Source organism: Caulobacter sp. GW821-FHT10E02, from assembly GCF_059415225.1.
Map to the genome: position 1 here is coordinate 669,744 of NZ_JBWKMV010000001.1, position 229,441 is coordinate 899,184.

The following is a 229,441-nucleotide window of genomic DNA, read 5'->3' on the forward strand; positions in this document are numbered from 1 at the left end:
GGCGCTCGGCGCTGATCCCCTCGATCGTCGCGCCGATCTGCATCCTGTCGACCTTCATCGTCCTGGCCCCGCTCGGCTTCTCGCTGAACCTGCTGACCCTGCTGGCCCTGGTGCTGGCCGTCGGCCTGGTCGTCGACGACGCCATCGTCGTGGTCGAGAACATCCAGCGCCGGGTGGACGAGGGCGAGCCGGCCCTGGTCGCCGCCGAGCGCGGCACCCGCCAGGTGTTCTTCGCCGTCGTCGCCACCACCATCGTGCTGATCTCGGTGTTCGCGCCGCTGATGTTCCTGCCCGGCTATATCGGCCGCCTGTTTGTCGAGCTGGCCGTGGCCATCGCCGCCGCCGTCGGCTTCTCGGCCCTGCTGGCCCTGTCGCTGTCGCCGATGATGGCGTCCAAGCTGCTGCGGCCGGCGCACGGCGAAGGCTGGCTGGCCAAGCGCGTCGATCGCGCCATGGACGCCCTGAAGAACTCGTACCGCGCGTCGCTGGAGAGCATCCTGGGCGGCTGGTCGGCGGCGATCGCCGGCGTCATGGTCGTGGTGCTGGCTGGCTTCGCGGCGCTGCTGTTCGTCAGTCTGCCCAAGGAACTGGTGCCGCCGGAAGATCGCGGCCGGGTCGACGTGGCGATCAACGGGCCGGAAGGCGCGGGCTACGACTACATCGAGGGCATCGGCCTGAAGGTCGAGAAGATCGTCGACAAGTACCGCAAGGACGGCGTCGCCGAGCGCATCCTGCTGACCATCCCGCGCTTTGGCGGCAACTCGTTCAACAGCGGCAGCAGTGTCGTGGTCATGAAGCCTTGGGGCGAACGGAAGAAGACCGCCGACCAGGTGGCCGCCGAGCTGAACAAGGAACTTTCCAAGATCACCAGCGTGCGGGCCATCGCCAGCGTGCGCGGTCCGTTCCAGCGGGGCGGCGGTGGCGGTGGGGGCGGCGGCACCAATGTCGACCTGATCGCCGTCGGCAACGACTATGTCCAGCTGGCCAACTGGCTGAAGCCGATCCTGGCCGACGCGCAAGGCAATCCGGGCTTCTCGCGTCCGCGCCTCGACTATGAGCCGACCTCGCCGCGCCTGTCGGTGCAGATCGACCAGGACAAGGCCGCCACCCTGGGCGTCTCGGCCCAGGCCATCGGCCGGGCCCTGGAAACCATGTTCGGTTCGCGCCAGGTCACGACCTACATCAAGAACGGCCAGGAATACGACGTCATCCTGCAGACCAACCTCGACCAGCGTCGCAGCGTCGCGGACCTGAACCGGCTGAACGTCCGCACCAGCTCCGGCGCCCTGGTGCCGCTGTCGACCGTGGTGACCACGCAGCTGCGCGGCGACACCCCGGACCGTCCGCGCGTCGACCGCCTGCGCTCGGTGACCCTGACCACCCAGCTGAACCCCGGCTACACCGTCGAGGACGCCGTGCGCTTCCTCCGCGAGGAAGCCGACCAGCGTCCGACGCCCGGGATCAGCATCAAGTGGGGCGGCCAGGCCAAGGACTACCTCGAAGGCTCGGGCGGCATCGCCATCGCCTTCGGCCTGGCCCTTCTGCTGGTGTTCCTGGTGCTGGCCGCGCAGTTCGAGAGCTGGATCCACCCGGCCGTCATCATGCTGACCGTGCCGCTGGCGGCGCTGGGCGGTCTGTTCGGCCTGCTGGTGATGGGCTCGACCATCAACACCTACAGCCAGATCGGCCTGATCATCCTCGTCGGCATCGCCACCAAGAACGGCATCCTGATCGTCGAGTTCGCCAACCAACTGCGCGACGAGGGGCTGACGGTGCGGGAAGCGGTGATCGAGGCCTCGGCCCTGCGCCTGCGTCCGATCATCATGACCTCGATCTCGGCCGCCATGGGCGCTCTGCCGCTTATGCTTTGGGCAGGGGCGGGCGCTGGCAGCCGTCAGACGATCGGCGCGGTGATCTTCACCGGCTCGATCTTCGCGACCCTGCTGACGCTCTTCATCGTTCCGGTGTTCTATGACCTCCTGGCGCGCTTCACGAAGTCGCCGGAGTGGACGGCCCGGCAGATCGAAGAGTATGAAGCCCGGGAAAAGAGCGGTGAGGGGCAAACCTCACCGGCATAAACCGGTGAGGAAGCATGGCTGACGGCTCTCTGACGGCCAAGCGGCAGGAAATCGCTCTGCTGCGCCGTCTCGAGGAACGGATTCTCTGGTTGGCGGCGTGGACCATCCACAACGCCAACCATCTCCGCGAAAGCCGCGACGGCCTGAAGGTCGGCGGGCACCAGGCGTCCAGCGCCTCGTGCGCCACGATCATGACCGCCCTCTACATGAAGGCGCTGCGGCCGCAGGACCGGGTGGCGGTCAAGCCGCACGCCAGCCCGATCTTCCACGCCATCCAGCACCTGTTCGGCCGTCAGACCCTGGAGAACCTGCAGCGCTTCCGGGCGATGGGCGGGGCCCAGTCCTATCCCTCGCGCACCAAGGACGTGGACGACGTCGACTTCTCGACCGGCTCGGTGGGCCTGGGCGTGGCCATGACCGCCTTCGCCTCGCTGGCCCAGGACTACCTGGCCGCGCGCGGCTCGGTGAAGCCGGAGAAGATGGGCCGGATGATCTCGCTGCTGGGCGACGCCGAGCTGGACGAGGGCAACATCTACGAGGCCCTGATCGAGGCCTGCAAGCACGACATCCGCAACACCTGGTGGATCGTCGACTACAACCGCCAGAGCCTGGACGCGACCACCCAGGACCGGATGTTCACCCGCTATGGCGAGATCTTCGAGGCCGCCGGCTGGCAGGTCGAGACGCTGAAGTGGTCCAAGCGCCAGCGCGAGGCCTTCGCCAAGCCGGGTGGCGAGGCGCTGCACGACTGGATCGAGACCGCGCCCAATGACCTGTTCGCGGCGCTGAGCTACCAGGGCGGCGCCGCTTGGCGTGAGCGGCTGACGACCGACCTGGCCGACAGTCCCAAGACGCTGGAACTGATCGCGTCCTACAAGGACGTCGACCTGGCCGAGCTGATGACCGAACTGGGCGGCCACTGCCTGGAGACCCTGCTGGAGGCCTTCGAGAAGGCCGGGCAGGACGACCGGCCGCGCTTCTTCATCGCCTATACGGTCAAGGGCCTGCGCCTGCCGTTCCAGGGCCACAAGGACAACCACGCCGGCCTGATGACGCCTTCGCAGATCGCCGAGCTGCGCGAGCGCCTGGGCGTGATCGAGGGCGAGGAGTGGGACCCGCTGTCGGGCCTGTCGGCCGCCGAGCGCACGGCGCTGAAGGGTCTCGTCGCCCGCGCCCCGTTCGCCGCCGAGGTCGAGCGTAACCACGACGCTCCGATGATCCAGACGCCCACGGCCGACGAACTGCTGGCGGCCGTGACCGGCGGCAAGAACGATGGCGAGCAGTCGACCCAGGCCGCCTTCGGCAAGGTGATGTTCGAGATCGCCGCCCGGAAGGACGACTTCGCCGGCCACGTGGTCACCACCTCGCCGGACGTGACGGTGTCGACCAACCTGGGCGGCTTCGTGAACCGGCGGGGCGTGTTCCAGCGACGGGCCCACGAGGACGTCTTCAAGCGCCGCCGCATCCCCTCGGCCCAGGTGTGGTCCAAGGCCGAGACCGGCCAGCACGTCGAGCTGGGCATCGCCGAGAACAACCTGTTCATCGCCTTGGCGGCGCTGGGCCTCACCGGTCCGCTATTCGGCGAGCGACTGTTCCCGGTCGGGACGCTGTACGACCCCTTCATCGCCCGCGGCCTCGATGCCCTGAACTACGCCTGCTACCAGGACGCCCGCTTCCTGCTGGTCGCCACGCCCTCGGGCCTGACCCTGGCCCCCGAAGGCGGCGCGCACCAGTCGATCAACGCGCCCGTCATCGGCATGGCCCAGCCGGGCCTGGATACCTATGAGCCGGCCTTCGCCGACGAGACGGCGGTGCTGATGGCCCACGCCTTCGACCGCATCCAGGCCAAGGACGGCTGCTCGACCTATCTGCGCCTCTCCACCCGCGCCATCGCTCAGCCCGAGCGGGCGGACGACGCCTGGCGTCACGGCGTGATCGACGGGGCCTATTGGCTCAAAGCCCCCGCGCCGGGCGCGCGCCTAGCCCTGGTCTACAGCGGCGCGCTGGCGCCCGAGGCCCTGGCGGCGTTCGAGGCCCTGGCCGAGGATATGCCGGAAGCAGGCCTGCTGGCCGTCACCTCGGCCGACGTGCTGCACCGCGACTGGACCGCCTCGGGCCGCGCCCGCTGGACCGGGGAGGGTGCTCGCGCCTCGACCATCGAGACCCTGCTGGCCCCGCTGGACCGCGACGCCGGCTTGGTGACCCTGACCGACGGCGCGCCGCTGGCGTTGTCGTGGCTAGGCTCGGTGCGCGGGCAGCGGGTGCGAGCGCTGGGCCTGGAGGTGTTCGGCCAGTCGGGCGACCTGCCGGACCTCTACGGCAAGTACCGCCTGGACGCTGAGGCCATCCTGGACGCCTGCGCGGACCTGCTCGCCTAGTATCCGTCCAGGATCGTCTGGCCGCACAGCAGCCCGTCACGGAAGCGGTAGATCAGCCGCACGCGGGTGTCGGTCCAGATATGACCGTCGGGGCTCTCGACAGAATACTGCACCTCGGTGGTCAGGGCGTCGGCGGTTTCGTCGAGGATCTGGATCAGCTGGATGTTGGGGATGATGGTCGCGAAGACGCGGGCGAAATAGGCCAGCACGGCCTCCTTGCCGACCGGGTCTTCGCCATCGTCCAGGGTGTTGGGCCAGGTGCTGGCGTCATGGAACAGCGGCCGCAAGCGCGGCGTGTCGTGCGCGTTGAAGGCTTCGAAAGCCTTGTCCAGCAACGCTTCCATCGCGCTCATGGCGTGTCCCGGCCTCGACCGCTGTCGTCGACGTCCTGCTCGACGATCAGCCCCCGTTCGAGACGATACCAGACGGTGACGAGGTCGTCCTGCCAGAGCCCGCCGCCGGGGCCGCGCGTCTCCACCTGCAGGCGCGCGCGCCACCGTCCGTCCGGCTCGTGGGCGAGGTCGATCGGCGCCAGTTCAACGCGGATGGTCTCGAACAGCTGGACGAAGTGGGCGCGGATGGCCTCATGGCCCTCGACCATGCCGCCCTCCAGGCCGTCGGCGAACCGGGCGCCGGGCGCGTAGCAGGCGAGCGTCGCATCGAGATCGCGGGCGTTGATGGCCGCGTAGAGCTCAGCGATGCGGTCTTCGTCCCGCGTCATGGGCCTGGATCCGTTTCCCCCTTGGAAACGATATCCATGCGCCAGAACAGCCCGTCGCGAAGCGTGTAACAATGCCGCACGCACAGGTCCGACCACTGCTGGCCCTTGCGGTTCCAGATCACCTGGTTGGCGTCGACCACGATGCGGCCGTCGTCGGTGACGTGGACCTCGACGGGCGTGATCTCCACGCGGATGTAGCCGTCATTGTAGGTCCAGTAGTCCCGCACCTGCTCGGGCGTGGTCAGCAAGCCGCCCCGCGTCACGTCCGGCCACTCCAGCTGGGGCGCGACCAGGGCGCGGAACGCCTCGAAGTCGCGCTGGCCGTTGGCGTCGTAGAGACGCTGGATCAGCGCCTCCACCTCTGGCGGGGCCGGGCGCATGGCTATGGGGCCGGCTTGTAGCCCGTCTCGACCTTCAGGTACGCGATCAGGTCGATGCGGTCCTTGGGATCGTGGATGCCGGCGAAGGTCATCTTGGTGCCGGGCAGGAAGCCGCGCGGGTCGGTCAGCCACTTGTCCAGGTGCTCGGCGTCCCAGGTGAAGCCAGCGTTCTGGACCGCCTGCGAATAGGTGTAGCCTGGCTTGGAGCCGGCCTTGCGGCCGAACACGCCGTAGAGGTTGGGGCCAGTCAGGTCCGGACCGCCCTCGGTGGCGGTGTGGCACGAGCGGCAGAAGGCGAACTTGCTCTGGCCGTTCGACAGGTCGCCGGTGTTGTAAGGCGCGGGGAGGGCGGCCAGGGCCGCGGCCTTGTCGGCGTCGGTCGGCGCGGCCGCGGCTGCGGGAGCGTCGGCGGGGGCAGAGGCCGGCGCCTCGCCGGAACTGCCGCCATCCTTCGAACAGGCCGAAAGGGCGATGAAGGCGACCCCGATGGCGGCCAGTTTCACGATGCGCATGATGATCCCCGACTGACGTTTCGCCGCAGGCTCTGCGACGGCGCGACGCATTCCAAACCCTTATAAAATCAGGGCCGTGGCGTTGTCACGGAACAATGTTCCTTAAGGCGAGCTTGAGCAAACCCCTGCGACAATTGCCGGTATCTACGTGATTCTTATTGCAAAAAGTGAAATCGCAAACCGTGGGTCTGCACATAAACGTTTGACGTGCGTTAACCATAAAATCTACCAATTTCCTCACGGAGCGGGCTGGCTCCGGGCTGGGCTGGGAAACAAGATCATGGACTGGAGCGAAGAACGCACCGCGACCCTGAAGAAGCTGTGGCTCGAGGGCCTGAGCGCGAGCCAGGTGGCCCGCCAGCTGGGCGGCGTCAGCCGCAGCGCGGTGATCGGCAAGGTGCATCGTCTGGGCATCACGGTTCGTGAAACCCCCGTCCGTCAGCGGACGACCACCCGGTCCCCGTCGCGGATCGTGGTCCGTCGCCCGACCCGTGAAACGACCGCCGCGCCCCACGTCGCTCCGCGCTACGAGCGCACCGAGGAGGACCTGCTGCCGACCTCGGGCATTCTGGAATTGGGCACGCACTCGTGCCGCTGGCCGATCGGCAATCCGGAAGGCGACGACTTCGGCTTCTGCGGCCGCCCCAAGCTGACCGCCCGCGGTTCCTACTGCGAGCAGCACAACGCCGGCGCCTTCCGCCGCCTGGGCAACGCCCGCGCCGTCGAGACCTGGGCCTTGAAGGGCCTCAAGGAACGCGTCCAGCCTAGCTTGGCCTAGCGCTTCCTCTCTCCGCCGACTTTCCTTTCTTCCTCGAGATCACCGAGCAGAACCCCATGAACATGGTCCTCATCGAGAACACCGCCGGCAGCAGCCAAGTGATCACCATCATCGAGGAGTTCGCCGGCCACTCGGTGTCGCGCGACCTCAACCCCGGCGACCACGCCAGCATCCCGGTGACCCAGTTCAAGTCGATCACGGTGCGCGAGACCTATCCCGACGATTGGTTGACGCGCGGCCTGAACCGGAACCGCGCCGCGGCGGCGTAATTTCCCGTCTAAATTGAAAGAGATGACCCCGCGAAGCCTTTCGCGGGGTTTTTCGTTTCCCCAAGGGGCGCCGCAGATTGCGTGACCGTTAACCGTGTGACACACAGAGCGCCGTTTTGTGGGGGCGGAAAACGACAATGTACGAGGGGGAAGAGCGCGCCGACGTGGTCCAGGACCACGCGCTGCCGCTGCCGAGTTACCTGAGCTATCTTCTCTACCAGACCGAGCAGCATCGCCGCGCGGTGTCGGCCGATCTCCTGGCCCGCCACGGCCTGACCTTCGCCAAGTGGGTGGCGATGATCTCGCTGCGACGGTTTGGCAATTTGTCGATGACCCGCCTGGCCAAGCTGGCGGCCACCGACCGCACGACGCTGACGCGCTCGATCGACAGCCTGATCAATGACGGCCTGGTGGCGCGCGAGACCTCGTCCGCCGACCGCCGTATCGTGGTCATCTGCCTGACGGACACCGGTCGCAGCCTGCTGGAAACCATCCGCGCCGAGATCCGTCCCCTGAACCGCGAGATCTGCGCCAATCTGACCACGGAAGAGCAGGCGGCCATGACGCGCTATCTGCAGAAGATGCTGTCGGGACTGATCGTCGAGCCGGACTGGAAGCAGGACGTGATCGCGTTCTCGACCCCGGCTCCGCCGGAGACGGTTTGAGGAACCGTCTTCAAAAAACAGGCTATCACCATTTAGGCGGGCTAGTTCCCAGGTTGCGACCTATGGCTTAGCTTCTTTCGCATGGCTGATCCTACGCCCCCAGACAAGGCCATCACCGCGTCCCATGCGGTAGTGAAGCTTGCCGCTCCGCCGACCATTCAGGCATCAGCTAAGCCCGTTGAAGTTGTCATTAAGCAAATGCCGCCTGACGACCACGGGTTTGACTACGTAAATATGGGTGTGTCTGGCGGCGTAGGCCTAGTAGGCGCCGTCATTGGCGCTGTGCTGGGTTATCACCTCACGAAGAAAACCCAGGAGGCGGCGAGGGAGCGTGATGAACGCGACAAGAACGCTTTCGCATCCTTCGTAATGGGACAGAAGCTCGGCAAAATTTACTCTTGTCTGACAGTCATCAATCAGATGTTCGTGGACGCGTCCATGAAATCTACTGAGGAGCGTCAGTCATACGTATTCATCAATGCTATGCCCGCTGCGAATAGCTTTGAGAGGGTCCACTTCGGCCCAGAGGAGTTATGGCGAACCGGGAGGATTGCAGACCTCGCCTTTATCAACCGGGTCACGCTGCTGGACGACCACTTCAATGGCTTGATTAGTATGTTGGAGCGCTATGAACGCGAGCGGTCGGTGCACATTGAAAAAGTCACACGCATCGGAACACCGATCGCCGGTGGGTTTCAGATCGACTGGTCGCACGACGAATTCAAACAGGAGCTTCCAAAGTTCGCGGCATTGGATCGTTTGATTATCAGCATCATCGAAGCGTCCGAGAAGGATCGGCCACGAGCTCATCAGGCTATTATCGACCTACATAAAGGTACTGGCCGATATCTGAAGAAACAAAACCGTATTGAGCTGACGAACTTGGATGGGATTCCGGAAACAATCTTTGCGTTGGATCCTTAGTCAATGAAAGTCGAGATTCTCGGGTAGGTATCCCTCAGTCGTCGAACTTCACCCGTCCGCGCCCGGACTTCACCGTCCCGCGCTTGGCCTTGCCGTCCAGGCGCTTGAGCTTGCTGGAATAGGTCGGCTTGGTCGGCCGTCGAGGCTTCGGCTTCTCCGTCGCACGACGGATCAGCTCCACCAGCCGCTCCTGAGCGTCCTGACGGTTCATTTCCTGCGAGCGCGAGCCTTGCGAGAACAGGATCAGCACGCCGTCCTGGGTCAGGCGGCTTCCGGCCAGGGTTTCCAGGCGCGACTTGACGTCCTCGGGCAGGGCGGGGGAGTTCCTGACGTCGAACCGCAGTTCGATCGCCGTGCTCGTCTTGTTGACGTGCTGGCCGCCCGGCCCCGAGGCGCGGGTGGCCTTCCAGACCAGTTCGTCCTCGTCGATCCGCAGCCAGGACGTGATCTCGATCATCGGGGCGGGACCGCGCGTTTGGCCTTCACGACCAGTTGGTCCAGCGCCTGCAGGAATCGCGAGCGGTCGGCGTTGGCGAAGGCGGCGGGGCCCTTGGTGACCTCGCCCATCGAGCGCAGGTGCTCGCCGATCGAGCGCGAGGCCAGGGCCGAGCCGATCATGTCGGGGCTGAACACCCGGCCGTTTGGGGCCAGGGCCGCGCCGCCGGCCTTCAGAACGCGATCGGCCAGCGGGATGTCGTTGGTCACCACCACGTCGCCGGGACCGCAGCGCTCGGCGATCCAGTCGTCGGCGACGTCCGGACCGGCGTCGACGACGATCTGCTCGATCACCGGCGTCAGCGGCACGCGGATCCAGCTGTTGGACACCACGAAGGTCTTGAAGCCGTGGCGGGCGGCGACCTTGTAGGCCTCGTCCTTCACGGGGCAGGCGTCGGCGTCGATGAAGAGGATGGCGGCCATCGAAGCGGGACCTGGAAGACCTGAGGGAAACTGGTGCCGGCGGAGAGGATCGAACTCCCGACCTTCGGTTTACAAAACCGCTGCACTACCGCTGTGCTACGCCGGCATGGGCCTGTGACCCGAGGTCAGGGCTTATGCCGTCTGTCGGGACGGACGGCAAGAGCGCCCGCCTAGAGGTCGAACCGCACCCCCTGGGCCAGGGGCAGGGCGCCGGAATAGTTCACGGTCGCGGTCTGGCGGCGCATGTACTGCTTCCAGCTGTCGGAGCCGCTCTCGCGGCCGCCGCCGGTCTCCTTCTCGCCGCCGAACGCGCCGCCGATCTCCGCGCCCGAGGGGCCGATATTGACGTTGGCGATGCCGCAGTCGCTGCCGGCGGCCGACAGGAAGCCCTCGGCCTCGCGGACGTCGTTGGTCATGACGCAGGATGACAGGCCCTGCGGCACGTCGTTCTGGATCTCCACGGCCTGGTCGAAGTCTGCATAGGGCACGACGTGCAGCAGCGGGGCGAAGGTCTCGCGCTGCATGCCGGCGGTGGCGGACGGCAGGCGGGCGAGGGCGGGGCGGACATAGTAGGCGTCCGGATGCTGGTCGATCAGCAGGCGCTCGCCGCCGCTGACCGTGCCGCCCTCGGCCCGGACCTGGTTCATGGCCTCGACGAAGGCGTCATAGGCGGCCTTGTCGATCAGCGGACCGAGCAGCGTCTTGCTCTCGCGCGGATCGCCGACGGGCAGGCGCTGGAAGGCGGTCTCGACCGCGTCGGCGACCTTGTCGACCAGGCTCTCGTGGACGATCAGGCGGCGCAGGGACGTGCAGCGCTGGCCCGCCGTGCCCGCCGCCGAGAAGACGATGGCGCGCAGGGCCAGGGACAGGTCCGCCGAGGGCGTGACGATCATGGCGTTGTTGCCGCCCAGCTCCAGGATCGAGCGGCCGAAGCGTTCGGCGACCATCGGGGCCACGGCCTTGCCCATGCGGGTCGAGCCGGTGGCGCTGACGAGCGCGATGCGCGGGTCGCGGGCCAGGCGCTCGCCGGCGTCGCGACCGCCCTGGACGACGGCGCATAGGCCGTCCGGCGCATCCTCGAACCGGGCCAAAGCGCGCTGCAGGATGGCGTGGGTGGCGAGCGCGGTGAGCGGCGTCTTCTCCGATGGCTTCCAGATCACCGGATCGCCGCAGACCAAGGCTAGGCAGGCGTTCCAGGCCCAGACGGCGACCGGGAAGTTGAAGGCGCTGATCACAGCGACGGGGCCTAGCGGGTGCCAGGTCTCGCGCATGGCGTGGCCGGGGCGTTCGGAGGCGATGGTCAGGCCGTGGAGCTGGCGGGACAGGCCGACGGCGAAGTCGCAGATGTCGATCATCTCTTGGACCTCGCCGGCCGCCTCGGAGGCGATCTTGCCGGCTTCCAGGGTGACGAGGGCGGCCAGATCAGCCTTGGCGGCGCGCAGTTCCTCGCCAAACAGCCGGACCAGCTCGCCGCGACGTGGGGCGGGGACCACGCGCCAGGCGGCGAAGGCATGACAGGCGGCCGAGACCTTGGCCCCGATCTCGCGGGCGTCGTCGAAGGCCACGTGGGTCAGGACCTGGCCGTCGATCGGGCTGCGGACGGGATGGCCTGCGTCGGCGGGCAGGGCCGGGACGCCGAGCTTGGCCAGCAGCGCGCGGGCATGGGCGGCGGGAGTCGGGTTGGACTGGGTCATGCCCTGAGGACGCCCCGAGAACGGCGATCGGTCAACCCGCCCTAAGCGTCGCTCGCGCTCAGAGCCGAGCGGCCGCTGATCTGCTCCAGCCCCACGGCGATCGGGATGGGCGAGCGGATCAGCAGGATGCGGGTCTTGTCCCTCAGGGTCAGGCGGGCGGCGAGATAGCGCTGGATCAGGCCAGGGGCCAGGCGGTGGAAACGGTCCCAGACCCTGGCGCGGGCTTCCGGCGGGCAGGCGCGCAGCAGCAGGCGGTTCAGCAGCCGGTGATAGCGTCGCCGCCGCCAGTCGGTCTTGGCGTGGGCCTCGGCGCAGGCGCGGACGCTGGCGCTGGTGATGCGCGGCAGGGCGGCGATCTGGTCGGCCAGGCGCGCGGCGTCGGGCAGGGAGTGGCCGGTGCTCGGATGGAAGTTGGCGGCGCGCAGGCCGACCTTGGCGACCTCGGGTCGGGCCTCGCGCCAATAGGCGTCGATGTCGCCGGCCAGGACGATGGGGAGGGCGCCGTCCTCTTCGCGGACCACCTTGTCGACCTGCCAACCGCGCACGGCGGCATGGGCGGCGATGGCGGCGCGGCTCAGGGCCAGGTTGGGCGTTGGGGCGCTGGCGTACTGCGAGACCTCGATGCGCAGGCGGCGCGTGTCCAGCGGCATGACGCTGAAGGCGGGGCAGGTCTCGTCGTCGGTCTCGGGGACGTCGATCAGGATGGGGTAGGAGAGGCCGTGCGGGCTTCGCAGCGTCACCTCCTGGGCCAGGAAGGCGCGCCAGGCCAGGGCCAGGCTGCGGGTGCGGCGCGCGCCTCGGCCGTCGATGACCGTGCCGGCGGCGATACGGCGGCCGTCGGCCAGGGTCACCTGGTGCGGACTGATCTCGGTGACCTGGACGCCCAGCCAGATGTTCGGGCCCAAGGCGGCGGTGACGGCCTGGCGCAAGCGCTCTGCGGTCAGGGCGAAGACGGGCGTGTCCAGATAGAGCTCGAAGCCGGGCAGGCGGATGTCCCAACCGCTCCAGCGATGGACGATCAGCGGCCGCAGCCAGGCGGCGATTCCCGGGCTGACGTCGGTCTGAAACCAGCGCCAGGTCTGCTCGCCGGCCAGGCGGCGCTCGCGTTCCAGCAGGATGACCTTCAGGTTTGGCCGCATCGTGCGCAGGCGCAGGGCGATCAGGCCGTTGGCCAGCCCGCCGCCCACCAGGACGACATCGGCGCGGGCGAAGGCGGAGGAAGGCGACATGTCAGGTGCTCTTGCACGATGACTGTGACGCCTGTGCGGCCTTCCCGCTCACGGAACGTGAGCGGGAAGGCCGCTCTATATTTTGGCGAGCCTGCTTGCTCCGATTGGCTTGCCTGCAAGCCAATCGGGCAGGCTCTGGCGTTGCGTGCGTCCGAACGAACGGTTACGGACGGCCAAACCGGGAGATGCACATGGCGCAGGCGAAACTCATCGACGGCAAGGCCTTCGCGGCCGATCTGCGGGCGAAGATCGCCGTGGACGTGGCGGCGCTGAAGGCCGAGCACGGCGTGACGCCGGGCCTGGCGGTGGTGCTGGTCGGCGAGGACCCGGCCAGCCAGGTCTATGTCCGCAACAAGGGCGAGCAGACCGAAGCCGCCGGCATGTATTCCGAGACCCACCGCCTGCCGGCCGAGACCACCCAGGACGAGCTGCTGGCGGTGGTCGAGAAGCTCAACGCCGATCCGAAGATCCACGGCGTGCTGGTCCAGTTCCCGGTGCCGCCGCACATCAGCCAGATGGACGTCGTGGCGGCCCTGTCGCCCGATAAGGACGTCGACGGCCTGACCGTGATCAACGCCGGCCGCCTGGCCAGCGGCCTGCCGGCCCTGGCGCCCTGCACGCCGACGGGCTGCATGATGCTGCTGAAGGACGTGATCGGCGACCTCTCGGGCAAGACCGCCGTCGTGATCGGCCGCTCGAACCTGATGGGCAAGCCAATGGCGCAGCTGCTGTTGGCCGCCGATTGCACGGTGACCATCGCCCACTCGCGCTCCAAGGACCTGCCGTCGATCGTCCGTCAGGCCGACATCGTCGTCGCCGCCGTCGGCCGGGCCGAGATGGTCAAGGCCGATTGGGTGAAGCCCGGCGCGACGGTCATCGACGTCGGCATCACCCGCTATCCCGCCCGCGATCCGGAAGCCGCCGCGGCCGGCAAGACCCGGCTTGTCGGCGACGTCGCCTTCGACGAAGTTCGTGAGGTCGCCGGCGCGATCACGCCGGTTCCCGGGGGAGTGGGGCCCATGACCATCGCATGCCTGCTGGCCAATACGCTGACGGCCGCCAAGCGCCTGTCGGGAATCGCCTGATGCGGAGGGCGCTGGTCCTCTCCGCCGTCGCCCTTCTTCTCGCCGCCTGCGGAGCCAAGCCCGCGCCGCCGCCTACGCCGGAGCAGGCGCTTGCCCTGCGCCCGGCCGACGCGCGCCTGTCGGCTCTGTACGAGACCTCGTGCCACGCCTGTCACGCCATCCCGGGCACGGGCGCGCCGCTGGTCCATGACCGCGCCGCCTGGGACGTGCGCTGGAAGCAGGGCGAGGCCACGCTGCTGGACCACGCCATCCAGGGCTACAACGCCATGCCGGCCACCGGTCAGTGCGCGACTTGCACGCCGGCCGATTTCCGGGCCCTCATACAGTTCATGGCGAGGCGCGAAGACTCGGCCAAATAACAAGACGGGGGCGGAATGATCTCCAGGCGCGGAGCCCTGATCGCGGGCGGGACGGGAGCGGCGGTGGTCGCCGGCGGCGGTGTAGCCGCCTACAAGGTCGCCACCGGGGACAAGCCCGAACCGCCGTCGCCGCCCTCGGTCGACGCCCAGGGCAAGCTGCTCTGGCGCAACTGGTCCGGCGTGCAACACGCTTATCCCGCCGCGCGGCTGGCTCCCAAGGACGAGGGCGAGCTGGCCACCGCCCTGAAGGTCGCCCAGGCCCCGATCCGGCCGGTCGGCGCGGGTCACTCCTTCACCGCCCTGGCCCCGACCAACGGCACGCTGATCTCGCTGGATTCGATCTCCGGCGTCGTCGGTTGGGAAGGCGACGAGGCCATCGTCCGCACCGGTACGCGGCTGGGGGCTCTGGGCCCCATGCTGGCCGAGAAGGGCCGGGCGCTGCCCAACCTCCCCGACATCAACAAGCAGTCGCTGGGCGGGGCGCTCGGGACGGCGACCCACGGCACGGGCGCCAAGATCCAGGCCATGCACGGCAGCGTCACGGGCCTGCGGCTGGTCACGCCCTCGGGCAAGGTCGTCGACGCCGACGCGAGCAAGAATCCCGAGGTCTTCCAGGCCGCCCGCGTCTCGCTGGGATCGCTGGGCGTCATCACCCAGGTGCGGATCGCCACCACCGCCAACCGCCGCCTGCGCCGCCACGTCTGGCTGGAGCCCTTCGAGGACGCCGTCGCCAAGGCCGAGGAGCGCTGGGCTCAGCACCGCAATTTCGAGTTCTACGCCGTGCCGTTCACGGGGCTCGCGGCCAATATCAGCCACGACGAGACCGACGATCCGGCCCTGCCGCGCGGTCCGGACCAGGACACCGAGTTCCTCCAGGCGCTGCGGGGGCTGCGCAACCTGCTGGGGTTCGCCACGCCGCTGCGCAAGGCCGCCGCCCACGCGCTGTTGTCGACCGCCAAGCCCGAGACCGCCGTCGACGAGGGTTGGAAGCTGCTGTCGACCGAACGGCCGGTGCGCTTCAACGAGATGGAGTTCCATCTCCCGGTGGAGAATCAGCTGAAGGCGTTGCAGGAAGTCGTGCGGACCATCGAGAAGGAGCGTCCCGACGTCTTCTTCCCGATCGAGGTGCGCCGCATCGCGCCCGACGACGCCTGGCTGTCGCCGTTCCAGGGCGGGCCGCGCGGCTCGGTGGCGGTGCACGCCTACTACCGCGACGACTTCACGTTCCTGTACGCGCTGATCGAGCCGATCTTCCGCCGCTACGACGGTCGCCCGCACTGGGGCAAGCTGCACACCCTGAACGGCGGCCAGCTGGAGGCGATCTATCCGCGCTGGAAGGACTTCCTGGCGGTCAGGCAGGAATTGGATCCGGAGGGCCGGATGCTCAATCCCTACCTGAAAGGCCTGTTCGGCCTCAGTTACTAGTTAGGCGGCGTTGCCGAGATATTCGGCGACGCGGGTCTCCAGCTCGGTGACCAGCGCCTTGCCGACCGGGTGCGTGTCGACCTTGATGTCGTCGCGCACGCAGGCCTTGATGGCGTCGATGTGGGCGTCGACCAGGAACATCGGCGCCGACAAGCGGGTCTCCGGCTCGTCGATCAGCTTGCACAGAGACGCGGCCAGGCGGGTGATCAGCGGGAATTCGTAGGTGGCGCCCAGGCCCTTCAGGTCGTGAGCGCGCAGATAGAGGGTCTCGACCGTCTGGGCGTTGAGGCCCTCGACGCGGACCTCCTGACGGGCGGCCTCCAGCTTGACGATCTCGTCGTTCAGCCATTGGGCGAAGTTGCCGGACAGGCTCTTCAGAGCCGCCTCGGCCTTGGCGATGGCGGCCATGTCGATGCCACCGCGCCCACCTACCTTGAGCTTGAGCATGTTCGGCACCTGAATCACTTCAGCGGTCTTATTCGTCACGGGCGCCTCCCCAGCGGCGGATAGTTGGGTAACCGCTAACATAGCAGGCGTTAATATTGGATGAGACGTTAGTTTCTGCGACCCAACGTCTCACGTACCCTAACTAGGCCGAGAACTGCTCGGCGAGAACTCTTTCCTCAAGGCTGCGGCCGGCGTCGAAAAGCATCGATAGCTGGGTGCCGCGGTCCTCGGAGATGTGGACCTCCAGCACGTCGCGGACTTCGAAATTGTCGGCCACGGCGCTGACGGGGCGCTTGTCGGCCTCCAGGATCTCGAAGGTAACCCGCGCCGACTGCGGCAGCAGGGCGCCGCGCCAGCGGCGAGGGCGGAAGGCCGAAATCGGGGTGAGGGCCAGCACTCGGCCGTCGATCGGGATGATCGGGCCATGGGCCGAGAGGTTGTAGGCGGTCGAACCGGCCGGCGTGGCCAGCAGGGCCCCGTCGCAGACCAGCTCGCCCATCCGCACCTTGCCGTCGATCGAGATGCGCAGCTTGGCGGTCTGGCGCGTCTGGCGCAGCAGCGAGACCTCGTTGATCGCCAGAGCCCGGTGCTGCTTGCGATTGGCGTCGATGGCGACCATGGCCAGCGGATGGATGACGGCGCGCTCGGCGGCGTTGATGCGCTCCAGCAGGTCGTCTTCCGAGTACTCGTTCATCAGGAAGCCGACCGAGCCGCGGTTCATGCCGTAGATCGGGGTCTGGCTGGCGATCGCCTCGTGCAGGGTCTCCAGCATGAAACCGTCGCCGCCGAGGGCCACGATGACCTGGGCGTTCTCGTCGCCGACATCGCCATAGCGGGCGGTCAGCCGCTCCTTCGCCTCTATGGCTTCGGGCCGGTCGCTGGACCTGAAGGACAGGCGAGTCACGATCGGTTGCGGCTGGTACATGCGGCCAAGTGGCGGGAAGCCCGCCTGCTTGTCAAACGCCAGATTGGGCCTGGGTTTTAGACCTGGCCGACGGCCTGACGGAAGGCCATGCCGGCGATGTCCGGCGTGAACGGACCAAAGGCGCTGGCGGCGCGGCGCACGCCCTCGTCGCCGCCGCCCGGACGGCCGCCGTTCAGCTGGCGGACGTGCTCCAGGATGGTCGGGAAGACGCTGCGGTCGATGCCCACGGCCGAGCAGGCCAGGGCCAGCAGCTCGGGGCGACCGCTGTCGATGGCGCGGCGGATCTGAGCCGATTCGAACTTGCCCAGGCGCGCCAGGGCCATGACGAACAGTTGCAGCCGACCCTCGCGCAGCACGCGCAGCAGATAGCCGGGTCGCAGCTGACCGGCGGAATCGAGCTTCTCGATCAGCGAGCGCTCCATCTCCTCGCGATCCTCGTCGACCTCGACGGGGCCGACGTCGCCGGTCGTGTCGCCGCGATGGGCCGCGTGCAGGGCGTCATCGACGGCGGCCTGCATCTTGGCCTCGTCGAGATGGAAACGCGCCGACAGGGCGTCGCGCAGGGCGCGGCCGACCAGCAGGTAGAGCTGCTCGGCCAGGTCGGTGGAAAGCTTGGGGTGGCGGGCGAGGGGCGAGCGCAAGGCGACGACCTCACGCGAGCGGTTGACCAGCCGGCCCATGGCGTCGGGCGAGATCTGGGCGGTGTCGTTCGAGGCCAGGGCGGTCAGCACGGCCGGCTCGTCGCGGCTGATGATCGCCTCGACGACGGGCGCGCGCAGGTTGGGGCGGCGGGCGATCTCGATCTGATGTTCCAGCGTCGCCTGGACCAGCAGGCGGATCAGGTCGTGATCCTGCAGCACCGGGCTGCGGGCGATGATCGGGCGGGCGATGTCGATCTCGTCCAACGCCATGATGTTGATCAGGGCGGACGGCGCCCAGTCGGCGTCGGCCAGGCGTTCGGACAGGCGATGGCGGATGTCGCGCTCGGCCTCGACGACCAGCGACATGAAGATGGAGTTCAGCAGGGCCTGGATATCGGGATGGGTCGGCTCTCCGCTGGCCTGACCGGCCTCGCAGAGATCGATGATCCCAGTGAGCAGACGTTCACGATCGCCGGGCTCGCGACTGCGGGCCAGCTTCATGAGCGATGCGATCTCGACGGCTTGGATGGCCCGCCTCCTTCGAATCCGGAAGACCGGATGAGGATGACCTTGCGGCCCCCAAATGAAAACATGCTTAAACAGGGCAAGAGCATCGACGCGCCGTATCGCGTCGAGATGTCGCAAGCTTGAGCGGAGGGTACGTGTCCCAAGATCTGATCCTGGCCCTGGACCAGGGCACGACCAGCACCCGGGCCATCCTGTTCGACCGCGCCGGCCAGCCGCTGGCGGAGGCTTCACGGCCGCTGCGCCAGAGCTATCCGCATGACGGTTGGGTCGAGCACGACGCCGAGGAAATCTACGCCGCCTGCGTGGCGGTGCTGCGCGAAGTGGCCGAGACCTCGGGCAAGGCCGACCGCATCGCCGCCATCGGCATAACCAACCAGCGCGAGACGGTGGTGATCTGGGACCGCAAGACGGGCCGCCCGATCCATCCGGCCATCGTCTGGCAGGACCGCCGCACCGCCGAGGTCTGTGGCCAGTTGAAGGAGGCGGGCCACGAGCCGCGCGTCACCGAGGTGACCGGCCTGCTGCTGGACCCTTATTTCTCGGGCACCAAGATCGCCTGGACGCTGGACAAGGTCCCCGGCGCGCGCGCTCGGGCCGAGGCGGGCGAGCTGCTGTGCGGCACCATGGACTGCTGGGTGATCTGGCGGCTGACCGGCGGGGCGGTCCACGCCACCGACGCCACCAACGCCTCGCGCACTCTGCTGTTCGACATCGGCGCCCAGGACTGGTCGACCGAGATGCTGGACCTGTTCAAGGTCCCGGCGGCCCTGCTGCCGAAGGTGCTGGACTGCGTCGACGACTACGGGGCAACGAAGGCCGACATTCTGGGCCGGGAGGTCCCGATCCGCGGCGTGGCCGGCGACCAGCAGGCGGCGCTGATGGGGCAGGGCTGCGTGGCCCCCGGCCAGATGAAGGCCACCTATGGCACCGGCTGCTTCATGCTGATCAACACTGGCGAAGAGCGGCCGATCTCGCGCTCGCGCCTGCTGACCACGGTGGCGGCGCGGGTGAACGGCAAGACGACCTACGCCCTGGAGGGCTCGATCTTCGTGGCCGGGGCGGCGATCCAGTGGCTGGGCGAGGGGCTGGGCATCACGGGCGGTCCGCGCGCGGCCGAGGCGCTGGCTCGGGCGGCCAAGGCCGATCATGGCGTTGTCGTGGTGCCGGCCTTCACGGGCCTGGGCGCGCCGTGGTGGGACGCCAATGCGCGCGGTGGCATCTTCGGCCTAACCCGCGACGCCGGCCTGCCGGAGATCGCGGCGGCCACCTTCGACAGCTGCGCCCTGCAGAGCCGCGACCTGATCGAGGCCATGCGCGCCGATGCGCCGTCCGCGTTCGGCGAGGCCGCGCAGCTGCGTATCGACGGCGGCATGTCCAAGAGCGCCTGGTTCTCGCAGCGGCTGGCCGATCTGACGGGCATTTCGGTGCGCCGCGCTGGCTATCAGGAGATGACGGCCCTGGGCGCGGCTCTGTTCGCGGGCGTGGGGGCGGGGCTCTACGCCTCGGTCGAGGAGGCCGCCGAGGCCAGTCCGGCCGCCGAGACCTTGACCCCGGCCATCAAGGACCACGAACGCGAGGCGGCCTATGCCCGCTGGCTCGACGCGGTGCCGCGTGTGCGACTTTAGTCGAACACTGGTTGCGGTAACATCACCACCTCAGCATAACTACCATCAACGAGAAGCGGAGATCGCCCATGCCTGTTCCACAGGAGACCACCCGACGCGCCGTACTGGGCGCCGGAGCCGCCCTGATCGCTGGCGGACAGGCCCTGGCCGCTTCTCCCGCCTATCCCAAGATCGGCAAGATCCGCCGCCTTTCGCCGGAGCTGGACGCGATCCTCGACGCCAATGCGCCGATCGAGCAGATCGCCGACGGCGTCACCTGGGCCGAGGGGCCGGCCTGGCACTGGGAAAGCAAGTCGCTGCTGTTCTCGGACGTGCCCGGCAACGTCATGTACCGCTGGACGCCGAAGACCGGGAAGACCGAGTTCCTCAAGCCCTCGGGCTATGACGGTCCGCCGACCAAGATCTTCCGCGAGGCCGGCTCGAACGGCGCGATCGTCACCCTGGCCGGCGAGCTGGTGATCGCCGACTGCGGCAATCGCGGCCTGGCCAAGGTCGATCTGGCGACCAAGAAGAAGACGGTCCTGGCGTCGACCTACAAGGGCAAGAAGTTCAACAGCCCCAACGACATCGTCGAGGTCCGCGACGGGCCGCTGAGGGGGTCGCTGTACTTCACCGATCCGCCCTACGGCCTTGAAGGCGGCGACGCCTCGCCGGCCAAGGAGCTGTCGTTCAACGGCGTCTACCTGCTGCGTCCCAATGGCGAGGTCGCCCTGGTCGACGACACGCTGTCGTTCCCGAACGGCGTGGGCCTGTCGCCGGACGGCAAGCGGCTCTACGTCTCGATCTCCGACCCCAAGCGGCCGGTGATCATGGCCTATGAGCTGGGCGCGGACGGCCTGCCCAAGTCGTCCAAGGTGTTCTTCGACGCTTCGGAGCTGCACAAGGCCGGCGGGCCGGGCCTGCCGGACGGCATGAAGATCGACGCCAAGGGCCGGCTGTTCGCCAGCGGGCCGGGCGGGATCATGATCCTGACGCCGGAGGCCAAGCTGCTGGGCGTCATCGAGACCGGCGGACCCGCAGCCAACTGCGCGTTCGGCGAGGACGGCAAGACGCTGTTCCTGACCTCCAATCACATCGTGGCGCGCGTGCGCACCAAGACTTCCGGCCTGGCCTGGTAGGAGAGAGAAACATGGACGAGATCAGCAAACGGACATTCCTGGCGGCTGGTCTCGCCGCCACTCTGCCTCTCAGCGCCCGGGCCGCTGAGCCGGGGCGCAAGCTGGGCTATGCGATCCTGGGGCTGGGCTACTACGCCACCAAGATCATCATGCCGCGCTTCGCCGAGTGCGAGCACTCCAAGCTGGTGGCCCTGGTCAGTGGCACGCCGGAGAAGCTGAAGACCTTCGGCGAACAGTACGGCATCCCGGAAAGCCACCGTTACAGCTACGAGACCTTCGACAAGATCGCCGACAATCCCGACGTCGACATCGTCTATGTCATCACGCCCAACAGCCTGCACCGCGTCTTCACCGAGCGAGCGGCCAAGGCCGGCAAGCACGTGATGTGCGAGAAGCCGATGGCGACCACCTCGGCCGACGCCGAGGCGATGATCGCCGCCTGCAAGAAGGCCGGCCGCAAGCTGATGATCGGCTATCGCAGCCGTTTCCAGGCCCACAATATCGAGGCCATCAAGCTGATCCGCGAGGGCGCGATCGGCCCGGTCCGGGCGGTTTCCGCCGACGCCGGCTTCACCATCGGCGATCCGACCCAGTGGCGGCTGGACAAGGCCCGGTCCGGGGGCGGCAGCCTGATGGACATCGGCATCTACAGCCTCAACGCCGCCCGCTACCTGACCGGCGAAGAGCCCGTCGCGGTCAACGCCTTCGAGTCCACCGACCGTTCCGACATCCGCTTCAAGACGGTGGAGGACATCGTCAGCTTCCAGCTGCTGTTCCCGTCGGGGGCGACGGCCAACTGCTATTCCGCCTACAGCGCCAACTTCAACCGCTACCGGGTCACGGGTCCGAAGGGGTTCGTCGATCTCGACCCGGCCACCAACTACGAGGGCCAGGCCATGCGGGTCCGGCTGAATGGCCAGACGAGCGCGCGCGAGCCGGCGCCGCAGCCGAAGAACCAGTTCTCGGCCCAGCTGGACCACCTGTCCGAGTGCATCCTGACCGGCCGCGAGCCGATCGTGCCGGGCGAGGAGGGCCTCAAGGACATGCGCCTGATTGAGGCCATCTACCGCGCGGCGCGGGAAGGGCGCACGGTGAAGGTCTAGGGCGTCTCGTCCAGATAGGCCTTCACCCGCGCGAACAGCTCCTCGAACATTGGCGTCGTCAGGCGGCCGGTGTTCGTGTTGAGGCGCGAGCAATGGTAGCTGTTGAAGATCCGATACGGCCCGGCCTGGAACTCCGAGCCGTGGCCGGGGATGCCGGCCGAGGCCTTTAGGCCCAGGGCCTTCAGCACATTGCGCCGTGAGACGTCACCCAGGGTGACGATGGCCTTCAGGTTCGGGAACATCTCCAGCCGCGCGGTCAGGAACGGGCGGCAGTTGTTCTCTTCGGAGGTCTCGGGCTTGTTGCCGGGCGGGGCGCAGCGGACGGCGTTGGTCACGGCCGCGCCGACCAGCTGCAGGCTGTCATCGGGCCGCGCCTCGAACTTGCCGGTGGCGAAGCCGTACTTGATCAGGGTGTCGTAGAGCAGGGTCCCGGCATAGTCGCCGGTGAACGGACGGCCGGTGCGGTTGGCGCCCTTGCGGCCGGGGGCCAGGCCCGCGACCAGCAGGCGCGCGTCCTTGTCGCCGAACGAGGGGGCGGGGCCGTTGAACCAGTCCGGATAGAGCTCCTGGTTCTCGCGGCGATAGGCCACCAGGCGTGGGCACAGCGGGCAGTCGCGCGGCGGCTCGGCGGAGTTGGGGACCACTTCGCCGACGATGTTGGAGTGCTGGCTCATCTCAATACTCGTCGTCGGCTTCGCGTTCGGCCGGGGTGCGGTTGTCGCTCGTCGGGCGCGGCGCGAGACGCTGCGGGCGGCCGATGATGTTGCCCAGGTCGTTGAGGTCGACGAAGTTGTCGGCCTGGCGGCGCAGGTCGTCGCTGGTCATCGGCGGCTGGCTCTTCATCGTGGAGACCACGGTGACGCGGCGGCCCTTGCGCTGGACGGCCTCGACCAGGGCGCGGAAGTCGCCGTCGCCCGAGAACAGCACCAGGTGATCGGCGGTTTCGGCCATCTGCAGCATGTCGACGGCGATCTCGATGTCCATGTCGCCACGCCAGCGCTTGCGGCCCTGGCTGTCGGTGAACTCGCGGGCCGGCTTGGTCACCAGGGTGAAGCCGTTGTAGTCCAGCCAGTCCACCAGCGGGCGGATCGGCGAATAGTCGTCGTTTTCCGCGATCGCCGTATAGTAGTAGGCTCGGATCAGGACGCCGCGCTTCTTGAACTCGTCGAGCAGCTTCCGGTAGTCGATGTCGAAGCCCAGAGCCTTGGCGGCTGAATAGAGGTTGGCCCCGTCGATGAACAACGCCAGACGGTCGGTCGGATAAAAGGTCACTGTAATCCCTTGAAAAATCAGGTCGCTCGAAATGACTTGGACGAGGCCGTGATCGTGGCGCTCGGCAGCAATCTGCCCGGACCCTATACGAGTCGCGAGGCGCTGTTGGAAGCCGCGCTGGCGGCCCTGCCGGAGGTGGGGCTGACGCTGGTGACCCGCTCGACCTGGTGGGCCTCGGCGGCGTGGCCGGACCCGGCCGGCCCCGAATACCTGAACGGCGTGGCCATCGTCGCCACCGACCTGTCGCCGGCCGACACCCTGGCGGCGCTGCACACGGTCGAAGAGCGCTTCGGACGAGCGAGGGGAGAGGTCAACGCGCCGCGCACCCTGGACCTGGACCTCATCGCCCACGGCCGCACGGTGCTGGACGGCGAGCTTACGGTGCCACATCCCCGCGCCCATGAGCGCCTGTTCGTGATGGGGCCGCTGGTCGAGCTGGCCTCGGCCTGGGTGCATCCGGTCAATGGCGAGCCGGCCTTCCGCCTGGCGGCCAACGCCAACATCGGGCGTGACGCGCGCTCCATTGCCAAAGTTTAATCCCCGAGCGGATCAAGCGGCGCCCATAGTCCGGCCAAATTTCCGCGCCAAGCGTGCCCGCACGCTCATCCTGGACTTCGCTCACATGACCCTGACCCGCTCGCTGCTCGCCTGCGCCGCCGCCTGCGCGCTGCTGACCGCCGCGCCCGCCGCCCTCGCTCAAGCCAAAAGCGGCGTCGACCTGACCTCGATCGAAAAGTCGATCAAGCCGGGCGACGACTTCTGGACCTATGCCAACGACAAGTGGGTCAAGGCCCACCCGATCCCGGCCGACCGCAGCAGCTACGGCATCGGCCCGGTGATGGCCGAGGAGGCCAACAAGCGCACGGTCGACCTGATCCAGGGCGCCGCCAAGGGCGGCAAGGGCGACGGCCAGAAGGTCGGCGACTACTACGCCAGCTACATGGATGAGGCCGGCATCGAGGCCAAGGGCCTGACGCCGCTGAAGGCCGACCTGGCCCGTATCGCCGCGATCAAGGACAAGAAGCAGCTGGCCACGGTGCTGGGCGGCAACATCCGCGCCGACGTCGACGCCCTGAACTCGACCGACTTCTACACCGACAACGTGCTGGGCCTGTGGGTCTCGCCGTCGTTCGACGACACCAGCAAGTACGCGCCGTTCCTGCTGCAGGGCGGCCTGGGCATGCCCGACCGCGAATACTACGTCTCCGACAAGGCCTCGATGGTCGAGGCGCGGACCAAGTACCTAGCCCACGTCGAGAAGATCCTGACCCTGGGCGGCGTGGCCAACGCCGCCGCCAAGGCCAAGGCGATCGTGGCACTGGAAACCCAGCTGGCCCAGGCCTCGGGCACCCGCGCCGACAGCGCCGACGTCCAGAAGGCCAACAACAGCTGGACCCCAGCGGACTTCGCGTCGAAGGCCCCGGGGCTGGACTGGACCGCCTTCTTCACGGCCGCCAAGCTGAACAAGCAGCCGCGCTTCATCGTCTGGCACCCGACCATGGTCACCGGCCTGGGCAAGGCTGTCGCCGGCGTCTCGCTGGACACCTGGAAGGACTACCTGACCTTCCACCTGATGGACCACTACAGCAACGTCCTGCCCAAGGCCTTCGTCGAGGAGCGCTTCGCCTTCTACGGCCAGGGCCTGCAAGGCACGCCGCAGCTGTCGCCGCGCTGGCGGCGGGCCGTGGGCTCGACCAACGCCACTTTGGGCGAGGCGGTCGGCAAGCTCTACGCTGACAAGTACTTCTCGGCGGATTCCAAGGCCGCTGTGACCGCCATGGTCGACAACATGAAGGTCGCTTTCGAGAAGCGGATCGACGGCCTGGACTGGATGGACCCGGCTACCAAGGCCGAGGCCCGCAAGAAGGTCGCGGTGCTGAAGGTCGGCGTCGGCTATCCCGACACCTGGCGCGACTACTCGGCCTATGCGGTGGTGCGCGGCGACGCCTATGGCAACCTGAAGCGCTCGGAAGAGTTCGACTACGCCACGGATCTCGCCAAGCTGGGCCAGGCGGTCGATCGCGGCGAGTGGGTGATGACCCCGCAGACGGTCAACGCCGTGAACCTGCCGATGCTGAACGCCCTGAACTTCCCGGCCGCCATCCTGGCCCCGCCGAACTTCGACCTGGCCAATGACGCCGCCGCCAACTACGGCGCGACCGGGGCCACGATCGGCCACGAGATCAGCCACAGCTTCGACGACCAGGGCGCGCAATTCGACAGCCAGGGGCGTCTGCGCAACTGGTGGACGCCGGCCGACTTCGACCACTTCCAGAAGGCGGGCGCCGCGCTCGCGGACCAGTTTGATGCCTACAAGCCCTTCCCGGACCTGGCGGTGAACGGCAAGCAGACGCTGAGCGAGAACATCGCCGACGTCGCGGGCCTGGGCGCGGCGCTGGACGCCTATCACGCCTCGCTGGGCGGCAAGCCCGCGCCGGTGATCGACGGCATGACCGGCGACCAGCGCTTCTTCCTGGCCTTCGCCCAGAGCTGGCTCGGCTACGACCGTCCAGCGGCCCTGCGCCAGCAACTGATCACCGACGGCCACGCGCCGGACCAGTACCGGGCCTTCACGGTCCGCAACCTGGACGACTGGTACGCGGCCTTCGACGTGAAGCCGGGCGACGCGATGTATCTGCCGCCGGAAAAGCGCGTGAAGGTCTGGTGATCCAGACAGTATGGACATTGACTCGCGGAGGGGGCATAAGCGCCCCCTCGCGAAAGCAGGATAATCGTGCGCGGCGTTGCGTGTCGCCGCACACAAGCCTATTTTGCGATTGCTAATCGGCAGCCCGAGGAACTCATGGCCCGCGTCACCGTCGAAGATTGCGTCGAGAAGGTTCCGAACCGCTTCTCGCTGGTTCTGCTGTCCGCGCACCGCGCTCGCGCCATCTCGGCCGGCGCCGCGCTGATGGTCGACCGCGACAACGACAAGAACCCCGTCGTCGCCCTGCGCGAGATCGCCGACGACGTCATCGACCACGAAGGCCTGAAGGAACACCTCATCAGCACGCTGCAACGCGTCGATGAGCACACCGAAGCCGAGGAAGAGGCCGAGACCCTGGCCCTGCTGGCCGATCCGAGCCACATGCAGATGAGCGAACTGGAACTGGTTCGCGCTCTGCAGAGCGACCGCGACGGCGGTCAGGAGGAGCGGTACTGAGCCCCGAAGGCGCAGACCCTCTGACCCTGCAAGCGGCCACTCCGACCGCTCTGTCCGAACGCGCGCCCGATGTGGAATCGGGCGCGTCTTCGTCTGTGGCTCCGGCCGTTGCCGCCGTTGAGCCCGCGCCCAAGCCGCGCCCCAAGTTCCTTCGCCAGTATGAGCTGATCGAGCGGGTCCACGCCTACGACCCGACGGCCGACGAGGCCCTGCTCAATCGCGCCTATGTCTACGCCATGCGCATGCACGGCTCGCAGACCCGGGCCAGCGGCGACCCCTACTACGCCCACCCGATCGAGGTGGCCGGCATCCTCACCGAGTACCGCCTGGACACCGCGACCATCGTCACGGCCCTGCTGCACGACGTGATCGAGGACACCCCGGTCACCAAGGAAGAGATCGCCAAGCTGTTCGGCGAGGAGATCGGCGAACTGGTCGAGGGCGTCACCAAGCTCTCCAAGCTCGAGCTCCAGGCCGAGCACATGCGCCAGGCCGAGAACCTGCGCAAATTCATCCTGGCCATCTCCAAGGACGTCCGCGTCCTGCTGGTCAAACTGGCCGATCGTCTGCACAACATGCGGACGCTGCACTTCATCAAGAACCAGGCCAAGCGCGAGCGCATCGCTCGCGAGACGCGCGACATCTACGCGCCGCTGGCCCGCAACATCGGCTGCCACAAGATCTGCGTGGAGCTGGAGGAACTGTCCTTCCAGCACACCAACCCGGTCGCCCGCGACGCCATCATCCGCCGCCTGGACACCCTGCGCGAAGAGCAGGGCGGGGCGGTGGCCCTGGTCAGCCAGGAAATCGCCGCGCGCCTGGAGTCGTCGAACCTGCCGGCCCGCGTGTTCGGCCGCGAGAAGTCGCCTTATTCGATCTGGCGCAAGCTGCAGCGCAAATCGATCGGCTTCTCGCAGATGGCCGACATCTATGCGTTCCGCGTGATCGTCGATAGCGAGGAAGACTGCTACCGCGCTCTCGGCGTCGTGCACCGGGCCTGGTCCAGCGTGCCGGACCGCTTCAAGGACTACATCTCGACGCCGAAGCGGAACAACTACCGCTCGCTGCACACCACGGTCGTGGGTCCGCGCGGCATGCGCATCGAGATGCAGATCCGCACCGAGAGCATGGACCGCGTCAACGAAGAGGGTGTCGCCGCTCACTTCCGCTACAAGGACGCCTCGTACGGCCTCGACTTGGAAGGCATGGAAGCCGCCGGCGGCCGCGATCCGCTGGCCAACCTGCGCCAGTTGGTCCAGGTGCTGGAGCACGGCGGCGACAGCGAAGAACTGGTCGAGCACGCCAAGCTCGAGATGTTCCTCGACCAGGTGTTTGTCTTCACCCCCAAGGGCAAGCTGGTCAGCCTGCCGCGGGGCGCGATGCCGCTGGACTTCGCCTATGCGGTCCACACCAGCGTCGGCGACACCTGCATCGGCGTGAAGATCAACGGCGAGCTGAAGCCGCTGCGTACGCCGCTCGTAAACGGCGACGTGGTTGAGGTGGTGCGCGGCTCCAAGCCCGTGGTGCCGCCGGACTGGCGCTCGCTGACCGTGACCGGCCGGGCCCGCTCGGCCATCCGCCGGCACATCCGCCAGACCGAGAAGGAAGAGTTCCTGCGCCTGGGCAAGGCCTCGCTGGAACAGGTCTTCGAGCGGGCCGGCAAGAAGCTGAAGGACGTGTCGCTGCGGCCGATCCTGGAGCGTTTCGCCCTGGAGAGCGACGAGGCGCTGTTCGACGCCGTCGGCCGTGGCCGGGTCTCGCCCAGCCAGGTGCTGGAGACGGCCTATCCGGGCATGAAGGACTCCGATCGCGAGGCCGCCACGGCGCGCCGCAAGATCGAGGGCGGCCAGGACGCGACGCTGTACGTGCGCGGCGGCGGCCTGACGCCGGGCGTGTCGCTTCACTTCGCCCATTGCTGCAGTCCGGTGCCGGGCGACCGTATTGTCGGCATCCTGCGCGAAGACGGTGAGGGCCTGGACGTCCACACCATCGACTGTCCGCGACTGGCCGAATACGAGGACCAGGAAGAGCTCTGGCGCGACCTGAACTGGACGCCCGAGGCCGAGCGTTCGACTATCTCGCTGACCCGCCTGCACGCCACGATCCAGAACGCCCCGGGCGTCCTTGGTTTGGTCTGCACGATCATCGGCGAGGCCGGCGGCAATATCGTCAACCTGCGCATGCACCATCGCCAGAGCGACTTCTTCGACGTCGACATCGACGTCGAGGTCCGCGACGCCAAGCACCTGACCAACATCCAGGCCGCACTGCGCGCGTGCCCGTCGGTCGAGACCGTGGACCGGACCCGGGGCTAGATGAGCGCGCTGAGCAAAGACGATCTTGAGCTGGTCGAGGCGTGCCTGGAGATCGAGCCCGAGAACGACTTCGAGCTCGACGAAGACCCCTGGCAGCACCTGTCCGAGCTGGTCGAGGAAGACGCGACGCGCGGCTTCTCGGTGATCGCCGAGATCGCCCGCCGCACCAACGACCTGACCACCATGTCGGGCCTGGGCGAAGGGCCGCTGGAGATCCTGCTGGAGGTCAATCCGGCCGTCGTCGACGCGGTGATCGAGGAGGCGCGGCGCACGCCGGGCCTGCGGATCGCGCTGGGCTTCGCCTGGACCGGCGGTCTGGGACGGTCCGAGCAGCTGAAGCTGAACCAGCTGCTGAAGAACTAGCGCCGGAGCGCCGCCACGGCGTCGATGCTGCCCGCCGTCATCGGCGAGGGCAGGGCGTCCAGCGCGAACCAGCCCCATTCGTGGATGGCGTGGGCTTCCTGGATCGCCGGCTCGCCCTCGAAGCTTTCCACCGCGTAGGTGATGGCCACCCAGTGGTAGTCGGGCGCGACCATGTCGGTGACGGCCAGGACGCGGCCGGCCTTGATGGTGATGCCCAGTTCCTCGTGGATCTCGCGCTCGGCGCAGGCGCTGGCGGCCTCGCCCCAGTCCAGCTTGCCGCCGGGCACGCCCCAGTGGTCGGCCTCGGGGTTCTTGACCCGCTTGACCAGCAGCAGCCGGCCTTGGGCGTCGAGGATGGCCGCGCCGCAGCCGACGCGAGGACGTTGAGGTTCTTCGGTCATGACGAGGCGTAAAACCTGAAACGGCCCCGCGAGGCAAGCCGGCGCTTGAAGACTCGGCGGGCTGGGCTATACGCAGCGCTCATGACCAACGATGACGTCCTCGACGAATTCCGCGCCGCAGGGGCCCTGCGCGAAGGCCACTTCGTGCTGTCCTCCGGCCTGCACAGCCCGGTCTTCCTGCAGAAGAACCTGGTGTTCATGCGACCCGAGCGCTGCGAGCGGCTCTGCAAGGCCCTGGCCGAGAAGATCCTCGCCACGGTCGGCGCGGTCGACGTCGCCGTCTCGCCCGCCGTCGGCGGCATCATCCCCGGCTACGAGACCGCCCGTCACCTGAACGTGCCGTCGATCTATGTCGAGCGCGAGGGCGGCAGCTTCAAGTTCCGCCGCGGCTTCCACCTGGAGCCCGGCCAGAAGGTCGTGATGGTCGAGGACATCGTCACCACCGGCCTGTCGTCGCGCGAGTGCATCCAGTCGATCGTGGACGCCGGCGGCGACGTCGTGGCCGCCGCCTGCATCGTTGATCGCTCGGGCGGCAAGGTCGATGTCGGCGTGCCGCTCATCTCGCTGTGCAGCCTGGAAGTCCCGGCCTATCCGGCCGACGCCCTGCCGCCGGAACTGGCGGCTATCCCGATCGAAGACCCGGGCAGCCGCCGTCTCCGCTAGGCGTTAGTCAGCGGCCTTGGCCGGCGGCGGCGTCAGCTGCTTGACCGGCCAGGCGATGCCCAGCTGCTCCAGATAGGTCCCGTACTTGTCGGGGTCGTAGTAGTACTTCTTCATCTCGGGCCGGAAGGTCGCCATGATGTTGGCGTTGATGCTCGTCTGCGGCTTGTCCGTGGCCGCCAGCATCGGCACGTACTTCTGCGTCTTGGTCTGGACGTCGGTGAAGTAGGTCTTGGCCTCGGCCAGCAGCTTCGGCTGGGTCAGCAGATCCAGCGCCGTCATAGCCACCACCTTCGAGCCGGCCACCACGCCCTTGTGGGCGATCGGCGTGGCCATCGAGATGGCGTTGGCCCAGTGGTGCCCCGGTAGGTCGGGGATGTTCGACGGATAGTTCACGGTGATCGTGGGCATGATCCACGAGATGTCGCCGATGTCGTCCGAGCCGCCGCTTTCCGGCTTCTCTTCCGGCGGCTTGAGGCCCTTCAGCTTGACGTCGAGGCCTTCCTGCTTGGTCGAGCCGACGTTCTTCTGCACCGCCTTGGCGAAGGCCTGCTCGTCGTCGGTCCACTTGGGCAGGCCCACGAGGTCGATGTTCTTCTGCGCCGCCTCGGCCATCGGCTTGTTGAAGTGACGCGGGGCGGCGGTGCCGACGATGGCGTAGTCCATCTTGGTGTCGGTCATGTCGGCCGCCGCCTTGGCGATCTTGTTGCCGATGTCCCAGTTCTTCTTGATGGCGTCGAAGGTCTGTTCGCGGAAATAGTACCAGACGGTGGCTTCCGACGGCACGACGTTGGGCTGGTCGCCGCCGTCGGTGATCACCGAGTGCGAGCGCTGCTCGGGCCGCAGGTGCTCGCGGCGCATGTTCCAGCCCATGTCCATCAGCTCGACGGCGTCCAGGGCGCTGCGGCCACGCCAGGGCGCGCCGGCCGAGTGGGCGGACTCGCCATGGAAATTGTACTTGATGGACACGAGGCCCGTGCCCGACGGCTGGCCCCAGGCGGTCTGCAGGTTCGAGCCGACGTGGGTGAAGATGGTGGCGTCGATGCCTTTGAACACGCCGTCGCGGACCATGTAGGCTTTGCCGGCCACCAGTTCCTCGGCGACGCCGGGCCACAGGACCAGCGTGCCGGCGATGTTCTGCTTGGTCATCACGTCCTTGACCGCCAGGGCGGCGACGACGTTCAGGGCCTGGCCGGAGTTGTGACCCTCGCCGTGACCCGGGGCGCCGGGGACGATCGGATCGTGCCAGGGCACGCCCGGCTTCTGCGAGGCCTTGGGGATGCAGTCGATGTCGCTGCCCAGGGCGATGGTCGGGCCGCCGGTTCCGTGGATCCAGGTCGCCGTCCAGGCGGTGGGAATCCCTGAGACGCCGCGCTGGATGGTGAAGCCGTTCTGCTCCAGCACCTTGGTGATGTAGGCCGAGGTCTCGACCTCCTGGAAGCCCAGCTCGCCGAACGAGAAGATCTCGTCGTTCATCACCTGGGCCAGCTTGGTCCGGCTCTCCACGCCGGCCACGGCTTCTGCCTTCAGGGCCTTGAGCTTGCTCGCCGAGACGTCGGCGGCGTCCGCACCGCTGGCCAAGGTCATCACCAACACGCCCGCGGTCGCCGCGAGCCAGGTCTTGTTCGAAATCATCACGCCCCTCCCAAGGTCAATGCGTATACGATTAGCCGTCCGCGAAGCTTTGTCCATGCGTCCGCACTGGCGCCGGCCCGCGAAATTCCCACCTGCACAGGCAGCGGCTGGGCCTATAGATTCCAGCCGAGTCTTTATGGGTTTCGACGGGAAGAGCGGATGAGCTTGCGACTGGGCGTCAATATCGACCACGTGGCCACGATCCGGAACGCGCGTGGGTCGTCCTATCCCGAGCCCGTGCGGGCGGCGGAGCTGGCCCTGGCCGCCGGCGCCGACGGCATCACCGCCCACCTGCGCGAGGATCGCCGCCACATCAGCGACGCCGACATCGCCGTGTTGACCGACCTCTGCCACAAGCGCGGCAAGCCGCTGAACTTCGAGATGGCCGTCACCGACGAGATGGTCGGCATCGCCCTGGGCGCCAAGCCGCACGCCGCCTGCCTGGTCCCCGAGCGTCGGGAGGAGGTGACCACCGAAGGCGGCCTCGACGTGGTCAAGGGTCAGAACCGCATCGCCGACGCCACCGGCCGTCTTCGCACGGTCGGCGCGCGGGTGTCGCTGTTCATCGAGGCCGATCCCGACCAGATCCGCGCCTCGGCCGCCGTCGGCGCCCAGGTGGTCGAGCTGCACACCGGCGCCTATTGCGACGCCTATCGCGAGGGCCACCTCGAGCGCGCCGAGGCCATCCTCGAACGCCTCAAGAAGGGCGCGGCCCTGGCCGCCAGCCTTGGCCTGGAAGTCCACGCCGGCCACGGCATCGACTACGCCACCGTCAAGCCGATCGCCGCCATCCCCGAGATCGCCGAGCTGAACATCGGCCACTTCCTCATTGGCGAGGCGATCTTCGTCGGACTTCCCCAAGCGATTCAACGCATGCGCCTGCTGATGGACGCCGCCCGCCTGGAGCAAGCGGCGTGATCATCGGCATCGGCTCGGACCTCTGCGACATCCGCCGTATCGAGAAGTCGCTGGAGCGCTTCGGCGACCGCTTCACCAACAAGGTCTTCACCGAGATTGAGCGCAAGCGGTCCGAGCGCAAACCCGACCGCGCCTCCAGCTACGCCAAGCGCTTCGCCGCCAAGGAGGCCTGCTCGAAGGCCTTGGGCACGGGTCTGAAGCGCGGCGTGCATCTGGCCGGCATGGGCGTGGTCAATCTGCCGTCGGGCAAGCCGACCATGGCCCTGACCGGCGGGGCGCTGGAGCAGCTGAAGTCCATGACCCCCGAGGGCATGGAGGCGGTGATCCACCTGTCCCTGACCGACGATCACCCCTACGCCCAGGCCTTCGTGATCATCGAAGCGCTGCCGAAGGCCTGAGGGCGCCCAAACCTCGCCTCAAAGCCAAGCTAACGCGCCGCACTTGCTCGCCGGGCCAAGCCCGTCTAGCAAGGCCGAACCATCTTCGAAGAGCTCAGCGCCCGCATGACCGACGCCGCCGACGACATCACGCCGCCCGAAGAGAAGGGCGCCGTCGCCGAGTTCATCGAGATCATCAAGACCGTCGCCTACGCCCTGGGCATCGCCCTGGTGCTGCGGGTCCTGCTGTTCCAGCCCTTCACGATCCCGTCGGCCTCGATGGAGCCCAACCTCTATCAGGGCGACTACATCATCGTGTCGAAGTTCAGCTACGGCTGGAGCAAGCACTCGATCCCGTTCAGCCCGCCGATCATCAAGGGCCGGATCCTGGGCCATGCGCCGACGCGCGGCGACATCATCGTGTTCAAGCTACCGCGCGACAACCGCACTGACTACATCAAGCGCCTGATCGGCATGCCGGGCGACAAGGTCCAGATCCGTGGCGGTCAGGTGTTCATCAATGGCAAGGCCCTGCCGCGCAAGGAGCAGGCCCCGGCCCTGGTCGACACCGGCTACGGCTTCACCCAGCAGGTCCAGCGCTTCCAGGAAACCAACCCGGAAGGCCGCCAGTACAACACCCAGGACTTCGGTCCCGACAGCCGTGGCGACAACACCGGCGTCTACACCGTGCCGGCCGGCTGCTACTTCTTCATGGGCGACAACCGCGACAACTCGGCCGACAGCCGCTTCGATCCGGGCGTCTCGCCGTACAAGGAAGCGACCTGCAAGTGGGACTACGAGCTGGATCAATATATCGGTGACGAGGTCGGCGTCGGCTTCGTGCCCGCCGAGAACCTGGTCGGCCGCGCCCAGATCATCCTGTTGTCGTGGAACGCCGAGGCCAGCCTGTTCAAGCCGTGGACGTGGTTCCTGAACGCCCGTCCCAGCCGCTTCTTCCACGTGCTGAAGTGATCGCCGCAAATGGATAGACGGGTCGCCGCCGTCGGCGACCTTGAGCGCCGGATCGGCCATAGCTTCAAGGACCGCGAACTGCTCGAACGCGCCCTGACGCACGCCAGCGTCGGGGACGGGGCCAAGAAGGTCCGCGACAACGAGGTCCTGGAGTTCATCGGCGACCGCGTGCTGGGCCTGCTGGCCGCCGAGGCTTTGGCCGATCGGTATCCGAAGGCCAAGGAAGGCGAACTGGCCCCGCGCCTGAACGCCATCGTCAGCCGCGAAACCTGCGCCCGCGTCGCCCGCCTGGCCGAGCTCGGCCCGGCCCTGCGCCTGTCGGCCTCGTCCAGCAAGATCGGCGGCCGCGAGACCGACTCGATCCTGGCCGGCGCGACCGAAGCGCTGATGGCGGCGCTGTACCAGGACGGTGGTCTGGATGCGGCGCGCAAGGTCTTCCTGCTGCTGTGGGCCGACGAGTTCGACCGCGCAGGCGAGGGCCGTCCGCGCGACCCCAAGACCGCGCTGCAGGAATGGGCTCAAGGCAAGGGCAGGCCGCTGCCGACCTACCGCGTGCTCGACCGCACCGGCCCCGACCACGCGCCGGTGTTCACCGTGGAAGTGGCCGTGAAGGGCGTCGACCCGGCCATCGCCAAGGGCAAGTCCCGCCAGGAAGCCGAAAAGGCCGCCGCGAAAGCCCTGCTGGAACGCGAAGGCGCGGAGTAGGGCGCACGCTGGTCAGGCGTTTAATCCTCAGGGGGAGGAATTCCGCCCCTGCTGTGCTACACGCACGCGCAATGACTGAAACCACCTCCCAAACTAAGGCCGGCTTCGCCGCCATCATCGGCGCTCCGAACGCCGGCAAGTCCACCCTGGTCAACCGCATGGTCGGGGCCAAGGTCTCGATCGTGACCCAGAAGGTCCAGACCACCCGCTTCCCCGTGCGCGGCGTCGCCATCGAGGGCGATACGCAGATCGTGCTCGTCGACACCCCCGGGATCTTCAGCCCGCGCCGTCGCCTGGACCGCGCCATGGTCCGCTCGGCCTGGGCCGGTTCGGAAGACGCCGAGGCCACCGTCCACCTGGTCGACGTGCAGGCCGAGCTGTCCAGCCGCGCCGACAAGGCCACGCCGGGCGAGTTCCGCTCGGCTCAGGACGTCCAGACCATCATCGAGGGCCTGAAGGCCGCCGATCGCAAGGTCATCCTGGCCCTGAACAAGATCGACGGCGTCAAGCGCGACACCCTGCTGGCCATCGCCAAGGACTTCTTCGACCAGGGCGTCTACACCGACGTCTTCATGATCAGCGCCGCGACCGGCGCGGGCGTCGAGGACCTGACCGCCAAGCTGGTGACCCTGATGCCGGAGAGCCCCTGGCTCTATCCGGAAGACCAGACCGCCGACCTGCCGGCCCGCCTGCTGGCCGCCGAGATCACCCGCGAGAAGGTCTATCTGCGCGTCCACGAAGAGCTGCCCTACGCGGCCAGCGTGGAGACGACCGCCTTCGAGGAGCGCAAGGACGGCAGCGTTCGCATCGAACAGACCATCTTCGTCGAGCGCGAAGGCCAGCGGATCATCGTGATCGGCAAGGGCGGCCAGACCTTGAAATGGATCGGCCAGGCCTCACGTGAAGAGCTGTGCGACATCCTCGACCGCAAGGTTCACCTGTTCCTTCACGTGAAGGTCAAGGAGAACTGGGCCGAGGAGCGCGGTCTGTTCAGCGATATCGGACTGGATTTCGATGTTTGATGCGCCCGCGGCGGCCGTGGACCTGGACGCCTATTTCGCGCGGATCGGTTACGACGGCCCCCGCGAGCCGACCTTGGCGGTGCTGCGCGCCATCACGCTGAAGCACCCCGACGCCATCCCGTTCGAGAACTTCGACGTCCTGCTGGGGCGGGGCATCAGCATCGTCCCGGCCGATGTCGACGCCAAGCTGATCGGCGCCGGACGGGGCGGCTACTGCTACGAGCAGAACGGCCTCTTGAAGCGTGTGCTGACCGCCCTGGGCTTCCAGGTCGAGGGCCTGATGGCCCGCGTGCTGTGGATGGCCCCGGAAGGCGCGCCGCCGCGTCCACGTTCGCACCAGGTGTTGGGCGTTTCGATTGATGGCGAGACCTGGCTGGCCGACAGCGGCTTCGGCGGCTGCGTGCTGACCGGTCCGCTGCGGCTGTTCTCCGACGAGGTCCAGGACACACCGCACGGCAAGTTCCGCATCCTCGACACCCAGACGGACGGCGTGGCCGAGCGTCAGGTGCAGGCCGACCTCTCGGGCAAGTGGGCGACGCTCTACCAAGTGTCGAAGGGCGGTTGGGCCGCTGTGGACTACGAGCAGGCCAATTTCTTCACCTACACGCACCCCAGCTCGCACTTCACCTGGAGCATGACGGTCGGCCGCACAACGCCGACCGCCCGCTACGCCCTGAAGAACAACCGCTTCACCCATCGCGACGTCACCGGCGCGGTGGTCGAGCAGCGCGACCTCTCGGCCGACGAGCTGGAAGCGACCTTGCGCGACGTCATCGGCCTGCCGGTCGAAGCGGACTGGAAGCCGGTGCTGGACAAGGTCGTGGCCTGGGGTACGCCTTCATGAGCATGGAATGGGAGGACGAAGCCTACGTCCTCTCGGCCCGCTCGCACGGCGAGACGGGGGCCATCGTCGAGCTGCTGACCCAGGATCGCGGCAAGTTCGCCGCCCACGTGGCCGGCGCGGCCTCGCGGCGGATGAAGCCGTTCCTGCAACCGGGCGCGCGGGTCATCGCCCGCTACCGCGCCAAGGTCGAGGGCCAGCTGGGCTCGGCGACCCTGGAGCCGATGGGCGAGGGGCCTTCGGCGCTGTTCGACGATCGCCTGGCCCTGGCCGGGCTATCGTCCGCCGCCGCGGTCGCCGCCTTGGCCTTGCCGGAACGCGAGGCCCATCCCGGCGCCTTCCATGCGCTGGAAGCCCTGATCCGCGTTCTGGAAATCCCCGACATCTGGCCGGCCGTCTATGTCCGCTACGAGGCCGGCCTCTTGCAGGAACTGGGCTTTGGCCTGGACCTCTCCAAGTGCGCCGCCACCGGCAGTTTCGACGACCTCGTCTATGTCAGCCCGCGCACCGGCCGCGCCGTCAGCCGGGGGGCGGGCAAGCCGTATCACGACAAGCTCTTGCCGCTGCCGCCGTTCCTGCTGTCGGCCCAAGGCGGTCTGGCCGAGGGCGACGTGAAGGCCGGCTTGGACATCACCGGCCACTTTCTCGAACAGTTCGTGTTCGGCCCGCTGAACCGACCGCTGCCCGCGCCGCGCATGTGGCTGCTGGATCGGTTGACCGAGGCGGGGCGGCTTTAAGAACCGTCACAAACCCGAGCTATCGGCGGAGCTTCAGTTTCCCGGAGTTCCGCGCATGTCCGTCCTCGACCGCTACGCCCTCAGCCGCCGCCGCCTGCTGACCGCCTTCGGCGCCACGGCCGCCACCGCGCTGTCGATCCCGCTGGTCGGCGGCCAGGCCCTGGCCCAGGCCGTATTCCGGACCTATCCGTTCCAGCTGGGCGTGGCCTCGGGCGATCCGGCTCCGGATGGCTTCGTGATCTGGACCCGCCTGGCCCCCGAGCCGTTCGAGATCGGCTACGGCATGCCGATGGCCCCGGTCGCCGTCGACTGGGAAGTCTCCGACCAGCCGGGCATGCGCAACATCGTCGCCAAGGGCACGACCGTGGCCCCGCCGGAACTGGGCCACGCCGTCCACGTCGAGGTCGGCGGCCTGCTGCCGAACCGCGACTACTGGTACCGCTTCACCGCCGGCAAGGAGCGCAGCATCACCGGCCGCGCCCGCACCACCCCAGCCCTGGGCGCGGCCCTGGACCGCGTCCGCTTCGCCGTCGCCGGCTGCCAGCACTACGAGGCCGGCTACTACACGGCCTATCGCCGCCTGGCCGAGGACAATCCCGACTTCGTCTTCTGCTACGGCGACTACATCTATGAAGGCCGCGGCAATCGCACCGGCAATGGTCCGAATGGCCCGGTCGAGAACGTCCGCCAGCACTTCGGCAGCGAGATCTACGCGCTGGACGACTACCGTCGCCGCTACGCCCAGTACAAGATGGACACCGACCTGCAGGCCGCCCACGCCGCCGCGCCGTGGTTCGCGGTCTGGGACGACCACGAGACCGACAACAACTGGGTGTCGGACATGGACCAGGACGGCACTGATCCGAAGCTGTTCAACCTGCGCCGCCAGGCCGCCGCTCAGGCCTATTACGAGAACATGCCGCTGCGGGCCTCGAGCTTCCCGGTCGGCACGTCGATCCAGATCTATCGCCGCGCCGCCTACGGCCAGCTGCTGAACCTCAACCTGCTGGACACCCGCCAGTTCCGCACCGACCAGCCCTGCAACGACAAGCAGACCTGGTGCGACGCCATCAACGCGCCGCAGGCCGAGGTCATCGGGGCCAAGCAGGAGAAGTGGCTGATGGAGGGCCTGACCGGCGGCAAGTCGACGTGGAACATCATCGCCCAGCAGGTGATGATGATGGACCTGGATCGCGATCCGGGCCCGGGCGTGGTGGTCAATCCCGACAGCTGGGCCGGCTATCGCATCCCGCGCGGCCGTCTCCTCCAGAAGATCAAGGACGCCAAGGTCGGCAACGTTGTCGTCCTGACCGGCGACGAGCACCAGAACTACGCCGGCGAGCTCTATGTCGACGGCGCCAAGGCCGAGGGCGCGCCGATCGCCTCGGAATTCGTCGTGACCTCGATCAGCTCGGGCGGCGACGGCAACGACCAGCGCGACGACTTCAAGAAGATCCAGGCCGCCAGCCCGATCCTGAAGTTCAACAACAACCAGCGCGGCTACGCGATCTGCGACGTGACCCCGAAGGCCTTCGTCACCGAGTTCAAGGTGCTGGACGCGGTCACCCGGCGCGACGGGAAGCTGTCGACGCGGGCGAAGTGGGCGCTGGAAGCCGGAAAACCGGGGATCGTTCAGGTCTAAGCCGTCGAATCATCGGGGGGATTTCTGCTAGGGTCGTAGCCCGGAGTACGAATCCCCTCGATGAACAAGCCTGTCCTGCCCCCCGGCGGTCCCGACGACGGTGACCGCATCCTCGACGAGCCGCTGACGGAAGCCCTGTCGCGGCGCTATCTGGCCTATGCGCTGTCGACCATCGGCTCGCGGGCTCTGCCCGACGTTCGCGATGGTCTCAAGCCCGTGCACCGTCGCGTCCTGTACGCGATGAGCAACATGCGCCTGAACCCCGAGGCCGCCGCGCGCAAGTGCGCCAAGGTGGTCGGCGAGGTCATGGGTAACTTCCACCCGCACGGCGACCAGTCGATCTACGACGCCCTGGTGCGCCTGGCCCAGGACTTCTCCCAGCGCGTGCCGCTGGTCGAGGGGCAGGGCAACTTCGGCAATATCGACGGCGATAACGCCGCGGCCATGCGTTACACCGAGTGCAAGATGACGGAAGCGGCGACGCTTCTGCTGGACGGCATCGACGAGGACGCGGTCGACTTCAAGCCGACCTATGACGGCCAGGACGAGGAGCCGCTGGTCCTGCCGTCGGGCTTCCCGAACCTGCTGGCCAACGGCTCGTCGGGCATCGCGGTTGGCATGGCCACCTCGATCCCGCCGCACAACCCGGCCGAGCTGATCGACGCCTGCCAGCTGCTGCTGACCAATCCCGACGCGACGACCGAAGAGCTGATGGAGAAGGTGCCGGGTCCGGACTTCCCGACCGGCGGCGTCATCGTCGAGCCGCGCGCCAGCATTCTCGAGACCTACGAGACCGGTCGCGGCGGCGTGCGCATCCGCGCCAAGTGGGAGAAGGAAGACACCGGTCGGGGCACGTACCAGATCGTCGTCACCGAGATCCCGTACCAGGTGAAGAAGTCCGATCTGGTCGAGCAGCTGGCCGACCTGATCGACAGCAAGAAGGCCGCCCTGCTGGGCGACGTCCGCGACGAGAGCGCCGAGGACATCCGTCTGGTCCTCGAGCCCAAGTCCAAGAACGTCGAGCCCGAAGTGCTGATGGAGAGCCTGTTCAAGCTCTCGGCGTTGGAAAGCCGCTTCCCGGTCAATATCAACGTGCTGGACGCGCGCGGCACGCCGGGCGTCATGGGCATCAAGCAGGCCCTGATGGCCTTCCTGGCCCACCGCCGCGAAGTGCTGACCCGCCGGGCCCGTCACCGCCTGGCCAAGATCGAAGCCCGTCTGCACATCCTGGACGGCCTGCTGATCGCCTATCTGAACCTCGACGAGGTCATCCGGATCGTCCGCTACGAGGACAAGCCGAAGGAAAAGCTGATCGAGACCTTCGGGCTCTCGGACATCCAGGCCGACGCCATCCTCAACACCCGCCTGCGCCAACTGGCCAAGCTGGAAGAGATGGAAATCCGCCGCGAGCACGCCGAGCTGGTCGAAGAACGTGACGGCATCCTGGCCATGCTGGCCAGCGACGCCAAGCAGTGGAAGCTGGTCGGCAAGGGCCTGGCCGAGGTCCGCGCCACGCTCCTGAAGATCAAGCATCCGTGGGACAAGACCCGCCCGACGGGCGTCAACGGCCGCTCGATCTTCGCCGACGCGCCGATCGTCGACGCCGACGCCGCCATCGAGGCGATGATCGTCCGCGAGCCGATCACGATCATCCTGTCGGAGCGCGGCTGGATCCGCGCCGCCAAGGGCAAGATCGAGGATCCGTCCGAGCTGAAGTTCAAGGAAGGCGACAAGCTCGGCTTCCTGGTCCCGGCCGAGACCACCGACAAGCTGCTGATCTTCTCCAGCGACGGCCGTTTCTTCACGCTGGGCTGCGACAAGCTTCCCAGCGCGCGGGGCCATGGCGAGCCAGTGCGGATGATGATCGAGCTGGACGACAAGGTGAAGATCGCCGACGTCTTCCCGTTCAAGGCCGGCCGCAAACGCATTCTGGCCTCGAAACAGGGCTACGGCTTCCTGATGCCCGAGGAAGAAGCGCTGGCCAACCGCAAGGCTGGCAAGCAGGTCCTGAACGTCGACGCCGCTGGCGCGGCCTTCTGCCTGGAAGCCGTGGGCGACCAGTTCGCGGTGATCGGCGACAACGGCAAGATCTTGATCTTCCCGCTGGAAGAGCTGCCGGAAATGCCGCGCGGCAAGGGCGTCAAGCTGCAGGCCTACCGCGAGGGCGGTCTGCGCGATGGCCTGTCGTTCAACGCCGAGACCGGGGCCTACTGGATCGACACCGCCGGCCGCCGCCGCGACTGGGCGGAGTGGAAGGAATGGGTCGGCCGCCGCGCCGGGGCCGGCAAGCTGGCGCCCAAGGGCTTCGCGACCAACAAGCGGTTCCGGCCCAAATGATGACGGGACGGCTGCGACGTCGGGCGCTGGGCCTTCTGGCCGGCGTGTTCGGCTGCGCGGCCGTCGCCACGACTCCGGCTCTCGCCCTGCCCAAGGGCAAGCCGGAAGAGCAGGGCTTCAGCGCCGAGCGGCTCAAGAAGCTCGACGAGCACATGCAGGCCATGGTCGATCGCGGCCAGGTCGCCGGCGGCGTGACGCTGCTGGCCCGCCACGGCCGCGTCATCCACGCCAAGGCCTTCGGGCGCAAGGCCCTGGGCGGCGAGCCGATGCCGCTCAACGCCATCTTCCGCATCCGCTCGGAGACCAAGCCGATCACCGGCGTGGCCATGATGATCCTGTACGAGCAGGGTCTGTGGAAGTTCGACGACCCGATCAGCAAGTTCGTGCCGGAGTTCGCCAACCTGCGGATCGCCACGGGCGTCGACGCGGCCGGCCAACCGATCCTGGCGCCGATCACCCGACCGCCGACCATGCGCGAGCTGATGACCCATACGGCGGGCTTCGCCTACGGCATCGCCGACGACCCCAACAGCCCGGCCGACCAGGCCTATTACCGCGCCGGCGTGCTGCAGTCCGGGTCGCTGAACGAGCTGGTCCAGAAGGTCTCGGGCCTGCCGATGTTCTCCGAGCCCGGGCAGCTGTGGCGCTACAGCGTGGCGGCCGACATCCAAGGCGCGATCGTCGAGCGGCTGTCGGGCGAGCCCCTGCCGATCTTCATGGAAGAGCACATCTTCGCGCCGCTGAAGATGAAGGACACCGCCTTCTACGTGCCCGAGCAGAAGCAGCCGCGCCTGGCCGCGCTGTATGACGGCGACCCGGCGACGGGCAAGCTGGTGCCGGCCATGGAAGGGGCGTGGCGCGACGTCAGCAAGCCGCCGGCCGCGCCGCTGGGCGGGGGAGGGCTGGTCTCGACGGCCGGCGACTTCGCCCGCTTCGCCCAGATGATCCTGAACAAGGGCGCCTTGCACGGCGTGCGGATCCTCAAGCCCGAGACCGTGGCCCTGATGACCCAGAACCATCTGCCGGCCGGTTTCGTGGTCACGACCAACGGCACGACGGGCGTGCTCAATCCCGGACCCAAGCCGTTCCCGTTCGCGGCCGGCATGGGCTACGGCATCGACATGGCCGTGGCCGTCGATCCTGCCGCCTCGGGCGCGCCGGTGGGGCCGGGCACGGTCAGCTGGGGCGGCAGCGCCGGCACCTGGTTCTGGATCGACCCGGCCAACGACCTGTTCTTCGTCGGCATGATCCAGCGTCTGGGCGGGGTCGGGCCGGGCCTGGACGCCCAGTCGCGGGCCCTGGTCTACCAAGCCATCGAGCGGCCGCCGGTCGTGCCCGCGCCGCCGGGCCAGCAGCCGGCCAAACCGCCTGTCAAAACGACCGCGGCCCGCTAGGTCCACAAAAGAAAACTCCCCCCCGCCGTCCGGCGAGGGGAGCTCCGTCACGACCTGGGGGGCTGATTTCCTAGGCCGCGAACAGGATGTCGGCGGCTTCGCTGAACTTGCCGACGGTCAGGCCGGTGACGCCGGCCAGCTTGATCAGGCCATCGCCGCCGTCCAGTCCGGCCACGCCGTTCTGGTGGAAGACATAGGTGTCGCCGTTCCACTCGAAGACCGTGTTGCTGTTGGCGGCGGTCAGGCCGGCATAGGCGGTCAGGGCGTCGTCGAAGGTGGCGGTGGCGACGAAGGCGATCTGACGCTTCTGGCCGGCGCCGATCACGGCCGCGAACTCGATCAGGTCGAAGCCCTTCTGGAAGTCGTCGACGACCGCGATGTCGGTCGCCTTGCCGCCGATCAGATGCAGAGGGCCGAACGAGCCGACGTCGATGTCGTCGTGGCCCGCGCCGGTGGTGATACGGCCGTCGAACTGCTCGACGAAGACGATGTCGTTGCCGGTCCCGGTGTCGATGTGGCCGCGCATCGGGCCGTTGTCGGCGAAGACGGTGTCGTTGCCGCCGCCGGTGCGGATGTAGCGGCCGGCGTCGAGGCCGCCCTGGTCGGCGATCACGGGCCTCAAGACGTCATTGCCGTCGGTGGCCAGGACATGGGTGTCATCGGCCGCGCCCGATTGGCGGACATCGACGTTCCAGTCGTGGGCGTATGAAGCCTTCTCGCCCGGCAGGCCGGGATCGCTGCCGCCGCCCGGCGCGTAGTCGCCGCCAGGGCCATACAGCGACAGGAACGACGGCGCCGCCGAGACCTTGCCGTCCACGCCGACGTCGGCCAGGTAGGCGCGCATGGCCTCGACATACGGGCCCTTGTTCTCTTGGACCGCCACCGCCATCAGCCAGCCGACCATGGCCGCGCGCGTGCCGATGCCGAACGAGCCGTCGCCGCCGATCGCCTCGAAATAGGCGAAGCGACCATAGGTCCCGCCATGGCCGTCCGGCACCGGCTCGGCGAACAGGGCCAGGACCTCGTCCAGGGTCTTCTCGACGCCGAACAGCTTGAAATAGGTCTTCTGGAAGGTGTTGATCGGCGAGCCGTTCTCGCCATAGGCGGCGATGAAGTCGGCGCGGCCTTCGCCGTTCTTGATCAGGTTGACCGCGAAATTGATGTAGCGGTTCGTGGTGTCGAACTGGGCGTAATAGGCGCTGTTCAGGTTGTTCGGGTTAGGGCCGCTGGCCGAGACCAGATAGTCGAGCCCGGCCGTGCCGAGGCTCATATTGGCCAGGAAGCCGTAGGACATCACCGCCACCTGGGTCGTGGCCTTGGCGCTGTCCTGGATCCATTGCACCGCGCTGGCATAGCTCCAGAGGTCGCCGACCATGCCGCCGCGCGCGGCGTCGATGCCTTGCGCCATCAAGGTCAGCTGGGTCGTGGCCGAAGCGGGAAGATCCACGCCCGTCGGCAGGCGGTGGATGTTGCGGTAGATCGTCGTCAGATTGTCGAGTGTGGCCATGTCCAGCGCCGCCTATGTGTATTCGTAATCCCTCGTGCAGTAAAAAATATACATGAACCCGGTTCGGGCAACCCTGTTCTTTGTGAAATAACCTTAACCTTCGCCGCGCCGGGAGACGTCTCGACCGGTCGTTGAAAAAGCGGGTTTCAACGGGGATGCGAGCGCACTAAGGTCCCTTCAAACATCTGTTCGGGAGGGCGCTTTGGCGTTTCGGAAGTTCATCGCGGCCGCGCTGGTCGCGACGCTGCTCACCGGTGGTTCGACCGCTGCCCTGGCCGCCGCGTCCAGCACGCCCGCCATCGCCGCCGCCGCGCCCGAAAGCGTCGGCTTCTCGGCCGAGGGCCTGAAGAAGCTGGACGCCCACATGCAGGGCCTAGTCGACACCGGCCACCTGCCGGGTGTCACCACCATGCTGGTCCGCCACGGCAAGGTCGTGAACTACGAGGTGCACGGCAAGAAGGGCTTCGATGGCCCGCCGATGACCAAGGACACGGTCTTCCGCATCTACTCCCAGACCAAGCCGGTCACGGGCGTGGCCATGATGATCCTCTTCGAGGAGGGCAAGTGGAAGCTGGACGACCCGGTCAGCAAGTACGTGCCGGAGTTCGCGAGCCTGCGGGTCTTCAAGGGCGTCAACGCCGACGGCTCGTTCGACACCGTGCCGGCCGACCGTCCGCCGACCATGCGCGAGATCATGAGCCACTCGGGCGGCTTCGCCTACGGCCTGGTGCAGGACAACCCGATCGACAAAGCCTACGCGGACAAGGTGCTGGGCGCCAAGTCGCGTACGGAGTTCGTGCAGAACATCGCCGCCCTGCCGCTGGTCGCCCAGCCGGGGACGCGCTGGAAGTACAGCGTCTCGGTCGACATCCAGGGCCTGATCATCGAGAAGCTGACGGGCATGTCGCTGGGCGACTTCATGCAGAAGCGGATCTTCACGCCGCTGAAGATGACCGACACCCAGTTCTGGCTGCCGGCCAAGAAGATGGACCGCCTGGCCTCGCTTTATGTCTGGGACGGCAAGGAAAAGAAGCTGGCCCCGGCCGAGGGCTTCATGGTGCTGGATATCACCAAGCCGCCGGTCGCGGCCTCGGGCGGCGGCGGCCTGGTGTCGACCAACGCCGACTACGCCCGGTTCGCCCAGATGCTGCTGAACGGCGGCGAACTGGAAGGCCAGCGGATCATCAAGCCCGAAACCGTCAAGCTGATGCGCACCAACGTGCTCAGCGACGCGATCATGAATTCCAACGACCCGCCGTTCAACACGGCCGCGGGCAGGGGCTTCGGCCTCGACTTCGCGGTGGTGCTGGATAGCGCCAAGGCCGGTCCGTACGGGCAGGGGACCTACAGCTGGGGCGGCGCGGCCGGCACCTGGTTCTGGATCGACCCGACCAACGACCTGTTCTTCTTAGGGATGATCCACATCCTGGCCAAGGGCGGCGATCCGGCCATCAGGAACATCGACGATGACAGCGCCAAGCTGGTCTACGACGCCCTGATCGACCCCAAGAAATAACGCTCCTTCAGGAGCCAAGAACAACAAGGGAGAAACGCCATGAAGGCCGCCGTCTATTACGAGACCGGGGCGCCGGACGTCTTTCGCTACGAGGACGTCGCAGATCCGGCCATCCATCCGCAGGGCGTGATCATCCGCGTTGAGGCGGTCAGCATCGAGGGCGGCGACACGCTCAATCGCGGCGGCGGCCAGATGGCGGGCAGCCCGCACATCGTCGGCTACCAGGCAGCAGGCGAGATCGTCGAGGTCGGGGCGGAAGTCACACACCTGAAGGTCGGCCAGAAGGTCGTCACCGTGAACGCCTTCGGCTCGCACGCCGAACTGCGCGCGGTGCCGGCCCGCAACGCCTGGCCGATCCCGGACGGCTTCGACATCCAAAAGGCTTCCGCCATCCCGGTGCCGTTCGGCACGGCGCACGAGTGCCTGTTCGGCGCGGGCTGCCTGAAGGCAGGCGAAACCGTGCTGGTCCAGGCCGGGGCGGGGGCCGTGGGCCTGGCCGCCATCCAGCTGGCCAAGCAGGCCGGCGCGACGGTGATCGCCTCGGCCTCCAGCGACGAGCGGCTGGAGCGCCTGAAGGTGTTCGGCATGGACCACGGGATCAATTACGGCCGTGACGACCTGGTCGAGCAGGTCATGAAGCTGACCGGCGGCAAGGGCGTCGACCTGGTCGTCGATCCGGTCGGCGGCGCGACCCTGCAGGGCAGCCTCGGCGCCCTGGGCTATCGCGGCCGCATCTCGCTGGTCGGCAATGCCGGGCGCGAGCCGATGAAGGTGGACGTCTCGTCGCTGATGGGCGGCAACCGCTCGCTGACCGGGGTCTTCCTGGGCGCGGAGATCATGACCGACCGCGTCCACGACATGATCCAGGAGATGATCGACCGGGCCGCCAAGGGCGAGCTGGAGGTGGTCATCGACAAGACCTTCCCGCTGTCCGACGCGGCGGGCGCTCACGCCTATATCGAGAGCCGCCAGGCCGTCGGCCGGGTGCTGTTGATCCCATGAACCGGGTCCTGGCTCATACGGGCGCGAAGTACCCGATCGTCCAGGCCCCGATGGGCTGGATCGCCCGTTATCCGCTGGCCTCGGCGGTGTCGCGGGCCGGGGGCCTGGGGATCATCGAGACTTCGTCCGGCGAGACCGATAACTGCAAGGCCGAGATCACCAAGATGGCGGCCAGCGGCCTGCCGTTCGGGGTCAACCTGCCGATCCTGTTCCTGCGCGACGACGCCATGCTGCGCTTCGTCTGCGAGAGCGGGGTCAAGTTCGTCACCACCTCGGCCGGCAGCCCGGCCAAGTTCGTAGGCCCCCTGAAGGACGCCGGTATCGTCGTCTATCACGCCGTGCCGACCGTCGACGCGGCCGTGAAGTGCGTTGACGCCGGCATCGATGGCCTGGTGGTCGAGGGCGCCGAGGGCGGCGGCTTCAAGAACCCCGAGGAGGTCTCGACCCTGGTCCTGTTGCAGGCGATCCGCGCCCGGACCGACGTGCCGCTGATCGCCGCCGGCGGCATCTGCGACGGACGCGGCATGGCGGCGGCCTTCGCTCTGGGCGCCGAGGCGGTCCAGATGGGCACCCGCTTCGTCAGCTCGGCCGAGAGCCCCGTGCACGCCAACTACAAGGCCGCGATCACCGGGGCCAAGGAGACCGGCACCTGGGTGCTGAACAAGAAGGCCAGCCCCTGCATCCGAGCGATCAAGTCGGATCTCACCAAGGAGATCTACGACGCCGGCGTCATGCCGCCCGACGTGCTGAAGAACATCCTCGACGTCTATTTCGGCGGCGACATGGAGGCCGCGCCCGCTTTGGCCGGCCAGACCGTCGGCCTGATCGACGAGGTCAAGACAGCCCAGGCGATCATCGACGAGACCGTCGCCCAGTTCCACGACATCACCGGACGCCTCGGCGCCCTGGCCGCCGCGCGCGGCTTCTAGGAGTTACGACATGCAAGACCTGTTCTCCCTCGAAGGCCGTGTGGCCCTCGTCACCGGCGGTTCGCGCGGCATCGGCGCGATGATCGCCAAGGGCTTCCTCGTCTATGGCGCCAAGCGGGTCTACATCACCGCCCGCAAGGCCGCCGCCTGCGACGCCGCCGCCGAGGAGCTCAGCCAGTACGGCGAGTGCGTCTCGCTGCCGGGCGACATCTCGACCATGGAAGGCATCGAAGGCTTGGCCAAGCGGATCGCCGAGCGCGAAGAGAAGCTCGATATCCTAGTCAACAACGCCGGCGCGGCCTGGGGCGCGGCCTTCGACGAATTCCCCGAGGCCGGCTGGGACAAGACCGTCGACCTCAACATGAAGACGCCGTTCTTCCTGACCCAGGCCCTGATCGGCCAATTGCGCGCGGCGGCCGCCGACCGCGTCGCCAAGGTCATCAACATCTGCTCGATCGACGGCCAGTCGGTGACCAAGGACGAGACCTATCCCTACGGCGCGTCCAAGGCCGGCCTTCTGCACATGACCAAGCGCATGGCCCTGCGCCTGGCGGCCGACAACATCGCCGTCAGCGCCATCGCGCCCGGCGCCTTCGCCTCGGATATGAACAAGGTCGCCCGCGACCACGCCGACGCGGTGTCCAAGGCCATCCCGGCCGGCCGCATCGGTTCGGAAGAGGACATGGCCGGCGCGGCCATCTACCTGGCCTCGCGGGCCGGTGACTACGTGATGGGCGGCGCGGTGACCGTCGACGGCGGCGTCAGCTTCGCGCGCTAGAACGACAAAGCGCGCCATTCCGGCTGGAATGGCGCGCTTCTTCTTGTGAGCGTCGCGGATTAAGCGGCGCGCGAACGGCCCATCGACGAACGCGCTTCGCCTTCGATGTGGAAGCGGCCGACCAGCTGGGACATCTCGTTGGCCTCGCCCCGCAGGCTGGTCGCCGCGGCGGTGGCTTCCTCGACCATGGCGGCGTTCTGCTGGGTTACCTGGTCCATCTGATTGACCGCGTTGTTGACCTGGCTCAGACCAGTGGCCTGTTCGCGCGACGAGCGGGCGATCTCGGTGATCTGGTCGGTGATCTCGCTGACCTTGCCGACGATGCCGGTTAGGGCCTCGCCCGTCTGGCCGACCAGCTTCACGCCGCGCTCGACCTGGGTCGAGGAGTTGGCGATCAGCGTCTTGATTTCCTTGGCCGCGTCGGCGGAACGTTGGGCGAGAGCCCGGACTTCCTGGGCGACGACCGCGAAGCCGCGACCGGCTTCACCGGCGCGAGCCGCTTCCACGCCGGCGTTCAAGGCCAGCAGGTTGGTCTGGAAGGCGATCTCGTCGATCACGCCGATGATCTGGGTGATCTGGCCCGAGCTCTGCTCGATCTCGCCCATGGCGGCGACCGCGTCACGGACGACCGCGCCCGAGCGCTCGGCGTCGACCTTGGCCGAGGCGGCGGCGTTCGAGGCCTGGATGGCGCCTTCCGCGCTGCGATTGACCGTCGAGGTGATCTCGTCGAGGGCGGCGGCGGTTTCTTCCAGGCTGGCGGCCTGCTGCTCGGTGCGGCGCGACAGGTCGTTGGAAGCGCTGGCGATCTCGTCCGAGCCGCCCCGGATCGAGCCGGCGGTCTGGGCGATATTGACCAGCGCGTCGCGCAGGCGGGCCAGCGAGTGGTTGAAGTTGTCCTTCACCGGCTGGGCGCGGGCCGAGAAGGTCGCGTCGATGCGGTGGGTCAGGTCGCCCTCGGCCAGGGCCTTCAAGCCATCGGCCAGGGCGTCCAGTGCCGCCTGGTTCTCGGTGGCCTCATCGCGAGCCTTGTGCTCCATCAGCGTCTGCTCGTGGATGTCGGTCAGCGAGCCGCAGGCGCGGATCGTACCGTCCACCGAGTGACGGCAGCCGCCCGTGGCGCGGAACCAGCGGTAGGCGCCGGCTCGGGTCCTCAGACGATAGGTGACGTTGTAGCGGGCGTTACCCGTCCGGTCGGTCAGGTGAGCGGCGAAGGCGGCGAAGGTGGCCTCGACATCCTCGGGGTGCAGCTTGTCCGACCACGACTGGCAGACATTGGGGAAGTCGGCCTCGCTGGTGTAGCCGATCAGGCGGCGGAATTCCGGCGACCAGGTCCAGACGCTCTTGGGATGCAGGGCGTCGGCGTTATGGAGAACCGACTCCCACAGGCCGATGCCGCAGGCCTGGTCCAGAAGCTCCGAGCGTTCCTTCAGGTCCGCGAGCTCCTTCTTCAGGCGATCGACCTCGCCCGTCTGACGTCCCGAGAAAAGCATGGTCCCCATCCACTCGCTGGCGCCGCGTCCCTCGCATGGCGCGTGACCAGATGTGTGATGAGTTGGTTTCCTGGGTCTTAACCAAGGCGCCCAAGGTGAAGATTTAACCCTAGGTCAGGTCGTCCAGCATGGCCGGCTCGGCGTCGCTGAGCAGCAGGTCGCACGAGTCCTTGGCTAGGATGCGGCCGCTGGGCGGACGGGCGCCGCGTTCGCGGGCCGACATCAGCGACCAGCCGCCGGGCTTGAGGATCTCCAGCGGCGAGAAGCGCGCCTTGTAGGCCATCTTCTCGCTGCCCGGGACCCAGTAGCCCAGATAGACGTAAGGGACGCCGCCCTGCTGGGCCTGGACGATGTGGTCCAGGATCACGAACGAGCCCAGGCTGCGCCGCGTCTCGTCGGGATTGTAGAAGCTGTAGACCAGCGACAAACCGTCGGCGAGCACGTCGACCAGCACGCAGGCGATCAGGTCACCGGGGCCACGGTCCTGCGACTTGAGGCGATATTCGATCAGGTGGGTGCGGACCGCGGTGTCCTCGACCATGGCCACGTAGTCGGGCCAGGTCATCTCGGCCATGCCGCCGTCGGCGTGACGGGTCAGCAGGTAGCGGCGCAGCAGTTCGAACTGCTCCAGCGTGGCCTCGGCCTCGACCAGATGGCGCTCGAGGTCGTCGTTGCGGTTCAGGACCTTCCGCTCCGAGCGCGACAGCACGTAGTCGGCGGCTGGCGCGCGAGCCGACTGGCAGGCGCGGCAGGTCTCGCAGGCGGGGCGGTAGGCGATGTTCTGGGAGCGACGGAAGCCGACCTGGGTCAGGCTGTCATTGACGGTCGGACCATCGGACAGCGGCAGGTGGGCGAACACCTTGCGTTCCTCGCGGCCGGGCAGGTACGGGCAAGGCGTGGGCGCCGTCAGAAAGAACCGAAGCTGTCGCGTCGGAAAATGCTGCGTCACTGTAAAGCCCTGTCCCCTTCAGCGTGTGCTGCCCAGAACGAGATTAGGGGGCATTGCGTTCAGTTGCGCAAGCTTCACGACGCTCGCGCGCGGCGAACGGTCACAGGTTATCGGGAAGGACCGGCTTTTCGCGCAGCAGGATGATCGAGATGCGTCGGTTACCCGCCAGAGTCGGGTCGTCGGCGTACAGCGGCTCGGAATTGGCCTTGCCCGACACCTGGTAGATGCGGTCGTCGTCGACCCCGGCGCCGCGCAGCACCTGGCGCGAGGCGTCGGCGCGCTGGGCGGACAGCGACCAGTCGCCGTCCTGCTTCTTGCCATAGGCGTTGGCGCTGGTGTGGCCCGAGATGGTCACGCGGTTGGGCAGCTGGTTGATCACCTTTGCGACGGCGCGCAGCAGGATGCGGGCGCGGTCATTCGGCTCCTTGGAGTTTTCCTTGAACATCGACCGGCCTTCCTGGTCGATCAGCTGGATGCGCAGGCCCTCCGGGGTCTGGTCGATCATGATCTGCTTCGACAGTTCGGCCAGTTCCGGCATGTCCTGCAGTGACTGGCGCAGCGACTGGGCGGCCGAGGCGAAGGCGTCCTGTTCCTTCTTGGCCAGGGCGTCGCGCAGGGCTTCCTCGCTGGCGGGGGCGAGCGAGGCCTGCTCGGAGCTTTGGCCGTCCTTGCTGACATTGTCGGGAGCTTCGGGGGCCATCTGCTGGATGACCGACATCTTGCCGTCGGCCTTGGCGCCGTCGTCGCCCAGCGAGGTGCCGCCCAGGATGCCGCCCGAGCCGCTGGTGGTGGACGAGATCGAGGCGGGCGCGAAGTAGTCGGCGATGCCCTGTTTCTGCTCGGGGCTGGTCGTGTTCAGCAGCCACATCAGCAGAAAGAAGGCCATCATCGCGGTCACGAAGTCGGCATAGGCGACCTTCCACGCGCCACCGTGGTGACCGTGTCCGCCGCCCTTCTTGATCTTCTTGATGATGATCGGCTGTTCGCTGTTGACCGCCATCGTGCTTAAGCCTGCTTAACCATGAAGCCGGAACCTGCCCGAAGGACGTTAAGATGGGGTTGCCGAAGCCGCTGCCCGGCGCGTAATCCGGGCTCCTCGCAAGGAGCAGCGACATGAAGACGGCGTTTATCGGCCTGGGCGTGATGGGCTTTCCGATGGCGGGACACCTGAAGGCCGCCTGCCACGAGGTCGCCGTCTACAACCGCACCGCCGAAAAGGCCCGCAAATGGGCCGAAAAGCACGGCGGGCAGGCTTTCGACACCATTCCCGAGGCCGTGGCGGGCGCCGAGGTCGTGCTGCTGTGCGTCGGTAATGACGACGACCTCCGCGACGTCGTGGCGCAGGCCTTGCCGGCCCTCGAAAAGGGCGTGACGGTCGTCGATCACACCACGACTTCGGCCAAGGTCGCCCGCGAGATGGCCGAACTGCTCGCGCAGAAGGGCTGCGCCTTCGTCGACGCGCCGGTGTCGGGCGGCCAGGCCGGGGCCGAGAACGGTCAGCTGACCATCATGGTCGGCGCCGATCAGGCCGCTTACGACCGCGTGCTGCCGGTCATCGACGTCTACGCCAAGGCCGTGCGCCGCATGGGCGAGGTCGGCTCGGGCCAACTGACCAAGATGTGCAACCAGATCGCCATCGCCGGCGTCGTCCAGGGCGTGGCCGAGGCGCTGCACTTCGCCAAGCGCTCGGGTTTGCCCACCGAGGACGTGCTGGCCGCCATCTCTAAGGGCGCGGCCCAGTCGTGGCAGATGGAGAACCGCTGGCCGACCATGGACCAGGGCAAGTTCGACTTCGGCTTCGCGGTCGACTGGATGCGCAAGGACCTCGGCATTGCCCTGGACGAAGCTCGCTCGAACGGCGCCAAGCTGCCGGCCACGGCCCTGATCGACCAGTTCTACGCCGAGGTGCAGGCCATGGGCGGCAACCGCTGGGACACGTCCAGCCTGGTGGCGCGACTAGAGAAGTAGGGCGGCGAGCTCGGCCGCGTCCCAGTCGGGATCGCGCGGCGCGACGACGATCGGCGTGCGGGTCTCGAAGGCCCGCAGCATCTCGACGGTTTGGGCCAGGTCGGGAGCGTCGAGGCTTTCGCTGACCACGATCGACGCGACCGTCAGGCTGCGTGCGCGGATGACCTCCAGCGCGGTCAGCAGGTGGCTGGCCGTGCCGAGATAACTGCCGGCGACAAGCAGGACGGGCAGGCCGAGCGCCGTCATCAGGTCGAGATTGGTCGCGTCGTCGGTCATCGGCGACATGACACCGCCGGCGCCTTCGACGAGGGTGAGATCGGTGTCGCGCGTTTCCAGCCAGGCGTGGCAATCGGCGATCAGGTCGGCCATGACCAGCGTCTCGCCTTCCAGTCGCGCCGCGAGGTTCGGGGCCAGGGGGGCGCGGTAGCGTCTCGGCGAAATCTCGGCCCAGGCGTCGGGGCGGCCCAGGGCGGCGGCGAGGCGGGCGGGGTCGCTGGTCTCGGGCGCGTCGGGATCGAAGCCGCTGACCACGGGCTTGAAGGCGTCGACGCGTAGGCCTCGAGCCCGGGCGGCGCGGAGCAGGGCGCAGGCGATGTGGGTCTTGCCGAGGTCTGTGCCGGTCCCGGCGACGAAGAAGCTTTTCATCGCAGGGCCGCCACGGCTTCGGCCAGGCGCAGGACATCGGCGTCGTCGTGCTCGGCGCTGAAGGCAACACGCAGGCGAGCCGTGCCTTCGGGCACGGTCGGCGGGCGGATGGCGACGACCAGGAAACCCTGATCCTCCAGCGCGGCCGAGGCGGCCAGGGCGGCGTCGGCGTCGCCCATGATCACCGGGACGATCGGGCTCTGGGCGTCGGTCAGGCCGAGATGGCGGGTGAACAGGCGAGCCTTGGCGAGAGGCCGTTCGGTCAGACCCGGCTCGGTCTGGATGACGTCCAGCGCCGCCAGGGCCGCGGCGGCCGAGGCTGGCGGCAGGCCGGTGGCGTAGACCAGAGTGCGGGCGCGGGTCTTCAGCAGGTCGATCACCGCTTGCGAGCTGCAGACATAGCCGCCGTAAGAGCCCAGCGCCTTGGACAGGGTGCCCATCTGCAGCGGGATGTCGGCATCTGGGAAAAGGGCGGCCGAGCCTCGGCCTTCCGCCAGCACCCCGACGCCGTGGGCGTCGTCGCTGAGCAGCCAGGCGTCGTGTTCCGTGCACAGCGTTGACAGCCGATCCAGCGGCGCGATGTCGCCGTCCATCGAGAAGACGCCGTCGGTGGCGACCAAGGCGCGGCGGGCCAGGGGGCGCTCGGCCTTCAGCAGCCGTTCGAGGTCCTCAACATCGTTATGAGCGAACTTGACGATCTTGGCGCCGGACAGCTGCGCGCCGCTCCAGATGCAGGCATGCGCCAGGGCGTCGATGAAGATCGCGTCGCCCGGGCCGACCAGGGTCGGGATCGTGCCGGTGTTGGCGAGATAGCCTGAGCCGAACACGCAGGCCGCCTCGGTTCCCTTCAGGCGGGCCAGGCGTTTTTCCAGGTCCGACAGCAGCGGATGGTCGCCGGTGACCAGGCGCGAGGCCGCAGCGCCCGCGCCGTAGTTCAGCGCCGCTTCCGCCGCCGCGGCGCGGACCAGGTGGTGATGCGACAGGCCCAGATAGTCGTTGCACGAGAACGAGATCAGTCGCTTGCCGTCGCGCTCGACCACGGCGCCGTCGTGGCGGCGGGTGGGCTTGAGGCGGCGGCGCAGGCTCTTGGCCTCCAGGGCGGCCAGCTTCTCGCCGGCGAAGGCGTCGAGGCTCTGCATGTCGTTTCCCTTTGCGGCAACGAAAGCGCGGGCATAGGCAAGGCGCCCCGAGTCCGCAAACGGAAACCGTCATGTCCGATCCAGCTTGGCTGACCCAAGGCGCGCCGCATGTCTGGCGTCCGTACTGCCAGATGAAGACCGCGCGGCCGCCGCTGCCGGTGGTGGCGACGAAGCGTTCGCGGCTGGTGTTGGCCGACGGACGCGAGCTGGTCGATGGCCTGGCGTCGTGGTGGACGGCCTGCCACGGCTACAACCATCCGCACATCGCCGACGCGCTGCGGGCGCAGATCGAGACCATGCCGCACGTGATGTTCGGCGGCCTGGCGCATGAGCCGGCCTATCGGCTGGCGGCGCGGCTGGCCAAGCTGCTGCCGGGTGAGCTGGATCACGTGTTCTTCGCCGAAAGCGGCTCGGTCTCGGTGGAGATCGCCATGAAGATGGCGCTGCAGTTCCAAATCAATCGTGGCGTCAAAGGCAGGACCAAGTTCCTGGCCTTCCGGGGCGGCTATCACGGCGACACCCTGGCGACGATGACGATCTGCGACCCGGAGGAGGGCATGCACAGCCTGTTCGCCGGCGTCATGCCCGAGCAGGTGATCGCCGACCTGCCGCGCGACACCGACAGCGAGGCGGCGCTCGATACGCTGCTCGCTGAGCGCAGCCGCGAGATCGCGGCCATCCTGGTCGAGCCGCTGGTCCAGGGCGCGGGCGGCATGCTGCTGCATCCACCGGAAGTGCTGCAGACCCTGCGCCGCCTGGCCGACAAGCATGGCGTGCTGCTGGTGTTCGACGAGATCTTCACGGGCTTTGGCCGCACCGGGACCCTGTTCGCCATGCAGGCGGCGGGGATCGAGCCGGACATCGTCACCCTCTCCAAGGCCCTGACCGGCGGCACCCTGCCGCTGTCGGCGGCGGTCGCCTCGCGCAAGGTGTTCGAGGCCTTCTGGTCCGATGATCCGGGTGCGGCGCTGATGCACGGCCCGACCTACATGGCCAACCCGCTAGCCTGCGCGGCAGCCAACGCCTCGTTGGACCTGTTCGAGGACGGAAGCTGGGCGGCCGATGTGGCGCGGGTCTCGGCGGCGCTGGCCGAAGGCCTGGAGCCGTGCCTGGCAGGGCAGGGCGTTGTCGATGTCCGGGTCCTGGGCGCGATCGGCGTCGTCGAGTTCGACGCGCCCGTGCCGGTCGGCGATTTCTGCGCCCGCTTCGCCGCGTTGGGCGCCTGGATCAGGCCGATGGGCAAGGTAGTTTACCTGACGCCGGCTTTCACGACGCCGGACACGGACCTGGCCCTGCTGACCGCCGCCGTCCGCGCGGTGGTCGGGGTTCATTGACCCGAAGAGCCTGGTCTGATCCAAGCCCTGCCATGTCCTCCAAGTCGTCCCCTCTGACCGGTCTGGAATACCTCGCCATCCTGGGGATCATCCTGACCTGGGGGATCAACAACGCCGCCGCCAAGGTGGCGACGCACTACCTGCCGCCGATGCTGATGGGCGGCCTGCGGTTCGGCGCGGCGCTGGTCTTCCTGTTCCCGTTCATCCGGCCGCCGTTCCCGGAGCCCAAGCGGCTGCTGGCCATCGTGCTGCTGACCGGACCGATCCACTTCGGCGTGATCTATGTCGCCTTCAGCATGGCCGGGGCCCTGAGCCCGCTGGTGGTGGCCAGCCAGCTGTGGATCCCGTTCACGGCCATCTTCGCCTGGCGGATGCTGGGCGAGACCATGCGCGTGCCCGCCGTGGTCGGCTTGGCCGTCGCCTTTGTCGGCGTCGCCTGGATGAGCCTGGACCCGCACGCGGCGGGCGATCTTCCGGCCATCGTGCTGATCGTCTTCGCTAGCGCCTGCTGGGCGGTGGCCACGGTGCTGGTGCGCAAGACGCCGGGCATCAAGCCGCTGAAGCTGCAAGGCATGACGGCCCTGGTCGCCGCGCCGGTGCTGCTGACCCTGTCGGCCCTGTTCGAGACCAACCAGGTCCAGCGGATGCAGACCGCGCCGCCGATCGCCTGGCTGTGCGTGCTGTTCGCCGGCGTGGTCTCGACCATCGGCGCCAGCGCGCTGCTGTTCTGGCTGGTCCAGCGCCGCGAGGCGGGCCGGGTGACGCCGTACTTCCTGCTGACGCCGCTGGTGTCGTGCTCGATCGGCATCCTGTTCCTGGGCGACAAGCTGACGACCCAGCTGCTGATCGGCGGCGGCGCGACCATGGTCGGCGTGGCGCTGGTGGCCCTGACCGAGAAGCGCGCCAAGACCGCCGAAGCGGTCACCGAGACCGCTAACCCTTAGCCGGCGGGCACTGCGCCGCGGGGTCGAGCTTCAGCAGCGCCGGCGTCGCCGCGATCTCGCTTTGGCCGCCGTCATCGGCATAGACGCCCGTCAGCACCTTGCCGGTCACGCCCAGCGGCGCGCCGGCGTGGGTCTTGATCAGGAGGAGGCTATTGAGATCGTCGAGATGTTCGACGCTGATGAAGCCCGCGCCGACCGTGGCGTAGCCCTTGATCGCCGCGCCCGAGCCCTCGACGATCCAACCGGGCGGCTTGTTGCAGACGGCGACCACCTCGGCCCCGGTCAGCTGAAGCTCGAACGACTGAAGGTTCTGGTTTCCGTTCGCCGGATGCCAGGCCAGCGAGACGAGCTGCGTCGAGGACACGCCCGGCTTTTCCGGTAGCTTGGTGTCCTTCGACGTCTTGGAGTCATGGCAGGCGGCCGTCGCGACCAGGGCGAGAACGATGAGCGACAGCCGCCAGTTACGCATGGGAGCCGCCTACTTGATCACGCCGCAAGCGGCGCGCGCGCCGGCGCCGCCGATCGGTTGGCTCTTGTGGTCGTCGGGGCTGGCGTGGACGACGATCGACGAACCGTCGGTGTCCAGCAGAGCCGGACGGCCGCCAGCGCCCTTCAGCGACACCAGGGTCGAATAGGCCTCGGCCGTGGCCACGCCGTCGGCGTTTGCGAAGACGTTCGGCAGGTCGCCGCTGTCATTGGCGTCGGGGTTCAGCAGGCCGTGGATCGTGGTCGCGGCGGTGTGAACGTGAGCGCCGGCCGACTTGAAGTCCGGTGCGCCGCAGTCGCCCTTTTCGTGGAAGTGGACGGCATGCCAGCCCGGCGTCAGGCCCTTCAGTTCGAACTTCAGCAGCACGCCGTGCGGGGCCTCGGTGACCGTCACCACGCCGGCGTCCTTGCCGTCGCCGGTCTTGACCACGGCGGTCGCGGAGGTCTGGGCCAGAGCGGGCGAGGCGGCCAGGAGAGCGGCGAGGACGAGCGTGGTCGCGGCGGGGAGGCGGATCATGCGTTTTTCCTTCGGATTCAAGCGAACAGGGGATCGGGAAGCGCCCGGAAAGGTGGCGCCTTCCTCGTGCCAATGCTAACTGTTTTCGACGGTTCCGTGTCCGATTCTGACGGCGAAAAATCCCCTTGAGCGACGATCAAAACACTCTCCCCCCTGACGCTTCGGGCGGGGACGTAGCGCCCATCAACATTGAGGACGAACTGCGTCGTTCGTATCTCGACTATGCGATGAGCGTGATCGTCAGCCGCGCTCTGCCAGATGCGCGCGATGGTCTGAAGCCGGTGCACCGGCGCGTACTGTTCTCGATGCACGAGCAGGGCCAGACGCCGGAGCGTCCATACGTCAAGTCGGCCCGCGTGGTCGGTGACGTCATGGGTAAGTATCACCCACACGGCGACGCCTCGATCTACTTCACCCTGGTCCGCATGACCCAGTCGTTCTCGATGGGCCTCGTCCTCATCGACGGCCAAGGGAACTTCGGTTCGGTCGACGGCGATATGCCGGCCGCCATGCGTTACACGGAATGCCGCATGGCCCCGCCGGCCATGTCGCTGCTGGCCGATCTGGACAAGGACACGGTCGATTTCGCCGACAACTACGACGGCAAGGAGCAGGAACCGACCGTCCTGCCGGCCCGGATTCCAAACCTGCTGGTCAATGGCGCGGGCGGCATCGCCGTCGGCATGGCCACCAACATCCCGCCGCACAACCTCGGCGAAATCATCGACGCCTGCCTGCTGCTGATCGACGAGCCGGACGCCACCACCGACCAGCTGCTGGACCTGGTGCCCGGCCCCGACTTCCCGACGGGCGGCGAGATCATCGGCCGCGCGGGCCCGCGCCAGGCGCTGCTGACGGGCCGCGGCTCGGTCATCATGCGCGGCGTCGCCAGCGTCGATGAGATCCGCGCCGGCCGCGAAGCCATCATCGTCACCGAGATTCCGTATCAGGTGAACAAGGCCAACCTGGTCGAGCACATCGCCGAGCTGGTCCGCGAGAAGCGCATCGAAGGCATCGCCGACATCCGCGACGAGTCCAACCGCGACGGCATGCGCATCGTCATCGAGCTGAAGCGCGACGCCTCGGGCGAGGTGATCCTGAACCAGCTGTACCGCTTCACGGCGCTGCAGAGCTCGTTCGGCGTCAACATGCTGGCCCTGAACCGCGGCCGTCCCGAGCAGATGGGCCTGCACAAGCTGCTGCAGCTGTTCGTCACCTTCCGCGAGGAAGTGGTCGTCCGCCGGACCAAGTTCGAGCTGGGCAAGGCCCGTGATCGCGGCCACGTGCTGGTCGGTCTGACCATCGCCGTCGCCAATATCGACGAGTTCATCCACATTATCCGCTCGTCCAAGGATCCGACCGAGGCCCGCGAGCGCCTGGTGGCCAAGTCCTGGCCGGCCGGCGACATGCTGCCGCTGGTCGAGCTGATCGCCGATCCGCGCACCCTGCAGGAAGAGGGCGGGCTGATCCGCCTGACCGATGAGCAGGCTCGCGCCATCCTGGCCCTGACCCTGTCGCGTCTGACCGGCCTGGGCCGCGAGGAAATCGGCAACGAAGCCACCGCCCTGGCCGAAGCCATCCGTGGCTATCTGGACCTGCTGTCGGACCGCGCCAACATCATGGCCGTGGTCCGCGAGGAGCTAGTCGAGGTGCGCGAGCGCTTCGCCATCCCGCGCCGCAGCCAGCTGGTCGACGGCGACGCCGACATGGAAGACGAGGACCTGATCGTCCGCGAGGACATGGTCATCACCGTCACCATGAGCGGCTACGTCAAGCGCACGCCGCTGGCCAACTACCGCACCCAGCACCGGGGCGGCAAAGGCAAGTCGGGCATGGCGACCAAGACCGAGGACGCCGTCACCCGCGTGTTCTCGGCCTCGACCCACGCCCCGCTGCTGTTCTTCACCTCGGGCGGCAAGGTCTACAAGCTGAAGGTCTGGCGCCTGCCGCAAGGCGCCGCCAACTCGCGCGGCAAGGCGTTCGTGAACCTGCTGCCGATCGAGCCGGGCGAGACCATCACCTCGATCCTGACCCTGCCGGAGGATGAAGCCACCTGGGGCGGCCTGGACGTGATGTTCGCCACCCGCTCGGGCAGCGTGCGCCGCAACAAGCTCAGCGACTTCGTGGACGTCCGCCGCAACGGCAAGATCGCCATGAAGCTGGACGAAGGCGACGGCATCGTCGGCGTCTCGGTCTGCAACGCCGACCAGGACGTGCTGCTGACCACGGCGGCCGGGCGCTGCATCCGCTTCTCGGTCGACGAGGTGCGCGTGTTCGCCAGCCGTGATTCCACCGGCGTGCGCGGCGTGAAGCTGGCCGGCGAGGACAAGGTCATCTCGATGGCCGTCCTGCGCAGCGTCGACGCCACTCCGGCCGAACGCGCCGCCTACCTCAAGCACCAGCGCGCCATGCTGCGCGCCGCCGGCGAGGAGGGTGACGACGCCCCCGCCGCCGTGGAGGAGGGCGAAGAGGACGGCGACGAAACCACCTTGACGCCGGAACGCATCGCCGAACTGGGCGCGGCCGAGGAAATCCTGCTGACGGTGTCGTCGGAAGGCTTCGGCAAGCGCACCAGCGCCTATGACTTCCGTCGCACGGGTCGTGGCGGCCAGGGCCTAGCGGCCCAGGATCTGAGCAAGCGCGGCGGCCGTCTGGTGGGCTCGTTCCCGATCGACGACAGCGACCAGATCCTGCTGGTCACCGATCAAGGTCAACTCATCCGGGTGCCGGTCTCGCAAATTCGTGTTGCAGCGCGGAATACTCAGGGCGTAACCATCTTCCGCACCGCGCAGGACGAGCATGTCGTCAGCGTCGAGCGCCTCGCCGATTCCGGCGGAGACGACAACCAGGGCGAGGACAGCGGGGCGGAAGAGACCCTGTAATCCCTCGAACCCTTAGACGAAGGGGGCTGCATGCGGGTTGGGCTTTATCCCGGGACCTTCGATCCCGTCACCAACGGTCACCTCGACATCATCGGTCGGGCCGTGAAGCTGGTCGACAAGCTGGTGATCGGGGTGGCGGTGAACATCGGCAAGGGGCCGCTGTTCTCGCTGGAGGAGCGGGTCGCCATCCTGGAGAAGGAAACGGCGCACCTGACCAAGATCGCCACGATCGAGGTCCGACCGTTCGAGAGCCTGCTGATGCACTTCGCCCGCGAGGTGGAGGCCCAGATGATCGTGCGCGGCCTGCGGGCCGTGGCCGACTTCGAATACGAATTCCAGATGACGGCGATGAACCAGCAGTTGGATCGTGAGATCGAGACCGTCTTCCTGATGGCCGATCCGCGCCACCAGGCGATCGCCTCGCGACTGGTCAAGGAGATCGCGGCCCTGGGCGGCGACATCGGCAAGTTCGTGCCCGCCGGCGTGGCCGAGCAGCTGCTGGCCAAGGTCGGCAAGGCCTGATCGACGAAATCTCGGCTGGGTGGTGTCGGAACACCGCCCGGTCGTTCGTCCTCGGGACAGCAGCCCGGAGACAGCCATGACCCCGACCATCACCGCCTTCAAGACATCGCCCGATCGTGGCCGGGGCCTTGCGCGCGACATGGCCGTCCGCTGGGCGCTGGAGGAGGTGGGCCAGCCCTACGACGTGCGCCTGGTCACCTTTCCCGAGATGAAGGCCCCCGCCCACATGGCGGTGCAGCCGTTCGGCCAGATCCCGACCTATGAGGACGGCGACCTCGTGCTGTTTGAGTCGGGCGCCATCGTTCACCACATCGCTCAGAACCATGCGGGCCTGCTGCCGGACGATGCCGATGGCCGGGCCCGGGCGCTGACCTGGATGTTCGCCGCGGTCAGCACCGTGCAGCCGCCGGTCGTCGAGTTCGGCATGGCCACGATCCTGGAGCGCGACAAGCCGTGGTTCGCGGCGCGCCAGCCGATGCTGGAACAGGCTGTCCGCACACGCCTGGATCAGCTGACCGCTCGACTGGGCGAGGCCGACTGGCTGGACGGCGACTTCAGCGCCGGCGACCTGATGATGGTGGTTGTGCTGCGCCGCCTGGGATCGTCCGGGATCCTCAACGACTATCCGACCCTCTCGGCCTATGTCGCCCGCGCCGAGGCGCGGCCGGCCTTCCAGCGCGCCTTCGACGACCAGCTCTCGGTCTTCAAGGCAGCGTCGGAAGCGTAGCCGTCGCCCCGTTCCGGCCGGAATCGTGCGGTTGAACGGTCGCCGCACTTGTCGGGGCGGCCGTGGCGTTCTACGCCGACCCCGACTGTTCTGTTCGGGGATTTCGATGAAGCTCGCCATGACCGCCGCCGCCCTGGCGCTCGTCGCTACGACGGCAACGGCCCAGACTGCCTCCGACTGGCGTACGCCCGACCCGAACAACGTCATCGTCGTCGAGACCAACAAGGGCCGGATCATCGCCGAGCTCGACCCGGTCGCCGCCCCCAAGCACGTCGAGCGCGTGCGTGGCCTGGTGAAGAGCGGCTTCTATGACGGCCTGACCTTCTTCCGTGTCATCAGCGACTTCATGGCCCAGACGGGCGACCCGCAGAACACCGGCGCGGGCGGCTCGGATCAGCCGAACCTGACGGCCGAATTCAGCTTTCGTCGCGGCATGGACCTGCCGCTGGGCGCGGGCTTCAAGGCGGGCAGCACCGAACTGGGCTGGATCGGCGCGCTGCCGGTGTCGAGCCAGAACTCGGCCCTGGCCGTGATGACCGCCGACCGCAAGGTGGCCAGCTGGGGCAACTTCTGTCCGGGCGTGCTGGGCATGGCCCGCGCCGGCGATCCGGACAGCGCCAACAGCCAGTTCTTCTTCATGCGCCAGGCCAACAGCTCACTGGACAAGACCTACACCGCCTTCGGCCGTGTGCTGTCGGGCCTGGACGTCGTGCGCAACATCAAGACCGGCGAGCCGGTGCCGGACCCGCAGGACAAGATGATCAGCGTCAAGATGCTGGCCGACCTGCCGGCCGACAAGCGTCCCTCGGTCCAAGTGATGGACACGCGCGGCGCGGCCTTCAAGGCGTTGGTGACCAAGCGTCAGGGCGAGATGGGTCCCAGCTTCACCAATTGCGACGTCGACGTGCCCGTGCAAGTTAAGTGACATGACCTTCTCGCGCGCGCTCCTGGCCGGGCTTTGCCTGGCGACGATCACCGGTCCGGTCCTGGCGGCGACGCCCTCGGCCCCGACCAAGCCCACCGAGGCTGACTGGCGGACGCCGGCGCCCGAGACGGTGATGGTAATCGACACCAACAAGGGGCGTGTGCTGGTCGAACTGGTCCCGGACGTCGCGCCCAACCACGTGTCGCGGCTGCAGGAGCTGACCCGCGCGGGCGTCTATGACGGCCGCACCTTCTTCCGGGTCATCGACAAGTTCATGGCCCAGACGGGCGATCCGACCAATACGGGCGAGGGCGGTACGGACAAGCCCAACCTCAAGGCCGAGTTCACCTTCCGCCGCGGCGGCGACACCGGCTTCGTGCCGATGGCCGCGCCGGCGGGTCTAGAGGTCGGCTATGTGAAGTCGCTGCCGGTCGTCAGCCAGGGCTGGGCCTGGAGCGACATGACCGCCGACAAGAAGGTCTCGGCCTGGGGCACCTATTGCCCCGGCGTGATCGGCATGGCTCGCGACGAGGACAACAACTCGGCCAACAGCCAGTTCTTCCTGATGCGTCAGCCCTATCCGTCGCTGGACAAGCGCTACACGGCCTTTGGCCGCGTGATCAGCGGCCTGGACGCGGTGCGCGCCATCAAGACCGGCGAGCCCGTTCCGGCGCCGCAGGATCAGATGCAGAAGGTTCGTCTGCTGTCGGACATTCCCCCGGCGGAACGCCCCAAGGTGCGGGTGATCGACCCGAAGGGGCCCTGGTTCGCGGCCGAGACCAAGCGTCTGCGCACCCTGAAGGGCGCCGACTTCTCGGTGTGCGATATCGATCTTCCGACCGAGGTTCGCTGAGGCCTTACCGGTTTCTGGGCTCAAACTTGGTTCACAGGCGGGCGTGAACCGCGCTAGAAGCGCGTTCACAACACTTGTCATCCAAGGGAAGACCATGTCGGCCGATCTCGAAAACACCCTGATCCTGACCCTCGAGAGCGGTCCGGTCACGATCAAGCTTCGTCCCGACCTGGCCCCCGGCCACGTGGCGCGGATCAAGGAACTGGTGCGTGAAGGCTTCTACGACGGCGTCGTCTTTCACCGCGTGATCCCGGGCTTCATGGCCCAGGGCGGCGATCCGTCGGGCACCGGCCGTGGCGGTTCGGACAAGCCGGACCTGAAGGCCGAGTTCAACGACGAGCCGCACGTGCGCGGCGTGGTCTCGATGGCCCGCACCCCGAACCCGGACTCGGCCAACAGCCAGTTCTTCATCGTCTTCGACGACGCCACGTTCCTGGACAAGCAATACACCGTCTGGGGCCAGGTGACCGAAGGCATGGAAAACGTCGACGCCCTGCCGAAGGGCGAGCCGCCGAAGGCTCCGGGCAAGATCGTCAGCGCCAAGATCGCCGCCGACGCCTAAGCGTTCAGCGCCATCGTTCTGGAACGGCCTCGGACCTCGTCCGGGGCCGTTTCTATTTGGGAGCTCGACGCAGCGTCGTCACGATCGGCCGGTGGTCCGAGCCCAGGGCCGGGCCGCGCTCGACGGTCACCGCGTACCACTCATTGCCGGCATAGACGTGGTCGATCGGCAGGAACGGGGCGGGGGCGACCATCACGCGCGAGAACTTGCTGGCCGGCCACGAGGGGATGGCGCGGGTCCAGCGACGCAGGCCGATGGCCTTGTCCTGGCGCTTCAGGGTGAACGACCAGGGCGTGGAGTTGAAGTCGCCGGTGACGATGGCGCTCTTGCGGTCGAAGCCCGAGACCAGCTTGATCAGCTTGCGGCTCTGGCCCTGCTGGATGCTGGCCGGCACGGGCCAGGTGTAGTGGACGCCCACGACGGTGAACGGGCCCTTGGCGTCGGCCAGGGTCGCCCAGGCGCCGGACAGGTACGGCCGCTCCAGCGGCATGCCGCCGCGCGCGATCATCTTCTTGCGTGAGAAGATCCAGGTCTCGCACTTGGAGACCTTGTCGCAGGAGGCAAACGGATAGGCGGTCTTCAGCGCCTGGATGGCCGGCACGGCGTCTCCCGAGCCCTCCTCGACGATCACCACGTCGGCGTCCTGGGCCAGGACCCAGGCGAGGCTCTTCTCGGGCGTCTTGTTGTCGTGCCAGATGTTGAACTGCACGATCTTCAGGTCACTGGCCGCCGGGGTGGCCGGCTTGAAGCGCCAGGCGGACCACAGCTCGGGCAGCATCAGCACCGAGCAGGCCAGCACCGTGGCCGCGCCCAGTCCGACCATCACCCAACGCTCGCCGCCGCGCGCGAAGGCGCCGCCCAGCACGACCGCGCCGACGCCCATCAGCAGCCACAGCGGGGCTGCGTGGGTGAAGGCGTCCAGCTTGTCGCTGAAGGCGCCGCCCAGGCAAACGGCCGCCATGCCAAGACCGACAAGGCCCAACATCAGGGCGGTGCCGCGAACGAGAAGGCTCAGGAGCTGGACGATCAGGCGCATGGGTCGCCCATATCATGGGTCCGTGAAGGATGCCTTGCCGACTCTTGGGCCTACTCGCCCGGATGATAGAAGAAGCTGAGGTTGCGGATCCTTTCGGCGCCGACCTGCAGGGATCCGGTGAACACCCGCTTCGGCGAGCCGCCGTTCGGGCCCGTGGCGCGGGCCGTCTTGTAGGCGGCCAGGTCTGGCGTCAGCTCCAGCACCACCTCGCCCAGGCGGGCGTGCTTGGCGCGGAACAGCAGGCCCTTGCCGTCGACGCGGTAGCTGTCCGGCATCACCCGGATGCTGACCGTGTGATAGGTCTGGCCCAGCTCATTCTCGCCCGTGGGGCTGGTGACGTCGTCGAAGGCCAGGAAGATCGGGCCGTAGTTCTCGGGGCGCTTGCCCTCTTCCCAGGCGGCGAAATCCGAGGGCTGGCCGATATCCAGCGAGGTCAGTTTCCAGTCGCCCGACTGCACGGCCGTTTCAGTGAAGTAGAAGCCGGTCAGCTCGACGGCCGGGTCGTGCTGGAAGTTGGCGGCCGAGGCGTCAGCGGTCGCCGACGTGGCGACCGTGCGGGTTTCGGCTGGCGAGGCGGGGGCAGGGTCCTTCTTGGCCTCGCAGGCGGCGAGCAGCACAAGCGGCGCAAGCATGGGAACCAGCAAGCGTTTCATGGTGATCTTCCCCCGAAGACTGTTGTTCTGCGAAATCATGCGGCCGACCCGCCAAGGTTGTCTATCCGCCTCGCGTGACGGCGTATGTCTTGACGTCCTGAGCCCATCGTGCGCTTGAAGCCCGCCCATGCGCCTTTCCGACTTCGATTTCGACCTTCCCGAGGACCGTATCGCCCTGCGCCCGGCCGAGCCGCGCGACGCCGCGCGCTTCCTGGTCGTCCGTCCGGGCCAAGCGCTCGCCGACCACGTGGTGCGCGAGTTGCCCGACTTCCTGCGCCCCGGCGACGCCCTGGTGTTCAACGACACCCGCGTGATCCCCGCCCGCTTGGCCGGCCTGCGCGAGGGCCGCACGACCGGCGGCGCCGACGGCACGCCGGTGGCCGTCGAGGCCACCCTGCACCGCCGCGTCTCGCCCAGCCGCTGGAGCGCCTTCATGCGCCCGGGCAAGCGGCTGAAGGTCGACGACCGCGTGGCGTTCGGCAGCCGCGACGACCGCGCCTGCGAGGGCGACCGCCTGGACGCCACCATCGCCGAGAAGCACGAGGGCGGCGAGGTCGTGCTAAGCTTTGACATCTCCGGTCCCGACCTCGACATCGGCATCGCCAAGCACGGCGACATGCCGCTGCCGCCCTACATCGCCGCCAAGCGGGGCGAGGACGAGCGCGACCGCGCCGACTACCAGACCGTCTACGCTCGCGAGGACGGCTCGGTGGCCGCCCCGACCGCCGGCCTGCACTTCACGCCGGGCCTGCTGGAGGCGCTGAAGGCCAAGGGCGTCTCGTTGCACTTCGTCACCCTGCACGTGGGGGCGGGGACCTTCCTGCCGGTCAAGACCGACGACCTCTCCGACCACAAGATGCACGCCGAGTTCGGCGAGGTGACCCAGGAGGTCGCCGACGCCCTGAACGCGGTCCACGCCGCCGGCGGCCGCATCGTCTGCGTCGGCACCACGTCCCTGCGCCTGTTGGAAAGCGCCACGGGCGAGGACGGCATCGTTCGTCCTTTCGCCGACGAAACGGCCATCTTCATCACGCCCGGCTACCGCTTCCGCGCCGCCGACGTGCTGATGACCAACTTCCACCTGCCCAAGTCGACTCTGTTCATGCTGGTCAGCGCCTTCGCCGGCCAGGCGACGATGCGCGCGGCCTACGAGCACGCCATATCGACGGGCTACCGCTTCTATTCCTACGGCGACGGCAGCCTGCTGTTCAAAGACGAGGCTTAGCGATGGCGTTCCCCTTCGAGATCAACGCCACCGACGGCAAGGCTCGCACCGGCGTCCTGAAGACCCCGCGCGGCGACATCCGCACGCCGGCCTTCATGCCCGTTGGCACCGCCGCGACGGTCAAGGCCATGACCGTCGACCAGGTCAAGGACACCGGCGCCGACATCATCCTGGGCAACACCTATCACCTGATGCTGCGGCCCTCGGCCGAGCGGGTGGCGCGCCTGGGCGGCCTGCACAAGTTCATGCGCTGGGACAAGCCAATCCTGACCGACAGCGGCGGCTTCCAGGTCATGAGCCTGTCGGGCATCAGCAAGCTGACCGAGGAGGCCGTGACCTTCTCCAGCCACGTCGACGGCTCCAAGCACGTGCTGACCCCCGAGCGCTCGATCGAGATCCAGGCCGACCTGCTGGGCAGTGACATCGTCATGCAGCTGGACGAGTGCGTCGCTTGGCCGGCCGAGGAGGCAAGGGCGCGCAAGGGCATGGAGCTCTCCGCCCGCTGGGCCCAGCGCTCGAAGGACGCCTTCGGCACGCGCGACAGCCAGGTGCTGTTCGGCATCCAGCAGGGCTCGACCTTCGAGAACCTGCGCCGCGAGTCCTCGGACCGCCTGCGCGAGATCGGCTTCGACGGCTACGCCATCGGCGGTCTGGCCGTCGGCGAGGGCCACGAGGCCATGTGCGACGTGCTGGACTATGCGCCCGGCCTGCTGCCCGAGGATCGTCCGCGCTACCTGATGGGCGTCGGTAAGCCGATTGACCTGGTCGAGGCGGTGGCGCGCGGCGTCGACATGTTCGACTGCGTCCTGCCCACCCGCTCAGGCCGCCACGGCCAGGCCTGGACCTGGGACGGGGCGATCAACCTCAAGAACGCCAAGTTCGCCGAGGACGAAAGCCCACTGGACCCGGACAGCGACTGCCCGGCCAGCCGCGACTATTCGAAGGCGTATCTGCGCCACCTGTTCAAGGCCGAGGAGATCCTGGGCCAGGTGCTACTGTCCTGGCACAACATCGCCTTCTTCCAGGCGCTGACGGCGGCCATGCGCGCGGCGATCGCCGAGGGCCGCTTCGAACAGTTCCGCCGCGACTTCCGCGCCCGGCACCTGAACGAAGGCTAGTCGCGGGGCCCTTGAGGCACCGTCGGCGCCTCTTCCTTGAAGATCGGGAAGCGGGGCTTGAGCGGGCCGTAGCGATCGCGCGGCGGCGGCATGCCCGGATCTACGACCACCGGCGCGGTGGGCGGCTTGTGCTGCGGCGTGGCCGGCGGATTGCAGCCGCGCGCCTCGCCCAGGCCCTTCAGATAGGCGCGGCGGACATTGCCCGAGGTGATGGCGCTCTGCACCAGCCGATCGTGGCGCTCGGCCCCGGTCAGCTTCCGCACCCAGCCACGCATTGGGATCATGTCTTGGGCCGTGCTGGCGATCGCCCCCAGCGCCGCCTGGCCGGCCGCCTTGCGGCCCCGGTCCATCAGGTCCTCGCCCTCGACCGGCGGATTTCGGTCGATATCCTCGCCGAGAGCGCTGTCCAGCGGCCCGACCAGCGCGATCAGGGTTCGGCAGTCGGCCTGGGCCGGACGCTGATAGGGATCGTCCATCGCCTCCAGCAGCACGCGCGGGATCTTGGTGCGGACGATGTTCACATCGCGCAGCGGCGCGCTCATGGCCCCGGAGATGCCGTCGCGGTTGGCCTCCGAGGTCGACCTGATTCGTCCGTCGTCGGTGGGTTCGACTGGGGTTTCCTGCTGTTGGGGAGGGGCGCCCAGTAGCGGCGGAGCCTCTTGCCGCTGGCGCGCCTCGGCCGTTCCGACCGCGGCCGCGCCGCAAAAGACCGCCAAAAGCAAGGTTCCACGCATGACTCACCCTAACCCGCCCACAGCTTTGCCGTCATCCATCGGAAAAACGGCGAAACCATGCTTGCGACGCACGAGCCCCCCGCCTATGGTCCGCGCCGCTTCCAACCGGCGCCCGCCGGACGTTAGCGGGCCGGTAGCTCAGTGGTAGAGCATTCGACTTTTAATCGAATGGTCGTGGGTTCGAACCCCACCCGGCCTACCAATTTCCTCGTGAAATTCCGCACCATCGCGCCGACGGCGAGCTTCATGGGCTTACCGTCTGAAGCCTGATGATCCGTGGGCGCTCTTCTTCGCGACGAGGTCGCTGAGATTCCCAACTACTTCAAACATCTATAGCGGCGGCCTTGTGCCCGTTCGTGCGCGATGCGGTGGTGGTTTGGCGTATTAAGTCTCGAATTTAGAGTCTATGGCGACGATCTGGCGGCATGTTGGAGTCGTCATGCGCTTATTTCGGGGATAATTCTCGGAATGGTTGCGACTCATGGAATCTTCTATCCGTCTATGACTCTGACTCATCTGTAAAAAGCCGCGCATATAGCGCGCCGTTGCATCAAATTCGTATTTTTGACTCAATAAGACTCCGGACTCTACGGGAGGTTATGTGTATCCGTGAGTTTCTACAGCTCGGGGCTGTGAACTTCACGGAGGGGGGCATGAAACTAGGAGATGCGTTGGCTCTGGCTGATCAGCGGCCGAGCGGCTTCGATTATATGCGGCTGACCTTGGCCCTGGCGGTCCTGTTCAGTCATAGCGTTCTGTACTGCTATGGGACGGCCGTGGGTGACGCCTTCTGGCAGGGTCCTGCCCGACCGTTTCTTCGCCTGATACTGCCGATGTTCTTCGCGCTCAGTGGATTCCTCGTCGCGGGAAGCTTGGCGCGTTGCAAGACCCTGGTGAGTTTCCTCGGTCTCCGCGTGATCAGAATATATCCTGCCCTGACGGTCGAGGTTTTCCTGTCGGCGGGTCTGATCGGCATCTTCCTGACGACGATGCCGATCGGGCAGTACCTGTCCGATCCTCTGTTCTACAAGTACCTGGTCAACGTCACCGGACACATCAGCTACTTCCTGCCGGGCGTCTTCGAGAACAACCCGTACCCGAGGTCGGTCAACTCGCAGCTCTGGACGGTGCCTTACGAACTGAAGTGCTACATCGCCATTTCACTTCTGTACCTGGTCGGCGTCGTTCGAAGGAATTATGTCGTCTTCATAGGTATAATTCTCGTCGTCGCGCTTGATATATACAAGAAGGGCGGGAATTTCGGTTCTCCGGTCGCGGTCAGCGGCGAAATGCTGGTGGCGTACTTCCTGGCCGGCGTCGCGATGTACCTGTACAAAGACAAGCTGCCATTCGGCAAAGGCGTCTTCGCCGGCAGCCTTGTCTTGTCCGCGGTGTTTCTTTCAGTGGTGGACGGGGGCGAGTACATCTCGCTGTTCCCCGTCGCCTACATGACCAGCTATCTCGGCCTGCTGAACCCCAAGAGGACGCTGTACAGCGGGTGGGCCGACTACTCGTACGGCATCTTCCTGTATGGCGCGGCCATCCAGCAGTCCGTCGTGTATTTGTTCCCGGGATTGAGGGAGTGGTACTGGAACGTCATCATTTCGCTTCCGATCTGCTTCCTAGTCGGCGTCCTGTCGTGGATCTTCGTCGAGAAGCCGGCGATGAAGCTGCGCGGTCTGATCAAGAACATTGAAGGCGTGTGGATGAGTTTCGTCGACCGCTTCAAGCCGAGAGAGAAGGCCACGGCCTAACGGGACGTCTGGACTTCCGTATCCTTTGCGCCGAGCGGGATCTCCCGCTCGGCGTTTTGCTGCAAGCTGGCCAGGCGCAGTTTTTCTCCATCCCCGACCGGGGTTTCTCGTTTGCCCCATTGTCGGGGTAGAGATTTAAGCGGCTCAGTTTCAACGACGCGGCTGGGACCCCGATGGGGCTCCGCGCGTTCAGCCTTTGCCTAGAGCCATGTGGCGAGCCCGGACCCTGGACGACGATCAGACGATGACCGCCGAGACCGCCGCTCGCCGGCCGACCGCGCCACGCGGTAGGCGGCCGTTTTTCCGGCGGCGATCAGCCATTCCGGGCTTTGGCCTGACGATGGGCGTGACGCTGACCGTGCTGTCGCTGATCGTCCTGATCCCCCTGAGCGCCGTGGTCCTGAAGGCCGCGCAGCAGTCGCCGACCGAGTTCTGGGCCGTGGCGACGTCGCAGCGGTCCATGGCCGCCTACGGTTTGAGCTTCGGCACGGCGTTCGTGGCGGCGGTGATCAATGGCGTGTTCGGCGTGCTGACGGCCTGGGCTCTGGTTCGCTACGATTTTCCCGGCAAGACCCTGGTCAACGCCTTGGTCGACCTGCCGTTCGCCCTGCCGACCGCCGTGGCCGGCATCGCCCTGGCGACGCTGTACGCGCCCAACGGCTGGGTCGGGCAATTCCTGACGCCGCTGGGCATCAAGGCCGCCTACAACCCGGTCGGCATCACCATCGCCCTGATCTTCATCGGCCTGCCGTTCGTGGTCCGCACCATCGAGCCGGTGCTGCGTGACGCGGCGCAGGACGTCGAGGAGGCCGCCGCCAGCCTGGGCGCAAACCGGATCGACACCATCCTGCGCATCGTGCTGCCGGCCCTGGCGCCGGCATGGCTGACAGGCTTCGCCATGGCCTTCGCGCGTGGGGTGGGCGAGTACGGCTCGGTGATCTTCATCGCCGGCAACATGCCCTACAAGTCCGAGATCGCGCCGCTGCTGATCATCATCCAGCTGGAGCAATTTGAGTACTCGCGGGCGGCCACCATCGCCGTGGTGATGCTGACGGTCTCGTTCACGATGCTGCTGGTCATCAACGCCATCCAGGCCTGGGCGCGGAGGTTCGACTGATGGCTGCTGCCTCTCACCGCCGCGCCACCGACGATCCCTTGTGGGCCAAGGTCCTGGTGATCGGGACGGTCATGACCTTCCTGGCGCTCGTCCTGATCCTGCCGCTGGCCGCCGTCTTCGCCGAGGCGCTGCGCAAGGGTCTCGACGCCGCGCTGCTGGCCATCAAGAACGCCGACGCCCTGGCGGCCGTGAAGCTGACCCTGATCACCGCCGCCATCGCGGTGCCGTTCAACGCCGCCTTCGGCCTGTGCGCCAGCTGGGCGATCGCCAAGCACGACTTCAAGGGCAAGGCGCTGCTGATCACCCTGATCGACCTGCCGTTCTCGGTGTCGCCGGTGGTGGCGGGCCTGATCTACGTGCTGATCTTCGGCTTGCAGGGTTGGTTCGGCGACTACCTGGTCGACAACGACATCAAGATCATCTTCGCCGTGCCCGGCATCGTGCTGGCGACCGTCTTCGTGACCTTCCCGTTCGTGGCCCGCGAGCTGATCCCGCTGATGCAGGAGCAGGGGACCAGCGAGGAGGAGGCGGCCGTGTCGATGGGGGCGGGCGGCCTGACGACCTTCTGGCGGGTGACCGCGCCCAATGTGCGCTGGGGCCTGATGTACGGCGTGCTGCTGTGCAACGCCCGCGCCATGGGCGAGTTCGGCGCGGTGTCGGTGGTCAGCGGCCACATCCGCGGCCTGACCAACACCATGCCGCTGCACGTCGAGATCCTCTACAACGAGTACGACTTCGTCGGCGCCTTCGCCGTCGCGGCCTTGCTTTGCCTGCTGGCCGTGGTGACCCTGGTGCTGAAGACGGCGCTGGAAGTCGTCCAGCCCGCACATGGCGGATCTGGGCGCGGGCGCGGCGGACACTGAATGGACTTCACGAGCCTATGACCATCTCCATCCGCTCCGTCGACAAGCAGTTCGGTCGCTATCCGGCCCTGAACAAGGTCGATCTCGAGATCGCCGACGGCGAACTGCTGGCGCTGCTGGGGCCTTCGGGCTCGGGCAAGACGACGCTGCTGCGCACGATCGCGGGCCTGGAATTCCCCGACGCCGGCCAGGTGCTGTTCGACGGGCAGGACGTGACCTTCGCCTCGGCCGCCGACCGCCGGGTGGGTTTCGTGTTCCAGCAGTACGCGCTGTTCAAGCACATGACCGTGGCCAAGAACATCGCGTTCGGCCTGGATGTGCGGAAGGGCAAGGACAAGCCCGACAAGGCCGAGATCGCCCGTCGCGTCGAAGAGCTGCTGAAGCTGGTCGAGCTGGACGGTCTGGGCAAGCGCTACCCTTCGCAGCTGTCGGGCGGTCAGCGCCAGCGCGTCGCCCTGTCGCGGGCGCTCGCCGTGCAGCCCAGCGTGCTGCTGCTGGACGAGCCGTTCGGGGCCCTGGACGCCACGGTCCGCAAGTCGCTGCGCAAGGAGCTGCGCCGCGTGCACGACGCCACCGGCGTGACCACCATCTTCGTGACCCACGACCAGGAAGAAGCCCTGGAGCTGGCCGATCGCGTGGCCATCCTCAACAAGGGCCAGATCGAGCAGATCGGCACGCCCGACCAGGTCCACGACCAGCCCGAGACCGCCTTCGTCTGCGGTTTCGTGGGCGAGGCCAACTGCTTCGAGGGCCAGGTCGGCGGCGGCCAGTTCAACGCCGGCGTGCTGCGTCTGCCGGCCGGCGGCGTGCGCGAGGGCGCGGCCACGGCCTATGTCCGGCCGCACGACTTCGTGCTGGACGACGGCGGCTTCGAGGTGCGGGTCGAGCGCGCTCACGTGCAGGGCGCCCTGACCACGGTCAACGCCACCGCCGCCGACGGCCGTCCGATCGAGATCAGCGCCTCGCGGGCCGAGGCCGCCCGTTTCCGGGGCACGGTGAAGATCGCCGCCCGTAAGGCCCACGTTTACGCTGCCTAAGCTTCTGGCGCTTATACCGGTACCGGATGAACGGCGTTCAACGTTGGCGCGTAGCGTCGTCGTTTGCGCTAAAATCGTCGTCGACTCGACGGGAGTTCTAAGGTCGCATGGTCATGGTCGAGCCCACCGGCGCTGAACGCCGCGCGCATGCCCGGATGCCGGCGGCGCGCAAGATCTACATCGTCGACGATCCGCGCTCGTGGAAGTGCTCGCTGCTGGACATCGCCGAGAAGGGCGCGCGTCTGTCGATCGCCGGCATCGCCGAGCCGCCGGACAAATTCGTCTTCGTCGACGCCGGCGGCCGCCGCGTGCACTTGGCGCATGTCGTCTGGCGCTCGGGCGGCGAGATCGGCGTGCAGTTCCTGCAGACCGAACGCATTGGCCCTCGGGCCGGCGGCGCGGCCGGCGCGCTGGACATCGCCCGCCGGTTCGCGGCCAACCTGCCGCCCGAAATCCTTCAGTAGCGCTACTGCTGCTGTTGTTGCTGCTGCTGGTGCAGCTCCTGCTTCAGCGCGGCGTCCGGACGACGACGACCGCCGGCGAAGCTGGGGCGGGCCATGCGCAGGAATTCCGGCTCGGCCAGGGCGGCGCGGGCGCGACGGACGGTGACGCCTACGGCCAACTGGCTTTCCGCATCGCCCTTGTAGACCCCGCGTGACGGGGTGACGTCGGCATAGTCGCGGCCGACCGCCACGCCGACATGGCGCTCGCTGGTCATCATGTTGTTGGTCGGGTCCAGCCCCACCCAGCGCAGGCTGGGCAGGAACACCTCGACCCAGGCGTGGGTGGCGTCCGGATCCGAGCGGTCGCCGGCGTCGCGGTCGGTGAACAGGTAGCCGGAAACATAGCGAGCCGGAATGCCCCACTCGCGGCAGATGGCCAGCATGATGTGGGCGAAGTCCTGGCAGACCCCGCGCCCGGCGCTGAGCGCGAGATCGATCGGGCTGTCGGCGTCGGTGACGCCAGGCTGGTACTCGAACGCCCGGTAGATGGTCTCAGACAGCGTCCTGACCGCCGTCAGCGGGTCCTTGCGCTTCAGGGCTTCCAGGTCGTGCTCGTTGATGAAGGTGCGCAGGGCGTCGGTCGTCTGCACGAAGCCGTGCGGCCGCAGGAAGTCGAAGCACTCGCCGCGCACGAACTCGCTGCGCAGGCGGTCCCACTCGCCCATGTCCAGATGGTCGGGCCGCTCGCCGGTCGGCTCGGTCTCGACGGCCGAGCGGGCGATGATGGTCAGCTTGTCGTGCGGCTGGGGCACGTCGAAGTGATAGACGGCGTTGCCGAAGCTGTCGGCGTACGAGAACACCTGGGCAGCCGGCTCCAGGTCCAGCTCGAAGCTGACCAGGCGCTGGCGGGCGGTCTTCTGGGGCTGCATCCACAGCTCCATCAGGCTTTCCCGGACGGGCTTCTCGTAGTGGTACTGGGTGACGTGGCGGATTTCGAGCAGCACTGGGTAAGGTCCTAGGCCGGAAGACGCATTTCGAGCGGATAGGCCACGAAGGTCTCGTAGATCGCTTCGTGGATGCGGGCGCACTCGTTGGCGACGGTGGTCAGCAGCGGACCGGCGCCGACGGCTTCCAGCTCGTCGAGATCGGCGAACTGCAGGCGCGCCTTCAGGCGGCCGGCCAGGCGTTCGGGTCCCGCGCGGTCGCTGGCGGCGACGCTGCGAGCCAGGGCGCTGAGATGCTGTTCGATCTGGGCGGTGGCGAAGCGGATCGAGCGGGGGAAGTCCTCGTCAAAGACCAGGAACTCCAAGATGTGCCGCGGCTCGATCTCGGCGGTGTAGACCCGCAGATAGGGCTCCAGCGCGCAGGCCATGCGCAGCACGCTGACCAGGGCCACGTGGTCGTCGATCTGGCCGTGGACGGGGCTTTCGGCGAAGCACACCTCCAGGAGGCGCGAGACCAGGTGGGCGCGCTCCATGTAGATGCCCAGCATCATGAACCGCCAGCTCTCGCCGTGGCTCATGGTGGTGTCGGCCGCGCCCTTGAACAGGTGCAGGTCGGCGATGACGTCGTGCAGGAAGTTGGCCGAGCCGTCCGAGAACGCCTTGGCCGCGTCCTTGTCGGTGACCTTCAGATACAGCAGGTTCAGCCGCTCCCAGGTCTCGGTGGTGATCTGGTCGCGGACCTGGCGGGCGTTCTCGCGGGCCCGAGCCAGGGACGAGACGACCGAGTTGGGGTCGCCGCGATCCAGCACCAGGGCCTGGGCGGCCTCGAATGAGCCGACATCGGCGCCGTCGCCGGGTTCGCCCACGGCGGCCATGGCGATCCACACCGCCTGGGTCCCGGAATCGGTCTGGTCCAGGGTGGCGTTCATCATCACGCTGGACAGGCGCGAGAGGTGCTCGGCCCGTTCGATGTATCGGCCCAGCCAGTAGAGGCTGTCAGCGACGCGCGCGAGCATCATGGGCGGGCGCTCCCGTTGCCGTTTCCATTGCCGTTGTGCGGGCTCTCGTCGGCCAACACCCAGGTGTCCTTGGAGCCGCCGCCCTGGCTGGAATTGACCACCAGAGAGCCGCGCTTCAGCGCCACGCGGGTCAGGGCGCCGGGCGTGACGATGGTCTTCTCGCCCGACAGGATGAAGGGCCGTAGATCGACGTGACGCGGCTCGATGCGGCCGTCCACCAGGCAGGGCGCGGTCGACAGCTGGATGGTCGGCTGGGCGATGTAGTTGTCGGGATCGGCCTTGATCGCGTCGGCGAAGTCGTCGCGTTCCTTCTGGCTGGCGTGCGGGCCAACCAGCATGCCGTAGCCGCCCGAGGCGCCGACGGCCTTGACCACGTACTTGTCCAGATTGTCGAGCACGTGGCCCAGCTGGCGCGGCTCGCGGCAGAGGAAGGTCTCGATATTGGGCAGGATGGCGTCCTGGCCCAGATAGTAGCGGATGATGTCGGGGACGTAGGCGTAGACGGCCTTGTCGTCGGCGACGCCGGTGCCGGGGGCGTTGCAGATCACCACATTGCCCGCCCGGTAGGCGTTGAACAGGCCCGCCGCGCCCAGCGAACTGTCGCGCCGGAAGGTGAGGGGATCGATGAAGTCGTCGTCGACTCGGCGGTAGATCACGTCGATGCGACGGATGCCGGTCGTGGTCCGCATGTAGACCATGTTCTCGTGCACCACGAGGTCGCGGCCCTCGACCAGCGGCACGCCCATCAGGCGGGCCAGGTAGGCGTGCTCGTAGTAGGCGCTGTTGTAGACGCCGGGGGTCAACACCACGACCTGCGGGTCCGAACGCCAGTCGGCGGCCATGCTCTTCAGGGTCGACAGCAGGAGGTCGGGATAGCGCTCGACCGGCCGCACGCCGGCGGCGCGGTAGGTGCCGGGGAAGGTCCGCTTGGCCGCATCGCGATTGGCCAGCATGTACGAGACGCCGGACGGGACGCGCAGATTGTCCTCCAGCACCGCGAATTGTCCGTCCTGGCAGCGGATCAGGTCGCTGCCGCAGACATTGGCGTAGGCCTTGTGCGGCACATACAGGTGCTGCATCTCGCGGCGGTACGAGGGCGCGCCCAGCACCAGTTCGCGCGGCACCACGCCATCCATCAGGATCTGCTGGTCGCCATAGATGTCGGCCAGGAACAGGTTCAGCGCCTGCAAGCGCTGGGTCAGGCCCGCCTCGATCTGGGCCCACTCGGCGGCGGGGATGATACGCGGGAACAGGTCGGTCGGCATCACCCGCTCGGTGGTGTTGTCGGCCCCGTAGACGGTGAAGGTGATGCCCTGCAGCAGGAATGAGCGCTCCAGCGTGCGCTGGCGGCCCGCCAGCTCCTCGGCGCCCAGGGTCGACATGCGTGCGTGCAATGGATCGTAGTGCGACCGGACCTCGCCGTCCGGCGTGAACATCTCGTCGTAGGCGATCCCCGGCAGGTAAGCCGCCTCCGTCATCGGCAGGGTCGGTGCGTCCACGAGGGATTGGGTCTTCGCCGCCACGCTTTTGTCCACGTTTCTCATAACCTTGGGCGCCGACCGGTAGGTCGCGCCGTCCCCGACTCTAGAGCGTCGCGACCGCCACGCGCGGCGGATTCGACCTTCGCCGCGTGATTGCGCACGACTGCTCAGCATTTGGGCACCTTTCGCCCGCTTTGATAAGCGCTGCTTGGGCCTAGTTCGTTGCATTTACTGTCGTGACACGGCGCAAACCCCGGACTACAGCAGGGCCGGGGGCGCTTCGCGCGGGGAACAAGATTTGGTGCTTGGGCGGACTTCCCTGGCTTTGACGGCGGTGACCTGGCTGATGGCTTCGGCCGCCTTCGCCGACGAACCCATGGCCCAAATCCAGGGTGTCGAAGACAAGAGCCTGCGCGAAATCATCCAGCGCGCCCTGACTGAATCCAAGACATCCGCCCAAAGCCGCGCCGAAGCGCGCCGGCGCGCCCGCCAGGCCGGCGAGGACGCCATCGCCGTCCTCCGCGCCGAGGGCTACTACGGCTACACCGTCGAACCCGACGTCCTGGACGGCGAGCCGCCGCGTGCGGTGATCAAGATCACGCCGGGTCCTGTCTTCCTAGTCGCCGACCCGCGCATCGACTGGTCGGGAACGCCGCCCGACGAGGGCACCCGCCAGCGCGCCGCCACGGCCATGCGCCTGACCGAGGGGGAGCCGGGCCGTTCCGCCGACATCGTCGGGGCCGAGGGCCGTGTCGTGGCCCAGGTCGCCAAGCTCGGCTATGCCGACGCCGCCGCCGAGCCGCGCGAGGTCATCGTCGATCACGCCGACCACACTGTCCGGCCGGCGTTCAAGATCGCCGCCGGCGAATTGGTCCATCTCGACGGGATCCAGGTCGTCACCAAGGGGCGCACCAATCCCGCCTGGGTCGGCCGCCTGGCGCCCTGGGTGTCCGGCGACGTCTACGACCCTGAGGATGTGGCCGAACTGGAGCGCCGCCTGCGCGACACCAGCGTCTATGACTCGATCTCGGTCTCGCTGGCCGAGCCGGACAAGGCCACAGCCGAGGGCTATCGCCCCGTCGTCGTGAGTTTGGCTGATCGCAAGTCGCGCACCATCGAACTGGGCGCGGGCTATTCGACCAGCGAGGGGGCGGGCGTCGACGCCCGCTGGATCCGCTACAACCGCCTCAAGCGCGCCGACACCACGACCTACGCCCTGCGCTTCGCCAAGCTGGAACAGCGCCTGGGCGCGGAGATCTCGCTGCCGCACTGGCGTCGTCCGCAGCAGACGCTGAAGCTGAACAGCGCCATCTTCCGCAACGACACTGACGCCTATAACGAAACCGGCGCCACGGTCGGGGTCGACCTGACCAAGCGGCGGCAGACGACCGCCTACCGCACGTTCGGCGTCTCGCTGGACATCTCCCAGACCAAGGAACAGATCAGCCAGAACGGCGCGGTCGCCGGCCGCAAGCTGAACCTGGCGACCTTCGCGGGGCTGGCGGCCTATGCGTGGGACTTCTCGGACAACATCCTCGACCCCAAGCGCGGCTGGCGCCTGGAGGCCCGGGGCGAGCCGACCTACGTGGTCGGCGACACCACCGTCCCGTACCTGAAGCTGACGACCCAAGGCACGGCCTATATCCCGTTCGGCCGACAGGCCAGCACCGTGCTGGCGGGCCGTCTGAAGCTCGGCGCCATCTTTGGCGGCGGCATCCAGGACGTGCCGGCCTCGCGGCGCTTCTATGCCGGCGGCGGCGGATCGGTGCGGGGCTATTCCTACCAGGCCATCGGCCCGCGCCTGACCGACAACACCCCGCAGGGCGGCATCTCGCTGGTCGAGACGTCGGTCGAGCTGCGCCAGAAGATCACCTCGAAATGGAGCGGCGTGGCGTTCATCGACACCGGCGCCATCAGCACCAGCCCAAACCCGAAGAGCCAGGATTTCCGGGCCGGCGCGGGCCTGGGCATCCGCTATGACCTGGGCTTCGGCCCGATCCGCGCCGACATCGCCGTGCCCATGGGCCGCCGTAAGGGCGACCCGGCCTTCCAAGTCTATCTCAGCATCGGGCAAAGCTTTTGAGCGGGGAGCACGACAAGCCTGACCTGACGGACACCGTCGTCCACGCCGCCGAGGCGACGGGCGAGGCCGCCGTGAAGGCCGCCAAAAAGATCGGCTGGGGCGGCGTCGTGCTGATCGGCGCGGCGATCCTGGCCGGCCTGCTGATCTTCCTGGCGGGCGGTCTGCGCCTGGCCCCGATCACCCCGCAGGGGCGGATGTTCCTGGAAGCCCGCGCCTCGGGCCTGAAGCTGGGCCGTATCGGCAAGCTGAAGATCGAAGGCCTGTCGGGCGACATCTGGAAAGACTTCGGCGTTCGCCGCCTTACCATTTCCGACGAGCAGGGCGTCTGGCTGGAGGCCCATGACCTGCGCGTGGCCTGGCGTCCGACGGAGCTGTTCGGCCGCCGCTTCCACGCCGAGCGCATCGACGCGCGCGACGTCATGATCCTGCGCCGCCCGACCATGGAGCCCAAGGGGCCCAAGTCCAGCGCGGCCCCCGTGTCGGTCGATCTCGACGCCTTCCGCTTCCGCCTGATCACCCGCCCGGCCTTCAGCGGCAAGGACGGCGACTTCGACGTCAACGGCGACTACGAGATGGCGCGCCTGGGCGGGCAGAAGGGCAAGCTGGGCGTCGCCTCGCGCCTGCATGTCGGCGACCACCTGAACCTCGACTTCGACCTGGGCCGCTCCAAGAGCCTGCACCTCATCGCCGACGCGACCGAGGCCAATGGCGGCGCCATCGCCGGCGCGCTGGGTCTGCCGGCCAACCGCACCTTCGACCTGAAGGCCAAGGCCGACGGCACTACCAGCCGCGCGGCGTTCAAGGTCCTGGCCCGCTCGGGCACGACCACGCCGCTGCAGGCCGACGGCGCCTGGACCGAGCAGGGCGGCTCGGCGCGCGGCCGTATCGACCTGACAGCCTCGACCCTGACGGAGCGTCTCTCCAAGATGTTCGGGCCGGAGGCGAACTTCACGCTCGACGGCAAGAAGGCCACCCAGGACGGTCTCTCGGACCTGAACCTGGCGATCATCGCCCAGAACCTGACGCTGCACGGTCACGGCCTGGCGGACCTGGCCAAGAAGCGCACGGGTCCCGACGGCGTCGCCTTCAGCGCCAATGTCGGGCAGCTGAAGCGGATCGTCACCATCCCGCAGATGGGCCGTGGCCAGGCCGATGGCGTCTTCCGCCTGGAGGAGGGCGGCTTCTCGGTCGAGGGCGACATCGACGTCGCCGACCTGGAGCTGCTGGGCTACCACCTCAAGCGCGCCAAGGGGCCGGCCAAGGTTCGCTGGGCCAAGGGCGAGCTGGAGATCAAGGCCGCCGCGACCTCGTCGGGTGGTGGCGGCACGGGCATCCTGGCCCTGCTGGGCTCCAGCCCCAAGGCGACCTTCGAGGGCGCGCGGGTCAAGGGCGGCCGCTTCCTGATCAAGGCGGCTCGCATCGACGCGCCGAATCTCATCGTCACCGGCAAGGGCGAGCGCGGACCGCTGGGCGGCCTGTCGTTCGACGGCGACATGAAGGTCGCCAGCATGGGCCCGGTTCGCCAAGGCGCGAAGGGCTCCGTCACCGCCAAGTGGACCGCCTCCAGTCTCGCCAATCGGCCCTGGAGCTTCACCGTCGACAGCCGCGCGGCGGGCTTCGCCACCGGCTATCCCGAGATCGACCGCCTGCTGGGCGCGACGCCGCGCCTGACCGGCAAGGGGGCCTGGAACGACGGGGTCCTGAGCATCGCCGACGCCAAGCTGGACGGGACCAACGCCAGCCTGAAGTCCTCGGGCAAGATGACCGTCGCCAAGGCCCTGGAGTTGGACTTCAAGCTGGACTGGACCGCCTCCGGCCCCTTCACCGCTGGTCCGGTCGAGATCGCCGGCAAGGCGGCGGGCGACGGCCATGTCGGCGGCACGCTGGCCGCGCCGAAGGCCGAGTTGAACGCCGACTTCGACAGCGTCGACCTGCCCATGCTGCCGCTGACCAAGGCGCATCTGGTGCTGACCTTCGCGCATGGTCCGAACGCCACCGACGGGGCGGCGACCCTGACGGCCGACAGCGGCTATGGCCCGGCGCGCGGGCGCACGGCCTTCCGCTTCTCGACGGGCGGCATCGAGCTTTCCGAGCTCGACGTCGACGCCGGCGGGGCCAAGGCCAAGGGCGCGATGTCCTTGCGCGACGGCCTACCGGCCACCGCCGACTTGACCGTGGCCATCGGTCCCGGCGCCTTCCTGCCCCAGGGGCAGGTCAAGGGCTCGGCCAAGCTGGTCGATGCGCCTGGAGGCGGCGGGGCGTCCGCCACCCTGGACCTGACGGCCGAGGATATCGCCGCCGGTGGCTGGAAGGTGCGCTCGGCGCGGATCAAGGCCGACGGCCCTTTGGCGCGCCTGCCGCTGTCGATCGACGCGCGCGGCGAGGCCCCCGGTGGTCGCTGGCGCATCGGCGGCACGGGCGACCTGGCCCAGAACGGCAAGATCTACGACCTTTCCCTCGACGCGGCCGGCCGCATGGGCCGCACCGAGATCAAGACGCGCGAGACGTCCAAGATCCGCTTTGGCGACGGCCCGACCCAGGCTCGCCTGCGCCTGGCCATCGACAAGGGCCGCGCCGACATCGACGCCGACCTGGGCGGCGCGACGGCGATGCTGAAGGCCGAGCTGGCGGGCGTGGCCATCACCGCCTTCAACCCCGATCTCGATGGCGACATCGACGGCTCGTTCAATCTGCGCGGCCAGGGCGAGACCCTGGGCGGCGACTTCACCATGCGCCTGTCCAACGCCCGCGAGCGCGGCGCCAAGATCGAGCAGTCGCTGAACGCCAAGGTCCACGGCGACCTGACCGACAGCAAGCTGACCATCGTGGCCGACGGCGACAACAGCCTGGGCCTGAAGGCCGAGGCCAATCTGGTGCTGCCGGTCGAGGCCTCGGCCAAGCCGCTGCGCCTGATGATCGACAAGAAGCGCGGCGTGCAGGGCCAGTTCTCGGCCAAGGGCGAGATCAAGCCGCTGTGGAACCTCTTGATGGGCGCCGACCGCTCGCTGTCGGGCCGCATCAACCTGCAGGCCAGCCTGGGCGGCACCCTGGCCGACCCGCGCCTGCTGGGCTCGGCCACCCTGGACAGCGGCGGCTTCGACGACGGCCAGACGGGCCTGCGCCTGCGCAATGTCACCCTGCGCGCGGCCCTGGCCGACAACGCCATCGATGTCAGCCAGGCCATCGGCGAGGACGGGCAGGGCGGCTCGATCTCGGGCCAGGGCCGGATCAGTCTGGCGCGCGACGGGATCGGCAACTTCAAGCTCGACATGAAGAGCTTCCGCCTGATCGACAACGACCTGGCCTCAGCGGTCGCCACTGGCCAGGCGTCGGTGAACCGCTCGGCCGATGGCAAGATCAAGCTGACCGGGGCCGTCACCATCGACCGCGCCGACGTTTCGGCCCAGAGCAAGACGCCCATCGGCGTCGTGGCCATGGACGTCATCGAGCGCAACCGTCCGCAGGACCTCGATCAGGGCCTGCAGCGGCGCCCCGACATCGGCGGCATGATCCTGGATCTCGACCTGAAGGCGGCGCGCCGTGTGTTCGTGCGCGGTCGCGGCCTGGACGTCGAGCTGTCGCTGGCCGCCCACGTCGGCGGCACCTCCCTGGCCCCGCAGCTGTCGGGCGTCGCGCGCATGGTGCGCGGCGAGTACGACTTCGCCGGCAAGCGCTTCGAGTTCGACGACGACGGCGTGGTCTATCTGTCCAGCCAGCTGGACCGCATCCGCCTGGACTTGTCGGCCACCCGAGAGGACACGTCCCTGACGGCGGTGGTCCGCATCCAGGGCACGGCGGCCAAGCCGGAGATCACCCTGACCTCCAAGCCCGAACTGCCCAGCGACGAAGTGCTCAGCCAGGTGCTGTTCGGCTCGTCCGCCGCCCAGCTGTCACCGATCGAGGCCGCTCAACTGGCTTCGGCTCTGGCCTCGCTGGCGGGCGGCGGCGGCTTCGACGTGATTGGCAACCTGCGCAGCTTCGCGCGCCTGGACCGCTTGGCCTTCGCCGAGAGCGCCACGGGCATGACGGTGTCGGGCGGCAAGTACGTGACCGACGACGTCTATGTCGAGATCATCGGCGGCGGCCGCGAAGGTCCAGCCGCCCAGGTCGAATGGCGCGTGCGCCGGACGCTGTCGCTGGTCTCGCGCATCGGCGGGCAAAACGACGCTAAGCTTTCCGTTCGGTGGCGAAAGGACTACTAAAGCAGCAAGGCTGTTGCGCGGGTGACCGGTTTCCTCCTCAGAGGTGACAACGTTTTACCCGCGGCCCTTGGTTATCGTGACTGAGGGAGGACCGGCTTTTCATGCGACTCAATTCAGAAGATCGCGCGGTTCTGGATCACATCGCGCGCGATGGCGGCCTGATCGTCGACCGCGCTGTGGACTGGTGCGCCATCAACTCCGGCAGCCGGCACTTGGCCGGGCTGGAGCGCCAGAGGCAAATTCTGCTCGACGCGGCCGCGGTGCTGCCCGCCGCGCCGATCGAGACGCCGCTGGCGCCCTCGCGCGAGATCAGCGCCGACGGCCGCGAGACCGAGTTTCCCCATCCGCCGTCCTTGGCCGTGATCGTGCGGCCGCAGGCGCCGGTTCAGGTCGTGCTGACCGGCCACTACGACACCGTCTATCCCGAGACGAGCCCGTTCCAGGTTGTCCGCACGCGTCCCGACGGCGCGCTGCACGGTCCCGGCATCGCCGACATGAAGGGCGGCATCTCGGTGATGCTGGCGGCGCTGGAAGCCTTCGAGCGCCATCCCGACGCCGCCAATGTCGGCTACCGCGTGCTGCTGTCGCCGGACGAGGAGATCGGCTCGATCGCTTCGGGACCCGTGCTGGCCGAGTTCGCGCGGCGGGGCCATGTCGGGCTGACCTACGAGCCGGCCCTGGCCGACGGGGCTCTGGCCTCGGCGCGCAAGGGTTCGGGCAATTTCCACATCGTCATCCACGGACGCGCGGCCCATGCCGGCCGCGACTTCGCCGCCGGCCGCAACGCCATCATCGGCGCGGCGCGCGTGGCCGAGAAGCTGCACGGCCTGAACGGCCAGCGCGACGGCGTAACGGTCAATGTCGCTCGCATCGACGGCGGCGCGCCGCTGAACATGGTGCCGGACGTGGCGGTGGTCCGCTTCAATGTCCGCTTCCCGGAAGCGCAGGCCGCCGCCTGGTTCGAGGCGCAGGTCGCCCGCATCGTCGGGGAGATCGGCGATGACCTGCACGCCCACCTGCACGGCCTGATCACCCGCGGCGCCAAGCCTTTCAACGCCGCCCAGCAGCAGCTGTTCGGGGCGGTGAAGGACGTCGGCGCGCTGCTGGGCCAGGACATCGCCTGGAAGCCGTCCGGCGGGGTCTGCGAGGGCAACAACCTGTTCGCCTCGGGCCTGCCGAATGTCGACACCCTGGGCGTGCGCGGCGGCGACATCCACAGCGAGGCCGAACACGCCTTTCCGGAAAGCTTCGTCGAGCGCGCCCAGCTCTCGGCCCTGATCCTGATGAAATTGGCCAGCGGCGAGATCGACGCCAGAGCGATCCGCGCGGCCATGGGGGAACACTGAATGCTTGTCGTCCGTCCCGCCGGCTCCGCCGACTTCGACGCCCTGATGGAGCTGGCCGTGCTGTCCGGGCGCGGCTTCACCAGCCTGCCCGAGGACGAGCCGACCCTGCGCGCCCGCCTAGCCCTGTCCGAAGCCAGCTTCCAGTCCGGCGTCGCGCCGCCCGAGGCCTGGTACACCTTGATGCTGGAGGACCTGGAGGCCAGCGACGTGATCGGCGTCGCCGGGGTCAAGGCGGGCGTGGGGCTCAAGCGCCCGCACTTCTCGTTCCGGGTAGTCACCCTGGCCCAGTCGTCGCCGACCCTGGAGAAGCGCTTCGACCACCGGGCCCTGGTGCTGGTCAACGAATGCGCCGGCTGGTCGGAGGTCGGCTCGCTGTTCCTGCGACCCGAACGGCGCAAGGGCGGGGCGGGGCGCCTGCTGGCCCAGTCGCGCTACATGCTGATCGGCCTGGAACCCCAGCGCTTCGCCGAGATGGTGCTGGCCGAGCTGCGCGGCTGGTTCGACGAGGACGGCGGCTGTCCGTTCTGGGATCACGTGGCCAGCAAGTTCTTCCGCCTGGAGTTCGACGAGGCCGACATGATGAGCGCCTCGACCGATGGCCAGTTCATCCTCGACCTGGCGCCGCGCCATCCGATCTATGCCGAGCTTCTGCCCAACGAGGCCAGCGCGGTGTTGGGTCGGGTCCACCGCGAAGGCGAGGCGGCGCGGGCCATGCTGGAGACCGAGGGCTTCCGCTACCAGGGCCTGATCGACATCTTCGACGCTGGCCCGACGGTCGCCGCGCGCCGCGACGACATCAAGACGGTGCGCGAGGCGCGGGCCCTGCGCGTGAAGATCGGCGAGGACGCCTTTGGCGAGGAGGCCCTGGTCTCCACCGGCGCCTTGGCGCGCTTTCGGGCCGTGCGGGCGCCGGTGCTGGTCGATGGCGACAGCGCGATCCTTGGGCGAGACGCGGCTCAGGCCCTGGGCGTGGGCGAAGGCGACATGGTGCGGGTGAAGGCATGAGCGGCGTGTTCATTGACGGAAAGTGGCGTTCAGGACGCGGCCCGGAGCTGGTCTCGACCGATCCGGCAACCGGTGAGGCGGTGTGGAGCGAGACCACGGCTAACGACGCCGATGTCGCCGAGGCGGTCGAGGCCGCTCGTCGCGCCTTCCCGGCCTGGGCCGATCGACCACGCGAAGAGCGGATCGCGGTCCTGCGCCGCTACAAGGAGATCCTGGTCGAGCGCACCGCTGCCTACGCGGAGGCCCTGAGCCGCGAGACCGGCAAGGCGCTTTGGGAGACCAAGGCCGAGCTGGGTTCGATGGCCGGCAAGGTCGACCTGTCGATCAAGGCCTATGATGAGCGCACCGGGATCACCGAGAACGCCATGCCGTTCGGTCGCGCCGTGCTGCGCCATCGGGCCCATGGCGTCATGGCGGTGCTGGGGCCGTTCAACTTCCCGGGCCATCTGCCCAACGGCCACATCGTGCCCGCTCTGCTGGCGGGCGACACCGTGGTCTTCAAGCCGTCGGAAGAGACGCCGTTGGCCGGCCAGCTGATGGTCGAGGCGCTGGAGGCGTCGGGCGTGCCATCGGGCGTGGTCAACCTCGTCCAGGGCGGGCGAGAGACCGGCCAGGCGCTGATCAATCAGGAGATCGACGGCCTGTTGTTCACCGGCTCGGCCGCGGCCGGGACCTTCTTCCGCCGCCACTTCGCCGACCGGCCGGACGTGATCCTGGCTCTGGAGCTGGGCGGCAACAATCCGCTGGTCGTCTGGGACGCCGACGACGCTGAGGCCGTGGCGGCTCTGGTCGTGCAGTCGGCCTTCATCACCACAGGGCAGCGCTGCTCGTGCGCGCGGCGGCTGATCGTGCCGGACGACGCCTTCGGGCGGAAGGTGATCGAAGCAACCGCCGCTTTGGCGGAACGCCTGTCGATCGGTCCCTGGAACGGCGAGGGCGAGGCCTTCATGGGTCCGTTGATCTCGGCCCGCGCCGCCAACGCCGCGCGCGCGATCGCCGACACCATGGGCGGGGATCACATCCGGTCGCTGGGTTCGGTCGAAGGGCTCAGCGAAGCCTTCGTGACGCCCGGCATCGTCGACGTCACCGGCGTCGATACGCCTGACGAGGAGCTGTTCGCGCCGTGGCTGCAGGTGCGTCGCGTGGCCAGCTACGACGACGCGCTGAAGGCCGCCAACGCCACGCGTTACGGCCTGTCGGCGGGGCTTATCTCCAACGAGTCAAAGCGTTGGGATCAGTTCCTGAACCGCATCCGCGCGGGCGTGGTGAACTGGAACCGGCCGACGACGGGCGCGGCGGGCTCGATGCCGTTCGGCGGGCTCGGGGCTTCTGGCAACCACCGGCCCAGCGCCTACTACGCCGCCGACTACTGCGCCTATCCGGTCGCCAGCTTCGAGGCGCCGGCGGTCACCGACACCCTGAAGGACATCAAGGGGCTGCGGGGATGACCGGCGCGGTCGAGGCTAATTGCGACGGCCTGGTCGGGCCGACCCACAGCTACGTCGGCCTCTCGCCCGGCAACCTGGCCAGCCAGAAGAACGCCGGCGAGGTCTCCAACCCGCGCGGCGCGGCGCTGGAGGGGCTGTCGAAGATGCGGCGGCTCTCGGACCTGGGTATCCCGCAGTTCGTGCTGCCGCCGCATGAGCGGCCGGCTGTCGATCTGCTGAAGGCGCTCGGCTTCTCCGGTTCGGAAGAGGCGGTGATCGCGCAGGCCTGGAAGGACGCGCCGGCCCTGGCCGCCGCCGCCTGCTCGGCCTCGCCGATGTGGGCTGCCAACGCCGCCACCGTGACGTCCAGCGCCGACACCGCCGATGGCCGAGTCCACTTCACGCCGGCCAACCTGTTGACCAACCCGCATCGCAGCCTGGAAGGTCCGCAGACCACCCGCGCCTTGCGCCGTCTGTTCCCGGACGAGCGCCGCTTCGCCGTCCACGATCCGTTGCCGGCCCAGCCGCATTTCGCCGACGAGGGCGCGGCCAACCATGTCCGGCTCTGCGCCGAGCACGGCGCGCCGGGCGTCAACATGTTCGTCTGGGGTCGTGAGGCCTGGGAGCGCTGGGACGGCAAGTTCCCGGCTCGCCAGACTCGCGAGGCCTTCGAGGCCATCCAGCGTCGCCACGGCGCGGCGCGGGCGGTGTTCCCGCAACAGGGCCGGGCGGCGATCGAGGGCGGGGCGTTCCACAACGATGTGGTATGCGTCGGCACGCGCGAGTGCCTGTTTTTCCACGAACGCGCCTTCGAGGACCGCGCGGCCATGGAGCGCCAGGTTCGCGCCGCCGCCGAGGGCCTGTTCGAACCGGCCTTCGTCGAGGTCTCGGAAGCCGACCTGCCGCTGGCCGACCTGGTGGCCAGCTACCTGTTCAATTCGCAGCTGTTGATCGTGCCCGGCGAGGACCGCTTGGTGCTGCTGGCCCCGGCCGAGACACGCGACAACCCGCGCGCCTTCGCGGTGGCCGAGAGCTTGGCGTCGTCCAACGGCCCGATCGGCCGGGTCGAGTATGTCGACGTCCGCCAGAGCATGCGCAACGGCGGTGGGCCAGCTTGCCTCCGCCTGCGGGTGGTGCTGACCGACGCCGAGCTGGAGGCGACCAACCCCGCCCAGCGCTTCACGCCCAGCCTGAACACCACGCTCGCCGACTGGGTCACGCGCCGCTATCGCGACCGTCTGGCCCCAGCCGATCTGGCCGATCCGTTGCTGTTGACCGAGAGCCGCGAGGCGCTGGACGAGCTGACCCAGATCCTCGACCTTGGCGGTGACTTCTACCCGTTCCAGAGGGCCGCTTGAGCTTCACGATCCGTCCCGCCACGCCAGCCGACCGCGACGGGATCGTGGTCGTCCACAAGGCCGCCGCCGGCGTGATGCCCGGCGCCCTGGCCCGCTCGCCCGAGGAGATCACACCGGACTATGGCGACTATGCGCTGGCCGCCGATATCTGTCTGATCGCGGTCGAGCCCGACGGGACCGTGGTCGGCGAGATCCACGCCAAGCGCGAGACCATCGCCCTGTTCGCCCACGTGCTGGGCGGCCTGACCGTGGCGGTGCATCCGCAGCGGCAAGGGCAGGGGATCGGCTCCAAGCTGTTCGAGGCCTTGTTCGCCTGGGCGCGCGTTCAGCAGCCAGCGATCCTGCGTATCGAGCTGGCGGCGGGTGGCGGCAATCCTGGCGCGGTGCGGCTCTACGAACGCCTCGGCTTCCAGCACGAAGGTCGGCAAGTCGCACGCGGCCGACTGCCCGATGGCCGCTTCGAGGACGACATCCTGATGGGGATGCTGCTCTAGCCCTTGAGCGCGGCCAGGGCCTCGGGGAAGCGCCGCGACAGCGGGACCTCAAGCGCGCCCAGTTCGACGGCGTAGTCGCCAGAGCCCTCGGGCTTGAGGCCCGTCACCCTTGCGCTGTTGATCAGCCAGGACTTGTGGCAACGGACGAAACCGTGTGCGGAGAGGTCGTCCTGCACAGCGCTCAGCGACGAGCGCATCAGCGGCTGACGGTCGTCAGCAAGGACGAACTCGACATAGTTGCCGGCCGACCGCACGGCCAGGATCTCGGCGACTGGAATGCGGATCAGCCGGGCCCCATCCTGGATGTCGAAGAGGGCCGGCTGGGCCGGCGCGGCCGCCTGAAGCGGCTCTTGGCCAGCGCGGTTCAGCGCCAGCCAGTAGATCGCCAGGGCCAGGCCATAGGCCAGGATGTCCTTACGGAACTCGTACGGGAACTCCGTCGATAGTGGTCCGAACTGGTAGCGCTCATGCAGCAGCAGGGCGTGGCCCAGATGGCGCAGGACCAGGAACCCGGCGACGTGCAGCACGGAATAGGTCAGCACCGCCGCGAGATGGGCAGGGGCGGCGACCCACCAGCGCGGGCGCTTTCGGATCGTCCAGAACGCCATGGCGGCCGGGATCAGGAAGATCACGACGGTCACCAGGGCGCTGCTGACTTCCCAGATGATCGGTCGGATCGGACCCAGGCGCGGCGCATCGTGCTGGATGGTCAGGATGTTGACGGTGCAGATGGCGCCGATCAGGGCGAGGCCCAGCAGCCAGGCGCGAGTGAGCCACAGGCGCTCTTCGCCGGTCATCCCGAAAAGCCCGCCGCTTGTCCCTGGTCGTTTTCCGGTCGTCCCAGCCAGCGACCGCTGATCCCCGGACGCTTGGCCGGCGAGGGTGGCGTGAGTCAGGTCCTTGGCATCGCTTTTCAAGCCGGACGCCTTCATGACCACGACAGTCTTACCCCTTGATCGGCGCTACGACCTCGACTGGATTCGGGTCGGCGCATTCTTCCTGCTGATCCTCTACCACACCGGCATGTTCTACGTGCCCTGGGAATGGCACGTGAAGTCGCCGCATATCGTCGAGGGCCTGATGCCCTTCATGCTGCTGACCAATCCCTGGCGGCTGACCTTGCTGTTCCTGGTCTCGGGCGCGGCGACACGGTTCATGGCCGACAAGACGCCGGTCGGGAAGCTGACCGGGGCGCGGATCGCGCGGCTGTTGCCGCCGCTGCTGTTCGCCATGTTCGTGATCGTGCCGCCGCAGTCCTACTACCAGGTCGTCGAGTACATCGCCCTGCACCCGAACAGCGGCCTGTCGGTCGACAACTTCTGGGTCCGCTACGCCACCGCCCAGGGCCACTGGTGCGGGCCGGACGGCAAGTGCCTGACCACCCCGACCTGGAACCACATGTGGTTCGTGGCCTATCTGCTGTTCTACACCCTGGTGCTGGCGGTAATGCTGCTGGTCTGGAAGAAGGCCGGCGAGCATATTCAGAAGGCGGTCGAGTGGACGCTGAAGGGCGTGGGCCTGTTCGCCTGGCCGATCCTGTTCCTGGGCATGCTGCGCGCCACGCTCTATGCCAAGTACGGCGAGACTCACGCCCTGGCTGGCGACCACTATGTCCACGCCGTCTCGTTCAGCGCCTTCCTGCTGGGCTTTGGCCTCGCAAAGTCAGAGGTGTTGCGTGACCGCCTGACCGCCGTGCGCTGGCCGGCGCTGATCATCGCCATCACCGCCTGGGCGGGCTGGAGCGCCTATGTCTGGACCTATCGCGCCGACAACGCCGTGCCGCCACCGCAACTGAAGCTGCTGATGCGCTTTGTTTTCGCCACCGACACCTGGTGCGCCATCGTCGCCATCCTGGGCTTCGGGGCCAAGCACCTGAGCACCAAGGGCGGCCCGGCGCTGCGCTACCTGACGCTGGGCGTCTTCCCATTCTACCTGGTGCACCAGACCCTGATCGTGGTCATGGCCTATCACCTGGCCAAGCTGGGCCTGCCACAGGGCCTGGAGGGCGCGATCCTGGTCGTGGCGACGTTTGCCGGCTGCTTCGCGACCTACGAGATCGTGCGGCGCATCCCGGGCGTGCGGATCCTGTTCGGCCTGAAAGGTCAGCCGGCCGTGGCCGAGGCCAAGCGCCCGCCGGCCTTCGCATAGGCCTGGGAGCCGCGCGTGATGACGGTGTCGCCAGGAACGATCTCGGCGACACCGATCTCGCTGGCGCCGGCCAGGCGCTCGTAGATCGCGCCGAAGTCCCGCAGCGTCACTTCCTGCAGGGTCTGGATCGAGTCGATCACGAAATAGACCTGCTGGAAGTCGTCGATCCGGTAGTTCGTCCGCATCACCCGCTCCAGCTCGAAGCCGATGCGGTTGGGCGAGGGATCGTCCAAGGCGAAGATCGACTCCGTCCGCGACGAGACGATGCCGGCCCCGTAGATGCGCAGGCCGGCGGGCGTGTTCATCAGGCCGAACTCCACCGTGTACCAGTAGAGACGGGCGAGGTTCTGCAGACGGCCCAAGCCCAAGGCCCGCTGGCCGCCCTGGCCATAGGCCTGCATGTAGTCGGCGAAGGTCGGGTCGGTCAGCATCGGCACGTGGCCGAAGACATCGTGGAAGATGTCCGGCTCCTGCAGGTAGTCCAACTCGTGCGGCTTGCGGATGAACTGGCCGGCCGGGAAGCGGCGATTGGCCAGGTGGTCGAAGAACACGTCGTCGGGCACCAGGCCCGGCACGGCGACCACGCTCCAGCCGGTCAGGCGCTGAAGCTCCTCGTTGATGCGGTGGAAGTCGGGGATGCCCGTGCGGTGCAGGTCCAGCGCGTCGAGACCGCGCATGAACTCGTCGCAGGCGCGGCCGTGCAGCATGTCGGCCTGGCGCTCATACAGGGTGATCCAGACGTCGTGCTCGGCCTGGGAGTAGTTCTCCCAGCCCTGGTCGATCGTCCAATCCGGGCGCGCGCCCGGAGGCGGTCCGTTGCTAAAACCATCTCCGCTCATGGGACGACGCTACGCCCCGGATTTGGCAAATGCTGTTCGGAGTTTGCGTCAAAAACGCCGTTCGGCGGAGAAGCGTGCCGCCAAAAGCGCGATAGCCGAAAGTGGATGCCGGTTTCGGCGGCTATCGCGCGCCAGGGATCAGTGCGAGATCCGGGGACGAAGCTTGTAGAGCCCGTGGTCGAACGACTCGAAGATCACCGCGGTCTGCGGGTGACCGACCGGCTCGCCGCTGTCGTCGGGCAGCAGGTTCTGCTCGGACACATAGGCGACGTAGCTGTTGTCCTCGTTCTCGGCCAGCAGGTGGTAGAACGGCTGGTCCTTGGTCGGCCGGATATCTTCCGGAATGGACTGCCACCACTCTTCCGTATTGGCGAACACGGGGTCGACGTCGAACACCACGCCCCGGAACGGGAAGATGCGGTGCCTGACGACCTGCCCGATCGCGAATTTGGCGAGTCTCGAATTCATGGCGTTAAGAATAGCCAGCCTACCTGACTGAATCCTGAACGTAGAGGTCAGAACCCGGATGACAAGCGGGCGCCTTCCGGGAGGCGAGCGCCGTGCTATGGTCGACTCGAAGTGAGGCTTCGCAATACGCGCGAAGACCTGCGAGACAGGTAGAGACCATGTCGGAGGCGCCGCGTGCGCCCGGCGCGCCGCAAGGCCGACGCCGGAGGTCTCAGGAAGAATCCGTCGCTTGCTATGCGGCGCTCGACCTGGGGACCAACAATTGCCGCCTCCTGGTGGCCACGCCCACGCCGCGCGGATTCCGCGTCGTCGAGGCCTATTCCCGCATCGTGCGCCTGGGCGAGGGCCTGTCACAGACCGGTCAGCTGTCCGACGCGGCCATGGAGCGCTCGCTGGCGGCGCTGAAGGTTTGCGCCGAGAAAATCCGCCGCCGCAAGGCGATCCGCGTGAAGGCGGTAGCCACCCAGGCCTGCCGGGGTGCGACCAATGGTCCCGACTTCGTCAAGCGCGTGCAGGAGGAGACCGGCCTCAAGCTGCAGATCATCAGTCCGCGCGAAGAGGCCCAGCTGTCGGTCGCCGGCTGCATGAGCCTGTTCGATCGCGAGCAGGACGCGGCCCTGGTGGTCGATGTCGGCGGCGGCTCGACCGAGCTGTCTTGGGTCGATCTGAAGGGCGGGGGGCTCGACGCCAAGCCGCGCCAGTTCGCCGCCTGGAAGCTGCCGATCAAGGCTTGGTTGTCGATCCCGGTCGGCGTCGTCACCCTGGCCGAGCGTTTCCCCGAGGGCGAGCGTGCCGATGAGGGCTGGTTCCGGGCCATGGTCGATGACGTGAAGGCGCGGATCGAGGCCTTCCCGCACGCCGAGCCGATGCGCGAGATCTTCGCCGAGGGCAGGGCGCATCTGATCGGCACCTCCGGCGCCATCACCAGCCTGGCCGGCCTGCACCTGGGCCTGCCGCGCTACGACCGCAACATCGTCGATGGCCTCTGGATGGACCGCAGCGACTGCGATGCGGCGTCCGAGCGCTTGCAAGGCCTGACCGCGGCCGAACGCGCTCTGGAGCCCTGCATCGGCGCCGATCGGGCCGATCTGGTCCTGGCCGGCGCGGCCATTCTCCAGGCCGTCCAGGAGCTGTGGCCATGTTCTCGCGTGCGTGTCGCCGACCGAGGCCTTAGAGAGGGCCTCCTGATGTCCCTGATGTCCGAGCAGCAGAAGCGCCCGCGTCGGCGTCGTCGCGGCGGATCGTCCAAGAAGCCGGTAGCCGCATGAGCGATGAAGAGCCCCCCCGCAAGCGTATGGTCAAACCGCCGGCTGGCGGCAACGAAGGCGGCCGCGCCAAGCCGGCGCGCCTGAAGACCGCCTATGGCCGCACGCCCAGCCAGCAAGCCTGGTTGGAGCGCCAGATCAACGACCCGTTCTCGGCCAAGGCTCGCGCTCTCGGCTATCGCAGCCGCGCGGCCTTCAAGATCAGCGAGATCGACGACAAGTTCCGCTTCTTCCACAAGAACGCGAAGGTCATCGACCTGGGCTGCGCGCCGGGCGGCTGGCTGCAGATCGCCGTCGAGCGCGGCGTGACCCAGCTGGCCGGCATCGACCTGCTGCCGGTCGATCCGGTGGCGCCGGCCCATCTGCTGGAGATGGACTTCACCGCCGACGACGCTCCGGCCAAGCTTCTTGAGCTGCTGGACGGCCAGCCGGATGTCGTGCTGTCGGACATGGCCCCCAACACCGTCGGTCACCGCGAGACCGACCACCTACGCATCGTCGGCCTGATCGAGATCGCCGCCGAGTTCGCCATCGACGTGCTCAAGCCCGGCGGCGCCTTCGTCGCCAAGGCCTTCCAGGGCGGCGAGACGGCCGAGGTCATCGCCCGGCTGAAGCGCCACTTCGACAAGGTCCAGCACTACAAGCCCAAGGCCAGTCGCGCCGACAGCTCCGAGGTGTTCCTGGTCGCGACGGGGTTCAAGGGGCGTTAGCGTGTACGTCCTGGTTGCGGCGGGTGCCGAGATCGTCTTTAGGTAATTGATATGCAAGGGAAATTTACATTTCCGTCCCTTGCGGATCGGTTGGAACAGGCGTGAGCCTTGAGGTGCGCATCTCGCGCGTCACCAAGAGGCTTACCCATGTTGAAGTCCCTGAGCATCGCCGCCGCCTTTGCCGTCGCCCTGTCCGGCGCGAGCGTCGCCTCCGCCGCCCCCTGCAAGGACGCCAAGGGTAAGTTCACCAAGTGCCCGCCGGCCGCCGCCGCGCCCGCCAAGCCGACCAAGTGCAAGGACGCCAAGGGCAAGTTCGCCAAGTGCGACACGCCGGGCGCCAAGCCGGTCTAGGGACTGAGAGGCGGCGTCCTGGACGCCGCCATACTTCCCTCGGAAAGATTCATCTCCATTTGGGCGTCCAGGCGGGTCGACAACCGCCGACCTCGCGGCTACATACGCGCCGCAAAATGGAGACTCCGATGGAGATTCGCGAAGGGCTCACCTTCGACGACGTTTTGCTCGAACCCGGCCCGTCCGACGTCATGCCTACCCAGGTGACGACCGAGACCCGGTTCACGCGTGAAATCAGTCTGAACATTCCGCTCGTGTCCGCCGCCATGGACACGGTGACCGAAAGCCGCCTCGCCATCGCCATGGCGCAGGCCGGCGGCCTGGGCATCCTGCACCGCAACCTCACCAACGAGGAGCAGGCCGACCAGGTGCGCGAGGTCAAGCGCTACGAAAGCGGCATGGTCATCAATCCGCTGACCATCAACCCCGACACCACCCTGGCCGAGATCCGCGAGATCACGGCCCGTCGCAAGATCTCGGGCTTCCCGGTGGTCGAGCGCGGCACGGGCAAGCTGGTCGGCATCGTCACCAACCGCGACATGCGCTTCGAGGGCGACGCCAACGTCCCGGCCTCGGCGATCATGACCCGCGAGAACCTGATCACCGTCGCCGAAGGCGTCGATCAGGCCGAAGCCCGCGAGCTGTTGCGCAAGCACAAGATCGAACGCCTGATCGTCGTCGACGAGGCCTATCGCGCCGTCGGCCTGATCACGGTGAAGGACATCGAGAAGGCCCAGGCTCACCCCCTGGCCGCCAAGGACGACAAGGGCCGCCTGCTGGTCGGCGCGGCCTCGACCGTCGGCGACGCCGGTTTCGAGCGCTCAATGGGCCTGGTGGACGCCGGCGTCGACGTCGTCGTCATCGACACCGCCCACGGCCACTCCAGCCAGGTGGCGCAAGCGGTCTCGCGCCTGAAGCGCGAAGCCAACCGCGTCCAGATCGTGGCCGGCAACATCGCCACCTATGACGCCGCTCGCGCTCTGATCGACGCCGGCGCCGACGCGGTGAAGGTGGGCATCGGCCCGGGCTCGATCTGCACCACCCGCATCGTCGCGGGCGTGGGCGTGCCGCAGCTGACCGCGATCATGGAAGCCGTGCGCGCCGGTCGTGAAAGCAACACCCCGATCATCGCCGACGGCGGTATCAAGTACTCGGGCGACCTGGCCAAGGCCATCGCGGCCGGGGCCTCGACCGCCATGATGGGCTCGATGTTCGCCGGCACCGAAGAGGCGCCGGGCGAGGTGTTCCTGTACCAAGGCCGCTCGTACAAGAGCTATCGCGGCATGGGCTCGGTGGGCGCCATGGCCCGCGGCTCGGCCGACCGCTACTTCCAGAAGGAAGTGACGGACAACTTCAAGCTCGTGCCGGAAGGCATCGAGGGCCAGACCCCGTTCAAGGGCCCGATCTCGCCGGTGCTGCACCAGCTGGTCGGCGGCCTGCGCGCGGCCATGGGCTATGTCGGCGCGCCGACCATCGACGAGCTGCAGAAGCGCGCCAGGTTCGTGCGCATCACGGGCGCTGGCCTGCGTGAAAGCCACGTCCACGACGTGATGATCACGCGCGAAGCTCCCAACTATCCGAGCGCGGTCTAGCCGATGCGGATGGCCTTCGAGCTGCAGATGCTGGCGGCGGCGATCCTGATCGGGATCGTCCACCTGCTGTGGGCGGCCGCGGCCGCCCAGCCCCAGCGCGGCTTGAAGTGGAATGCGGGCCCCCGCGACGAGCCGGTCGTGCTGACCGGCGTCGCGGGGCGCCTGGAACGCGCCTTCGCCAACTTCCGCGAGACCTTCCCGTTCTTCGCGACGCTGGTGCTGGTCGACTATCTGGGCGGTCGCCTGGGCGAGCTTACCTCGCTGGGCGCGCTGATCTATGTGGCGGCCCGCGCCGTCTACATCCCGCTCTATGCCTTTGGCGTGCCCTATGTGCGCAGCTTGACCTGGGTCGCCTCGATGGTCGGGATCTTGATGTTGCTCGCGGCCCTGGTGGTCTGATGCGCGACGGCGGACGGGTTTCAGCAGCGATCGAGGTCCTGACCGAGATCGAGGCGCGGCATTTTCCGGTGAAGATGGCGCTGAAGCGTTGGGGCGAGACCGCGCGCTACGCCGGCTCCAAGGATCGCGCCTTCGTCTCGGGCCTCGTCCTCGACGCCCTGCGCCGCAAGCGGTCGCTGGGCTGGATGATGGGCGATACGAGCGCGCGCGGCGTCGTGCTGGGCGTGCTGGCCTTCACCTGGACCTGGACGCCTGAGCGTATCGCCGAAGCCGCCGCCGAAGAGCACGGTTTCGGCGCTTTGACCGACGCGGAGCGCGAGCGTCTGGCCAGCCCGGTCTCGCTGGACGCCGCGCCGGCCCCGGTGGCCGGCGACTATCCCGATTGGCTGGAGCCTCGCCTGATCAGGGCTTTCGGCGCCGACCAAGCCATCGAGATGCAGGCGTTGTCCGAACGCGCCCCGGTCGATCTGCGCATCAACACCCTGAAGACCGACGCCGAGCGCGGCGCCAAGGCGGTCGCGCTGATCGGCGCGGCTCCCGCCGGCGTCCTGCCCACCGCCTTCCGTATTCCCGCGCCCGAGGCCGCCGACCGCACGCCGTCGGTCGAGGCCGTGCCGGCCTTCTCCAAGGGCTGGTTCGAGGTCCAGGACCTGGGCTCGCAGATCGCCGCCGCCGTGGCCGGCGAGATCAAGGGCAAGCAGGTGCTGGACTTCTGCGCCGGCGGCGGCGGCAAGACGCTCGCCCTGGCCGCCGCCATGGGCAACACCGGCCAGATCTTCGCCCATGACAGCGACGCCCGCCGCCTGGCCGACACCATTCGTCGCGGCCAGAGGGCAGGGGTCCGCAACCTGCAAATCCGCTCGCCGATCGAGGCCACGCCGCTGAAGGGCCTGGAAGGCAAGATCGACGTCGTCTTCGTCGACGCCCCCTGCACGGGCGCAGGCACCTGGCGCCGTCACCCTGATGCGAAATGGCGGCTGTCGCCGGACCAGCTGGCCAAGCGCCAGATCGAGCAGGACTCGGTCCTGGAAGACGCCTCGACCTTCGTGAAGGCCGGCGGCCGCATGGTCTATGTCACCTGCTCGCTGCTGGTCGACGAGAACGAGGACCGCGTCGCCGGCTTCCTCGAGCGTCACCCTGAATTCACCGTCAAGCCGATCGCCCTGGACGGCGTCACGCACGTGACCCCCGAAGGCTATCTGCGCCTGACCCCGCATCGCGCCGGAACGGACGGCTTCTTCGCCGCCGTGCTGGAGCGATCCTCCTACACGCCCTGATGTGACCGCTAGACCGCTGGAGCTTTGCCGATGACCACTGAAACCGAACACCAGCGCGTCCTGATCGTCGACTTCGGCAGCCAGGTGACCCAGTTGATCGCCCGCCGGGTGCGCGAGGCCGGCGTCTATTGCGAGATCCATCCGTTCGACAAGGCCGAAGAGCTGGTCGACACCTACAAGCCGTCGGCCATCATCCTGTCGGGCGGCCCGGCCAGCGTGCTGGAGGACGACAGCCCCCGCATCGGCCGCAAGCTGTTCGACCTGGGCCTGCCGATGCTGGCCATCTGTTACGGCCAGCAGCTGCTGTGCGACGTGCTGGGCGGCAAGGTCGAGGGCGGCCACGCTGGCGAGTTCGGCCGCGCCGAGCTGACCATCGGCAAGACCAGCCCGCTGTTCGAAGGCCTGGCCGGCGTCGGCGAGCTGGAAACCGTCTGGATGAGCCACGGCGACCGCGTCACTGCGATCCCGGAAGGCTTCGAAGTCGTCGCCACCTCGACCGGCGCGCCGTTCGCGGCCATCGCCAATGACGCCAAGAAGATCTACGCCGTCCAGTTCCACCCCGAGGTGGTCCACACCGTCAACGGCAGCAAGATCTACAAGAACTTCCTGGCCCTGGCCGGCCTGAAGGGCGACTGGACCATGGCGGCCTTCCGTCAGGAGATGGTCCAGAAGATCCGCGACCAGGTCGGGACCGGCAAGGTGATCTGCGGCCTGTCGGGCGGCGTCGACAGCTCGGTGGCCGCCGTCCTGATCCACGAGGCGATCGGCGACCAGCTGACCTGCGTGTTCGTCGACACCGGCCTGCTGCGCAAGAACGAAGCCGACCAGGTCGTCACCCTGTTCCGCGACCACTACAACATCCCGTTGGTCCATGTGGACGCCGGCGACATGTTCCTGGGCGAGCTGGCCGGCGTCAGCGACCCTGAGACCAAGCGCAAGACCATCGGCCGCCTGTTCATCGAGGTCTTCGACAAGGAAGCCGCCAAGATCGACGGCGCGCAGTTCTTGGCCCAGGGCACGCTCTATCCGGACGTCGTCGAGAGCGTCTCGGCCCGCGGCGGTCCCTCGGCGGTGATCAAGAGCCACCACAATGTCGGCGGCCTGCCGGACTACATGAAGCTGAAGCTGGTCGAGCCGCTGCGCGAGCTCTTCAAGGACGAGGTTCGCGCCCTGGGCGTCGAACTGGGCCTGGCCCCGGCCTTCGTCGGCCGCCACCCGTTCCCCGGCCCGGGCCTGGCCATCCGCATCCCGGGCGAGATCACGCCCGAGAAGGTCAAGGTCCTGCAGGACGCCGACGCCATCTACCTGGAAGAGATCCGCAACGCCGGCCTCTACGACCAGATCTGGCAGGCCTTCGCCGTGCTGCTGCCGGTCAAGACCGTCGGCGTCATGGGCGACGCCCGCACCTACGAGAACGTCCTGGCCCTGCGCGCGGTCACCTCGACCGACGGCATGACCGCAGACTTCTTCGAGTTCCCCTGGCCGATCCTGGGCAAGACCGCCACGCGCATCATCAACGAGGTGCGGGGCGTCAACCGGGTGGTCTACGACGTGACGTCGAAGCCGCCGGGCACGATCGAGTGGGAGTGAGTTTGGTCCCTCCAGAGGGGCGCGTGAGAAGTGAATCGACGCTAGGCGGTTGAGACAACGCGCCTCGTGTTCGAGGCCGGCGGCGGATCAGGTCCGTATCGGAGAGACTGTCATCCACGAAGGCGGCCCGGCCCTCTCCAACAAGGCCGGCGACGGGGAAGCTCGTCGAAGCGGCTTTAGCGGTCGACTCAAAAGATTGAGCATGATACACGTAAGGGTAGAATTTCCCTATGGTACGCTTTCAGTGATGCGTATGCGGGAGCCCATGAATTGGGCGCAGTTTGCGATCGGCATGGCGTAGCGACCGCCCACGGTCGAAATCGAGCCAAGGCAGCGAAAGTTCCAGCGTTTTGAGAGAGCGGGCGAGGGGCAGGATGCACGCGGTCGCGATACGAATGTTTGGTGATTTCAGAGTCAGCGTAGACGAGACGCCAGTCCATTTCGCGACTCGAAAATCCAAGTCGCTGCTGGCCTATCTGACCGCCAAGCGGGGAAGGTCGATCCTGCGTGGCCTCTTGGCCGGGGAGCTTTGGCCGCACGCCGCGGAGGATCGCGCCCAACGGGCGCTGAATACCGAACTCTGGCGGCTCAAGACCGCGTTGCGCAACGCCGGCGCCGCGCCCGACGATCTGGTTCACGCCGATCACAGTTCGATCGCTCTGGTCGGCGAGGCGTGGATCGACATCGATGTCTTCCTATCCGCGATCGGCCTCCTGGAAGCTGAAAGCGCCGCCACCGTGGAGATCGACAGTGTGCGCGCCATGGCCGAGGCGGTCGATCTGTACGAGGGCGACTTTCTCGAAGGCCTGAACGATGACTGGTGCTTCATTCATCGCGAGGCGTGGCGAGCGCGCCTGATTTCAGCGTTGGAGCGGCTGGTGCAGGTGCATATGGCGCAACAGCGCTGGGACCATGCTCTGGCGTTCGGCCGCCGCCTCCTGGAAATGGATCCCCTGCTGGAGCATATCCATCGCGCGCTGATGCAATGCCATCTGGTGCTGGGCAATCGACCGGCCGCGCTGCGGCAGTACGCGGACTGCGTCTCTGTTCTGCGCCGCGACCTGGGGGTGGAGCCGATGGAAGAGACGCGTCGCGCCCACGAGGCTATCCGAGCCGCCTCGATCTCCGGACTAACCGCCCAGATCCGTCCGGTGCGTTCAGTCGCCCCGAGCGCGGTGGTGTCTCCCGGCGATCGGGTCGATCTGGCTCTGTCCCATCTGCGCGCCGCGCAGGGCTGGCTCGAGGATATCGGCCCTCTCTAGAGCTGCCGGCCGTCCTGAATTTTCCCGTCTCATCGCGAGGGGGCCGCTTGGCGGTCCCCTTTTTCGCGTCCGGCGCATGAATTCGCGATTTGTAAGCGGCTTGTGATCGGCTTGCGACTCCCTGGTGTTCGCGCCGTCGCAAGGTCCCCGCTCGACCCGTGAAGGGTGAGCAGCGTGGCGCGCCATGAACCGGAAGCTTGGATGTCGAAAATGGAGGCGGTCGGAGCCGGGGGACTGGGTCCCCGTCGCACGGGTCACCGCTTTGTTCTGGTCGTCTACGGGGCGGACGGGGTGGGAGGCCAGCGCTGGCCTGGCTACGTCATCCATCTCTCGGGCGCGCCCGAGGGCAGCGAGGACGATCCGGTTCGCGTCGGCTTCGAGGACCTCGATCAGCTGCCCGACATCATTCGCGGCGGCCTGGCCCGGCGGGTGTTCGACACACCGTCCTAGCCCGGCGGCCGCTTCCCGACCTGTCCAGCCATCCCTGCTGCGCCCCGCTCCGCTCCGTCACGAGAGGTAGTCACCATGCCCGCTCAGATCCGCCCGACCCGCCTTGAGGTGAGCGATCGTTTCCCAATGCTCGGCTTCAGCATTCGCACCGACGAGAGCCCCCCCAGCCGGGCGGAGGTCGCGATCGGGGCGGATCCGAGCCTGTTCGGCCCCGAGGGGAGGGCGGGGCGGACGTCCGCCAACTTCTACTCCACCCGCGGCGCGGGCCCGGTGAACTTGGCGCGGGGCGAGGCGGTGTTCGTGGTGCCGCCCGAGGTGCTGTCGCGCTTCGTGGGACAGGAGAAGCTGTATTTCGGCCTGGCCATCGCCGAGGAAGGCGACGGCGTCCCGAAGGTGGCGGTCATGCCCGGCGCGGCCAGCCCCTATATTTCACTCAAAGGCCTGACGGGGCGCAGCCTGCAGCGCGTGCGCGTGCTGCCCAGCCGCCAGCAGAGAGCGGCCGGCTATGGCGGCGAGCGATCGAGCCTGGACTGGGCGGGCGATGTCGCCACGCCGGGCATGGAGCCGACGCGGGCGAACGACCGCGCGGGCCCCGCGCCCGCGCCGGGCGCGAGCCCCGGTCCGGCCCTGGCGCCCGCCCCCTATGACGACGGTTTTGGTCCCATGCCGCCCCGGGCCGTCGAGCCGGCGCCAAGCTTCGCGCCAGCGGGGTCTTCCGCGCCGAGCCCGGCGCCGGAAGCCAGCCGCCCGCCGCCGCCCGCAAGTTCGTCCCCCGGCAACCTTCCGATCGCGCCGGCGCAGGGGCTGGACGCCGGCGCGCCGACCATTGGGGCCGACCGCCACCCGGTGACGGCGCCGTCCGTCCGACGGCTGGAAACCTGGCAGCGGACGCTGATCGAGGCTGGGATCACCGCCTTGACCGGCCCCCTGGGTGCGACCCTGCCGATGCTGGCGCTAGCCGCTCGGGCCGGCGGCGTTTCGATCGGCTTTGGACCGGCCATCGGCGGAGGTCTTGGCGCGGGCGCGACATTGGGCGCGGGCCTGGTGTTCGGGCCCGATGGCGGCCTGGGTGTCTACGGCGCCGCCGAGGTCGACATCGGCTTCATCACCGGCATCAGCGCCACGATGCAAGTCACCGTCGTGCGCGGCGGCATCGAGAGCTTCAACGGCTGGGGCCTGGCCGCCACCATCAGCGGCGGCGAGGTCGTGGTCGGGGGCGCGTCGGCGCTGTTCGATCTGTCGGGCAACTTCCAGGGCGTCAGCCTTGGCCTGGGAGTCGGCGCCAGCTTCTCGCCGGTCGACTTCTACATCGCCATCCAGCGGCAGGTCGCCACTCAGCTGGGTATGGCCGCGGCCCTGGGCCAAATCCCCACGACCCAGGCGCCCAGCGCGGGACGGGCTCCGGTCACGGCCATGACCATCGACGCCGACGACGTTCAGAGCGCCCAACGCTACGCGCCCGCCTGGCGAGACCTGTTCAACTGGACCGCGCCGGCCAGCATCGCCAGCGCCATGACCGCGCGCGGCATGAGCGTCCAACACATCCGGGACGCGGCCGGCTCCTTGAGCCTGGACCGCTACGAGGTGCGGATCTCCAGCTTGCCCAGCGGCCATACGGCGGCGACGCTGTTTGACTATTTCCGCAAGAATATCAATCAATTCGTCGATACGCGAAATAGCGAGTTCATTCCCTACGACGCCTCGGACGCCACGTTGTGGGCTTCTGACGCACCGCTGGGCGCGGTGATGAAGATCGACATCGTCGGCCCGGACAACGCCGCGGTGGTCACCAGCCTGTCGGAGCCGACGCGCTGGCGGTTCACGACCGTGACCACGCCGTGGAGCGGCGAACATCCGGTCACCGGCCACCGCGAGTTCGGCTACCGGCTCGAAGGCGATACGGCGGTGTTCTACACCCGGGGCGCGGACCGGGCGACCGACGGCATGGCTGAGTTCGCGGTGTTCGGCGGCGCGGACCATCTGTGGAAGAGCTTCCAGACCAAGCTCGTCGCCTGGGTGGGCGCCAATGGCGGCGCGGCCAGCGCGCCGACCCGGTTCAGCGAGCGTTTCCATCCCCAGGTCGTGCAGATTCTGTATGGCGCGGGCCAGTCGCTGGGACTCTCGGCCGGGACGCTGTCCGACGAGAGCTTCACGATCAACTGGGACGAGCTGCAACTGGTGGCTCAACCCACCAATCTCAGTTGCTGGGCGGCGGCGGCGGCCATGGTGGTCGGCTGGAAGGATCAGGTCAGCCTGACTCCGGAAACGCTCGCCGCGATCGGCGGTCGCAGCACCAAGACGGGCCTCAATCCCGCCGAGGTCGAGGCCTTCGCCGGCGAAATCGGCCTGACCTTCGAACAGCCGCAATCCTATACGGTCGAGGGCTTCCGACGGCTGATCGCCGACCATGGCCCACTCTGGGTGGGCGCGGCGGTGCCGACACTGCACGCCATCGTCGTCACCGGCCTCTATAGCGACGGCGCCGACACCTATGTGCGGATTTCCGATCCATGGGACCGGACGGTGGGCTCTCCCGGCGCGCCCGGCGGCTACCTGAGCACCCACAGCACCGGCAGCCGCTATATCCTCAAGTGGCAGGATTTCGTCGCCGAGTACGAGCGGGCGGCCACCAATTTTTCCCAGGTCAATCTGCAGATCCTGCACGCCGGGTCGAGCGCCGGACGCACGGCCAATACCGGGGCGACGACCCCGGTCGGCTACGCCCAGGGGCTATCCCGCCCCCGCACCGCCGGAGCTCTGGCGGGCGACGACTTCACCCTCAATTGGGACGAGGTCGAACTGATCGCTCAGCCGACCCAGGTCAGCTGCTGGGCCGCGGCCGGGGCCATGGTGGTCGGCTGGCGTGATCGCGTCAGCCTGTCGCCGCAGTCCGTCTCCCAGATCTGCGGGCGCACGACCGCGACGGGTCTCGATCCAACCCAGGTGCAGGCTTTCGCCAACGAGATGGGCCTGACCTTCGAAAATCCCGCCTGCTACACGGTGGACGGCTTCCGGCGCCTGATCGCCAACAATGGCCCCTTGTGGGTCGCCGCCGACGTACCGGGACTGCATGCGATCGTCGTCACGGGCCTCTACGCCCAGGGCGGCGACACCTATGTGCGGATTTCCGATCCCTGGGACCGCGTGGTCGGCACGCCAGGATCGCCCGGCGGCTACTTGAAGTCCCACAGCGTCGGCAGCCGATACATCCTGAAGTGGGAGGATTTCGTCGCCGAGTACGAGCGGACATCCACCAACTTCTCCCAGGTCAGTCTGCAGATCCTGCACTCCGGATCGGCCGCGGGACGTACGGCCAATACCGGTCCGACCACGCCTCAGGGCTATGCCCAGGCGGCGGAGCCTTCGACCACCGGCTCGTCGGCGCGGCGTGAAACCGGGGCGCGCCAGGGCATAGACTGGAGTCTGGCCCAGTACGACGCGATGAAACAGCCCGCCTCGATGCTGGCGCGTGGGGCGCCGATCAACGGCCCGACCATTGATCTGGCCGAATGGCCCTATCTCACCGAAGCCGGCGGCCAGACCAGCCGCGCCAGCGTGACCATCGACTGGAAACATGACTCCGGCGCGGTGGGCGCGGTCCGTATCGCCATGGCTGGCGGCGGCGCCGAGGGCGGTCGCACCGTCCGGGTCGACGCCGAGGTCGCCGACGGACCCGACACGCCCACGGTCGCCGCCCTGCTTGTCACCGTTCGCTACACCTTCTGCCGGGCCGGAGAGCTGGACGCCGTTGCGGTGGTCAGGGTCACGCTGCACGGCGACGGCCGGCACGAGCGCAGTGGCGAATGGCTGGCGGCGACAACAAGGCTGGCGGCCTAGGGCGGCGGGAAGGCAAGGGTCATGACCGCCTCAGCCAACAGACCGCCGCCGCCGCTTGGCTTCGGCCTGGCGCGTGACGCCTTCGGCCGGGAGATCGTCCCGGCCGAACCGGCGCCGACCGAGCCCGCCGCCGAGCCTGGTCCGAGCATCAAGAAAGAGATGGCCACCGACGCCCTGGGACGCCGCGCGGGCTCCCTGAGCGATGAACTGGACTTTCCGGCTTTCGTCTCCTCGCTGGTTCACGGCACCTTCGACGCGATGGTGGACTCGTCCATCCGCCAGATGCAGGCCTTCGCCGACCTGGTGGCCGCGGTGTCGAAGCCACTGGACCAGTTCACCCAGGAAAACGTCTCGGCCAATCAGGCCAGGGACTATCTGGTCGAACAGCATCCTCGCGATCTGACCCTGCGTCCGGCCGATGGAGGCTTCGTCCTGGCGCCGGTCGCCCGGCCCTCGGGCGGCGATGATGACGAGCCGGCCTCGCCAAGCTGGCTCGGCGACTACGGCCATGACGGCGCCGAGCTTTCGGATGAATTCCTTGAGCAGGAACTGGTCCCGGCGGCCCGCGAACGCGTGGCGCGCGCCCGCCTGCAGACGCTGGCGACGATGGTGCTGATGGGCATGAACCGCATCGTCATCAAGGACGGGACCATCGGCGCGCGCCTGCGTTTCAGGGCGGCCGCCGCCGATCACGCGGCGGTGCAATACGCCACGTCTTCGGATCCGGCCACCGGCGGCGAATCCTGGGCTCGCCGGGGAGGCGCCAGCGAGCCGCTGCCATCGACCAAGGTTTCGACGGTCGGGGTCAACGCCCAGTCTGACAGTGAGCTGAAGGCCGAGCTGTTCGGCGAGGTGAAGATCAATTTCGCCAGCGAGACGGTGCCGCTCGACCGGTTCATGGACGACGCCAAGCGCACGCTGCTCGAACGCCATTCGCGCAACCTGCCGACCGCGCGCGCGGCCGAGCCGCTGCGACTGGTTCCGGCAACGCCCGCTGCAGCAACGCCGGCTCCCGCGCCGACCTCGCCGACTGGAGGCGCCGCGTGACCGTTCGCCGCGCGCTCTCGGAAATGCTGGCCGAGGTCGCTGGCGGTGTGATGGACGGCGCGCGTCTGGACGGCCTGGTCGGCCTGCGCGCCACCGGCCTGGAGCTGTCCCTGCCCGTCGAGGTGGCCGTGGAGCAACGCGACGGCGAACTGACCGTGCTGGCAGAACTGCCGCGCTTCGTCGTCCGCACCAGCTTCGACCATCCGCCCAGCCGGCTCGTCCTCAGGCTCGAGGAGGAGGCGGCGCCATGACCAACGACTACGCCGCCGCCGCCCTGCCGCTCGAAAACTTCATCCAGGCGGTGCAGAGCCAGCTCGACAAGGCCCAGACGGCCATGGCGATGAAGGCTCGCAACCTGAACCTGCCTCTGACCTTCGCCATCAAGGACATCACGCTGGACCTGAGGGCTCATGTGGAGTTCTCGCGGAGCGAAATCCGCATCCGTCCGGCTGGCGCGAACGACAAGGAAGCCAGCGTCTTCCACCTGGTGTTCGCCGCCATCACCCGGCCGATGATCGAAGAGAACGCGGTGTCCATGGCTGACGATCCCGAGGATCGCGCTATCGACGATCTCGAGGACGACAGCCTGACCGAGGAGAACCGCCGCCAGCTGGAATGGATCGGCGTGCGCACCGTCGGCAAGCTGAAGGAAATGGAGTCGCAGGGCGGGGTCGGGGCCATCGGCCGGGTGACGGGCCTGCCGGTTGACCGGTTGCGTCAGGCGCTGCAGCGGGCCTCCGCCCCGATCATCGACCAGGTCACGCCGGTGGCCGCCGGGCGTGGCGCGGACACCTCGCCGCCCTTGTTGCGCGTGCGTGGGCACAACCTGATGGACGGGCAGTCGCCGCGCGTGACGGTCGGCGGCCAGGCCATGGCCGTGGTCAAGGCCACCGGTCGCGAACTGTTGCTGGCGCCGCTGGCCCATCAATGGTCCGGCGAGCTGGCCGTGACGCCAGCCGCTGGTCTGGCGGCCACCATGGCCTTCGACCTCACACCCTACGCCCCCTCCGAGCCCGAAGGAGGGACAGCATGACGATCCGCCCCCTCGCTATGCCGTGGGCCGCCTCGGGAGAGCGCACTTACTGCGTTCCCGACAGCCTACTTGTCACCTTGGCGCTGGGCGAGGCGCCCGACGACGCCCCGGCGGTGATGGACGTGCGGCACGGTCACGCCAGGGCGACGACCGCGTTGGACGGCGGACCGATCGATCGCCTGATCGGTCACTATGCCGGGGGCGTGCGGGCCGCCCGGCTCCATTCGGCCGCCCAATCGATCGGCCTGCCCGGCCGCCGGCATTGTGATTTCAACGCGGCCGAGCAGACCTCGGGTCTGGCGCGCACCTTCCTGGTTCGGGTGCCGCCGGGCACGCCGATCGGCGACCTGGCCCTGGCCTTGGCCCAGCTGCCGACCATTACGGCCGCCAGCCCGAACTATGTCGCCGTCGCCCCGATGGACATGGGCGGGGCGGTCGATTCCGACGGCGACGCGGCCTGGGCGCCGCGCGCCATGATCCGCGCGTCGGAAGCCCTGGCCTATGAGCCGGGTGATCCCGCCGTGCTGGTGGGCCTGGTCGACAGCGGCGTGGCCCTGGAGCATCCCGAACTGTCGGGGCGGTTGCGGCGGGGCGTCGACACTGTCCAGCTCGGCGCGGGCGCCGTGGCGCCCGGCATCGCGCTGCTGGGCGACCACAGCCGCCACGACGGCGATCCTACCGATCATTTCGTCGGCCACGGCATGGGCTGCGCGGGGATCATCGGCGGTCTGGGCGTACGGATGCCCCCCGGTCTGGCGGGCGAGGCCCAGATCATCCCGCTAAGGGCCCTGGCGGCGGCGCGTCTGCCCAACAAGCCCAACCCCGTCGGCTTGGGCGCCATCGCCGACCTCGACGTGGCGGTCAAGCTGGCCGTCGATCTGGGCGCCAAGGTCATCAATATGAGCTTCGGCACCGAGGACGGCGCGCTCAATCCCTCCAGCCCCAAGCCGCACGCGGCGGTGGTTCGCTACGCGCTGGACCACGGCTGCATCCTGATCGCGGCCAGCGGCAACAACGGGCGTGAAAGCCTCTACTGGCCCGCCGGTTACGAAGGGGTGATCGCGGTGGGCGCGAACGGCGCCGACCGGCGGCCGACCAGCTTTTCCACGCGCGGCGATCACGTGGCGCTGTGCGCGCCGGGCGAACGGGTGCTCAGCGCCGGGCTGGACGGCTATCAGTTTGTCACCGGCACGAGTTTCGCCGCGCCCTTCGTCGCCGCGGCCGTGGCCCTGCTAGCCGCGCGCGCGTCCCGGCGCGCCACGCCCCTGACGGCCGCGACCGCGCGCTCGATCCTGCAAGCCACGGCCCAGCCTTTCGCCGGCGGTCCAGCCGCGGGCTGCGGGGCGGGAATTCTCGACGCCGCCGCGGCCCTGCAGGCGCTCGACGCGCTTATTGATCAGTCATCGGATGATCGACCCGGGCTGATCGAGGACGGGTGACCTCCGCCGCCCACAGCCCGCCATTCCAAGCCCTCGAAGATCAGGAGGACAGCATGTCCATCATTAATATTCGTTTCCGTGACTTGGCCCAGCGCGAACTGGTCGAACGCGAACGACTGAACAGCCGGCTCGGCCAGTTCCATACGATGCGCAAGAACGGCAAGAACCTCTCGAGCGACGAAGTCGCCGAGCTCCGGCGCCTGGAACTGATCGAAAAGACCATCAGGCAGACCAAGTTCAACGAGCTTTGCGATCCGCTGTTCGTGGGCGTGCGCGACCTGTTCAACAACAGCCCCGGCATCCTGGGCTTCCGCTTCGAGAACCACGTCGATGGCGTGCTGCGCGGCGGCGCCCTGAAGGGCGGGGCCGGTTCATTCACCCGCGAGGCCGTGGTCCGCTCAGCCCTGACCCTAGGCCTGCTGCTGGTCGACCAGGTGCGCTCGCCGCCGGTCCAGGCGGTGGAGCTGGAGGACAACCCGACGCCGGCCACGTCGGGTACGGCGGGCTCGGATCCGCTCGACGATGGTTCGGGCAGTCAGCGCCAGATCGTCGCCATCACCACGGCGCCGGAATATCGCGAACTGAGCCGCGCCTTCTTCGCCGCCATCGGCGAGGCCCAGTCGCAGCATGACCTGGCCATGGTGGTGCTGCCGTTGCTGGCCTGGGAAGGTGACACCCGCAGCCGGTCCGACACGAAAGCGGGCCGCGAGGGCGGGGCCAGTGTCGACGCCAGCGAATTCGCCCGGGTGATCCGCGCCCTCGCCGAGCGCGGGGTGACGGCCGACGAGCCGCAGATGAGCCGGCGTGTCAACGAAGCGCTCGACCGCATCCAGTATGTCGGCGAGGATCGGCCGGTCACCGAACTGGGCATCGACCTGCCGGACCTGGAGCAGTCGGCCGACAGCGACATCGTGCCGGACAATGTCCGCCTGATGGGGCCGATGGTCTGCGCGGCGATGTTCGACGAGCTGAAGGCCTTCCAGGTCGTCGACAAGCTGGTGGAGCTGTTCCAGCACGGCATGCTGCCGATCGGTTCGGGCGAAGCCGGTAAGATGCTCTACAAATATTGGAAGGACGCGCCCAATCGTATATCCGAGGGCGAACGCCGCAACTTTTACGCCATGACCATGGGGATTCCAGGCGGCGAGACCAGCGGCATGGTCAATCGCGACTTCAACGACCTGTGGATCCGGTTCGTGTCGTCGGTCTCCTCGTTCATCCGCCAGAACGAGGTCGATCGCATGCTGCGCGCCTCGCTGCCCAGCCCGATCAGCCAGCAGCAGGTGCGCAAGGCGGCCCGCGATCTGGCGGCGAACCTGTCACTGCACGGCTACGGCATGGCCTACTACGCGGCCCTGGACCTGCAGACCCAGATCAAGTTCATGGTCCAGCTGCTGGGCGACCCGGATATCCGTTCGGCCTACGGCGCGCGCGACATGTGGCAGGTCGTCGATCAGGTCGCCACGCTGGAGTTGGGCGGCGCCAAGACCAGTTCACGCTATCGCACCCTGGCCACCTGCGGCGCGATCATCACCGCCTGGCTGGCCAACAACGTGCCGCGGATCATGCGCGCCACGGGACCGATCATCGACATCGATGACGTGCGTTCGCCGATTCCGCGATCGCAGGGCGTCAAGGCCACCACCGACCCGACGGACTATGATCTGGTCAACGCCTGCGAGCTGTGGCTGGCCGACACCGCCACCTCGGACCTGCGCATCGACGAGCTGTCGCAGCCTCGCGAGGCCCCTGTGATGACGTCCAAGCCCGTGCCGATCCCCTCGTTCGCTCGCGACATGATCGACGGGCTGCCGGGAATGGGTCTGGGCCTGGGCGGCGTCGGCGCCGGCGGTGGTTACGCCAATGGCTACGCCAAGCACTGAGGAGTGGCACCATGCCCAACGAACCCTTGGCGACCAAGGTCGCCCTCCGTCTGCAGCAGGCCGCGCACGCGCTGGGAACCGCCGATCCTGTCGGGCCGATCCAGGGCCTGCTCACGCGGACCTTCTCCCTCCCAGAGGGCGATCCCCGCTACGGGCGCAACGCCCTGACGCCCATGGCCGCGCCCTTCGAGCCCAGCTTCTCGGAGCTGCAGCCCCGGACGCTGCGGTTCACCATCGAACCGCTAGGGCCCGAGGCGTCGGGCGTCGACCGCCGGGACGAGGCGACGCGCGAGATGCGTCGTCTCGTCGGATCCAGGTTCGGCCGTGACGCCCTGCACTGGTTCGACGAACGCTCCGAGGCCTGGCGCGGCTTCGGCTCGGGCGGCGGCCTGAACTATGGCGCCTTCTTCGGCACCAGCAGCGATCGCGACGGACTGTCGGCCTCGAAGATCTACTACGAGACCCAACCGCACCAGGTGGGCGCGTTGCCCCGCGAACTGCTGGGGGTGATCCATGTGGTGATGTCGTTGATGCCGTCCCTGCGGCCGGTGTTCACCACTCTATCGGCGCAGCGGCACGCCGGCGGCCAGAGGCTGACCTTCGCCCAGCCCAAGGCCATGCGGTTGAACGACTTCCAGCCCATTCTCGACGTGCTGGGGCTGGGTGACCGCATGCCGGGTATCCTGCAGATCATCGGCCTGACCTTGGGCGGGCGCTTCGACCTGCCGGGCAACTCGACCCTGGTGGCGTTCGGCCAGACCCCGGAAGGGCCGGAATTCGAGCTCTATGTCATGCTCGGCCTGATCCCTGACCTGCCGCCGAACTTCCTGCAGCTTCTGACCCTCGGGCTCAACGAGCGTCCGCGCGAGTTGGTGGCCCTGGAGCGCTGGCTCGACGCCTTCACGCCGGACGACGACGTCTGGCCGGGGCGGTTCTCGATCCTGAGTGTCCGGACCAGCCCGGCCTCGCCGCCGCGGGTCAGCCTCTATCTGCGTCCCGCCGAATTCGAGCTGCCCATCCGCGCGCTGCAGGACGCGGCCTGAGACCTGTCCAGACGCCCGTACGCTCCTACCGATCGAGGTCCGCCATGCCCGTCGCCGTACACAAGCTCTCCGTCCCGACCCCGGAACCGGCCGCCGCTCCGGCGCCGCGACCAGAAGTGCGCGATGCGGTGCGCAACCTGCTGACCCGGTCCGACGCCTTCCAGGCGCTGTCGCCGGAAAAGCAGCGCGCGGTGGCCCAGTCCACGGCCCTGATCGCCGACTATCTGGCCGCGCCCGAGGGCATTCCCGGCAACCAAATCCCGGGCGGGCTGGGTACGGCGACAGCGGGCGCGCTGGCTGAGCCGCCGGCCCGTGAAGCCGACTACCAGACCGCGGCCACCGAGGTCGACAAGATCGGCGATGGCCAGTTCAAGGCCAGCGCGGCGCGCGAGGGGGCCGAGGTGGCGGGCCTGTTGCTCAAGCAGGTCAAGTTCCCGACCTTCGTGGCCTCGCTGATCGAGGGCGTGTTCCACGCCATCGTCAAATCCTCCATCGAGCAGATGGAAGCCTACACGAAGATGATCGAGTCAGTCGCCAAGTCCCTGCAGCAGTTCCGCGACGACAATGTCAGCGAGAACCAGGGGCGCGACCATATGGTCGAGAAGTTCCCCGACCTGTTCGAGGTCGGGGTCGACGACATGTCGGATTCGCCCTCGCCAAAGCTACGCCTGCGGGACGGGGTGGAGGAGGGCGACGCCCTGCGCCGGGTCAACAGCCAGCTGACCATGAGCGACGGCGTGCTCAAGAGCATGGACCTGTCCGACGAGAACACCGAACTGGCCATCGTCACCGCCGCTCGCACCCAGTTGGCGCGGCAACGCCAGCAACTGATGGCCAGCCTGGTCTTGATGGGCATCAACCGCATCGTCGTCACCGATGGCCGGATCTCGGCCAAGATCATGTACGACTTCACCTCGCGCGACACCCGCAGCACCCGGCGCAGCGCCCAGGCCTACGATTACGCCCGCGATCGTGACGGCAACGTCCAGACCACGCGAACGGGGGAAGGCAAGAAGGAAACCGGCGGCGACACCAGCTACACCACCGATCGGAACAAGGACGGCCGCAGCTCCGACTACAGCGCCGACTACTACTCGAAGGGCGAGTACAAGTTCGAGGACAAGCCGGTGATGACGGCGATGAGCGCCGCGTCGGAAAGCAGTGACTCGCAGCTGCAGACCAGGGTGCAGCTGGCAGGGGCTGTCGAGGTCAATTTCAAGAGCGACTACCTGCCGCTGGACAAGATGGCGACGCCCGGAATGATCGCCGCCATCCAGGGTAATTCGACGCCGGTCGATCCCAACGTCGTACCGTCGGCCGTCAATCCGCCGCCAGCCGGCGCAACGGCTACGCCCACTCCCGCTCCCGCCCCGGCGCGCTGAGGGGAGGGCGATCCATGACCACCACCTCCGCTCTGATGGCCGCCTGGACCAGTCCGCAAGCCCTGGAGGATGTGCGCCCCAAGGTGCGCGATCTGCTGACCGCCATCCCGTCCTATTCGGCCATGCCGCCAGAGGAGCAACGCGTCCTGGCCGCCAACATGGTCAAGGTGATGTCCTATATCAGCGATCCGAACGGGGTCGCCGCGGCGGTGCAGCGTCCGCCGCCGCCCGAGGCGACGTCCAGTCCAGGGCCCGGCAGCCCCGCGGCCGGCGTGACCTTGGCTCGCGCCCAGGACGCGGTGGAGGACACCAAGGCGTCATTGTCCAAGTCGCCGGGCATGGTGGGCAAGGACTTCAAGGCCGGGGCCACCGCCGAGGGGGTCAAGCAATTCGGCGCCCTGGTGCAGAAGGTCGATTTCCCCAAGTTCGTCGGCGGGCTGATCAAGAACGTCTTCCAGGCCATCGTCGAGTCGTCGATCGAGCAGATGCGGGCCTATGGCGAGCTGATCGCCAATGTCGCCAAGACCGTCGACCAGTTCATGAACGACAACATCTCGGCCGGGGCGGGCCGCGACTGGCTGGCGGAGCGCTATCCCGACGCTCTGGGCGTCGAGGTCAACGCCAACGCCGGCGGCCTGGCCGACGGCGAGGCGGCGCCCGCGACCGCCGTCCTGGCGCCGCGCGGCGAGAATACCGAGGTCCGGCTGGCTGAGATCAGCCACGAGATGAACCTCAATCCGCCGGTCACCGACATCACGGACGCCGACGCCGAGTTGCGCCTGGTCACCGCCGCTCGCCTGCAGATGGCCAAGTCGCGTCAGCAACTGCTGGCCTCGATGGTGATGCTGGGCATCAACCGCATCGTCGTCACCGACGGTTCGATCAACGCCAAGGTGATCTTCGACATGCGGGCCTCGGACACGGCCAAGCGGGCCTACAGCGCTCAGATGCACGACGAGGAAAGCCAACGCGCCAAGCAGACCTTCAATGCGGGCTATGGTGGCTGGATGTCGCCGGTCGACGTGTCGTACGGCAGCGAGAGCGAGCAGGCGCACGTCGCCACGGTAGGCTCGTCGGTTGATGAAACCAGCGAGTCCAAGGCCGAGGTCAAGGCCAAGCTCAGCGGCGAGGTGAGGCTCAACTTCAAGAGCGACTACCTGCCGCTCGAGAAGATGGCGACGCCCGAGATGATGTCGGTGATGCAGGGCAATTCCACGCCCTACAATCCCAACAAGGCGGCCCCAGCGGCGGCGCGGCCATGACCTTCCAGCCTCCGCCGCCGCCCGTTCAGCCGCCCATGCACGGCGATCATGGACTGGACGATGTCCTGAGGCGCTCCGGCGAGCTGGTCGGGGCGGCGATGACGCTGTCGGTCGCCCTGGCCGACTTGAGCGACGGGATCGATCTGCCGCCAAGCTCGGCCACGACCATCGACCAGGCCCAGTTGCGGGCCGTCGCCAGCCTGTATCTCGCCGCCGACCTAGAGGCGGCGGGGATCGTGCCAGCGGTGGAGACCCTGGCCGGGCTGGGACGCGGCGGGCTGTCGGTGGACCTTGGCGCGGCGGCCGTCCTGGTCGAGCGATTTTGGCGCGATCGCCGTGATCGCGCCACCGCCGAGGAGCGGATGGCCGCCTTCGCGCGCCTGTTCCAGGGCGACGGCGGTTTCGAGGAGGCGATGCTGGCCTTGTGCGAGGCGCTCTACAAGCTGGACGAGTCGGCGACCAACGCCACCTATGGCGGCCTCTCGCAGCAGGGCCGGGTGCGGGCCGCCGCCGAACGCCTGATCACCAGCGTCGTGGCCGGGGCGGGGGGGATCACCGTGTTCCTGGCTCAGGACATCCTCCACACCTTGCGCGACTGCCTGGCGATCCTGGGTCATGCGGCTGTGCGAGGCGCGTTCGGCGCGCGCGACGCCTGGGGCTCGATCGCCGGGATCGATCGCCTGTCCAAGGCCAGTCGCCCCAATCCTCGTCCCTATCTGCGTCGTGGCAAGGCCGGCATGACGGTGCTGGCCTGGCTGGCCGACGCCGCGCCGCGTCTGGATGAGGCGGGAACAGTGCTGGTCGCCCTGGACCATCCGGTGATCTCGGCCGCCATCGACTGGATGCAGGCCGAGCTGGCGATCGGCGAGCTGTCCGCGCCCGTCGCCGCGCCGCCCTCCATGACAGGCCGAGCGTCGGCGCCGGCCTCGAACTGGGCCGCCTTGGCAGGGTGAGGCGATGACCGCGACGGCGCTGCTTCAGACCAAGACCTCGCGAGACGTGCCGTCGCCGGTCGCGCGGGAAGGCGTTCGCGACCTGCTGACCGGCCATCCGCGCTTCCAGGAACTGGATTCGGGCCTGCGTCGAGACATCGCCGGCTCCCTGGTGAAGATCGCCGACACCGCCCTGGCGCTGGCGCGGGATGTCGAACCGGCCCCGGCGCGGCCGCCTGCGGGCGGTCAGGTGCTGGCGCAGGCCCAGGACGCGGGATCGTCGTTTTCCGGGGTCTCGGCCTCTCGGGTGGCGGACACCACGCGGCAGATCCTCAATGCCGTGTCGTTTCCCCGTTTCGTCACGGAACTGATCACCGGGGTGTTCAAGGCCCTGACCGACAGCAACCAGCAGCAGATGCAGGCCTATGTCGAGCTGATCCGCAACGTGGCCACCACCACGGAGGGTTTCGCCGACGCCAATATCGGCGTGGCGGGCGCGCGTAGCTGGCTGGCCGAGCGGTTTCCGGCCAATTTCGTCATCCAGGGCGCGGAAGAGGCCGACGAGTTCGCCACGCCGGCCTCGCAGATGACCCCGGAGGAACGCGCCGAGGCCCAGGCCGAGCGCGACGCCGCCACCCGATTGAGGTTGGCGCCGGGCGCGTCGATGCCCACCGAGGCGGCGCTGCGTGTGGCTTTCGGCCTGGGGCCTCAGGACGCGATCCCATCGGGTGATCCCGAAAGTCTGGTTGGCCTGGCCCGCGCCTCGCTGGCGCGCAATCGCCAGCAGATGCTGTCCAGCATGGTGATGATGGGACTGCAACGGCTGGTCATCGAGAGCGGCCGCCTGAACGCATCGATGCGCTTCCACATCGACACCCACAGCGCCGCCGCCGACGATCGTGGCTCAAGCTTCGACACACGCACCGACAGCGAGGTGAGCGGCGGGGCCAAGTTTGGCCCATGGGGCATGGAGGCCAAGGTCAAGAACACGATCGGCTATGTGTCCACCCAGCGCACCCAGACCAGCGAGGAGATGAACACCGACCTGGACCTCAACTCCTCGGTCGAACTGGTGTTCAGGACCGACTATCTGCCGCTGGAGCGTTTGGCCGGCGGGGGAGCGGTGGACCGCATCCGGGTCAACACCCTGAATCCCGAGGCCGAGGAGCGTCTGGCGGTCGGTGACCGCGCGGCTCGCCGCGCCGGACAGGCGGCGGCTGAGACGGCGCGCGGCGGACAGTTGGACAGTCGCCTTCACGCTCCACCCGCCCTGCCGCCGTCGCCGCCGCGCCCCGCCGCCGCGCCGGCGGCCGCGCCGCCCGCCGCGGCTCCGGCTGCATCTCCAGCTCCGGCTCCCGCCGCCCCGGCTCCAGCCCCAGCGCCTGTCGCTGCTGCTTCAGCCCCAGCTGGCCGGCCTGCTGCGGCGCCGGCTGCTCCGACGCACTAAGGTTTCGAGAAACCATGCCCGCTCTCCTGGACCTGGCGCGTGGCGACGCCTCCGCGCCAGGGATCGCGGACCGGAAACGGCCTATTCCGCGGCGTCGGTGATCGCCTTGGTCAGGCCGTCCGGATCGGTGAGGAACGGCAGGTGGCCCGTTTGCAGCGTCACCGTGTTGCGCACCGGCGTGGCGGCGAGCATCCGGTCCTGGAAGGCGGGGCTGATGACCTGGTCGAGGGCGGTGCGGACATAGACCTTGTCGACTTGGCCGAACCGGGCGTCGGTGACGCTGACTGGCGTCGCCAGGGGCGCCAAGGGTTCGTTCAGGATCAGGTCCGGCAGCTTGGCCTTCAGGCCCTCGGGGCCGTCATTGGCGAACAGTTCGGCGCGGGCGGCGTAGTCCACGACGGCGATCGCCTTCTCGTGGTCGATGCGCAATTGCGGGCCGATCTTGGCGTCGGGGTCCTGCTGGGCCAGCGAAACCAGCGAGTCTCCGTTCTGGGGCAGGTAGGCGGCGACGAAGACCAGGGTCTTGATGGCCTCTGGCGCTTGCTCAGCCGCGGCGGCCGCGACGATGCCGGCGAAGCTGTGGGCGACCAGCACGGCGGGGCGGTCCAGGGCGCGCAGCGCGCTGACCACCGTGTCGCGGTGGAGGTCCAGGCTGACCTTGCCCGGCTCCATCGGCGCGCCGGGGCGGCCCGGCAGGTCGACGACCACCACCTCGTGGCCGGCGGCGCGCAGTCGGGCGGCGACATGGCCCCAGACCGGGGCGTTGGCGAAGGCGCCGTGGACGAGGACGATGGGCGGCTTTTCGGTAGCCTTCGTGGCGATCGTCGCGTTCGTGGTCTCAATGGTCATTTTCGTATCCCCGTGAAGCAAAAGTGGCTTGTTTCGGCCTGCGCCGATGGGGAGAAGCTAGGCTCCAAGGTTCAGGCGAGATATGTCGCGCCCTCCGAATAACATGATGGATCGTCCGGAATGACCCAGGACTTCGGGATGTCGGCGGCGCGCAATGATGTGCTGTCCGAGGTGCTCACCCTGATCCGGCTGCGCGGGGAGCTCGTCTATACCGCCATCCTCGGTGCGCCCTGGGGGCTGCAGTTCCAGGCGGGGCCGGCCCATTTCCATTTCGTCGAGACGGGGGAGGCGTGGATCACGCCGGCCGGCGAGGCTCCGACCCTGGCCAAGCAGGGCGATCTCGTCCTCCTGCCTCTGGGCAAGGGGCACACCATCACCGACGCCCTTGGTTCGCCGATCGAGACCATCGAGAAGATCGCCGCCGACCATTTCGACCGTGACGGCCTGGTCCTGCGCCACGGCGGCGACGGCGTCGCTACCCAGCTGGTGGGCGGGTTCTTCAGCTTCGAGGGCAGTCCGCTGCCGGCGGTCATGTCGGCGCTGCCGCCCTTGATCCATATCCCGCGCGGAGAGACGGGCGCGCCGCCCTGGCTGGCGGCGATCTCGCGCTTTCTGCTGGCCGAGGCGCAGGAGCCCAATCCCGGCTCGTCCCTGATGATCTCGCGCCTGATCGACCTGCTGGTCATCCGCACTCTGCGCAGTTGGGCGGCGAACCAGGCCACCCGGATGGGCTGGCTCGGCGGGCTGGGAGAGGAGCGGATCGGCCGGGTGCTCAGCGCCATGCACGCCGATCCCTTCCATCGCTGGACGGTGCAGTCGCTGGCGGAGATCGCCCGGATGTCGCGCTCCATCTTCGCCGAACGTTTCACAGCCGCCGTGGGCGAGCCGCCGCTGCGCTATCTGTCGCGCTGGCGCCTGACCATCGCGGCGGATCTCCTGCGCAGCGGCGGACTGAAGGTGACCGAGGCGGCTTACCGGAGCGGATACGCTTCTGACGCGGCCTTCAGTCGGGCGTTCAAGGCGCACTTCGGCTATGCGCCTAGTGAAGTGCGCCGCCAGATTCCCTGAAAATCCGGACGATCGATCATGCGATCCGGAGGTCGGAACATGGCTGACGAGAACCCCGGTCGACTAAGTTTTTCCTCGCCGCACCGATGAAGGTGTTTGGAAAGATTAGAGGAACGGAAACAATGAAAACGATCATCGCCGCCGCTCTGGCCACGTCTGTCTTCGCTTTCGGCGCCAACGCCATGGCTGCAGAAAAGCCGCCCATCGTGCTGGTTCACGGCGCCTTCGAGAACGGCCAGGTCTGGGGCCATGTCACCGCCAAGCTGCAAAAGGACGGCTATCAGGTCATCACCGTCGACCTGCCGGGCCGCCCCGGCAATCCGATGACGCCGGACAAGGTCAGCCTGGACGTCTATCGCGACACCGTCGTCCAAGCGCTGGGCTCGGCCAAGCGTCCGGCGGTCGTGGTCGGTCACAGCTTCGGCGGCATCGTCATTTCGGCCGCCGCTGAGCAGGCGCCCAAGCAGATCAAGACGCTGGTCTATCTGGCCGCCTACTTGCCGCAGGACGGTGACTCGCTGGTGTCGCTGGCCCAGCGCGATCCGGACGCCAAGATCGGCCCGCACCTGCAGATCCAGAAGGACAAGGGCATCGCCTCGATCGAATATTCGGCCCGCGCCGACCTGTTCGCCAACGGCGGTCCCGAGGGGCTGCGCAAGGCGATCCCGGACCTGATCCTGGACGAGCCTCTGGCCCCGCTGGCCACGCCGGTGAAGGTGACCGCCGCCAACTTCGGCAAGGTCGACAAGGTCTATATCCACACCGCCATCGACCAGGTCATCAGCCCGGCCTTCCAGGCCAAGATGGTCGCCAACACCCCGGTGCGTGTCGAGTACACCCTGCAGACCGGCCACACGCCGTTCCTGACCGATCCGGATGGCCTGGCCGACGCGATCGAGAAGGCCGCCCGGTAGCTTGCGGCTCCTCCAAGCCTGCGAAAGGGGTGGGACGGCCAAAGGCGTTCCGCCCCTCCGCATCAGAGATGATCAAGCCGCCCGCCCGCTCGCGGGATACGGCGGGCGCCTTCGATCCGATCCACGGGGATTCCCTATGCTGCGCGCAGCCCTTACCGCCGCCATCGCCCTGGCTTTAGCCGGCGCTTTCGTCGCCCCGGCCGCCGTGGCTCAGGACGTCCCCAGCGGGACCCAGATCGCTCCGGAGTTCCGTCTGAAGGGCGACGTCGTCTCGATCCCCTTCGTGATGGTGCGCGAGTTCCCGTTCGTGGAGGCCGAGATCAACGGTGTGAAGGGCAAGCTCCTGCTCGACACCGGCGCGCTCGAAGCGTTTGTCCTGAACCACAATCACCTCAAGCTGCCCGAGGGTCGCGTGATCGGGCGGGGCGCCTTCGGCAGCGGCCAGACTTACGAGAAGGTCCTGCGGCCCAGCGTCGACAATGTCCGCCTGGCCGGCGGGCTGAGCTACAGCCGCGTCACCACCTTCCGCAGCCAGGACGCGGCGCAGCTCGAACGCATCACGCCCGATTTCCTGGGCTGGCTGGGCTATCTGTTTTGGGACGGCTACGCGGTGAAGGTCGACTACAAGGCGTCGAAGGCGACCTTCTACAAGGGCGGACCGAAGGCGTTCCTGAAGGGCGAGGCGGTGATCGCCGCCATCCCCTTCGAGACGCCCAAGCTGCCCAACAATCCGGTCCTGGCCGCCAAGGTCGGCGACCTGGATTTCGAGACGGTCCTCGACACCGGCCAGTACGGCAACCTCTTCGCCGATGCCGCGACGCTGGAGCACCTGACGGCCGCCGGGGCGATCAAGCCCGCCGCGAACGAGGAGGGCGCCGTGGACATCAAGGCGGTCCAGTTCAGCAAGGGCCCCGCCATCCCGCTGGCCAAGATCGAGACCCACCCGATCGAAGGCGCCGCGCCCTTCGCCAAGGCGATCGGCGTGTCCTCGCCCCGGATCATGAGCCTGGGGTACGCCTTCCTGCAGCAGTACAAGACGGTCTGGGACTACCCGAACAAGACGCTCTACCTGCTGAAGCGGTAGGGGGTCGCCACGGAGCTCCGTGGCGACCCCTGTTTTGCCTCTATTTGCGGTCCTCGGTGGCGGCGATCGCCGCCTTGGCCGCGAGGATGTAGGCGGTGGTGGTGCTCACCGTGTATTCGCTCTCGAACCACAGGAACGGCCAGTCGCTCATCATTTCCGGGAAGTCCGGCTTGATGACGATGACGCCCGGAGCCATCCCGCCGGGGATGAAGCCGTAGTCGGCGCGGTTGTGCCCGTAGCCGTTCAGCTTCGAGCGCGTCCCGACGGTCGAGACCAGCGACAGGTTGTTCGCTGGGTGGCGGCCGAGCATGTAATCCAGGGCGTGCAGGGTGTATTCCGGTCCGATCAGGTCCGGGAACGCCTTGTGCATCAGGTACATGTTGATGCCGAAGCCGGCGACTTCACCCGACCCCGCCCATGAGCCCATCCCGACCGGGACGCCGAACGGATTGCCGGCCAGCTCCTTGTCGACCCGAGGCTTGACGCCGGCCACCAGGGCCTTGATCCGCGCCTTGTAGGCCGCGTCCATGTAGGGGAGGGCGCGCACGGCCGCGCCGCTGACGCGATCGAAATTGGCCTCGATCGCCGGCGTCAGGGCGCTCAGTCGCGCGGTGTACGCCGGATCGCCCTTGGTGGTGATGATCAGCTCCACCGTCGCGGAGACTTTGGCCAGGTCGAGGAAGCGGGACATGTTTCCGCTGTCGTCGCGGCCGTCGCTGCCGTTGGCGGCCTCGCCCTCACGCTTGGCCCACAGCGCCTTGGCGGCGGACAGGGCTTCGGCCGACATCGCCGGGTCGAAGTCCTTCAGCGCGCGACTGGCCGCGGCCAGGCTCCCGGCCACCATCAGGTCGTTGGCCGGATAGGCGGTGGTGAACGCCCAGCGATCGTCGGGGACGCCCGAGTGGTCGCCCCGGACCTCGTTCGGCCCCAGCGTGGCGTCATACAGCTTGCCGTCGGTCTGGGAGGCGGCGTCGCCGAGGTGCGCGTACTGGCGCAGCTTCGGATCGACGATGCCGACGATCGAGTGGCCGAAGACCTTGTACTGCGCGAGCAGTTGCTCGACGCCATGACGGACCTGCTGGAGCGCGTCGGGTGCGCCGTCCGGCTTGCGGATCTCGACCTCGCGGGCCTTCTCGTCGACGCTGGTCTCATCCCAGTCGAGCCCGAACAGCTCGCGCGTCCAGACCAGATCGCGCACGACCTGCGCGTTCTGCGGGGTCTGGATGTCGTAGTCGCCGGCGTCCTGGAAGCCGCCGACCGCCAGGCCCGGGATGTGCTCGCCCGGTTTGAAGGGTGAATCCAGGTTCGGACCCATGCGATAGCCGTCGAAGTGGACGATGTTGGGCGGAGCCTGGACCGCGTCGTCCATGTGCGAGGCGCGCTGCCACACCCGGTACTGCTCGCGCACGGTCATGTGGTCCATCTGCACGGGCAGATAGGTGTCGAGCGAAGGCTGCCAGATCCGTCCATAGGCGTCGGCGGCGATCGGGAAGGGGTTGGTCGTCTGTCCGGCGTAGGAGATCGCGTAGATGCCGGGCTCGCGCACGCTCGAGAAGTCGAACGCGGCGTAGTTGTAGCGCAGGAACTTGCCGCGCGACTGGACGGCGGCCCTGAACACGGGCTTCTCGCCGCTATCGGTCAGCTTGACCAGCGTGGCTTCCGTCGGCGCCTTGAAGTTCGGATCCAGCTCGATCAGCGCGACCTTGCTGCGCTGCGGCGTGTAGCCGGCCTGGTTGAAGGAGACGACCGGAGCGCGCGTCCAGCCCGGGATCACATTGGGCTTCACGTGCCAGACGACGGCGTCTTCCTTCGCGCCCGCGGCGATCATCGAGCGCACGACGAACCAGCCGTTCTGAGCCCGGTTGCGGGCGTCATAGAGGGCGAGAGGGTTGTTGGCGGTGATGGTGATGCGGGTGTTGGGGTCTTCCGGCGAAAGGGTGACGCTCTTCGCGCCCGACGCCATCGGCTGGGGATCGCCCGAGCCATCGGTCGCCATCGGGCCGTTGGGATTGCGCGGGAACAGGCCGGGCCGGTCGCCCATCAGATAGGTCTTGCCGAAATAGGCGGTCGGCAGGAAGTCGAGGTTGAAGCCGGCCTTGCCGACCAGTTCCGGCGGCAGCGGCGCGTCCAGGTCGACCGCGATACGGAAGCCGCCTTCCTCGGGGGTCACCTTCACGCGATAGTTCAGCTTCTCCTTCGGGAAGCTGGATCGCACGACGAGCTGGCCGGGCGCGTCGCCGAGCGTGCGCTCGCCGAAGATCGGCACCGGATCCCACTGCTCGGGCGTCGGGTTGAGCCGAACCTCGCCGTCGGTGGCGATCCGTTCGCCGTGCATGACGATCTGGATGCCGGCGTTCTTCTCGTCGAAGAAGATCGGGCTGAAATGGTTCTGCTCCACGATCACGCTCAGGCCCGGGGCCTCGAGCGTCTGATCCGGACTCAGCTTCAGCGTCTGAGCTTGGGCGGTCGTAATCGCCAACGTCGAGCACGCGGCCATGAGCAGCGTGGTGGCAACGATCCTTCGCATCTTATTCCTCCCTTGTTACCGCTAACAATTTTTTATGTGTCGCCCAGCCGTGATCTTTTACGTCGCGATCTGGGAGTGGTGGTCTTCCGGCCGTCGACAATAGCGAAGGCCAGATTGAGGGGGAAAGCCCCGCTCATGGAATGGATTTAGGCCCAGGTCCGCAACCCAGACAATCCATATTTGTCGGCGTTATTTTCGGCGATAGCGTGGGTGATGTCGCGGTTCCTGTGAGTTCAGGTTCGACTTCGCGCTTAATCGGGCACTCGGTACGTCGCGTGTTGACGGCCATATTTGTCGGAGTAGATAATGCCGACATAGCGGACGTTCGTGGCTGCCATAGCCGAGCCGTTCAACAACCGACAAAAATGGCCGGGGAAACAATGAGGAAGCTGCTGACCGCGGGGATGATCGCCGCGCTTCTTGGGCCGTCCGTCGCCGCGGCGCAGAGCGATCCGCTGGCGCCGACCGGACGCTGGACGGCCTATACCGCGGGACGCGCGGCCACGCCGCCGATGGGCTGGAGCACCTGGAACGCCTTCGCCACCGCTATCGACGAAGAGAAGATCCTCGGCTCGGCGAAGATCATCGTCGACACGGGCCTGGCCGCCAAGGGCTACCGCTACATCAATATCGACGACGGCTGGGCGCTGAAGCGCCGGATGCCCGACGGCAAGATGATCATCCGCGACGACAAGTTCCCGTCGGCGCGCACAGGCGGCGACGCACCCAGCTTCAAGCCCTACACCGACAAGCTCCACGCCATGGGGCTGAAGGCCGGCATCTATACCGACCTGGGCCGCAACACCTGCTCGGAAGCCTATTCGCCGACCGACGACGACCTGCCCAAGGGCACGGTCCTGGAGCGCGAGGTCGGCATCTACGGCCGTATCGACCAGGACATCGCGCTGTACTTCAAGGACTGGGGCTTCGACTTCATCAAGGTCGATGGCTGCGGCCTGCGGGACTACGCGCCGCACATGGAGCGGGTGACGTCGGGCAAGTTCCGGGCGCTGGGCCCGTTCCTGGACTCGGGCGAGGTGACCCGAACCGACATCTCGGCGATCAAAGGCATGTTCGGCCAGATCAACACCGCGCTGGCGCGGGAGAACCCGGACGGCGACTACCTGCTGTCGCTGTGCGTCTGGGGCGCGGCCGACGTCCGGTCGTGGGGCAAGGACTATGGCGGCATCTCGCGCACCAGCGATGACATCTCGCCGGCCTGGGGTCGGTTGCTGGTCAACTACGACACGACGGTGACCCGGTCGCTCTACGCGCATCCCGGCTCGTGGAACGATCCGGACATGCTGCACATCGGCGCGGGTGACTTCGACGCCGATCACCTGACCGAAGCGCGCTCGCACTTCGCGCTGTGGGCGATGCTGAACGCGCCGCTGCTGCTCGGCACTGATCTGCGCACGACGCCGAAGGCGCTGCTCGATATCTTCGGCAATACCGACATCATCGCGATCGACCAGGACCCGGCCGGCAACCAGGCGGTCCTCGCTCACGACTCCAGCGATGTGCAGATCCTAGTGAAGACCCTGGCGAACGGCGACAAGGCCGTGGCGATCTTCAACCGGGGCTCGGGCGACTACGACGTCGACCTGAACGCGGGCCACCTGAAGTTCGCGGAAGACGCGCCGATCCAGCTGACCGACCTGTGGAGCAAGCAGCAGTCCTCGTTCACCAAGCGGACCAAGCTCCACGTCAAGCCGCGCGAGACCCTGATCTTCCGGGCGCAAGGCAAGCGGATGCTACAGGGCGGCTACTATCTCTCGGAGCAGCCGGGAAGCGTGAACCCGGCGGTCGATGGCATCAAGTATCCGACGCCCGATCCCTCGATCTTCCGGACCGGGGCGGGCTGGGGCGGCACGGGCGGTCCGGGCGACCGACCCTCCTATGCCGGCTGGGGCGGCGCGCGGGCCGACAGCGCGCCCTACGGCCAATTGCTGCAGGTCGCTGGCAAGCGGTTCACGGCGGGCGTCGGCATCCTGGCCAATTCGCGGCTCGAGGTGCGCAACACCGGCGCCAAGCGCTTCTCCACGATGGTCGGCGTCGATGACAGCGCCAGCGACAAGGCCAGCGACGTGACCTTCGCCGTCTATGGCGACGGCAAGCTGCTGGCGACCAGCAAGCCGGTCAAATGGGGCATGGCGGCTCAGCCGATCTCGGTCCCGGTCGCCGGCGTGAAGCTGATCGAACTGGTGGCGCGCAGCCCTAAGGGCGACAACCAGCGCCTGCCGGTGACCTGGGGCGAGGCTGCGCTGCTGGAGCGCTGATCCTCGCGGGTCAGAGTAATTCAAGTCATTGGGAAGACGGTCAGATGGTTTCGAAGATTGCGGCGCTCGCCTTGATGGCGGCCCTGGGCATGGCGACGTCGAGCACGGCGGGTGATGGGAAAGCGCCCGCGCCGGGCTCGAACCCGATCATCCGGGACAAGTTCACCGCCGATCCCGCGCCCCTGGTCGTCGGCGACCGCCTCTACCTCTACACGGGTCACGACGAAGCCCAGCGCGACGAGATGTTCAATATGCGCGAGTGGCTCGTTTACTCGACCACGGACATGAAGACTTGGACGGCCTATCCGCCGATCATGAAGGCCACGGACTTCAAGTGGGCCAAGAAGGACGCCTGGGCCTCGCAGGCGATCGAGAAGAACGGCAAGTTCTACTTCTACGCCGCCGTCGAGCACGACAACACGCACCCCGGCAAGGCCATCGCCGTGGCGGTCTCGGACTCGCCCACGGGTCCGTTCGTCGATGCGCGCGGGTCGGCGCTGATCACCAACGAGATGACCCCCAAGGGTCCGCACAGCTGGGAAGACATCGACCCGACGGTGTTCACCGACGACGACGGGACCACCTGGATCGCCTGGGGCAATCGCTCCTGCTACATCGCCAAGCTCAAGTCCAACATGATCGAGATCGACGGCCCGATCACCGAGATCACGCCGCCGCATTTCGAGGAGGGCCCGTGGCTGCACAAGCGAAACGGCACCTACTACCTGACCTACGCCTCGCTGGACCGAACCACCCAGCGCGACGAGCATGTGTCCTACGCTACCGCGCCCGCCATCACCGGCCCCTGGACACCACGCGGCCTGCTGACCGGCTCAGGCAAGTACAGTTTCACGATCCATCCCGGCATCGTCCAGTTCAAGGGAGAGTGGTATCTCTTCCTGCACAACGCGGACCTGGCGGTTGGCGACCAGAGCGGGGCGATCGGTCGCCGCGCGGTGACGGTCGAGCGCCTGCGCTACAACCCCGACGGCACGATGCAGCCGGTCGTGCAGACGAAGGCCGGGGTTTCGGCCCCGGCTCGCTAGGCTATTGCGGGGTCAGGACCAGCAGCGAGACCCCTTGGCGCGGCAACGTGAAATCGATCCTGGCGTCGCCGCGCTTCACCGTCACCGCCGAGGGTGACGGGTCCAGCGTCGCCAGGGTCGAGGCGTCGATCAGGGTCTTGCGCTGCGTCTCCGTCGGGGCGATCGGCGAACCCATCTTCAGCCAGGCCGCATAGGCGTTTGAATGGTCGCGGTCGACGCGGTAGTGCGTCAGTCGCCCGCCGTGCGCGAAGGCCTTGGAGAGATGGCGCACGTCGAGGCTGACCTTGGCGTCGGGACCGGCCAGGTCGTCGTCGTGATAGTGCCAGACCATCACCGCCACCTGGTCGCCGTCACGCGTCGCGACGGATCCGACGTCAGGCGCGCCGCGCACGCCGTCGCGCAGCATGTCGTCCAGCGCCGTCTCATGGTCTGAAGCAGCCGTCACATAGGTCCCGGACATCTTGGCGAACAGCTTGAAGACATTCATGACCGGCAGGTCGATCCCGGCCGAGGTCAGCTGCCTGAAGCCCGCGAAATAGGGCTGGTCCTCGAACTCGAACGCCCAGGTCAGCACGCCCTCCAGGTCCAGCGATCGACGCTTGGCCAGCGCCTGCAGCCGGGGAAAGGACGCGGCCGTGTACGAGGAATACATGGTCCCGTTGCGATAGGCGTTGGCCGGTCCCTGGCAGGCGGCGCAGCCTTCGGGATCGGACTCGCCGATGATGATCGGCTTGCCGCGGAAGTCGGGATCGGCGGCGATCTGCGCGAACTCGTGGTCGGCCGCCTTCAGGTGCGTCGAGACGCCCATGCGCACGTGGCTGGCCTCGCCCGCGTTGATGAACTGCGGCGCGCCCTTGGCGTGGAAGGATAGGAAGTCGACCGGGGTCCCGGCCGCCTTGGCGTGCTGCATGAAGGCGGTCAGAAACTGGTCGCCGGCCCCGGCGCTGTCGGGTCCGCCGACCCGGGCCTCGGGCAGGGCGCGGCGGACGCCCTGGATGGCCGTGTCGTGCAGGCGGAAGAACTCCTCGCGCGTCCCGCCCCAGTAGTATTGCGGCAGGTTGGCCTCGTTCCAGGTCTGGAACCACCAGCTGGCGACCTCGGCGCGACCATAGCGTTCGACGCAGTGGCGGACCCACTGATAGACCAGCTCCTCCCATTTGCCGTAGTCCTTGGGCGGGTAGGCCCAGCCTGTCCGCAGCGCGCCCGAGCCGGGGCGGAACTGGTGCTGGTAGGGCTGAGGCTGGGTGGAGAGCGCCTCGGGCATGAACCCGATCTCGACATAGGGCTTCACGCCGCGGGCGCGATAGGTGTCGAAGATGCGGTCGACGATGGTCCAGTCGTAGATCGGCCGCCCGCTGGCGTCCTCGGTATAGACATTGGTCGAACCCCACTTCAGCGCCGGCGTCCCGTCGCCCGAGGTCAGCAGGTTGTGGGTGCGGAAGAACACGTGGTCGGGAGCCAGGCCGCCCAGCGTCGCCAGTGTGGTGCGGCCGTCCTTCATCGTGGCGTAGTTCGGCTCGTCCGCGCCGAAGAAGCGCCAGACCGGCTTCACCGGCTGGCCGGCCCCGGCGGCGTCCACCGTGACGGCGACGGGGAAGGGCGGCTCCTGGGCCAGGGCCGGGGCGGCGACCAGCAGCGCCAGGCCGACGGTCGCGATCAAAAGGCGTTTCGACATGCCGGGCTCCGGTCTTCTGGTGATCATCCGTCGGCGCGATCGATCAGGCGCTTCTTGCGCCGGTGCAGGGTGGCGGCGACGGCGATCAGCACCAGGGGAACCAGGCCCGACAGGACCTGTTCGCTCGCGCCCGGCCAGACGTGCAGCCAGGGTTTCAGGAAATAGCCGAGCAGGCCCAGCACGTAGTAGCCGACCGCGAAGATCGACAGGCCCTCGACCAGGCCCTGCAGCTTGGCTTGCAGCTCCAGACTGGCGCCCATGCCGCGCAAGGTTTCCTGGTTCTGGCGGTCCAGGACGATGCCCAGCCGCGCCTGCAGGAGATCGCCGCAGCGGGCGACGCGCAGGGACAGGTCGTCCAGCCGCCGATCGGCCGCCTCGCGGGTGCGCATGGCCGGTTGCAGGCGCCGGGCGATGAACTCGCTCATGGTCGAATGACCTGGCACGTGGCGTTCACGCAAGGCCTCCAGTCGGTCCAGGGTCAGGCGGTGGTAGGACTCCGTGGCGCCGCGCCGGAAGCGGCTGTTGGCCGCGCGCAGCTCGACCTCGGCCGACAGCGCCAGCAGGCTGTCCAGCACCGCCTGGCTGTCCTCGCCGCCGGCCAGGCCGCTGGCGATGGCCGAGAGCCGGGCCTCGGCGCCGTCTAGCCAGGCCAGCAGCTCGCGGGCAGGGGGAAAGCCGATCAGCGCCAGCTTCCGATAGTTGCCGATCTCCACCAGCGTCTGGACCAGACGCGAGACCTCATCATGGGCCAGGGCGATGTTGTGGACGTGGATGCGGCCGGTGCCGCCTTCGCGCAGGCGGAAGTCCGTCCAGATCCGCGCGGCCCCGTCGAACACCTCGCACGACACGCAGCGGGCCAGGTCGATATGCCGGTTCAGCACTGCTTCGGCCGGCGGCTCCGAGCCCGGCGCGGAGACCGAGATCTCGACGCCTCGGAATACCTGGCCCGGCGCGCCGTCCAGCCAGAAGCAGTCGTCGTCCAGGTCGGCTTCGAAGCCCAGGTTTTCACCTAGCGGACCGTAGGCGAACCGCGTCCAGGTCGAGAATTCCTGGTGCCGCTCCCACAGCCACCCGCCGGTCGGGCCGGTGACGAGCACCCTCCCGCCGGCGGGATCCTGGTTCGGCGCGAACAGCGCCACGAAAGCCGCCTCGGAGGCGCGCTCCGTGGCGCTGACTAGAAAGACCCACTGGCGCAGCCGGACCGGTGCGTGTTCCAGCGGGAGGGCGCGAAGGTGCATCAGTTCGCTCAGTGTGACCCTGAGCGGATGGTTCCGATCGCTATCCATCTCGTCCTTGCCCTGCGTTACCGGATCATCGGCTCAAGTCCAATGTTACCGGTCACATAACCTAACCAGGTTCGTCGTCGGCGTCACGTGCTTTGCGGGCTACGGGATGCGGATTTCGAACGAACCGACGGCGCGGCCGGCCTGGTCGAACAGGTTCACCACCGGGCTGTCGGCCCAGCCATAGCGCACGCGTTCAGCGGCGTGGCCGTCGCCCTTCAGCGTGACCTTGTCGCCGGCGACGTGGCCGGGCGCGAACCGGCAGGCGCCGTCCGGACCACAGAGCTCGAAGCCGATGGCGGTGTCCGCGCTGCGGGCGATCAGGCCGCCGGCCGCACCCACGAACGTCAGGACGACACCCCCGTCGGCCGCGCGCTCGGCGGTGGTGACGCGAGGACCTGCGGCGACGGCTTCACCATAGGCCAGGACCCGCAATGCGTCCGCCGTGCGGCGTCCGACCTCCTGCTTCTCGCCGGGGTGGATGTCGTAGGGATCGCCCAGATCGAGGGTGACGACCAGGGCCGCATGGCCATCAGCCTCGGCGGCCCGCCGCTGAGCGTCGCGCAGGCCGGCCCAGCCGCTCTCGACCGGCTTGCTCGCGCCGTCGCCATAGGCCGACAGCTGGATGATGGCGAACGGCAGTTTCGGCGCGTCGAACTGACGGCGCCAGTCTGCCATCATGGCGGCGAGCCGGCGCTCGTAGCCGGGCAGGCCGGTGTCGGACTCGCCTTGGTACCAGAGCGCGCCGGCCAGGCCGACGGGACCGAGCGGCGAGATCATCGCGTTGTAGAGGACGCCTGCGCCGTTGATGTCGTCCCACGGTGCGCGGGGAGCGTTGGTCTTGGGGCGACCGGCCAGGGCGTAGCGCCAGCCGGCGTCGAGCGGGACGGACGTACCGTCGTCGAACTGCAGGCGCATCAGCGCGGCAGGACCCGCTAGGCCGCCGTCGGCATAGACGTTGTCGACATTGACGGTGATGCGGTTCCGCCCGGCGGTCAGCGCGCCTGGCGACAGGCGATAGCGGCGGGGCTGGCCGATGCTGGATCCGCCGACCGAGCGGCCATTGACCCAGGTGCGGTCGGCGTCGTCGACGAGGCCCAGCGACAGGACGGCGCCCTGCGCTGCCTGGGCGGCGGTGAGGTCCACCGTCTTCTCGAACCAGGCCATGCCGACATAGCCGGTCACGGCGGGAACGCCCCAGCGCCCGAAATAGCCGATGGTGGGAACCGGCGACCAGCCGGGATGCTCGGTGCGCCAGGGCGCGTCCGCGCCGTCGAGGCCGGAGCGATCGCGCCACCAGGTTTCCCACTGGCGCGCCACGATATCCTCGGCCGCGGCGGCGTCACGGCTGTGGAGCTCCAGGGCCTTGGCCTCCAGTTCCAGGCCGCCGGCGCGCAGGCCTTCGGGCGCCATCCAGGCGGAGATCCGCGAGCCGCCCCAGCTGGAATGGATTAGGCCGATGGGGACCTTGGCGGTCCGGCGCAGGTCCTGGCCCGTGTAGAAGCAGACGGCGGAGAACTTGGCGATGCTGTCCGGCGTCGCCGCCGTCCAGGTCGGTGGCGTGGCGAAGCTCTCGGCGGGCGTCTCCGCCAGCCGCTTGCCCACCGTCATCAGCCGCAGCTGCGGATCGGCGGCGCCGGCGATCTGGAAGCTGTTCTGCGACTGCTCGGCCGACAGCTCCATGTTGCTCTGGCCCGAGCAGAGGAAGACGTCGCCGATCAGCAGGTCGTTGACGAAGGTTTGGCCGCTGGGCGCATCGACCAGCATCGGGTAGGGGCCACCCGCCGCGAAGGCCGGCAGGGCGACCCGGAAGCGGCCGTCTCGATCGGCCTTCGCCGACGCCGATTTTCCCGCCAGGACGACCGTCACGGTCTCGCTCGGGCGTGAACGGCCCGAGACGACGATGGGCCGATCCCTCTGCAGTACGGCGTGATCGCCGATCGCGCCCTCGAGCTTGGGCGCGGCGCTGGCCAGCATCGGGAGGAGGGCCAACGCCCCGGCGATGATTGCGATGGTCTTCATTTCGCCAGCGCCACGGCGGTGTCGACCGAGAACGGGGCCGACTGGCTCGGCACGCCCGTGCCCGGTTGGCCTGAGCCGACGCTGACGCGATAGGCGCCCGCGGCCACGCGACGATCGCCGTCGGGGGTCACCGAGCTGAGATCGCGCGGCGACAACGTGAAGGTTACCTTGCGGGCCTCGCCGGGCTTGAGCGCCACGCGCTGGAAGCCGCGCAGGGCCACTCGCGGCGCGCCGGGCGTGTCGGGGAAGTTCAGATAGAGCTGGGCGACTTCCTCGCCGGCCCGCGCGCCGACATTACGCACGGTGGTCGTCACGCGAATACTTTGGTCCGCACGCTCGACCGTGACCGGCGCGTAGTCGTAGCGGGTGTAGCTGAGGCCAAAGCCGAACGGATAGACCGGTTCGCCCGTGAAGTAGCGATAGGTGCGACCGGCCATCGCGTAGTCGCCAAAGGGCGGGAGGTCGTCGACCGACCGGTAGAAGGTCAGCGGCAGGCGGCCCGACGGATTGGTCTTGCCCGACAGCACGTTGGCGACGGCCAGGCCGCCGGACTGACCCGGATACCAGGCTTCGACGATGGCCGAGGCGTTGTCCTTGGCCCAGGCCAGGTTCACCGGGCTGCCGTTCATGGTCACCACGACCAGCGGCTTGCCCAGGGCCTTGGCCTGTTCCAGCAGCTTCTGCTGATCGGGCGGCAGGTCCAGGGTCGTCTTGTCGCCGCCCTTGAAGCCAGGGACCTCGACCGGCGACTCCTCGGCCTCCAGGTCGGAGGTCAGGCCGACCACGGCGACGATCACGTCGGCCTGGGAGGCGGCCTTTTTAAGCTCCGCGGCCGCATCGTCGGCCACGCGCTTCCAGACCAGGTTGACGCCGGACAGGGCGTGGGATTCCGAGGTGATCTCGATCGGGTAGCGATGGCCCTTTTCCAGTCGGATGATCTTCATCGTCGGCAGGCTGGCCCAGCCGGCCTTGCGCAGATCGGCGAAAGGCTTGCCGTCGAGCTTGAGCTCGCCGTTGAAGCCAGCGAGGCCCAGACGGTATGTCCCGCTCTCGGGCGGAACCAGGAAGCCGGTCCAGACCACGCGGTGGTGATCGGAGACCGAGGCCAGGTCCAGGCTGCGCGAGGCGATGTCAGCTTCGACGCGGGTGACGACCGGCTTGTCCTGGTAGCGCATCTTGGCCACCACGTCGCCGAAGGTCCCCGGCTCGAAGCGCGTCGGCGGCGTCTCGACCGTGTGGTAGTAGCGGGTCAGCAGGCCGGGCTTGCCGTCCGGGGTGACCAGGGCGGTGCTCGGCACGCGATCGCCGTCAGTGAACGAAGCGCCGAACGGGGCGTGGACGATCTTGGCCGACGGCATGGCGCGGCGCAGGCCGTCCAGCACCGAGATCGGCGGGGCCGACAGGGCCGACGAATAGTTGCCGCGCAGGACGCGGGTGGCGTCGGCCAGCGGGCCGACCACGGCGATGCGCAGGCCGGGCTTCAGCGGCAGCAGGCCGTCGTTCTTCAGCAGCACCAGGCTCTTCTCGCTGGCGGCCAGCGCCAGGGCCTCGTGCTGAGGCGTCATCACCGAGGCGATCGGGGCAGGGCGGGTTTCGACCGTCCGCACGCCGGGCAGGTCGCCGACCCGCAGGCGCGCGGAGTAGAGCCGCACCAGGGCCTGGTCGACTTCGGCCTCGGTGATTAGCCCTTTTCGCAGCGCGTCCGCATAGGGTTTGGCGAGGCCCGCCGTGTCGGTCAGGGTCGCGCCGTTGCACTCGTTGTCGACGCCGGCCCGCATCGCGGCGGCGACGGCGGTGGCCGCGTCGGGCGAATATTTGTGGTTGTCGGCGATGTCCTTGACCGCGTCGCAGTCGGACACGACGTAGCCGTTGAACTTCCAGGCCCCGCGCAGGTGATCCTTCAGCAGCAGGTCGCTGGCGCAGGCCGGCTGGCCGTCGATGCGGTTATAGGCGCACATCACCGATCCGGCCTGGCCCTCAGTCACAGCAGCGCGGAAGGCGGGCAGGTAGGTGTCTTCCAGGTCGTGGCGCGAGACGAAGACATTGGCGCCGTGCCGCGTCGACTCCGGCCCGCTATGGACGGCGAAGTGCTTGGGCGTGGCGATGACGCGCGGCAGGTCGGCGTCGGGGCCCTGGATGCCCTGCACGAACGACACGCCGATGCGCGCGGTCAGGAACGGGTCCTCGCCATAGGTCTCCTGGCCACGGCCCCAGCGCGGATCGCGGAAGATGTTGATGTTCGGCGACCAGGTGTCGAGGCCGGTGCCGATGCGGCCCATGCGGCCGGTCTGCCGCGACAGGATGTGCAGGTCGCGGACTTCGGTGCTGATCGCGGTCGCCACGTCCTGGACGAGGCCGGTGTCGAAGCTGGCGGCCAGGCCGATCGGCTCGGGGAAGTTGGTGGTCGGCAGCGCGCCCAGCGCGCCGTGCAGCGACTCCGTCCACCAGTTGTAGGCGGGGATGCCCAGCCGGGGGATCGCCGGGGCGGTGTTGAGCAGCTGGTCCAGCTTCTCGTCGGTGGTCATCTTGCCGACCAGCTCGGCGGCCAGCCGGTCAGCCTTGGCGCGCGCGGCGGGCGCGGAGAGGGCGGGGGTGGGCGCGCTGAGGGCCAGGCTCGCGCAGAGCGCCGCGCTGGCGGCGCAATGAAGCCATGATGACTTGGACATGGAAGAAGACCTCATGTGTTCAGGGCTTGGCCGGGCGGGGACCCGCGCGCGATCACCTCGCGGGCGGGCGCGGGCCAGGCCTGTCCCTCGACGGTGACGTTGTCGATCAGGCGATTGTTGGCGTAGTCGGACCAGGAGCCGTTGGCCTTGCCGGCGTTGTGCCAGTTGCCGCGCGCGACATTGTCCGCCGCCGTGCGGCGCGGATAGGCGCCGTCCAGCGCGTTCAGATTGACCCATAGGCCCAGGCCGTCGAAGACGTTGTCGCGCACCGTGACGTAGCGCGAGCCTTCGTCCAGATAGACGCCGATACCGCCGGGCACGTCGTAGACGTGGTTCTCGGCGATCAGGGCGCCGGGGTCGGCCGACAGGTGGTAGATCGCCCCGCCGTCGGGGAACCAGCGCTTCACGCCGTGCACGCGATTGCCGACGATGACGGTGTCGCGGAGGATGGTCGGCGTGTCGTAGACCCGGTTGCCGGGGTTGTCGTAGTAGCCGCGCTCCAGGCTCATATAGGCGGTGTTGCCGCCCGGGTCGTTGACGCCCCAGCCCCAGCCCACGTCGATGCCGTCATACGGGGCGTCGGAGACCTCGTTGTGCAGGATGACCGCGGCGGTCGCATAGGTGACGAGGACCGCGGCCTGCTCCCGATAGACCTGGGAGACGCCCTGGATGGTGTTGTCGCGGATGACGATATCGCGCACGGCCTGGTCGGGCCGCGTGGGATGGTGGGCGTCGGGCGAGACGCCGCCGACCATGATCGCGCCGCCGGCCAGGTCGTGGAAGCGGCTGCGGACCACCTCGACCGAGCGCGTCTCCAGGCCCGCGCCGCTCAGATTGGCGCTGGCGTCATTGCCCAGGCCCAAAGCGATCTGGCCCAGGTGCGCGAACTCGGCGTCCTCGAACAGGATGCGCGCGGCCGCCGCGACCTGGACCGCCGCCGGCTGCTGGCGCCACTGGTTGCGCATGCCCTCGAAGGCCCAGCAGCCCCAGCTGCAATCGCGGATCGGATCGCTAGGATAGTCCGGGACCTGGCCCGACAGGAACGAGCCGCTCTGCTGGCTGGCGTAGCCCTCGGCGCTGGATGGGCCGAGCCAGCTGGTGTGCTGGAAGCCGATGCCGGCGAACTGCAGGTCGCGCACGGGCTTGCCGGGCTGGCCGGCCACCGAGACCAGCGCCTCCAGGCGCGGCATGACCACCTGACTGGACGCCATAACCTCGCCATCGCGCGGCTTGTAGTAGAGCTTGCCTTGAACGGGATCAGCCCACCAGTCGCCGCCGGCACGCACGAAGGCCAGGGCGTTGCCGATGAAGAAGCGCGCGTGGTCGCCCGACACCGGCCGGGCGAAGGTATCGTAGCCGATCAGGTTGTTGCGCCAGCCCGGTTGGGCCAGGACAATGCGGTCGCCACGGATGCTCTCGACCCGCGCGCGGCGGTCGGTGAAGAAGCCGGTGTTCTCGACCTCCAGTCGCGCTTGGTCGGGCAGGTCGGCGAGGAAGCGCCAGGCCGGATCGACGATCTGGATGCCCCAGTCGTGGAAGGCGAAGGCGCTGCGGGGCGCCTCGACCGTGGCGCGGTGGGCGAGCTTGTCGTTGACCCAGAGCTGACGTGGATCGGCGCCGCGCGGGATGTCGGCCACCCAGATGTCGCGTGCGGCGTCGGCTTGGCGCCAGCCTTCGACAGACTGCCCTCCGGAGAGGATGGGCTTTGCGCCCTTCGCCGCTTCCCAGCGGACGACAAAGCCGTCCTGGCCGCCGTCCTCGACCGCGAAGCGTAGCGGCTTGGTCAGGCGATAGACGCCGTCCGCAAGCCGCACGGTGACCGAGTGGGTCTTGTTGACGGACCGCACCGCAGCCTGGGCCCGGGCCAGGGTCGCGAAGGGGCGACCAGGCGCGCCGTCGGCCTTGTCCGAGCCGTCGGGCGTGACCTCGAAGACGATGGGGACGGGCGCCGGGCGTTCGTGGATCTCGACCGCTGAGAACGCCTTTTCCGAGTTCGGCCGGTCGGCGGTCGTGATGGTGGGGATGTTGGGCGACGGCGGCAGTTGCGCGGCGTTGGCGGATCCGGCCAGGACAAGCGACAGCAGGACGGCCGCGCGGCCGTGCTTCGAAAGCGATGTGACGCGGATCATACCGGCTGCAGGCCGTGCTCGACGATCTTGCGGATCAGGTCACGGTGCTTCGGCAGGCTGGCCCGCAGGCGTTCGCTCTGGAGGGCGTTCTCGCGCAGGGCGCGTTGGGCGAGGCCCATCTCCTCGGTGAGGGCCTCGGGCTCGACCTGCGTGCGGAAGCCCATGCCGTAGAGCACGTACTGATAGCTGGCGGCCGGGAAGACCTCGTCGGCGCGATCGAACTCCTCCGTCAGCCAGGGCGGCTGATGGCTCCAGAGCAGCAGCAGGTCCTGGAGGCGTTCGGGGATGGTCGCCGGGTCGCGGTTGTCGCGCCAGAAGGCGGTGTCGGTCCGCTTGCTGAGCACGTAGTGCAGCTTGAGGAAGTCGATGATCCGGCCCCAGCGGTAGTGGGTCGTGGCGTTGAAGCGCGCGGCGACGATGTCCATCACCTCGCGGCAGGCCGGCATCTGTTCGGCGATGAGCTTGGCAGAGAGCTCGATCAGCACGATGGCCGAGGCTTCCAGCGGCTCCAGGAAACCCGCCGCCAGGCCCACGGCCACGCAGTTGCGCTTCCAGAAGGTCTCGCGGTGGCCCGAGCGGATGCCGATCTTGCGCACCGGCAGGTCCTTGCCGGCCGGGCCGAGATAGGCGCGCAGCTCGCGCTCGGCCTCGTCGTCGGAGATGTGGCGGCTGGAATAGACGTGGCCCGTGCCGCGCCGGGTCGGCAGGCCGATGTCCCAGATCCAACCGGCCGACTGGGCCGTGGAGATCGTGTGGGTGGCGATCGGGCTGTCGGGGCGCTCGTACGGGATCTGGACGGCCAGGGCGGTGTCGCAGAACAGGATGTCGCCGCAGTCGCGGAACTCCACGCCCAGCGCCTCGCCCAGCAGCAGCGACCGGAAGCCGGTGCAGTCCACGAAGAGGTCGCCCTCGATCTCGCCGGCCTGTTCGGTGACGACCGCGCGGATGTCGCCGTCGTCGGCGAGGGCCACGCCGCGCACGTCGGCGAGCACATGGCGGACGCCCAGCTTCTCGGTGCAGTGGCGTTGCAGGAACGGCGCGAACTTACCCGCGTCCAGGTGGTAGGCGTAGTTGGCCGCGCCTTGGTAAGGCGGGGAGGTGATGGTCTTGGGACCCAGGCCCTCGTCGCACAGCAGGCCCTGCGGGCAGACCGCGTCGCAAAAGCTGCCCGGCGCGCCGCCGGCCAGCCAATGGGGCGCCAGGTTGATCTGGCCGAAGCTCTGCGGCAGCACCAGCGGGTGGTAGTAGGCGTCGTCGGGCTCGCCCGTGGTCCATCGCGCGAACTGGGCGCCTTGCTTGAACGAGGCGTCGCACTCGCGGAAGAAATGGGTCTCGGAGACCCCGATCTTGGCCAGGGTCGTGCGCAGGGTGGGCCAGGTGCCTTCGCCGACGCCGATGATCGGCGTGGTCGGCGACTCCACCAGGGTGACCGTGAAGCCGGTGGCCTGCCGCGCCCGATGCTTGGCGGCGATGACCCCGGCGGTGAGCCAGCCCGCGGTCCCGCCGCCGACGATGACGATATTCTTGACGGGGCGGACCATGGCTTATCGAGGAAAAAGCGACTGGGAACGACGGCTCGACGTTCCCAGTCTAGGGGAGGGGAATACTAGAAGCGGAAGCGGACCCCGGCCGTGTAACGGCGGCCGTAGGCGAACACGTCGAGCAGCTGGTTATCGAACCGCCCGTGGGTGCTCTGGACTTCGTTGGTCAGGTTGAGCGCCTCGAAGAAGCCCGTGATCTGCTTGGTGATCGCATAGCTGGTGCTGAAGTCGATCTGCAGGTTCGGGTTCTCGAAGGTCGGCTCGGAGCCGAACGCGCCAGTGTTCTGGTTCTGGCCAAAGGCGCGCAGATACTCCTTGCGGTAGTTCACGGCGATCCGCGCCTCCAGGCCATTCTTGTCATAGAAGGCCACGAGGTTGGCGGAGTCGGCCAGACCGGTAATCGCGAAGCCGCTCTGAGAGATGTCCTTCGGATTGTAGGGCCGGTTGGTGTCGACCAGGGTGGCGTTGGCGTTGAAGCCGAAGCCGCTGTCGCCGAACACGTGCTGCCAGGCCAGTTCGACACCGCGCACGGTGGCGTCCGGACCGTTCACCTGCTGGGTGACGCTGAAGATCGCCGGCTGGCCGGTGGTCGGATCGATCACGCCATTGATCGTCTGCCGCTGGGTGCCGCCGACGATGAAGTTGCTGACGTCCTTGATGAAGAAGTTCACGGACGCATACGAGTTCGGCTTGTAGTACCACTCCACCGCCGCATCGAAGTTGTCGGCGAGGTAAGGCTTCAGCGAGGGGCTGCCGCCGCTGGCCGTCAAGGCGCCGACGCGCTGGCCGGTGCCCACGCTGGCCACGGGGGTCAGCAGGTTCAGGCTGGGACGGGTCAGGGTGCGCGAGGCGTCCAGACGCAGGTGGATGCTCTCGGTCAGCTCCAGTTTCATGTCGACGCTGGGCAGCAGGTAGGAATAGCTGCTCTTGGTCGACACCGCCTGAGGCGCGCTCAGGCTCACCGTCAGCAGGGTGGGGTCACCGGTGCTGCGGGTGATGGCCGTCGGCACCTGGCCGAAGCCGGCCGAGATGACGCGGGTGTTCTCTTCACGCAGGCCGGCGTTGAAGTGGAACGGCATGCCGGCCACGTCGACGTCGAAGTTGGCCTTCACGAACAGCGCCCAGGTCTTCTCGGTGATGTCCCGGATGCTGCCGTTGTCCAGCGCCATGTCGAACGCGCCGGTGAACTGGGTGCCGACGGTGCCGCCACCATAGTTGAAGCCCGGGATGTTCTTGGCCTGCGGATTGCCCAGGCCGGTCAGGAACTTCTGATAGTCCTGAGCCGTGAACTTCAGCAGGTACGGCGGCAGGGCGCCGTCGAAGCCCGGGATGAAGTTCTTGGTGCTGACCTTATCGGTGAACAGGCTGGCCGGCACCATCACGCCGCCGTTCGGACCCGAGGCGGGGCCGTAGCCCGGATAGGCTTGCCAGTAGTTGTTGACGAAGGTGTTGCTCTGCTGGAACTGGTAGCGGTCTTCCAGATAGCTGCCGCCGGCCTTGATCTTGAAGCCTTCTTGCTCCCAGGCGCCGGCGAAGCGCAGTTGCTTGACGACGTCGGTGTTTTCCTGGGCTTGGCGCACGACGACGTGCGAGCCCATCACCGAGGTGTCGGCCCAGCGCGCGCCATCGCCGTTCGGGCCGTAGTTGTGCAGGACCGGCAAGGTGTTCTTGCTGTCGCCACCGATGCTGATGCCCAGCGACGGACCGATGCCGAAGCCGTAGCCGACGTCGGCGTTGTCGCTGGTGATCTGGCCGCCCGGGTTCAGCCAGCTCTTGGCGTAGCTGCCGTCGATCTCGAAGCTCAGGTTCTCCGAAGCGTCCCACTTGAAGTTCAGGCCAGTCTGGTTGGTCTGCAGGACCGAGCGGTCCGTGCCGGCCGTGAAGTCGGTCTGCGAGCCGGCCTGGCTGAAGTCGACGGTCGTGCCGTTCGAGTCGAGCTTGACGTTCCGCAGGCCGTCCTGGTTGAACCAGATGCCGTAGCCGAAGTTGTCGGAGCGGACGTTCTGGCGCGTGTAGTTGTTGTCCAGCGTGACGACCACACCGTCGCTCGGAGCCCATTGCAGGGCGATCCGGCCGTCGATGCGCTCATCCTTCGTATAGATCTGGGTGGCGCCGGCTTGCTGCTCGAACCAGCCCAGGACCGACTTGGTCGAGAGCTGAGCCGGGGTGCAGGTCGCGGTCAGCTGGCAGGGCGCGTAGTAGCCGCCCGGCCAACCGCTAACATAGACGCGGTTGGTCTGGGTGTCGTGGCGCGTGTACATCGCGTCGACCAGGACGCCGAACTTGTTGTCGGCGAAGGTGTCGCTGAACAGCGCGCCGACGGTCGGCACGACCTTGCCCGCGTCGTCCTGCACCGAACCCGAGGCGCTGAGCGCCATGCGACGACCGGGATGGTCGAAGGGCTTGGGGAAGGCGACGTTGACGGTCGCGCCGATCGAGCTGCTCGACAGCGAGACGTCGGGCGTCTTGAGCACCGACAGGCCACCGACGAAGTCGGCGCCGACGGTGCTGAAGTCGACCGAACGGCCGCCCGTGGCCGTCGAGATGCGGCGGCCGTCGTACAGGGTTTCGTTGAAGTCGCCGCCGAAGCCGCGGACCGTGATGCCCTGCGGCTCGCCGCGGGCGCCGGAACGCTGGATCGACACGCCCGGCAGACGTTGCAGCGAGGCCGCCACGTTCGAATCCGGGAACTTGCCGATGTCCTCGGCCGAGATGGCGTCGACGACGCCGGCCGAGGTCCGCTTGATGTCGAGGTTGCGTTGCAGCGAGCCCCGCAGGCCCGTGACGATGACTTCCTCGACGACGCTGGGCTCGGAAGCCTGCGACGCGCCGGCCTGTTCGCCGGCCGGAGCGGCCGTCATCGAGGCGGTCGCGATCGCTTCGTCCGAGGTCTCGGCGGCGTTGGCGACGCCGTAGAGGCTCAGGACCAGCAGACTCGACGCGCCGACCAGGGCGAGCTTGCCGCCCAATCCGCGCGCGGATTTACTCTGATAAGAAAAGTTGGATAGCTTCATTTCCCCCTCCAGGTGTCATGGGATGACTTGTTACCGGCACGTACGGCCGGCCTGATCCGCGAGCGTTTTAATGTCGCGAATTCACTGGGTATGAGGGAGACTCGCCAAAGCGCGGCGGTGGTAGCGCATCACGTCCTCCCTCATGCATTTTTATGCTTATGAAGAAACGTTAGCGCTAAAAGGTACCGGTATCAATATGTATTTGTCGGTGTAATTATCGCCGTGTTGAACGGCCCTTGGCCTTTGCGCTAAGGGTGATAGTGACCGGTCCCAGCAAGGGAGCGGCGGGGAGGACGTCATGGATCTGCAACTGCTCAACGCCCAGGAGCATGGCCGCATGCGACTCGGCCGGCTTCCCGCGTCGGGCCCGCATTTCGTGCAGATCGTGCCGTCCGAATTCGTCGCGGCCGCGGCGGTCTGCCCGATCTTCCTGACCAAGAACGCAGACACCGGACAGTTCTACGCGGGCGCGATGTTCGGGTTCGAGCCCGGGGAAAACCTCCTCGGTCCCGCGGAGGTGGGCCAGGCGCTGTTCACGCCGCTGGATATCGAGCGGCAGGGTTTCTTCGTGACCGAGGACGGCGCGATCGCCATCGATCCGCGCCACCCGCGTTTCCGCATCGACCAAGGCGCGTCGCTGTTCGACGAGCAAGGCCAGCCCAGCACCGCCACGCGCCGGCTGCAGCGTGTGCTGGCGCAGATGCAGGCCGGCGTCATCGAGAGCGAGCGCTTCATCCAGGCGCTGCTGGCGCACAAGCTGGTCGAGCCCGTCGACGTTGATCTGTCCTTCGATGACGGCAAGAGCTTATCCTTGAACGGGCTCTACACCGTCAGCCTCGACGCGCTGGGCGAGCTGGACGACGGCGCCGCGCTCGCGCTGTTCCGGACCGGCGACCTGCAACTGATCTACGCCATGAACGGATCGCTCAAGCAGGTCTCGGCCCTGGCCAAGCTGCGGAACGACAAACTCGCCGCATGACGGCGTCGCCCCCGCACGGACTACGGACGATCGCGCCGGACGCGCTGTTGCAAGGCGGCGCGGCCGACTTCCGGACGGTGGCGACCGGCTGCGAGCCCGTGGTCCTGCCGGGGCTCTGTCGTGACTGGCAGGCGGTGCGCGCCGCTGAGCAGGGGTGGGCGGCCTTAGCCGACTATCTGCTCGGGCTGGCAGGCGACGGCTTAGGCGAGGCCTTTATCGGCGCGCCGGCCATCGCCGGCCGCTACGACTACGGCGACGGGCCCGACGGGTTCAATTTCGAGCGCGTGTCCATGACCCTGGCGCAGGGGCTTCAGCGCATCGGCGAGGCCGCCACGGACGCCCGCCTGGACAGCGTCTATATGGGCTCGCTGCCGGTCGACGACTACGTCCCGGGTTTCGACCAGGACAACAGGGTCGGCCTCTTGGCCGCGAACGTGCGGCCGCGCGTGTGGCTGGGCAATGCCGGCCGCGTGGCCTGTCACTACGACACCTATGACAATCTGGCGTGCGTGGTCGCCGGGCGTCGCCGCTTCACGCTCTACCCGCCCGATGCGATCGGCGACCTCTATGTGGGGCCCATAGACCATACCCTCGCGGGACAGCCGATCAGCATGGCGGCCGGCGCACCCGCCGACGACCCGCGCTATCCGCGGTTCGCCGCTGCCGCCGATCGGGCGCGGGTGGTCGAGCTGGGGCCGGGCGACGCGCTGTTCCTGCCCAAGCTCTGGTGGCATCAGGTGGAGGCCCTGGAGCCGGCCAACATGCTGGTCAACTACTGGTGGGACGAGACGGCCGTGGGGCCGGACGCGCCTTACCTGACGATGATGCTGGCGATGACCGCGATCGCCGAGCGACCGCCGGCCGAACGCGCGGCCTGGCGGGCGTTCTTCGATCACTACGTCTTCCGGTCGGACGGCCATCCGCTGGCCCATCTGCCAGCCGAACGTCATGGGCTGCTCGACAAGAGCGCCTTTGGCCGTGTCCGGGCCCTCGTCATGCGCGCGCTGCGCGGCGGCTAGAAGCCGACCGCCGAAGCGACCGGCTTCCGTAGGCCTATTTGGCGATCGGGAACTCGAACACCGTCGCCGAGATCGGCGAGACGACGAGCTTGGAGCGCGACGCCGGGCCTTGCGTGATCGTGACGCCGGCGGGAGCGCCGACCTTGTTGGCCGCCTGCAGCGAGGCGCCGCTCAGCACCCACTTACGGCCCGCGCCCTTCAAGGCCATGGCCTTGAGGTCCAGCTTCACGGTCTGGGCGGTCGCCGTCGGATTGACCACCCCGATCCGCAGCGACTTGCCGTCCGGGCTGACGCCCGCGATGACGTCGAGCGGATAGGTTGGGCTGCCGGCATTGATCTTCGGGTGGAGGAAGCCGACCGGATATTTCGGCTCGGGCTGGGGCGAGGCGCCCTGCACCGACACCGGCGTGACGCCGGCCCCGAAATGTTCGCCATAGAGCTTGAACACCTGGCCCGTGGAGTTCAGCACGGAGGCCGTCGGCGTGATGTCCATGGTCGAGGCGCCCGTGGTGAAGGCGCTCATGGTCAGGAAGTCGGTGTGGCGCAGCATTTCCTGCAGCACCAGGGAATAGGCCAGGGCCGACTTCAGGTTCACCTCACCGAAATAGGCGTACTCGTCGATCGACAGGAAGATCGACTTGTCCTTCATCGCCGGGAAGCGCTGCTGGTAGATCTTCCACAGCTCGGCCTTCATCTTGACCTGGTTGGACGGCGCGCGGGCGTACTCGATCAATTCGGCGTCGGCGGGCGCGTCCGGGCGCTTTTCGGGCTGGTCGTACCAGTGCTCGGAAATGCCGTCGAAATTGCCCCAGGTCTTGGCCAGCAGGCCGCCCGTCCAGTCCCATTCGGTGCCGAACCGGGAGGCGACGCTGTCCAGCGTGACGTTCTCCTTCGTGCCCTTGGGGTGTCCCTGATCGACCATGGCGCCCGAGGCGATCAGGGTGATCGAGGGATCGACCGCCCGCATGGCCTTGGCGAAGGCGTTGTGCTTGATCGTGTAGTAGTCGAGCGAGGTCTTGCCGATCTGCCACCAGCCGTAGGGCTCGTTGCCGATGTTCCAGAACTTCACGCCATACGGCTCGGGATGGCCGTTGGCGGCGCGGCGCGAGCCCCAGTGGCTGGTGGTCGGGCCATTCAGATACTCCACCTCATCGGCGGCCGAATAGGCGTCGCCGAGGCCGGCATTGACCGTGACATAGGGCTCGACGCCGATGATCCTGGTCAGGTCCATCCACTCGTCCATGCCGATGTCGTCGGGCTGCATGGCGCTCCAGGCATAGTCGAACATCGGCGGGCGCTTGTCGCGCGGGCCGATGGCGCTGCGCCAGTCCCAGTCCGACAGGAAGTTGCCGCCGGGCAGGCGCCACATGCCCGAGTTCAGCGAGCGGGCGATCGCGGTCGTGTCGGCGCGCCAGCCCCGGATGTTGTCGGATGGCATCAGCGATACGGCGCCGATGCGGAAGGAGCCTGAGCCTAGGCCAGTGATCTCGAGGCGTGCGTCGGTGGTGTCGGCCGTCGGGGTGAAGCTGAAGTCGACGCGCTTCCAGTCCGCGCCGGGGGAGGGCAGGGCCACGGTCTGGCGGGCGTCGGGACCATCGCCCCAGATCAAGGTCACCTCGACCTTGGCGCCGGCGTCGCCCGCCAGCTGCAGATAGCCGTCGTAGCGCTTGCCCTTGGCCAGGCCGATCCCGGCCTGCGACAGGCCCTTGCGGGTCGTGGCGTCCACGGCGACCACGGGGCTCTGGGTGCCGACATAGGGGGCCTTGGTGTCCATGGTGACCGCATCATCCGCGCCGACCGGTCGCCACTTGCGGTAGGTCACGCCGGGACGGCCCTCGGCATTTAAGGGCGCGGGCTGGTCCAGGGCGGGCGCGACGACGGGGTAGTAGAACTTGCGGTCGTCCAGCACCTCGGCCCACAGCGTCCGAGCCACCAGCCCGCCGATCGGCTCGATGAACATGCCGTACTCGTACTTGGTGACCGGCGCGGCGCGCTGAGCGCCGTCGATGGTCACCGTCACCGGCGTGGCCGCGGCGGCCATCGTGGCGGTCGCCATCACCCCAGCCAGGCACGCGCCAAGCATCAACCTGTAACGCATCGTCTTCTCCCTAATTACTCAGTCTTTTTGGTATTCTTCGCCGATGGGTCGCGCCGCATCGATCGGTGAGTGGCGTCCTCCCGCTTCGACCCTTTCAGAAGGCGAGGCGATTGACGTCATGATCTTTTAGACGGACAAATGGTAACGCTAACAATGATCGCGACGCAAGATCGCAAAAGTGACGAGGGAGGGTTTGAATGAATAGATCGAGCATCGACGCCGCGCGCGGCCATGGCTTGGCCAAGCTGGCCTGCGCGATGGTGATCGCGCTGTCCGGAGCGACCTTGGCGCAGGCCCAGGTGGCCACGAACGCGCCGCCGGTCGTCGCCGGCGCCAAGCCGGTCGTCCTCCAGCGTATCAAGGTCCATTCGCCGGCGATCGAGGGCAATCTCGAGGGCGAAACCGCCGACCGTGACGTGCTGGTGTTCCTGCCGCCGGGCTATGCCAGCCATCCCAAGCAGCGCTACCCGGTCGTCTACGCGCTGCACGGCTATTCGATCGGCGCCGAGCAGTGGAGTGGCGAGATCCACGCGGCCCAGACGATCGCGGGCGCCTTCGCCAAGGGCGCGGGCGAGGTGATCGTCGTGCTGCCCGACAGCAAGACCGTGCACAACGGCTCGATGTACTCCAGCTCCCAGACCACGGGGGATTTCGAGACCTTCGTCTCCAAGGACCTGGTCGCCTATGTCGATCAGCACTACCGCACCCTGGCGCGGCGTGAGAGCCGTGGCCTGGTGGGCCACTCGATGGGCGGATACGGCGCCAGCCGGATCGGCATGCGCCATGCCGACGTGTTCGGCGCGCTCTACATGATGAGCCCGTGCTGCCTGTCGCCGCGCGATCCGGCCCAGGCGCCGCCCGGCGCGGCCGCCGCGCTCGCCGAGGTCAAGACGCTGCAGGACGCGACCAAGCTGTCCTGGGGTCTACGCGCCCAGCTGGCCACGGCCGCGGCGTGGTCGCCCAATCCGCAGAAGCCGCCGCTTTATCTTGACCTGCCGGTCGAGAACGGTGTGACCCGGCCGGACGTGGTGGCCAAGTGGGCCGCCAACGCGCCGCTGGCCTTCGTCGATCAATATATCGGCCAGCTGAAGCGCTATAAGGCGATCGCCATGGATGTCGGCGACCGGGACGGCCTGAAGGACGACGCGGCCAAGCTGCACGCGGTGATGGATCGCTACGGCCTGGCCAACAGCTTCGAGATCTATCCCGGCGACCACACCAGTGACGTCCCGACCCGCTTCCAGGATCACGTGCTGCCGTTCTTCAGCCGCAACCTGGCCTTCGAGAAGCGCTAGCCACGCCAAGTGCTGGTAAGGCCTCGCGGCCTTACCAGTCGAAGGCCGGCGCGACCCGACGCTCGGCCAGCAGGAAGGCGTCGGCGACATGGCGCAGCGGCGAGGTGTCCACGTCGCTGGCCCCGTCGGCGATCAGCCGGGCGAATTCGTCGTAGAGGCCCGGATATTCGCGATCGGGTCCTTCGTGCAGCAGCTGGCCGTCGATCCATAGCTTGGCGCCGCCGTTGGTCAGCTTCAGTGCGCCGTCGTCGGTGTCGACCTCGATGTCCCAGCTCTGCGGGCCGGTCTGGAGGAAGTCCAGCTCGACGCGGATCGGCGCGCCGGCCGTGTCGCGGAAGTCCAGCTCGGCCTGGATCGGCGACTGGCGGTTGGCCGGCACGTGCAGCAAGCCGCGCGACAGGAAGAACGGGCGGGGCAGGACGCGCGTGGCGATCGACAGGGCGTTGATGGCCGGGTCGAAGACGCCCAGGCCGCCGGCCTCCCAGATCCAGTCCTGGCCCGGATGCCAGACGCGGACATCTTCCTTCCAGTTGATCCGCACGGCCTTGACCCAGCGCTCGGCCAGCCAGGCGCGCGCGGGTTCGACCGCGGCGGCGTGGCGCGAGTGCCAGGTCGCCTGCAGGGTCAGGCCCCGGGCGGCCGCGACCTGGCGCAGGTCCTCGACCTCGCTCAGCGTCGCGCCAGGCGGCTTCTCCAGCATGACGTGCTTGCCGGTGGCCAGCGCCAGATGCGCCAGGGCGTGGCGCGGCTGAGGCGGAGTGCACAGCGCCACGGCGTCGATCGCCAGGCCGTCGGCCAGCAGGTCCTCCAGCGTGGTGAAGTGCGGGACGCCGTCGAGGCCGGCGTGACGGCTGACGACGGCGGCCAGTTCGAACCGGGGATCGGCGGCGATGGCCGGCACGTGCTGGTCGTGGGCGATCTTGCCCAGGCCGACGAGGGCGAGACGGATCGGGGTCACAGCGCCTTCACGGTCACGGGTTGTTCGGCCGCCTGGGCCAGCGGGTTGCTGACCGGATAGCGGAACGGCGCGGCCTCGATCTCGAACACGTCGCCTTCCTGCGTCTGGAAGCCCTCGGAGAAGGAGAGGGTGGCGGTGCCGAAGAAGTGGACGTGCACGTCGCCGGGGCGGCGGAACAGGTCGTACTTGAAGTGGTGATGCTCGAGGTTGGCGATGGCGTGGGACATGTTGGCCTCGCCCGACAGGAAGGGCTTTTCCCAGACGGTCTCGCCGTCGCGGACGATGCGGCTGGTCCCGCGCACGTCGGCGGGGAGGGCGCCGGGCAGCAGCTCGGGACCCAGGGCCGCGTTGCGCAGCTTGGAGTGCGCCAGCCACAGGTAGTTGCCGCGCTCGATCACGTGGTCGGAGAACTCGTTGGCCAGGCAGAAGCCCAGTCGGTGCGGCGTCCCGTCGGGGCCGATCAGGTAGACGCCGGCGATCTCGGGCTCCTCGCCGCCGTCCTTCGCGAAGCTGGGCGAGGTCAGCGGCTGGCCGGGACCGACCAGCTGGGAGCCGTCGCCCTTGTAGAACCACTCGGGCTGCACGCCTTCCTGGCCCGGCGCGGGCTTGCCGCCCTCGACGCCCATCAGGAACATCCGCATGGAGTCGGTGAGCTGTTCGCCCGACTGGGCGGCCTTGTGCATCTTGTCCCGGCCCTCGGCCGAGCCGAGGTGGGTCAGGCCGGTGCCGGTCAGGAACAGGTGCGCGGGATCGGGATGATCGATCGGCGCCAGGACGCGGCCCTCGGCCAGGGCGGCGGCGATGTCGACCGTCTCGCCCAGCGCCGATTGCGCGGTCTCGACCAGGGTCGATTGCGAGGCCAGCGCCTTGTTGGCCAAGTCCAGCAGGGTGTTCGCGACGGTGACCTGCCTGGCGGTTCCCTGGTCATCGACCATCGCCAAGCCGCGCCGACCAGAGCTGTCGACAAATTGAACAAACGTCATTCTGGAATGTCCTTACTGGCTACTTCGCGACGGTCATCTTGAAGACCATGCGATTGCTGTAGGTCTCGCCCGGGTTCAGGCGAACCGAGGCGAAGGCCGGCTTGTTCACCGCATCGGGGAAGTGCTGGGGCTCCAGGGCGATGCCGTCGCCCTGGCGATAGATCTTGCCGCTCTTGCTCACCAGCGTGCCGTCGATGAAGTTGCCGGCGTAGAACTGGACGCCCGGCTGGTCCGACAGGACTTCCAGGGTGCGGCCGCTCTTGGGGTCCGACAGGCGCGCGGCCAGGCGCAGCGCGCCGGACTTGCCGTTCAGGACGTAGTTGTGGTCGTAGCCGCGACCGATGACCATCTGCGGATCGCGCGCGTCACGGATGCGGTCGCCGACGGCGGTGGGCTTGCGGAAGTCGAACGGCGTGCCGGCCACCGGCTTGATCTCGCCGGTCGGGATCAGTTCGGCGTCGACGGGGGTATAGCCGTCGGCGAGGAGCTTGAGGACGTTGCCCATCGCGCCTTCGCGCGCGCCTTCGCCCGCGAGATTGAACAGGGCGTGATTGGTCATGTTGACGATGGTCGGCTTGTCGGTCTTCGCGCCGTAGGACACCGTCAGCTGGTTCTGCTCGTCGAGGGAATAGGTCGCCGTGGCCGTCAGAACGCCCGGATAGCCTTCTTCGCCATCGGCGCTGACATAGCCCAGCGTCACGGACGCGCCGGTGGGACCGGATTTCACGTCGAGCACCTTCCAGACGACCTTGTCGAAGCCCTTCACCCCGCCGTGCAGGGCGGCGACGCCGTTGTTGTTCAGCGCCAGCTGGTAGCTCTTGCCGTCGAGGGTGAAGCGGCCCTTGCCGATGCGGTTGGCCACGCGTCCGACCGAGGCGCCGAAATAGCTGGCGTTCTTGGCGTAGGCGGCGGCGTCGGAGAAGCCGAGCACGATGTCGGCCTTGGTTCCGTCGCGGCCGGGCCCGATCAGCGACTGCAAGGTGGCGCCGTAGGTGATCACCGTGGCGCTGACGCCGTGGGCGTTGGTCAGGGTGAAGGCCTCGACGGCTTCGCCCGAGGGCGTCTGGCCAAACGCGGCGCGCGACAAGGTCGTGGCATGGCCGGCGATCGGGCCGGCGAGCGTGAGCAGGGCCAGCGCCCCGGCCGACAGGTTTGCAACGCGCATTCGAACCATCTCCCCGATCGTATTGACCGCTCTCGATTGACGGTCATGACGTTGCTCATATACTCCGACAAAATGAAGGCGCGCAACCAAGGTCGCGCCATGCATCACATTCGGGAGAACATCACATGGCGCCTGCGCCCATGACGTCGGCCGCGCAGTCGGGCGGCGGCTCTGCGGTGACGCAGAAATCGGCCCTGACCCTGCTGGCCAGCCTGTTCTTCATGTGGGGCTTCATCACGGTCATCAACAACACCCTGCTGCCGCATCTGCGCTCGGTGTTCGACCTCAACTATACCCAGACCACGCTGATCGAATCGACCTGGTTCATCGCCTATTTCGTCGCCTCTCTGCCGTCGGCCAAGCTGATCGAGAAGATCGGCTACAAGCGCGCCATGGTGACGGGCCTGATGATCATGGCGCTGGGCGCGCTGCTGATGATCCCTGCCGCGCGGATACCGTCCTACGGCGTGGTGCTGACGGCGCTGTTCATCATCGCCTCGGGCATCACCCTGCTGCAGGTGGCCGCCAACCCTTATGTGGCGGTGATCGGGCCGTCCGAGACGGCGTCCGCGCGCCTCAACCTGGTGCAGGCCTTCAACTCGATGGGCACGACGCTGGCGCCGCTGTTCGGCGGCTGGCTGATCCTGTCACGTTCGGCCTCGGGCAACAGCCAGGCGGGCGCCGTCCTGACGCCGGCCCAGCGCCTGGCCGACGCCCAGTCGGTGCAGTTGCCGTACTTCATCGTCGCGGTGGTGCTGGTGGCGCTGGCGGTGGTCATCGCCCTCTACAAGCTGCCCGAGCTGGGCCTGGCCGCCCAGCGCGCGGGGGCCGCGGAGCGCAAGAAGCACTCGCTGTGGCGTCACCGCAATCTGGTGCTCGGCGTGCCGGCCATCTTCATCTACCTGATCGCCGAGATCGGGGTCAGCAACCTCTTCATCAACTTCATCTCCGCGCCCGAGATCGGTGGCGTCACCCATGCGCAGGCCTCGCGCTACCTGTTCCTGTTGTGGGGCGGGATGATGGTCGGCCGCTTCGTCGGCAGCCAGCTGATGCGCAAGGTCGCCGCCGAGAAGATCCTGGCCGTGGCCAGCCTGCTGGCCTTCGTCGTGATGATCGTCACGGTCCTGGCCCATGGGCCGGTGGCGATGTGGAGCCTGATCGCGGTGGGCCTGTTCCACTCGATTATGTTCCCGACCATCTTCACGTTGGGCATCAAGAACCTGGGCCCGCTGACCGAGGAGGGTTCGGGCCTGCTGGTCATGGCCATCGCCGGCGGCGCGCTGGTGGTGGTCCAGGGGCAGATCGCAGACGCCTACGGTCTGCAGATTTCGTTCCTGCTGACGGCGGTCTGCGAGCTCTATGTGCTGTTCTACGCGCTCTGGGGCTGCAAGCCGACCGGCGGCGCGCAAGAACCGGACAAAGTCAGCGACGCGGCCTGAATCGGCTCGGCCATGCGCGCAATAGGGTTGCGTGCATGGCCAAGGCTTGGCCTAGTCGATTGACCGTGTTTCGTTGAAATTATAGTCAGACAAATACGAGCGGGGCGTACGGTGATTTGCCACTCTGATGGAGTTCAGCAAGCGACCGGCGCCGCGTCGGACTAAGCAGCGACAAGGCTCTTCATGGTTTCCCCCACAAGCGACGCACCCAAGCTCCGTTCGCGCGCCTGGTTCGATAACCCCGACAACACCGACATGACCGCGCTCTATCTCGAGCGCTACATGAACTTCGGCCTCTCGCTGGAAGAGCTGCAGTCGGGCAAGCCGATCATCGGCATCGCCCAGACCGGTTCGGACCTGTCGCCCTGCAACCGGCACCACCTGGTCCTGGCCGAACGGGTGCGCGAAGGCGTCCGCTCCGCCGGCGGGATCGTGCTGGAGTTCCCGGTCCACCCGATCCAGGAGACCGGCAAGCGCCCGACGGCGGGCCTGGACCGCAACCTTTCCTATCTCGGCCTCGTCGAGCTGCTCTACGGCTACCCGCTGGACGGCGTGGTGCTGACCATCGGCTGCGACAAGACCACACCGGCCTGCCTGATGGCGGCGGCGACCGTGAACATCCCCGCCATCGCCCTATCGGTCGGACCGATGCTGAACGGCTGGCACAAGGGCAAGCGGACGGGCTCGGGCACCATCGTCTGGCAGGCACGCGAGATGCTGGCGGCCGGCGAGATCGACAATGCCGGCTTCATCAAGCTGGTGGCCAGCTCGGCGCCGTCGACCGGCTACTGCAACACCATGGGCACGGCCACGACCATGAACTCGCTGACCGAGGCCCTGGGCATGTCGCTGCCCGGCTCGGCGGCGATCCCCGCGCCGTATCGCGACCGCCAGGAGAACGCCTACCGGACGGGCCTGCGGATCGTCGACATGGTCCACGAGGACCTCAAGCCGTCCGACATCCTGACCCGCGACGCCTTCCTCAACGCCGTGGTCGTCAACTCGGCCATCGGCGGCTCGACCAACGCCCCGATCCACCTGAACGCCCTGGCGCGCCACATCGGGGTCGAGCTGTCGATCGACGACTGGCAGCAGACCGGCGAGGAGGTGCCGCTGCTGGTCAACCTGCAGCCCGCCGGTGAGTATTTGGGCGAGGACTACTACCGCGCAGGCGGCGTGCCGGCGGTGTTCGGCCAGCTGATCGAGCAGGGGCTGATCCGGGAGGACGCCAAGGCCGTGTCCGGTCAGACCATCGGCGAGCAGTACCGTGGCGCGGTGATCGAGGACGAGGACGTCATCCGTCCGTTCTCGCGGCCGCTGGTCGAGCGGGCCGGCTTCGTGGTCATGCGCGGCAATCTGTTCAACTCGGCGATCATGAAGACCAGCGTGGTCAGCCAGGAGTTCCGCGACCGCTACCTGTCCAATCCCGACGATCCGGAAGCCTTCGAGGGCGACGCGGTCGTGTTCGACGGGCCCGAGGACTATCACCACCGGATCGACGACCCGGCGGTCGGGATCACCTCCAACTCGATCCTGTTCATGCGCGGCGCCGGCCCGGTCGGCTATCCCGGGGCGGCCGAGGTCGTGAACATGCGCGCGCCCAACTACCTGATCAAACAGGGCGTCCACCAGTTGCCCTGCGTGGGCGACGGACGTCAGTCGGGCACATCCGGCTCGCCCTCGATCCTCAACGCCTCGCCCGAGGCGGCGGTAGGCGGCGGGCTGGCCCTGCTGAAGACCGGCGACCGCGTGCGCTTCGACCTGCGCAAGTCGCGTGTCGACGTGCTGGTCTCGGCAGCCGAGATCGTCGAGCGCCGCAAGGCCCTCGATGCGGCCGGCGGCTTCGCCTATCCGGAAAGCCAGACGCCGTGGCAGGAGATGCAGCGCGCGGTGGTCGGCCAGATGGAGACCGGCGCGGTCCTGGAACCGGCCGTGAAATACCAGCGCATCGCCCAGACCAAGGGCCTGCCGCGCGACAACCACTAGTCGTCTGGCATTAGTCGCCCGGCGACACCCGAGGTCCATATGGCAAAGCCGTTCAATCCGATCCTTGCCGCGATGGCCCTGGGCCTGGCCTGCGCGCCGCTGAGCGCTCAGGCCCAGGTCTGGCGGGCGGACAGCGGGCAGGGGACCTATCACAACCCGCCGCTCTACGCGGACTATCCCGATCCCGACATCATCCGGGTCGGCGAGGACTTCTACTTCGCCTCGACCACCTTCGTGAACGCGCCGGGCCTGACGATCCTGCACTCCAGGGACCTGGTGAACTGGGATATTGTCGGCCACGTGATGCCGCGCCTGGCGGGCGTTCCCAAATACGACCTGGCCGACGGCGGCGACTATCGCCGGGGCGTCTTCGCGCCCAGCCTGCGCCATCACAACGGCCGCTTCTACATCGTCGTCACGCCGGTGGGGCAGAACAGCCGCATCTACTCGGCCGCCGACGTTCGGGGTCCGTGGACGGTGCATGAGCTGGACCGCGAGGCCTTCGATCCGGGCCTGTTCATCGACACCGACGGCAAGGCCTATATCGCCACCTCGATCGGTTCGGACGGCACGGTGCGGCTGCTGAGCCTGAACGCCGACCTGACGGCGGTCACCGGCGAGCGGACGATCCACTACAACCAGGGCGCCGAAGGCTCCAAGCTGATCAAGCGCGGCGACTGGTACTACATGTTCAACGCCATCCCACGGCGCCTGGCGCTGACCGTGTCGCGGGCCAAGAGCCTGACTGGCCCCTGGGAGACCCGGCCGCAGATCGACGACACCACCGGCGGCCACCAGGGCGCCCTGGTCGATCTGCCCGACGGCGGCTGGTACGGCTTCGTCATGCGCGACGCCGGCGCGATCGGGCGGGTGACCAATATCAGCCCGGTGTTCTGGCAAGACGACTGGCCCGTCTGGGGCACGCCCGAGGCGCCGGGCCGCGTTCCCGACGTCGCCGCCAAGCCGATCCTGGGAAAGCCCTTTGCCGAGCCGCCCAGTTCGGACGATTTCCACGGCCGCCAGCTGGGCCGCCAATGGCAGTGGAACCACAATCCCGACGACAGCCGTTGGTCACTCAGTGAACGGCCGGGCTTCATGCGGCTGAAGGCCACCACGAGCGACGGGTTCTGGACCGCCCGCAATACGCTCCTGCAGAAGGGGCAGGGGCCGCGCGGCCGCGCCGTCGTCAAGCTGGACGTGCGCGGGATCGCCAAGGGCGACGCCTGCGGCTTCGGCACGTTCGGCAAGTTCTCCAGCCAGCTCGTCGTCACCCGCACGGCCAAAGGCCAGGGCGAACTGAGCGCGCGCCTGGTCGAAAGCACCGAGGCCGGGCCGAAGACCACGGCGGCCGGGTCGGCGCGGCCGATCCCGCTGAAAGACCTTTGGCTCTCGGCGGACATGGACTTCACCACCGACAAGGCCGCTCTGGCCTACAGCCTGGACGGCAAGGCCTGGACCGCCATGCCGGGCGAGTTCCCGCTGGCCTTCGCCTGGCGCACCGGCACCTTCCAGGGCCAGCAGTACGGTCTGTTCTGCTACAATCCCGCCGGCGGCGCGGGCCGTCTGGACGTCGACAGCTTCACGCTGAGCAAGCCCTAGAGCGGCGCGCTACATCGCCGAGCGGGTGTCATCCAGCGCCAGATCTACGAGGGCGCGCATGGCCGCGCTCGCCGCCTCGGGATCGCCCGCCGCGATGGCGTCGAAGACCTTGGCGTGGTCGGGCACCGGATCGCGGGGCAGGGCGCGCGAGCGTTGTTTGAACTCGGTGGTCCAGCTGACCGCGGCGCTGATGCTGGCGCTGAGCGCCATCATGGCGCTGTTGTGCGTGGCGGCCAGAAGGGCGTCGTGGAAGGCGCGGTCGGCGGCGCGGCCGGCCTCGGTCGCCAGGGTGTGGCGTCGCATCTTGGCCAGGGCGTCCTTCATGGCCTTGATGTCGTCCTTGTCGCGGCGCTCGGCGGCGAAGCGGGCGGCGGCGGGCTCGACGACGGCCCGCAGCTCGAACAGATCGCGCACGAAGCTGACGTCGGGCTCGGCCGAGAACGCCCAGGCCAGCACCTGCGGATCCAGAATGTTCCAGCGGCTGCGCGGCAGGACGCGGGTGCCGGCCTTGGGGCGGCTCTCGACCAGGCCCTTGGCGGTCAGGACCTGCACGGCTTCACGATAGGCGCTGCGCGAGACGTCTAGCGCCTCGGCGTTGGCGATCTCGCCGGTCAGCTTCTCGCCGGGCGCGATCTGGCCCGAGACGATGGCGCTGCCCAGATAGTGCGCCACCGCGCCGCGCAGCCGCCGACCAGACCCTCTCGCCGATCGCGGGATCGACTTGTCGTCTGGTTCGTCGGTGGACATGGGCACGGGCTCCTGCGTGGGTGCGCTGGTTTCTATAAGCGCAAGCACACGGGCGTTGGCAAGTTGTCAGGCAAGTTTGACTCGCCACGAGCGATCGCTGAGCGTTGATCACAAGGGATTTTCCCACATAGCGGCACGGTGGCGCGCGCCGCCATGTGGGAATTGGTCAGACAGATCTCGTCAGTCCAAGCGGATGACCATGATCGACTTGGGCGGCGCTTCCAGCGTCAGGCCGCCCGCGCCGGCCTTGGCCGTGTAGGGCTTGGGAACGACCGCGTTGGGCGTGTCGAAGGTGTTGATGCTGTCGACGCGTGGGGCCGTCATGACCTGGCCCGTGGCGGTCGTGGCCTTCACGCCGGCGATGTCGGTCTGGATCTTGGCCGACTTGACGGGGTCGAGGTTGGAGACCGCCAGCCACAGCTTGCCTTGGGTGTCGCGCGCGGCGATGGCGTCGATCCGGGGCAGGGTGATGTCGCCCTGCGTATAGGTCCCAGCGTCAAACTTGACCGGCACGAAGGTCGCGTCCTGGAAGGGCAGGTACATCTTGTAGACGTGATAGGTCGGCGTCAGGACCATCTTGTCCTTGTCGGTCAGGATCATCGCCTGCAGCACGTTGATCATCTGGGCGATGTTGGTGATACGCACGCGGTCGGCGTGACGCGCGAAGATGTTCAGGTTCAGCGCCGCGACCAGGGCGTCGCGCATCGAGTTCTGCTGGACCAGGAAGCCCGGATTGGTGCCTTCCAGCGGCGCCAGCCACACGCCCCATTCATCGACGGCCAGCGGCACCTTCTTCTCGGGATCGTACTTGTCCATGATCTCCGAGTGCTTGGCGATCAGCCCGTCCATGCCGAGCGTTTCCTTCAGCAGCTTGGCGTAGGCGGTCTCGTCGAACTTGGTGCTGGAGAACGACGGCGGCCAGCCGCCGGTCGTGTAGGAGTGCAGCGACAGGCCTTCGATATTCCAGGCCCAGTCGTGGCCCTTCTGCGCGGCCATGACCGCCTCGGTATAGGCCGGCTTGCCCTGGTCGGGGCCCACGGCGATGCGCTGCATGGCGTCCGCGCCGGTCTGCTTGGGATTGTAGTTCCGCACGAAGCGGGCGTAGCGCTTCATCTCGTCGGCATAGTACTCCGGCCGCATCGCGCCGCCGCAGCTCCAGCTTTCGTTGCCCAGGCCCAGATACTTGATCTTGTAGGGCTCGCGGTGGCCGTTGGCGGCGCGTTCCTTGCCGGCCGTGGTCTCCGGATCGGCTGTCATGTACTCGACCCACTCGGCCGCTTCCTGGACGGTGCCCGAGCCGACATTGACGGAGATGTAGGCGTCGCTGTCGATCTGGCTGACGAAGTCCATGAACTCGTCGGTGCCGAAGGTGTTGGGCTCGACCGCGCCGCCCCAGTTGGAATTGATGGTCTTGCGGCGGCCCGCGACCGGACCGATGCCGTGGCGCCAGTGATATTCGTCGGCGAAGCAGCCGCCCGGCCAGCGCACGTTCGGCACCTTGATGTCGCGCAGCGCCTTGACGACGTCGGTGCGGATGCCGCGGACGTTGGGGATGGTCGAGTCCTTGCCGACCCAGACGCCGCCATAGATGCCGCTGCCCAGGTGCTCGGCGAACTGGCCGAAGATGTTGCGATCGATCTTGGCGCCGGGCGAGCCAGCCTCGATGCGGACGGCGATCGGCGCGTCGGCCTTGGTCTGAGCCATCGCCGGCGCGGTCACGGCGAGCGTCAGGGCGCTGGCGGCCATCAGCCACGTCATTCTGGTCATGTTGTCTCCCCTCGGCGCCTCTGGGCGCGTCGCTGACGATCGCCTCGGCGTCGTCTTCCGTTGGTCAAAAGTTCCGTGTCGGCGGTCAGCGGCCCTCGGCGGCGCCGTCGTGGGCGTAGACGCCCAGCAGCGCGCCCACGAAGCCGCCGGCCTTCTTGGTCGAGAGGATCGTGCCATCCTCATCGGCCTTCAGGGTTTTCCACTGCCCGGCGGTCAGGGCGTACGAGAAGTCGTAGGAGCCGCCTCGAGCGGTGACCTTCAGCCAGACAGGCGCGTCAGCCTTCAGCGTCACCGGGGCGCTGGCGACCTTCACGCCGCTTTCCGGGTCGTTGGGACCGGCGCGGCGTTCGAGCACGATCTCGTCTTGTCCCTGGGCGTTCCGCTCCAGGCCCAGGAAGAAGTAGTAGTCGTCGCTCTGCACCGCGACCATGCCGGCCTTATCGCCGGCCTTGGTGGGCGCGAAGCGCATCTCCGTGGCGGCGCTGGCGTTGATATGCTGCTGGCGTCGGCCCCAGAAGGAGGGCTGGGTCATGCCGCCGATGGTCTCGGGCCGCGCGGTCAGGACCAGCTTCCCGCCGTCCACCTGCCACCAGCGCTGCTGCGGGATCCGCATGGTCACCCAGTTGAGCGGCAAGGCCTTGCCGTCGAACTCGTCACGGACCTTGAAGGCGCCGGCGGTCGGCGACGGCTTGGGCGTCGTCGCCGGCAAGTCGGGCTTGGCGTGGACGTAGGGAATGGTCTTGCCGTTCTCGAGGATGATCGGCCAGCCGTCCTTCCACTCCACGGGCAGCAGGAAGGTTTCCCGGCCGGTGTTGTAGAGGTCATCGCCGTACGGACGCACCGCAAGGAAGGTGGCCCACCACTTGCCGTCCGGGGTGTCGACCAGGTTGGCGTGGCCGGCCGAGGTGATCGGCAGAGGGCGGTCCTTGGGCAAGCCGCGCTGGGTCAGGATCGGATTGTTGGCGTAGGGAACGTACGGCCCCCAGGCGCTCTTGGAGCGTAGCGCGACCTGGCTGTGGCCTTCGGCCGTGCCGCCCTCGGCCGCGATCAGATAGTACCAGCCGTCCTTCTTCAGGATGTGCGGGCCTTCGGGCCAGATCGGCTTGGCGGCGGGATTGACACCCTTGTTCAGCAGCAGCTTGCGCTCGCCGACGGTCTTCTGGGTCTTGAGGTCGTACTTGATCGCCCAGATGGCGCGGTGGCCGCGATACTCCGGCGGCCCGGGCGGCTCGCCGTTGAAGACGATCATGGCGCTGCCGTCTTCGTCGAAGAACAGATACGGGTCGATGCCCTCGACCGTCGGCAGCCAGACCGGGTCCGACCAGGGCCCCTTGGGGTCCTTGGCGGTGATCAGGAAGTTGCCCTTGCAGTCGACGCAGGTGTTGAGGAGATAGAACGTCCCGTCGTGGTGGCTCAGCGTTGGGGCGAACACCGCGCGCGACAGGCCAAGGCGTCCGAAGTCCAGCATGCCCGGGCGATCGATGGCGTTGCCGATCTGCTTCCAGTTCACCAGATCCGTCGAATGGAAGATCGGCAACCCCGGGAACCAGGCGAAGGTCGAGCTGACATAATAGAAGTCCTTGCCGACGCGCATCACGGCGGGGTCGGGATAGGTCCCCTTGAGGATCGGATTGGCGTACTGGCCAGCGGTCGGCTTGAAGGCCGCGTCCGAGGGATCCGCGCCTTCATATTCGAACCAGTCGAACGCCGCCGTCGGCGCCGTCTTGAGCGCCTGCGCGTGGCCCGTTCCAGCGAGCAGGGCCAGAGCGGAGGCCAGGGCCAACACCCGTCCATGGACCGATCGACGACCTGGCGAAGCGTACGCGAACATGGCGTTTCCTGTCTCCCTGCCGCGTCGATGCGCGGTCGTTATTATGTCAGGCAAGTGGCTCGCCCAGATCGCCGCGTGTGACGGTTGGAGCCACCCTATCGCGAGGCGCCAAGCAATGGTAGCGCTAACTTTGCGGTAAGCGCAGTCATCCTTATCCAACTTGTGAGGCGGTGATCAACTGTGCTTTTGTCGGAGTATAAAGTCGTTGATCGAGAGCCCCATGACGCTGACCCGCCGCTCCACGCTCGCCGTCCTTGGCGCCGCCTCGGCTCTGACCACGACGCCCGCCCGCGCCGCCACCGCTAAGGCCTCACCGCTGCGCCTGTGGTACCGCCAGCCGGCCAAGGAATGGGTCGAGGCGCTGCCGGTCGGCTCGGGTAAGCTCGGGGCGATGGTGTTCGGCGGCGTCGCGTCCGAGCGGCTGCAGCTGAACGAGGACACCCTGTGGGCCGGCGGACCCTATGACCCAGCCAATCCCGAGGCGCTGGCCGCGCTGCCGGAAATCCGCCGCCTGATCGACGCCGGCGATTACGCCAAGGCCACCGACCTGGCCAACGCCAAGTTCATGGCCGTCCCGCTGCGTCAGCAGTCCTACCAGACGATCGGCGATCTGAAGCTGGACTTCCCGGGCCTAGCCGAGGCCAGCGGTTATGTCCGCGACCTCGACATCGACGGGGCCATCGCGACCACGACTTTCACGGCTGGCGGCGTCCGGTATAGCCGCGAGGTGATCGCCAGCCATCCGGACGGCGTCGTCGCCGTGCGACTCAGCGCCAGCCGCAAGGGCGCGATCAGCGTCGACTTGTCTTTCGCCAGTCCGCTGAAGTCCAACCCCGTCGCTTCGGTCGAGGGGGATGCGCTGGTCCTGGCCGGGGTCAACGAGGCCTCGCAAGGCATCGACGGCAAGCTAACCTTCGAATGCCGGGTCGAGGTCCGCGCCAGGGGCGGCAAGCTAAGCGGGCAGGGCGGGGCGCTGTCGGTCAAGGGCGCGGACGAGGTGGTGCTGCTGATCGCGGCGGCCACGAGCTACCGCAAGTACGACGACGTCTCGGGCGATCCGAAGGCGCTGAACAAGTCGACGCTCTCAAAGCTCTCGGGCAAGCCGTGGGTGAAACTATTGGCCGACCATCAGGCCGATCACCGCACGCTGTTCCGCCGGGTGAGCGTCGATTTCGGCCGCACCCGCGCCGACCTGGCTCCGACGGATGAGCGGATCAAACAGTCGCCGACCACGGATGATCCGTCGCTGGCGGCGCTGTACTATCAGTACGGCCGCTATCTGTTGATCGCCTGCTCGCGTCCGGGCGGTCAGCCGGCCAACCTGCAAGGCCTCTGGAACGACAAGACCTTCGCACCCTGGGGCGGCAAGTACACGATCAACATCAATACCGAGATGAACTACTGGCCGGCCGAGCCGACGGGTCTGCCGGAACTGGTCGAGCCGTTGATCGCGCTGGTCCAGGACCTGGCCAAGACCGGCGCCCGCACCGCCAAGGTCATGTACGGCGCGCGCGGCTGGGTGGCCCACCACAACACCGACCTGTGGCGCGCCACCGCGCCGATCGACGGCGCCTTCTGGGGCGTCTGGCCCACCGGCGGCGCCTGGCTCTGCAAGCACGTCTTCGACCACTACGACTACAACCGCGATGCGGCCTATCTGGCGCGCGTCTATCCGCTGATGAAGGGCTCGGCGCGGTTCTTCCTGGACACCCTGGTGGTCGATCCGAAGTCCGGCATGCTGGTCACCAGCCCGTCGATCTCGCCGGAGAACGATCACGGCCATGGCTCGTCCCTGGTCGCCGGTCCGACCATGGACCAGGCGATCATCCGCGACCTGTTCGACAACTGCCTGAAGGCAGAGGCCCTCCTCGGCGCCGACAAGGCCTTCGTCGCCGAGCTGAAGGCGGCGCGCGACAAGCTGGCTCCGTACAAGATCGGCAAGGACGGCCAACTTCAGGAATGGCAGGAGGACTGGGACGCCGACGCCAAGGAACCCCAGCACCGCCACGTCTCGCACCTCTACGGCCTGTTCCCGTCGGACCAGATCGCGATCGACACCACGCCGAAACTGGCGGCGGCGGCCAAGACGACGCTGGTGAAGCGCGGCGACATGACCACCGGCTGGGCCATTGCCTGGCGGCTGAACCTGTGGGCGCGTCTGGGCGAGGGCGATCACGCGCACAGCGTGCTGAGCCTGCTGCTCGGTCCCGAACGGACCTATCCGAACATGTTCGACGCCCACCCGCCGTTCCAGATCGACGGCAATTTCGGCGGGACTTCGGGCATGACCGAGATGGTCCTGCAGAGCCGCAACGACCGGCTCTACCTGCTGCCAGCCCTGCCGTCGGCCTGGCCGACCGGCCACATGACCGGCCTGCGGGCGCGGGGCGCCGTCGGCGTCGACGTCCGCTGGGCGGGCGGCAAGCTCACCGAGGCGGTGCTGACTGCCACGGCCGACAGCCGCTACACGGTGGTCCATGCCGGTTCGACCTTGGTTCTGGACCTCAAGAAGGGGCAGAGCGCCCGTCTCGCGATCCGCGACGGCGCTCTGGTGCGCGCATGACCGACAAGACCTTCTCCCTCAGCCGACGCGCGGTGCTGTTGACCGGCGCCTGCCTGACCGCCACGTTCACCACCAAGGCCTCGGCTCAACCGGCCGCGAAGGCGCGCAAGGTCGAGCCGATCCCGGCCCGGTATGTGACGCTGGAGCCGTCGCCGTTTGCCGACGCCATGGCGGCCAACCGCCGCTACCTGCTGTCGCTGGATCCCGAGCGGCTGCTGCACAACTTCTATTGGTCGGCCGGCCTGGAAGCGAAGAAGCCGCGCTACGGCGGCTGGGAGAGCGAGAGCATTGCCGGGCACTCCCTGGGCCACTGGCTGTCGGCCTGCAGCCTGATCGTGGCCAATACCGGCGATCCGGCTGTCGCGGCCGTCCTCGACCACACGCTCGCTGAGATGGCCAAGATCCAGGCCGCCGAGGGGGACGGTTATGTCGGCGGCACGACCGCCGAGCGGGGCGGCAAGGAGGTCCCGGGCAAGGTCATCTTCGAGGAAGTCCGGCGCGGCCAGATCGAGGTCACCTGGACGCTGAACGGCGGCTGGGTGCCGGTCTACGCCTATCACAAGGTGCTGGCCGGCGTGATCGACGCGCACCTGCTGGCCGGGAACGCGCGGGCCCTGCCGATCGCCCTGGGCCTGGCCGACTATCTGGCCGGCGTCCTGGCGCCCCTGTCGGACGAGCAGGTCCAGACGGTGCTCTCGGTCGAGCACGGCGGCATCCTGGAATCCTACGCCGAACTGCACGCCATCACCGGCGACGCCCGCTGGCTACGCACCGCCGAGCGGCTGCGCCACCGCGCCTTCGTCGATCCGCTGCTGGCCCGTCGCGACGCCCTCGCGGGCCTGCACGCCAACACTCAAATCCCAAAGGCCGTTGGCCTGGCGCGGTTCTACGAAACCAGCGGCCAGGTCGGAGACGGCGAGGCGGCCCGGTTCTTCCACCAGACGGTCGTCGACCACCACAGTTATGTGTTGGGCGGCAATTCCGAGCGCGAGCACTTCGGCGCGGCCGACAAGCTGAGTGGCACCCTGACGACGGGCACCTGCGAGGCCTGCAACACCTACAACATGCTGAAGCTGACGCGGCATCTCTATGCCTGGAAGCCGGACGGCGCATTGTTCGACTACTATGAGCGCGCGCAGCTCAATCATATCCTGGCGCACCAGCGGCCAGACACCGGGCAGTTCGTCTATTTCATGCCGCTGCAGGCGGGCGCCAAGCGCGACTACTCCACGGCCGAGGACAGCTTCTGGTGCTGTGTCGGCTCGGGCATGGAGAGTCACGCCAAGCACGCCGACAGCATCTATTGGCGTGGCGCGGACGCGCTCTACGTCAACCTCTTCACGCCCTCGACGCTGGATATTCCGGGCGACGCCAGGCTGGAGTTGCGGACGCGCTATCCGGAGCAGGGGGAGGTCACCCTTCGGATAGCGCGCCCCTCTAAGACCGTCACCGCCCTGGCCATCCGCCGTCCCGGCTGGGCGCAGGGCGCGCGCATCGCGCTGAACGGCCAGGTGCTCACGGCGCCGGTCTCGGACGGCTACTGGCGCGTGACGCGTGCGTGGCGGGAAGGGGACACGGTCACCGTGACCCTGCCGATGGCGTTGCGCGCCGAGCCGCTGAAGGGCGCGCCGGCCACCTACGCCTTCCTCAGCGGCCCGCTGGTGCTGGCGGCCGACCTCGGGCCTGCGGACAAGGCGTTCGACGGCCCCGCGCCGGCGCTGCTGGCCAAGGCCGCGCCGACCGACGCTCTCGTCCCCGGAGGCGGCGCTCATCGCTACGCCACGGTCGATGTGCTGGGGCAGAAGCAGGCCCTGCGGCCGTTCAACGCCCTCTACGACAGACGCACGGCGGTCTATTTCCAGACCTTCACGCCGACCGACTGGACGGCGCGGCGCCAGGACTATCTGGCGTCCGAGGCAAAGCGAGCCGATCTGGCGCGGCGCACGATCGACGTGTTCTTCATCGGCGAGATGCAGCCCGAGCGGGATCACGGACTGACGGCGACCGGCGGCAAGCCGGGCACGTTCTACGGCTGTCACAGCCGGTCGATCCCCGAGGGCGCGGAGGCGTCGTTCACGATGGCGCGCCGCCCCGGCGCGGCGTTCCTGCGCGTGACCTACTGGGGCAACGATACCGACCGCGAGATGGGGATCGAGTTTGACGGCCAGCAGGTCGCCGTGGAGCGCCGGTTGCCTCCCAAACGCGAGGACTGGGTCACCGTCGACTATCCCCTGCCGCCCAGCGATCAGAAGCGCTCGAAGGTCCGCCTGATCGGTCGCCAGAAGACCAGTGTCGTCTACGGCCTGGAACTGATCGAAGCCCCTCGGCGAGACGCCTGAAACGAAAAAGAGGCCAGGCGCTAAGCGCCTGGCCTCAGTCGATCGAGGGGGAACCTCGGTTAGAAACGGAAGCGGACGCCCGCGCGGTACATCCGGCCGATGATGTCGTAGAGGGCCGGATTGGCGTAGTTCGGAGACTTGGCCGGATCGCGGTCGAACAGGTTGTCGACCTTGAAGTAGGCGGTCACGTCCTTGCGGATGTTGTAGGTGCCGCCGACGTCCATGTAGAACGCGCCCGGCATGAAGTTCTTGTCGATCGTCGGGTTGTTGACGGTCGAGACCGGGCAGCTGCCGGCGGCGCAGACGACGTACTGGTTGCCGTAGTTGCCGTCGGTGAACCAGCGCTCCTGCAGCGTCAGGCTGAAGCGGTCGGTCTCGTAGCTCTGGATCGCCAGCCACTTCCAGTTGGGCGTGTTGCCCTGGTTCACGCCCGCGGAGTCGACCGGGATCGTGCCGGGCAGGCCCGAGTCCGTCCAGAAGTCGCGGATGTGGGTGGCCAGGGCGCGCAGGGTGAAGTTGCCCGACAGGCCCAGCGGCTGCTGCCAACGATAGCTGGCCTCGATGTCGAAGCCGCTGGTCTTGATCGACGCCAGATTGAAGGACTGGACGTTGATGTAGTTCGGGCCGCTGCTGTTGTTGAGGTTATAGGCGCTGCAGGTCTGCGGCAGGATGTTGCGGAAGCAGTAGTCGACGATCTGGGCCGCGCCCAGGCTGGAGACGACGTCGTCGACCTTGATCTTGTAGTAGTCGAACGACGCGCTGAAGCCGGGCAGCCAGGACGGATTGGCCAGGACCACGCCGATCTGGGAGTTGCGCGCGATTTCCGGCGTCAGGTCGGGATTGCCGACCGCGTTCTGGATCGCCACCACGTTGCGGTTGTTCGCCGGGTCGAAGAAGTTCGGCAGCGTCGTGGTGACCGGCGCGGCGAACAGTTCCGACAGGTTGGGCGCACGGACGTCGCGCGAGGTCACGCCGCGGAAGCGCAGGCCCTCGATCGGCGTGTCCCAGGTGCCGCCGGCCTTCCAGGTCCAGATCGTGCCCGAGGTGCTGTAGTCGGTCACTCGCGCGGCGGCGTTGAAGTTGGCGCGGCCGACGGTGTCGTTGTTGAACAGCGGCACGTCGATTTCCAGGAAGGCTTCCTTGACGTTGTATTCGCCGTCGCCGTTCTTGTAGTTGCCCGCGTGCCAGTTGTTGCCGAGCGACGACATCAGCGGATCGGCCGGATAGGCGCCGCTGTTCGGGCTGCGATCGGCGATGCCGGCGCCGTACGGGTCCGCGCGGACGGTGTAGTATTCCCGGCGATACTCGGCGCCGAAGGCCACCGACAGCGGACCGGCCCACAGATCGACCGGCGCGCCCGAGAAGTTCAGGCTGGCCACGTCCTGCTTCATGAGCAGGCGCTGGAATGGACCGTTGGCGGGCTGGACATATTCCAGGGCCGAGGCCGAGGGAGGCTTGCCGCCGAAGATGTTCAGCGGCTGGCAGCCACTGGCGCGCGCGACCGGATCGGCGCAGACGATCGCGCCGTTCAGCGTGATGGCCTGGATCGCCTGGTTGAAGCGCGGCGTCAGGATGATGTGGTCGACGTCGATGGCTGTCTTGTTCTCGCCGTGCTGGTAATAGGCGTCATAGGTCCAATCGGAGCCCACCGCCGCGAACTTGCCCTTCAGGCCGGCGACGACGCGGTACTGACGACGATCGGTGTGGACCTTGGTGTTGGGCAGCACCGCATTGCTGACGCCGTACTGGAAGCTAGTGATGCCGGCGGTCGCGCAGGCGGCCTGCACCGAGGCGGGCAGGTACGGGTTGGCGCACTGCAGCGTCAGGCCCGTCCGGTTCATGCCGTTGACGGGCTGGTTGCTGGTCTTCACCTGGCCCAGGTTGAACGAGACATAGGCCTCGCTGCCTTCGGCGAAGTCGTAGCCGATGCGGCCGTAGCCCACCTTGCGTTCGATCTTCGACTGCAGGGTGCGGCCGCTGTCGACATTGCCCGACAGGTCGCCGCCGACGCAGAAGCCGGGGAAGCAGCCGGTGACCGCGCCGCCGGCGGTCTTGGACGGCACGCCGTTCGAGCCGTACTGGAACTGGAACGGGTTGCCGCTCTGGTCGAAGGCGATGCCCTGCAGCGGGCCGGCCGTGATCAGGCCGTACTTGGTGTAGGCGTAGGGCTGGGCGTTGTCGCGCATCACGTATTGCGGCGAGCCGTCATTGGTGACGTTGCGGTTGATCATCGTCGTCTGAGTGAACCAGTCGCGACCACCGGCCAGGCTGGTGCCGAAGTCGCCTGGACCGACGCCGTTCTCCTTGGCCCACTCGACACTGCCGACCACGTGCACACGGTCATCGGCGAAGCTGCGGCCGCCGGCCAACTGCACCAGGCCCTGCTTGTTGTCATCGTACTTCGAGATGCCGGCCTGGACGTTGCCCTTCAGGCCTTCGAAGCGGGTGTCGGTGATGAAGTTGACGACGCCGCCCACCGCGTCCGAACCGTAGGAAGCCGAGGCCCCGCCGTTCACGACGTCGACGCGCTGGATCAGCAGCTGCGGGAACAGGCTGACGTCGGTGACGCCCGTGTAGTACGCGCCGACCACGCGCTGGCCATCCAGCAAGGTCAGGGTGCGGATCGTGCCCAGGCCCCGCAGCGAGAACGAGCTCAGGCCCTGCTGGCCGCTCGACGTGCTGAAGGTGTTGGTCGCCGAACCGCTCGAGCCCTGCAGCGACGGCAGCTGGACGATGGTCGCGAAGATGTTTGGCTGGGCGTTGTTCTGAATCTGGGCCTCGCCGATCACCGAGGTCGGCGTCGGAGCGGTGAAGCCCGTGGTCTGGATGCGCGTGCCGGTGACGACGATCTCGGTGACGGTCGCCGAGTCGTTGGCCGCCGCCGGGGCAGGGGCGGTCTGGGCCAAAGCAGGCGCAGCGGCGAACAGGGCGGCCGTCATCGCGACGGCGCTGGCCGACTGCAGGACGCGGTTCCGAACCTGAGCGGTGTTATTCCGAGCTTCGATCTGGGCGTCGCGGGGTGCGCCGCCGCCCTCCGAAGACATCATGCCTTTGGCGTTCATTCTCATCCCTCCCTATCCGCAGGCTCACCGGCGCTGCGTGCTTGATCGTCGCCATGGCTGATCGCGATGGTAACGTTATCGTTGATCTTGGTATGGTCACCGGCGCGGAGTCAATACTCCGACATATTATCGTTGAAACGATCGTTCCGGTTCGCTACTCGGAGTGGGCGCCGACTGGTCAAGCGGCGCCAAGCAGGGTTGGAATTTCAACCCATCGAGAATGATAACGTTATCGGAGGAGGGGGCGTGTCAGCAGTTCGCAATGACGGTCGAGACGATAGCCGTCCGCGCTTCGCCTATATCCGATGGACCATTCTGGGGCTGTTCGTTCTGGCGATGGTGCTTAACTACCTGTCGCGATCGGTGCTGGGCGTCGCCGCGCCGATGGTGCTGAGCGAGCAATCGATCTCCAACGAGCAGTATTCGTGGATCACCAGCGCCTTCCAGCTGGGCGTGATGCTCCAGCCTCTTGTGGGCTTCTTCCTGGACGGCGTCGGGCTGCGGCTCGGGTTCGCCGTCTGCGCGATCCTGTGGTCCCTGTTCACGATGGCCCACATCTTCGCCCAGGGATGGCTGCCGTTCGCCGGGCTGCGCCTGGCCCTGGGCCTGAGCGAGGGCTCGGCCCAGCCCGCCGGCCAGAAGCTGATCGCTGAGTGGTTCCCGGCGCGAGAGCGCGGTTTCGCCGGCGGTGTCTACAATATCGGCGCTTCGTTCGGCGCGGTGTTCGCCCCGATGCTCGTCGCCTGGGCCGTCTTGATGGGCAGCTGGCGGCTGGCCTTCGTCGTCGCCGGCGCGCTGGGCCTGGTGTGGGTCGTGGCCTGGGTCCTCTGGTACCGAGCCCCGGCTCAGCATCGTCGGCTTGGCGAGGCCGAGCGCGGCCACATCGAGCAGGGCCAGGAAGCCGAACTGACGGCGAGCGGCAAGCGCGCCTCCCTGGCGCAACTGGTGCGCCGCCGCGACCTGTGGGGCATCGCCTTGCCGCGAATGCTGGCCGATCCCGTGTGGGGGATGCTGTCGTTCTGGATGCCGCTCTACCTGATGCGCGAGCGCGGCTTCGACTTGAAGCAGCTTGCCCTGTTCGCCTGGTTGCCCTTCCTAGCCGCCGACCTGGGCTGCCTGTTCGGCCCCGCGGTCGTGGCCTATCTGCAGAAGCGAGGCGTGGACCTGGTCGACGCCCGCCGCTGGGCGTTCAGCCTGGGCGCGGTGCTGATGACGGCCATGACGCTGGTCGGTCTGGCGACCAATCCGTACGTCGCCCTGGCGCTGCTCTGCGTCGGCGGCTTCGCGCACCAGACCCTGTCGGTGACGGTGATCACCATGGCGTCGGACCTGTTCCGTCGCGACGAGGTCGCGACCGTCGCCGGTTTCGCGGGGCTGGCGGGCAACCTCGGCATCCTGGTCTTCACCCTGATCCTCGGCAAACTCGTCGACCAGGTCGGCTACGGACCCTTTTTCGTCATCCTCGGCCTGCTCGACCTCGTCGGCGCCGCGCTGCTTTGGACCCTTGTGCGTAAACGACATGTCCCAGCTTCGTAATCCTGTCCTCCGAGGGTTCAATCCGGATCCGTCGATCGTCCGCGTCGGCGAGGACGTGTTCATCGCGACCTCGACGTTCGAGTGGTTTCCGGGCGTCCAGATTCATCACAGCCGCGACCTCGCGCACTGGCGCCTGGCGGCCCGGCCCCTGGCGCGGGCGTCCCAGCTGGACATGCGCGGCGACCCCGACTCCTGCGGGGTCTGGGCGCCGGATCTCACCCATGCCGACGGCCGCTTCTGGCTGGTCTATACGGACGTCAAGCGGTTCGGGCAGTCGACCCTGGACGGCGCGACGGGCGTGACCTTGAGGGATTTCCACAACTACGTGGTCACCTGCGACCGGATCGATGGCGTCTGGTCCGACCCGGTCTATCTCAACAGCAGTGGGTTCGATCCGGCGCTGTTCCATGACGACGACGGGCGCAGCTGGCTGCTCAACATGCTCTGGGACCATCGCCCGGACAGGCCGCGCTTCGCCGGCATCGTCATACAGGAGTTGGATCGCGCCACTGGCGCGCTGATCGGCGAGCGCCAGCTGATCTTCCAGGGCACGGACAGGGGCTTCACCGAGGGGCCGCATCTCTACAAGCGGGACGGCTGGTATCACTTGCTGGTGGCCGAGGGCGGCACGGGATGGGGGCACGCGGTGGTCATGGCCCGCTCGCGCAACCTGTTCGGGCCGTATGAGCTGCATCCCGACGCGGTGGTCCTGTCGTCCGGCGGTCGGCGCGATGGCCCGCTGGCCCGGGCAGGGCATGGCGACCTGATCGAGCTGGCCGACGGGACGCCGTGGATGGCCTATCTGTGCGGTCGGCCGCTACCTGGTCGGCAACGCTGCGTCCTGGGGCGCGAGACGGCCTTGCAGCCGATGCGGTGGTGCGAAGACGGCTGGCTCAGGAGCCTGACGGTCGACGGCGCGCCGGACCCCGCGCCCGCCGCGCCCGATCTGCCGCCGGCGCCCTGGCCGCAGGAGAACTGGGACGGGGGCTTTGCTGTCGATACGTTGCCGTCCGAATTCCAGTGGCTGCGCACGCCCTATCCGGACGAGATTTTCAGCCTGTCGGCGCGACCCGGGCGCCTGCGTCTCTACGGGCGCGAAACCCTCGGCAGTCCTTTCCGTCAGGCTCTGGTGGCGCGGCGGCAAGAGGATCTGCGCTACACGGCCACGACGCGGCTCGAGTTTGATCCGCTCGACTTCCAGCAGGCCGCCGGGCTGGTCTGCTACTACAACAGCACCAAGTTCCAGTATCTCCACGTGAGCCGCGAGGCGGGTGAGCGTCAGCTCCAGCTGATGACCGCCTCGCCTGACGCGGGCGGCTGCACGCTCAAGGTCCTGGTCGCCAGCCTGCCCGAGGGGCCGATCGAATTGCGGGTCGAGGTCGACCTGGACCAGCTCCGGTTCGCCTGGCGCGGGGATCGCGAAAACGACTGGCGCGGCCTGCCGGACGAACTCGACGCCAGCATTCTTTCCGACGAGGCGTCCTTGCCCGGGCTGCCCAATTTCACCGGCGCGTTCGTGGGCATGGCCTGCCAGGACATGTCGGGGCGAGCGGCCCCCGCCGACTTCGCCTTCTTCCGCTACGAGGGGCGAGGCGACGACTAGCGCCGGATCACGGCGGCGAGGTCGACAGCCGGCGCACGAGCTGGTGGTCCAGCACCCGGTCGCGGTGATCGCCCAGCGTGGCCTCGGCCCCGGAGATCTGGGCCGCCAGCAAGCCCAGCGCCTCGGCGGCCAGTTCGCGGACGGGCTGGCGGACGGTGGTGAGCGGAGGCCACAGGGTGACCGCCGCGGCGGTGTCGTCGAACCCGGCGACCGTCAGTTCGCCCGGCACGTCGAGGTGGCGGCGGTGCGCGACCGAGACGGCGGCGGCGGCCATGTCGTCATTGCTGGCGAAGATCGCCGTCGGCGTGGGCGACACGTCGAGCAATTGTTCTGCGGCGGCGAGGCCGGACGTGAAGCTGAAGTCCCCTTGGGCGATCATCGTCTGCACGTCGTCGGCTTCCCGCACGGCCGCGTAGAAGCCCGCCAGACGCTCGGCGCTGGCCGCCTGGTCAGGGTTGCCGAGGATGAAGCCCAGGCGGCGATGGCCCTGGGCGATCAGGTCCCGGGTCATCTCGTAGGCGGCGCGCCGATCGTCGATCCGTACGCAGATGGCGCCCGTCACCCCATAGGCGCCGACCGCCGCCAGCGGCAGCCGCGCCTTGCGCAGCACTTGCAGGACCGTGGGTGATTCCCCCAGGGGAGGGGCCAGGATCACGCCGCGCACGCCCGCCGCGATCAGGTTCTTCAGCTCGGTCTCCTGGGGCGCCCGTCCGCCTTCGCCGCCCTTGAGCAGGATCAGGCGAGCCCCGCGCGTGGAGGCCTCTTCGTAGACCCCGGTCAGGAACTCGCTCATGAAGGCGGCGCTGGGATTGGAATAGACGACGCCGATCCGCAGTTCCGCCGACGTCACGAGGCTGCGGGCGGCGACGTTGGGCGTGTAGCCCAGGCGGTGGATCGCTTCGCTGACGACGAGGCGGGTGTCGGGACCGACGCCCGGGCGATCGTTGATCACGCGCGACACGGTCATGGGGGAAACGCCGGCCGCGGCCGCGACGTCGACGATCGTAGGGCCGCGGGCGCCCTCAGCGTGTCTGGCCAATCGTCTACCCCGCCACCGTCATTGCAATCCTAACTAGTCGATTGTCGGCTCGACTCAAAATCAGCGCCACGGGGCAGGGGACGCCCGCCAGCCTGCATCACGATTATCGCTATTCTCACTGTTATTGGTTGGACAGGTTCAAGTAAATACGGTTACGTTAACGCAACCATTCCGCAATCTGTCTTACAGATCGGGGGCGTGGCGCCGCCTTGGACTTGATGCCGAGGCCTTGCCGCTTTCGTCCTTTGGCCGCGAGCTTTCGACTGCCCGCTTTCCCCCTCCTGGGCGGCCCGCCCGAGTTCGGTCACATCGCCGGCTCGGGCGGCTTTTTCTGTCTCTCACGCATAGATGGCCTGCGCGGCGCTGGCCTGAGCACGCCGCCATCGGCGCGTGACAACCTCTCCGTTTATTTGTAGGAGTAAAAGCCGGAATGATACCGGTCACAAAGTCAAAAAGGGAGGTTGCGCATGGTGTGGATCAACAACAGTCGTGGGTCGGCTTGGGTGAGGGTGGCGCGCGCGAGCCTCGCCGCCGGCGCCATGGCCATCACGTGCGCGATCGCCGCGCCGGTCCAGGCCCAGGCCGACAAGATGACGCCGATCGCGATCCCGGCCCAGCCGAAGGCGATCGAGCTGGGCACCGGCGCGCTGCCGGGCGCGACCGCCGCTGAATCCTGGCATAGCCAGTACGGCAGCGTGTTCGCGCGCAACGTCACCGTCGCGACCCTGACCCCGTTCCTTCCCGATCCGGCCAAGGCCACGGGCGCTGCGGTCATCGTCGCGCCGGGCGGGGGCTTCCGGACTCTCTCCATGGAGAATGAAGGCTGGCAGGTCGCCCAAGCCCTGGCCGACAAGGGCGTCGCGGCCTTCGTGCTGAAGTATCGTCTGAACCAGACGCCGGCGGACATGCCTGGCTTCGAACGGTCGATGACCGAGATGTTCTCCAACACGGCCCGCAACCCGCGGCCCAGCCCCGAACAGGCCATCGCCGGCCTGGCCCCGCAGATCGCCGACTCCCGCGCCGCCTTCGCGCTGGTCCGCAAGCGTGCGGCCGAATGGCATGTCGATCCTGACCGGGTCGGGATGGTCGGCTTCTCGGCCGGCGCCATGCTGACCATGGCCACCACGCTGGGCGGGCAGGACGCCAAGCCAGCGTTTATCGGCTTGATCTACGGCCCGCTGGCCCCGGTGACCGTCCCGGCCGATGCGCCGCCGATGTTCGTGGCGCTGGCGGCCGACGACCCGTTCTTCGCGAATGGCGGCTTCGGCCTGATCGAAAGCTGGCGGACGGCCAAGCGGCCCGTCGAGTTCCACCTCTATGAGCAGGGTGGCCACGGCTTTGGCATGTACCCGAAGACGACCACCAGCACCGGCTGGTTCGACGCCTTCGCCCGCTGGATGGGCATGCATGGCTACCTGAAGCCGGCGAACGCGCCGCGGTCTTGAGATTGGCGCGGAAATTACAGGCTTATTTCCGCGGCTATACAAATTCCCAAGCTTTGAAATTTCCGGCTGAGCCGGCCCGGACCTGACGCTATAGGGCGCGAATGAAAATCGTTCGCACTTAAGCGAGCTTCAGGTCCGGGATTTCAATCACATGCCGATCAACCGCGTGTTCCGCGGCGCGCCTTCGCGCGCCTTGCTTCTGGCCTCGACGGCGACCCTTCTGGCCACGCCGGTCCTGGCGCAGACCTCCACCGAGGTCAGCGGCGTGACGATCACCGGCCAGACCTCCTACAAGACGGGCGCGATCACCTCGGCCACCAAGACGCCGACGGCGCTGATCGACGTGCCGCAGGCGGTCAACGTCGTCTCGGTCAAGCAGATCGAGGACCAGGCCGCCAACGGCATCGGCGATGCTGTCCGCTACGTGCCGGGCGTCTTCTCCTCGCAGGGCGAGAACAACCGCGACACCCTGAGCTTCCGAGGCAACCTAACGACCGCCAGCTTCTTCGTCGACGGCGTGCGCGACGACACCCAGAGCTATCGCGACCTCTACAACATCGAGCGCCTGGAGGTCTTCAAGGGCCCCAACGCCATGATCTTCGGCCGGGGCATCACCGGCGGCCTGATCAACCGGGTGACCAAGGTCGCCGATGGCCAGCAGCACCTGGGCGCGCGCGTGGAGGCCGGCAGCTACGACCACTACCGCGCCCAGGTCGACCTCGGCGCGCCCGTCAGCGAGACGATCTCGCTGCGCGCGGCCGGGGTCTGGCAGGACAGCGGCAACTTCCGCGACGGCGTCTGGAACAAGCGCTGGGGTTTCAACCCGACCGCGACGTTCAAGCTCGATCCGGACACCACCCTGTCGATCAGCTACGAGCGCTTCCACGACAAGCGCATCGGCGACCGGGGCGTGTCGTCCTACCAGGGCAAGCTGCTGGAGACGCCGCGCGGCCAGTTCTTCGGCGATCCGGACCAGAGCCCCAATTGGGTCGATTCCAACGCCGGCACGATCTTCGTCGAGCACCGGTTCAGCGACAGCGTGTCGATCCGCAACCGCACGCGCTACGCCTATTACGACCGCTTCTACCAGAACGTCTTCCCTGGCGCGGTGAACACCACGGCCCAGACCAACCCGATCGGCTTGGCGGCAGGCGTCTATGCGCCGGGTTCGATCGTGGCCATCAGCGCCTACAACAACGGGGCCAAGCGCCGGAACCTGATCAACCAGACCGACCTCAACGCAAAGCTCTCGACGGGCGGCGTGGAGCACACCCTGCTGGTCGGCGCGGAGTTCGGTCGCCAGACCACCAGCAACCTGCGCACCGAAGGCTTCTTCCCAACCGCGCCCAGCGCCAGCGGCGTGCAGACGATCTTCGTGCCCGTGTCCGCTTCGCAGATCAGCCGTCCGGACATCCAGTGGCGTGAAGCCGCCACCAGCGGCCACAACTTCAGCATCGCCAAGGTCGCGGCCGGCTACGTGCAGGACCAGATCGAGCTGTCGCCGATGCTGCAGGTCGTGGCCGGGATCCGCTACGAGCACTACCAGACCGACGTCACCAACCGGAATCCCTTCCTGGCCGCCGGTACGCAGCGCGACTTCAGCGCCACCGACAATCTGTGGTCGCCGCGCGTGGGAGCGATCTTCAAGCCGGCCGCCCAGACCTCGATCTACGCCTCGTACTCCAAGAGCTACCTGCCGCGCGGCGGCGACCAGCTGTCGGCCCTCAGCCTCTCCAACCAGAGCCTGGATCCGGAGAAGTACGAGAACTACGAGCTGGGCGCGAAGTGGGACGTCCTGCCGACCTTCAACCTCAGCGCCGCGATCTTCCAACTGGACCGCGACAACGTTCTGGCGCTGAGCGATCCCAACAACGCCGCCTCGCCGACCATCCCGATCGGTCGCCAGCGGTCCAAGGGCGTGGAACTGAGCGCCCAGGGCGAGATCACCCGCCAGCTCAGCATCGTGGCGTCCTACACCTATACCGACGCCAAGTTCCTGGACTCGCAGTCGGCGACGGTGCGGGCCGGCAACCGCGTCAACCACGTGCCCAAGTCGTCCGGCGCGGTGTGGCTGCGCTACGACCCGAACAAGACCTTCGGCGGCGCCATCGGCGTGACCAGCATGGGCAAGCGGTTCGCCGCGACCGACAACACCGTCTCGCTGGCCGGCTACACCCGCGTCGATGGGGCGCTCTACTACAAGGTCAACGCCCGCTACGACCTGCAGCTCAATGTCGAGAACCTCCTCGACAAGCGCTACTTCCTGTACGCTGACAGCAACAACAACATCTCGCCGGCTTCTGGCCGAGCGGCGAAGGTCAGCTTGAACGCCCGCTTCTAGCGGCGCGAGGCCCGCTTCTACGCGCTAGAAGCGGGCCGTCAGCCGCACGGTCAGGGTCCGAGGCCGCGGCGGGGTGACGATCTGGTCGCGGGTGATCAGGAACGGATTGCCGAACGAGAAGCTGTTGGCGTGGCTGTTCAGCGGGTTGTCCAGCGTGGCCGCCAGCGTCCAGCCCGGCGTGGTCAGGCTGGCCACGCCCCGCAGGCCCAGATACTCGCCCATCTCGTGGGCGGTGTCGGCGTCGAAGGTCAGGTAGGAGCCGCCGACATAGGACGCCTGGCCTTGCAGCCGCAGCGTTGGGCCGCTGGCCAGGTCCCGATGGTAGTCGAAGCCTAAGCTGGCCGAGGTCCGCGCCACGCCGGGCAGGCTGGCGTCCTTGTGGGTGCTGAAGGCCGGGTTGAGCTTGGTGACCTCCGGGTCGTTGAGCAGCGCGGCTGCGCGCAGGTCCAGCCGTTCGCCGACCCGCAAGGCGGCCTCGGCCTCGAAGCCGCTGTTGTCGCCATTGCCGATATTGGCGGTGTAGGCCGCGCCGTCGGCCATGTACTGGTCGCTCTGCACCGACTCCCAGGTGGCGTAGAACACCGCCGCGCGGCCCTGCAGGCGATCGTTGAAGGCGCGCAGCTTCAGGCCAAACTCGTAGTTCCACAGCTCGTCCGCCTTGTAGCGGCGGGGCGGAGTTCCGGGGATGTCGAAGACCTGCCCTATGCGGCCGGCGGTGTTGAAACCACCTGGCCGATAGCCCTCCGCTGCTTGGGCGTAGACTAGCAGGCCCGGCTTGGCGTCGTAGCTGACCAGCACCTTGGGCGAGAAGCCGGCGGCGTCGGCCGCCTGGTCCGTCTGGCGCTGGCCCGCCGGCTGGGTGACCAGGGAGGTCGTGTCGAACTGGAAGTCGAACCAGCGTATGCCCGCCGTCGCCGACAGGCGCGGAGTCGCATCGAACGTCGCCTCGCCGTAGAGCGCGACTTCCCGGATCTCGTCGCGTCGCCGTTCGGCATAGGCGGCGGGCGAGCCGGCGGGGAGGGCGCGCAGGCTGGTGTTCAGTCGGATCGATCCCGTCGAGGCGAAGGCGCCGACCAGGCCATGCAGGCGATGCTGGCTGGGCGTGGCGTAGGTGACCTCCGCCACCGTCAGGTCGATGCCCTTGTCCTCGTCGAACGCCGCCGGCGCGCCGGCCAGACCGTAGAGTGTCGAGACCGAGGTGGCGTCGTAGCGGCTGGCGAAGTGATGCGACAGTCGCGAGACCGAGCCGGTCACGCGCCCCCAACCGCCTTCGCCTGTGAGGGTCAGGGAGGTGTGGTCGAAGTCGTTGTCGTGCGGTTCGCGCACGAGCGTGTCGCGGACCTTGGGGCCCAGCCGCCGCAGGCCGTACTGGGTGTCGTGATTGTCGATCCACTGTTGGGTGACGCCCAGCGTCAGGGTCCAGCCTGGCGTCAGGGCCGCGCGCAGGCTGGCGCGAACGCCCGCGCGCTCGGATCCGTTGACCCGGCGCAAGTCCAGGGCGCGATTGGCGATGTAGCCGTCCTGGCTCTCGCGATAGGCCACGGCCCGCAAGGCCACGCGACCATGGATCAGCGGCAGGTTGGCCATCGCCTCCACTTCGTCGCTGTGACCGCCGCCCTGGGTAACGCCCAGGCCGGCCAGGACGCTGGCCTGGTAGCGGTCTAGATCGGGCTTACGGGTGGCGATCCGCATCACCCCGCCCAGCGAGCCGCCGCCATAGAGCGTGCCCTGCGGTCCGCGCATGATCTCCACCCGCTCGACATCGGCCAGCCGCAGGTCCGGATCGGGTGCGCTGTAGGTGATCGGCACGTCGTCGAGATAGAGCGCCACCATCGACTGGGTCTGGCCGGTGAAGGCGCCGTCCGACAGGCCGCGCAGCAGCACCTTGTCGCGACCGGGGCCCAGGTTGGTCACCGTCATGCCCGCGATCTGGCCCGTTAGGTCGTAGAGGCTAGTGACTGCCTCGCGCTCGATCGCGCCGCCCGACACCACAGAGATGGCGTAGGGCGTGCGGCCAGGCAGGTTGGGATAGCGCTGGGCCGTGATCACCACCTCGCCCAGGCCCAGTGGCGCAACGGCCGCTGGAGCAGGCTTGACGGGTCGGGACGGGGCCGCCAGGCGATGGATGATGACGGTGCGAGGATCAGGCTGGCTGTAGCCGCAGCCGCTGCCGGCCAGCAGACGGTCGAGCGCGGCCGTGATGGGCAGGCGTCCGGTCAGGGCAGGGGCCTGACCTCGACAGGCCTCCAGGTCGCCGCCCAGCGATAGCTCCGCCTGCAGGGCGAAATCGATCAGGGCCGCGTGGACGGGCTTGGCGGCGATCTGCAGCCGCACGACGGGCGATTGCCGGCCGGCGAACAGGCGCGGGGCGGCCTCGGCGTGACCGAGACCCGTCAAGCCGAGGCCCAGGGCCGTGGCCCAGAACCGGCCGCAGAGACGGTCGCGCTTGCTCGCCACGGTCAGCGGCGGGCCGTCTTGGCCTTGAGGATGACCCCGTTGGGCGTCGTCTCCGCGACGATGGGGGCGAACAGTTCCAGGCGCCGGATCATGGCGGCCTCCTCGTCGACCAGCAGCACGCCCGACACTGTCACCGAGGCGGCGCCGGGATCAACGCGGATCGGTGTGGCGACGTAGCGATTGAGGTCGGCGACGACCTGGGTCAGCGGCGTGCGGTCGTAGATCAGCTTGCCGGACTTCCAGGCGAAGGCTGTGTCCGGCGCGACATCGGTCACCTTCGCGGCCGCGCCGGGAGACTGGGCAAGCCGTTGGCCGCGCGCCAGTCTCACTGTCCCTTCCTGGCCGCCCGAGACGGCGACGAGGCCGCGTCGCACCGAGACCGCCAGCTGTCCGGCGTGGCTGAGGATGTTGAACTCCGTGCCCAGCACTCGCACTTCACGCGCGCCGACCGCCACCACGAAGGGCCTGTTCTCCAGATGGGCGACGTCGAAGCTGGCCTCGCCGTCGACCAGGGTCACGTCGCGCTGCTTGGCGCCAAGACGGACGCGCAGGGTGGTCGCGCCGCCCAGGGTCAGCCGCGAGCCGTCGGCCAGGGCGACCTCGCGCGTCTCGCCGCGCCGGGTCGAATAGTCGGTGAAGGTCGGTTGGGTGAGTTGGGGCGTCACGACCAGCGCCACGACGGCCGCCGCGGCGGCGACGCCAAGGCCGATCAGCAGGCCGCGCCGCGAGGCGGCGGCCGGGCGGCGCAGGGGCGTGACGTTGGCTGGCAGTAGCGCTGTCTCGGTCTCGATGTCGTTGGCCGGCAAGTCTTCCAGATCCAGCCACACCGCCTCGACCGCCTCATAGGCCGCCGCGTGGGCCGGATCGGCTTCAAGCCAGGCCTGGAACGCCGTCCAGTCCTCCAGGGCGGCGTCGCCCTGCAGCCTGGCGAACCAGTTGGCCGCCGTCTGCTGGATCGGATCGTGTGGGACGGACTCGGTCATCGACGGTTCGCGCTTCCTTCGCGCCTGGTCTGGAACGGGCGCCGACACAATGACGCCGCGCGGCCGCAAGGTCCTCTCCACATCGCGGTAAGGTGAGGCATTTTCGTCACAATCATCGGCCCACCCGCTTGACCAGATGGCCGAGGGCCAGGCTGACGTGCTTCTCGACGGCGCTGCGCGAGATACCCATCCGCTCGGCGGTCTGGGCGTGGGTCAGGCCCTCGAACTTGTGCAGACGGAACACGCGCTGGGTCACTGGCGACAAGGTCTCCAGCGCCTGCGACAGCTTCTCCAGCCGCTGACGGGCGATCACCGCGCTCTCGGCGTCCGGGGTGTCGGCGATGTCCAGGGCCCCGACGGTGGCATGATGGGTCCGCCGCCACTCGGTGTCGCGCGCGCCCGAGCGCTTGGCGCGGCGCAGGCGGTCCAGCATCAGGTTCGAAGCAAGGCGATAGAGATAGGCCGGCGGATTCTCGATCGGCTCCTCGGTGACCGCCTGGACCTTCAGATAGAGCTCCTGGATCAGGTCCTCGACTTCACCGTGGCCGCCCAATCGCGCCAGGAAGAACCGCCGCATGTCGTCACGGCGTTCCAGATAGGCGGCCGCCAGCGGCGAAAGATCGGGCGAAGCATCCTTCATCGCGCGCGAGGATCGAGGCGTTCGGGGGACAAGATCGGAGTCTGGCTTTCGGCCCGCTGGAGGAGTCGGTGTGAGCCCAAGAGACATGACTTGGCGGCGTGACGAAGGCAAGCCGACCCGAAGGTGAGGGATGTCGGCGCTGTCGATTCTAAGCGACCGCACGGCGCGCCCCGAACGCCTGGGCGATGGCGGCGAAGAGCGCGGCGGTGCGTTGGGTGACCCAGCTGACTGGGTTCTCGCCAGGGCGTTTGCGGCTGGTGACCCAGGTGGCGAGGCAGATGGCCGCGAAGGCGGCGGCGGGGGCGCCGACCGCGAAGATCGCCGGAACGCCCGCGCCCGAGGCCATGGCCTGGCCGAGGATCATCGCGGTCTCGAACAGGAACAGCAGGACGCCGCCTGTCGCCATCGCCGAGCCCGCTCCAGCGCGCTTGGCGCTGAGGCCGAACGGCACGGCCAGCAGCGGCAGCAGGGGCAGGATCAGTGCCCGCGACGCACGGGCGTAGAGCTCGGCCAGCAGGGTTTGCCGAGCCAGGGTGGGAGTGGCCTGGCCAAACCCCCGCTGGGCCAGCTCGATGAGCGTCAGTTCGCTGACGTCGTCGCCACGGACCCGGAACAGCTTGCCGGACAGCGACAGCGGCACGTCGAAGGAGAAGGCCGCGAAGTTGGTCACATAGACCTGGGCGTCAGGCGTCGTGCTCACCTGTTGGCCGTCGTGCAGGTCCAGGGTGACGCTGCGATCGCCGGCATCCCTGCGCACGACCGCCGAGACCGCCGTCAGGACATCCTCGCGGCCGTCCGCTTCGATCTTGCGGATGAAGACGCGCTCCAGATGGCGGCCGCTGGCGTCAGTGCGATCGGCGGTCAGGAAGAGCGGGCCGTTGGAAAGCAGGGCCTTGGGCCGCACGTCACCGTTCCATCCGGCCTTTTCGACCGCGTGCAGCACCGCGTGATAGGCATAGCGGCTGTAGGGCTGGACGAAGCCGAACAGCAGCACGCTGAAGATCATCAGCAGGACGCCGAGGCCGACGAACGGCGCGGCGAACCGGCCCAGCGACGTGCCGCTGGCTAGGATCGCGTCGATCTCCGAGCTCTTGTTGAGGCCGTTGACGACGACGAACAGGCCGATGAAGAACCCGCCGGGCAGGGTCAGCCCCACATAATGCGGGACCAGATTGACCAGCAGCTCGCTCAGATATTTGAAGCCGTCGGTCGTCTGCGACAGCAGCTGGAACGAGCGCATGATGCGCTCCATCAGGAACACCACCATCGTGCTGATCAGCACGGCGGCCATCGGTGTCAGGGCCCGCCTCAGCAGGTAGCGGTCGAGGATTGTCGCGATCATGAGCGGGCTTTCAGATCGCCGGCAAGACGGCCGGTTGCGGCTCGGCCAGGGCGCTGGAGCGCCACATGGGCGCAGACAGCGCGTGCAGGGCAGGGCGCGCGTCCAAGGCCTCGGCATAGACGCCCAGCACCTCGTCCAGGATCTCCGTCCAGCGATAGGCGGCGCTGCGCGCGAGCGCTTCGGCGCCCAGTCGCAGCCGTTCCTGGTGATCGACCAGCAACCCCGACAAGGCGTCGGCATAGGCAGACGGCTGATCCGCGCAGAGGCGGGCGTTGTGGCCGTGGCGCAGCAAGGCTCGGGTGTTGGGCGCGTCGGCGCAGACCATGGCCAGGCCGCTGGCCATGGCCTCCAGATTGACGTTGCCGAAGGTCTCCGTGGTGCTGGGATTTAGGAAGATATCGCCGCTGGCCAGGGCCGTGGCCAGGGCCTCGCTGGAGAGGAAGCCGGCGAACACCGCCGTCGGAAGCCGCTCTTCGAACCACGCTCGGGCAGGGCCGTCGCCGATCACCAGCACCTGGGGCGCGTGCCCCGCCGCTTCGAGCCGGCTGATGGCGCTGGCGAAGGTCGCCAAGCCCTTTTCCATGACGATCCGGCCCAGGAACACGATCACCGGACGATCGGGCGCGAAGCCCTGGCTGAGGCGCCAGATCTCGCTGCGCCGTTCAGGATGGAAAAGCTTGGCGTCGACGCCTCGGGCCCAGGTGCGGACACGCGTGGCCGGGCTCTGAGCTCGGAGCTCGTCGCCGATGGCCTCGGTCGGGGCCATGACGTAGTCGCAGGCGCCGTAGAACTTCCAGAGCTGGTTGCGGACCAGCGGGCGCAGCCGGCCCAGGCCGTAATAGTCGAGATAGGTGTCGAACAGGGTGTGCAGGCTGGCGACCACCGGGACGTTCAGCTTGCGTCCGAACTTGAGCGCCGCCGAGCCCAGGAGGTCCGGCGCGGACAGGTGGAAGAGGTCGGGCTTGAAGGCTTCGATGTCCCGCCGAAGGGCGGCGGGCAGGCCCAGCGCCAGGCGGTAGTCGCGCCGGAACGGGATCTTCACCGACGGCACGGAGATGAGGTCGCCGGCCGGTTCGAAGGCGGGGGTGGGCCCGGTCGGGGAATAGACCCGCACCTGCGCGCCGATCGTGCTCTGCAGGTGGTCAACCAGCCGGTTCAGCGACTTGTTGGCTCCGTCCAGGGTGTAGTTGTAGTTCCCCGAGAACAAGGCAATCCGCAACGGGCGCGCACCGTCGGTGTGCGTCAGCGCCTTGATGTCCATGATAGTCCTTCCACGCGCCACGCCCCTGGCCTTGGCGACCAAGACGTCGCGCGGGCGACGCCCCCACACGGATTTTCGAAATCGATGAGACCCCGCGGCGCCCACGCCGTCGTTGGGCCAGGGCGACGGGGCCTCTTTCGGGAAGCGTGATGCGTGTAGTGGATGTCGCCGAATTCTATTCGCCCACCGGCGGGGGCGTGCGGACCTATATCGACCGCAAGTTCGAAGCCGCCGCCCTGCTGGGCCACGAGCTGTTCGTCATCGCGCCAGGACCCACGGACAGCTTCGAGCCGCGTGGCTCAGGCGGCGTGATCCAGGTCCGCGCGCCGCGCCTGCCGTTCGACGCCAACTATCACATGTTCTGGGACGCGGTGCCGGTCCACCGCCAGCTGGACGTCCTGGCCCCGGACCTGGTCGAGGCGTCCTCGCCCTGGCGCGGCGCGGCGGTGGTCGCAAGCTGGGCGGGGCGGGCGCCAAGGGCCATGTTCATGCACGCAGACCCGGTGGCCTCTTATCCTCAGCGGTGGCTCGCTCCCGTCGCCAGCCCCCAGCGGATCGATCAGCTGTTCGGCTGGTTCTGGAGCTATCTGCGCAAGCTGGCCGGAGGTTTCGGCTCCGTCGTCGCCGGCGGTCCCTGGCTCGCCGATCGCCTGATGGGGCAGGGCGTGCGCGCGGTGGAGAGCGTGCCGCTGGGCATCGATCGCGGCGCGTTCTCGCCCGCCAAACGCGACGAGGCGCTGAGGTCGCGCCTGCTGGCGGCCTGCGCCTGTCCCGACGACGCCAAGCTAGTCCTGGGCGTCGGACGCTTCCATCCGGAAAAGCGCTGGCCGATGGTGATCGAGGCGGCGATGCGTGCTCGCGCCGACGCTCCGATCGGTCTCGTCCTGATCGGTGACGGCATCGATCGCACGCGCGTGGCCCGCGTGGCCGCCGGTCATCCGCATGTCCATATCCTGCCGCCGATCCGCGATCGCGGCCTGCTGGCGGCCCATCTGGCCAGCGCCGACGCGCTGGTGCATGGCTGCGAGTCCGAGACTTTCGGCCTGATCCCGGCCGAGGCCATGGCCAGCGGGCTTCCCGTCGTTGGACCCGACCGTGGCGGCTTCGCCCACCTGGCCCAGCCGGCAACCTCCGAACTCTACCGCGCCGGCGACACCGAGGCCGCGGCGGCCGCCATCCGTCGGCTGCTGGCGCGCGATCCGAGGACGCTGAAGGCCGCCGCAATCGAGGCTGCCACCCGGGTCCGCCGCGACATCGACCACTTCGCCGATCTCTTCGACCACTACGGGTCGATCGCGACAGGCGCGCGGGCGTGAGCCGGCGATGGTGGCCCTGGCTGGGCGGCGTCCTTTCGGTCGGGCTGGTTGTGGCCATCGCCCTGCAGCTGGGCGGCGCGACCTCGGATGTCCTGAAGACGATCACCGGCTTGCCGCCGCTCGTCTGGCCGGCCTTCCTGCTGCTCTATCTGACGCAGACGCTGTTCGACTACGCGATCTTCCGGCGGCTCTGGAGCCTGCCTGTGGCCGGCATCGAGGCGCTGCTGCGCAAGAACGTCATCAATGAGGTCGTGCTCGGCTACAGCGGCGAGGCTTTCCTCTATGTCTGGGCGCGGCGGGCGGCCGGCGCGGTCGCCGCGCCCTTCGCCGCCATCAAGGACGCCAATATCGTCTCGGCGCTGCTGGGCAATCTCCTGACCCTGGTCCTGGCGGTGGTCAGCGCCACGCAGCTGCACGACCTCGATTTCACCCGACGGCTCGGGCCGGCCCTTTGGTCGGGGCTCATCCCGCTGGCGATCTCGCTCGGCGTCCTGGCCTTCGGACGCCGGGTGTTCTCGCTGCGCCTGGAGCAACTGATCTATGTCGGCGTCGTCTGTGGTCTGCGCCTGGCCTTCTGGACCGTGCTCACCATGCTGATCTGGCGTATGGCGCTGCCGGAGGTCGCCCCTAGCCTGTGGGTCGTGCTGCTGGCGATCCGATGCCTGGTGTCGCGTATTCCGCTGATCTCCAACAAGGACCTGGTGTTCGGGAACCTGATGCTGCTCCTGCTGGGAACGCACTCCACCGTCGCCGTGCTGCTGGCGGCGCTGGCCGTCATGACGCTGGCTCTGCACCTCGTCGTCATCGTCGGGCTCGGCGCGATCGATCTGGCGCGCGCCTCCGTAGCCCCGAGGCTGGCCGCCGCCCATGACTAGTTGGCGGCTGAAGATCCCCGGCCGGGACATCTGGCGGGTCGGCCTGGTCGAGGCGTCGATCGCCGACGTGGCCCGGCGTGGCTTCGCTCCCGACGCGACCATCCATTGGCTGCCCGAGGAGGGGCGGCTGAAGTTCCTGGCCGATCCGTTCGGCGTCTGGCGCGACGGCCGTCTGCACCTGTTCGTCGAGGCCTATGACTACCGCACCCGCCACGGCGTCATCGAGCACATCGAACTGGGCGCGGACTTCGCGCCGGTCCGGCGGTCGGTCGTGCTGCGCGAGCCCTGGCACCTGTCCTATCCGCAGGTCTTCGGAGCCGAGGGCGAGATTTGGATGCTGCCCGAGGCCTATCGCTCCGGCGCGCTGACGCTCTACCGCGCGGTGGCGTTCCCCGATGTCTGGGAGCCGGTGGTGCGCCTGGAGTTGGACACCCCGGCCATCGACGCCACGCCGTTCCGTCACGACGGCCTGTGGTGGCTGGCCTATTCGCCGAAGGGACCGCAGCGTTGGAAGCAGGGCCGTCTGCACTTGGCCTTTGCCGAGCGCCTGACGGGGCCGTGGCGGATTCATCCGGGCAATCCCGTCCGCAACGATCTGGCGTCCAGCCGGCCGGGCGGCACGGCGTGGATCGAGCACGGCCTGCCGCGCCTGCCGGTGCAGGACTGCACGCACACCTATGGCGGCAGCCTCCGCCAGCTGACGGTCCTCAAGCTCGGCCCCCGGCATTTCGAAGCCGAGGCGGGGCCGTCGCTAGGCCTTCCAGCTGGCGCGGAACCGTACACGCAGGGCCTGCACACGCTGTCGGCCTGTGGCCCGGTCACCCTGTTCGACGTCAAGCGCATCGACCGTTCGCTGTGGGCGCCGCGCTGAGGTTGAGCCCTCGCCGATAAATCGGTGAGAGGGTTCGTGACCCACGGCGTCGCTTGGGCATGCGCATCGGGTTCCTCTTCAATCACGACCAGGTCCACCAGGTGGCCCACAGCCTGCCCATCGCCCTGGCGTTGGCGCGGGCGGACCTGGGTCTGGAGATCGTAGTGGCGACCACCAACCGGAGGATGACCGCCGAGGTGATCCGCCTGGGCGAAGGCTTGGTCGGCCACGGCGTCGATCTTGTCGAACTGGGCCTCAAGCGACGGACCTCGCAGGTCCTGGCCGCCACCGCCGAGGCGGTTCTGCCGGCGACCAAGCTGCTGGTCTATGGCGACAATCTCGACTTCTTCCGATCGCTGGACATCCTGGTCGTGGCCGAGAAGACCTCGCTGATCCTCAAGACCCGCTACGGCCTCGACCACCTGAAGATCATCCATACCCGGCACGGCGCGGGCGATCGGGCCATCGGCTTCGACAAGGCCAGCGCGGGCTTCGACCACGTGCTGGTCTCCGGTCGCAAGATCCGTGACCGTTTGGTCAGTGAGACGGGCGTCGATCCGAGGAAGATTTCGGTCGTCGGCTATCCGAAGTTCGACCTCCTGCCTCGGGGGCGGACCACCCATCCGTTGATCGACGACGGTCGGCCGGTGGTGCTTTACAACCCGCACGTCTCGCCGCATCTGTCGTCCTGGTACGAGGCCGGCCGCCAGGTACTGGACTGGTTCGTCGAGCACGACGACCACCACCTGATCTTCGCGCCACACGTCATGCTGTTCGAGCGGCCGTTCGTGGTCACCATCGACAAGCTGCGGCTGGACCGGGCCGGGCGGATCGAGGAGCGCTACCTGCGCGCGCCCAACATCCATATCGACCTGGGCAGCCGCGCCTCGACCACCATGGCCTACACCCAGCGGGCCGACATCTATCTCGGCGACGTCTCCAGCCAGGTCTACGAGTTCCTGCTGAAGCCCCGGCCTTGCGTCTTCCTCAACACCCATCGCCACGCCTGGCGGGACGATCCCAACTTCGGCCACTGGCGGGCAGGGTCTGTGATCGAAACGCCCGACCAACTGGGCGCGGCCCTGGCTTCGGCTCGGGCCGAGCACGAGACGCGCTGGCGTCCGGCGCAACAGGCGATGTTCGCCGAAAGCTTCGACCTGACCGAGGAGCCCTCGGCCGTCCGCGCCGCGCGGGCGGTGGCGCGCTTCGCCGGTCTGGACTGGTCGATGGCGGCGCTTCCTGAGCCAGAGTTGGCCGAGCCGGAGCGGGCCCATGGCTGAGCTGCGCATCGCCTATGTGATCAATTCGGTCGAAGGGGGCGGCGCGGCCCTGCCGGTCCCGGCCGTGGCGCGGGCGCTGATCGCCCAGGGCGCGCGCCTGGAGGTCTTCGCCCTGACCCGACGCGATGGCCGCGCGGTGCAGGCGATGGAGACGGCCGGCCTGACCGTCCACGTCCGGCCGGGCGGCGAGAAGGACCACCGCAAGGCCCTGGTCTGGCTGGACGCCCAACTGCGTGACTGGCGGCCTGACGTGATCTGGACCTCGCTGACCCGCGCGACGTTGCTGGGCCAGATCGTCGGCAAGCGCCTGGCCGTGCCGGTGGTCAGCTGGCAGCATGCCGCGAAGCTGAAGCTGGCGAACCTGTTGCTGCTGCATCTGCGTCAGGCTCGTTCGCGGCTATGGGTCGGTGACTCCCACAGCGTCACCGACCTGACCGCCGAGCGGCTCGAGGTTGCGCCCGAGCGACTGGTCGCCTGGCCGCTGTTCGCTGCAAATCCTGACATGTATCGGGCGTATCCTTGGCGTCCGGGGCAGACCCTGGAGCTGGGGTCACTGGGGCGACTGCATCCTGTGAAGGGCTACGACATCCTGATCGAGGCGCTGCTGCGACTGCAGACGCAGGGCTGCTGCCTGCCGGCCGCGATCCGGGTGCGGATCGCCGGCGAGGGCAGGGCGCGCGCCGCCCTGGAAGAGCGCGTCGAACGCCATGGCCTGAGCTTCATCGAATTCACCGGCTTCAACGATCGCCCACTGGAGTTCCTGGCCGACCTGCATCTCTATCTGCAGCCGTCGCGGTCCGAAGGCCTGTGCATCGCCGCCCACGAGGCCATGCAGGCGGGACTGCCGGTCATCGCCTCCAGCGTCGGCGAGCTGCCCTACAGCATCGAGAACGGCGTGACGGGCCTGACCGTGCCGCCCGGCGATCCCTGGGCGCTGGCCGAGGCGTTGGGCCGTCTGCTGTCACGTCCCGAGCGTCTGGCGCAGATGGGCGAGGCGGCGCGGGCGCGGGTGCTGGAGCGCTTCGGCCAGGAGAGCTTCGACCGCACCGGCGCGGCGATCTATCGGCGGCTGCCGGGCTTCATCGCCGAGACGGCCGGGGCCTCCGCGCCGAAGCGGTCGGCGGGCCTGAGCCAGTCGGCTTGGCGCTGACCGACTTGGAGATCCTGTGCGCGTCCTGACCTTCCTGCACAGTTTCGAGCCCGGCGGCGTCGAGCGCATCGCCTTGCGGCTGGTGCGGCAGTGGCGCGCTCTGTGCGTCGACGCGCCTCTGTTCCTGGGGAGGACCGAAGGCGACATGCGCGAGGATGTCGGCGCGGACCTGGATTTCATTCTGCCGCCCAAGGCTGGTTCGCGCATGGCGAAGATCGAGATGCTCTGGATGATCTGGGTGCTGCCCAAGGTCGTGCGGCGTGTTCGTCCCGACGTCCTGTTCTGCGCCGGCAACACCTATGCCGTCGTGGCGGTGGCGCTCAAGGTCTGGCTCGGGCGCGATTGCCCGCCCGTTCTGGTGAAGGTCAGCAACGACCTGGATCGTCACGACAAACCAGCGTGGTTCCGATTCTTCTATCGCCTGTGGCTCAAGGTCCAGGGACGTCTTCTCGATCATTTCATCGGCATGGAGACGCCGATGGCCGATGAGATCCGCGAAGGCCTCGACGTCTCGGCGGAGCGGATCACAATCATCCCCGATCCGGCCTTGTCCAGGCCGCTGATCGAAAGGCTGCGGGCCGGCCGAGGCGGCTGTCGGGGTGACTCCGCCGGCCGGCGCTTCGTATGTGTGGGCCGGCTCACGCCGCAGAAGAATATCGCCTTGATGCTGCGGGCGTTCGGATGCGGCGCGCGGGAAGGCGACACGCTGACGGTGTTTGGCGACGGGCCCGAGCGCGCGAAGCTCGAGGCCCTTGCGCGGGAACTCGGTCTTGAAGGTCAGGTGATGTTCCGGGGCTATGTGCCGGAGCCTGCAAGCCTTTTGCCTTCGTTCGACGTCCTGCTGCTGTCCTCGAACTATGAGGGCGTGCCCGCTGTCATTCTCGAAGCGTTGGCCGCCGGACTGCCCATCGTCGCCACCGACTGCAGCCGCAGCATGCCGACCCTGCTCGGCCACGGCGCGATGGGCCAGCTTGTCCCGGTCGGCGACGAGAAGGCGCTGGCTGAAGCGATCGCCAAGGCCCGCCCGTCTTCCCAGGACGAGGACCTAAGCCTCGCGCAAGCTCGGCGCTTCACGATCGAGGACGCCTCCGAAGCCTATCTTCGGGTCATGTCGGGGCTTCGTCAGGGCGCGCCATATTCGAAACCGGGGTCCTTGGCCTTGCCGCCGGCTCCGAACTTCCAAGACAGGCTGACGAACGCCGTGCGGCCCAGCTGGCGGCGCTCGAACTGATCGCTCAGGGCCGGGGTGTCGATCACCGTGCGGTCGCGCTGCTTGTCGAACAGGTCCGACACCGTGAGCACGGCCGACAGGTCGCTGGTCAGCTTGCGCCGGTAGCCCAGGTTGACGCTGCTGCTGGGCAGGCGATGGCCCTGGGCGGTCAGGCGCTTGCCGCTGTAGCTGGCGCTGACCTGGACGAAGTCCTTAGGCGTCAGGGCGTAGTCGACGCTGGCCTTGCCGGTATAGCCGACCGCCGAGCGCTTGCCCGCGAAGCCTAGATTGGCCGCGTCGATCTGATTGTAGAAGACGTTGCTGCTGAGGTTGTAGCTGAGCGCGCCGGCGACCTTGCCGCTGGCCGACAGCTCAACGCCGCCGGAGGTGCTCTTGCCCAGGTTCTCCTTGGTGGTCAGCAGCACGGTCGGGCTGATGTAGCGGCTGACCTCGGTCATGCCGTTCAGGCTGCGGCGGGCATAGGCCGTGGCCGCCAGGGTCGCGCCGTGCGTCCGGGTCTCGTAGCCGATCTCCAGCGCATGGGTCTCCTGCGGCATCAGGTTGGGATTGCCGGCCCGAGCGCTGAAGGCGTCGATGACCACGAAATAGGGGTTGAGGTCCTCAGGCTCGGGACGCGCCACCCGCTTGCTGTAGCTGAGGCGCAGCTTGCGATCCTCGCCCATGTCCCGCTCCAGATGCAGGGTCGGATAGGCGCGGAAGTAGTCGCTGCTGTTCTTCAGGGCGCTCGTCACCTGGTTGGTGTCGATCAGCGTCTCCTCCAGCCGCAGGCCCGCCAGCAGGGTCCAGTCGCCGAGCGGCCGCTCGTAGGTCCCGTAGAGGGCGTGCACCGTGCGCTTGTAGAGGAAGCGGTTGGTCTGGGAGGGATCGACCACGTGCAGGTCGCCGACGATCGTCCCGCCGTAGTTGTCGTAGTCGTCATCGTCGCGCTGCAGGTCGTAGCCGAGCTTCAGCTTGGCCTTGCCGGGCAGGGCGCCGGAATATTCCGCGCTGAGCTCATTGGTGATCTCGTCGGCGCGAGGGATCAGCTCCTCGCGAAGGTCCGACCCCGCCGGAACGCGGAAGCGGCTGACATAGGTCCGGCGGCGATCCTCCTTGGTCTCGCCCCGCTGCAGGTCGAGCGTGAACTCGCCGTCACCCGTCAGCGCGCGGCGATAGCCGGCCGAGATCTGGGTGCTGGTCTCGTGGCCGCGCCCGGTGCCCAGCCGATCGTAATCCTTCAGCACCGCGCCGCCGGGATCGGCCGCCCGGTTGCGCTCGCCGATGGTCAGGGTCTCGGCGCGGCGGTTGTAGCTGACGGCGCCGTTGATCCGGCTCTTGGCGTCCAGATCGTAGTCGAAGCCGACGGTGGCGATCTTGGAGTCCCGCTGCTGGGTGCTGACCACGGTCTGGTCGCTGACGGCCACCCCGCCGGCGACGGCGTCGCGGCGCAGGCGGTGGTCGGTGGTCGTGCGCTTGCGGGTCTCATGGCGCAGCGAGGCCGAGCCGAACAGGTTCAGGGCTCCGGACTTGTAGGCCGCCGTGGTGCCCAGATTGTAGCGACCTTCCGTCCCGAGACTGGCCTGGGCCGTGCCCGAGCGGCCGGCGCGGCGGTTCTTCTTGGTGACGATGTTGATGATTCCAGAGGAGCCGTCCGGCTTGAACTGGGCCGACGGGTTGGTGATCACCTCGATCGACTCGATGGAATCGGCCGGCATCTGCTGCAGAATCGCCCCGCGATTGGCCGCCGACATCATGGTCGAGGGCTTGCCGTCGATCAGCACCTGGACATTGCTGTCGCCGCGTAGGGAGAGGTTGCCCAGCACATCGACCTCGACCGACGGCAGGTTGCGCAGCACGTCGCCCACCGAGCCGGCCGTGGCTTGCAGATCATGCGCCACCGAATAGGTCCGCCGGTCGATGGAAGTCGCCTCGGCCGGCTTTTGGGCGGTGATCACCACGCCCTCGACCGCCGGGGCCTGCTGAGCCTGGGCCATCGCGCCGGAGGCGCAGCTGGCCGCCAGGGCCGCCATCAAGGTCTTGCGCATGCCATGTCCCGCCCAGCCCAACTGCGGCGGGTATCGGCGGTGGCGTCTTCCCGGCCCATGGCGGCCAGATTGATAATTCCCAATCTCGCCGCCGGGCGATTGGGAATCGGTAATGTCGCGGCCATCGTGGGCGAAGACGGGCCGGCGCATCGTGGGCGTCAGTCGGGATCCTCCAAGGATCCCCTTGGAAAAGGGAAGTCGCCCATGAAGAAGCTGATCATCGCCGCGGCCCTGATCGCCGCCGCCACGCCGGTCCTGGCCCAGACGGCCAAGACCTTCACCGGCCACGAGCTGGCCAAGTCCGCCAAGGTCTCGATGCACGACGCCGAAGCCATTGCCCTGAAGGCCCGTCCGGGCGTGATCAAGGATCGCGAACTGGAAAAGGAGAAGGGCGGCAGCGGCCTGCGCTATACGTTCGATCTCGTCGGCAAGGACGGCAAGAAATACGAGGTCGGTGTCGACGCCGCCGATGGCAAGGTCCTTGAGAACGGCCTCGACAACGACAAGGACTAGACGGTCCCGCGGAGCACGATGACGGCATGAAGATACTGCTGGTCGAGGATGACAAGGAAGCGGCGGCCTATCTGCGGCGCGCCTTGTCGGAAGCCGGGCACACCATGGACCACGCGGCCAACGGCCGTGAGGGCCTGATGCTGGCCGTCGGCGAACCCTATGACGTCATCGTGCTCGATCGCATGCTGCCCCAGCTGGACGGCCTGGGCATCCTGCGCACCATCCGCTCGGCCGGGGTCAAGACGCCCGTGCTGCTGCTGACGGCGCTGGGCGGCATCGACGATCGTGTGGAAGGCCTGGAGGCGGGCGGCGACGACTATCTGGTCAAGCCGTTCGCCTTCGCCGAATTCCTGGCCCGGGTGAACGCCCTGGCCCGCCGCCCGCCGCCGCAGGAGATGATTTCGGCGCTGCAGGTGGCCGACCTGCGCATGGACCTGCTCCGACGCTCGGTCACTCGGGCGGGTCAGCGCATCGACCTGCAGCCGCGCGAGTTCCAGCTGCTGGAATATCTGATGCGCAACGCCGGGCGCGTGGTCACCCGCACCATGCTGTTGGAGAGCATCTGGGAGTTCCACTTCGACCCCAAGACCAACATCGTCGAAACTCACATGAGCCGGCTGCGCGGCAAGGTCGATCGCGGCCATGCCGTGGAGCTGATCCACACGGTGCGCGGCGCCGGCTACTGCCTGCGTGAGCCCGACTAGGTGCTGCGCTCGACCAGCCTGCGCCTGGCGGTCCTCTACACCCTGGGCTTCGCGCTTTCGGTGGTGCTGCTGGGCGCGCTGACGCTCTACAGCACCCGCGCGGCGCTGTCGGAGCAGTTCGACGCCCGCATCCGGTCGGAGTCCGCCGCCCTGACCCAGGAGTTCGCCACCGAAGGCCTCGACGGCGTCGTCCAGGCGGTGCGTGAGCGGGACCGCACGCCGGGCGCGCTCGACTACGGCCTGATCGGTCCGGACGGCCGCTCGCTGGCCGGTCGCTTCTCGAAGGTCTCGAACCAGGCCGGCTGGTCGATGATCCGCGCGCGTCAGCGCGACGACGAAGACGAGCCGATGCGGGTGCTGACCACCAATCTTCCGGGTGGCTACCAGCTGCTGGTGGGCGACGACGAGGAACGCATTGAGGCGCTGGACACCGTCGTCCTGCGCGGCTTCGCGGGGGCCTTGGCCGGGGTCATGATCCTCGGCGTCGCCGGGGGCTTCGCCTTCAGCCGCGACGTTCACCGCCGGCTCTCGGCCATCTCTGGCACGGCCGAGGCGATCATCGACGGGGACCTGAACCGGCGCGTGCCGGCGCGCGGCTCCACCGACGACATCGACCGGCTGGCCCACACCTTCAATCGCATGCTGGACCGGATCGGCGCGCTGATGGAGAGCCTGCGGCAGGTCTCCAACGACGTGGCTCACGATCTGCGGACGCCCCTGACCAGGCTGCGCCAGCGCCTGGAGGCGGCCCAGGCCGCGCCCGCCGAGCAGGGCGAGGCCATCGACGGGGCGCTGCGCGATCTCGACTCCATCCTGGAAACCTTCGCGGCCCTGCTGCGCATCGCCCAGATCGAGGGCGGCGCGCGGCGGGCGGGGTTCCGGCAGGTGCGGTTGCGCGAACTGGCCGCCACGGTTGTCGACGCCTTCGCGCCCTCGGCCGAGGAGGCGGGCCAGTCCCTGTCGCTTGAGCCCGGTGAGGATCCGGTCATCGAAGGCGACGCCGAACTACTGACCCAGATGCTGGTCAATCTGGTCGAGAACGCGCTGCGCCATACGGGCGAGGGGGCGAAGGTCCGCGTCGGGATCGGCCTGATCGACCGCGCGCCCGTGCTGTGGGTCGTCGACAACGGTCCCGGCGTCCCGACCGGCGAGCACGCGCGGCTGTTCGACCGCTTCTACCGCCTCGAGCGCAGCCGATCGGACCCCGGCAACGGCCTGGGTCTGGCCCTGGTCGCCGCCGTCGCCAAGCTGCACGAGGCGGCGGTGCGGCTCAGCGACGCCGAGCCGGGCCTGCGGGCCGAGGTGGTCTTCCCGCGCTGAGGTGTCGCGGCAAGATTGGGAATTCGCAATCTTGCAGCCATGGGGCCGTCAAGCGTCACGGTCTAAGCCGAAAGGATCGAGGAGATCCGGATGAGCACCTCTCTAAAGCCGCTCGCCATGGCCATGGTCGGTCTGAGCCTGTCGGCCTGCGTGGCATACGCGCCGGCGCCCGTGCGGCTGGAGGCCTATCCGGATCATCGCGCGGCGGCGCGGCTGTCCGCGCCGGCGGATAGCCATGCCTGGACCGGGGCCGAGCTGCTGGCCGAGGCGCTGCGCAACAATCCGTCCGTCGCCGAGGCGGCGGCCAAGTACCGGACGGCCCGCGCGGCGGCCAAGGTCTCGCACGTGCCGCCGCCGGCCAGCCTGACCCTGACGGCCGAGTTCGCCAAGTCCGAGCCCAAGCAGTGGCTATATGGCGCCGTTTCCGACATCCCGCTGGACATCGGCGGCCGCCGCAAGGAGCGGATCGGCGCCGCCGATCTGGCCGCGCTGCAAGCGCTCTACGACTATGGCGAGGCGGTCTGGACCGTCCGCACGGCGCTGGCTAAGGCGCGGACCGAGCGGGTGTTCGCCGACGAGGAGATCGCCCAGGCCCGCGAGGTCGAGGCCGTGCGCCGAGCCCGAGCCGATCGCCTGGACCAGCGCGTCGCCGCCGGCGAGGACGATCGCAGCCTGGCCCTGACCGCCCGGGGGGAACTGGAGACGGCTCGCCGCCGGGTGACCGACGCCGTGGGCCGCCGCGCCGCCGCAGACGCGGCTTTGGCGGGCGCGTTGGGTCTGTCGGTCTCGGCCGCGCATGACCTGCGCCTGGCTCCGGTGGCGACGCCGGCCAACCTCGATGTCCCGGCTGCCGCGCGCACCGCCGCCCTGACACGGCGCGACGTCCTGCGAGCGGTGGTCGACTACGATCTGGCCGAAAGCGCCCTGCGACTAGAGATCGCCAAGCAGTATCCGGAAGTCCGCATAGGACCCGGCTACACCTATGATCACGGCGTCGCCAAGCTGCCGTTCAACTTGGCCCTGACCCTGCCGCCGCAGGACCTGAACCGCGCGGCCATCGCCCAGGCCGAGGCCAAGCGCACCGAGGCCGGACGCTCGCTGGAAGCTGTCCAGGCCTCCGTGTTGTCGGCTGTCGACGCCGCCGAGGCGGCCCTGACCTCAGCAGACGCCGCCACGACCCAGGTCCAGGCGCGCGACATCCCCAACGCCGACGCCTTGGCGGCGGCGACCGCCCGCAGCCTGAAGGCCGGCGCCGCCGATCGCGTCGACGACCTGGGCGCGCGGGCGCTGGCGCTGGAGGCGCGGCTCACCCTGCTCGACGCCCGCAAGGCCCAGGCCCTGGCCGGGGTCGATCTGGAGGACGCCCTGCGCGCGCCCTTCGATCCAGCCGAACTCACCCTGCTCGAAACCACGTCCCGCACCCTAGGAGACGGACAATGAAGTCTGGCGCGAAAACCAGCGCTTTGGCGGCCCTGATGGCGGTCGCCTTCGCCGGCCACGCCTTCGCGGGCGTCGAACTGGACGCGGCGACCCAGAAGCGTCTGGGCGTGGCCGTCGCCCCTCTGGCGGCCGCGCGCTACGCCGGCACGATCAACGGCTTCGCCCGCGTGCTGGACCCGGTGCCGTTGGCCACTCTGGACAGCGACCTGCTAGCCGCCCAGGCCGCCGCGCGCGCCTCGGCCGCCGAGGCCGCTCGGACCAAGGCGCTGGCAGCGGCTGACGCCACCATCTCCGTGAAGACCGCCCAGGCCGCCCAGGCGGTGGCCAGCGCGGACGCCGCCAAGCTGGCCCTGCTGCGCCGTCGCGTCGGGCTGGAATGGGGCTCGGCTTTCGTGGCGGACGGCCCGCGAGCCCGGTTGCTGGCCGATCTGGCGGCCGGTCGCGCGGCCTTGGTGCGGATCGACGCCCCGGCCGGCGCGGCCACTGCTCGCAGCGTCCAGCTGGAACTCAGCGGTGGTGAGCGTCCCGTCGTGACCTTGCTCGGCTCGGCGCGGACGGCCGACACGCGTCTACAATCGGGCGGCCTGATCGGCGTGGTGCGCGGCCCGGCCGCTAGCCGACTGGCGGCGGGCCTCACGGCGCCGGCCGTGCTGAGCGGGCCTGTCGGGACCACCGGTATCCTCGCCCCACGCTCGGCGGTGATGCGCGCTCAAGGCAAGGTCTTCATCTATGTCCGCCAGGACCCGACCCATTTTGAGCGCCGGGTTCTGAGCGGCGTCGTGCCCCAGGCCGACGGCCTGTTCGCCGCTGGCGGCGCGAGACCGGGCGAGCCGGTGGTGGTGTCCGGCGCGGCCGCGATCTTCGCGGCCGAGAACGCCCCCAAGGGCGGAGACTGATCCATGCTCAGCGCCATTGTCCGCTGGTGCCTGGAAAGGCCCCGCCTTGTCGCGCTCGGCGCGATCCTGCTGCTGATCTACGGCGGCGTCGTCCTGTCCCACGCCAAGTTCGACGTCTTCCCCGAGTTCGTCCCGGCCCAGGCCGAGATCTCGACCGAGGCGCCGGGCCTCACCGCCCAGCAGGTCGAGCAACTGGTCACCCGGCCGGTCGAGCAGGCCGTCAACGGCGCCTCGGGCGTCGAGACGGTGCGCTCGGAGTCCCAGCAGGGCCTGTCGTCGGTCAGCGTCGTTTTCAAGGAAGGCTCCGACCCCTACCGCGCCCGCCAGGTGGTGGCCGAGGCGCTGGGCGAGGTGGCCGGGACCCTGCCGGCGGGTGTCGCCCCGCCCAAGGTCGCGCCGCTGACCTCCTCGACCATGGACCTGCTGAAGATCGGCTTCACCTCCGAGCGCCTGTCGCCGATGGAGCTGCGCGATCTCGTCCAGTGGACCGTCCGTCCCCGCGTCCTGGCGGCCGCCGGCGTGGCGCGCGCCACCGTCTATGGCGGCGAGGTCCGCCGGTTCGAGGTCCGCGCCCGGCCTGACGACCTCGCGGCTCGCGATCTATCGCTCGCCGACCTCGTCACTGCGGTCAGAGCCGCGACCGGAGTCAGCGGCGGCGGCTTCATCGACACACCCGAGCAGCGGATCCTGATCGACGCGCGCGGCCAGGCGCTCACGCCCGCCGACATCGGCGCCGCACCGATCCCCAGCGCCGCCGGCGGAGCGCCGGTCCGTGTCGCGGACGTCGCCGATGTGGTCGACGCCCCCGCGCCGGACGTCGGCGAGGCCGTGATCATGGGCAAGCCCGGCGTGCTGATCAGCCTCTCCAGCCAGTACGGGGCCAACACCCTGGACGCGACCCATGCCGTCGAGGCGGCGATGGCGGAGCTGAAGCCCGCCCTCGACAGCCAGGGCGTCAAGGTGTTCGCCGACCTGCACCGACCGGCCAACTTCATCGCCGCCGCCCTGGGCGGCATCACCGAGGACCTGGTGATCGGCGCGGTGCTGATCGCGCTGGTCCTGCTGCTGTTCATGCGCAATCTGCGCGCCGTCCTGGTCTCGTTCATCTCGATCCCGCTGTCGCTGCTGACGGCGGTGATCGTGCTGGACGCCCTGGGCTGGACGATCAACACCATGACCCTGGGCGGCCTGGCCGTGGCGCTGGGCGTGGTGGTCGACGACGCGGTCATCGACGTCGAGAACATCGTCCGCCGCCTGCGTGAACGCGGCGACCGGCCGGCGGTCGAGGTCGTGCTCGGCGCTTCGCTCGAGGTGCGCGCGCCGGTGATCTACGCCACGGTCGTGGTCGCTCTGGTCCTGGCCCCGGTCCTGATGCTGGGCGGCCTGCAGGGCGCGTTCTTCTCGCCCCTGGCCGCTGCCTTCATCCTGGCGACGGCGGCGTCGCTGGCCGTGGCCGTGGTGGTGACCCCGCCGTTGGCTCTGCTGCTGCTGGGCAACGCCCACGTTCCCGAAGAGCCCCAGGCGCTGGAACGCGCCAAGGTCTGGCACGAGGGCGTCCTGCACCGCGCCAGCGGCCGTCCGGGCCTGGCCGTCATCGGCGTGATCGCTGCGGCCGCGCTGACCGGCGCCGGCTTCCTGCTGTTCAATTCCGAACTGCTGCCCAACTTCCGCGAGGGCCACTTCGTGCTCGGCGTCGCCGGTCCGCCTGGGACCTCGCTGGGCGTCATGCGCAAGTACGGGGAGGGGATCACCCACGACCTGCTGGCCGTCGACGGCATCCAGAGCGTCGAGCAGCAGATCGGCCGTGCTTCCGGTGGCGAGGACGCTTTTGGCACAGAACGCAGCGAGTTCCACGTCGAGCTGAAGCCCAAGCTCTCGGGCAAGGACCAGGATCGCATCCAGGAAGAGATCCACAAGGTCCTCGACAGTTATCCGGGCCTGGAGACCGAGGTGCTGACCTTCTTAGGGGACCGCATCGGCGAGTCCCTGTCGGGCGAAACCGCCTCCCTGGCCGTAGGCATCTATGGGGCCGATCTCGACACCCTCGACAAGACCGCCGCCGACATCGCCGCGGTGATGGAGAAGGTCCCGGGCGCGACCGACGTGAAGATCCAGATCCCGCCCAGCACGCCGGTCGTCCGCGTCGACCTGAACCTGCCGGCTCTGGCCCGCTACGGCCTGGCTCCGGCGGAGGTGTTGGATGCGATCCAGACGGCCTATCAGGGCGCGGTGGCGGCCCAAGTCTATCAGGAGAGCCGGGCGCTCGACATCGCCGTGACGACGCCGCCAGAGGTCCGTCAGGATCCCGAAGCGGTCGGCGACTTGCTGATCCGCGCCCAGGGCGGCCAGGTGGTGGCGCTGAAGGACATCGCCAAGGTTTACCTGACCGACGGCCGCACCAGCATCGCCCATGAGGGCGGCCGGCCGCGCCAGGTGGTGACCGCCAACCCCACGCCCAAGGACGCCCAGAAGGTGACCAAGGCCGTGCAGGACGCCATCGCCAAGTCGGTCAAGCTGCCGCCGGGCGTCTATCTCGACTACAACGGCACGGCCGAAGGCGCGGCGAGCGCCGGGCGGCAACTGCTGTTCAATGTCGCCATCGCCCTGATCGGCGTGATCGCGGTGTTGCTCATTACCTTCCGCAGCGGCCGCTCGGTGGGGCTGATCCTGGCCTCGGCGCCGTTCGCCCTGGTCGGCGGGGTCGTGGCCGTAGCCTTGACGGGCGCCAGCCTGTCGCTGGGCTCGCTGGTCGGCTTCGTCACCCTGTTCGGCGTGGCGGCGCGTAACGCCATCCTGTTGGTGTCGCATTTGGACCATCTGGTCCTAGTCGAAGGCGAGGCCTGGTCGCTAAGCGCCATCGCGCGAGCGACGCGGGAGCGGGTGACGCCGATCCTGATGACCGCCTTGGTGACGGCGCTGGGCGTGTTGCCGCTGGCCATCCAGACGGGGCAGGCGGGGCGCGAGATCCAGGGGCCGATGGCCATCGTCATCCTGGGCGGCCTGATCACCTCGACCATCGCCAGCCTCGTCGTTCTGCCCAGCCTGATTTGGCGCTTTGGACGGCCTCCGGTTATGGGCGCGCCAGCATGAAACCTGTAAGCACGCCGCTCGCCCGCGCTGTCCTGGCCGTCGCCCTGCTCAATCTCGCCTATTTTGGTGTGGAGTTCGCGGTCGCCGTCCGCATCGAGTCCGCCTCGCTGCTGGCGGACGCCGTGGACTTCCTTGAGGACGCGACCGTCAACCTGCTCATCCTGGTGGGGTTGGGCTGGTCCGCCGCGAACCGAGCCAGGCTTGGGCGATTGTTGGCGCTGCTGCTGCTCGCGCCCGCCCTGGCGTTCCTCTGGACCCTCTGGCGCAAGCTGCAGGCGCCGGTCGTTCCCGCGCCGGATCTGCTGTCGCTGACCGGGCTGGGCGCGCTTGTCGTCAACCTCGGCTGCGCCTTCCTGCTGGCGCGATACAGGGACCACGAAGGCAGCCTGACCAAGGCCGCCTTCCTGTCGGCGCGCAACGACGCCATCGCCAATGTCGGGATCATCCTGGCCGCCGGCGCCACCGTGGTGACGCGATCCATCTGGCCCGACGTGCTGGTCGGTTGCGCCATCGCCTGCATGAACATCGACGCCGCCCGCGAGGTCCTGGCGGCCGCCCGCGGAGAGGCCGACGCCGAAGCCTAGGCTTCCCGGCGCGGCCGCGAAATCGCACCGCCGACCGGCGTTTCGGGCTTGGCGCTATATCTCACCGTATATAGCGTGTGTCCGTGAACGACGAGCGGGAACGCGGCGTGAAGATCAGGATCGACATGACCGGGGAGCGGTACGGCCGTCTCTATGGCGTCGCCTTCGTCGAGACGCGGCGGGGGCACGCCCACTGGCTGTTCCAATGCGATTGCGGCCAGACCGCCGTGATCAGCGGCGCGCGGGTGCGCTCGGGCAAGACGTCCAGCTGCGGCTGCCTGCAGCGGGAGGTTTCGGCCGCGCGCCTGACCGTCCATGGTCATCGCGCCGGCAAGCGCCACGGCCCGACCTATCGCGCCTGGCAGCAGATCAACACCTATTGCGGCAATCCCGCCTCGGCGCGCTTCAAGGATTTCGGGGCCAAGGGCGTGGTGGTCAGCCCGGCCTGGGCAGAGGACTTCGAAGTCTTCCTGGCCGACATGGGCGAGCGGCCGTCCGGCGCGATCCTGGAGCGTCGCGACCAGACTGGTGACTTCACGCGGGGCAACTGCGTCTGGGTCGCCGCGCGCTCCCGGTCGGAGCGGGCCCTGGAGGGGCATCGCGGTCGGCGCGTTGTCGAGGCCGCGTGGTTCGAGGCGCAGCCCCTGCGGCGCGCCGGCTAGGCCCGCTCGACCGCCGGCGCCATGTCCTCGCGCAGCAGGGCGGTCAGGATCTCGAGGTCGTCGCCGGCCGCCGCCTTGGCCAGCTTGGCTTCCAGGCTGCGATAGGCGCGCAGGATCCGCTGGCCCTGGTCCGTCAGCTTGGCTCCGCCGCCCGCGCCGCCGCCAGGCTGGGTCTCGACCAGGCGCTCGCGCCAGCAGCGGTTCATCTCGTCGACGAGCACCCAGGCCCGGCGATAGCTCATGCCCAGGTCGCGGCCGGCTGCGGAGATCGAGCCGGCGCGATCGATGGCCTCCAGCAGATCGGCCTTGCCCGGACCCATGGCCGGCACGGCGTCGAGCAGGATTTGGGCCTTCAGCTTCAAGGGGCCGATGGTGGGCATGGAAGCATTCCGCGTGGAGCCGGCGACCATCCTTGATCCCGCGCGCCAGGTCGAGTCTTGCGCGACCACAACCGCTATATACTGTCGGGCGTGACGAGGCTCAGGCCTGCCAGGCTCGGGCAAGCGGATGACGCCGATACGATCATCCCAAGGGGTAGAGACATGAAGCTTGTGAAGATGGCCGTGCTGACGGCGTTGGCGTCAACGGCCTTGGCGTCCGCGGGGGCGCATGCCCAGACCAACCTGGGAAGCCAGAAGGCCGAGGCGAGCCTGCCGTTCGCGGTCACCCAGGTGGGGACCTTCGACAAGCCCTGGCGCATCGCCTTCCTGCCCGACGGCCGCATGCTGATCACCGAGAAGACCGGCGCCCTGTGGCTGGTCACCCAGAAGGGCGAGAAGACCAAGGTCGCCAATGTCCCGGCGGTGCTGTCCCAGGGGCAGGGCGGCCTGCTGGGCGTCTATCTCTCGCCGCACTACGCGACCGATCACAGCGTCTACCTGACCTATTCCGAGCCCGGCGATGGCGGCTCCAGCCTGGCCCTGGCCAAGGCGAAGCTGGGTCTGGGCAAGGACACGGTCAGCCTGGACGGCCTCAAGGTCATCTGGCGCGATGGCGCGCGCGGCAAGGGCGGCCAGTTCGGCGCTCAGATCGCCTTCTCGCCGGACGGCAAGTTCCTGTTCCTGACCGTGGGCGAGCGCCAGCGCATGACGCCGGCCCAGGACCCCAACTCGCCGCTGGGCAAGATCCTGCGCCTGACGCTCGACGGCAAACCGGCTCCCGGCAATCCGATGGCCGGCAAGACCGGCGCGGCCAGCATCCCGATCATCGATCCGCCGGCCGACACCGAGAAGGCCAAGACCGCCCCGGTGGTCAAGACCTACACGTTCCCCGGTCCGAACCTGACGCCTGCCGAGACCTGGAGCAGCGGCCACCGCACGCCATACGGCCTGGCCTTCGCGCCCGACGGCAAGCTGTGGGAGGTCGAGCACGGCCCCAAGGGCGGAGATGAGCTGAACCTGATCGAGCCGGGCAAGAACTACGGCTGGCCGCTGGTCTCCTATGCGGTGAACTACAACAACGTGCCGATCCCGAGCCCGGACACGCGTCCCGACCTGCAGAAGCCGGTCCTGTACTGGACGCCCGTGATCGCGCCGGGGAACCTGATCTTCTATAGCGGCAAGATGTTCCCGCAGTGGAGCGGCTCGGCCCTGATCGGCGGCATGGGCAGCAACTCGCTGAACCGCATCGTCGTCAAGGGCGCCAGCGCCACGGCGGCCGAGCGTTGGGATGTCGGCCACCGCATCCGCGACGTCGAGGTCGCCCCCGACGGCGCGCTGTGGATGCTGGAGGACGACAGCGCCGGCGGCCTGTTCCGCGTGACGCCGAAGTAGCGGCAAGTGGGCGTGGGGCGGCGATCCGCCCCACGCTACTGCGCTGACCGGCTCGGCCCGGATTGGAGATACGGCCCGTAGAGGCGCTGGGCCTTGCCGAAGGCGTGGGGACCCAGCACCACCGCCACGATCGTCACGGCGGCGATGAAGGCCGCGCCGTAACGCACGGGGCGTGTGTCCGGCGCGGGCGGCCTGGCGCCGGCGGCGAAGGCGATGGCCAGGCTCGCCAGCGCGCCGCCCAGCGCCATGCCGGCGACGACGTCCGAGGGCCAGTGCGCGCCGACATAGACCCGGGAGACGGCCGTCACGCCGATGGCGGCGGCGGCCAATAGCCAGGCCAGGACGCTCCAACGCGGCGCGAGGGCGCGAGACGCCATCCAGGCCAGGGTCAGGTAGAGGGCCGCGGCCGAGGTCGCATGGCCGCTCGGGAAGCTGTAGGCCGCCGCGCCGGAATAGAGCGCCGAAGGGCGCGCGACGTGGAAGGCGGTCTTGAAGGCGGGCGTGATCAGCGCCGAACCCACCATCGCCAGGACCAGGGCGAGCGCCCACCGCCAGCGTCGCCGCCACAGCAGGTAGAGTGTGGCCAGGACGGTGACTGCGGTGCGTTGGCTGCCGTCGCCCAGCGCGGAGGCCATCATCATGACGTTGTCGAGCCAGGGCGCGCGCAGGCCTTGGAGCTGGCTGGCGAGCGCCGCGTCGATCCGCACCACGGGCCGCTGGCCGATGACGTCGGCGCCCAGCTTCAGCACGAAGAGGACGAGCACGACGCTGACGCCGACCGCGATCAGCCGCCAGCGTTCAAGAGGGCGCGAGTTGGGTTGAGGCATCGGATCTTCCGCCCGCGGGCGAGTCCGCGAACGCGACAGGATGCCGTCCGCTACCTTGGCGGTGGATGGCTGGAACTATACAAAACCCCAAGGTTTCAAATAGACGTCGTGGCGCGCCCTCCCGAGCAATCGGAAGTCGAAACCGGTGATTTGCAGTCAGATGGGCCGATCAGGGTGCGGTTGTCCTGGTATTGAGTCAATCGGCGCCTTCATTGAGATATCTCAATCTTCGCGACCGGCGCGCGTGTCGTCTGAAATTCTGTTTTGGAACAACGGCATCTGGCGCTGATACGAAAGTGTAGTCGTTCAGACATCAAGTCTTCACACGCCAAGCCGTCCCCGGCCGACTAATCCGCCGCCGAACCCGACCGGAGCGCTCCCTTTCGCTTCGATCGTCAGTGAACGGGGGATAAAACCGATGACGAAGTTCTCGAAGGCGCGCCTGGAGGTCCTGGCCTCCGCATCGATGCTGGCCCTGGCGCTGTGCGCGGGCCTGGCCAGCGCGGCCCACGCGGCCGACGGCCCGGCGCCTGAGCAGGAAAAGGAAGTCGACGCGGTGGTCGTCACCGCGCTCAAGGGCCACGCGGCCAATGTCGCGCCAGTCTCGGCGTCGCTAACGGCGACCGAGCCGCAGGCGGTGATCACCCGCAAGTTCATCGAGGAGAGCGCGCCGCGCGTCGGCGACTACACCACCACGGCGATCCTCGCGCCCTCGATGGCCACCACGCCCAACTCCAACGGCTCGGGCGCGACCGACGGGGCCAAGATCACCCTGCGCGGCTTCCAGGACGGCGAGTTCAACGTCACCTATGACGGCATCGCCTGGGGCGACACCAACGGTCCGAGCCACCACTCGAACTCGTTCTTCCCATCCTCGACCATCGGCGGCGTGGTCATCGACCGCGGTCCGGGCGGCGCGACCGATCTGGGCCAGGCCAATTTCGGCGGCTCGGTGAACCTGTTCTCGCTGCCGTTCGAGGACAAGCTGTCGGCCCGCCAGACCGTGACGCTGGGCAGCTTCGGCACGCAGCAGGCCGTGACCACCCTGGCCACGGGTCCGATCGACCGCCTGCACGGGGTCAACGCCACCCTGAACTTCATGGAGTACAAGACCGACGGCTACCTGACCAACAGCGCCAGCGACGGCTACAACCAGTTCCTGAAGGTCGGCGTGCCGCTGGGCGAGAAGTGGAACCTGACGGCCCTCTACACCCACAACTACAACACCTACTATCAGGGCGACGCCAGCGCGAACGCCACGGTCGCCCAGACCGAGCTCTACGGGAAGCGGTTCGCGCTGAGCAACGACCCAACCCTGCAGACCTACAAGGGCTACAACTACACGAAGAAGGAAACCGAGTTCGGCTATGTCCGCCTGGAGGGCGAGCTGGCCGAGGGCCTGACTGTCCAGAATACGGCCTACGAGTACTGGTATTCGAACAAGACCCTGTCGGCCAACGACAACGGCGCGGACCTGTCGATCGGCGCGACGGCGTTGGCCGCCGCCAACAAGGTGATCCTGACCCCAGCCGCGGCCTATCCGGCCGGCGGCGCGGGCTACGCCTCGGGCCTGAAGGTCAACGGCCTGCCGGGCTACCTCAAGCGCAACAAGTACCGCGTGCGCGGCGATATCCTGAAGTTCACCAAGGACTTCGACGGCGTCGGCATGCTGACAGTCGGCACGGAGTACGAGCTGGCCAAGACCGGCCGTTCGCGCCTCGACATCGACCTGATCACCAAGGCGCCGGACTATCGCGAGAAGGCCGCCCTGGTCGCCGGCGACAGCGCCTGCGGCGATTGGGCCAAGCAGAGCGCGCCGGGCAAGACCTGGGACGGCGCCTGCCAGGTGCCGCTCAACATCGCCTACAACGAATATTCCGGCTGGCGCCAATACCAGCCCTTCGCCCAGTTCGAATGGAAGCCGAACGACCGGCTGACCGTGACGCCGGGCGTCAAGTACGTCCACTTCAAGCTCTATGTCCGCGCGCCCGCCGTGGCCGTGAAGGGCTCGATCCAGCCGGCGGACGTCTCGGGGACCTTCACCAAGACCCTGCCGTTCCTGACGGCCAACTACCGGGTGGCGTCGAACTGGGCCGTCTACGGACAATATGCCCAGGGCTTCCTGGTCCCCAGCATCAGCATCTTCTACGTCAACAATCCCGGCTCCAACAAAGTGGTGCCGCAGGAGTCGACCAACTACCAGATCGGCACCGTCTACAACGCCGGCAACCTGACCCTGGACGCCGACGCCTACTACATCGACTTCAAGCACAAGATCCAAACCCAGACCGAGCTGACCACCGGCGAGACCTTCCAGACCAACTTCGGCGGCGCGACCTATAAGGGCATCGAGCTGCAGGCGACCTATGTGCTGCCCTACGGCTTCAGCGTCTTCGCCAACGGCACGGTCAACCAAGCCACCGGCAAGGATGATCCGCTGAACCCCGGCTACAACGGTCACCAGCTGGCCAAGGTCCCGCGCGGCACGGCGGCGCTGGGCGTCCGGTCGGAACGTCACGACGTGCTGGCCCAGGGCGACAACCTGATCGTCACCCTGAACGACAAGCTGATCGGACCCCAGCTGGCCACCGCCGCCTCGGGGACCACGCCACCGACTGGTCTGGTGAAGTCGTTCAGCCAAGCCGATCTCTCGGCGACCTATCACCTGGGCCACTACAGCCTGCAGGCCCAGGTGCTGAACCTGTTCGACACCAACGACATCACCTCGTTCAAGGGCAAGGCCCTGATCGGCGCCACCAACCAGCCGGCCGAAACGGTCGCCCAGGGCGGGGCGGCCAACGTGTTCACCTACCAGGTGGGCCGCAGCTACCAGATCACCCTCAAGGCCGCGTTCTGACGCGCGCCCTGGACAAGGAATTTCCCATGCTCCGCCACCTCCTGATCAGCGCGGCGATCATCGCCGCGCCCCTGCCGGCGATCGCCCAGACCGCGCCGGCCAAGCCCGAGAAGGTCCTGCAGCTGCTGGTTCCGGCCGACGTCGATCCGGCTCGGCTGCTGCCGCCGCCGCCCGCCGAAGGCTCGGCCGCCGAGAGGGCCGACCTGGCCGAGATCCGCCGCATCATCGCCGAGGCCTCGCCCGAGCGCCGCGCCCAGGCCAAGTGGGACGACGACCACGAGGACCCCTCAATGTTCGTCCTGACCCTGGGCGAGCGCTTCGACATGGCCAAGCTCCCGGCCACCAACGCCGTCCTGAGCATCGTCAAGAACGACGCCTCGATCGCCGCCAGCGGCGCCAAGAAGCTCTTCCTGCGCAAGCGCCCCTGGGCCGTCGACGCCTCGATCAAGAGCTGCGATCCGGACGACAAGCCGCTGACCTCGTATCCCAGCGGCCATTCGACGCTCGGCTATTCGCTGGCCATGACCCTGGCGGTGCTGATCCCGGAAAAGGCCCAGGTGCTGATGACGCGCGGCCAGGACTACGCCTACAGCCGGGTCGTCTGCGGTTCGCACTATGTCACCGACACCCGCGCCAGCCAGGCCCTGGCGGCCGCCTTCGTCGCCACGCTGCTGAAGGACCCGACCTTCCAGGCCAAGCTCTCGGCGGCGCACGCCGAGCTGAAGGGCGCGGGCTTGGCCCAATAGCGAATTCGATGGGACCGACGCCCCACGGCGGCGTCGGTCACCGTCTCCGACATTGTACGAGGATTACCGCATGAAGATCATCTCTCTCGCCCTGGCCGCCGGCCTGGCGCTGGTCGGCGCCGCCAATGCGGCCACGCCGCCGCTGAAGATCACCCAGCGCATCGCCGGGCCCGACGGTCCGTGGGACTACGCCAATTTCGACCCGGCCCATCATCGGCTCTATGTCGCCCATGGCGCGATGATCACCGCTATCGACGTCGACACCGGCAAGGTGACGCCCAGCTTGCTGCCGGCCCAGAAGGCGCACATCGCCCTGCCGCTGCCGGGCGGCGACGAGATTCTAGTCACCAATGGGTCGAGCAACACCGCCGTCCTGGCTAGCGCCATGACCGGCGCGGTGCGCGCCACAGTTCCGACGGGCGTGAGCCCCGACGCGGCCCTGATTGAGCCGACCACCGGTCTCGCCTTGGTCATGAACGGCCACGGCGGCGACATCACCCTGATCGACCTGAAGGCCGGCAAGGCCGTCGGCGCGATCCCGGTCGGCGGCACGCTGGAATTCGGCGCGGCCGACGGCGCGGGCCGGGTGTTCGTCAATATCGAGGACACCGGCGAGATCGCCGTGATCGACATGGCCGCGCACAAGGTCACCGCCAAGTGGAAGCTGGACGGCTGCGAGGAGCCCAGCGGCCTGGCCTATGCGGCGTCCTCGAAGGTGCTGATCTCGGCCTGCGCCAACGGCGTGGCCAAGGCGGTGTCAGCCGTCGACGGCAAGATCGTCTCGACGCTGAAGATCGGTCCCAAGCCGGACGCGGCCTTCTTCGATCCTGCGCGCAACCTGGCCTACATCCCCAGCGGCGGCGACGGCACGCTGTCGGTGATCGCTGTCCGCAGCGCCACCGACGTGGCGGTGGTTGGCAAGATCACGACCCAGACGGGCTCGAAGACGGGCACGATCGATCCGACCACCGGCAAGGTCTATCTGCCGTCGGCCAAGTATGACGCGCCCGCCAAGCCCGGCGGCAAGCCTGTTCAGCAGCCCGGGACCTTCGCGGTCCTCGTGCTGGATCGCTAAGCGTCCGCCGCGCCAGGCGGCGGAAAGACCAGATCGACCACCAGGCCCGGTTCGGCGTCGCCCAGCATCATGCGGGCGCCGCTGCGCCGGGCGATGGCGGCCACGATCGACAGGCCCAGGCCCGAGCCCTTGGTGGTGCGGCTGGCCTCCAGGCGCACAAAGGGTTTGATCGCCGCCTCGCGGGCCTCGGCCGGCACGCCCGGCCCGTCGTCGGCGATCCGCAGGCGCGAGCCGCTCTCGCCCGCCGAGGTCTCCAGCCTGATACGGGCGCCCACCGGCGTATGGCGCAGGGCGTTCTCCAGCAGGTTGGCGCAGACTTGGGCGATCAGCGCCGGATCGGCCGCCGCCGGGGCCGGGACGCAGGCCACGTCCAGCCGGCGGCCGCTGGCCTCGATGTCGGGGCGGAAGGCCTCGGCGACATGCAGGGCCGCGCCGGCCAGGTCCATGACTGCGTCCGGCCGGTCCTGGCGGCTGATCTCGGAAAGCTGCAACAGGGCGTCGAAGGTGCGCAGGATCTCGCCGACGTCGTCGTCCAGCCGGGCGACCGCCAGGGCCTGCGACGAGTCCGGGTCCAGCGTGCCGCGCAGGCGCTCGATCTTGTGGCGCAGCCGGGTCAGCGGCGTGCGCATATCGTGGGCGATGTCGGTGGTCACCTGGCGCAGCTGGTCGATCAGCGCGCCGATGCGGTCGAGCATGCCGTTGAAGGCAAGGGCCAGCTCGTCGAGATCATCGGGCGTGCGGCTAGGCCGGACAGGCGTGCGGACGTCCAGGCGGCCGGCCGAGACCAGCCGCGCCGACCGCGCCACCTGGGCGATGCGCCGCCAGGCCTGGAGGTTGAAGGCGAATGAGGCGCCCAGGCAGAACACCGCGCCCAGCGCGCCGCAAAGGAACAGCACCTGATTGACGGCCCGCATCTGGCCCGCCGCGATCGACAGGTCCTGGCCGACCGAAAGGCGCGAGCCGTCGGCCAGGCGCTCGGTGAAGACCAGGAACCGGTGCAGGCTGGCGTCGTCGGTCCGCGAAGGCACGCCGGCCAGCTCCGTCCAGCCCATCTCGCTGGGTTCGGGCAGGCGTCCGGCCTCCAGCGTCCCGTCGGCCTTGACCAGGCGATAGTCGAAGCCGCGCCACAGCCGGGTGCGCTTGGCGACCGTGTAGGGCAGGTGAGGGCGGCCCTTCTGGATGATCTCGTCACGCAGCGAGGCGATCTCGCCCCTCACGTGCTCGCGCATGATGTCGCGGTCGAGCCGGCTGATGGCGGCCTGGGCCAGATAGCCCGCCAGGGTGAAGGCCAGGATGACGATGACGACCTGGATCAGCGCCAGGCGCATGCCGGTGTTGCGGCTCAGCCGGGCGAGACCGCGTGGCGTTTCGGCCAGGCCCTCGAAATCGAGCGGGCCGGTCATGTCGCCGGCGGCCGGATCACGTAGCCTTCGCCGCGCACGGTGGCGATCAGGGACGGCGCGCCGGCCGGGTCGATCTTGGCCCGCAGGCGGCTGAGGTGGGTCTCGACGATGTTGGTGCGGGGGTCGAAATGGAAGCCCCAGACCTTCTCCAGCAGCATGGCGCGGGTGACGACCTGGCCCGCGTTCAGCATCAGATATTCGAGCAGCTTGTACTCCAGCGGCAGCAGGGCGATGGGCTGGCCGTCGCGCGCGGCCGCCCGTTCCAGGCGGTCCAGCGTCAGGTCGGCGCAGTGAAGCAGGGTGCGTTCGCGTAGCGGCGCGGGCGAGCGGCGGGCCAGGGCGGCGACGCGGGCATTGAGTTCGGCGAACGAGAACGGCTTGACCAGATAGTCGTCGCCGCCGGCGTGCAGGCCGTCGACCCGGTCGGCCACCGCGCCCATCGACGTGACGAAGAGGATCGGCGTCTGGACGCCCGCCGCCCGCAGGCGTGCGACGACGGACAGTCCGTCGAGACCCGGGATCATCCGGTCGACGATCAGCACGTCGAAAGCGCCGGTCAGCGCGCTGTCCAGCCCCGTGGGCCCGTCCTCGGCCAGATCGGCCAGGCAGCCGGCCGCGGTGAGCGCCTCGCGCATGTGCTCGGCTGTCTCGCGCTCATCCTCGATCACCAGCACGCGAAGCGGGAGCGGCGCGCGGGCGGCGGAAGCAGCGGGCTCGGTCATGGAAGGGCGCATTCCTTGAGGATCATCGGCGCTTTGCGTGACGGGCGCGCGACCGGGTCAGGGCGAGGGGACGGCGGGCGCCTCACGGGGCGTCAGGTCGATGACGAGGTCGTGGCCGTCGACCTTGCGGCCGGCGCGCAGCAGCGCGCCGATCACGGCCTCGATCGCCGTCGGATCCTCGATGAGCGTCACCGAGCGCCCGCCGTCCTCACGGACCTCCAACCGGGCGGCCAGTGGCGCGGCATAGCGGATGGCGTGACCGTTCTCGGCGATGATCAGCACGCGCGAGGCCACGAGGTGGCGGATCAGGACATAGACGTGCGAACGGCTGGCCTTCAGGTCGAGGTCCCTGGCCCGGGTCCAGACCTCGCTGACCGACAGGGGCGCGTCGGTCTCGTCGAAGATCATCGCCAGCCGTCGGCGCTCCTCGGTCAGGACGACGCCTTGCGCGCGGCAGCTCTGGTCGATCGTCCGGCGCAGGCGAGGCGCTTCACCGCCGGCCGGAGCGGGCGGCGTGGAGAACACCGCGATACGCCGCTGGCGCAGGGCTTGGCCCCGGGCGTTCAGGCGTTCGACGGAAGGGGGACTGGCCATGGGCGAGGTTCGAGGGCGAGGCCGGGGGAGGGCCGTTCGAACCCCTCCAGTAGACCTCCCACGGACATTGTCGACAACCGGGCGGCGTCATTGGGAAATTGTATAGACGCGGAAAGCTTCCGGTCTTCTGGCGCTATGCCCGCAGGGTCAGCAACAGCACGCCGGCCCCGACGAAGGCGACGCCCAGCCAGTTCGCAGGTGACAGCTTCTCGCCCAGGAAGGCCACGCCGAACACCGCCACCAGGATGACGCTGAGCTTGTCGACCGGGGCCACGCGCGCGGCGTCGCCCAGCTTCAAGGCCTTGAAATAGCAGAGCCAGGACGCGCCGGTGGCCAGGCCCGACAGGATCAGGAACAGCCAGGTCCTGCCGCCCACCGTGTCGAACGGCTGCCATTGCCGGGTCGCCGTCAGGAAGGCCGCCAGCGCCAGCAAGATGACGATCGTGCGGATGAAGGTCGCCAGGTCCGAATTGATCTGGCTGATGCCGATCTTGGCGAAGATCGCGGTCAGGGCCGCGAAGCTGGCCGAGCCCAGCGCCCAGCCGATCCAGTTGGCGGTCGATCCCATGTCGCGGTCCTCGGTAGGCGAGGGCGCAGGCTAGTCGTCCGGCTTGCCTCGACGCCAGAGCGGAAAGCAAACATTGGGAAAACCCAATGTTCATTGGGAATTATCAATGTTAGTTGCGAATGCTTCGCATTGATGTGTTGGCATTGTGTAGTTAAGAGCGCCTCTCAGTTTCAAAAGGGCGCTCGACCCTCCCCGGTCGAGCAAGTCTGGGGATTACCGCATGAACACCTTGTCTTCGCCGGGTATCCGGAGCCGGAGCCGTCGCGCGCTGAGCGCCGCCGCCGTGGCGGGCGTCGCCGGCCTTGGCCTGTCGGCCGCCCACGCCGAAGTCACCGCCAACGATGGCGCGATCGCCACCGCGCCGTCCGACGAGCAGACCGAAGTCAGCGGCGTCCAGATCGACGGCAAGAAGGCCAACCTGTCGCCCAAGCAGACCGTTCCGCTGCGCGATACGCCGAAGTCGATCACGGTGATCTCGCAGGACCTGATTCAGCAGACCGGCTCGGCCAGCCTGGTCGACGCCCTGCGCACGGTGCCGGGCATCACCTTCGGCGCGGGCGAGGGCGGCAACCCGGTCGGCGACCGTCCGTTCCTGCGCGGCTATGACGCCCAGTCCAGCACCTTCGTCGACGGCCTGCGCGACATCGGCGCCCAATCGCGCGAGGTGTTCAACACCGAGAGCATCGAGGTCATCAAGGGCGCCAGCGGCAGCTATGCCGGCCGTGGCGGCGCCGGCGGCGGCGTCTACATCAACAACAAGACCCCGAACCGTACGAACTCGATCGGCGGCCAGGTCGCCCTCGGCACGGCCGACTACAAGCGCGCCACCTTCGACGTGAACCATGTGATCGCCGACGGCGTGGCCGTGCGCCTGAACCTGATGGTCCACGACGCGGGCGTCGCCGGTCGCGACGAGGTCCACCAGAAGCGCTGGGGCGTCGCGCCGTCGATCGCCTTCGGCCTGGGCACGCCCAACCGCGCCACGGTCAGCTTCTACCACCTGCAGAGCGACGACCTGCCGGACGCCGGCATCCCGTACAACAACCCTACCTTCACGGCCCGCACCGACGGCCGCCCGCGCGTCCTGCAGACGGGCAACGGCGAGCCGATCAAGGTCGACCGCAGCACCTTCTACGGCGTCAAGGATCGCGACTTCCGCAAGGAGCGCGTCGACATGGCCACCGTGCGCCTGGAGCACGACTTCAGCCACGACGTTCACCTGCGCAACACCACCCGCTACGCCGAGAGCGCCCAGGATTACATCTGGACCCAGCCGGACGACAGCAAGGGCAACCTCTATTACGGCCTGATCTGGCGCCGTCCCAACAGCCGCGTCACCGAGGTCAGCTACCTGACCAACCAGACCGACTTCTACGGCAAGTTCAACACCGGCTCGGTGGTTCACAACTTCGCCACCGGCCTGGAATTCTCGCGCGAGGAAGGCGAGAACGACAGCTACAATGTCTTCTACAACGGCGCCTTGGCGGCCACCTACAACACCTGCTCGTCGGCCGCGATCGCCGCCTTCGTCTGTACGACCGTCAACAACCCCAACCCGAACGACGCCTTCACCGGCACGATCTCGCGGGTCAACAATCCGACCAACGCCCGCACGGTCACCAAGTCGCTCTACGCCTTCGACACGGTCGAGCTGACGCCGCAGTGGCAGCTGAACCTGGGCGTCCGCTACGACGACTACGACGCCCGCTTCACCAGCGCCCGCGCCGCCACGACGCCGTTCGCCCGCAGCACCTTCAACCGTGAAGACAAGCTGTGGAACTACCAGGCGGCCGCCGTCTACAAGCCGACCTCGGCTAGCGCGCTCTACGTCTCCTACGCCACCGCCTCGACGCCCTCGGGCAGCTCGATCGCCCAGGGCAGCGAGAGCACACCGCTCAGCAGCGACGTCAACGCCGCCCTCAGCCCCGAGAAGAACCACACGCTGGAAGCCGGCGCGAAGTGGGACGTGTTCGGCGGCAAGCTGGCGCTGACCGGCGCGGTGTTCGAGGTCAAGACCAGCAACGCCCGCATCACCCAGACCGACGGCACCGTGGCCATGGCCGGCGAGAAGCGCGTGCGCGGCTTCGAGGTCGGGGCTTCGGGCTCGATCACCGACAAGTGGGACGTCTTCGGCGGCTACACCTATCTGGACGCCATCCTGGTGAAGAACGGCGGCTCGGGCGCGGCGGCCGGCCTGACCGACGGCCAGCCCTTCCCGAACACGCCCAAGAACAGCGCCTCGCTGTGGACGACCTACAAGGTGCTGCCGCGCCTGACGATCGGCGGCGGCGCCAATTACATGGCCAAGGTCATGGGCAGCACCAACCCGACCCTGCCCAAGTTCGTGCCCAGCTACTGGCGCTTCGACGCCAACGCCAGCTACGTGATCAACGACCATCTGACCGCGCAGCTGAACATCCAGAACCTGACCGACAAGACCTATTTCAGCCAGGCCTATCCGACCCACTACGCCACCATCGCCCCCGGGCGCTCGGCGGTATTCTCCCTGAACGCCAAGTTCTAGTCCTCCCCGACGGACTTGGCTCAAGGCCGCTCCAGTCTAGGCTGGGGCGGCCTCATCTGTTCGCGTGGACCTTTCATGACCGACGCCACTTCCAGTTCCACCGATCCGCTGGTCGCCGAGATCGCGCGCAAGATGTCGGGACCGCCCGAGGCGGCGCGCGCCTGGATGACCGGCCTGGCCGAACGCGGCGCGCCCCGGGCCCAGGCGCTGCTGGCGCAGATGCTGCTCGACGGCTTCGGTGGGCCGGCTGATCCGGGTCAGGCGTTGGCCTGGTTCCTCAAGGCCGCGGCCGGGGACGACGCCTTGGCCTTCAACATGGTCGGGCGCTGTTATGAGAATGGCTGGGGCGCGCCGGCCGACATCGTCGTCGCCGCGCAATGGTATCGCCAGGCCGCCGAGCGTGGCGACGAGTGGGGCATGTACAACCACGCCACCCGTCTGATGCTGGGCGACGGCGTCGCCGAGAACCGGGCCGAAGCGCTGGCCTGGTTCCAGCGCGCGGCCGCGCTGGGTCACGCCAAGTCGATGAACATCGTCGGCGGCTTCCACGAAGACGGCTGGGAGGTCCCGCAAGACTACGCGATCGCGGCCGAGCACTACGCCCGCGCGGCGGCGGGTGGCGACTTCCGAGGGCAGTTCAATCTGGGCCGTGTCCTGGCTTCGCGCGGCGAGGTCGAGGCGGCGCTCGAACAGTTCCGCCGGTCCGCCGAGACGGCGACGCCGGCCTTCAGAGGCAAGCTGATCGCGTTCCTGCGCTCGGCGCCGATCCAGGCCTATCGCGATCTCGCCGATACAATCGATGCGAGCTCGTCGTGAACGACCTCCCTGGGCAGCGCGCAGTCGAGCTGGAAGCCGGGGATAGGGTCCTTTGCGCCAGCTTCAGCCTGGCGAGCTTCTGGATCCAGCGCCTGATCCGCGACGGCGTCAGTCATGATCCACTCCGTCAGCCGTCAGTCGGCGAGGCTGATGACGATGCGGCGGCCGGCGGCGTCCAAGCCGTGGCGGGCCAGAGCATCCAGAAGATGCTCGATCAAGGTCGGATCGTTCTCGGTGGTGGCGGACGCGCCGGCCGCAATCTCCACCACCACGGCCGGCGGGGTGGCGTAGCGCGTGCGGCGGTCGGAGACCCCGATCTCGCGCAGCACGCCGACCGTGACCAAGTCGTTGGCCAGGCGATGCAGCGACGACCGGTTGACCTCAAGCTCCAGCTCCACGGCCTTCCACCAGACCGTCTCCAGGTCGATGGGGGCGGGGACCATGTCGAAGACCTCGGCCAGGCGCTGGCGCTTGGCGGTCAGGCGAACGCCCAGCGCCTCGCAGCGTTCGGCGACGCTGGCCCGCAGTCCGCTGTGAGCCGGCGCGGTGACCGGCTTGGGCTCGGGCGTGGCGGTCTGGATGGCGAACTGTCCGCCCAGGCGCGGGCGCAGACGTCGGCCGTTCAGGCGAAGCATTGCACTGGCTTGGGACATCGGGGTTCGATCGGCTATTGTATTGCGAGCAAGTCGCGTTATCAGCAGATAGCGCCTGGGCGGGCGGTGTCGACGCCTCGTGGGCAATGTTGGGAAAATGTATAGTCAGGCCAATCTGGCGCTAATGTTCGAGGTTCGCCGCGCGCGCCTGTGGAGCGTCGCGCCTTGAACGTCTTTTTGCTTGAGGACGACGCCGAGACCGCTGACTTCGTCGCACGGGGACTGAAGGAGCGTGGACACCAGGTCGAGCTGTCCACGGACGGCGTCACCGCCTTGCAGCGCCTGTCGTCGGCCAGCTTCGACGTCGTGGTGCTGGATCGCATGGTGCCCGGCATCGACGGCCTGTCGCTGCTGAAGGCGCTGAGGGCGGCGGGCGACAACACCCCGATCCTGATGCTGACGGCGATGTCGCAGATCCACGACCGGGTCACGGGCCTGGAGGAGGGCGCGGACGACTATCTGGTCAAGCCGTTCGCCTTCTCCGAGCTCGCCGCGCGGGTCATGGCGCTGGGCCGCCGGCCCGCGACCGCCGAGCCCACGGCCGTGCTGCGGATCGCGGACGTGGAGATGAACCTGCTACGGCGCGAGGTCCGCCGAGGTGGGCGCGTCGTGGAACTGCAGCCGCGCGAGTTCATGCTGCTGGAGCAGCTGATGCGCAGTCCGGGTCGCATCGTCACCCGGACCATGCTGCTGGACCGGGTCTGGAACTTCGGCTTCGACCCCAAGACCAACATCGTCGAGACCCACATGTCGCGCCTGCGCTCCAAGCTGAACGAGGGCTTTTCCCGCAGCGCCATTCGCACTGTCAGGGGCGCCGGCTACATGATGGATGACGGTGTTTAGGCGGCTCCCGCGCTCGATCGGCGGCCTGGCGCTCACGGTGGCGGGGGTGTCCTGCGTCCTGACCCTGGCGGTCGGGGCGATCACCTTCGACAAGGTGCACCACGAGATCGAGCGTCAGCTCGATCGGCGCATCGAGCTTGAGACCGCGTCCCTGCTGGCGACCTATTCGCGGACGAACTTTGATGTCCTGGTCAGCGCCGTCAACGATCGCACCCAGCCGACCAGCCGGCGGATGATCGGCTACCTCAGCGCGGCGAGCGAGGAGGGCAACGGCATGGGCTATCTCGTCCTCGACGCGCAGGGCCGCCGCCGAGCCGGCGACTTCAACGGCGCGGTTCCGCCGCCCGGTTGGAGCGAGTTCGCCCGCTTCCAGCGCGCCGATGGCTCCAAGGGCGTCGCCCAGGCGATGAACAGCCCGCTGGAGCACGGCGGCCGCCTGATCGTCGCCGCCGATCGCGGCGGCCTCCACAAGATCGACCGCTCGCTCAAGCGGCTGTTCCAGATCAACTTCGGCATCATGATCGCCGCCAGCCTGCTGGCCATGCTGCTGTTCGGCCGGGTGGTGCAGCGCCGCCTGAATGCGATCCAGACCACGGCGGAAGGCATCATGGGCGGCGACCTGTCGCGTCGCATGCCGATCGACGGCTCGGGCGGCGAGTTCGATCAGCTGGCCCAGGTCCTCAACCGGATGCTCGACCGCATCGGCGACCTGATGGGCAATCTGCGCCAGGTCTCCGGTGACATCGCCCACGATCTGCGCACGCCGCTGACCCGCCTGCGGGCGCGCCTGGAAGACGCCGAGGCGATCGCCACGACCCAGCCGCAGCGCGAAGGGCTGAACGGGGCTTTGCAGGAGGTCGACGGCCTCCAGGACCTGCTCTCCAGCCTGATGGCGCTCTCGGAACTCGAGGGGCGCTCGGTGCGTGACCGGTTTGGGCCGGTGGCGCTGGAGGCGGCGATCCGCGAACTGGCCGAAGCCTATGGCCCGGCGTTCGAGGCGGCGGGCATGACGCTCGACCTGGATCTTGAGCCGGTCGAAGTGCGCGGCGATCAGCGGCTACTCCAGCGCGCGCTGTCGAACCTGCTGGACAACGCCCTGGTCCACGCCGGACCGAAGGCCCATGTCGAGGTTCGCCTGCGCAATACAGCCGGCCGGGCCGAGCTGGAGGTCGCCGACGACGGCCCCGGCGTGCCGCCCGAGCTGCGTGACCGGATCTTCAAGCGCTTCGTCCGGCTGGACGCCGCCCGCTCGTCGCCTGGGCACGGCCTGGGCCTGTCGATCGTGTCGGCCATCGTCGCTGCGCATGACGGAAGCATCCGGGTTCGTCCCAGCGCGCGCGGCCTGACCCTGGTCGTCGACCTACCGAATAGTCGCTAGACGGAGCGATACATCCAGTCCGGGGCCGGCGTCGCTCAAGCGCAGCTCCGCGAAGTGCGCCCTGGCTATGGCCGCCGCCAGGCTCAGGCCCAGACCATTGCCCGGCTTGTGGCGACTCTGCTCCAGGCGCGAGAACCGGCGAAGGACGAAGGCATGCCGATCGGCCGGGATGCCCGGACCGTTGTCGCTGACCGAGAGGTCGGCATGGTCGCCGGCCAGGGCCAGTCGAACCTGGATCGTGCTGCCCGGCGGCGTATGGCGCGCGGCGTTCTCGATCAGGTTGACGATCAGCTGGGAGAGCAGATGCCGGTCGCCATCCAAGACGACGTCCGGCGCCAGGTCGGCGACGAGCGTATAGCCTTCGGCTTCGACGTCCGGACGCAGCGCATCGATGCAGCGCTCGGCGACCGCCGACAGGTTCGTCGGCTGGAAGGCGCTGCGGACCTGGAAGCTCTCGATCTCGGAGATCCGCAACAGGGCCGCGAAGAGATCCAGCAGGTCCTCGGCGTGCCGGGAGGCGTGCGCCAGGGCGTCCTTCGCCTGTTCGGCACCCAGCTCCTGGCGCATGGCCGCGTCCAGCACGTTGCGCAGGCGGGCCAGCGGGGTGCGCATGTCGTGGGCGATGTCGCTGGAGACCTGCTGCAGGTTCTCCAGCAGCGCCTCGTTGCGATCCAGCATACGATTGAGCGTGGCGGCCAGATCGTCGAACTCGTTGGGCGCAGGATCGCGGGGCACGCGCCGGGTCAGGTCGCCATCGATGATCGCCTCGGCGGCGGCGTTGATCCGGCTCAGGCGATGGCGGATCACCGAGCCGAGCAACCATGCGCCCCCGACGCCGGCGGCCAGCATCAGCGAAAAGGCGACACCGAAGGCCTTGAGGACCGCCAGGTCGATCTCGCCGATCGGCGCGCGGTCCGCCGCCACGGTCAGGTGCGCGCCGTCGGACAGGGCGGTCGTCAGGGCCTGGGATGTGCGCCCGTCTTCGGAGTGCAGGAACTCCAGCCAGCCCGGCTGGGGCGTCGTCGACCGCAGCGCCCCGGCCAGGCGCCGTCCCTGGGCGTCCTCCAGGATGTAGCCCATCCCGTCGCTCCGCTCGGTCGCCTCGCGCTGCTCGATCCCGGTCTCAAGCGCCTTGAGCCCGCCGTGACGGTGCAGCGCCAGAAGGCCGTGCGTCTCCACGGCGATCCGGTGGTCGAGCTGCCGCTCAAGCGCCTCGTGCGAGACACTGTAGACGACGAAGCCGAGCAGGACGGTCGTGACGGCCAGGGCGACCGCCACTAGGGCCACCAGGCCCGCGGTCGAGCGGGGAAGGCTCCTGATCATTCGCTGCGGATCATGTAGCCCGAGCCGCGCACCGTGATGATCGCGTCCTCCGCGAAGCCGGCGTTCAGCTTGGCGCGCAGCCGGCTGATGTGGGTTTCGACGATGTTGGTGCGCGGATCGAAGTCGAAGTCCCACACCTGCTCCAGCAGCATGGTGCGGGTCATCACCCTATGGGCGTTGCGCATCAGGGCTTCCAGCATCGTGAACTCGCGTGGCTGCAGGTCCAGTCGCCGGCCGCCCCGGCGGGCGATGCGTTTCTGCAGGTCGAGCTCCAGGTCCAGCACAGTGAGCGCCCGTTCGGCCTCCGGCGGCGCGGGGCGGCGGGCGATGACGTTCAGTCGCGCGTGCAGCTCCGAGAAGGCGAACGGCTTGATCAGATAGTCGTCGGCGCCGTTCTCCAGGGCCTCGACCCGATCGACGATGCGGCTGACGGCGGTCAGCATCAGGGCTGGCGTCCGCACTCCGCCGGCGCGCAGCATCTTCAGCACCGACAGGCCATCGAGGCCAGGCAGCATGCGATCCAGGACCATGACGTCGAACGTCTCGCTGGTGGCCAGGAACAGCGCGTCATGGCCCGTGCTCGCCAGCGAGGTGACGTGGCCGACCTCGCGCAGGCCCTGGGTCAGGAAGGCGGCGGTCTCTTCGTCGTCTTCGGCGATCAGGATCTTCATGCGCGCAGTCTAGCGTCCTGGACCATCGGGAGCGACCTCCCAGCCGCCGCCCAGGGCGCGGAACACCGCCACCTGGGCGCGGGCGACCCCGGCTTCGGCGGCCAGCGCCTGCGTTGCGGCGGCGTTGCGGGTGCGCTCGGCGTCGACCACGAGCAGATAGGTGTCGGCGCCAAGACGGTGGCGGACCTGGGCGCGGCGGGCGGCCTCGGCGCTGGATTGGGCCGCCGCCGCGAGAGTCTCGCGCCGCGTGGTGAGGGCCTGATAGTCCGACAGCGCCGTCTCGGTCTCTTCAAGCGCGCGCAGCACGGTCCGCTCCCAGCCGGCCAGGGCGGCCGCTCGCGCGCCATCGGTCGCGCCGATCCGGGCGCGGATCGCCGCCTGGTTGGGGAAGGCCCAGGTGACCAGCGGCGTCAGGAAGGCATCGGTGCCGCCCCCGATCAGTCCGCCCGACCCGCCGAGCTGGACGCGGGGATAGAGGTCGGCGCGCGCGACCCCGACGCGGGCCGCTGCGCCGGCCAGCCGGTGCTCGGCCTCACGGACGTCGGGCCGCCGCGCCAGCAGGGCCGCGCCGTCGCCGACGCGGAAGGGCGATGCGATGCGGGGGATGGTCGCGCACGAGGCGTCGAAGCTCGCGGCCGAAGCGGGCGGAAGGCCTTCCAGCGTCGCCAGGCGGAATAGGGCGCGGCGGCGATCGGCTTCGAGGTCCGGGATCGCGGCGGCGGCTTGGTCGCGCAGGGTGGCAGCCTGGGCGCGTTCCAGCGGAGACACCTCGCCGGCCTTCAGCTGTTCCTCGACCAGCGCGAAGGCGTTGGCCTGCGTCGCGGCGAGTTCGCGCGCTAGGGTCAGGCCGGCATTGGCGATGCAGAGGTCGAGATAGGCTCCGACGGTATCGGCCACGACGGTGACCGCCGCCGCGTCATGGGTGGCCTGGACCGCTTCGGCATCGGCGTTGGCGGCCAGGGCGGCCTGGCGCAGGCGGCCGAAGAGATCGATCTCGAAGGCGACGGTCGCGCCCAGCTCGTAGCTGGTCTTGGGCACGCTGGAGGTGCTGGGCTGGCGATCGGCGCGCTGCGGGCCCGCGCCGCTTTCGATGACCGTCGCGGGCAGGCGCGCGGCGCTCGCCTGGCGCGCCGCCGCACGGGCGGTCTCCAGATTGGCCAGGGCGACCTTGAGGTCGAGATTGGCAGCCAGGGCGCGCTGCACGTGGGCGTCCAGCGTCGGATCGTCGAACAGGCGCCACCAGCGTTTCGGCGGCGCGTCGGGCAGGGCGCCCGCCGCCTGAGTCCCCGTGAACGGCGCCAAGGCCGCGGCCGGCGGAACCGGTGACGGCGTCGGCGTGGTCGCGCAGCCGGCCAGCACGGCAGACGCCGCCAGGATGGAGAGCGAGCGCCTCATCGGGCCAGGCCTTTCGTTTCGGGAGCGCGGCCGAAGCGGCCGTACAGGGTCGGCATCAGCAGCAGGTTCAGCAGGGTGGAGCTGACCAGGCCGCCCAGTATCACCAGCGCCATCGGGTGCTCGATCTCATGGCCGGGCTTGTCGCCGTTGACGACCAGCGGCAGCAGGGCCAGGGCCGCGCACAGTGCGGTCATCAGGATCGGCGCCAGCCGCTCCTCGGCCCCGCGCAGGATCAAGGCCGGGCCGAAGGTCTCGCCCTCGTGCCGCTCCAGGTGCTGGAAGTGGCTCAGCATCATGATGCCATTGCGGGCCGAGATGCCCAGCACGGTGACGAAGCCGACGACGGAACCCAGCGACATGGTCCCGCCGGACAGTAGCACGGCGACCACGCCGCCCAGCAGGGCGAAGGGCAGGCTGACGGCGACCAGGGCGGTGATCCGCAAGCTGCGGAACTCCAGCCAGACCAGCAGCAGCACGCCCAGGAAGCAAAGTGCGCCCAGCATCGCCAGTCGCCGCGACGACGCCTGGCGCTCGGCATATTCGCCCAGCACCTCGGGGTGATAGCCCTGGGCAAAGCGCACCTGGCCGACTTTGGCCTCGACCGCGCGGGCCACCGTCCCGAGATCACTGCCAGCGACGTTCAGGGTGACGTCGATCCGGCGCGAGCCGTTCTCGCGCTTGATCTCGTTGGCGGCCGGGGCGATCCGCACCCGCGCCACTTCCGACAGTCGGACCTGGGCGCCCAGCGGGGTGGTGATCAGCAGGTCGCCGATCGCATGCAGGTCGCTCCGGGCGGCCGGGACGCCCCAGACGACGACATCGTTGCTGACCTGGTCGCGATAGACCTCGCCGACCTTGGTCCCGGCGATGACCGTGCTGACGGCGCGGCGCACCTCGCCGGGCGTCAGGCCATAGGCAGCGAGGGCCTCGGCGCGCGGCTGGATCTGGATCTGGGGGATCAGGGTCTGCTGCTCGACCTTCAGCTCGGTGACGCCCGGCACGTCGGCCAGGGCCGCGCGCACGGTCTGGGCTGTGTCGCGCAGGCCTTCGACCTCGGGGCCATAGATGCGGACCACGATGCTGGCGCCGGCGCCGGTCAGCACCTCCTTGATACGCTCGCGCAGATAGGTCAGCACGTCGCGATAGAGGCCGGGATAGCCGTCGATGGCCTCCTGGATCTTGGCGACGCTGGCGTCGTAGTCGGCCTTCTCGTCCAGGCTGATCCACAGTTCGGTGAAGTGCGGGCCATAGACCTCGTCGCCGCCTTCGGCCCGGCCGATGTGCGAGCCGAAATTCCGCACGCCCGGGATGGACCGCAGCTCGCGGCTGGCCTGGATCGTCACCCGCTCCATGGCCTCGATCGAGGTGCCAGGCTTCTCGACGAAGTGCATCAGGAAGTCGGTCTCGCGGAAGTTCGGCAGGAACTGGTCCTTGGTGAACAGCGAGCCGACGCCGGCCAGCGCCAGGCCGCCGATGATGATCCCGACGGCCAGACGCGGGCGGTGCAGGATGCGGGGCAGGAAGGCGCGATAGCGGGCCTTGAGCCGGCGCACATAGCCGGGCTCGCGCGACCGCTCGGCGGCGTTGGGCAGCAGGAACAGGCACAGGGCTGGCGTCACGGTCAGGGCGACGAGCAGCGAGGTTCCGATCGCCAGGATGTAGGCCGTGGCCAGCGGGCGGAAGAACGAGCCGGAGACGCCTTCCAGGAAGAAGATCGGCAGGAAGACCAGCATGACGATCAGGCTGGCGAAGACCACGGCGCTGCGGACTTCCAGCGAAGCCTGCAACACCACCTGCAAGGGCGGGGTGGGCGTCGGCGAGGCGCGGTTCAGCCGCAGGCGGCGGCCGATGTTCTCGACGTCGATGATGGCGTCGTCGACGATCTCGCCCAGGGCGATGACCAGGCCGGCGATGACCATGGTGTTGATGCTGGCGCCGCTCCACGACAGCACCAGGGCCGCGCCCAGCAGCGAAAGCGGGATGGCCGTCAGGCTGATAGTCGCCGAGCGCCAGTCGCGGGTGAAGGCGATCAGCACGATGGCCACCAGCGCGCAGCCCAGCCACAGGGCGTTGGTCAGGTTGCCGATCGAGCGCTCGATGAAGGTGGCGGGACGGAAGATGGTCGGGTCGATCTCGACGCCGGTCAGGCCGGGTTTCAGTTCGGCCAGGGCCGCCTCGACGCCGCGCGTGACCTCCAGCGTATTGCTGCCCTGTTGCTTCTCGACGATCAGCAACAGGCCCGGGCCGTCGTTGATGATAGCGCTGCCGATCGGGGCGGCGTGGGCGCGTACGACCTCGGCCACGTCGCCGAGACGAACAGGCGCGCCGCCGGACAGCTTGATGACCGTGCGGGCCAGATCCTCGGCGGTGACGGCCGGCGCCAGGTGGCGGACGGCCAGGCGCTGGTTGGGCGTGTCGACGAAGCCGCCACCGCCGATCACCGCTGCGTCGCCGGCGGCGCGCTGTACCTCGGCCAGGGTGACGCCGGCTGTGTTGAGACGGGCTGGATCGACCAGCACTTGAAGCTGTGGATCGCGCTGGCCCCAGACGGCGACATTGGCGACGCCGGGCACGGCCATCAGGCGCGGCTTCAGCGTCCACCGCACCAGCTCCGACAGGGCCATCTGGTCCATGGTCCTGGACGAGATGCCGATCTTCATGGCCCGGCTGGTGGCCGACAGCGGCGGCAGCATGACCGGCGGCCGGACGCTTGCCGGCAGGCGCGGCGCGACCATGGCCACGCGTTCCTGGACCAGCTGGCGGGCGCGGACGACATCCGTGCCTTCCTTGAAGATCAGGACCACCGAGGACAGGCCCAGCACCGACTTGGACCGCAGGGTCTTGAGGCCGGGCACGCCGTTGACGCCGGCTTCCAGCGGCACGGTCACCAGGTTCTCGATCTCCTCGGTCGACAGGCCCGGGCCTTCGGTCTGCACCTCGACCATCGGCGGGGCGAACTCGGGGAAGACGTCCAGGGGGACGCCCTGGGTCGCCCGCAGGCCCAGCAGCACCAGGACGAGGGCGATCGCGATGACCAGAACGCGCTGCTGCAGCGCGCTTCGAACAAGCCAGCTCAGCATGGTTACTTGGCTCCGAATTCCGTGCCGAACAGTTCGGCCGCGCCGGCGGAGACCACCTCGACGCCCGCGCTCAGGCCGCGCGCCAGCACGACGCGACCGTCCTGCTGGCTGGCCGACTCGATACGCCGCCGCTCGAAGGTCCGGGGCTTGGTGCGGACATAGACCCACTCGCCGCCGTGGATGTCGTTCAGCAAGGCCGAGGCGGGGACGACGAGGCCCGTCTCTTCGCCTCGCACCGGCAGGGCGACGGCGACGCGCTCACCCAGGCGCAGGCGACCATTCGGATTGGCGACGGCGTAGTAGAGATCCACGGCCCCGGCGGTGGGGCTCGCCGAGGGCGGCCCCGACACCGGGCGCGCGGCCATAGGCTGGTCCTCGCCCAACGGCCGCACCTGAGCCAGGCCAGCGCGGTCCAGTCGGGCCAGGTCGGCGACGAAGACCGGGACCTTTACCCAGACATTGGCGGCTCTCGTGGCGCCGGTGAGGCGGGGACCCAGCAACGCGCGCTGCTGGCGAGCGGCGGCGAGATTGGCGCTGGCGGCGCCGAGGGCTGACTCGGCCTCATCCTGCGCTCGAAGACTACCCGCGCCTTCGCGGACCAGGGCCTGGGCGCGATCGAAGGCCCGGCGGGCGACCTCGGCCTCGGCGGTCAGGCGTCCGACCTCGCCGTCAGCCCGAGCCTGGGCGGCGGCCAGGGCGCCGAGATCCTGAGCGGTGGTGATCGGCAGGCCTCCGGCGACCGGAGCGGCCATGACCTCGCCGTGGGTCACGCGGCTCTGGCGCGCCGAGCCGTTCTCGACCCGCGCATATTCCAGCCCCAGTCGGGCCTCGGCTTGCGGCGTCAGCGTCAGGCGCATCAGTTCGGTCTCGTGGCCGATGGCCTCGACCTTCGCCGGCTTGGGGCTGGAGGCCGCGAGCTTGTCCTGGCCGCAGGCGGTCTGGATCAGGCAGGCGCCGAGGACGGCCAGGGCCTTCGGCGCACGGCGTAGGGCAGGGGGCAGGGGCGCCAAGACGCGGTCTCCTCATTGGATGATCCGTGTCGTTGATGGCTGGCGCGCCCTTGGTTCCTGATGGCCGCAACTATACGATCCGCGAAGGTTGGCCACGCCCTGGTCGCCTGGGTGCTCCGAGGTCTGAGCTTTAAGGTTTTATCAACCTTCAGTTGTCCACAGGTAAATCCAGGGCTGTAACAAAACCCCGCTAGTCAATCTTAGGTCGCCATGTGTCTGCTCCGAAATGAATCGAGGCGCGCCGCCTCGATCAGCGGGGTTGGGCAGCCATGTATACGAAGAACCTGAGCGCGGGTGACGACATCTATGCGGGCGACGAAGGCGCGCCTGACAATGCCGATCTGGTTTTTGGCGGCGCGGGTAACGACCAGATTTCGGGCGGCCTCGACGCCGACACCCTGAACGGCGACGACGGCGACGACCTGCTGGATGGCGGGGCCGGCGACGATGTGCTCAACGGCGGCGCGGGCGACGATACGGCGGTGTTCTCGGGCGCGGCGGGCGACTACGTCTGGAGCGGCGACAAGGTCTCGGCCACGATCACCGGCCCCGACGGGACCGACACCCTGACCGGCGTCGAGCACCTGAAGTTCGGCTCCACGATCATCGACCTGCCGACGCCCACGCCCGTCAACACCGCGCCCGGCGCGCCGACCGACGGCGACAGCGCGACCAACACGATCGCCGAGGGCGCGTCCAACGGGACCGTCGTCGCCGGCCTGACGCTGAGCGCGACCGATCCGGACGCCGGCCAGACCTTGACCTGGTCGCTGACGGACGACGCCGGCGGTCGCTTCACGATCAACGCCGCGACCGGCGTGGTCACGGTCGCCGACGCCAGCAAGCTGAACTTCGAAAGCGCCGCTTCGCATCAGATCACCGTCCAGGTCAGCGACGGGACGGCGACCTCGTCGGCCAATGTCACGATCGCGGTCGGCAATGTCGCGCCGAGCGCGCCGGCGGACTCCGACGCCGCCGCCAACACGGTGACCGAGACCGCCGCGAACGGCGCGGTGGTCGGGATCACCGCCGCCGCGACCGACCCCAATGGCGGCGTGACCTACAGCCTGATCGACAACGCCGGCGGCCGCTTCGCGATCAACGCCGCGACCGGCGTGGTCACCGTGGCCGACGCCAGCCTGATCGACGCCGCCGTCGCGACCTCGCATCAGATCACCGTCCGCGCCAGCGACGGGACCGCCAACACCGAGACCGTCTTCACCATCGCCGTGACCAATGTCGCGCCGACCACGCCGACGGACGCCGATACGGCCGCCAACACGGTGTCGGAAGGCGTCGCCAACGGCGCCAGCGTCGGGATCACCGCTTCGGCGGCCGACGCCAAGTCCGGCGCGGTGACCTACAGCCTGAGCGACGACGCTGGCGGCCGCTTTAAGATCGACGCCGCGACCGGCGTGGTGACCGTGGCCGACGCCACGAAGCTGAACTTCGAGACCGCGGCTTCGCACCAGATCACCGTTCGCGCCGCCGACACTCTGGGCTCGACCAGCAGCCAGACCTTCACCATCGCGGTGAGCGACGTGGCGCCGACGGCGCCGATCGATTCCGACACCGCCGCCAACACGGTGGCCGAGGGCGCGGCGACGGGAGCGACGGTCGGTCTCACCGTCGGCGCGACCGACGTCAATGGCGGCCCGCTGACCTACAGCTTGCTGGATGACGCCGGCGGCCGCTTCAAGATCGACGCCACGACCGGCGTGGTCACGGTCGCCGACGCGACCAAGCTGAACTTCGAGAGCGCCGCCTCGCACCAGGTCACCGTCCAGGTCAGCGACGGCGCGGCCACTGCGTCGGCCAGCTTCACGATCGCCGTCACCAACGTGGTGGTCGCCGCGCCAGCGGACACCAACGCCGCCGCCAACAGCATCTCCGAGGCGGCCGTCAATGGTGTGGTCGTCAGTGGGCTGACGATTACCGCCGCCGACCCGAACGGCGGGGTGATCTACAGCCTGGTCGACGACGCCGGCGGACGCTTCGCGATCAACGCCACGACCGGCGTGGTCACCGTCGTCGACGCCAGCCTGCTGGACTTCGAAGCCGCGCCTTCGCACGTGATCACCGTCCGCGCCACCGACGGCTCCGGGACCAGCGACACCAGCTTCACCATCGACGTGGCCAATGCTCCGCCCAGCGTTCCGACCGACGCCGACGCGACCGTCAACACCGTGTCGGAAGACGCCGCCAACGGTACGCTGGTTGGTATCACCGCCACGGCGACCGAGCCTAAGACGGGTTCGGTCAGCTACAGCCTGTCCGACGACGCGGGCGGCCGCTTCACCATCGACGCGACGACGGGCGTGGTCAGCGTGGCGGATGGCTCCAAGCTGAACTTCGAGACCGCCGCCTCGCACCAGATCACCGTCCGCGCCACAGACGGTCAGGGCGCGTTCAGCAGCCAGACCTTCACCATCGCGGTCAGCAACGTCGCCAACGACGCGCCGACGGACGCCGATCCGACCGCCAACACGATCTCGGAAGCGGCGGTCAACGGCGCCGCCGTCGCGGGCCTGGCCATCACCACCGTCGACATCAACGGCGGCCCGCTGACCTACAGCCTGCTGGACAACGCCGGCGGCCGCTTCGCCATCGACCCGGTGACCGGCGTGGTTACCGTCGCCAACGCCAACCTGCTGAACTTCGAGGCCGCGACCTCGCACCAGATCACCGTCCAGGCCGCCAGCGGCGGGAGCGCCGCCAGCTCGACCTTCACCATTACGGTGACCAACGCCGCGCCGGTTATCGCCGACACCAACGCCGGCGCCAACACCGTCAACGAGTCGGCCGCCAACGGGACGGTGGTCGCTGGCCTGGCGGTCTCCGTGCAGGATCCGCACGGCGGCGCGGTGACCTACAGCCTGAGCAACAACGCCGGCGGCCGCTTCGCGATCAACACCACGACGGGCGTGGTCACCGTGGCCAACGGCGCGCTGCTGGACCACGACACCCAGTCGACCCACACCATCACCGTCCTGGCCAGCGACGGCCTGCTGACCAGCACCAACAACTTCGTCATCACGCTGGTCGACAAGATCGACTTCACCTGGACCGGCACCACGGCCGCCAACACCTACACGGTCAGCGCGTCGGACGTTCAGGACTGGCAACTGGACGGCGGGGCCGGCAACGATACCCTGACCGGCGGAGCCGGCGATGACGTCATCATCGCCGGGCCGGGTGACGACACCCTGAACGGCGGAGCCGGCAACGACACCTTCGTCGTCGGCCAGGTGGAGGGCATCGACGCCTATAACGGCGGCGACGGCTACGACGTCATCAATCCCAACTGGAACTATGTCGACATCGGCATCAGGTCGTTGAGCGGGATCGAGGCCATCGCCACGAACGGCTACTACGGCGTCAACATCACCGGCACGACCGGCGCCGACACGCTGGACTTCACGAACGTCGCGATCACGGGCGTGGAGCAGATCCTGCTCGGCGCGGGCAATGACACGGTCACCGGTTCGGCGGGCGCCGACAACATCTCCGGCGAGGCGGGGAACGACACGCTGAATGGCGGCCTGGGCAATGACACGCTGAACGGTGGCGACGGCGTCGACACGCTGAACGGCGGCGACGGCAATGACACCCTCTGGGGCCGCGCGGGCGACGACATCATGAACGGCGGCGCGGGCGACGACACGTTCGTCCTCGGCCAAGAAGAGGGCTTCGAGGTCTTCGACGGCGGCGCCGGTTACGACACGATCACGGTGACGGATCTCTACGTCAACATCGGCATCAAGTCGCTGACGGGGATCGAGGCGATCTCCACGAACGGCAAGTACGGGGTCAACATCACCGGCACGACCGGCAACGACACGCTGGATTTCACGAACGTCCTGATCGTGGGGACGCCGCAGATCCTGGCCGGCACGGGCAACGACGTGATCACCGGCTCGGCCGGGAACGACAACATGTTCGGCGAAGCCGGGATCGACACGCTGAACGGCGGTCTTGGCAATGACACGCTGAACGGCGGCGACGGTGTCGACACCCTGAACGGCGGCGACGGTAACGACACCATCATCGGCGGCGCGGGCGACGATATCCTGAATGGCGGCGCGGGCGACGACGTCTTCACGATCTCCCAGAACGAGGGCAGCGACGTCTATGACGGCGGCGCCGGCTACGACACGATCATGCTGACCGACAACAACGTCGCCATCACGATCAAGTCGATAACGGGCATCGAGGCCTTCTCCCTGAACGGCAAGTACGGGGCCAGCTTCGCTGGAACCACCGGCGCCGACACGATGGACTTCACGAACATCTTGATCCCGTGGGCGCCGACCATCAACGCCGGCGCGGGCGACGACACGATCACCGGCTCGAGCAGCGACGACAAGATCAATGGCGAGGCGGGGAACGACACGCTCAACGGCGGGCTGGGCGCCGACACGATCAACGGCGGCGACGGCAACGACGTCCTGAACGGCGGCGACGGCAACGACATCCTGGGCGGCAACTTCGGCAACGACACCTGGAATGGCGGCGCTGGCGACGACACCTTCATCGTTGGCGGGTCCGAGGGCTTTGAGACCTTCGACGGCGGCGCGGGCTACGACATCATCAAGGCCGCCGACCGCAACACGGTCATCGGCATCACGTCGATCACCGGCATCGAGGAGATCTCCAGCAACGGCTACACCGGCGTGTCCATTGCCGGCTCCGCGAACGCCGACACCATAAACCTCACAGGCGTCACCATCGGCGCGGGGATCAGCATCGACGCCGGCGCCGGGAACGACACCGTTGTCGGCTCGTCGGGCGCCGACACGATCATCGCGGGCCTTGGGGACGACACGTTGAACGGCGGCGCCGGGGACGACATCTTCCTGGTCGGCGCGGGCATGGGTTCGGACCAATACGACGGCGGCGCGGGCTACGACACCATCAAGGCGACGGCCGCCAACGTCGTGATCAATCTCGCCGGGGCGACCGGGATCGAGGTGATCTCCAGCGGCGGCTTCGCCAATGTCACGATCACCGGGGTCAACGCCGGCGCCGGCAGCGACAGTCTGGACTTCTCCAACGTCACGCTCACCGGCATCGCAGCCATCGTCGGCGGCGCCGGCGATGATTGGCTGACGGGGTCCGCCGGCGCCGACAACCTCAAGGGCGACGCCGGGGCCGACTTCATCAAAGGAGGAGGTGGCAACGATATCATCGAGGGTGGGATCGGGAACGACCTGCTTTGGGCCGGCGACGGCGACGATATCTTCCTGATCGGCGCTGGCGCCGGCGTTGACGAGTTCGAGGGCGGCGCCGGCTACGATACCGTCCAGGCCTCGGCCGCCAACGTCGTGATCACCCTCGGCGCGTACTTCCGCTTCGGCGGGATCGAGGCGCTTTCCACCGGGGGGTTCGCCAACGTCACGCTGGCCGGCACCGCTGGCGCGGACCAGAT

184 protein-coding genes and 2 tRNA genes (2 of these 186 only partly in view) are annotated in these 229,441 nt (G+C 68.3%); 117 read left to right on the plus strand and 69 right to left on the minus strand.

Features of this window, described 5'->3' with window-relative positions; translation table 11 throughout:
- Window positions 1-2,078, plus strand: the 3' portion of a protein-coding gene (locus tag AC07NI_RS03190) for an efflux RND transporter permease subunit (RefSeq protein WP_494616213.1). It extends 1,066 nt beyond the left edge of the window; only the last 2,078 of its 3,144 coding nucleotides appear in the window; its start codon lies off the left edge, out of view; it ends in the stop codon at window positions 2,076-2,078.
- A 14-nt stretch (window positions 2,079-2,092) separates the two neighbouring features.
- Window positions 2,093-4,456 (plus strand): thiamine pyrophosphate-binding protein, encoded by a 2,364-nt coding sequence (locus AC07NI_RS03195; protein ID WP_494616216.1) that lies wholly within the window; start codon window positions 2,093-2,095, stop codon window positions 4,454-4,456.
- Here the strand turns inward: AC07NI_RS03195 and AC07NI_RS03200 are convergent.
- Genes AC07NI_RS03200 through AC07NI_RS03215 form a run of 4 tightly spaced genes read right to left on the minus strand, consistent with a single transcriptional unit; the run spans window position 4,453 to window position 6,069 of the window.
- Window positions 4,453-4,809: a nuclear transport factor 2 family protein gene (locus AC07NI_RS03200; RefSeq protein WP_494616222.1), complete on the minus strand. Its 357-nt coding sequence runs from the start codon at window positions 4,807-4,809 to the stop codon at window positions 4,453-4,455. The two genes, AC07NI_RS03195 and AC07NI_RS03200, sit on opposite strands and share 4 nt — an antisense overlap.
- A complete protein-coding gene (locus tag AC07NI_RS03205; protein WP_494616226.1) occupies window positions 4,806-5,177 on the minus strand; it encodes a nuclear transport factor 2 family protein in 372 nt (123 codons plus the stop codon). Before AC07NI_RS03205 ends, AC07NI_RS03200 begins: the two co-directional genes overlap by 4 nt.
- On the minus strand, window positions 5,174-5,557 hold the full coding sequence (locus AC07NI_RS03210; RefSeq protein WP_494616228.1) for a nuclear transport factor 2 family protein: 384 nt from the start codon (window positions 5,555-5,557) through the stop codon (window positions 5,174-5,176). The genes AC07NI_RS03205 and AC07NI_RS03210 overlap by 4 nt, the downstream gene beginning before the upstream one ends.
- A gap of 2 nt (window positions 5,558-5,559) precedes the next feature.
- On the minus strand, window positions 5,560-6,069 hold the full coding sequence (locus AC07NI_RS03215; protein WP_494616231.1) for a c-type cytochrome: 510 nt from the start codon (window positions 6,067-6,069) through the stop codon (window positions 5,560-5,562).
- A 280-nt stretch (window positions 6,070-6,349) separates the two neighbouring features.
- On the opposite strand from AC07NI_RS03215, the gene AC07NI_RS03220 reads away from it, so the two are divergent.
- The 4 genes from AC07NI_RS03220 (at window position 6,350) to AC07NI_RS03235 (ending at window position 8,705) form a co-directional block, all read left to right on the plus strand.
- Window positions 6,350-6,847, plus strand: coding sequence for a GcrA family cell cycle regulator (locus AC07NI_RS03220; protein WP_494616234.1), 498 nt, complete (start codon window positions 6,350-6,352; stop codon window positions 6,845-6,847).
- 56 nt (window positions 6,848-6,903) lie between these two features.
- Entirely contained in the window at window positions 6,904-7,116 is a 213-nt protein-coding gene (locus AC07NI_RS03225) for a hypothetical protein (RefSeq protein ID WP_494616236.1), read from the plus strand.
- 137 nt (window positions 7,117-7,253) lie between these two features.
- Window positions 7,254-7,781 (plus strand): MarR family winged helix-turn-helix transcriptional regulator, encoded by a 528-nt coding sequence (locus AC07NI_RS03230; protein WP_494616237.1) that lies wholly within the window; start codon window positions 7,254-7,256, stop codon window positions 7,779-7,781.
- 81 nt (window positions 7,782-7,862) lie between these two features.
- Window positions 7,863-8,705: a hypothetical protein gene (locus AC07NI_RS03235; protein ID WP_494616238.1), complete on the plus strand. Its 843-nt coding sequence runs from the start codon at window positions 7,863-7,865 to the stop codon at window positions 8,703-8,705.
- A 34-nt stretch (window positions 8,706-8,739) separates the two neighbouring features.
- Here the strand turns inward: AC07NI_RS03235 and arfB are convergent, their stop codons facing one another.
- From arfB to crtY, 5 genes are all read right to left on the minus strand, one after another.
- On the minus strand, window positions 8,740-9,162 hold the full coding sequence (gene arfB, locus AC07NI_RS03240; RefSeq protein ID WP_494616239.1) for an alternative ribosome rescue aminoacyl-tRNA hydrolase ArfB: 423 nt from the start codon (window positions 9,160-9,162) through the stop codon (window positions 8,740-8,742).
- Entirely contained in the window at window positions 9,159-9,623 is a 465-nt protein-coding gene (locus AC07NI_RS03245) for a YaiI/YqxD family protein (RefSeq protein ID WP_494616240.1), read from the minus strand. Before AC07NI_RS03245 ends, arfB begins: the two co-directional genes overlap by 4 nt.
- Before the next feature lie 31 nt (window positions 9,624-9,654).
- A tRNA-Thr gene (locus AC07NI_RS03250) sits at window positions 9,655-9,729 on the minus strand.
- Window positions 9,730-9,793: 64 nt separating this feature from the next.
- A complete protein-coding gene (gene amaB / locus AC07NI_RS03255) occupies window positions 9,794-11,317 on the minus strand; it encodes an L-piperidine-6-carboxylate dehydrogenase (protein WP_494616241.1) in 1,524 nt (507 codons plus the stop codon).
- A 41-nt stretch (window positions 11,318-11,358) separates the two neighbouring features.
- The gene (gene crtY / locus AC07NI_RS03260) at window positions 11,359-12,546 is read right to left on the minus strand and encodes a lycopene beta-cyclase CrtY (protein ID WP_494616242.1); all 1,188 of its coding nucleotides are present in this window, start codon (window positions 12,544-12,546) and stop codon (window positions 11,359-11,361) included.
- A 191-nt stretch (window positions 12,547-12,737) separates the two neighbouring features.
- On the opposite strand from crtY, the gene folD reads away from it, so the two are divergent.
- The 3 genes from folD to AC07NI_RS03275 are packed head-to-tail and all read left to right on the plus strand — an operon-like array spanning window position 12,738 to window position 15,415.
- Window positions 12,738-13,631 (plus strand): bifunctional methylenetetrahydrofolate dehydrogenase/methenyltetrahydrofolate cyclohydrolase FolD, encoded by an 894-nt coding sequence (gene folD, locus AC07NI_RS03265; RefSeq protein ID WP_494616243.1) that lies wholly within the window; start codon window positions 12,738-12,740, stop codon window positions 13,629-13,631.
- Window positions 13,631-13,990, plus strand: a complete 360-nt coding sequence (locus AC07NI_RS03270; protein ID WP_494616244.1) for a c-type cytochrome — start codon at window positions 13,631-13,633, stop codon at window positions 13,988-13,990. The genes folD and AC07NI_RS03270 overlap by 1 nt, the downstream gene beginning before the upstream one ends.
- 15 nt (window positions 13,991-14,005) lie before the next feature.
- On the plus strand, window positions 14,006-15,415 hold the full coding sequence (locus AC07NI_RS03275) for a D-arabinono-1,4-lactone oxidase (protein WP_494616245.1): 1,410 nt from the start codon (window positions 14,006-14,008) through the stop codon (window positions 15,413-15,415).
- Here AC07NI_RS03275 and AC07NI_RS03280 read toward each other — a convergent pair whose 3' ends face one another.
- The 3 genes from AC07NI_RS03280 to AC07NI_RS03290 all read right to left on the minus strand — a co-directional run bounded on the left by AC07NI_RS03280 (window position 15,416) and on the right by AC07NI_RS03290 (window position 17,929).
- Window positions 15,416-15,901: an Hpt domain-containing protein gene (locus tag AC07NI_RS03280; protein ID WP_494616246.1), complete on the minus strand. Its 486-nt coding sequence runs from the start codon at window positions 15,899-15,901 to the stop codon at window positions 15,416-15,418.
- Window positions 15,902-16,004: 103 nt separating this feature from the next.
- Window positions 16,005-16,787 (minus strand): NAD kinase, encoded by a 783-nt coding sequence (locus tag AC07NI_RS03285; protein WP_494616247.1) that lies wholly within the window; start codon window positions 16,785-16,787, stop codon window positions 16,005-16,007.
- Between the two features lie 56 nt (window positions 16,788-16,843).
- On the minus strand, window positions 16,844-17,929 hold the full coding sequence (locus AC07NI_RS03290; protein ID WP_494616248.1) for a DUF2336 domain-containing protein: 1,086 nt from the start codon (window positions 17,927-17,929) through the stop codon (window positions 16,844-16,846).
- Between the two features lie 161 nt (window positions 17,930-18,090).
- On the opposite strand from AC07NI_RS03290, the gene glpK reads away from it, so the two are divergent.
- From glpK to AC07NI_RS03305, 3 genes are all read left to right on the plus strand, one after another.
- Entirely contained in the window at window positions 18,091-19,581 is a 1,491-nt protein-coding gene (gene glpK, locus AC07NI_RS03295; protein ID WP_494616249.1) for a glycerol kinase GlpK, read from the plus strand.
- 68 nt (window positions 19,582-19,649) lie between these two features.
- Window positions 19,650-20,699: an SMP-30/gluconolactonase/LRE family protein gene (locus tag AC07NI_RS03300; RefSeq protein WP_494616250.1), complete on the plus strand. Its 1,050-nt coding sequence runs from the start codon at window positions 19,650-19,652 to the stop codon at window positions 20,697-20,699.
- Complete coding sequence (locus AC07NI_RS03305; RefSeq protein ID WP_494618231.1) at window positions 20,606-21,802, plus strand: Gfo/Idh/MocA family protein; 1,197 nt, start codon at window positions 20,606-20,608, stop codon at window positions 21,800-21,802. Before AC07NI_RS03300 ends, AC07NI_RS03305 begins: the two co-directional genes overlap by 94 nt.
- Here AC07NI_RS03305 and AC07NI_RS03310 read toward each other — a convergent pair.
- Both AC07NI_RS03310 and AC07NI_RS03315 read right to left on the minus strand, forming a co-directional pair.
- On the minus strand, window positions 21,799-22,476 hold the full coding sequence (locus AC07NI_RS03310) for a uracil-DNA glycosylase (RefSeq protein WP_494616251.1): 678 nt from the start codon (window positions 22,474-22,476) through the stop codon (window positions 21,799-21,801). The two genes, AC07NI_RS03305 and AC07NI_RS03310, sit on opposite strands and share 4 nt — an antisense overlap.
- A gap of 1 nt (window position 22,477) precedes the next feature.
- Window positions 22,478-23,074, minus strand: a complete 597-nt coding sequence (locus AC07NI_RS03315) for a LabA-like NYN domain-containing protein (protein WP_494616252.1) — start codon at window positions 23,072-23,074, stop codon at window positions 22,478-22,480.
- A 48-nt stretch (window positions 23,075-23,122) separates the two neighbouring features.
- Here AC07NI_RS03315 and folK point away from each other — a divergent pair, with 48 nt between their 5' ends.
- The 5 genes from folK to AC07NI_RS03340 all read left to right on the plus strand — a co-directional run bounded on the left by folK (window position 23,123) and on the right by AC07NI_RS03340 (window position 28,915).
- A complete protein-coding gene (folK, locus tag AC07NI_RS03320; protein ID WP_494618234.1) occupies window positions 23,123-23,611 on the plus strand; it encodes a 2-amino-4-hydroxy-6-hydroxymethyldihydropteridine diphosphokinase in 489 nt (162 codons plus the stop codon).
- Window positions 23,612-23,696: 85 nt separating this feature from the next.
- Window positions 23,697-25,742 (plus strand): M13 family metallopeptidase, encoded by a 2,046-nt coding sequence (locus AC07NI_RS03325; RefSeq protein ID WP_494616253.1) that lies wholly within the window; start codon window positions 23,697-23,699, stop codon window positions 25,740-25,742.
- Between the two features lie 135 nt (window positions 25,743-25,877).
- On the plus strand, window positions 25,878-26,237 hold the full coding sequence (rpoZ, locus tag AC07NI_RS03330) for a DNA-directed RNA polymerase subunit omega (protein ID WP_099577049.1): 360 nt from the start codon (window positions 25,878-25,880) through the stop codon (window positions 26,235-26,237).
- Window positions 26,238-26,332: 95 nt separating this feature from the next.
- Complete coding sequence (locus AC07NI_RS03335) at window positions 26,333-28,552, plus strand: RelA/SpoT family protein (protein ID WP_494616254.1); 2,220 nt, start codon at window positions 26,333-26,335, stop codon at window positions 28,550-28,552.
- The gene (locus AC07NI_RS03340) at window positions 28,553-28,915 is read left to right on the plus strand and encodes a hypothetical protein (RefSeq protein ID WP_494616255.1); all 363 of its coding nucleotides are present in this window, start codon (window positions 28,553-28,555) and stop codon (window positions 28,913-28,915) included. It abuts the gene before it with no gap.
- Here the strand turns inward: AC07NI_RS03340 and AC07NI_RS03345 are convergent.
- Window positions 28,912-29,316, minus strand: coding sequence for an NUDIX domain-containing protein (locus AC07NI_RS03345; RefSeq protein ID WP_494616256.1), 405 nt, complete (start codon window positions 29,314-29,316; stop codon window positions 28,912-28,914). The genes AC07NI_RS03340 and AC07NI_RS03345 overlap by 4 nt on opposite strands.
- An 81-nt stretch (window positions 29,317-29,397) precedes the next feature.
- Here AC07NI_RS03345 and pyrE point away from each other — a divergent pair, with 81 nt between their 5' ends.
- Window positions 29,398-29,979: an orotate phosphoribosyltransferase gene (gene pyrE / locus AC07NI_RS03350; protein ID WP_494616257.1), complete on the plus strand. Its 582-nt coding sequence runs from the start codon at window positions 29,398-29,400 to the stop codon at window positions 29,977-29,979.
- A 3-nt stretch (window positions 29,980-29,982) separates the two neighbouring features.
- Here the strand turns inward: pyrE and AC07NI_RS03355 are convergent, their stop codons facing one another.
- A complete protein-coding gene (locus tag AC07NI_RS03355) occupies window positions 29,983-31,608 on the minus strand; it encodes a M20 family metallopeptidase (protein ID WP_494618236.1) in 1,626 nt (541 codons plus the stop codon).
- A gap of 162 nt (window positions 31,609-31,770) precedes the next feature.
- On the opposite strand from AC07NI_RS03355, the gene AC07NI_RS03360 reads away from it, so the two are divergent.
- From AC07NI_RS03360 to AC07NI_RS03405, 10 genes are all read left to right on the plus strand, one after another.
- Window positions 31,771-32,529: a pyridoxine 5'-phosphate synthase gene (locus AC07NI_RS03360; protein WP_494616258.1), complete on the plus strand. Its 759-nt coding sequence runs from the start codon at window positions 31,771-31,773 to the stop codon at window positions 32,527-32,529.
- Window positions 32,526-32,927: a holo-ACP synthase gene (gene acpS / locus AC07NI_RS03365; protein WP_494616259.1), complete on the plus strand. Its 402-nt coding sequence runs from the start codon at window positions 32,526-32,528 to the stop codon at window positions 32,925-32,927. Before AC07NI_RS03360 ends, acpS begins: the two co-directional genes overlap by 4 nt.
- A 105-nt stretch (window positions 32,928-33,032) precedes the next feature.
- Window positions 33,033-33,878, plus strand: coding sequence for a signal peptidase I (gene lepB, locus AC07NI_RS03370; protein WP_494616260.1), 846 nt, complete (start codon window positions 33,033-33,035; stop codon window positions 33,876-33,878).
- A gap of 9 nt (window positions 33,879-33,887) precedes the next feature.
- Entirely contained in the window at window positions 33,888-34,583 is a 696-nt protein-coding gene (rnc, locus tag AC07NI_RS03375; RefSeq protein ID WP_494616261.1) for a ribonuclease III, read from the plus strand.
- Window positions 34,584-34,654: 71 nt separating this feature from the next.
- Window positions 34,655-35,605: a GTPase Era gene (gene era, locus AC07NI_RS03380; protein WP_494616262.1), complete on the plus strand. Its 951-nt coding sequence runs from the start codon at window positions 34,655-34,657 to the stop codon at window positions 35,603-35,605.
- Entirely contained in the window at window positions 35,598-36,449 is an 852-nt protein-coding gene (locus tag AC07NI_RS03385) for an arylamine N-acetyltransferase family protein (RefSeq protein ID WP_494616263.1), read from the plus strand. Before era ends, AC07NI_RS03385 begins: the two co-directional genes overlap by 8 nt.
- Before the next feature lie 2 nt (window positions 36,450-36,451).
- A complete protein-coding gene (gene recO / locus AC07NI_RS03390) occupies window positions 36,452-37,183 on the plus strand; it encodes a DNA repair protein RecO (protein WP_494618238.1) in 732 nt (243 codons plus the stop codon).
- Between the two features lie 55 nt (window positions 37,184-37,238).
- Window positions 37,239-38,825: an alkaline phosphatase D family protein gene (locus AC07NI_RS03395; RefSeq protein ID WP_494616264.1), complete on the plus strand. Its 1,587-nt coding sequence runs from the start codon at window positions 37,239-37,241 to the stop codon at window positions 38,823-38,825.
- A 60-nt stretch (window positions 38,826-38,885) separates the two neighbouring features.
- Window positions 38,886-41,162 carry a DNA topoisomerase IV subunit A gene (parC, locus tag AC07NI_RS03400; protein ID WP_494616265.1) on the plus strand — a complete coding sequence of 759 codons (2,277 nt, stop codon included), beginning with the start codon at window positions 38,886-38,888 and terminating at the stop codon, window positions 41,160-41,162.
- Complete coding sequence (locus AC07NI_RS03405; RefSeq protein WP_494616266.1) at window positions 41,159-42,556, plus strand: serine hydrolase domain-containing protein; 1,398 nt, start codon at window positions 41,159-41,161, stop codon at window positions 42,554-42,556. Before parC ends, AC07NI_RS03405 begins: the two co-directional genes overlap by 4 nt.
- A gap of 70 nt (window positions 42,557-42,626) precedes the next feature.
- Here AC07NI_RS03405 and AC07NI_RS03410 read toward each other — a convergent pair whose 3' ends face one another.
- Window positions 42,627-44,063: a hypothetical protein gene (locus tag AC07NI_RS03410; protein ID WP_494616267.1), complete on the minus strand. Its 1,437-nt coding sequence runs from the start codon at window positions 44,061-44,063 to the stop codon at window positions 42,627-42,629.
- Between the two features lie 202 nt (window positions 44,064-44,265).
- On the opposite strand from AC07NI_RS03410, the gene AC07NI_RS03415 reads away from it, so the two are divergent.
- The 4 genes from AC07NI_RS03415 to AC07NI_RS03430 are packed head-to-tail and all read left to right on the plus strand — an operon-like array spanning window position 44,266 to window position 48,288.
- On the plus strand, window positions 44,266-45,579 hold the full coding sequence (locus tag AC07NI_RS03415; protein WP_494616268.1) for a serine hydrolase domain-containing protein: 1,314 nt from the start codon (window positions 44,266-44,268) through the stop codon (window positions 45,577-45,579).
- 39 nt (window positions 45,580-45,618) lie between these two features.
- Window positions 45,619-46,581, plus strand: a complete 963-nt coding sequence (locus tag AC07NI_RS03420; RefSeq protein ID WP_494616269.1) for a quinone oxidoreductase family protein — start codon at window positions 45,619-45,621, stop codon at window positions 46,579-46,581.
- A complete protein-coding gene (locus AC07NI_RS03425; RefSeq protein ID WP_494616270.1) occupies window positions 46,578-47,510 on the plus strand; it encodes an NAD(P)H-dependent flavin oxidoreductase in 933 nt (310 codons plus the stop codon). Before AC07NI_RS03420 ends, AC07NI_RS03425 begins: the two co-directional genes overlap by 4 nt.
- Window positions 47,511-47,520: 10 nt before the next feature.
- The gene (locus AC07NI_RS03430; protein WP_494616271.1) at window positions 47,521-48,288 is read left to right on the plus strand and encodes an SDR family NAD(P)-dependent oxidoreductase; all 768 of its coding nucleotides are present in this window, start codon (window positions 47,521-47,523) and stop codon (window positions 48,286-48,288) included.
- 59 nt (window positions 48,289-48,347) lie between these two features.
- On the opposite strand, the gene AC07NI_RS03435 is transcribed toward AC07NI_RS03430, so the two are convergent.
- The 3 genes from AC07NI_RS03435 to AC07NI_RS03445 form a co-directional block, all read right to left on the minus strand.
- Window positions 48,348-49,787, minus strand: a complete 1,440-nt coding sequence (locus tag AC07NI_RS03435; RefSeq protein WP_494616272.1) for a methyl-accepting chemotaxis protein — start codon at window positions 49,785-49,787, stop codon at window positions 48,348-48,350.
- A 100-nt stretch (window positions 49,788-49,887) separates the two neighbouring features.
- Window positions 49,888-50,727, minus strand: a complete 840-nt coding sequence (locus AC07NI_RS03440; RefSeq protein WP_494616273.1) for an arginyltransferase — start codon at window positions 50,725-50,727, stop codon at window positions 49,888-49,890.
- 100 nt (window positions 50,728-50,827) lie between these two features.
- Window positions 50,828-51,727 (minus strand): flagellar motor protein MotB, encoded by a 900-nt coding sequence (locus AC07NI_RS03445; protein WP_494616274.1) that lies wholly within the window; start codon window positions 51,725-51,727, stop codon window positions 50,828-50,830.
- A gap of 113 nt (window positions 51,728-51,840) precedes the next feature.
- Between AC07NI_RS03445 and AC07NI_RS03450 the strand changes: the two genes are divergently transcribed.
- Window positions 51,841-52,695 carry an NAD(P)-dependent oxidoreductase gene (locus AC07NI_RS03450; protein WP_494616275.1) on the plus strand — a complete coding sequence of 285 codons (855 nt, stop codon included), beginning with the start codon at window positions 51,841-51,843 and terminating at the stop codon, window positions 52,693-52,695.
- Here AC07NI_RS03450 and bioD read toward each other — a convergent pair.
- Together bioD and bioF are read right to left on the minus strand one after the other, a co-directional pair.
- Window positions 52,684-53,340, minus strand: a complete 657-nt coding sequence (gene bioD, locus AC07NI_RS03455) for a dethiobiotin synthase (RefSeq protein WP_494616276.1) — start codon at window positions 53,338-53,340, stop codon at window positions 52,684-52,686. The two genes, AC07NI_RS03450 and bioD, sit on opposite strands and share 12 nt — an antisense overlap.
- Window positions 53,337-54,479, minus strand: coding sequence for an 8-amino-7-oxononanoate synthase (gene bioF, locus AC07NI_RS03460; protein ID WP_494616277.1), 1,143 nt, complete (start codon window positions 54,477-54,479; stop codon window positions 53,337-53,339). The genes bioD and bioF overlap by 4 nt, the downstream gene beginning before the upstream one ends.
- Window positions 54,480-54,550: 71 nt before the next feature.
- On the opposite strand from bioF, the gene AC07NI_RS03465 reads away from it, so the two are divergent.
- The gene (locus AC07NI_RS03465; RefSeq protein WP_494616278.1) at window positions 54,551-55,813 is read left to right on the plus strand and encodes an adenosylmethionine--8-amino-7-oxononanoate transaminase; all 1,263 of its coding nucleotides are present in this window, start codon (window positions 54,551-54,553) and stop codon (window positions 55,811-55,813) included.
- Window positions 55,810-56,757, plus strand: coding sequence for a DMT family transporter (locus AC07NI_RS03470; protein ID WP_494616279.1), 948 nt, complete (start codon window positions 55,810-55,812; stop codon window positions 56,755-56,757). The genes AC07NI_RS03465 and AC07NI_RS03470 overlap by 4 nt, the downstream gene beginning before the upstream one ends.
- Here the strand turns inward: AC07NI_RS03470 and AC07NI_RS03475 are convergent.
- A complete protein-coding gene (locus tag AC07NI_RS03475) occupies window positions 56,747-57,226 on the minus strand; it encodes a hypothetical protein (protein ID WP_494616280.1) in 480 nt (159 codons plus the stop codon). The two genes, AC07NI_RS03470 and AC07NI_RS03475, sit on opposite strands and share 11 nt — an antisense overlap.
- A gap of 9 nt (window positions 57,227-57,235) precedes the next feature.
- A complete protein-coding gene (sodC, locus tag AC07NI_RS03480; protein WP_494616281.1) occupies window positions 57,236-57,760 on the minus strand; it encodes a superoxide dismutase[Cu-Zn] in 525 nt (174 codons plus the stop codon).
- Window positions 57,761-57,885: 125 nt separating this feature from the next.
- Between sodC and gyrA the strand changes: the two genes are divergently transcribed.
- The 6 genes from gyrA (at window position 57,886) to AC07NI_RS03510 (ending at window position 64,231) form a co-directional block, all read left to right on the plus strand.
- Entirely contained in the window at window positions 57,886-60,642 is a 2,757-nt protein-coding gene (gene gyrA / locus AC07NI_RS03485; RefSeq protein WP_494616282.1) for a DNA gyrase subunit A, read from the plus strand.
- A 30-nt stretch (window positions 60,643-60,672) separates the two neighbouring features.
- On the plus strand, window positions 60,673-61,164 hold the full coding sequence (coaD, locus tag AC07NI_RS03490) for a pantetheine-phosphate adenylyltransferase (protein ID WP_494616283.1): 492 nt from the start codon (window positions 60,673-60,675) through the stop codon (window positions 61,162-61,164).
- Window positions 61,165-61,240: 76 nt separating this feature from the next.
- On the plus strand, window positions 61,241-61,891 hold the full coding sequence (locus AC07NI_RS03495) for a glutathione S-transferase family protein (RefSeq protein ID WP_494616284.1): 651 nt from the start codon (window positions 61,241-61,243) through the stop codon (window positions 61,889-61,891).
- Between the two features lie 106 nt (window positions 61,892-61,997).
- Window positions 61,998-62,816: a peptidylprolyl isomerase gene (locus tag AC07NI_RS03500; RefSeq protein WP_494616285.1), complete on the plus strand. Its 819-nt coding sequence runs from the start codon at window positions 61,998-62,000 to the stop codon at window positions 62,814-62,816.
- Between the two features lies 1 nt (window position 62,817).
- Window positions 62,818-63,669 (plus strand): peptidylprolyl isomerase, encoded by an 852-nt coding sequence (locus AC07NI_RS03505; RefSeq protein WP_494616286.1) that lies wholly within the window; start codon window positions 62,818-62,820, stop codon window positions 63,667-63,669.
- Window positions 63,670-63,763: 94 nt separating this feature from the next.
- A complete protein-coding gene (locus AC07NI_RS03510) occupies window positions 63,764-64,231 on the plus strand; it encodes a peptidylprolyl isomerase (RefSeq protein ID WP_494616287.1) in 468 nt (155 codons plus the stop codon).
- A 52-nt stretch (window positions 64,232-64,283) separates the two neighbouring features.
- Here the strand turns inward: AC07NI_RS03510 and AC07NI_RS03515 are convergent, their stop codons facing one another.
- Entirely contained in the window at window positions 64,284-65,267 is a 984-nt protein-coding gene (locus AC07NI_RS03515) for an endonuclease/exonuclease/phosphatase family protein (RefSeq protein WP_494616288.1), read from the minus strand.
- A gap of 50 nt (window positions 65,268-65,317) precedes the next feature.
- Window positions 65,318-65,920: a hypothetical protein gene (locus AC07NI_RS03520; protein ID WP_494616289.1), complete on the minus strand. Its 603-nt coding sequence runs from the start codon at window positions 65,918-65,920 to the stop codon at window positions 65,318-65,320.
- Between the two features lie 127 nt (window positions 65,921-66,047).
- Here AC07NI_RS03520 and queA point away from each other — a divergent pair, with 127 nt between their 5' ends.
- Together queA and tgt are read left to right on the plus strand one after the other, a co-directional pair.
- Window positions 66,048-67,145 carry a tRNA preQ1(34) S-adenosylmethionine ribosyltransferase-isomerase QueA gene (gene queA / locus AC07NI_RS03525; RefSeq protein ID WP_494616290.1) on the plus strand — a complete coding sequence of 366 codons (1,098 nt, stop codon included), beginning with the start codon at window positions 66,048-66,050 and terminating at the stop codon, window positions 67,143-67,145.
- Between the two features lie 2 nt (window positions 67,146-67,147).
- Window positions 67,148-68,263 (plus strand): tRNA guanosine(34) transglycosylase Tgt, encoded by a 1,116-nt coding sequence (tgt, locus tag AC07NI_RS03530; RefSeq protein WP_494616291.1) that lies wholly within the window; start codon window positions 67,148-67,150, stop codon window positions 68,261-68,263.
- Here tgt and AC07NI_RS03535 read toward each other — a convergent pair.
- Window positions 68,260-68,997, minus strand: coding sequence for a hypothetical protein (locus AC07NI_RS03535; RefSeq protein ID WP_494616292.1), 738 nt, complete (start codon window positions 68,995-68,997; stop codon window positions 68,260-68,262). The genes tgt and AC07NI_RS03535 overlap by 4 nt on opposite strands.
- 127 nt (window positions 68,998-69,124) lie before the next feature.
- Between AC07NI_RS03535 and AC07NI_RS03540 the strand changes: the two genes are divergently transcribed.
- From AC07NI_RS03540 to AC07NI_RS03565, 6 genes are all read left to right on the plus strand, one after another.
- Window positions 69,125-69,199, plus strand: a tRNA-Lys gene (locus AC07NI_RS03540).
- 451 nt (window positions 69,200-69,650) lie between these two features.
- The gene (locus tag AC07NI_RS03545; protein WP_494616293.1) at window positions 69,651-70,751 is read left to right on the plus strand and encodes an acyltransferase family protein; all 1,101 of its coding nucleotides are present in this window, start codon (window positions 69,651-69,653) and stop codon (window positions 70,749-70,751) included.
- Between the two features lie 244 nt (window positions 70,752-70,995).
- Entirely contained in the window at window positions 70,996-71,868 is an 873-nt protein-coding gene (cysT, locus tag AC07NI_RS03550) for a sulfate ABC transporter permease subunit CysT (RefSeq protein ID WP_494616294.1), read from the plus strand.
- Complete coding sequence (gene cysW / locus AC07NI_RS03555) at window positions 71,868-72,731, plus strand: sulfate ABC transporter permease subunit CysW (RefSeq protein WP_494616295.1); 864 nt, start codon at window positions 71,868-71,870, stop codon at window positions 72,729-72,731. Before cysT ends, cysW begins: the two co-directional genes overlap by 1 nt.
- A 17-nt stretch (window positions 72,732-72,748) precedes the next feature.
- On the plus strand, window positions 72,749-73,768 hold the full coding sequence (locus AC07NI_RS03560) for a sulfate/molybdate ABC transporter ATP-binding protein (RefSeq protein ID WP_494616296.1): 1,020 nt from the start codon (window positions 72,749-72,751) through the stop codon (window positions 73,766-73,768).
- A 107-nt stretch (window positions 73,769-73,875) separates the two neighbouring features.
- A complete protein-coding gene (locus AC07NI_RS03565) occupies window positions 73,876-74,232 on the plus strand; it encodes a PilZ domain-containing protein (protein WP_494616297.1) in 357 nt (118 codons plus the stop codon).
- 2 nt (window positions 74,233-74,234) lie between these two features.
- Here AC07NI_RS03565 and AC07NI_RS03570 read toward each other — a convergent pair whose 3' ends face one another.
- From AC07NI_RS03570 to AC07NI_RS03580, 3 genes are read right to left on the minus strand one after another with little or no spacing between them, the layout of a single operon-like run.
- Window positions 74,235-75,215 carry a transglutaminase family protein gene (locus AC07NI_RS03570; RefSeq protein ID WP_494616298.1) on the minus strand — a complete coding sequence of 327 codons (981 nt, stop codon included), beginning with the start codon at window positions 75,213-75,215 and terminating at the stop codon, window positions 74,235-74,237.
- Between the two features lie 11 nt (window positions 75,216-75,226).
- Window positions 75,227-76,174 (minus strand): alpha-E domain-containing protein, encoded by a 948-nt coding sequence (locus tag AC07NI_RS03575; RefSeq protein WP_494616299.1) that lies wholly within the window; start codon window positions 76,172-76,174, stop codon window positions 75,227-75,229.
- Complete coding sequence (locus tag AC07NI_RS03580) at window positions 76,171-77,697, minus strand: circularly permuted type 2 ATP-grasp protein (RefSeq protein ID WP_494616300.1); 1,527 nt, start codon at window positions 77,695-77,697, stop codon at window positions 76,171-76,173. The genes AC07NI_RS03575 and AC07NI_RS03580 overlap by 4 nt, the downstream gene beginning before the upstream one ends.
- 256 nt (window positions 77,698-77,953) lie before the next feature.
- On the opposite strand from AC07NI_RS03580, the gene AC07NI_RS03585 reads away from it, so the two are divergent.
- The 7 genes from AC07NI_RS03585 to AC07NI_RS03615 all read left to right on the plus strand — a co-directional run bounded on the left by AC07NI_RS03585 (window position 77,954) and on the right by AC07NI_RS03615 (window position 89,570).
- Entirely contained in the window at window positions 77,954-79,738 is a 1,785-nt protein-coding gene (locus AC07NI_RS03585) for an autotransporter assembly complex protein TamA (RefSeq protein WP_494616301.1), read from the plus strand.
- A gap of 71 nt (window positions 79,739-79,809) precedes the next feature.
- On the plus strand, window positions 79,810-83,940 hold the full coding sequence (locus AC07NI_RS03590) for a translocation/assembly module TamB domain-containing protein (protein ID WP_494618240.1): 4,131 nt from the start codon (window positions 79,810-79,812) through the stop codon (window positions 83,938-83,940).
- Window positions 83,941-84,041: 101 nt separating this feature from the next.
- On the plus strand, window positions 84,042-85,286 hold the full coding sequence (locus tag AC07NI_RS03595) for a hydrolase (protein WP_494616302.1): 1,245 nt from the start codon (window positions 84,042-84,044) through the stop codon (window positions 85,284-85,286).
- Window positions 85,287-86,291 carry an arginine N-succinyltransferase gene (locus tag AC07NI_RS03600; RefSeq protein WP_494616303.1) on the plus strand — a complete coding sequence of 335 codons (1,005 nt, stop codon included), beginning with the start codon at window positions 85,287-85,289 and terminating at the stop codon, window positions 86,289-86,291.
- Window positions 86,288-87,739 (plus strand): succinylglutamate-semialdehyde dehydrogenase, encoded by a 1,452-nt coding sequence (gene astD, locus AC07NI_RS03605; RefSeq protein ID WP_494616304.1) that lies wholly within the window; start codon window positions 86,288-86,290, stop codon window positions 87,737-87,739. Before AC07NI_RS03600 ends, astD begins: the two co-directional genes overlap by 4 nt.
- Window positions 87,736-89,076, plus strand: a complete 1,341-nt coding sequence (astB, locus tag AC07NI_RS03610; protein WP_494616305.1) for an N-succinylarginine dihydrolase — start codon at window positions 87,736-87,738, stop codon at window positions 89,074-89,076. The genes astD and astB overlap by 4 nt, the downstream gene beginning before the upstream one ends.
- The gene (locus AC07NI_RS03615; RefSeq protein WP_494616306.1) at window positions 89,073-89,570 is read left to right on the plus strand and encodes a GNAT family N-acetyltransferase; all 498 of its coding nucleotides are present in this window, start codon (window positions 89,073-89,075) and stop codon (window positions 89,568-89,570) included. The genes astB and AC07NI_RS03615 overlap by 4 nt, the downstream gene beginning before the upstream one ends.
- On the opposite strand, the gene AC07NI_RS03620 is transcribed toward AC07NI_RS03615, so the two are convergent.
- Window positions 89,567-90,367: a LytTR family DNA-binding domain-containing protein gene (locus tag AC07NI_RS03620; RefSeq protein ID WP_494616307.1), complete on the minus strand. Its 801-nt coding sequence runs from the start codon at window positions 90,365-90,367 to the stop codon at window positions 89,567-89,569. The two genes, AC07NI_RS03615 and AC07NI_RS03620, sit on opposite strands and share 4 nt — an antisense overlap.
- A 133-nt stretch (window positions 90,368-90,500) precedes the next feature.
- Here AC07NI_RS03620 and AC07NI_RS03625 point away from each other — a divergent pair, with 133 nt between their 5' ends.
- Window positions 90,501-91,718 (plus strand): acyltransferase family protein, encoded by a 1,218-nt coding sequence (locus AC07NI_RS03625; RefSeq protein ID WP_494616308.1) that lies wholly within the window; start codon window positions 90,501-90,503, stop codon window positions 91,716-91,718.
- Here the strand turns inward: AC07NI_RS03625 and phhA are convergent.
- Entirely contained in the window at window positions 91,673-92,557 is an 885-nt protein-coding gene (gene phhA, locus AC07NI_RS03630; RefSeq protein WP_494616309.1) for a phenylalanine 4-monooxygenase, read from the minus strand. The genes AC07NI_RS03625 and phhA overlap by 46 nt on opposite strands.
- Window positions 92,558-92,695: 138 nt before the next feature.
- Window positions 92,696-93,025: a heat shock protein HspQ gene (hspQ, locus tag AC07NI_RS03635; protein WP_125157501.1), complete on the minus strand. Its 330-nt coding sequence runs from the start codon at window positions 93,023-93,025 to the stop codon at window positions 92,696-92,698.
- Window positions 93,026-93,183: 158 nt separating this feature from the next.
- On the opposite strand from hspQ, the gene AC07NI_RS03640 reads away from it, so the two are divergent.
- The 20 genes from AC07NI_RS03640 to AC07NI_RS03735 all read left to right on the plus strand — a co-directional run bounded on the left by AC07NI_RS03640 (window position 93,184) and on the right by AC07NI_RS03735 (window position 117,226).
- Window positions 93,184-94,293, plus strand: a complete 1,110-nt coding sequence (locus AC07NI_RS03640; RefSeq protein ID WP_494616310.1) for a Ppx/GppA phosphatase family protein — start codon at window positions 93,184-93,186, stop codon at window positions 94,291-94,293.
- Window positions 94,290-95,000, plus strand: coding sequence for an RlmE family RNA methyltransferase (locus tag AC07NI_RS03645; RefSeq protein WP_494616311.1), 711 nt, complete (start codon window positions 94,290-94,292; stop codon window positions 94,998-95,000). Before AC07NI_RS03640 ends, AC07NI_RS03645 begins: the two co-directional genes overlap by 4 nt.
- 147 nt (window positions 95,001-95,147) lie before the next feature.
- A complete protein-coding gene (locus AC07NI_RS03650) occupies window positions 95,148-95,351 on the plus strand; it encodes a hypothetical protein (protein WP_494616312.1) in 204 nt (67 codons plus the stop codon).
- Window positions 95,352-95,479: 128 nt separating this feature from the next.
- Window positions 95,480-96,943, plus strand: a complete 1,464-nt coding sequence (gene guaB / locus AC07NI_RS03655; protein WP_494616313.1) for an IMP dehydrogenase — start codon at window positions 95,480-95,482, stop codon at window positions 96,941-96,943.
- A 3-nt stretch (window positions 96,944-96,946) separates the two neighbouring features.
- Window positions 96,947-97,342, plus strand: a complete 396-nt coding sequence (locus AC07NI_RS03660) for an MAPEG family protein (protein ID WP_494616314.1) — start codon at window positions 96,947-96,949, stop codon at window positions 97,340-97,342.
- Window positions 97,342-98,619, plus strand: a complete 1,278-nt coding sequence (locus tag AC07NI_RS03665) for an RsmB/NOP family class I SAM-dependent RNA methyltransferase (RefSeq protein WP_494616315.1) — start codon at window positions 97,342-97,344, stop codon at window positions 98,617-98,619. Before AC07NI_RS03660 ends, AC07NI_RS03665 begins: the two co-directional genes overlap by 1 nt.
- Window positions 98,620-98,649: 30 nt before the next feature.
- Window positions 98,650-100,209, plus strand: a complete 1,560-nt coding sequence (gene guaA / locus AC07NI_RS03670) for a glutamine-hydrolyzing GMP synthase (protein ID WP_494616316.1) — start codon at window positions 98,650-98,652, stop codon at window positions 100,207-100,209.
- A 374-nt stretch (window positions 100,210-100,583) separates the two neighbouring features.
- Window positions 100,584-101,471 (plus strand): AfsR/SARP family transcriptional regulator, encoded by an 888-nt coding sequence (locus AC07NI_RS03675; RefSeq protein ID WP_494616317.1) that lies wholly within the window; start codon window positions 100,584-100,586, stop codon window positions 101,469-101,471.
- Window positions 101,472-101,681: 210 nt separating this feature from the next.
- Entirely contained in the window at window positions 101,682-101,921 is a 240-nt protein-coding gene (locus tag AC07NI_RS03680; protein WP_494616318.1) for a hypothetical protein, read from the plus strand.
- A gap of 75 nt (window positions 101,922-101,996) precedes the next feature.
- Window positions 101,997-105,758, plus strand: coding sequence for a papain-like cysteine protease family protein (locus tag AC07NI_RS03685; protein ID WP_494616319.1), 3,762 nt, complete (start codon window positions 101,997-101,999; stop codon window positions 105,756-105,758).
- A 21-nt stretch (window positions 105,759-105,779) separates the two neighbouring features.
- Window positions 105,780-106,805, plus strand: a complete 1,026-nt coding sequence (locus AC07NI_RS03690; protein WP_494616320.1) for a hypothetical protein — start codon at window positions 105,780-105,782, stop codon at window positions 106,803-106,805.
- Window positions 106,802-107,056, plus strand: coding sequence for a hypothetical protein (locus AC07NI_RS03695; protein WP_494616321.1), 255 nt, complete (start codon window positions 106,802-106,804; stop codon window positions 107,054-107,056). Before AC07NI_RS03690 ends, AC07NI_RS03695 begins: the two co-directional genes overlap by 4 nt.
- A complete protein-coding gene (locus tag AC07NI_RS03700; RefSeq protein WP_494616322.1) occupies window positions 107,053-107,838 on the plus strand; it encodes a hypothetical protein in 786 nt (261 codons plus the stop codon). Before AC07NI_RS03695 ends, AC07NI_RS03700 begins: the two co-directional genes overlap by 4 nt.
- Window positions 107,835-109,277 carry a S8 family peptidase gene (locus tag AC07NI_RS03705; RefSeq protein WP_494616323.1) on the plus strand — a complete coding sequence of 481 codons (1,443 nt, stop codon included), beginning with the start codon at window positions 107,835-107,837 and terminating at the stop codon, window positions 109,275-109,277. The genes AC07NI_RS03700 and AC07NI_RS03705 overlap by 4 nt, the downstream gene beginning before the upstream one ends.
- 53 nt (window positions 109,278-109,330) lie before the next feature.
- Window positions 109,331-111,160, plus strand: a complete 1,830-nt coding sequence (locus AC07NI_RS03710) for a hypothetical protein (RefSeq protein WP_494616324.1) — start codon at window positions 109,331-109,333, stop codon at window positions 111,158-111,160.
- 11 nt (window positions 111,161-111,171) lie between these two features.
- Complete coding sequence (locus AC07NI_RS03715; protein WP_494616325.1) at window positions 111,172-112,203, plus strand: hypothetical protein; 1,032 nt, start codon at window positions 111,172-111,174, stop codon at window positions 112,201-112,203.
- 44 nt (window positions 112,204-112,247) lie between these two features.
- Window positions 112,248-113,585 carry a hypothetical protein gene (locus AC07NI_RS03720; protein ID WP_494616326.1) on the plus strand — a complete coding sequence of 446 codons (1,338 nt, stop codon included), beginning with the start codon at window positions 112,248-112,250 and terminating at the stop codon, window positions 113,583-113,585.
- Window positions 113,586-113,599: 14 nt separating this feature from the next.
- Window positions 113,600-114,847, plus strand: coding sequence for a hypothetical protein (locus tag AC07NI_RS03725; RefSeq protein WP_494616327.1), 1,248 nt, complete (start codon window positions 113,600-113,602; stop codon window positions 114,845-114,847).
- Window positions 114,844-115,800 carry a hypothetical protein gene (locus tag AC07NI_RS03730; protein ID WP_494616328.1) on the plus strand — a complete coding sequence of 319 codons (957 nt, stop codon included), beginning with the start codon at window positions 114,844-114,846 and terminating at the stop codon, window positions 115,798-115,800. The genes AC07NI_RS03725 and AC07NI_RS03730 overlap by 4 nt, the downstream gene beginning before the upstream one ends.
- Window positions 115,801-115,804: 4 nt before the next feature.
- A complete protein-coding gene (locus tag AC07NI_RS03735) occupies window positions 115,805-117,226 on the plus strand; it encodes a hypothetical protein (protein WP_494616329.1) in 1,422 nt (473 codons plus the stop codon).
- Window positions 117,227-117,307: 81 nt separating this feature from the next.
- On the opposite strand, the gene AC07NI_RS03740 is transcribed toward AC07NI_RS03735, so the two are convergent.
- Window positions 117,308-118,075, minus strand: coding sequence for an alpha/beta fold hydrolase (locus AC07NI_RS03740; RefSeq protein WP_494616330.1), 768 nt, complete (start codon window positions 118,073-118,075; stop codon window positions 117,308-117,310).
- 120 nt (window positions 118,076-118,195) lie between these two features.
- Between AC07NI_RS03740 and AC07NI_RS03745 the strand changes: the two genes are divergently transcribed.
- The 3 genes from AC07NI_RS03745 to AC07NI_RS03755 all read left to right on the plus strand — a co-directional run bounded on the left by AC07NI_RS03745 (window position 118,196) and on the right by AC07NI_RS03755 (window position 121,141).
- Window positions 118,196-119,143, plus strand: a complete 948-nt coding sequence (locus tag AC07NI_RS03745; RefSeq protein WP_494616331.1) for an AraC family transcriptional regulator — start codon at window positions 118,196-118,198, stop codon at window positions 119,141-119,143.
- Between the two features lie 122 nt (window positions 119,144-119,265).
- Window positions 119,266-120,057, plus strand: a complete 792-nt coding sequence (locus AC07NI_RS03750; protein ID WP_494616332.1) for an alpha/beta fold hydrolase — start codon at window positions 119,266-119,268, stop codon at window positions 120,055-120,057.
- Window positions 120,058-120,193: 136 nt separating this feature from the next.
- Entirely contained in the window at window positions 120,194-121,141 is a 948-nt protein-coding gene (locus AC07NI_RS03755; protein ID WP_494616333.1) for a pepsin/retropepsin-like aspartic protease family protein, read from the plus strand.
- Between the two features lie 40 nt (window positions 121,142-121,181).
- Here AC07NI_RS03755 and AC07NI_RS03760 read toward each other — a convergent pair whose 3' ends face one another.
- A complete protein-coding gene (locus AC07NI_RS03760; RefSeq protein WP_494616334.1) occupies window positions 121,182-123,668 on the minus strand; it encodes a glycoside hydrolase family 9 protein in 2,487 nt (828 codons plus the stop codon).
- 380 nt (window positions 123,669-124,048) lie between these two features.
- On the opposite strand from AC07NI_RS03760, the gene AC07NI_RS03765 reads away from it, so the two are divergent.
- The gene (locus AC07NI_RS03765) at window positions 124,049-125,947 is read left to right on the plus strand and encodes an NPCBM/NEW2 domain-containing protein (protein WP_494616335.1); all 1,899 of its coding nucleotides are present in this window, start codon (window positions 124,049-124,051) and stop codon (window positions 125,945-125,947) included.
- 44 nt (window positions 125,948-125,991) lie between these two features.
- Window positions 125,992-126,993, plus strand: a complete 1,002-nt coding sequence (locus tag AC07NI_RS03770) for a glycoside hydrolase family 43 protein (protein WP_494616336.1) — start codon at window positions 125,992-125,994, stop codon at window positions 126,991-126,993.
- A 1-nt stretch (window position 126,994) separates the two neighbouring features.
- Here the strand turns inward: AC07NI_RS03770 and AC07NI_RS03775 are convergent, their stop codons facing one another.
- The 7 genes from AC07NI_RS03775 to AC07NI_RS03805 form a co-directional block, all read right to left on the minus strand.
- Window positions 126,995-128,668, minus strand: coding sequence for a GH39 family glycosyl hydrolase (locus AC07NI_RS03775; RefSeq protein ID WP_494616337.1), 1,674 nt, complete (start codon window positions 128,666-128,668; stop codon window positions 126,995-126,997).
- Window positions 128,669-128,691: 23 nt separating this feature from the next.
- Window positions 128,692-129,954 (minus strand): DUF3422 domain-containing protein, encoded by a 1,263-nt coding sequence (locus tag AC07NI_RS03780; RefSeq protein ID WP_494616338.1) that lies wholly within the window; start codon window positions 129,952-129,954, stop codon window positions 128,692-128,694.
- Between the two features lie 99 nt (window positions 129,955-130,053).
- The gene (locus AC07NI_RS03785; protein WP_494616339.1) at window positions 130,054-131,973 is read right to left on the minus strand and encodes a sialate O-acetylesterase; all 1,920 of its coding nucleotides are present in this window, start codon (window positions 131,971-131,973) and stop codon (window positions 130,054-130,056) included.
- A complete protein-coding gene (locus tag AC07NI_RS03790; protein WP_494616340.1) occupies window positions 131,970-134,639 on the minus strand; it encodes a glycoside hydrolase family 3 C-terminal domain-containing protein in 2,670 nt (889 codons plus the stop codon). Before AC07NI_RS03790 ends, AC07NI_RS03785 begins: the two co-directional genes overlap by 4 nt.
- A gap of 11 nt (window positions 134,640-134,650) precedes the next feature.
- Window positions 134,651-136,768: a right-handed parallel beta-helix repeat-containing protein gene (locus AC07NI_RS03795; RefSeq protein ID WP_494616341.1), complete on the minus strand. Its 2,118-nt coding sequence runs from the start codon at window positions 136,766-136,768 to the stop codon at window positions 134,651-134,653.
- On the minus strand, window positions 136,765-138,309 hold the full coding sequence (locus AC07NI_RS03800) for a tryptophan halogenase family protein (RefSeq protein WP_494616342.1): 1,545 nt from the start codon (window positions 138,307-138,309) through the stop codon (window positions 136,765-136,767). The genes AC07NI_RS03795 and AC07NI_RS03800 overlap by 4 nt, the downstream gene beginning before the upstream one ends.
- Window positions 138,310-138,374: 65 nt before the next feature.
- Window positions 138,375-141,278, minus strand: a complete 2,904-nt coding sequence (locus AC07NI_RS03805) for a TonB-dependent receptor (protein ID WP_494616343.1) — start codon at window positions 141,276-141,278, stop codon at window positions 138,375-138,377.
- 343 nt (window positions 141,279-141,621) lie between these two features.
- Between AC07NI_RS03805 and AC07NI_RS03810 the strand changes: the two genes are divergently transcribed.
- Window positions 141,622-142,302 carry a SapC family protein gene (locus tag AC07NI_RS03810; RefSeq protein WP_494616344.1) on the plus strand — a complete coding sequence of 227 codons (681 nt, stop codon included), beginning with the start codon at window positions 141,622-141,624 and terminating at the stop codon, window positions 142,300-142,302.
- Window positions 142,299-143,321 (plus strand): cupin-like domain-containing protein, encoded by a 1,023-nt coding sequence (locus AC07NI_RS03815; RefSeq protein WP_494616345.1) that lies wholly within the window; start codon window positions 142,299-142,301, stop codon window positions 143,319-143,321. Before AC07NI_RS03810 ends, AC07NI_RS03815 begins: the two co-directional genes overlap by 4 nt.
- A 34-nt stretch (window positions 143,322-143,355) precedes the next feature.
- On the opposite strand, the gene AC07NI_RS03820 is transcribed toward AC07NI_RS03815, so the two are convergent.
- A complete protein-coding gene (locus AC07NI_RS03820) occupies window positions 143,356-145,419 on the minus strand; it encodes an alpha-L-arabinofuranosidase family protein (RefSeq protein ID WP_494616346.1) in 2,064 nt (687 codons plus the stop codon).
- A 197-nt stretch (window positions 145,420-145,616) separates the two neighbouring features.
- Between AC07NI_RS03820 and AC07NI_RS03825 the strand changes: the two genes are divergently transcribed.
- Complete coding sequence (locus AC07NI_RS03825; protein WP_494616347.1) at window positions 145,617-146,714, plus strand: alpha/beta hydrolase; 1,098 nt, start codon at window positions 145,617-145,619, stop codon at window positions 146,712-146,714.
- A 31-nt stretch (window positions 146,715-146,745) separates the two neighbouring features.
- Here AC07NI_RS03825 and AC07NI_RS03830 read toward each other — a convergent pair whose 3' ends face one another.
- From AC07NI_RS03830 to AC07NI_RS03840, 3 genes are all read right to left on the minus strand, one after another.
- A complete protein-coding gene (locus AC07NI_RS03830) occupies window positions 146,746-147,672 on the minus strand; it encodes a Gfo/Idh/MocA family protein (protein WP_494616348.1) in 927 nt (308 codons plus the stop codon).
- The gene (gene araD1 / locus AC07NI_RS03835; RefSeq protein WP_494618242.1) at window positions 147,669-148,607 is read right to left on the minus strand and encodes an AraD1 family protein; all 939 of its coding nucleotides are present in this window, start codon (window positions 148,605-148,607) and stop codon (window positions 147,669-147,671) included. The genes AC07NI_RS03830 and araD1 overlap by 4 nt, the downstream gene beginning before the upstream one ends.
- 67 nt (window positions 148,608-148,674) lie before the next feature.
- Window positions 148,675-149,820, minus strand: a complete 1,146-nt coding sequence (locus AC07NI_RS03840; protein WP_494616349.1) for an aldose epimerase family protein — start codon at window positions 149,818-149,820, stop codon at window positions 148,675-148,677.
- 125 nt (window positions 149,821-149,945) lie between these two features.
- Between AC07NI_RS03840 and AC07NI_RS03845 the strand changes: the two genes are divergently transcribed.
- From AC07NI_RS03845 to AC07NI_RS03855, 3 genes are all read left to right on the plus strand, one after another.
- On the plus strand, window positions 149,946-151,259 hold the full coding sequence (locus tag AC07NI_RS03845) for a sugar MFS transporter (protein WP_494616350.1): 1,314 nt from the start codon (window positions 149,946-149,948) through the stop codon (window positions 151,257-151,259).
- Between the two features lie 183 nt (window positions 151,260-151,442).
- Window positions 151,443-153,245: an IlvD/Edd family dehydratase gene (locus AC07NI_RS03850; RefSeq protein WP_494616351.1), complete on the plus strand. Its 1,803-nt coding sequence runs from the start codon at window positions 151,443-151,445 to the stop codon at window positions 153,243-153,245.
- Window positions 153,246-153,284: 39 nt separating this feature from the next.
- Window positions 153,285-154,844, plus strand: coding sequence for a glycoside hydrolase family 43 protein (locus AC07NI_RS03855; protein WP_494616352.1), 1,560 nt, complete (start codon window positions 153,285-153,287; stop codon window positions 154,842-154,844).
- 9 nt (window positions 154,845-154,853) lie between these two features.
- Here AC07NI_RS03855 and AC07NI_RS03860 read toward each other — a convergent pair whose 3' ends face one another.
- From AC07NI_RS03860 to AC07NI_RS03870, 3 genes are all read right to left on the minus strand, one after another.
- Complete coding sequence (locus tag AC07NI_RS03860; protein WP_494616353.1) at window positions 154,854-155,591, minus strand: FadR/GntR family transcriptional regulator; 738 nt, start codon at window positions 155,589-155,591, stop codon at window positions 154,854-154,856.
- A gap of 180 nt (window positions 155,592-155,771) precedes the next feature.
- A complete protein-coding gene (locus AC07NI_RS03865) occupies window positions 155,772-157,349 on the minus strand; it encodes an alpha-N-arabinofuranosidase (protein ID WP_494618245.1) in 1,578 nt (525 codons plus the stop codon).
- A 94-nt stretch (window positions 157,350-157,443) separates the two neighbouring features.
- Entirely contained in the window at window positions 157,444-159,189 is a 1,746-nt protein-coding gene (locus AC07NI_RS03870) for a glycoside hydrolase family 43 protein (RefSeq protein WP_494616354.1), read from the minus strand.
- Window positions 159,190-159,409: 220 nt separating this feature from the next.
- On the opposite strand from AC07NI_RS03870, the gene AC07NI_RS03875 reads away from it, so the two are divergent.
- Together AC07NI_RS03875 and AC07NI_RS03880 are read left to right on the plus strand one after the other, a co-directional pair.
- Entirely contained in the window at window positions 159,410-161,752 is a 2,343-nt protein-coding gene (locus AC07NI_RS03875; protein WP_494616355.1) for a glycoside hydrolase family 95 protein, read from the plus strand.
- A complete protein-coding gene (locus tag AC07NI_RS03880; RefSeq protein WP_494616356.1) occupies window positions 161,749-164,091 on the plus strand; it encodes a beta-L-arabinofuranosidase domain-containing protein in 2,343 nt (780 codons plus the stop codon). The genes AC07NI_RS03875 and AC07NI_RS03880 overlap by 4 nt, the downstream gene beginning before the upstream one ends.
- A gap of 59 nt (window positions 164,092-164,150) precedes the next feature.
- On the opposite strand, the gene AC07NI_RS03885 is transcribed toward AC07NI_RS03880, so the two are convergent.
- Complete coding sequence (locus AC07NI_RS03885) at window positions 164,151-167,030, minus strand: TonB-dependent receptor plug domain-containing protein (RefSeq protein WP_494618249.1); 2,880 nt, start codon at window positions 167,028-167,030, stop codon at window positions 164,151-164,153.
- 459 nt (window positions 167,031-167,489) lie between these two features.
- Here AC07NI_RS03885 and AC07NI_RS03890 point away from each other — a divergent pair, with 459 nt between their 5' ends.
- Window positions 167,490-168,689, plus strand: coding sequence for an MFS transporter (locus AC07NI_RS03890; RefSeq protein ID WP_494618255.1), 1,200 nt, complete (start codon window positions 167,490-167,492; stop codon window positions 168,687-168,689).
- Complete coding sequence (locus tag AC07NI_RS03895) at window positions 168,673-170,292, plus strand: glycoside hydrolase family 43 protein (protein WP_494616357.1); 1,620 nt, start codon at window positions 168,673-168,675, stop codon at window positions 170,290-170,292. The genes AC07NI_RS03890 and AC07NI_RS03895 overlap by 17 nt, the downstream gene beginning before the upstream one ends.
- A gap of 7 nt (window positions 170,293-170,299) precedes the next feature.
- Here the strand turns inward: AC07NI_RS03895 and AC07NI_RS03900 are convergent, their stop codons facing one another.
- Window positions 170,300-171,295: a LacI family DNA-binding transcriptional regulator gene (locus AC07NI_RS03900; protein WP_494618259.1), complete on the minus strand. Its 996-nt coding sequence runs from the start codon at window positions 171,293-171,295 to the stop codon at window positions 170,300-170,302.
- Between the two features lie 503 nt (window positions 171,296-171,798).
- Here AC07NI_RS03900 and AC07NI_RS03905 point away from each other — a divergent pair.
- Both AC07NI_RS03905 and AC07NI_RS03910 read left to right on the plus strand, forming a co-directional pair.
- Complete coding sequence (locus AC07NI_RS03905) at window positions 171,799-172,776, plus strand: alpha/beta hydrolase (RefSeq protein ID WP_494616358.1); 978 nt, start codon at window positions 171,799-171,801, stop codon at window positions 172,774-172,776.
- Between the two features lie 151 nt (window positions 172,777-172,927).
- Window positions 172,928-175,117, plus strand: coding sequence for a TonB-dependent receptor (locus AC07NI_RS03910; RefSeq protein ID WP_494616359.1), 2,190 nt, complete (start codon window positions 172,928-172,930; stop codon window positions 175,115-175,117).
- A 24-nt stretch (window positions 175,118-175,141) separates the two neighbouring features.
- Here AC07NI_RS03910 and AC07NI_RS03915 read toward each other — a convergent pair whose 3' ends face one another.
- The 5 genes from AC07NI_RS03915 to AC07NI_RS03935 form a co-directional block, all read right to left on the minus strand.
- On the minus strand, window positions 175,142-177,574 hold the full coding sequence (locus AC07NI_RS03915) for a TonB-dependent receptor (RefSeq protein ID WP_494616360.1): 2,433 nt from the start codon (window positions 177,572-177,574) through the stop codon (window positions 175,142-175,144).
- 2 nt (window positions 177,575-177,576) lie between these two features.
- Entirely contained in the window at window positions 177,577-178,557 is a 981-nt protein-coding gene (locus tag AC07NI_RS03920) for a FecR family protein (protein WP_494616361.1), read from the minus strand.
- A gap of 112 nt (window positions 178,558-178,669) precedes the next feature.
- Window positions 178,670-179,197 carry an RNA polymerase sigma factor gene (locus AC07NI_RS03925; protein WP_494616362.1) on the minus strand — a complete coding sequence of 176 codons (528 nt, stop codon included), beginning with the start codon at window positions 179,195-179,197 and terminating at the stop codon, window positions 178,670-178,672.
- Window positions 179,198-179,345: 148 nt separating this feature from the next.
- Window positions 179,346-180,539, minus strand: coding sequence for an LptF/LptG family permease (locus AC07NI_RS03930; protein WP_494616363.1), 1,194 nt, complete (start codon window positions 180,537-180,539; stop codon window positions 179,346-179,348).
- A gap of 10 nt (window positions 180,540-180,549) precedes the next feature.
- Window positions 180,550-181,800 (minus strand): glycosyltransferase family 4 protein, encoded by a 1,251-nt coding sequence (locus AC07NI_RS03935; protein ID WP_494616364.1) that lies wholly within the window; start codon window positions 181,798-181,800, stop codon window positions 180,550-180,552.
- Window positions 181,801-181,949: 149 nt separating this feature from the next.
- Between AC07NI_RS03935 and AC07NI_RS03940 the strand changes: the two genes are divergently transcribed.
- The 6 genes from AC07NI_RS03940 to AC07NI_RS03965 are packed head-to-tail and all read left to right on the plus strand — an operon-like array spanning window position 181,950 to window position 188,523.
- On the plus strand, window positions 181,950-183,116 hold the full coding sequence (locus tag AC07NI_RS03940) for a glycosyltransferase (RefSeq protein ID WP_494616365.1): 1,167 nt from the start codon (window positions 181,950-181,952) through the stop codon (window positions 183,114-183,116).
- Window positions 183,113-183,991 carry a hypothetical protein gene (locus tag AC07NI_RS03945; protein ID WP_494616366.1) on the plus strand — a complete coding sequence of 293 codons (879 nt, stop codon included), beginning with the start codon at window positions 183,113-183,115 and terminating at the stop codon, window positions 183,989-183,991. The genes AC07NI_RS03940 and AC07NI_RS03945 overlap by 4 nt, the downstream gene beginning before the upstream one ends.
- Window positions 183,984-184,862, plus strand: a complete 879-nt coding sequence (locus tag AC07NI_RS03950) for a glucosamine inositolphosphorylceramide transferase family protein (RefSeq protein ID WP_494616367.1) — start codon at window positions 183,984-183,986, stop codon at window positions 184,860-184,862. The genes AC07NI_RS03945 and AC07NI_RS03950 overlap by 8 nt, the downstream gene beginning before the upstream one ends.
- Before the next feature lie 59 nt (window positions 184,863-184,921).
- Window positions 184,922-186,142, plus strand: coding sequence for a CDP-glycerol glycerophosphotransferase family protein (locus AC07NI_RS03955; protein WP_494616368.1), 1,221 nt, complete (start codon window positions 184,922-184,924; stop codon window positions 186,140-186,142).
- Window positions 186,135-187,292 carry a glycosyltransferase family 4 protein gene (locus tag AC07NI_RS03960; RefSeq protein ID WP_494616369.1) on the plus strand — a complete coding sequence of 386 codons (1,158 nt, stop codon included), beginning with the start codon at window positions 186,135-186,137 and terminating at the stop codon, window positions 187,290-187,292. Before AC07NI_RS03955 ends, AC07NI_RS03960 begins: the two co-directional genes overlap by 8 nt.
- A 16-nt stretch (window positions 187,293-187,308) precedes the next feature.
- On the plus strand, window positions 187,309-188,523 hold the full coding sequence (locus tag AC07NI_RS03965; protein ID WP_494616370.1) for a glycosyltransferase: 1,215 nt from the start codon (window positions 187,309-187,311) through the stop codon (window positions 188,521-188,523).
- Here AC07NI_RS03965 and AC07NI_RS03970 read toward each other — a convergent pair.
- Window positions 188,415-190,547: a TonB-dependent receptor domain-containing protein gene (locus AC07NI_RS03970; protein ID WP_494616371.1), complete on the minus strand. Its 2,133-nt coding sequence runs from the start codon at window positions 190,545-190,547 to the stop codon at window positions 188,415-188,417. The two genes, AC07NI_RS03965 and AC07NI_RS03970, sit on opposite strands and share 109 nt — an antisense overlap.
- 204 nt (window positions 190,548-190,751) lie before the next feature.
- Here AC07NI_RS03970 and AC07NI_RS03975 point away from each other — a divergent pair, with 204 nt between their 5' ends.
- The 8 genes from AC07NI_RS03975 to AC07NI_RS04010 all read left to right on the plus strand — a co-directional run bounded on the left by AC07NI_RS03975 (window position 190,752) and on the right by AC07NI_RS04010 (window position 199,756).
- The gene (locus AC07NI_RS03975) at window positions 190,752-191,060 is read left to right on the plus strand and encodes a PepSY domain-containing protein (protein ID WP_494616372.1); all 309 of its coding nucleotides are present in this window, start codon (window positions 190,752-190,754) and stop codon (window positions 191,058-191,060) included.
- A gap of 26 nt (window positions 191,061-191,086) precedes the next feature.
- Window positions 191,087-191,764, plus strand: coding sequence for a winged helix-turn-helix domain-containing protein (locus AC07NI_RS03980; protein WP_494616373.1), 678 nt, complete (start codon window positions 191,087-191,089; stop codon window positions 191,762-191,764).
- The gene (locus AC07NI_RS03985; RefSeq protein WP_494616374.1) at window positions 191,765-193,084 is read left to right on the plus strand and encodes a sensor histidine kinase; all 1,320 of its coding nucleotides are present in this window, start codon (window positions 191,765-191,767) and stop codon (window positions 193,082-193,084) included. It begins immediately after the preceding gene.
- A 90-nt stretch (window positions 193,085-193,174) separates the two neighbouring features.
- Window positions 193,175-194,524 carry a TolC family protein gene (locus AC07NI_RS03990; protein WP_494616375.1) on the plus strand — a complete coding sequence of 450 codons (1,350 nt, stop codon included), beginning with the start codon at window positions 193,175-193,177 and terminating at the stop codon, window positions 194,522-194,524.
- Complete coding sequence (locus AC07NI_RS03995) at window positions 194,521-195,420, plus strand: hypothetical protein (protein ID WP_494616376.1); 900 nt, start codon at window positions 194,521-194,523, stop codon at window positions 195,418-195,420. Before AC07NI_RS03990 ends, AC07NI_RS03995 begins: the two co-directional genes overlap by 4 nt.
- 3 nt (window positions 195,421-195,423) lie before the next feature.
- Window positions 195,424-198,510 (plus strand): efflux RND transporter permease subunit, encoded by a 3,087-nt coding sequence (locus AC07NI_RS04000; protein ID WP_494616377.1) that lies wholly within the window; start codon window positions 195,424-195,426, stop codon window positions 198,508-198,510.
- On the plus strand, window positions 198,507-199,094 hold the full coding sequence (locus AC07NI_RS04005; RefSeq protein WP_494616378.1) for a cation efflux transmembrane domain-containing protein: 588 nt from the start codon (window positions 198,507-198,509) through the stop codon (window positions 199,092-199,094). The genes AC07NI_RS04000 and AC07NI_RS04005 overlap by 4 nt, the downstream gene beginning before the upstream one ends.
- Window positions 199,095-199,201: 107 nt before the next feature.
- Complete coding sequence (locus AC07NI_RS04010) at window positions 199,202-199,756, plus strand: hypothetical protein (RefSeq protein WP_494616379.1); 555 nt, start codon at window positions 199,202-199,204, stop codon at window positions 199,754-199,756.
- Here AC07NI_RS04010 and AC07NI_RS04015 read toward each other — a convergent pair.
- A complete protein-coding gene (locus AC07NI_RS04015) occupies window positions 199,753-200,136 on the minus strand; it encodes a winged helix-turn-helix domain-containing protein (protein ID WP_494616380.1) in 384 nt (127 codons plus the stop codon). The two genes, AC07NI_RS04010 and AC07NI_RS04015, sit on opposite strands and share 4 nt — an antisense overlap.
- 162 nt (window positions 200,137-200,298) lie before the next feature.
- On the opposite strand from AC07NI_RS04015, the gene AC07NI_RS04020 reads away from it, so the two are divergent.
- On the plus strand, window positions 200,299-201,528 hold the full coding sequence (locus AC07NI_RS04020) for a PQQ-dependent sugar dehydrogenase (protein ID WP_494616381.1): 1,230 nt from the start codon (window positions 200,299-200,301) through the stop codon (window positions 201,526-201,528).
- 35 nt (window positions 201,529-201,563) lie between these two features.
- On the opposite strand, the gene AC07NI_RS04025 is transcribed toward AC07NI_RS04020, so the two are convergent.
- Window positions 201,564-202,355 carry a phosphatase PAP2 family protein gene (locus AC07NI_RS04025; protein ID WP_494616382.1) on the minus strand — a complete coding sequence of 264 codons (792 nt, stop codon included), beginning with the start codon at window positions 202,353-202,355 and terminating at the stop codon, window positions 201,564-201,566.
- Window positions 202,356-202,773: 418 nt separating this feature from the next.
- Here AC07NI_RS04025 and AC07NI_RS04030 point away from each other — a divergent pair, with 418 nt between their 5' ends.
- The 3 genes from AC07NI_RS04030 (at window position 202,774) to AC07NI_RS04040 (ending at window position 207,033) form a co-directional block, all read left to right on the plus strand.
- Window positions 202,774-205,212, plus strand: coding sequence for a TonB-dependent receptor (locus AC07NI_RS04030; protein WP_494616383.1), 2,439 nt, complete (start codon window positions 202,774-202,776; stop codon window positions 205,210-205,212).
- A gap of 26 nt (window positions 205,213-205,238) precedes the next feature.
- Window positions 205,239-205,958: an acid phosphatase gene (locus tag AC07NI_RS04035; protein ID WP_494616384.1), complete on the plus strand. Its 720-nt coding sequence runs from the start codon at window positions 205,239-205,241 to the stop codon at window positions 205,956-205,958.
- A gap of 70 nt (window positions 205,959-206,028) precedes the next feature.
- Entirely contained in the window at window positions 206,029-207,033 is a 1,005-nt protein-coding gene (locus tag AC07NI_RS04040; protein ID WP_494616385.1) for a YncE family protein, read from the plus strand.
- Here AC07NI_RS04040 and AC07NI_RS04045 read toward each other — a convergent pair.
- From AC07NI_RS04045 to AC07NI_RS04060, 4 genes are all read right to left on the minus strand, one after another.
- Window positions 207,030-208,436 (minus strand): sensor histidine kinase, encoded by a 1,407-nt coding sequence (locus AC07NI_RS04045; RefSeq protein WP_494616386.1) that lies wholly within the window; start codon window positions 208,434-208,436, stop codon window positions 207,030-207,032. The two genes, AC07NI_RS04040 and AC07NI_RS04045, sit on opposite strands and share 4 nt — an antisense overlap.
- Window positions 208,433-209,158 carry a winged helix-turn-helix domain-containing protein gene (locus tag AC07NI_RS04050; RefSeq protein ID WP_494616387.1) on the minus strand — a complete coding sequence of 242 codons (726 nt, stop codon included), beginning with the start codon at window positions 209,156-209,158 and terminating at the stop codon, window positions 208,433-208,435. The genes AC07NI_RS04045 and AC07NI_RS04050 overlap by 4 nt, the downstream gene beginning before the upstream one ends.
- Window positions 209,159-209,215: 57 nt before the next feature.
- A complete protein-coding gene (locus AC07NI_RS04055) occupies window positions 209,216-209,752 on the minus strand; it encodes a hypothetical protein (protein WP_494616388.1) in 537 nt (178 codons plus the stop codon).
- A 133-nt stretch (window positions 209,753-209,885) separates the two neighbouring features.
- Complete coding sequence (locus AC07NI_RS04060) at window positions 209,886-210,320, minus strand: EamA family transporter (protein ID WP_494616389.1); 435 nt, start codon at window positions 210,318-210,320, stop codon at window positions 209,886-209,888.
- A gap of 220 nt (window positions 210,321-210,540) precedes the next feature.
- Between AC07NI_RS04060 and AC07NI_RS04065 the strand changes: the two genes are divergently transcribed.
- Together AC07NI_RS04065 and AC07NI_RS04070 are read left to right on the plus strand one after the other, a co-directional pair.
- Window positions 210,541-212,844, plus strand: a complete 2,304-nt coding sequence (locus tag AC07NI_RS04065; protein WP_494616390.1) for a TonB-dependent receptor — start codon at window positions 210,541-210,543, stop codon at window positions 212,842-212,844.
- Between the two features lie 75 nt (window positions 212,845-212,919).
- Window positions 212,920-213,660, plus strand: coding sequence for a tetratricopeptide repeat protein (locus AC07NI_RS04070; protein WP_494616391.1), 741 nt, complete (start codon window positions 212,920-212,922; stop codon window positions 213,658-213,660).
- 134 nt (window positions 213,661-213,794) lie between these two features.
- Here AC07NI_RS04070 and AC07NI_RS04075 read toward each other — a convergent pair whose 3' ends face one another.
- Complete coding sequence (locus AC07NI_RS04075) at window positions 213,795-214,295, minus strand: hypothetical protein (protein ID WP_494616392.1); 501 nt, start codon at window positions 214,293-214,295, stop codon at window positions 213,795-213,797.
- 183 nt (window positions 214,296-214,478) lie between these two features.
- Here AC07NI_RS04075 and AC07NI_RS04080 point away from each other — a divergent pair, with 183 nt between their 5' ends.
- Window positions 214,479-215,156, plus strand: coding sequence for a response regulator transcription factor (locus AC07NI_RS04080; protein WP_494616393.1), 678 nt, complete (start codon window positions 214,479-214,481; stop codon window positions 215,154-215,156).
- Window positions 215,143-216,534, plus strand: a complete 1,392-nt coding sequence (locus AC07NI_RS04085; protein ID WP_494616394.1) for a sensor histidine kinase — start codon at window positions 215,143-215,145, stop codon at window positions 216,532-216,534. The genes AC07NI_RS04080 and AC07NI_RS04085 overlap by 14 nt, the downstream gene beginning before the upstream one ends.
- Here the strand turns inward: AC07NI_RS04085 and AC07NI_RS04090 are convergent.
- Genes AC07NI_RS04090 through AC07NI_RS04110 form a run of 5 tightly spaced genes read right to left on the minus strand, consistent with a single transcriptional unit; the run spans window position 216,517 to window position 224,013 of the window.
- Window positions 216,517-217,857 carry a sensor histidine kinase gene (locus tag AC07NI_RS04090; protein WP_494616395.1) on the minus strand — a complete coding sequence of 447 codons (1,341 nt, stop codon included), beginning with the start codon at window positions 217,855-217,857 and terminating at the stop codon, window positions 216,517-216,519. The two genes, AC07NI_RS04085 and AC07NI_RS04090, sit on opposite strands and share 18 nt — an antisense overlap.
- Window positions 217,854-218,528 carry a response regulator transcription factor gene (locus tag AC07NI_RS04095; protein ID WP_494616396.1) on the minus strand — a complete coding sequence of 225 codons (675 nt, stop codon included), beginning with the start codon at window positions 218,526-218,528 and terminating at the stop codon, window positions 217,854-217,856. Before AC07NI_RS04095 ends, AC07NI_RS04090 begins: the two co-directional genes overlap by 4 nt.
- A 9-nt stretch (window positions 218,529-218,537) precedes the next feature.
- A complete protein-coding gene (locus tag AC07NI_RS04100; RefSeq protein WP_494616397.1) occupies window positions 218,538-219,923 on the minus strand; it encodes an efflux transporter outer membrane subunit in 1,386 nt (461 codons plus the stop codon).
- Window positions 219,920-223,003: an efflux RND transporter permease subunit gene (locus AC07NI_RS04105; RefSeq protein WP_494616398.1), complete on the minus strand. Its 3,084-nt coding sequence runs from the start codon at window positions 223,001-223,003 to the stop codon at window positions 219,920-219,922. The genes AC07NI_RS04100 and AC07NI_RS04105 overlap by 4 nt, the downstream gene beginning before the upstream one ends.
- 2 nt (window positions 223,004-223,005) lie before the next feature.
- Complete coding sequence (locus AC07NI_RS04110; protein ID WP_494616399.1) at window positions 223,006-224,013, minus strand: efflux RND transporter periplasmic adaptor subunit; 1,008 nt, start codon at window positions 224,011-224,013, stop codon at window positions 223,006-223,008.
- Window positions 224,014-224,282: 269 nt separating this feature from the next.
- Here AC07NI_RS04110 and AC07NI_RS04115 point away from each other — a divergent pair, with 269 nt between their 5' ends.
- On the plus strand, window positions 224,283-229,441 hold the 5' portion of the coding sequence (locus AC07NI_RS04115; protein ID WP_494616400.1) for a beta strand repeat-containing protein. It continues 2,779 nt past the right edge of the window; the window shows 5,159 of its 7,938 coding nt (coding positions 1-5,159); its start codon is at window positions 224,283-224,285; the stop codon falls past the right edge of the window.

What these genes read in the sequence shown, in the direction of transcription:
- AC07NI_RS04015 (WP_494616380.1), bottom strand. Translation starts at nt 200,136, where the DNA reads ATGCCCACCATCGGCCCCTTGAAGCTGAAGGCCCAAATCCTGCTCGAC.
- AC07NI_RS03815 (WP_494616345.1), top strand. Translation starts at nt 142,299, where the DNA reads ATGACGGCGTCGCCCCCGCACGGACTACGGACGATCGCGCCGGACGCG.
- cysT (WP_494616294.1), top strand. Translation starts at nt 70,996, where the DNA reads ATGACCGCCGAGACCGCCGCTCGCCGGCCGACCGCGCCACGCGGTAGG.
- astD (WP_494616304.1), top strand. Translation starts at nt 86,288, where the DNA reads ATGAGCGGCGTGTTCATTGACGGAAAGTGGCGTTCAGGACGCGGCCCG.
- AC07NI_RS03990 (WP_494616375.1), top strand. Translation starts at nt 193,175, where the DNA reads ATGAGCACCTCTCTAAAGCCGCTCGCCATGGCCATGGTCGGTCTGAGC.
- lepB (WP_494616260.1), top strand. Translation starts at nt 33,033, where the DNA reads ATGACCGACGCCGCCGACGACATCACGCCGCCCGAAGAGAAGGGCGCC.
- AC07NI_RS04005 (WP_494616378.1), top strand. Translation starts at nt 198,507, where the DNA reads ATGAAACCTGTAAGCACGCCGCTCGCCCGCGCTGTCCTGGCCGTCGCC.
- AC07NI_RS03285 (WP_494616247.1), bottom strand. Translation starts at nt 16,787, where the DNA reads ATGTACCAGCCGCAACCGATCGTGACTCGCCTGTCCTTCAGGTCCAGC.
- AC07NI_RS03860 (WP_494616353.1), bottom strand. Translation starts at nt 155,591, where the DNA reads ATGTCCACCGACGAACCAGACGACAAGTCGATCCCGCGATCGGCGAGA.
- AC07NI_RS03640 (WP_494616310.1), top strand. Translation starts at nt 93,184, where the DNA reads ATGTCGGAGGCGCCGCGTGCGCCCGGCGCGCCGCAAGGCCGACGCCGG.
- AC07NI_RS04060 (WP_494616389.1), bottom strand. Translation starts at nt 210,320, where the DNA reads ATGGGATCGACCGCCAACTGGATCGGCTGGGCGCTGGGCTCGGCCAGC.
- folD (WP_494616243.1), top strand. Translation starts at nt 12,738, where the DNA reads ATGGCGCAGGCGAAACTCATCGACGGCAAGGCCTTCGCGGCCGATCTG.
- AC07NI_RS04065 (WP_494616390.1), top strand. Translation starts at nt 210,541, where the DNA reads ATGAACACCTTGTCTTCGCCGGGTATCCGGAGCCGGAGCCGTCGCGCG.
- parC (WP_494616265.1), top strand. Translation starts at nt 38,886, where the DNA reads ATGAACAAGCCTGTCCTGCCCCCCGGCGGTCCCGACGACGGTGACCGC.
- AC07NI_RS03620 (WP_494616307.1), bottom strand. Translation starts at nt 90,367, where the DNA reads ATGACCGGCGAAGAGCGCCTGTGGCTCACTCGCGCCTGGCTGCTGGGC.
- AC07NI_RS03725 (WP_494616327.1), top strand. Translation starts at nt 113,600, where the DNA reads ATGACCACCACCTCCGCTCTGATGGCCGCCTGGACCAGTCCGCAAGCC.
- AC07NI_RS04030 (WP_494616383.1), top strand. Translation starts at nt 202,774, where the DNA reads ATGACGAAGTTCTCGAAGGCGCGCCTGGAGGTCCTGGCCTCCGCATCG.
- pyrE (WP_494616257.1), top strand. Translation starts at nt 29,398, where the DNA reads ATGACCAACGATGACGTCCTCGACGAATTCCGCGCCGCAGGGGCCCTG.
- AC07NI_RS04055 (WP_494616388.1), bottom strand. Translation starts at nt 209,752, where the DNA reads ATGGCCAGTCCCCCTTCCGTCGAACGCCTGAACGCCCGGGGCCAAGCC.
- AC07NI_RS03710 (WP_494616324.1), top strand. Translation starts at nt 109,331, where the DNA reads ATGTCCATCATTAATATTCGTTTCCGTGACTTGGCCCAGCGCGAACTG.
- arfB (WP_494616239.1), bottom strand. Translation starts at nt 9,162, where the DNA reads ATGATCGAGATCACGTCCTGGCTGCGGATCGACGAGGACGAACTGGTC.
- AC07NI_RS04045 (WP_494616386.1), bottom strand. Translation starts at nt 208,436, where the DNA reads ATGACCGGCCCGCTCGATTTCGAGGGCCTGGCCGAAACGCCACGCGGT.
- AC07NI_RS03905 (WP_494616358.1), top strand. Translation starts at nt 171,799, where the DNA reads ATGGTGTGGATCAACAACAGTCGTGGGTCGGCTTGGGTGAGGGTGGCG.
- AC07NI_RS03825 (WP_494616347.1), top strand. Translation starts at nt 145,617, where the DNA reads ATGAATAGATCGAGCATCGACGCCGCGCGCGGCCATGGCTTGGCCAAG.
- AC07NI_RS03930 (WP_494616363.1), bottom strand. Translation starts at nt 180,539, where the DNA reads ATGATCGCGACAATCCTCGACCGCTACCTGCTGAGGCGGGCCCTGACA.
- AC07NI_RS03515 (WP_494616288.1), bottom strand. Translation starts at nt 65,267, where the DNA reads ATGCGCCTGATCGTCCAGCTCCTGAGCCTTCTCGTTCGCGGCACCGCC.
- AC07NI_RS03800 (WP_494616342.1), bottom strand. Translation starts at nt 138,309, where the DNA reads ATGGTCCGCCCCGTCAAGAATATCGTCATCGTCGGCGGCGGGACCGCG.
- AC07NI_RS03575 (WP_494616299.1), bottom strand. Translation starts at nt 76,174, where the DNA reads ATGATGCTCGCGCGCGTCGCTGACAGCCTCTACTGGCTGGGCCGATAC.
- AC07NI_RS03885 (WP_494618249.1), bottom strand. Translation starts at nt 167,030, where the DNA reads ATGACGGCCGCCCTGTTCGCCGCTGCGCCTGCTTTGGCCCAGACCGCC.
- AC07NI_RS04100 (WP_494616397.1), bottom strand. Translation starts at nt 219,923, where the DNA reads ATGAGGCGCTCGCTCTCCATCCTGGCGGCGTCTGCCGTGCTGGCCGGC.
- AC07NI_RS03600 (WP_494616303.1), top strand. Translation starts at nt 85,287, where the DNA reads ATGCTTGTCGTCCGTCCCGCCGGCTCCGCCGACTTCGACGCCCTGATG.
- AC07NI_RS03210 (WP_494616228.1), bottom strand. Translation starts at nt 5,557, where the DNA reads ATGCGCCCGGCCCCGCCAGAGGTGGAGGCGCTGATCCAGCGTCTCTAC.
- AC07NI_RS03940 (WP_494616365.1), top strand. Translation starts at nt 181,950, where the DNA reads ATGCGTGTAGTGGATGTCGCCGAATTCTATTCGCCCACCGGCGGGGGC.
- queA (WP_494616290.1), top strand. Translation starts at nt 66,048, where the DNA reads ATGCGCCTTTCCGACTTCGATTTCGACCTTCCCGAGGACCGTATCGCC.
- AC07NI_RS03880 (WP_494616356.1), top strand. Translation starts at nt 161,749, where the DNA reads ATGACCGACAAGACCTTCTCCCTCAGCCGACGCGCGGTGCTGTTGACC.
- AC07NI_RS03225 (WP_494616236.1), top strand. Translation starts at nt 6,904, where the DNA reads ATGAACATGGTCCTCATCGAGAACACCGCCGGCAGCAGCCAAGTGATC.
- AC07NI_RS03785 (WP_494616339.1), bottom strand. Translation starts at nt 131,973, where the DNA reads ATGAAGACCATCGCAATCATCGCCGGGGCGTTGGCCCTCCTCCCGATG.
- AC07NI_RS03385 (WP_494616263.1), top strand. Translation starts at nt 35,598, where the DNA reads ATGTTTGATGCGCCCGCGGCGGCCGTGGACCTGGACGCCTATTTCGCG.
- AC07NI_RS03425 (WP_494616270.1), top strand. Translation starts at nt 46,578, where the DNA reads ATGAACCGGGTCCTGGCTCATACGGGCGCGAAGTACCCGATCGTCCAG.
- AC07NI_RS03475 (WP_494616280.1), bottom strand. Translation starts at nt 57,226, where the DNA reads ATGCGTAACTGGCGGCTGTCGCTCATCGTTCTCGCCCTGGTCGCGACG.
- AC07NI_RS03650 (WP_494616312.1), top strand. Translation starts at nt 95,148, where the DNA reads ATGTTGAAGTCCCTGAGCATCGCCGCCGCCTTTGCCGTCGCCCTGTCC.
- AC07NI_RS03560 (WP_494616296.1), top strand. Translation starts at nt 72,749, where the DNA reads ATGACCATCTCCATCCGCTCCGTCGACAAGCAGTTCGGTCGCTATCCG.
- AC07NI_RS03995 (WP_494616376.1), top strand. Translation starts at nt 194,521, where the DNA reads ATGAAGTCTGGCGCGAAAACCAGCGCTTTGGCGGCCCTGATGGCGGTC.
- sodC (WP_494616281.1), bottom strand. Translation starts at nt 57,760, where the DNA reads ATGATCCGCCTCCCCGCCGCGACCACGCTCGTCCTCGCCGCTCTCCTG.
- AC07NI_RS03760 (WP_494616334.1), bottom strand. Translation starts at nt 123,668, where the DNA reads ATGCGAAGGATCGTTGCCACCACGCTGCTCATGGCCGCGTGCTCGACG.
- AC07NI_RS03505 (WP_494616286.1), top strand. Translation starts at nt 62,818, where the DNA reads ATGACCTTCTCGCGCGCGCTCCTGGCCGGGCTTTGCCTGGCGACGATC.
- AC07NI_RS03770 (WP_494616336.1), top strand. Translation starts at nt 125,992, where the DNA reads ATGGTTTCGAAGATTGCGGCGCTCGCCTTGATGGCGGCCCTGGGCATG.
- AC07NI_RS03220 (WP_494616234.1), top strand. Translation starts at nt 6,350, where the DNA reads ATGGACTGGAGCGAAGAACGCACCGCGACCCTGAAGAAGCTGTGGCTC.
- AC07NI_RS04070 (WP_494616391.1), top strand. Translation starts at nt 212,920, where the DNA reads ATGACCGACGCCACTTCCAGTTCCACCGATCCGCTGGTCGCCGAGATC.
- tgt (WP_494616291.1), top strand. Translation starts at nt 67,148, where the DNA reads ATGGCGTTCCCCTTCGAGATCAACGCCACCGACGGCAAGGCTCGCACC.
- AC07NI_RS03215 (WP_494616231.1), bottom strand. Translation starts at nt 6,069, where the DNA reads ATGCGCATCGTGAAACTGGCCGCCATCGGGGTCGCCTTCATCGCCCTT.
- AC07NI_RS03970 (WP_494616371.1), bottom strand. Translation starts at nt 190,547, where the DNA reads ATGCGCAAGACCTTGATGGCGGCCCTGGCGGCCAGCTGCGCCTCCGGC.
- crtY (WP_494616242.1), bottom strand. Translation starts at nt 12,546, where the DNA reads ATGTCGCCTTCCTCCGCCTTCGCCCGCGCCGATGTCGTCCTGGTGGGC.
- AC07NI_RS03960 (WP_494616369.1), top strand. Translation starts at nt 186,135, where the DNA reads ATGGCTGAGCTGCGCATCGCCTATGTGATCAATTCGGTCGAAGGGGGC.
- phhA (WP_494616309.1), bottom strand. Translation starts at nt 92,557, where the DNA reads ATGAGCGGAGATGGTTTTAGCAACGGACCGCCTCCGGGCGCGCGCCCG.
- AC07NI_RS03450 (WP_494616275.1), top strand. Translation starts at nt 51,841, where the DNA reads ATGAAGACGGCGTTTATCGGCCTGGGCGTGATGGGCTTTCCGATGGCG.
- AC07NI_RS04105 (WP_494616398.1), bottom strand. Translation starts at nt 223,003, where the DNA reads ATGCTGAGCTGGCTTGTTCGAAGCGCGCTGCAGCAGCGCGTTCTGGTC.
- AC07NI_RS04020 (WP_494616381.1), top strand. Translation starts at nt 200,299, where the DNA reads ATGAAGCTTGTGAAGATGGCCGTGCTGACGGCGTTGGCGTCAACGGCC.
- AC07NI_RS03675 (WP_494616317.1), top strand. Translation starts at nt 100,584, where the DNA reads ATGCACGCGGTCGCGATACGAATGTTTGGTGATTTCAGAGTCAGCGTA.
- AC07NI_RS03840 (WP_494616349.1), bottom strand. Translation starts at nt 149,820, where the DNA reads ATGCGCGTTGCAAACCTGTCGGCCGGGGCGCTGGCCCTGCTCACGCTC.
- AC07NI_RS04085 (WP_494616394.1), top strand. Translation starts at nt 215,143, where the DNA reads ATGACGGTGTTTAGGCGGCTCCCGCGCTCGATCGGCGGCCTGGCGCTC.
- AC07NI_RS03870 (WP_494616354.1), bottom strand. Translation starts at nt 159,189, where the DNA reads ATGTTCGCGTACGCTTCGCCAGGTCGTCGATCGGTCCATGGACGGGTG.
- AC07NI_RS03780 (WP_494616338.1), bottom strand. Translation starts at nt 129,954, where the DNA reads ATGGATAGCGATCGGAACCATCCGCTCAGGGTCACACTGAGCGAACTG.
- araD1 (WP_494618242.1), bottom strand. Translation starts at nt 148,607, where the DNA reads ATGGTCGATGACCAGGGAACCGCCAGGCAGGTCACCGTCGCGAACACC.
- AC07NI_RS03750 (WP_494616332.1), top strand. Translation starts at nt 119,266, where the DNA reads ATGAAAACGATCATCGCCGCCGCTCTGGCCACGTCTGTCTTCGCTTTC.
- rnc (WP_494616261.1), top strand. Translation starts at nt 33,888, where the DNA reads ATGGATAGACGGGTCGCCGCCGTCGGCGACCTTGAGCGCCGGATCGGC.
- AC07NI_RS04035 (WP_494616384.1), top strand. Translation starts at nt 205,239, where the DNA reads ATGCTCCGCCACCTCCTGATCAGCGCGGCGATCATCGCCGCGCCCCTG.
- AC07NI_RS03745 (WP_494616331.1), top strand. Translation starts at nt 118,196, where the DNA reads ATGACCCAGGACTTCGGGATGTCGGCGGCGCGCAATGATGTGCTGTCC.
- AC07NI_RS03765 (WP_494616335.1), top strand. Translation starts at nt 124,049, where the DNA reads ATGAGGAAGCTGCTGACCGCGGGGATGATCGCCGCGCTTCTTGGGCCG.
- AC07NI_RS03955 (WP_494616368.1), top strand. Translation starts at nt 184,922, where the DNA reads ATGCGCATCGGGTTCCTCTTCAATCACGACCAGGTCCACCAGGTGGCC.
- AC07NI_RS03625 (WP_494616308.1), top strand. Translation starts at nt 90,501, where the DNA reads ATGACCACGACAGTCTTACCCCTTGATCGGCGCTACGACCTCGACTGG.
- AC07NI_RS03690 (WP_494616320.1), top strand. Translation starts at nt 105,780, where the DNA reads ATGACCGCCTCAGCCAACAGACCGCCGCCGCCGCTTGGCTTCGGCCTG.
- AC07NI_RS03855 (WP_494616352.1), top strand. Translation starts at nt 153,285, where the DNA reads ATGGCAAAGCCGTTCAATCCGATCCTTGCCGCGATGGCCCTGGGCCTG.
- AC07NI_RS03740 (WP_494616330.1), bottom strand. Translation starts at nt 118,075, where the DNA reads ATGACCATTGAGACCACGAACGCGACGATCGCCACGAAGGCTACCGAA.
- AC07NI_RS03290 (WP_494616248.1), bottom strand. Translation starts at nt 17,929, where the DNA reads ATGAAGCTGGCCCGCAGTCGCGAGCCCGGCGATCGTGAACGTCTGCTC.
- AC07NI_RS04040 (WP_494616385.1), top strand. Translation starts at nt 206,029, where the DNA reads ATGAAGATCATCTCTCTCGCCCTGGCCGCCGGCCTGGCGCTGGTCGGC.
- AC07NI_RS03545 (WP_494616293.1), top strand. Translation starts at nt 69,651, where the DNA reads ATGAAACTAGGAGATGCGTTGGCTCTGGCTGATCAGCGGCCGAGCGGC.
- era (WP_494616262.1), top strand. Translation starts at nt 34,655, where the DNA reads ATGACTGAAACCACCTCCCAAACTAAGGCCGGCTTCGCCGCCATCATC.
- AC07NI_RS04000 (WP_494616377.1), top strand. Translation starts at nt 195,424, where the DNA reads ATGCTCAGCGCCATTGTCCGCTGGTGCCTGGAAAGGCCCCGCCTTGTC.
- AC07NI_RS03925 (WP_494616362.1), bottom strand. Translation starts at nt 179,197, where the DNA reads ATGAAGGATGCTTCGCCCGATCTTTCGCCGCTGGCGGCCGCCTATCTG.
- coaD (WP_494616283.1), top strand. Translation starts at nt 60,673, where the DNA reads ATGCGGGTTGGGCTTTATCCCGGGACCTTCGATCCCGTCACCAACGGT.
- recO (WP_494618238.1), top strand. Translation starts at nt 36,452, where the DNA reads ATGGAATGGGAGGACGAAGCCTACGTCCTCTCGGCCCGCTCGCACGGC.
- AC07NI_RS03715 (WP_494616325.1), top strand. Translation starts at nt 111,172, where the DNA reads ATGCCCAACGAACCCTTGGCGACCAAGGTCGCCCTCCGTCTGCAGCAG.
- AC07NI_RS03645 (WP_494616311.1), top strand. Translation starts at nt 94,290, where the DNA reads ATGAGCGATGAAGAGCCCCCCCGCAAGCGTATGGTCAAACCGCCGGCT.
- AC07NI_RS03920 (WP_494616361.1), bottom strand. Translation starts at nt 178,557, where the DNA reads ATGACCGAGTCCGTCCCACACGATCCGATCCAGCAGACGGCGGCCAAC.
- AC07NI_RS03200 (WP_494616222.1), bottom strand. Translation starts at nt 4,809, where the DNA reads ATGAGCGCGATGGAAGCGTTGCTGGACAAGGCTTTCGAAGCCTTCAAC.
- guaB (WP_494616313.1), top strand. Translation starts at nt 95,480, where the DNA reads ATGGAGATTCGCGAAGGGCTCACCTTCGACGACGTTTTGCTCGAACCC.
- AC07NI_RS03810 (WP_494616344.1), top strand. Translation starts at nt 141,622, where the DNA reads ATGGATCTGCAACTGCTCAACGCCCAGGAGCATGGCCGCATGCGACTC.
- AC07NI_RS03735 (WP_494616329.1), top strand. Translation starts at nt 115,805, where the DNA reads ATGACCGCGACGGCGCTGCTTCAGACCAAGACCTCGCGAGACGTGCCG.
- AC07NI_RS03850 (WP_494616351.1), top strand. Translation starts at nt 151,443, where the DNA reads ATGGTTTCCCCCACAAGCGACGCACCCAAGCTCCGTTCGCGCGCCTGG.
- AC07NI_RS03195 (WP_494616216.1), top strand. Translation starts at nt 2,093, where the DNA reads ATGGCTGACGGCTCTCTGACGGCCAAGCGGCAGGAAATCGCTCTGCTG.
- AC07NI_RS03705 (WP_494616323.1), top strand. Translation starts at nt 107,835, where the DNA reads ATGACGATCCGCCCCCTCGCTATGCCGTGGGCCGCCTCGGGAGAGCGC.
- AC07NI_RS04050 (WP_494616387.1), bottom strand. Translation starts at nt 209,158, where the DNA reads ATGACCGAGCCCGCTGCTTCCGCCGCCCGCGCGCCGCTCCCGCTTCGC.
- AC07NI_RS03340 (WP_494616255.1), top strand. Translation starts at nt 28,553, where the DNA reads ATGAGCGCGCTGAGCAAAGACGATCTTGAGCTGGTCGAGGCGTGCCTG.
- AC07NI_RS03410 (WP_494616267.1), bottom strand. Translation starts at nt 44,063, where the DNA reads ATGGCCACACTCGACAATCTGACGACGATCTACCGCAACATCCACCGC.
- cysW (WP_494616295.1), top strand. Translation starts at nt 71,868, where the DNA reads ATGGCTGCTGCCTCTCACCGCCGCGCCACCGACGATCCCTTGTGGGCC.
- AC07NI_RS03495 (WP_494616284.1), top strand. Translation starts at nt 61,241, where the DNA reads ATGACCCCGACCATCACCGCCTTCAAGACATCGCCCGATCGTGGCCGG.
- AC07NI_RS03565 (WP_494616297.1), top strand. Translation starts at nt 73,876, where the DNA reads ATGGTCATGGTCGAGCCCACCGGCGCTGAACGCCGCGCGCATGCCCGG.
- AC07NI_RS03500 (WP_494616285.1), top strand. Translation starts at nt 61,998, where the DNA reads ATGAAGCTCGCCATGACCGCCGCCGCCCTGGCGCTCGTCGCTACGACG.
- AC07NI_RS03865 (WP_494618245.1), bottom strand. Translation starts at nt 157,349, where the DNA reads ATGACGTGGCTGATGGCCGCCAGCGCCCTGACGCTCGCCGTGACCGCG.
- AC07NI_RS03245 (WP_494616240.1), bottom strand. Translation starts at nt 9,623, where the DNA reads ATGGCCGCCATCCTCTTCATCGACGCCGACGCCTGCCCCGTGAAGGAC.
- bioF (WP_494616277.1), bottom strand. Translation starts at nt 54,479, where the DNA reads ATGCAGAGCCTCGACGCCTTCGCCGGCGAGAAGCTGGCCGCCCTGGAG.
- AC07NI_RS04075 (WP_494616392.1), bottom strand. Translation starts at nt 214,295, where the DNA reads ATGCTTCGCCTGAACGGCCGACGTCTGCGCCCGCGCCTGGGCGGACAG.
- hspQ (WP_125157501.1), bottom strand. Translation starts at nt 93,025, where the DNA reads ATGAATTCGAGACTCGCCAAATTCGCGATCGGGCAGGTCGTCAGGCAC.
- AC07NI_RS03510 (WP_494616287.1), top strand. Translation starts at nt 63,764, where the DNA reads ATGTCGGCCGATCTCGAAAACACCCTGATCCTGACCCTCGAGAGCGGT.
- AC07NI_RS04095 (WP_494616396.1), bottom strand. Translation starts at nt 218,528, where the DNA reads ATGAAGATCCTGATCGCCGAAGACGACGAAGAGACCGCCGCCTTCCTG.
- AC07NI_RS03310 (WP_494616251.1), bottom strand. Translation starts at nt 22,476, where the DNA reads ATGAGCCAGCACTCCAACATCGTCGGCGAAGTGGTCCCCAACTCCGCC.
- AC07NI_RS03950 (WP_494616367.1), top strand. Translation starts at nt 183,984, where the DNA reads ATGACTAGTTGGCGGCTGAAGATCCCCGGCCGGGACATCTGGCGGGTC.
- AC07NI_RS03975 (WP_494616372.1), top strand. Translation starts at nt 190,752, where the DNA reads ATGAAGAAGCTGATCATCGCCGCGGCCCTGATCGCCGCCGCCACGCCG.
- AC07NI_RS03875 (WP_494616355.1), top strand. Translation starts at nt 159,410, where the DNA reads ATGACGCTGACCCGCCGCTCCACGCTCGCCGTCCTTGGCGCCGCCTCG.
- AC07NI_RS03345 (WP_494616256.1), bottom strand. Translation starts at nt 29,316, where the DNA reads ATGACCGAAGAACCTCAACGTCCTCGCGTCGGCTGCGGCGCGGCCATC.
- AC07NI_RS03775 (WP_494616337.1), bottom strand. Translation starts at nt 128,668, where the DNA reads ATGTCGAAACGCCTTTTGATCGCGACCGTCGGCCTGGCGCTGCTGGTC.
- AC07NI_RS03935 (WP_494616364.1), bottom strand. Translation starts at nt 181,800, where the DNA reads ATGGACATCAAGGCGCTGACGCACACCGACGGTGCGCGCCCGTTGCGG.
- AC07NI_RS03720 (WP_494616326.1), top strand. Translation starts at nt 112,248, where the DNA reads ATGCCCGTCGCCGTACACAAGCTCTCCGTCCCGACCCCGGAACCGGCC.
- AC07NI_RS03845 (WP_494616350.1), top strand. Translation starts at nt 149,946, where the DNA reads ATGGCGCCTGCGCCCATGACGTCGGCCGCGCAGTCGGGCGGCGGCTCT.
- AC07NI_RS03895 (WP_494616357.1), top strand. Translation starts at nt 168,673, where the DNA reads ATGTCCCAGCTTCGTAATCCTGTCCTCCGAGGGTTCAATCCGGATCCG.
- AC07NI_RS03205 (WP_494616226.1), bottom strand. Translation starts at nt 5,177, where the DNA reads ATGACGCGGGACGAAGACCGCATCGCTGAGCTCTACGCGGCCATCAAC.
- amaB (WP_494616241.1), bottom strand. Translation starts at nt 11,317, where the DNA reads ATGACCCAGTCCAACCCGACTCCCGCCGCCCATGCCCGCGCGCTGCTG.
- AC07NI_RS03535 (WP_494616292.1), bottom strand. Translation starts at nt 68,997, where the DNA reads ATGCGTGGAACCTTGCTTTTGGCGGTCTTTTGCGGCGCGGCCGCGGTC.
- AC07NI_RS03980 (WP_494616373.1), top strand. Translation starts at nt 191,087, where the DNA reads ATGAAGATACTGCTGGTCGAGGATGACAAGGAAGCGGCGGCCTATCTG.
- AC07NI_RS03660 (WP_494616314.1), top strand. Translation starts at nt 96,947, where the DNA reads ATGCGGATGGCCTTCGAGCTGCAGATGCTGGCGGCGGCGATCCTGATC.
- AC07NI_RS03325 (WP_494616253.1), top strand. Translation starts at nt 23,697, where the DNA reads ATGACCCTGACCCGCTCGCTGCTCGCCTGCGCCGCCGCCTGCGCGCTG.
- AC07NI_RS03270 (WP_494616244.1), top strand. Translation starts at nt 13,631, where the DNA reads ATGCGGAGGGCGCTGGTCCTCTCCGCCGTCGCCCTTCTTCTCGCCGCC.
- AC07NI_RS04025 (WP_494616382.1), bottom strand. Translation starts at nt 202,355, where the DNA reads ATGCCTCAACCCAACTCGCGCCCTCTTGAACGCTGGCGGCTGATCGCG.
- AC07NI_RS03430 (WP_494616271.1), top strand. Translation starts at nt 47,521, where the DNA reads ATGCAAGACCTGTTCTCCCTCGAAGGCCGTGTGGCCCTCGTCACCGGC.
- AC07NI_RS03235 (WP_494616238.1), top strand. Translation starts at nt 7,863, where the DNA reads ATGGCTGATCCTACGCCCCCAGACAAGGCCATCACCGCGTCCCATGCG.
- AC07NI_RS03395 (WP_494616264.1), top strand. Translation starts at nt 37,239, where the DNA reads ATGTCCGTCCTCGACCGCTACGCCCTCAGCCGCCGCCGCCTGCTGACC.
- AC07NI_RS03595 (WP_494616302.1), top strand. Translation starts at nt 84,042, where the DNA reads ATGCGACTCAATTCAGAAGATCGCGCGGTTCTGGATCACATCGCGCGC.
- AC07NI_RS03275 (WP_494616245.1), top strand. Translation starts at nt 14,006, where the DNA reads ATGATCTCCAGGCGCGGAGCCCTGATCGCGGGCGGGACGGGAGCGGCG.
- AC07NI_RS03520 (WP_494616289.1), bottom strand. Translation starts at nt 65,920, where the DNA reads ATGAAACGCTTGCTGGTTCCCATGCTTGCGCCGCTTGTGCTGCTCGCC.
- guaA (WP_494616316.1), top strand. Translation starts at nt 98,650, where the DNA reads ATGACCACTGAAACCGAACACCAGCGCGTCCTGATCGTCGACTTCGGC.
- AC07NI_RS03465 (WP_494616278.1), top strand. Translation starts at nt 54,551, where the DNA reads ATGTCCGATCCAGCTTGGCTGACCCAAGGCGCGCCGCATGTCTGGCGT.
- AC07NI_RS03360 (WP_494616258.1), top strand. Translation starts at nt 31,771, where the DNA reads ATGAGCTTGCGACTGGGCGTCAATATCGACCACGTGGCCACGATCCGG.
- bioD (WP_494616276.1), bottom strand. Translation starts at nt 53,340, where the DNA reads ATGAAAAGCTTCTTCGTCGCCGGGACCGGCACAGACCTCGGCAAGACC.
- AC07NI_RS03665 (WP_494616315.1), top strand. Translation starts at nt 97,342, where the DNA reads ATGCGCGACGGCGGACGGGTTTCAGCAGCGATCGAGGTCCTGACCGAG.
- AC07NI_RS03820 (WP_494616346.1), bottom strand. Translation starts at nt 145,419, where the DNA reads ATGCGTTACAGGTTGATGCTTGGCGCGTGCCTGGCTGGGGTGATGGCG.
- AC07NI_RS03730 (WP_494616328.1), top strand. Translation starts at nt 114,844, where the DNA reads ATGACCTTCCAGCCTCCGCCGCCGCCCGTTCAGCCGCCCATGCACGGC.
- AC07NI_RS03300 (WP_494616250.1), top strand. Translation starts at nt 19,650, where the DNA reads ATGCCTGTTCCACAGGAGACCACCCGACGCGCCGTACTGGGCGCCGGA.
- AC07NI_RS03790 (WP_494616340.1), bottom strand. Translation starts at nt 134,639, where the DNA reads ATGTCCAAGTCATCATGGCTTCATTGCGCCGCCAGCGCGGCGCTCTGC.
- AC07NI_RS03230 (WP_494616237.1), top strand. Translation starts at nt 7,254, where the DNA reads ATGTACGAGGGGGAAGAGCGCGCCGACGTGGTCCAGGACCACGCGCTG.
- AC07NI_RS03890 (WP_494618255.1), top strand. Translation starts at nt 167,490, where the DNA reads ATGGTGCTTAACTACCTGTCGCGATCGGTGCTGGGCGTCGCCGCGCCG.
- AC07NI_RS03700 (WP_494616322.1), top strand. Translation starts at nt 107,053, where the DNA reads ATGACCAACGACTACGCCGCCGCCGCCCTGCCGCTCGAAAACTTCATC.
- AC07NI_RS03755 (WP_494616333.1), top strand. Translation starts at nt 120,194, where the DNA reads ATGCTGCGCGCAGCCCTTACCGCCGCCATCGCCCTGGCTTTAGCCGGC.
- astB (WP_494616305.1), top strand. Translation starts at nt 87,736, where the DNA reads ATGACCGGCGCGGTCGAGGCTAATTGCGACGGCCTGGTCGGGCCGACC.
- AC07NI_RS03680 (WP_494616318.1), top strand. Translation starts at nt 101,682, where the DNA reads ATGGAGGCGGTCGGAGCCGGGGGACTGGGTCCCCGTCGCACGGGTCAC.
- AC07NI_RS03910 (WP_494616359.1), top strand. Translation starts at nt 172,928, where the DNA reads ATGCCGATCAACCGCGTGTTCCGCGGCGCGCCTTCGCGCGCCTTGCTT.
- AC07NI_RS03435 (WP_494616272.1), bottom strand. Translation starts at nt 49,787, where the DNA reads ATGGGGACCATGCTTTTCTCGGGACGTCAGACGGGCGAGGTCGATCGC.
- AC07NI_RS03795 (WP_494616341.1), bottom strand. Translation starts at nt 136,768, where the DNA reads ATGATCCGCGTCACATCGCTTTCGAAGCACGGCCGCGCGGCCGTCCTG.
- AC07NI_RS03405 (WP_494616266.1), top strand. Translation starts at nt 41,159, where the DNA reads ATGATGACGGGACGGCTGCGACGTCGGGCGCTGGGCCTTCTGGCCGGC.
- AC07NI_RS03445 (WP_494616274.1), bottom strand. Translation starts at nt 51,727, where the DNA reads ATGGCGGTCAACAGCGAACAGCCGATCATCATCAAGAAGATCAAGAAG.
- AC07NI_RS03420 (WP_494616269.1), top strand. Translation starts at nt 45,619, where the DNA reads ATGAAGGCCGCCGTCTATTACGAGACCGGGGCGCCGGACGTCTTTCGC.
- rpoZ (WP_099577049.1), top strand. Translation starts at nt 25,878, where the DNA reads ATGGCCCGCGTCACCGTCGAAGATTGCGTCGAGAAGGTTCCGAACCGC.
- AC07NI_RS04090 (WP_494616395.1), bottom strand. Translation starts at nt 217,857, where the DNA reads ATGATCAGGAGCCTTCCCCGCTCGACCGCGGGCCTGGTGGCCCTAGTG.
- AC07NI_RS03685 (WP_494616319.1), top strand. Translation starts at nt 101,997, where the DNA reads ATGCCCGCTCAGATCCGCCCGACCCGCCTTGAGGTGAGCGATCGTTTC.